This is a genomic window from Brevibacillus sp. AY1 (assembly GCF_029870785.1).
Classification (GTDB): Bacteria; Bacillota; Bacilli; order Brevibacillales; family Brevibacillaceae; genus Brevibacillus; species Brevibacillus invocatus.
In genome coordinates, this window is sequence record NZ_JAFLPN010000001.1 from 57672 (window position 1) to 288357 (window position 230686).

General features: G+C 48.9%; 229 protein-coding genes, 7 tRNA genes, 1 other RNA gene, 3 pseudogenes and 2 other annotated features (2 of these 242 only partly in view). Of the genes and pseudogenes, 180 read left to right on the plus strand and 60 right to left on the minus strand.

Annotated features, from left to right (window positions below):
- Positions 1-76, minus strand: partial view of a TerC family protein gene (locus tag JZI27_RS00305; protein WP_251244168.1) — the 5' end (the start) only. 611 nt of this gene lie to the left of the window's left edge; 76 of the gene's 687 nt are visible here — the first part of the coding sequence; it begins with the start codon at positions 74-76; its stop codon lies beyond the left edge, outside the window.
- 435 nt (positions 77-511) lie between these two features.
- Between JZI27_RS00305 and JZI27_RS00310 the strand changes: the two genes are divergently transcribed.
- The 11 genes from JZI27_RS00310 to JZI27_RS00360 all read left to right on the plus strand — a co-directional run bounded on the left by JZI27_RS00310 (position 512) and on the right by JZI27_RS00360 (position 11651).
- On the plus strand, positions 512-1576 hold the full coding sequence (locus tag JZI27_RS00310; RefSeq protein ID WP_122907293.1) for an AI-2E family transporter: 1065 nt from the start codon (positions 512-514) through the stop codon (positions 1574-1576).
- 316 nt (positions 1577-1892) lie between these two features.
- The gene (alaS, locus tag JZI27_RS00315; RefSeq protein WP_280206171.1) at positions 1893-4541 is read left to right on the plus strand and encodes an alanine--tRNA ligase; all 2649 of its coding nucleotides are present in this window, start codon (positions 1893-1895) and stop codon (positions 4539-4541) included.
- 120 nt (positions 4542-4661) lie between these two features.
- The gene (locus JZI27_RS00320) at positions 4662-4922 is read left to right on the plus strand and encodes an IreB family regulatory phosphoprotein (RefSeq protein ID WP_122907359.1); all 261 of its coding nucleotides are present in this window, start codon (positions 4662-4664) and stop codon (positions 4920-4922) included.
- Positions 4923-4932: 10 nt separating this feature from the next.
- Positions 4933-5349 carry a Holliday junction resolvase RuvX gene (gene ruvX, locus JZI27_RS00325; RefSeq protein ID WP_280206172.1) on the plus strand — a complete coding sequence of 139 codons (417 nt, stop codon included), beginning with the start codon at positions 4933-4935 and terminating at the stop codon, positions 5347-5349.
- 5 nt (positions 5350-5354) lie between these two features.
- Positions 5355-5645: a DUF1292 domain-containing protein gene (locus JZI27_RS00330; RefSeq protein ID WP_280206173.1), complete on the plus strand. Its 291-nt coding sequence runs from the start codon at positions 5355-5357 to the stop codon at positions 5643-5645.
- A gap of 160 nt (positions 5646-5805) precedes the next feature.
- Positions 5806-6414: a class I SAM-dependent methyltransferase gene (locus tag JZI27_RS00335; RefSeq protein ID WP_280206174.1), complete on the plus strand. Its 609-nt coding sequence runs from the start codon at positions 5806-5808 to the stop codon at positions 6412-6414.
- Positions 6415-6484: 70 nt separating this feature from the next.
- Positions 6485-7111 (plus strand): TVP38/TMEM64 family protein, encoded by a 627-nt coding sequence (locus JZI27_RS00340; protein WP_280206175.1) that lies wholly within the window; start codon positions 6485-6487, stop codon positions 7109-7111.
- 138 nt (positions 7112-7249) lie between these two features.
- Complete coding sequence (mltG, locus tag JZI27_RS00345; RefSeq protein ID WP_280206176.1) at positions 7250-8350, plus strand: endolytic transglycosylase MltG; 1101 nt, start codon at positions 7250-7252, stop codon at positions 8348-8350.
- Between the two features lie 10 nt (positions 8351-8360).
- A complete protein-coding gene (locus JZI27_RS00350) occupies positions 8361-8996 on the plus strand; it encodes an O-methyltransferase (protein ID WP_280206177.1) in 636 nt (211 codons plus the stop codon).
- A 67-nt stretch (positions 8997-9063) separates the two neighbouring features.
- Positions 9064-9705, plus strand: a complete 642-nt coding sequence (udk, locus tag JZI27_RS00355) for a uridine kinase (protein WP_122907286.1) — start codon at positions 9064-9066, stop codon at positions 9703-9705.
- 116 nt (positions 9706-9821) lie between these two features.
- A complete protein-coding gene (locus JZI27_RS00360) occupies positions 9822-11651 on the plus strand; it encodes a peptidoglycan D,D-transpeptidase FtsI family protein (protein ID WP_280206178.1) in 1830 nt (609 codons plus the stop codon).
- On the opposite strand, the gene JZI27_RS00365 is transcribed toward JZI27_RS00360, so the two are convergent.
- Positions 11563-12054: a Mov34/MPN/PAD-1 family protein gene (locus tag JZI27_RS00365; RefSeq protein WP_251244164.1), complete on the minus strand. Its 492-nt coding sequence runs from the start codon at positions 12052-12054 to the stop codon at positions 11563-11565. The genes JZI27_RS00360 and JZI27_RS00365 overlap by 89 nt on opposite strands.
- Before the next feature lie 167 nt (positions 12055-12221).
- Between JZI27_RS00365 and JZI27_RS00370 the strand changes: the two genes are divergently transcribed.
- The 3 genes from JZI27_RS00370 (at position 12222) to JZI27_RS00380 (ending at position 15166) form a co-directional block, all read left to right on the plus strand.
- A complete protein-coding gene (locus JZI27_RS00370; RefSeq protein ID WP_122907283.1) occupies positions 12222-13286 on the plus strand; it encodes an HD-GYP domain-containing protein in 1065 nt (354 codons plus the stop codon).
- A gap of 205 nt (positions 13287-13491) precedes the next feature.
- Positions 13492-14061, plus strand: a complete 570-nt coding sequence (locus JZI27_RS00375; RefSeq protein WP_122907282.1) for a GNAT family N-acetyltransferase — start codon at positions 13492-13494, stop codon at positions 14059-14061.
- Between the two features lie 178 nt (positions 14062-14239).
- Positions 14240-15166 carry a DMT family transporter gene (locus JZI27_RS00380; protein ID WP_348521351.1) on the plus strand — a complete coding sequence of 309 codons (927 nt, stop codon included), beginning with the start codon at positions 14240-14242 and terminating at the stop codon, positions 15164-15166.
- A gap of 30 nt (positions 15167-15196) precedes the next feature.
- Here the strand turns inward: JZI27_RS00380 and JZI27_RS00385 are convergent, their stop codons facing one another.
- Positions 15197-16018, minus strand: coding sequence for an MBL fold metallo-hydrolase (locus tag JZI27_RS00385; RefSeq protein WP_122907281.1), 822 nt, complete (start codon positions 16016-16018; stop codon positions 15197-15199).
- 219 nt (positions 16019-16237) lie between these two features.
- Here JZI27_RS00385 and JZI27_RS00390 point away from each other — a divergent pair.
- The 6 genes and pseudogenes from JZI27_RS00390 to JZI27_RS00415 form a co-directional block, all read left to right on the plus strand.
- A pseudogene (locus JZI27_RS00390) lies at positions 16238-16435 on the plus strand (RNA polymerase subunit sigma-70); the annotation flags it as partial.
- 395 nt (positions 16436-16830) lie between these two features.
- Positions 16831-17064 carry a hypothetical protein gene (locus JZI27_RS00395; RefSeq protein ID WP_280206179.1) on the plus strand — a complete coding sequence of 78 codons (234 nt, stop codon included), beginning with the start codon at positions 16831-16833 and terminating at the stop codon, positions 17062-17064.
- The gene (locus JZI27_RS00400; RefSeq protein WP_280206180.1) at positions 17065-17457 is read left to right on the plus strand and encodes a type II toxin-antitoxin system VapC family toxin; all 393 of its coding nucleotides are present in this window, start codon (positions 17065-17067) and stop codon (positions 17455-17457) included.
- A 78-nt stretch (positions 17458-17535) separates the two neighbouring features.
- Positions 17536-18669 (plus strand): DUF6155 family protein, encoded by a 1134-nt coding sequence (locus JZI27_RS00405; RefSeq protein WP_280206181.1) that lies wholly within the window; start codon positions 17536-17538, stop codon positions 18667-18669.
- A 12-nt stretch (positions 18670-18681) separates the two neighbouring features.
- Positions 18682-19320, plus strand: coding sequence for a UPF0158 family protein (locus tag JZI27_RS00410; protein ID WP_280206182.1), 639 nt, complete (start codon positions 18682-18684; stop codon positions 19318-19320).
- Between the two features lie 192 nt (positions 19321-19512).
- Positions 19513-20175, plus strand: a complete 663-nt coding sequence (locus JZI27_RS00415; RefSeq protein WP_280206183.1) for a hypothetical protein — start codon at positions 19513-19515, stop codon at positions 20173-20175.
- 379 nt (positions 20176-20554) lie between these two features.
- Here the strand turns inward: JZI27_RS00415 and JZI27_RS24980 are convergent, their stop codons facing one another.
- The 4 genes from JZI27_RS24980 to JZI27_RS00425 all read right to left on the minus strand — a co-directional run bounded on the left by JZI27_RS24980 (position 20555) and on the right by JZI27_RS00425 (position 23546).
- Positions 20555-20914 (minus strand): tyrosine-type recombinase/integrase, encoded by a 360-nt coding sequence (locus JZI27_RS24980; RefSeq protein WP_481752784.1) that lies wholly within the window; start codon positions 20912-20914, stop codon positions 20555-20557.
- 368 nt (positions 20915-21282) lie between these two features.
- Positions 21283-22326 carry a tyrosine-type recombinase/integrase gene (locus tag JZI27_RS00420; protein ID WP_280206184.1) on the minus strand — a complete coding sequence of 348 codons (1044 nt, stop codon included), beginning with the start codon at positions 22324-22326 and terminating at the stop codon, positions 21283-21285.
- A 27-nt stretch (positions 22327-22353) separates the two neighbouring features.
- On the minus strand, positions 22354-22758 hold the full coding sequence (locus tag JZI27_RS24985) for a tyrosine-type recombinase/integrase (RefSeq protein WP_481752786.1): 405 nt from the start codon (positions 22756-22758) through the stop codon (positions 22354-22356).
- A complete protein-coding gene (locus tag JZI27_RS00425) occupies positions 22758-23546 on the minus strand; it encodes a hypothetical protein (RefSeq protein ID WP_280206185.1) in 789 nt (262 codons plus the stop codon). The genes JZI27_RS24985 and JZI27_RS00425 overlap by 1 nt, the downstream gene beginning before the upstream one ends.
- Before the next feature lie 722 nt (positions 23547-24268).
- On the opposite strand from JZI27_RS00425, the gene JZI27_RS00430 reads away from it, so the two are divergent.
- The 4 genes from JZI27_RS00430 to JZI27_RS00445 all read left to right on the plus strand — a co-directional run bounded on the left by JZI27_RS00430 (position 24269) and on the right by JZI27_RS00445 (position 27553).
- Positions 24269-25909: a recombinase family protein gene (locus tag JZI27_RS00430; protein WP_280206186.1), complete on the plus strand. Its 1641-nt coding sequence runs from the start codon at positions 24269-24271 to the stop codon at positions 25907-25909.
- The gene (gene sigK, locus JZI27_RS00435) at positions 25872-26411 is read left to right on the plus strand and encodes an RNA polymerase sporulation sigma factor SigK (RefSeq protein WP_280206188.1); all 540 of its coding nucleotides are present in this window, start codon (positions 25872-25874) and stop codon (positions 26409-26411) included. Before JZI27_RS00430 ends, sigK begins: the two co-directional genes overlap by 38 nt.
- 215 nt (positions 26412-26626) lie before the next feature.
- On the plus strand, positions 26627-26773 hold the full coding sequence (locus JZI27_RS00440; RefSeq protein WP_280206189.1) for a hypothetical protein: 147 nt from the start codon (positions 26627-26629) through the stop codon (positions 26771-26773).
- A gap of 123 nt (positions 26774-26896) precedes the next feature.
- Positions 26897-27553, plus strand: coding sequence for a Crp/Fnr family transcriptional regulator (locus JZI27_RS00445; protein WP_280206190.1), 657 nt, complete (start codon positions 26897-26899; stop codon positions 27551-27553).
- Between the two features lie 309 nt (positions 27554-27862).
- Here the strand turns inward: JZI27_RS00445 and JZI27_RS00450 are convergent, their stop codons facing one another.
- Positions 27863-28798: a helix-turn-helix transcriptional regulator gene (locus JZI27_RS00450; protein ID WP_251245139.1), complete on the minus strand. Its 936-nt coding sequence runs from the start codon at positions 28796-28798 to the stop codon at positions 27863-27865.
- A gap of 48 nt (positions 28799-28846) precedes the next feature.
- On the opposite strand from JZI27_RS00450, the gene JZI27_RS00455 reads away from it, so the two are divergent.
- The 3 genes from JZI27_RS00455 to JZI27_RS00465 all read left to right on the plus strand — a co-directional run bounded on the left by JZI27_RS00455 (position 28847) and on the right by JZI27_RS00465 (position 30729).
- On the plus strand, positions 28847-29692 hold the full coding sequence (locus tag JZI27_RS00455) for an alpha/beta fold hydrolase (protein WP_280206192.1): 846 nt from the start codon (positions 28847-28849) through the stop codon (positions 29690-29692).
- A gap of 175 nt (positions 29693-29867) precedes the next feature.
- Complete coding sequence (locus JZI27_RS00460; protein ID WP_122907269.1) at positions 29868-30380, plus strand: CarD family transcriptional regulator; 513 nt, start codon at positions 29868-29870, stop codon at positions 30378-30380.
- A gap of 85 nt (positions 30381-30465) precedes the next feature.
- On the plus strand, positions 30466-30729 hold the full coding sequence (locus JZI27_RS00465; RefSeq protein ID WP_245996421.1) for a YoaP domain-containing protein: 264 nt from the start codon (positions 30466-30468) through the stop codon (positions 30727-30729).
- On the opposite strand, the gene JZI27_RS00470 is transcribed toward JZI27_RS00465, so the two are convergent.
- Positions 30698-31756 carry a CapA family protein gene (locus JZI27_RS00470; protein ID WP_122907356.1) on the minus strand — a complete coding sequence of 353 codons (1059 nt, stop codon included), beginning with the start codon at positions 31754-31756 and terminating at the stop codon, positions 30698-30700. The two genes, JZI27_RS00465 and JZI27_RS00470, sit on opposite strands and share 32 nt — an antisense overlap.
- Before the next feature lie 159 nt (positions 31757-31915).
- Here JZI27_RS00470 and JZI27_RS00475 point away from each other — a divergent pair, with 159 nt between their 5' ends.
- Together JZI27_RS00475 and JZI27_RS00480 are read left to right on the plus strand one after the other, a co-directional pair.
- A complete protein-coding gene (locus JZI27_RS00475; protein ID WP_251245136.1) occupies positions 31916-33085 on the plus strand; it encodes a UDP-N-acetylmuramoyl-tripeptide--D-alanyl-D-alanine ligase in 1170 nt (389 codons plus the stop codon).
- A gap of 175 nt (positions 33086-33260) precedes the next feature.
- A complete protein-coding gene (locus JZI27_RS00480) occupies positions 33261-34199 on the plus strand; it encodes a C40 family peptidase (protein ID WP_122907266.1) in 939 nt (312 codons plus the stop codon).
- Between the two features lie 645 nt (positions 34200-34844).
- Here the strand turns inward: JZI27_RS00480 and JZI27_RS00490 are convergent.
- The 6 genes from JZI27_RS00490 to JZI27_RS00515 all read right to left on the minus strand — a co-directional run bounded on the left by JZI27_RS00490 (position 34845) and on the right by JZI27_RS00515 (position 39390).
- Positions 34845-35630, minus strand: a complete 786-nt coding sequence (locus JZI27_RS00490; RefSeq protein WP_280206202.1) for a FixH family protein — start codon at positions 35628-35630, stop codon at positions 34845-34847.
- Positions 35631-35639: 9 nt separating this feature from the next.
- A complete protein-coding gene (locus JZI27_RS00495) occupies positions 35640-36251 on the minus strand; it encodes an SCO family protein (protein ID WP_122907263.1) in 612 nt (203 codons plus the stop codon).
- A 30-nt stretch (positions 36252-36281) separates the two neighbouring features.
- Positions 36282-37151, minus strand: a complete 870-nt coding sequence (gene ctaG / locus JZI27_RS00500; RefSeq protein WP_122907262.1) for a cytochrome c oxidase assembly factor CtaG — start codon at positions 37149-37151, stop codon at positions 36282-36284.
- A gap of 181 nt (positions 37152-37332) precedes the next feature.
- Positions 37333-37806 carry a thioredoxin family protein gene (locus JZI27_RS00505; RefSeq protein ID WP_122907261.1) on the minus strand — a complete coding sequence of 158 codons (474 nt, stop codon included), beginning with the start codon at positions 37804-37806 and terminating at the stop codon, positions 37333-37335.
- Positions 37807-37809: 3 nt separating this feature from the next.
- Positions 37810-38238 carry a disulfide oxidoreductase gene (locus tag JZI27_RS00510; protein ID WP_122907260.1) on the minus strand — a complete coding sequence of 143 codons (429 nt, stop codon included), beginning with the start codon at positions 38236-38238 and terminating at the stop codon, positions 37810-37812.
- A gap of 729 nt (positions 38239-38967) precedes the next feature.
- On the minus strand, positions 38968-39390 hold the full coding sequence (locus JZI27_RS00515) for a hypothetical protein (RefSeq protein WP_251245133.1): 423 nt from the start codon (positions 39388-39390) through the stop codon (positions 38968-38970).
- Positions 39391-40046: 656 nt separating this feature from the next.
- On the opposite strand from JZI27_RS00515, the gene JZI27_RS00520 reads away from it, so the two are divergent.
- Entirely contained in the window at positions 40047-40811 is a 765-nt protein-coding gene (locus JZI27_RS00520; protein WP_280206208.1) for a hypothetical protein, read from the plus strand.
- Positions 40812-41379: 568 nt separating this feature from the next.
- Here JZI27_RS00520 and JZI27_RS00525 read toward each other — a convergent pair.
- Positions 41380-42186 carry a metallophosphoesterase family protein gene (locus JZI27_RS00525; protein WP_251243626.1) on the minus strand — a complete coding sequence of 269 codons (807 nt, stop codon included), beginning with the start codon at positions 42184-42186 and terminating at the stop codon, positions 41380-41382.
- An 84-nt stretch (positions 42187-42270) separates the two neighbouring features.
- Between JZI27_RS00525 and JZI27_RS00530 the strand changes: the two genes are divergently transcribed.
- Positions 42271-42981, plus strand: coding sequence for an NAD-dependent deacylase (locus JZI27_RS00530; RefSeq protein ID WP_280206772.1), 711 nt, complete (start codon positions 42271-42273; stop codon positions 42979-42981).
- A 204-nt stretch (positions 42982-43185) separates the two neighbouring features.
- The gene (locus JZI27_RS00535; RefSeq protein WP_280206214.1) at positions 43186-45108 is read left to right on the plus strand and encodes an ABC-F family ATP-binding cassette domain-containing protein; all 1923 of its coding nucleotides are present in this window, start codon (positions 43186-43188) and stop codon (positions 45106-45108) included.
- A 66-nt stretch (positions 45109-45174) separates the two neighbouring features.
- On the opposite strand, the gene JZI27_RS24990 is transcribed toward JZI27_RS00535, so the two are convergent.
- Both JZI27_RS24990 and JZI27_RS24995 read right to left on the minus strand, forming a co-directional pair.
- Positions 45175-45318: a GNAT family acetyltransferase gene (locus JZI27_RS24990; RefSeq protein WP_481752788.1), complete on the minus strand. Its 144-nt coding sequence runs from the start codon at positions 45316-45318 to the stop codon at positions 45175-45177.
- Positions 45319-45327: 9 nt separating this feature from the next.
- Positions 45328-45372: pseudogene (locus JZI27_RS24995) on the minus strand (hypothetical protein); the annotation flags it as partial.
- A 368-nt stretch (positions 45373-45740) separates the two neighbouring features.
- Here JZI27_RS24995 and JZI27_RS00545 point away from each other — a divergent pair.
- Together JZI27_RS00545 and JZI27_RS00550 are read left to right on the plus strand one after the other, a co-directional pair.
- Positions 45741-46265: a hypothetical protein gene (locus tag JZI27_RS00545; RefSeq protein ID WP_280206216.1), complete on the plus strand. Its 525-nt coding sequence runs from the start codon at positions 45741-45743 to the stop codon at positions 46263-46265.
- 131 nt (positions 46266-46396) lie between these two features.
- Positions 46397-46633, plus strand: a complete 237-nt coding sequence (locus JZI27_RS00550; protein WP_122907254.1) for a hypothetical protein — start codon at positions 46397-46399, stop codon at positions 46631-46633.
- A 28-nt stretch (positions 46634-46661) separates the two neighbouring features.
- Here the strand turns inward: JZI27_RS00550 and JZI27_RS00555 are convergent, their stop codons facing one another.
- The 3 genes from JZI27_RS00555 to JZI27_RS00565 form a co-directional block, all read right to left on the minus strand.
- Positions 46662-47024: a L,D-transpeptidase gene (locus JZI27_RS00555; protein WP_122907253.1), complete on the minus strand. Its 363-nt coding sequence runs from the start codon at positions 47022-47024 to the stop codon at positions 46662-46664.
- A gap of 69 nt (positions 47025-47093) precedes the next feature.
- Entirely contained in the window at positions 47094-47339 is a 246-nt protein-coding gene (locus JZI27_RS00560; protein ID WP_251243623.1) for a hypothetical protein, read from the minus strand.
- Positions 47340-47459: 120 nt separating this feature from the next.
- Entirely contained in the window at positions 47460-48161 is a 702-nt protein-coding gene (locus JZI27_RS00565; RefSeq protein ID WP_280206221.1) for a pirin family protein, read from the minus strand.
- Between the two features lie 156 nt (positions 48162-48317).
- On the opposite strand from JZI27_RS00565, the gene JZI27_RS00570 reads away from it, so the two are divergent.
- The 4 genes from JZI27_RS00570 to JZI27_RS00585 all read left to right on the plus strand — a co-directional run bounded on the left by JZI27_RS00570 (position 48318) and on the right by JZI27_RS00585 (position 52762).
- Positions 48318-49076 carry a DUF4931 domain-containing protein gene (locus JZI27_RS00570; RefSeq protein WP_251243621.1) on the plus strand — a complete coding sequence of 253 codons (759 nt, stop codon included), beginning with the start codon at positions 48318-48320 and terminating at the stop codon, positions 49074-49076.
- A gap of 12 nt (positions 49077-49088) precedes the next feature.
- Positions 49089-49589, plus strand: coding sequence for a GNAT family N-acetyltransferase (locus tag JZI27_RS00575; protein WP_251243620.1), 501 nt, complete (start codon positions 49089-49091; stop codon positions 49587-49589).
- A gap of 226 nt (positions 49590-49815) precedes the next feature.
- The gene (locus tag JZI27_RS00580) at positions 49816-50955 is read left to right on the plus strand and encodes a virulence factor (RefSeq protein WP_122907250.1); all 1140 of its coding nucleotides are present in this window, start codon (positions 49816-49818) and stop codon (positions 50953-50955) included.
- A 511-nt stretch (positions 50956-51466) separates the two neighbouring features.
- On the plus strand, positions 51467-52762 hold the full coding sequence (locus JZI27_RS00585; protein WP_122907249.1) for a phytoene desaturase family protein: 1296 nt from the start codon (positions 51467-51469) through the stop codon (positions 52760-52762).
- Between the two features lie 104 nt (positions 52763-52866).
- Here JZI27_RS00585 and JZI27_RS00590 read toward each other — a convergent pair whose 3' ends face one another.
- Complete coding sequence (locus JZI27_RS00590; RefSeq protein WP_280206225.1) at positions 52867-53673, minus strand: serine hydrolase; 807 nt, start codon at positions 53671-53673, stop codon at positions 52867-52869.
- Positions 53674-53806: 133 nt separating this feature from the next.
- Between JZI27_RS00590 and JZI27_RS00595 the strand changes: the two genes are divergently transcribed.
- The 13 genes from JZI27_RS00595 (at position 53807) to leuS (ending at position 64292) form a co-directional block, all read left to right on the plus strand.
- On the plus strand, positions 53807-54541 hold the full coding sequence (locus tag JZI27_RS00595; protein WP_251243617.1) for a gamma-glutamyl-gamma-aminobutyrate hydrolase family protein: 735 nt from the start codon (positions 53807-53809) through the stop codon (positions 54539-54541).
- Positions 54542-54631: 90 nt separating this feature from the next.
- Positions 54632-55072 carry a peroxiredoxin gene (locus JZI27_RS00600; RefSeq protein ID WP_280206229.1) on the plus strand — a complete coding sequence of 147 codons (441 nt, stop codon included), beginning with the start codon at positions 54632-54634 and terminating at the stop codon, positions 55070-55072.
- A gap of 86 nt (positions 55073-55158) precedes the next feature.
- Positions 55159-56211, plus strand: coding sequence for a DNA polymerase IV (locus JZI27_RS00605; RefSeq protein ID WP_122907246.1), 1053 nt, complete (start codon positions 55159-55161; stop codon positions 56209-56211).
- Between the two features lie 12 nt (positions 56212-56223).
- Positions 56224-56415, plus strand: a complete 192-nt coding sequence (locus JZI27_RS00610) for a hypothetical protein (RefSeq protein ID WP_122907245.1) — start codon at positions 56224-56226, stop codon at positions 56413-56415.
- Positions 56416-56539: 124 nt separating this feature from the next.
- Positions 56540-57064: a YqeG family HAD IIIA-type phosphatase gene (locus tag JZI27_RS00615; protein WP_122907244.1), complete on the plus strand. Its 525-nt coding sequence runs from the start codon at positions 56540-56542 to the stop codon at positions 57062-57064.
- The gene (gene yqeH, locus JZI27_RS00620) at positions 57061-58182 is read left to right on the plus strand and encodes a ribosome biogenesis GTPase YqeH (RefSeq protein WP_122907354.1); all 1122 of its coding nucleotides are present in this window, start codon (positions 57061-57063) and stop codon (positions 58180-58182) included. The genes JZI27_RS00615 and yqeH overlap by 4 nt, the downstream gene beginning before the upstream one ends.
- 78 nt (positions 58183-58260) lie before the next feature.
- Positions 58261-59106, plus strand: a complete 846-nt coding sequence (locus JZI27_RS00625; RefSeq protein ID WP_280206233.1) for a shikimate dehydrogenase — start codon at positions 58261-58263, stop codon at positions 59104-59106.
- A gap of 28 nt (positions 59107-59134) precedes the next feature.
- A complete protein-coding gene (gene yhbY / locus JZI27_RS00630; protein ID WP_280206235.1) occupies positions 59135-59425 on the plus strand; it encodes a ribosome assembly RNA-binding protein YhbY in 291 nt (96 codons plus the stop codon).
- A gap of 10 nt (positions 59426-59435) precedes the next feature.
- Positions 59436-59759, plus strand: a complete 324-nt coding sequence (locus tag JZI27_RS00635) for a nicotinate-nicotinamide nucleotide adenylyltransferase (protein WP_280206237.1) — start codon at positions 59436-59438, stop codon at positions 59757-59759.
- A complete protein-coding gene (gene yqeK, locus JZI27_RS00640; RefSeq protein ID WP_280206239.1) occupies positions 59752-60348 on the plus strand; it encodes a bis(5'-nucleosyl)-tetraphosphatase (symmetrical) YqeK in 597 nt (198 codons plus the stop codon). The genes JZI27_RS00635 and yqeK overlap by 8 nt, the downstream gene beginning before the upstream one ends.
- Positions 60341-60697, plus strand: coding sequence for a ribosome silencing factor (gene rsfS / locus JZI27_RS00645; protein WP_122907239.1), 357 nt, complete (start codon positions 60341-60343; stop codon positions 60695-60697). Before yqeK ends, rsfS begins: the two co-directional genes overlap by 8 nt.
- A gap of 5 nt (positions 60698-60702) precedes the next feature.
- Positions 60703-61446 (plus strand): class I SAM-dependent DNA methyltransferase, encoded by a 744-nt coding sequence (locus JZI27_RS00650; protein ID WP_280206241.1) that lies wholly within the window; start codon positions 60703-60705, stop codon positions 61444-61446.
- A gap of 44 nt (positions 61447-61490) precedes the next feature.
- Positions 61491-61733: a binding site (T-box leader), on the plus strand.
- Between the two features lie 141 nt (positions 61734-61874).
- The gene (gene leuS, locus JZI27_RS00655; protein WP_280206243.1) at positions 61875-64292 is read left to right on the plus strand and encodes a leucine--tRNA ligase; all 2418 of its coding nucleotides are present in this window, start codon (positions 61875-61877) and stop codon (positions 64290-64292) included.
- A 187-nt stretch (positions 64293-64479) separates the two neighbouring features.
- Here leuS and comER read toward each other — a convergent pair whose 3' ends face one another.
- From comER to asnB (JZI27_RS00670), 3 genes are all read right to left on the minus strand, one after another.
- Complete coding sequence (gene comER / locus JZI27_RS00660) at positions 64480-65319, minus strand: late competence protein ComER (RefSeq protein ID WP_280206245.1); 840 nt, start codon at positions 65317-65319, stop codon at positions 64480-64482.
- 74 nt (positions 65320-65393) lie between these two features.
- Positions 65394-66074 (minus strand): helix-hairpin-helix domain-containing protein, encoded by a 681-nt coding sequence (locus JZI27_RS00665; RefSeq protein ID WP_251243611.1) that lies wholly within the window; start codon positions 66072-66074, stop codon positions 65394-65396.
- Between the two features lie 106 nt (positions 66075-66180).
- On the minus strand, positions 66181-68106 hold the full coding sequence (gene asnB / locus JZI27_RS00670; protein WP_122907234.1) for an asparagine synthase (glutamine-hydrolyzing): 1926 nt from the start codon (positions 68104-68106) through the stop codon (positions 66181-66183).
- A gap of 198 nt (positions 68107-68304) precedes the next feature.
- On the opposite strand from asnB (JZI27_RS00670), the gene JZI27_RS00675 reads away from it, so the two are divergent.
- The 4 genes from JZI27_RS00675 (at position 68305) to holA (ending at position 73535) form a co-directional block, all read left to right on the plus strand.
- Complete coding sequence (locus JZI27_RS00675; protein WP_280206248.1) at positions 68305-70683, plus strand: DNA internalization-related competence protein ComEC/Rec2; 2379 nt, start codon at positions 68305-68307, stop codon at positions 70681-70683.
- 53 nt (positions 70684-70736) lie between these two features.
- Positions 70737-71282: an RNA polymerase sigma factor gene (locus tag JZI27_RS00680; RefSeq protein WP_122907232.1), complete on the plus strand. Its 546-nt coding sequence runs from the start codon at positions 70737-70739 to the stop codon at positions 71280-71282.
- The gene (locus JZI27_RS00685) at positions 71282-72247 is read left to right on the plus strand and encodes an anti-sigma factor (RefSeq protein ID WP_280206250.1); all 966 of its coding nucleotides are present in this window, start codon (positions 71282-71284) and stop codon (positions 72245-72247) included. Before JZI27_RS00680 ends, JZI27_RS00685 begins: the two co-directional genes overlap by 1 nt.
- 253 nt (positions 72248-72500) lie before the next feature.
- A complete protein-coding gene (holA, locus tag JZI27_RS00690; protein WP_280206251.1) occupies positions 72501-73535 on the plus strand; it encodes a DNA polymerase III subunit delta in 1035 nt (344 codons plus the stop codon).
- A gap of 60 nt (positions 73536-73595) precedes the next feature.
- Here holA and rpsT read toward each other — a convergent pair whose 3' ends face one another.
- Complete coding sequence (rpsT, locus tag JZI27_RS00695) at positions 73596-73871, minus strand: 30S ribosomal protein S20 (protein ID WP_122907230.1); 276 nt, start codon at positions 73869-73871, stop codon at positions 73596-73598.
- Between the two features lie 236 nt (positions 73872-74107).
- Between rpsT and gpr the strand changes: the two genes are divergently transcribed.
- From gpr to JZI27_RS00750, 11 genes are all read left to right on the plus strand, one after another.
- Entirely contained in the window at positions 74108-75208 is a 1101-nt protein-coding gene (gpr, locus tag JZI27_RS00700; RefSeq protein ID WP_280206254.1) for a GPR endopeptidase, read from the plus strand.
- Positions 75209-75355: 147 nt separating this feature from the next.
- Positions 75356-76549, plus strand: coding sequence for a stage II sporulation protein P (spoIIP, locus tag JZI27_RS00705; RefSeq protein ID WP_280206256.1), 1194 nt, complete (start codon positions 75356-75358; stop codon positions 76547-76549).
- A gap of 6 nt (positions 76550-76555) precedes the next feature.
- Complete coding sequence (locus JZI27_RS00710) at positions 76556-76864, plus strand: DUF3679 domain-containing protein (RefSeq protein WP_122907228.1); 309 nt, start codon at positions 76556-76558, stop codon at positions 76862-76864.
- A gap of 276 nt (positions 76865-77140) precedes the next feature.
- Positions 77141-78109, plus strand: coding sequence for an ABC transporter ATP-binding protein (locus JZI27_RS00715; protein ID WP_280206259.1), 969 nt, complete (start codon positions 77141-77143; stop codon positions 78107-78109).
- A gap of 18 nt (positions 78110-78127) precedes the next feature.
- Positions 78128-79102 (plus strand): ABC transporter ATP-binding protein, encoded by a 975-nt coding sequence (locus tag JZI27_RS00720; RefSeq protein WP_122907226.1) that lies wholly within the window; start codon positions 78128-78130, stop codon positions 79100-79102.
- Between the two features lie 120 nt (positions 79103-79222).
- Complete coding sequence (locus JZI27_RS00725; protein WP_122907225.1) at positions 79223-80890, plus strand: ABC transporter substrate-binding protein; 1668 nt, start codon at positions 79223-79225, stop codon at positions 80888-80890.
- A gap of 171 nt (positions 80891-81061) precedes the next feature.
- Positions 81062-82066 (plus strand): ABC transporter permease, encoded by a 1005-nt coding sequence (locus JZI27_RS00730; protein WP_183184757.1) that lies wholly within the window; start codon positions 81062-81064, stop codon positions 82064-82066.
- A 13-nt stretch (positions 82067-82079) separates the two neighbouring features.
- Positions 82080-82973 (plus strand): ABC transporter permease, encoded by an 894-nt coding sequence (locus JZI27_RS00735; RefSeq protein WP_122907223.1) that lies wholly within the window; start codon positions 82080-82082, stop codon positions 82971-82973.
- Between the two features lie 210 nt (positions 82974-83183).
- The gene (locus JZI27_RS00740; protein ID WP_280206773.1) at positions 83184-84275 is read left to right on the plus strand and encodes a M24 family metallopeptidase; all 1092 of its coding nucleotides are present in this window, start codon (positions 83184-83186) and stop codon (positions 84273-84275) included.
- 229 nt (positions 84276-84504) lie between these two features.
- Positions 84505-85044, plus strand: a complete 540-nt coding sequence (locus JZI27_RS00745) for a sigma-70 family RNA polymerase sigma factor (protein ID WP_280206266.1) — start codon at positions 84505-84507, stop codon at positions 85042-85044.
- Complete coding sequence (locus tag JZI27_RS00750) at positions 85023-86018, plus strand: hypothetical protein (protein ID WP_280206268.1); 996 nt, start codon at positions 85023-85025, stop codon at positions 86016-86018. Before JZI27_RS00745 ends, JZI27_RS00750 begins: the two co-directional genes overlap by 22 nt.
- A 57-nt stretch (positions 86019-86075) precedes the next feature.
- Here the strand turns inward: JZI27_RS00750 and JZI27_RS00755 are convergent, their stop codons facing one another.
- The gene (locus JZI27_RS00755; RefSeq protein WP_251243601.1) at positions 86076-86522 is read right to left on the minus strand and encodes a GNAT family N-acetyltransferase; all 447 of its coding nucleotides are present in this window, start codon (positions 86520-86522) and stop codon (positions 86076-86078) included.
- 269 nt (positions 86523-86791) lie between these two features.
- Between JZI27_RS00755 and lepA the strand changes: the two genes are divergently transcribed.
- The 13 genes from lepA (at position 86792) to JZI27_RS00820 (ending at position 100172) form a co-directional block, all read left to right on the plus strand.
- Positions 86792-88612, plus strand: a complete 1821-nt coding sequence (gene lepA / locus JZI27_RS00760; protein WP_251243600.1) for a translation elongation factor 4 — start codon at positions 86792-86794, stop codon at positions 88610-88612.
- 58 nt (positions 88613-88670) lie between these two features.
- Positions 88671-89810, plus strand: a complete 1140-nt coding sequence (gene hemW, locus JZI27_RS00765; protein WP_122907217.1) for a radical SAM family heme chaperone HemW — start codon at positions 88671-88673, stop codon at positions 89808-89810.
- Positions 89811-89938: 128 nt separating this feature from the next.
- Positions 89939-90967, plus strand: coding sequence for a heat-inducible transcriptional repressor HrcA (gene hrcA, locus JZI27_RS00770; RefSeq protein WP_251243599.1), 1029 nt, complete (start codon positions 89939-89941; stop codon positions 90965-90967).
- A gap of 68 nt (positions 90968-91035) precedes the next feature.
- Positions 91036-91578, plus strand: coding sequence for a nucleotide exchange factor GrpE (grpE, locus tag JZI27_RS00775; RefSeq protein WP_122907215.1), 543 nt, complete (start codon positions 91036-91038; stop codon positions 91576-91578).
- 60 nt (positions 91579-91638) lie between these two features.
- Positions 91639-93474, plus strand: coding sequence for a molecular chaperone DnaK (dnaK, locus tag JZI27_RS00780; protein ID WP_122907214.1), 1836 nt, complete (start codon positions 91639-91641; stop codon positions 93472-93474).
- A 126-nt stretch (positions 93475-93600) separates the two neighbouring features.
- Positions 93601-94734: a molecular chaperone DnaJ gene (gene dnaJ, locus JZI27_RS00785; RefSeq protein ID WP_280206274.1), complete on the plus strand. Its 1134-nt coding sequence runs from the start codon at positions 93601-93603 to the stop codon at positions 94732-94734.
- 65 nt (positions 94735-94799) lie between these two features.
- Positions 94800-95741: a 50S ribosomal protein L11 methyltransferase gene (gene prmA, locus JZI27_RS00790; RefSeq protein WP_122907212.1), complete on the plus strand. Its 942-nt coding sequence runs from the start codon at positions 94800-94802 to the stop codon at positions 95739-95741.
- An 18-nt stretch (positions 95742-95759) separates the two neighbouring features.
- Positions 95760-96527 (plus strand): 16S rRNA (uracil(1498)-N(3))-methyltransferase, encoded by a 768-nt coding sequence (locus JZI27_RS00795; protein ID WP_122907211.1) that lies wholly within the window; start codon positions 95760-95762, stop codon positions 96525-96527.
- Positions 96528-96545: 18 nt separating this feature from the next.
- The gene (gene mtaB / locus JZI27_RS00800; protein WP_280206280.1) at positions 96546-97904 is read left to right on the plus strand and encodes a tRNA (N(6)-L-threonylcarbamoyladenosine(37)-C(2))-methylthiotransferase MtaB; all 1359 of its coding nucleotides are present in this window, start codon (positions 96546-96548) and stop codon (positions 97902-97904) included.
- A complete protein-coding gene (locus JZI27_RS00805; protein ID WP_280206282.1) occupies positions 97901-98329 on the plus strand; it encodes an NUDIX hydrolase in 429 nt (142 codons plus the stop codon). The genes mtaB and JZI27_RS00805 overlap by 4 nt, the downstream gene beginning before the upstream one ends.
- Positions 98330-98332: 3 nt before the next feature.
- Positions 98333-98998, plus strand: coding sequence for a deoxyribose-phosphate aldolase (gene deoC / locus JZI27_RS00810; RefSeq protein ID WP_280206285.1), 666 nt, complete (start codon positions 98333-98335; stop codon positions 98996-98998).
- Between the two features lie 111 nt (positions 98999-99109).
- A complete protein-coding gene (locus JZI27_RS00815; RefSeq protein ID WP_122907207.1) occupies positions 99110-99514 on the plus strand; it encodes a CidA/LrgA family protein in 405 nt (134 codons plus the stop codon).
- A complete protein-coding gene (locus tag JZI27_RS00820; protein WP_122907206.1) occupies positions 99507-100172 on the plus strand; it encodes an LrgB family protein in 666 nt (221 codons plus the stop codon). The genes JZI27_RS00815 and JZI27_RS00820 overlap by 8 nt, the downstream gene beginning before the upstream one ends.
- Before the next feature lie 9 nt (positions 100173-100181).
- On the opposite strand, the gene JZI27_RS00825 is transcribed toward JZI27_RS00820, so the two are convergent.
- Positions 100182-101123, minus strand: coding sequence for a Na/Pi cotransporter family protein (locus JZI27_RS00825; protein WP_122907351.1), 942 nt, complete (start codon positions 101121-101123; stop codon positions 100182-100184).
- A 108-nt stretch (positions 101124-101231) separates the two neighbouring features.
- Here JZI27_RS00825 and JZI27_RS00830 point away from each other — a divergent pair, with 108 nt between their 5' ends.
- Positions 101232-102527: a class I SAM-dependent rRNA methyltransferase gene (locus JZI27_RS00830; protein WP_280206288.1), complete on the plus strand. Its 1296-nt coding sequence runs from the start codon at positions 101232-101234 to the stop codon at positions 102525-102527.
- A gap of 92 nt (positions 102528-102619) precedes the next feature.
- On the opposite strand, the gene JZI27_RS00835 is transcribed toward JZI27_RS00830, so the two are convergent.
- Positions 102620-103120, minus strand: a complete 501-nt coding sequence (locus tag JZI27_RS00835) for a hypothetical protein (protein ID WP_122907204.1) — start codon at positions 103118-103120, stop codon at positions 102620-102622.
- Positions 103121-103336: 216 nt separating this feature from the next.
- On the opposite strand from JZI27_RS00835, the gene JZI27_RS00840 reads away from it, so the two are divergent.
- A complete protein-coding gene (locus JZI27_RS00840; RefSeq protein WP_122907203.1) occupies positions 103337-104455 on the plus strand; it encodes a D-alanine--D-alanine ligase in 1119 nt (372 codons plus the stop codon).
- Between the two features lie 117 nt (positions 104456-104572).
- On the opposite strand, the gene JZI27_RS00845 is transcribed toward JZI27_RS00840, so the two are convergent.
- Positions 104573-105952 carry a UDP-N-acetylmuramoyl-tripeptide--D-alanyl-D-alanine ligase gene (locus JZI27_RS00845; protein ID WP_122907202.1) on the minus strand — a complete coding sequence of 460 codons (1380 nt, stop codon included), beginning with the start codon at positions 105950-105952 and terminating at the stop codon, positions 104573-104575.
- A gap of 231 nt (positions 105953-106183) precedes the next feature.
- Here JZI27_RS00845 and JZI27_RS00850 point away from each other — a divergent pair, with 231 nt between their 5' ends.
- The 30 genes from JZI27_RS00850 to JZI27_RS00995 all read left to right on the plus strand — a co-directional run bounded on the left by JZI27_RS00850 (position 106184) and on the right by JZI27_RS00995 (position 134728).
- Positions 106184-106507, plus strand: a complete 324-nt coding sequence (locus tag JZI27_RS00850; RefSeq protein ID WP_122907201.1) for a histidine triad nucleotide-binding protein — start codon at positions 106184-106186, stop codon at positions 106505-106507.
- 113 nt (positions 106508-106620) lie between these two features.
- Positions 106621-106794 (plus strand): 30S ribosomal protein S21, encoded by a 174-nt coding sequence (gene rpsU, locus JZI27_RS00855; protein WP_007727630.1) that lies wholly within the window; start codon positions 106621-106623, stop codon positions 106792-106794.
- A 17-nt stretch (positions 106795-106811) separates the two neighbouring features.
- Positions 106812-107258: a GatB/YqeY domain-containing protein gene (locus tag JZI27_RS00860; RefSeq protein WP_122907200.1), complete on the plus strand. Its 447-nt coding sequence runs from the start codon at positions 106812-106814 to the stop codon at positions 107256-107258.
- A gap of 184 nt (positions 107259-107442) precedes the next feature.
- The gene (locus JZI27_RS00865) at positions 107443-108786 is read left to right on the plus strand and encodes an NfeD family protein (RefSeq protein ID WP_280206293.1); all 1344 of its coding nucleotides are present in this window, start codon (positions 107443-107445) and stop codon (positions 108784-108786) included.
- Between the two features lie 6 nt (positions 108787-108792).
- Positions 108793-109797 carry a flotillin-like protein FloA gene (gene floA / locus JZI27_RS00870; protein WP_122907198.1) on the plus strand — a complete coding sequence of 335 codons (1005 nt, stop codon included), beginning with the start codon at positions 108793-108795 and terminating at the stop codon, positions 109795-109797.
- An 11-nt stretch (positions 109798-109808) separates the two neighbouring features.
- The gene (locus JZI27_RS00875; protein ID WP_280206296.1) at positions 109809-110300 is read left to right on the plus strand and encodes a hypothetical protein; all 492 of its coding nucleotides are present in this window, start codon (positions 109809-109811) and stop codon (positions 110298-110300) included.
- Positions 110301-110483: 183 nt separating this feature from the next.
- A complete protein-coding gene (locus tag JZI27_RS00880) occupies positions 110484-110690 on the plus strand; it encodes a sigma-70 family RNA polymerase sigma factor (protein WP_122907196.1) in 207 nt (68 codons plus the stop codon).
- Positions 110691-110888: 198 nt separating this feature from the next.
- On the plus strand, positions 110889-111173 hold the full coding sequence (yqfC, locus tag JZI27_RS00885) for a sporulation protein YqfC (protein ID WP_251243589.1): 285 nt from the start codon (positions 110889-110891) through the stop codon (positions 111171-111173).
- Between the two features lie 36 nt (positions 111174-111209).
- Entirely contained in the window at positions 111210-112424 is a 1215-nt protein-coding gene (gene yqfD / locus JZI27_RS00890) for a sporulation protein YqfD (protein WP_280206299.1), read from the plus strand.
- Between the two features lie 39 nt (positions 112425-112463).
- Positions 112464-113438: a PhoH family protein gene (locus JZI27_RS00895; RefSeq protein WP_122907193.1), complete on the plus strand. Its 975-nt coding sequence runs from the start codon at positions 112464-112466 to the stop codon at positions 113436-113438.
- Positions 113439-113442: 4 nt separating this feature from the next.
- Positions 113443-113952 carry an rRNA maturation RNase YbeY gene (ybeY, locus tag JZI27_RS00900; protein WP_183184735.1) on the plus strand — a complete coding sequence of 170 codons (510 nt, stop codon included), beginning with the start codon at positions 113443-113445 and terminating at the stop codon, positions 113950-113952.
- Positions 113953-113960: 8 nt separating this feature from the next.
- Positions 113961-114332 (plus strand): diacylglycerol kinase family protein, encoded by a 372-nt coding sequence (locus tag JZI27_RS00905; protein ID WP_251243585.1) that lies wholly within the window; start codon positions 113961-113963, stop codon positions 114330-114332.
- 108 nt (positions 114333-114440) lie between these two features.
- Positions 114441-114839, plus strand: a complete 399-nt coding sequence (locus tag JZI27_RS00910) for a cytidine deaminase (RefSeq protein ID WP_122907191.1) — start codon at positions 114441-114443, stop codon at positions 114837-114839.
- The gene (gene era, locus JZI27_RS00915) at positions 114832-115749 is read left to right on the plus strand and encodes a GTPase Era (RefSeq protein WP_122907190.1); all 918 of its coding nucleotides are present in this window, start codon (positions 114832-114834) and stop codon (positions 115747-115749) included. The genes JZI27_RS00910 and era overlap by 8 nt, the downstream gene beginning before the upstream one ends.
- 104 nt (positions 115750-115853) lie before the next feature.
- Positions 115854-116009, plus strand: coding sequence for a YqzL family protein (locus tag JZI27_RS00920; RefSeq protein WP_122907189.1), 156 nt, complete (start codon positions 115854-115856; stop codon positions 116007-116009).
- Positions 116000-116764 carry a DNA repair protein RecO gene (recO, locus tag JZI27_RS00925; RefSeq protein ID WP_122907188.1) on the plus strand — a complete coding sequence of 255 codons (765 nt, stop codon included), beginning with the start codon at positions 116000-116002 and terminating at the stop codon, positions 116762-116764. Before JZI27_RS00920 ends, recO begins: the two co-directional genes overlap by 10 nt.
- Positions 116765-117156: 392 nt before the next feature.
- Positions 117157-118062, plus strand: coding sequence for a glycine--tRNA ligase subunit alpha (gene glyQ / locus JZI27_RS00930; RefSeq protein ID WP_122907187.1), 906 nt, complete (start codon positions 117157-117159; stop codon positions 118060-118062).
- Entirely contained in the window at positions 118055-120127 is a 2073-nt protein-coding gene (gene glyS / locus JZI27_RS00935; protein ID WP_280206305.1) for a glycine--tRNA ligase subunit beta, read from the plus strand. Before glyQ ends, glyS begins: the two co-directional genes overlap by 8 nt.
- Positions 120128-120325: 198 nt before the next feature.
- Positions 120326-120964 carry a transcriptional regulator CcpN gene (gene ccpN / locus JZI27_RS00940; RefSeq protein WP_280206774.1) on the plus strand — a complete coding sequence of 213 codons (639 nt, stop codon included), beginning with the start codon at positions 120326-120328 and terminating at the stop codon, positions 120962-120964.
- An 11-nt stretch (positions 120965-120975) separates the two neighbouring features.
- On the plus strand, positions 120976-121812 hold the full coding sequence (locus JZI27_RS00945; RefSeq protein WP_122907184.1) for a pyruvate, water dikinase regulatory protein: 837 nt from the start codon (positions 120976-120978) through the stop codon (positions 121810-121812).
- Between the two features lie 194 nt (positions 121813-122006).
- On the plus strand, positions 122007-123875 hold the full coding sequence (dnaG, locus tag JZI27_RS00950; RefSeq protein WP_251243582.1) for a DNA primase: 1869 nt from the start codon (positions 122007-122009) through the stop codon (positions 123873-123875).
- A gap of 34 nt (positions 123876-123909) precedes the next feature.
- A complete protein-coding gene (gene rpoD / locus JZI27_RS00955; protein ID WP_122907182.1) occupies positions 123910-125034 on the plus strand; it encodes an RNA polymerase sigma factor RpoD in 1125 nt (374 codons plus the stop codon).
- Between the two features lie 108 nt (positions 125035-125142).
- On the plus strand, positions 125143-126069 hold the full coding sequence (locus JZI27_RS00960; RefSeq protein ID WP_122907181.1) for a hypothetical protein: 927 nt from the start codon (positions 125143-125145) through the stop codon (positions 126067-126069).
- 39 nt (positions 126070-126108) lie between these two features.
- Positions 126109-126273 (plus strand): hypothetical protein, encoded by a 165-nt coding sequence (locus JZI27_RS00965; RefSeq protein WP_280206310.1) that lies wholly within the window; start codon positions 126109-126111, stop codon positions 126271-126273.
- 157 nt (positions 126274-126430) lie between these two features.
- Positions 126431-127573 carry an acyl-CoA dehydrogenase gene (locus JZI27_RS00970; RefSeq protein WP_280206312.1) on the plus strand — a complete coding sequence of 381 codons (1143 nt, stop codon included), beginning with the start codon at positions 126431-126433 and terminating at the stop codon, positions 127571-127573.
- Between the two features lie 140 nt (positions 127574-127713).
- A complete protein-coding gene (locus JZI27_RS00975; RefSeq protein ID WP_122907179.1) occupies positions 127714-128460 on the plus strand; it encodes a tRNA (adenine(22)-N(1))-methyltransferase in 747 nt (248 codons plus the stop codon).
- Positions 128424-129539: a Nif3-like dinuclear metal center hexameric protein gene (locus JZI27_RS00980; RefSeq protein ID WP_280206315.1), complete on the plus strand. Its 1116-nt coding sequence runs from the start codon at positions 128424-128426 to the stop codon at positions 129537-129539. The genes JZI27_RS00975 and JZI27_RS00980 overlap by 37 nt, the downstream gene beginning before the upstream one ends.
- Before the next feature lie 38 nt (positions 129540-129577).
- Complete coding sequence (locus JZI27_RS00985) at positions 129578-131584, plus strand: S-layer homology domain-containing protein (protein WP_057133849.1); 2007 nt, start codon at positions 129578-129580, stop codon at positions 131582-131584.
- The gene (locus JZI27_RS00990) at positions 131581-133080 is read left to right on the plus strand and encodes a S41 family peptidase (protein ID WP_280206319.1); all 1500 of its coding nucleotides are present in this window, start codon (positions 131581-131583) and stop codon (positions 133078-133080) included. Before JZI27_RS00985 ends, JZI27_RS00990 begins: the two co-directional genes overlap by 4 nt.
- Before the next feature lie 145 nt (positions 133081-133225).
- Positions 133226-134728 (plus strand): alkaline phosphatase family protein, encoded by a 1503-nt coding sequence (locus tag JZI27_RS00995; RefSeq protein ID WP_251247968.1) that lies wholly within the window; start codon positions 133226-133228, stop codon positions 134726-134728.
- Here JZI27_RS00995 and JZI27_RS01000 read toward each other — a convergent pair.
- Positions 134676-135365, minus strand: coding sequence for an endonuclease/exonuclease/phosphatase family protein (locus JZI27_RS01000; RefSeq protein WP_348521352.1), 690 nt, complete (start codon positions 135363-135365; stop codon positions 134676-134678). The two genes, JZI27_RS00995 and JZI27_RS01000, sit on opposite strands and share 53 nt — an antisense overlap.
- Positions 135366-135527: 162 nt before the next feature.
- Between JZI27_RS01000 and JZI27_RS01005 the strand changes: the two genes are divergently transcribed.
- From JZI27_RS01005 to mnmL, 8 genes are all read left to right on the plus strand, one after another.
- A tRNA-Ser gene (locus tag JZI27_RS01005) sits at positions 135528-135618 on the plus strand.
- 31 nt (positions 135619-135649) lie between these two features.
- A tRNA-Met gene (locus JZI27_RS01010) sits at positions 135650-135726 on the plus strand.
- Positions 135727-135730: 4 nt separating this feature from the next.
- Positions 135731-135804 (plus strand) — tRNA-Trp (locus tag JZI27_RS01015).
- Positions 135805-135841: 37 nt separating this feature from the next.
- Positions 135842-135917 (plus strand) — tRNA-His (locus tag JZI27_RS01020).
- A gap of 6 nt (positions 135918-135923) precedes the next feature.
- Positions 135924-135997, plus strand: a tRNA-Cys gene (locus tag JZI27_RS01025).
- 5 nt (positions 135998-136002) lie between these two features.
- A tRNA-Arg gene (locus tag JZI27_RS01030) sits at positions 136003-136079 on the plus strand.
- A gap of 278 nt (positions 136080-136357) precedes the next feature.
- A complete protein-coding gene (locus JZI27_RS01035) occupies positions 136358-137125 on the plus strand; it encodes a tetratricopeptide repeat protein (RefSeq protein WP_122907175.1) in 768 nt (255 codons plus the stop codon).
- 323 nt (positions 137126-137448) lie between these two features.
- Positions 137449-138420: a tRNA modification radical SAM protein MnmL/YtqA gene (gene mnmL, locus JZI27_RS01040; protein WP_057133843.1), complete on the plus strand. Its 972-nt coding sequence runs from the start codon at positions 137449-137451 to the stop codon at positions 138418-138420.
- 120 nt (positions 138421-138540) lie between these two features.
- Here mnmL and JZI27_RS01045 read toward each other — a convergent pair whose 3' ends face one another.
- Together JZI27_RS01045 and JZI27_RS25000 are read right to left on the minus strand one after the other, a co-directional pair.
- The gene (locus tag JZI27_RS01045; RefSeq protein WP_057133893.1) at positions 138541-139278 is read right to left on the minus strand and encodes a glycerophosphodiester phosphodiesterase; all 738 of its coding nucleotides are present in this window, start codon (positions 139276-139278) and stop codon (positions 138541-138543) included.
- 95 nt (positions 139279-139373) lie between these two features.
- Positions 139374-139457 carry a YjcZ family sporulation protein gene (locus JZI27_RS25000; protein WP_122907174.1) on the minus strand — a complete coding sequence of 28 codons (84 nt, stop codon included), beginning with the start codon at positions 139455-139457 and terminating at the stop codon, positions 139374-139376.
- 164 nt (positions 139458-139621) lie between these two features.
- On the opposite strand from JZI27_RS25000, the gene ablB reads away from it, so the two are divergent.
- Positions 139622-140467, plus strand: coding sequence for a putative beta-lysine N-acetyltransferase (gene ablB / locus JZI27_RS01050; protein ID WP_280206326.1), 846 nt, complete (start codon positions 139622-139624; stop codon positions 140465-140467).
- A gap of 14 nt (positions 140468-140481) precedes the next feature.
- Here the strand turns inward: ablB and JZI27_RS01055 are convergent, their stop codons facing one another.
- Positions 140482-142026 carry a PucR family transcriptional regulator gene (locus JZI27_RS01055; RefSeq protein ID WP_280206327.1) on the minus strand — a complete coding sequence of 515 codons (1545 nt, stop codon included), beginning with the start codon at positions 142024-142026 and terminating at the stop codon, positions 140482-140484.
- A 142-nt stretch (positions 142027-142168) separates the two neighbouring features.
- Here JZI27_RS01055 and JZI27_RS01060 point away from each other — a divergent pair, with 142 nt between their 5' ends.
- From JZI27_RS01060 to JZI27_RS01100, 9 genes are all read left to right on the plus strand, one after another.
- On the plus strand, positions 142169-143521 hold the full coding sequence (locus JZI27_RS01060) for an aspartate aminotransferase family protein (RefSeq protein ID WP_057133891.1): 1353 nt from the start codon (positions 142169-142171) through the stop codon (positions 143519-143521).
- A gap of 14 nt (positions 143522-143535) precedes the next feature.
- Complete coding sequence (locus JZI27_RS01065) at positions 143536-144228, plus strand: 3-oxoacid CoA-transferase subunit A (RefSeq protein WP_057133838.1); 693 nt, start codon at positions 143536-143538, stop codon at positions 144226-144228.
- Positions 144210-144887 (plus strand): 3-oxoacid CoA-transferase subunit B, encoded by a 678-nt coding sequence (locus JZI27_RS01070; protein ID WP_280206331.1) that lies wholly within the window; start codon positions 144210-144212, stop codon positions 144885-144887. Before JZI27_RS01065 ends, JZI27_RS01070 begins: the two co-directional genes overlap by 19 nt.
- Before the next feature lie 67 nt (positions 144888-144954).
- Positions 144955-146226, plus strand: a complete 1272-nt coding sequence (locus tag JZI27_RS01075) for a peptidase (protein ID WP_280206333.1) — start codon at positions 144955-144957, stop codon at positions 146224-146226.
- 53 nt (positions 146227-146279) lie between these two features.
- Positions 146280-147698 carry an aldehyde dehydrogenase family protein gene (locus JZI27_RS01080; RefSeq protein WP_280206335.1) on the plus strand — a complete coding sequence of 473 codons (1419 nt, stop codon included), beginning with the start codon at positions 146280-146282 and terminating at the stop codon, positions 147696-147698.
- A 119-nt stretch (positions 147699-147817) separates the two neighbouring features.
- A tRNA-Ser gene (locus JZI27_RS01085) sits at positions 147818-147906 on the plus strand.
- Between the two features lie 174 nt (positions 147907-148080).
- The gene (locus JZI27_RS01090; RefSeq protein WP_280206338.1) at positions 148081-149262 is read left to right on the plus strand and encodes an aminotransferase-like domain-containing protein; all 1182 of its coding nucleotides are present in this window, start codon (positions 148081-148083) and stop codon (positions 149260-149262) included.
- A 25-nt stretch (positions 149263-149287) separates the two neighbouring features.
- On the plus strand, positions 149288-150235 hold the full coding sequence (locus JZI27_RS01095) for an MBL fold metallo-hydrolase (protein ID WP_280206340.1): 948 nt from the start codon (positions 149288-149290) through the stop codon (positions 150233-150235).
- A gap of 354 nt (positions 150236-150589) precedes the next feature.
- Positions 150590-152158, plus strand: coding sequence for an acyl-CoA synthetase (locus tag JZI27_RS01100; RefSeq protein WP_280206342.1), 1569 nt, complete (start codon positions 150590-150592; stop codon positions 152156-152158).
- Between the two features lie 83 nt (positions 152159-152241).
- On the opposite strand, the gene JZI27_RS01105 is transcribed toward JZI27_RS01100, so the two are convergent.
- Entirely contained in the window at positions 152242-154401 is a 2160-nt protein-coding gene (locus JZI27_RS01105) for an exo-beta-N-acetylmuramidase NamZ domain-containing protein (protein WP_280206343.1), read from the minus strand.
- Positions 154402-154632: 231 nt separating this feature from the next.
- Between JZI27_RS01105 and JZI27_RS01110 the strand changes: the two genes are divergently transcribed.
- From JZI27_RS01110 to JZI27_RS01140, 7 genes are all read left to right on the plus strand, one after another.
- A complete protein-coding gene (locus JZI27_RS01110; protein ID WP_122907163.1) occupies positions 154633-155409 on the plus strand; it encodes a copper amine oxidase N-terminal domain-containing protein in 777 nt (258 codons plus the stop codon).
- A 72-nt stretch (positions 155410-155481) separates the two neighbouring features.
- Positions 155482-156105 carry a YhcN/YlaJ family sporulation lipoprotein gene (locus JZI27_RS01115; protein WP_057133890.1) on the plus strand — a complete coding sequence of 208 codons (624 nt, stop codon included), beginning with the start codon at positions 155482-155484 and terminating at the stop codon, positions 156103-156105.
- Positions 156106-156262: 157 nt separating this feature from the next.
- Positions 156263-159466 carry an AfsR/SARP family transcriptional regulator gene (locus JZI27_RS01120; protein WP_280206347.1) on the plus strand — a complete coding sequence of 1068 codons (3204 nt, stop codon included), beginning with the start codon at positions 156263-156265 and terminating at the stop codon, positions 159464-159466.
- Positions 159467-159627: 161 nt separating this feature from the next.
- Entirely contained in the window at positions 159628-160200 is a 573-nt protein-coding gene (locus JZI27_RS01125; protein WP_057133886.1) for a TetR/AcrR family transcriptional regulator, read from the plus strand.
- Positions 160201-160264: 64 nt separating this feature from the next.
- Entirely contained in the window at positions 160265-161455 is a 1191-nt protein-coding gene (locus JZI27_RS01130) for an HlyD family secretion protein (RefSeq protein ID WP_057133823.1), read from the plus strand.
- Complete coding sequence (locus tag JZI27_RS01135; protein ID WP_057133822.1) at positions 161448-162623, plus strand: ABC transporter permease; 1176 nt, start codon at positions 161448-161450, stop codon at positions 162621-162623. Before JZI27_RS01130 ends, JZI27_RS01135 begins: the two co-directional genes overlap by 8 nt.
- Before the next feature lie 93 nt (positions 162624-162716).
- Positions 162717-163223 (plus strand): DUF3907 family protein, encoded by a 507-nt coding sequence (locus JZI27_RS01140; RefSeq protein WP_057133819.1) that lies wholly within the window; start codon positions 162717-162719, stop codon positions 163221-163223.
- A gap of 44 nt (positions 163224-163267) precedes the next feature.
- Here the strand turns inward: JZI27_RS01140 and JZI27_RS01145 are convergent, their stop codons facing one another.
- The 6 genes from JZI27_RS01145 to JZI27_RS01170 all read right to left on the minus strand — a co-directional run bounded on the left by JZI27_RS01145 (position 163268) and on the right by JZI27_RS01170 (position 169443).
- Positions 163268-163861: an NAD(P)H-dependent oxidoreductase gene (locus JZI27_RS01145; RefSeq protein ID WP_280206352.1), complete on the minus strand. Its 594-nt coding sequence runs from the start codon at positions 163859-163861 to the stop codon at positions 163268-163270.
- A gap of 49 nt (positions 163862-163910) precedes the next feature.
- Positions 163911-165305: a S8 family peptidase gene (locus JZI27_RS01150; protein WP_057133817.1), complete on the minus strand. Its 1395-nt coding sequence runs from the start codon at positions 165303-165305 to the stop codon at positions 163911-163913.
- A 76-nt stretch (positions 165306-165381) separates the two neighbouring features.
- The gene (locus JZI27_RS01155) at positions 165382-166155 is read right to left on the minus strand and encodes a Cof-type HAD-IIB family hydrolase (RefSeq protein ID WP_057133883.1); all 774 of its coding nucleotides are present in this window, start codon (positions 166153-166155) and stop codon (positions 165382-165384) included.
- A gap of 95 nt (positions 166156-166250) precedes the next feature.
- Positions 166251-167366 (minus strand): ABC transporter ATP-binding protein, encoded by a 1116-nt coding sequence (locus JZI27_RS01160; RefSeq protein ID WP_122907154.1) that lies wholly within the window; start codon positions 167364-167366, stop codon positions 166251-166253.
- 109 nt (positions 167367-167475) lie between these two features.
- Positions 167476-168480, minus strand: coding sequence for a PucR family transcriptional regulator (locus JZI27_RS01165; protein WP_122907153.1), 1005 nt, complete (start codon positions 168478-168480; stop codon positions 167476-167478).
- A 57-nt stretch (positions 168481-168537) separates the two neighbouring features.
- Positions 168538-169443 (minus strand): metallophosphoesterase, encoded by a 906-nt coding sequence (locus JZI27_RS01170; RefSeq protein ID WP_280206357.1) that lies wholly within the window; start codon positions 169441-169443, stop codon positions 168538-168540.
- 164 nt (positions 169444-169607) lie between these two features.
- On the opposite strand from JZI27_RS01170, the gene acsA reads away from it, so the two are divergent.
- The 4 genes from acsA to JZI27_RS01190 all read left to right on the plus strand — a co-directional run bounded on the left by acsA (position 169608) and on the right by JZI27_RS01190 (position 175878).
- A complete protein-coding gene (gene acsA, locus JZI27_RS01175; protein ID WP_057133811.1) occupies positions 169608-171323 on the plus strand; it encodes an acetate--CoA ligase in 1716 nt (571 codons plus the stop codon).
- Between the two features lie 154 nt (positions 171324-171477).
- Positions 171478-172881 carry a sigma-54 interaction domain-containing protein gene (locus tag JZI27_RS01180; RefSeq protein ID WP_481752787.1) on the plus strand — a complete coding sequence of 468 codons (1404 nt, stop codon included), beginning with the start codon at positions 171478-171480 and terminating at the stop codon, positions 172879-172881.
- A gap of 199 nt (positions 172882-173080) precedes the next feature.
- The gene (gene gabT, locus JZI27_RS01185) at positions 173081-174430 is read left to right on the plus strand and encodes a 4-aminobutyrate--2-oxoglutarate transaminase (protein WP_057133810.1); all 1350 of its coding nucleotides are present in this window, start codon (positions 173081-173083) and stop codon (positions 174428-174430) included.
- A 23-nt stretch (positions 174431-174453) separates the two neighbouring features.
- Positions 174454-175878 (plus strand): aldehyde dehydrogenase family protein, encoded by a 1425-nt coding sequence (locus JZI27_RS01190; protein ID WP_122907150.1) that lies wholly within the window; start codon positions 174454-174456, stop codon positions 175876-175878.
- A 79-nt stretch (positions 175879-175957) separates the two neighbouring features.
- Here the strand turns inward: JZI27_RS01190 and JZI27_RS01195 are convergent, their stop codons facing one another.
- Entirely contained in the window at positions 175958-177001 is a 1044-nt protein-coding gene (locus JZI27_RS01195; RefSeq protein ID WP_280206360.1) for a flavin-containing monooxygenase, read from the minus strand.
- A 275-nt stretch (positions 177002-177276) separates the two neighbouring features.
- Here JZI27_RS01195 and JZI27_RS01200 point away from each other — a divergent pair, with 275 nt between their 5' ends.
- The 4 genes from JZI27_RS01200 (at position 177277) to JZI27_RS01215 (ending at position 180251) form a co-directional block, all read left to right on the plus strand.
- Positions 177277-178167, plus strand: coding sequence for a permease (locus JZI27_RS01200; RefSeq protein ID WP_280206776.1), 891 nt, complete (start codon positions 177277-177279; stop codon positions 178165-178167).
- Between the two features lie 13 nt (positions 178168-178180).
- Positions 178181-179194: a TIGR03943 family putative permease subunit gene (locus JZI27_RS01205; RefSeq protein WP_057133808.1), complete on the plus strand. Its 1014-nt coding sequence runs from the start codon at positions 178181-178183 to the stop codon at positions 179192-179194.
- 110 nt (positions 179195-179304) lie between these two features.
- A complete protein-coding gene (locus tag JZI27_RS01210) occupies positions 179305-179781 on the plus strand; it encodes a TetR/AcrR family transcriptional regulator (protein ID WP_280206363.1) in 477 nt (158 codons plus the stop codon).
- A gap of 14 nt (positions 179782-179795) precedes the next feature.
- The gene (locus JZI27_RS01215) at positions 179796-180251 is read left to right on the plus strand and encodes a hypothetical protein (RefSeq protein WP_280206365.1); all 456 of its coding nucleotides are present in this window, start codon (positions 179796-179798) and stop codon (positions 180249-180251) included.
- Between the two features lie 19 nt (positions 180252-180270).
- Here JZI27_RS01215 and JZI27_RS01220 read toward each other — a convergent pair whose 3' ends face one another.
- Both JZI27_RS01220 and JZI27_RS01225 read right to left on the minus strand, forming a co-directional pair.
- Positions 180271-180921, minus strand: coding sequence for a response regulator (locus JZI27_RS01220; protein ID WP_057133806.1), 651 nt, complete (start codon positions 180919-180921; stop codon positions 180271-180273).
- Positions 180918-181724, minus strand: coding sequence for a sensor histidine kinase (locus JZI27_RS01225; RefSeq protein ID WP_057133805.1), 807 nt, complete (start codon positions 181722-181724; stop codon positions 180918-180920). The genes JZI27_RS01220 and JZI27_RS01225 overlap by 4 nt, the downstream gene beginning before the upstream one ends.
- Positions 181725-181838: 114 nt before the next feature.
- Between JZI27_RS01225 and thiD the strand changes: the two genes are divergently transcribed.
- A complete protein-coding gene (gene thiD, locus JZI27_RS01230) occupies positions 181839-182633 on the plus strand; it encodes a bifunctional hydroxymethylpyrimidine kinase/phosphomethylpyrimidine kinase (protein ID WP_122911188.1) in 795 nt (264 codons plus the stop codon).
- Positions 182634-182687: 54 nt separating this feature from the next.
- Here thiD and JZI27_RS01235 read toward each other — a convergent pair whose 3' ends face one another.
- Genes JZI27_RS01235 through JZI27_RS01245 form a run of 3 tightly spaced genes read right to left on the minus strand, consistent with a single transcriptional unit; the run spans position 182688 to position 184257 of the window.
- The gene (locus JZI27_RS01235) at positions 182688-183530 is read right to left on the minus strand and encodes a DUF5643 domain-containing protein (RefSeq protein WP_280206370.1); all 843 of its coding nucleotides are present in this window, start codon (positions 183528-183530) and stop codon (positions 182688-182690) included.
- Between the two features lie 56 nt (positions 183531-183586).
- Positions 183587-183790: a DUF4179 domain-containing protein gene (locus JZI27_RS01240; protein WP_280206372.1), complete on the minus strand. Its 204-nt coding sequence runs from the start codon at positions 183788-183790 to the stop codon at positions 183587-183589.
- Entirely contained in the window at positions 183787-184257 is a 471-nt protein-coding gene (locus JZI27_RS01245; protein ID WP_280206374.1) for a sigma factor, read from the minus strand. Before JZI27_RS01245 ends, JZI27_RS01240 begins: the two co-directional genes overlap by 4 nt.
- 109 nt (positions 184258-184366) lie before the next feature.
- Here JZI27_RS01245 and JZI27_RS01250 point away from each other — a divergent pair, with 109 nt between their 5' ends.
- The 10 genes from JZI27_RS01250 (at position 184367) to JZI27_RS01295 (ending at position 191136) form a co-directional block, all read left to right on the plus strand.
- On the plus strand, positions 184367-184576 hold the full coding sequence (locus tag JZI27_RS01250; RefSeq protein WP_122911195.1) for a hypothetical protein: 210 nt from the start codon (positions 184367-184369) through the stop codon (positions 184574-184576).
- Between the two features lie 75 nt (positions 184577-184651).
- Positions 184652-185719 carry a spore photoproduct lyase gene (gene splB / locus JZI27_RS01255; protein WP_280206376.1) on the plus strand — a complete coding sequence of 356 codons (1068 nt, stop codon included), beginning with the start codon at positions 184652-184654 and terminating at the stop codon, positions 185717-185719.
- Positions 185720-185848: 129 nt separating this feature from the next.
- Positions 185849-186484, plus strand: coding sequence for a deoxynucleoside kinase (locus tag JZI27_RS01260; protein ID WP_057133799.1), 636 nt, complete (start codon positions 185849-185851; stop codon positions 186482-186484).
- A gap of 48 nt (positions 186485-186532) precedes the next feature.
- Positions 186533-187219 carry a deoxynucleoside kinase gene (locus tag JZI27_RS01265; protein ID WP_057133798.1) on the plus strand — a complete coding sequence of 229 codons (687 nt, stop codon included), beginning with the start codon at positions 186533-186535 and terminating at the stop codon, positions 187217-187219.
- Between the two features lie 92 nt (positions 187220-187311).
- A complete protein-coding gene (locus JZI27_RS01270; protein ID WP_251244681.1) occupies positions 187312-188049 on the plus strand; it encodes a class I SAM-dependent methyltransferase in 738 nt (245 codons plus the stop codon).
- 89 nt (positions 188050-188138) lie between these two features.
- Entirely contained in the window at positions 188139-188423 is a 285-nt protein-coding gene (locus tag JZI27_RS01275; protein ID WP_280206381.1) for a 4a-hydroxytetrahydrobiopterin dehydratase, read from the plus strand.
- A gap of 121 nt (positions 188424-188544) precedes the next feature.
- Positions 188545-188865, plus strand: a complete 321-nt coding sequence (locus JZI27_RS01280; RefSeq protein WP_280206383.1) for a hypothetical protein — start codon at positions 188545-188547, stop codon at positions 188863-188865.
- 41 nt (positions 188866-188906) lie between these two features.
- The gene (locus JZI27_RS01285) at positions 188907-189632 is read left to right on the plus strand and encodes a DUF3109 family protein (protein WP_245997316.1); all 726 of its coding nucleotides are present in this window, start codon (positions 188907-188909) and stop codon (positions 189630-189632) included.
- Positions 189633-189665: 33 nt separating this feature from the next.
- Complete coding sequence (locus JZI27_RS01290; RefSeq protein WP_057133877.1) at positions 189666-190175, plus strand: acyl-CoA thioesterase; 510 nt, start codon at positions 189666-189668, stop codon at positions 190173-190175.
- A gap of 37 nt (positions 190176-190212) precedes the next feature.
- Positions 190213-191136 (plus strand): aldo/keto reductase, encoded by a 924-nt coding sequence (locus JZI27_RS01295; protein WP_280206387.1) that lies wholly within the window; start codon positions 190213-190215, stop codon positions 191134-191136.
- Here the strand turns inward: JZI27_RS01295 and JZI27_RS01300 are convergent.
- From JZI27_RS01300 to JZI27_RS01315, 4 genes are all read right to left on the minus strand, one after another.
- Positions 191133-191567, minus strand: coding sequence for a thiol-disulfide oxidoreductase DCC family protein (locus JZI27_RS01300; RefSeq protein WP_280206388.1), 435 nt, complete (start codon positions 191565-191567; stop codon positions 191133-191135). The genes JZI27_RS01295 and JZI27_RS01300 overlap by 4 nt on opposite strands.
- A 73-nt stretch (positions 191568-191640) precedes the next feature.
- Positions 191641-193152 carry a histidine ammonia-lyase gene (gene hutH / locus JZI27_RS01305; protein WP_280206389.1) on the minus strand — a complete coding sequence of 504 codons (1512 nt, stop codon included), beginning with the start codon at positions 193150-193152 and terminating at the stop codon, positions 191641-191643.
- Positions 193153-193407: 255 nt separating this feature from the next.
- The gene (locus JZI27_RS01310; RefSeq protein ID WP_122911179.1) at positions 193408-193815 is read right to left on the minus strand and encodes a hypothetical protein; all 408 of its coding nucleotides are present in this window, start codon (positions 193813-193815) and stop codon (positions 193408-193410) included.
- Positions 193816-193845: 30 nt separating this feature from the next.
- Entirely contained in the window at positions 193846-193992 is a 147-nt protein-coding gene (locus JZI27_RS01315) for a hypothetical protein (RefSeq protein ID WP_280206390.1), read from the minus strand.
- Between the two features lie 564 nt (positions 193993-194556).
- On the opposite strand from JZI27_RS01315, the gene JZI27_RS01320 reads away from it, so the two are divergent.
- Together JZI27_RS01320 and JZI27_RS01325 are read left to right on the plus strand one after the other, a co-directional pair.
- Complete coding sequence (locus JZI27_RS01320; protein WP_057133790.1) at positions 194557-195324, plus strand: ABC transporter ATP-binding protein; 768 nt, start codon at positions 194557-194559, stop codon at positions 195322-195324.
- Between the two features lie 12 nt (positions 195325-195336).
- Positions 195337-197217, plus strand: a complete 1881-nt coding sequence (locus tag JZI27_RS01325) for an ABC transporter permease (RefSeq protein ID WP_280206394.1) — start codon at positions 195337-195339, stop codon at positions 197215-197217.
- A 101-nt stretch (positions 197218-197318) separates the two neighbouring features.
- Here JZI27_RS01325 and uvsE read toward each other — a convergent pair whose 3' ends face one another.
- Positions 197319-198248, minus strand: coding sequence for a UV DNA damage repair endonuclease UvsE (uvsE, locus tag JZI27_RS01330; RefSeq protein WP_057133788.1), 930 nt, complete (start codon positions 198246-198248; stop codon positions 197319-197321).
- Positions 198249-198712: 464 nt separating this feature from the next.
- Here uvsE and JZI27_RS01335 point away from each other — a divergent pair, with 464 nt between their 5' ends.
- The gene (locus JZI27_RS01335; RefSeq protein ID WP_280206397.1) at positions 198713-199504 is read left to right on the plus strand and encodes an ABC transporter ATP-binding protein; all 792 of its coding nucleotides are present in this window, start codon (positions 198713-198715) and stop codon (positions 199502-199504) included.
- An 82-nt stretch (positions 199505-199586) separates the two neighbouring features.
- Entirely contained in the window at positions 199587-200279 is a 693-nt protein-coding gene (locus JZI27_RS01340; protein ID WP_057133787.1) for an MBL fold metallo-hydrolase, read from the plus strand.
- 91 nt (positions 200280-200370) lie between these two features.
- Here the strand turns inward: JZI27_RS01340 and JZI27_RS01345 are convergent, their stop codons facing one another.
- Both JZI27_RS01345 and JZI27_RS01350 read right to left on the minus strand, forming a co-directional pair.
- Positions 200371-201057, minus strand: a complete 687-nt coding sequence (locus tag JZI27_RS01345) for a tetratricopeptide repeat protein (protein ID WP_280206399.1) — start codon at positions 201055-201057, stop codon at positions 200371-200373.
- Positions 201058-201136: 79 nt separating this feature from the next.
- Positions 201137-203113 (minus strand): beta-propeller domain-containing protein, encoded by a 1977-nt coding sequence (locus tag JZI27_RS01350; protein ID WP_280206401.1) that lies wholly within the window; start codon positions 203111-203113, stop codon positions 201137-201139.
- Positions 203114-203291: 178 nt separating this feature from the next.
- Between JZI27_RS01350 and JZI27_RS01355 the strand changes: the two genes are divergently transcribed.
- The 4 genes from JZI27_RS01355 to JZI27_RS01370 all read left to right on the plus strand — a co-directional run bounded on the left by JZI27_RS01355 (position 203292) and on the right by JZI27_RS01370 (position 206646).
- Positions 203292-204827, plus strand: a complete 1536-nt coding sequence (locus tag JZI27_RS01355; RefSeq protein WP_122910078.1) for a fumarate hydratase — start codon at positions 203292-203294, stop codon at positions 204825-204827.
- 192 nt (positions 204828-205019) lie between these two features.
- A complete protein-coding gene (locus tag JZI27_RS01360; protein WP_280206406.1) occupies positions 205020-205412 on the plus strand; it encodes a LysM peptidoglycan-binding domain-containing protein in 393 nt (130 codons plus the stop codon).
- Between the two features lie 145 nt (positions 205413-205557).
- Positions 205558-206349, plus strand: coding sequence for a carbon-nitrogen family hydrolase (locus JZI27_RS01365; RefSeq protein ID WP_057133876.1), 792 nt, complete (start codon positions 205558-205560; stop codon positions 206347-206349).
- 108 nt (positions 206350-206457) lie between these two features.
- Positions 206458-206646: a hypothetical protein gene (locus JZI27_RS01370; protein WP_122910080.1), complete on the plus strand. Its 189-nt coding sequence runs from the start codon at positions 206458-206460 to the stop codon at positions 206644-206646.
- Between the two features lie 94 nt (positions 206647-206740).
- On the opposite strand, the pseudogene JZI27_RS01375 reads toward JZI27_RS01370, so the two are convergent.
- Both JZI27_RS01375 and yfkAB read right to left on the minus strand, forming a co-directional pair.
- A pseudogene (locus JZI27_RS01375) lies at positions 206741-206869 on the minus strand (small, acid-soluble spore protein, alpha/beta type); the annotation flags it as partial.
- Between the two features lie 6 nt (positions 206870-206875).
- Entirely contained in the window at positions 206876-207991 is a 1116-nt protein-coding gene (gene yfkAB, locus JZI27_RS01380) for a radical SAM/CxCxxxxC motif protein YfkAB (RefSeq protein ID WP_057133782.1), read from the minus strand.
- Between the two features lie 77 nt (positions 207992-208068).
- Here yfkAB and JZI27_RS01385 point away from each other — a divergent pair, with 77 nt between their 5' ends.
- On the plus strand, positions 208069-208737 hold the full coding sequence (locus JZI27_RS01385) for a DUF1385 domain-containing protein (RefSeq protein ID WP_280206410.1): 669 nt from the start codon (positions 208069-208071) through the stop codon (positions 208735-208737).
- Between the two features lie 82 nt (positions 208738-208819).
- Here JZI27_RS01385 and JZI27_RS01390 read toward each other — a convergent pair whose 3' ends face one another.
- Positions 208820-209353, minus strand: coding sequence for a gamma carbonic anhydrase (locus JZI27_RS01390; RefSeq protein WP_057133780.1), 534 nt, complete (start codon positions 209351-209353; stop codon positions 208820-208822).
- Positions 209354-209368: 15 nt separating this feature from the next.
- Positions 209369-209677: an iron-sulfur cluster biosynthesis family protein gene (locus tag JZI27_RS01395; RefSeq protein WP_122910083.1), complete on the minus strand. Its 309-nt coding sequence runs from the start codon at positions 209675-209677 to the stop codon at positions 209369-209371.
- 137 nt (positions 209678-209814) lie between these two features.
- Here JZI27_RS01395 and rnpB point away from each other — a divergent pair.
- The 3 genes from rnpB (at position 209815) to JZI27_RS01410 (ending at position 214189) form a co-directional block, all read left to right on the plus strand.
- Positions 209815-210202, plus strand: an RNA gene (gene rnpB / locus JZI27_RS01400) — RNase P RNA component class B.
- A 484-nt stretch (positions 210203-210686) separates the two neighbouring features.
- On the plus strand, positions 210687-213032 hold the full coding sequence (locus tag JZI27_RS01405; protein ID WP_280206413.1) for an S-layer homology domain-containing protein: 2346 nt from the start codon (positions 210687-210689) through the stop codon (positions 213030-213032).
- Positions 213033-213649: 617 nt separating this feature from the next.
- Entirely contained in the window at positions 213650-214189 is a 540-nt protein-coding gene (locus JZI27_RS01410; RefSeq protein ID WP_122910086.1) for a hypothetical protein, read from the plus strand.
- 62 nt (positions 214190-214251) lie between these two features.
- Here the strand turns inward: JZI27_RS01410 and asnB (JZI27_RS01415) are convergent, their stop codons facing one another.
- Complete coding sequence (gene asnB, locus JZI27_RS01415; RefSeq protein WP_280206415.1) at positions 214252-216099, minus strand: asparagine synthase (glutamine-hydrolyzing); 1848 nt, start codon at positions 216097-216099, stop codon at positions 214252-214254.
- Between the two features lie 130 nt (positions 216100-216229).
- Between asnB (JZI27_RS01415) and JZI27_RS01420 the strand changes: the two genes are divergently transcribed.
- The 13 genes from JZI27_RS01420 (at position 216230) to JZI27_RS01480 (ending at position 228839) form a co-directional block, all read left to right on the plus strand.
- On the plus strand, positions 216230-217981 hold the full coding sequence (locus tag JZI27_RS01420) for a LytS/YhcK type 5TM receptor domain-containing protein (RefSeq protein WP_057133778.1): 1752 nt from the start codon (positions 216230-216232) through the stop codon (positions 217979-217981).
- Entirely contained in the window at positions 217981-218715 is a 735-nt protein-coding gene (locus tag JZI27_RS01425) for a LytR/AlgR family response regulator transcription factor (protein ID WP_057133777.1), read from the plus strand. Before JZI27_RS01420 ends, JZI27_RS01425 begins: the two co-directional genes overlap by 1 nt.
- Before the next feature lie 164 nt (positions 218716-218879).
- The gene (locus tag JZI27_RS01430) at positions 218880-219230 is read left to right on the plus strand and encodes a DUF485 domain-containing protein (RefSeq protein WP_122910088.1); all 351 of its coding nucleotides are present in this window, start codon (positions 218880-218882) and stop codon (positions 219228-219230) included.
- A gap of 26 nt (positions 219231-219256) precedes the next feature.
- The gene (locus JZI27_RS01435) at positions 219257-221071 is read left to right on the plus strand and encodes a solute symporter family protein (RefSeq protein WP_280206419.1); all 1815 of its coding nucleotides are present in this window, start codon (positions 219257-219259) and stop codon (positions 221069-221071) included.
- A 202-nt stretch (positions 221072-221273) separates the two neighbouring features.
- Positions 221274-221621 (plus strand): antibiotic biosynthesis monooxygenase family protein, encoded by a 348-nt coding sequence (locus JZI27_RS01440; protein ID WP_122910090.1) that lies wholly within the window; start codon positions 221274-221276, stop codon positions 221619-221621.
- Positions 221622-221701: 80 nt separating this feature from the next.
- Positions 221702-222013, plus strand: a complete 312-nt coding sequence (locus tag JZI27_RS01445) for a DUF485 domain-containing protein (protein WP_183185159.1) — start codon at positions 221702-221704, stop codon at positions 222011-222013.
- Between the two features lie 2 nt (positions 222014-222015).
- On the plus strand, positions 222016-223572 hold the full coding sequence (locus JZI27_RS01450; RefSeq protein WP_251244704.1) for a solute symporter family protein: 1557 nt from the start codon (positions 222016-222018) through the stop codon (positions 223570-223572).
- 45 nt (positions 223573-223617) lie between these two features.
- The gene (locus JZI27_RS01455) at positions 223618-223932 is read left to right on the plus strand and encodes a hypothetical protein (RefSeq protein ID WP_057133774.1); all 315 of its coding nucleotides are present in this window, start codon (positions 223618-223620) and stop codon (positions 223930-223932) included.
- 158 nt (positions 223933-224090) lie between these two features.
- Positions 224091-225161, plus strand: a complete 1071-nt coding sequence (locus JZI27_RS01460) for an HD-GYP domain-containing protein (RefSeq protein WP_280206423.1) — start codon at positions 224091-224093, stop codon at positions 225159-225161.
- A 125-nt stretch (positions 225162-225286) separates the two neighbouring features.
- The gene (locus JZI27_RS01465; RefSeq protein WP_280206425.1) at positions 225287-226150 is read left to right on the plus strand and encodes a universal stress protein; all 864 of its coding nucleotides are present in this window, start codon (positions 225287-225289) and stop codon (positions 226148-226150) included.
- Positions 226151-226354: 204 nt separating this feature from the next.
- Positions 226355-227203 carry a hypothetical protein gene (locus tag JZI27_RS01470; protein WP_280206427.1) on the plus strand — a complete coding sequence of 283 codons (849 nt, stop codon included), beginning with the start codon at positions 226355-226357 and terminating at the stop codon, positions 227201-227203.
- Between the two features lie 274 nt (positions 227204-227477).
- Entirely contained in the window at positions 227478-228335 is an 858-nt protein-coding gene (locus JZI27_RS01475; protein WP_057133772.1) for a deoxyribonuclease IV, read from the plus strand.
- Between the two features lie 96 nt (positions 228336-228431).
- The gene (locus tag JZI27_RS01480) at positions 228432-228839 is read left to right on the plus strand and encodes a hypothetical protein (protein WP_251244703.1); all 408 of its coding nucleotides are present in this window, start codon (positions 228432-228434) and stop codon (positions 228837-228839) included.
- Between the two features lie 55 nt (positions 228840-228894).
- On the opposite strand, the gene argS is transcribed toward JZI27_RS01480, so the two are convergent.
- Positions 228895-230610: an arginine--tRNA ligase gene (gene argS / locus JZI27_RS01485; RefSeq protein WP_057133771.1), complete on the minus strand. Its 1716-nt coding sequence runs from the start codon at positions 230608-230610 to the stop codon at positions 228895-228897.
- Positions 230611-230676: 66 nt separating this feature from the next.
- Positions 230677-230686: a binding site (T-box leader), on the minus strand; it runs 243 nt beyond the window's last position.

Sequence of the window (230686 nt, forward strand, 5' to 3'; positions counted from 1 at the left end):
CTCCGGCAAGCACTAGGTCAATAACGATGATAGCTAACAGTGCGGACCAAAACTCAGGTGTTAACAATAGTTCCATTCTCTTTTTCCTCCTCGTCCTTGATTGGTGAAGTATCCGTGGCCGTTTTCTCCGAACTTCCCCTTTAGTTTGTGTAAAGAAGGAAAAAGAAAACGACCTTTCCCTGGATAGGCAAAGGTCGTGTATAAACAGAAAAAGACCTTTACCTAACAGGCAAAGGTCTTGCTTACAACATTACGAAAATGTTGCCAACATAGCCGGGGATTTCTCCCGTAATGACGACTATGCTGCAGAAAAGCTACTCCCCTTTGGAGATATCCTCTTGTAGTTCAAATTTTACTTCGCTATTTGGCAACATGTCAATAGCCATTTTTGCAAGTTGCTATGCGTAAGGTTGAAAATTGTGCAGCTGCCCCTTGTAAGAAATACATGTTTTTCGGGGCATTGAGACACGCTAAGTGAATAGACGTGACAGAAGGGAAGGGGAGTGGCAGCGTGGATGAACTTAGGCGCAGTCGCTGGTTCGCGGCTGCGGTCTGGCTGATCGCTCTATTGATCATTGGGAATTTGCTCTGGCTGCTTCGGCCTGTAGTCTCGCAGATTTTGCAGTTGTTGTCCGAGGTATTTGTGCCTGTATTGGTCGGACTTATCATTGCCTATATTTTGCACCCGATTGTGCAATTGCTTGAGCGCAGGCGGGTACCGCGCCTGATGGCCGTCCTGCTTATCTATGCTTCGTTTATATTGGTTATTACCATCGCTATTATCAATGCCATCCCTGTTTTTACCACACAATGGACCGAGCTGTCGGATGATTTGCCTCGATTAAAAGAGTGGTACACCAAATGGATGAGCGAATGGGAAGCACACAAGTATTTTTTGCCGGAGAGTATATCACATGGAGTAGACCGGGTGATCATTCAGTCGCATGAGCGCATGTCCCACTCGGTCACAGAGATTGTCAATAATGCTCGCAACACACTCGGGAAGCTGCTAGCCTATGCGGTGGTCCCGTTTGTCGCCTTTTATTTGCTCAAGGACATGAAGGAGCTACACCAGGCAGGGATGCTGGTTATTCCTCCGACTTACCGCAAGCAGGTCATGACGGTTCTGAGGGATATCAATGAATCGCTAGGCAACTATATTCACGGACAAATGATGGTGGCGCTCATCGTCGGGATCTGCGCCTATCTCGGTTATTGGCTGATCGGGATGCCGTATCCTTTTGTTCTGGCCGCATTCGTCTGTCTGACCAACGTGATTCCGTACATCGGTCCTTTGATCGGAGCAGCTCCCGCTGTCGTCATTGCCTTGACGATTTCGACGAAGATGCTTCTCTTGGTCGTGGTGATCAACCTGATCATCCAGGTGCTGGAGGGGAATATATTATCGCCCAATATTGTGGGACGTTCTCTGCATTTGCACCCGCTCCTGATCATCATGGCACTATTGGCCGGCGAGGCAATCGGAGGGATCATTGGTCTGATCGTAGCAGTGCCCCTGCTCGCAGTATGCAAGGTCGTCATCAGCCGGATTGCTTTAATGATGCATGAAAGTTGACAGTGATCGCAAAAAAAATTTATAATACGAAAAGCAAACCTTTGAAACGATCAATGAGGGAATGAGTATGTCGCAGACCTTTTACAGAGAGGGCGCTCCACGGTTGAGAGGGCGGCCAGAAGAAGGGCGACGGAAGGCTACTCCCGAGACCGGGAAAAAACCGGCGGCTTGGCACCGTTAGACGCCCAAAAGCGACAGATGAATGGCTTGTGATCCTTGATGCAGCCGTCTGTAAGCAGGGTGGTACCGCGAGAAAAACAGTTCTCGTCCCTGAGGGGATGAGGGCTTTTTTTATTTTTTTAGGAGGAGATTTTGCATGAAGAAATTAACAGGAAATCAGATTCGCAGCATGTTTCTTGATTTTTTTGTGGAAAAGGGACACCGTATTGAGCCGAGCGCTTCACTGGTACCGGTAGACGACCCATCCTTGCTGTGGATCAACAGTGGCGTGGCTACGCTCAAAAAGTACTTTGACGGGCGCATCATCCCTGACAACCCGCGCATTACCAACTCTCAAAAATCCATTCGCACTAACGATATTGAAAACGTCGGGCGTACGGCTCGCCACCATACGTTTTTTGAGATGCTGGGCAACTTCTCGATTGGTGAGTACTTTAAGGAAGAAGCCATTGAATGGGCATGGGAGTTTTTGACCAGCCCGAAATGGATCGGCTTTGATCCGGCCCTGCTGTCCGTGACCATTCATCCTGAAGATGAAGAAGCATTTGAACTGTGGAACAAAAAGATTGGCGTTCCAGAAGAGAGAATCATTCGTCTGGAAGGGAACTTCTGGGATATCGGAGAGGGCCCAAGCGGACCGAACACCGAGATTTTCTACGATCGTGGCGAAAGCTTTGGCAACGATCCGAATGATCCCGAGCTGTATCCGGGCGGTGAGAACGAGCGTTACCTGGAAGTGTGGAACCTGGTGTTCTCCCAGTTCAACCACAATCCTGACGGCACCTACACGCCACTGCCGAAGAAAAACATCGATACCGGGATGGGTCTGGAGCGCATGGCTTCCATCATCCAAGAGGTGGACAACAACTTCGAAACAGACCTGCTCTTTCCGCTGATCGAAAAAACCAGCGAGATTTCTGGTGTAAAGTACAAGACCAGTGCGGAGATGGACGTGGCGCTGAAAGTGATTGCTGACCACGCGCGTACGGTCGTTTTTGCTATTGGCGATGGCGCTCTTCCTTCCAATGAAGGTCGTGGCTACGTCATTCGTCGCTTGCTTCGCCGTGCTGTACGCATGGGCAAAAAGCTGGGTGTGGAGAAGCCGTTCCTGTACACACTGACGGAAACCGTAGGCACCATGATGGGCGAATTCTATCCAGAAGTCGTGGAAAAACGCTCCTTTATTGAGAAAGTCATTCGTGCTGAGGAAGAGCGTTTCCATGAAACCTTGAACGACGGTCTCAACATTCTGTCTGAGATGGTCAAGGCTGCGAAGGCGAATGGCCAGACACAAATCGGCGGTAAAGATGTATTTAAAATGTACGATACGTACGGATTCCCTGTAGATCTCACGGAGGATTTTGCCGAAGAGCAAGGCCTGACGATCGATCGCGACGGCTTCGAGCAGGCGATGGAAGAACAGCGTGAGCGTGCCCGTGCAGCTCGCCAAGATGTGGACAGCATGCAGACTCAGGGTGGTCCACTCTCAGAATTGACGGTTACGAGCCAATTTGTTGGTTATACTGAATTGGTAGCGACAGGAAAAGTAGAAGCGATCATTTTCAACAACCAGCTGGTCGACGAAGCAGAAGAAGGACAGACTGTACAAGTCGTTCTGGATCGCACCCCGTTCTACGCAGAAAGCGGTGGACAGATCAACGACGAAGGACTGTTGATCTCTGATTCAGTAAAAGCGCGTGTGTTGGATGTGCAAAAAGGACCAATGGGTCAAAACGTTCACTCCGTCCTGGTAGAAGCAGGAACACTGCGCAAAGGAGACGAGGTACATGCGGAAGTAAACCGCGATGCACGTCTCGCCATTACCAAAAACCATACAGCTACTCACTTGCTGCACCAGGCATTGAAGGATGTGCTGGGCACGCATGTCAACCAGGCAGGATCTCTGGTAGCACCGGAACGACTTCGCTTTGACTTTACCCATATCAGCTCGATCTCGGCTGAGGAGCTGGAGCGCATCGAAGCGATTGTCAATGAGAAGGTGTGGGAGAATCTTCTCGTCGATATTTCCAACAAGTCGCTGACGGAAGCAAAAGCGATGGGAGCCATGGCTTTGTTTGGCGAAAAGTACGGAGATATCGTCCGCGTCGTCAAGGTAGGAGACTACAGCCTGGAGCTTTGCGGGGGCTGCCATGTAAGCAACACAGCAGAAATCGGATTGTTCAAGATTGTGAGCGAAAGCGGAATTGGTGCGGGAACACGCCGGATCGAAGCAGTGACGGGACGTGGAGCTTATCAGTTCCTGAACCAGCAATTCTCCATCCTGAAAGATGTGGCTCAAGCTTTGAAAGCCCCACTTCTGGCAGAAGCTCCAGCACGGGTAGAAGGACTGCAACAGCAATTGAAAGAAGTACAGCGTGAGAACGAATCTCTGCGTGCGAAGCTCGGCAACATCGAAGCAGCTTCACTGACAGATCAGCTGGTACAAGTGGATAGCATCCAAGTGCTTGCAGCTCGCGTCTCTGCATCAGATATGGACAATCTGCGTGGTATGGTGGACGAGCTGAAAAACAAGCTAGGTTCTGCTGTCATCGTTCTGGGAGCCGTGGATGCGGATAAAGTGAATCTGGTAGCAGGTGTGACCAAGGATCTGATGGATCGTGGCATCCACGCTGGCAAAATCATCAAGGAAGTAGCAACACGCTGCGGTGGAGGCGGTGGTGGACGTCCTGATATGGCTCAAGCTGGTGGGAAGGATCCTGCCAAGCTGCAAGAAGCGTTAGACCTTGTTCAAGAACTCGTAAAAAGTCAAGCAGTGGCGAAATAGCACAGTCTGACCAGAAATTTGCGTTTACGACAAGGAGTAGTGAGTGGGAGAGTCGAATACATTTTGTAGAAAGACTCTCCCTGCAATTAAGAAGTCTCAGAGGAAATCGAGGTGTTGATTGTGAGTTCGTTGGATAATACCATGAAGTTCACGGTGCCAAAGGAAGCGAATGCGGCGGATGTTTCCGAGACGTTGACAGAAGTGTACAAGGCCCTGCAGGAAAAAGGCTACAACCCGATTACTCAGATCGTGGGTTACTTGCTTTCTGGAGATCCTGCGTTTATCCCACGGCACAACAACGCACGCAGCCTGATCGGCAAGCTGGAAAGAGACAAAATCATAGAAGAGTTGGTGACCGTTTACTTGTCAGAGCGCAAGTAAACCTGACGACATGACGCGACTATTGGGATTGGATGTTGGCGACAAGACGATTGGTGTTGCCGTTAGCGATGAACTGGGTTGGACGGCGCAAGGACTGGAAACAATCAAGCGGCAATCAAAGGAAAAGGATCTTGCGCGCTTGAAGGAATGGATTGCCAAGTATCAAATCGGGGCAATCGTGGTCGGTCTTCCGAAAAACATGAATGGAACGATCGGCCCTCGTGCTGAGATGTGCCAATCGTTCGCTCAGTTTTTGCAGGAACGCACCTCTCTTCCTGTCCACATGTGGGATGAACGCTTGACGACAATGGCGGCCGAGCGAATGCTGATCTCTGCGGATGTCAGCCGGCAAAAACGAAAGAATGTAATAGACAAAATGGCGGCCACATTAATCCTGCAAGGATACATGGACGCAAAATCGAGGTGACCACGATGAGTGAAGAAATGACTGAGGAGTTCGAAGTGGGCGATGTGATTGCCCTGACCGAAGAAGGAAAAGAGGAACCACGGGATTTCCGCATCATGTATATTTTTGATATTGAAGATCGCAGCTATCTGGTGCTGGTGCCAGTCGATCAAGAAGAGGATGAGGAGTACGAGGTACACTTCCTGCGCTACGATGGTACGGACATGCTGATCCCGATCGAGGATGATGAAGAGTGGGAGCAAGTAGAGGCAACCTTCGAAACGCTGATTGCCGATTTGGAAAAGGATGGTATTTAATTGCTGGGAAGAGGGCCTTCGGGTCCTCTTTTTTTCACGTATAGGAATTTATCAAATTCATTCAGGAGCGCATGTATAACTTTCCATGAAATCGCGGTCGCACACCCATGAAATAGCCTAGATAGAGGTTTTCTTAAAACTTTTTATAGGAAGTGAAAAGATGAAAAATGAAAAGCTGATTAAAAAGTATGATAAGCACGCAAACATGTACGAAAAAAACCGCAGCAATCCAACACTTTCTAGGTGGAGAAGCCGAATTATAAAAAACGCTAATGGAAGAGTTTTAGAGGTGGGAGTCGGAGTTGGTTCGAATTTTCCCTACTATGATAAGGAAAATGTCCAAGTCACAGGAGTAGATTTTAGTTTAGAGATGATAAAGCGTGCAAAACAGGCTGCATCTGATTTTCACATTTACGCAGAATTTTTACAAGAAGACGTCGACGAATTACGTTTCGAATCAAACTCGTTTGATTGTATCGTCTCCACGCTTTCACTATGTAGCTATCCAGAACCAGTGGTAACCTTGAGTAACTTTAGCAATTGGTGTCGAAAGGATGGTACGATTTTGTTAATGGAGCACGGCTTGAGTTCAAACCCATTGTTGTCATATACCCAAAGAGTAATTGATCCACTATTCCAAAAAATATCCGGATGCCATTGTAATAGAAATATCCTGAAAATCATTGAAGAATCAAAACTTCAGGTTGAGCGTATCGAAAGCTATTGGTCAGATATCATGTACTTGATTTGGGCAAAACCAAGCAAGTAATCGTTCAGGCAATGAACCTGATTCATGTTGGTATGCTAAGATAGCTGTATTACATATTTGGAGCGTAAACATGATTAAAAAGATAGCCTTGGCCGTTTTTTACCTGGGAATTGGTTTGTTGATCTACGTTTACGGAGAAGCAATCCTGAAATGGTTCCAAGAAGCCGACAATATCTCCCTGGTTACTTTCATGGCGACCATCATGGCGTTGTTTCCTGTCATCCCGTATCCGTTGGTTGGGGGAGTCATCGGAGCCGCATATGGTCCTGTATGGGGGGGACTAGTGACTTGGATCGGCTCTACAGCGGCATCGATCCTGATGTTTTTGTTTGTGCGTTACGGGTATCAGGAATGGGGAACTCGTATTTTGATTCGATACGAGCGCATAGGCAAGCTCACGGGTATGTTTGAGCGGAACGCTTTTTTGACAATCGCTTTTGCCCGCTGCATTCCCATCGTCCCGTCGATTGTGGTCAATGTTTACTGCGCATTGAGCAGAGTTTCTTTTCTTACATATGCGATCGCATCCGCACTGGGGAAGATCCCGGCTATGCTGTTGTTCGCGGTGGTCGGGGACAATCTGATGACGGAGCCGCGTAATATATTGCTTACAGTCGGTATCTACAGTGTCTTTCTGGGAACAATGCTGTTCATTCATCGAAAATGGAAGCAAAGAGTGGCGAGAGGGAGAATATAGGCAAATAAGACCCGTAAAACGCTAGAGTGCAGCTCTCGCTTTACGGTTTTTTCGTCAAAATCCTACACGGTGACAGCGCAGGGTGCCTCCTGTATAATAAAAAAGATTGAGACAAGAGACTCTAGGGGGATTCCTACCTTGAAACAATTGTTAGAGAATCGTGATTTCAAGGCCGAAAGCCCGAAGGAACAGCGCCGCAGGAGAGGCGGCAGACTGTTTCGCTGGCTTGTGCTGCTTTTTTTACTTGTAGTGCTTGCTGTAGGTGGAACGGCTTTCTACGTATATCAGCAATTACAGCCAGTAGAAGCACAGCAGATGACGAAGAACGTCATCATTCCATCCGGATCATCCGTGCTGCAAATAGGCCGACTGCTGGAAGAGCAGGGCTTGGTGCGTGACGCTGATCTGTTTTCCTACTACGTGAGATACAAAGGTGTGGCACCCAAGCTCAAGGCGGGAGAATATGAATTCATGCCTGGTCAGACGCATGATCAACTGATTGCAGCGATGGTAGAAGGCAAAACGGTCGTTCGAGCTGAACGTTTTACCATTCCTGAGGGATGGAATGTAGAGCAGATTGCCGAGCATTTGGCAGCAGAGGGGCTCGTAGATAAAGCCAAGTTTCTGGATGTAGTGAACAACGGCAGCTTTCCCGAGTTTCCATTCGTAGGCGAAATTCCGAAGAACGAAGCGCGCAAGCATCGCTTGGAAGGCTATCTGTTTCCAGAGACGTACGAGATCAAGCAAGGCGCTTCTGAACAAGAGATCGTCCAGAAAATGCTGGCCCAATTCCAAAAAGAGTGGAAGCCGGAATGGACGGAAAAGGTAAAGGCAAATAATCTGACGGTTGATCAGGCGATTAACCTGGCTTCTATCGTGGAGCGCGAAGTGACAGTGGACAAAGAGCGTCCTACTGTAGCTGGTGTATACTACAACCGCATGCGCGACAAGTGGCCGCTGCAGGCAGATGCCACCGTTCAATTCATTCTGGGCAAGCAGCGGGACCGATTGACCTTCGAGGACTTGAAAATAGACAACCCGTACAATACGTACACCAATCCTGGTTTGCCACCTGGGCCCATCGCAAGTCCAGGACGAGCTTCGCTTGAAGCTGTCGCCAACCCGGAGAAGCACGACTTTTTCTTCTATGTGACCAAAAAAGACGGCACAGCAGAGCACTACTTTTCCAAAACCTTAAAAGAACATAACGCGAATGACGCGAAAAGTAGGAAAAATTAGGAGTGATACGATGATAACCAATCCGGCTGTTGACGAGTATCTCTCCAGCTTGGTTCCAGAACGATTTCCCTTGCTCCAACGGTTGGAGCGTGAAGCGGAAGCAGAGGGGATTCCTATTGTACAGCTTCCTTCAGCACAGGTGATTCGGATGCTCCTTCAATTGCATCGTCCTGTCTCGATTTTGGAGGTAGGCACTGCGATCGGGTACTCTACTATCTGGCTGGCAGAAGCAGCACCAGAGGCCAGAATCGTCACGATGGACATCGATGAGGAGAGACTGACCAGAGCGCGTGCCAACATCCAGGAAGCGGGCTGCGCTGAACGGGTGGAAATCTTGTCCCGGGATGCGACATTGGGCTTGCCTGAGAACTACCAGTTCGATTGCCTGTTTATCGATGCGGCTAAGGGACAGTACCAGAAGTTTCTGGAGCTGTACCTGCCGATGCTTCGCACAGGAGGCCTTGTTATCAGTGACAACGTCTTGTTCCGCGGACTGGTGGCTTCGCCCGATGAAGCTGGCAAGCGTCAGCGACCATTGGTGGACAAGCTGATCAAATTCAATCATCAGTTGGCGACAAGCCCTGATCTGGAGACGACATTTATACCAGTCGGAGATGGACTCTCCGTAAGTGTAAAAAGGCGCTGATGAACACAACGCAGACGAACAGACAGGCATAAACGCCTTGGATACATGAAGGAAGGGGACATGAGGGATGAAAAACCCCGTGCTTATTGGGGTAGCAGGAGGTAGTGGATCAGGAAAATCCACAGTGGCGGGGGAGTTGTTCCGTCAGTTTCAATATGACAGTGTCGCGATGATCGAGCAGGATTCGTACTATAAAGACCAAAGCCACCTCAGTACCGAGGATCGGGTAAAGACCAATTACGATCATCCTTTGGCATTTGATAATGATTTGCTCATGGTTCACTTGCAGGAGCTGTTGCAAGGAAGAGCAATCAACAAGCCCATTTATGATTTCAAGGTTCATAACCGCAAGACGGAGACCATCAGGGTGGAACCCAAGGATGTCATCATACTGGAAGGTATGCTGATCCTCGAGGATGAGCGCATTCGTGATCTGATGGATATCAAAGTGTTTGTAGATACGGATGCGGATGTGCGGATTGTCCGCCGCATCGTGCGAGACATAGAAGAACGCGGCCGCTCGCTTGATTCTGTAGTGAACCAGTATTTGAGCGTCGTTCGTCCCATGCATCTGCAATTTATCGAGCCGACCAAACGATATGCGGATGTGATCATCCCTGAGGGTGGCTACAATCGTGTAGCGCTTGATCTCTTGTCTACGAAAATCAGCAATATCCTGTTGGACAAGCGCCAGCTCGCCAATTCATAAACGGAAGATCTGCCAAACACGCCACTTATCGGCGTGTTTTTTCACTTGTTCCCCGTTTTCGCTCTGTCTATTCAGGCAATACTTGGAGAAGAGGAGCCAGAGGAGGGGAAACAGGAATGCAGCTTGAGCAACGAATCAAAAGGCGACATTTTCTGGTATTGATCATGATGACCTTCATCTGGATCGGCTTATTGGCACGCTTGTGGTGGATTCAGCTGGGTGCTCCGCATCACTACTCCCGCAGGGGGATTGACCTGGTCAAAGGCGCCGTGAAGCAACGACAGCAAAGCATCGTCCTGCATAGCGGCCGTGGCGATATTCTGGATCGGAATGGATACGCCTTTACAGGTGCTCCGCACCTTGCCCTGATTCTGTTTCCACTTGCCAGGAACAGCTTGACAGGGACAGATGACCTGCAGCAGCTCGCTGATCTGGTAGGCCAGTCAAGCGAGTACCTGGGAGCTACGATGGAAAAGGCAAAGGCTCCTGTTTTGTTGCGTAACCAGCGCGGAAAGCTGATAGTGTTGACGGAAGAGCAGACGGATCAGATCAATAAACTGGCGATACCGGGTGTAGTGGCATTGAAGGTGACAGAGCGCTATCGACAAGAGGAAGTGGCTAAGCACTTGATTGGATACATCCATCAAAACCCGAGCCTGCTTCAGTCGCTTTATGCGGAGGAACTGGCAAGTGGAAAGATGAGCAAGGAAAGCGCAGTCGGTGCGTCGGGTCTGGAGCGAAGCTTTGATCGTTTTTTGCAAGGGGTGGAGCCCTCGGTGCTCTCCTATTATGTAGATGGACAGGGTCGACCTCTTCGGGGGTTGGACATTCGATACACCAAGCATGAAAACGAATATTATCCCTTATCGTTGACGACGACGCTGGACGTAAGTATTCAGCGCAGGATGGAGTCGGTAGCGGACCAGGTAGGGTTGAAGGAAGGCTCCATTGTTGTGTTGGACGCAAAAAGTGGCGATGTCCTCGCGATGGTCAGCCGACCTGCGTATGATCAGACGAAAGTAAACGTACAGTCCAGAGCTTGGCAAAATCGTGCGGTCAAGCAAATTCCACCGGGCTCCGTATTCAAAACCGTTGTTGCAGCTGCTGCTTTGGCTGAAGGTGTAATCCTTCCTACAGATCGCTTTACCTGCACGGGGGATTATGGAAAATATCATTTTTCTTGCTGGAAAAAGGAAGGGCATGGCAGCGTTACTTTGGAAGAGGCGTATGCGCAATCCTGCAATATTGCATTTGCCGAGATCGCCAAGCTGGTAGGCGGAGAAAAAATAGAGGAATATGCCCAGCGTTTGGGCTTGTCTATGCAGGTCGGACACACGACCTCACATCTGTTCAAGCTGGACGGATTTAAACAGATCGATGGTGAAGAGCGGGGAAGTGTATTTGCCAAGGACGTATCCCGCCGTGATGAGGGAGTCTTGATTCAGACAGCCATCGGACAGCGGGATGTTCGCGTCACGCCCTTGCAAGCAGCAAATCTGATGGTGACGATTCTGCGAGGCGGGCAGCCGGGTCAGGTTCGTCTTGTGAGCAAGATCGCTTATCAGAATGGCCAATCCTTTTTTCAGTTTCCACAGCAAGCCATCTCGATGCCAGGCATCGACTATGTGACGGCAAACAAACTGCGTAAAATGATGCGAAAAGTGGTCACAGATGGTACAGGTAAACTGCTGAATGAAGCAAATTGGGAGGTCGCTGGAAAAAGCGGTACGGCCCAGACAGGTGGAGCGGGTTCGTCAGCCAATCACTATTGGTTCGTCGGTTATGCGCCATTCGACGAACCGCTCTATGCGATTTCTGTAGTCGCTGAGAATAAAGCTAGCTGGGGACAAAATCAGGCTATGGAGATGTTTCGCCGTGCTGTCGATGAGCTTGCCGATCATACAGCTCGATCTTCCCGACTTCGCGTAGGGAATTCCCCAGAATAAAGCCTCTGGCCTGCAGCTGCTTTTGTCTGCCCAAACCGACGATGAGCATCAGAGGAGAAGTGGATGTATACTCAGATTGGTTGGCTTTGTACCAGATCGTCCGCTTATCGCCTTTGCTGGGTGACAACCTTCTGATCGTGTGGCTATGCCAGTCACCGATATATTGCCAGCGACGGTTTCGCGACAGCTTGCGCACCAGTTTGCGCAAGTGTTCATCATCAAAAAAGATCGAGGTTGGCCGATGGATGGCCTTTGGTCCGGGGTCGCTTGCATAGGTCACGACCCACTTTTCATCCCCTAAAGCGTATCCCATCATCACCCCTCCGGTTTCCAGCGAGGGGTCTTTGCGTACAGCGGTTTCTATTTGCTTCCATGCTTTCGGGGTAATGTACAGTGTAGTCATTGGAAACTTGGTCCCTCCTAACTCTCGGCAGGATTCGCCATTTATCATATGTCTGGATGGAACAAAAGGTCCCGAATGTGCGAAAAGTTACGAATTGTCGAGAAATGTATTGTAACCACTACCCTTTCTTTCTATAATTTAGTAAAAAGGCCTGAGAGGTTGATCCTATGTCTTTTGCACCTGTTAACAGCTCGTTGGTCGGACGTGTCCTGTCCTCAGACCTACATACCAAGAACGGAATCCTGCTTCTGCCTCAGGAGACGGTCATAACAGCCACACATGTTCAAATATTGCAAAATCAACGGATTTTTGAAGTAGAAGTGATGGATATACTCTCGGAAGGAACAGGAGAACAGATCTCATCCCAGCTTGCAGAATTGGGTTCGGATGCCGATTCCGTAGCCGTGTACGTAAATGCATTGGACAAGACCAGAGAAATGTTTGAACAAATCTCCGATCGCGGGACACCGTGCCTGGATGAGTTTTCTACGATTTTTTGCGATGTCGCTGGACAAGCGATGAAACAAAAGGGACTGTTTCGCTCCCTTTACTTGCTAGAAGGAGCAGATAGCTATACATACCGCCATTCCTTGAACGTTGGCATTCTCTGTTCATTGATCGCCTCCTTGTTGAAGTGGGATCCAGAACGAGTATCCTTCATGGGGACTGCAGGTTTCCTGCATGATTTGGGGAAGATGAAGGTCCCAAAAGAAATTCTCCTGAAGCCCGGCAAGCTAAGTGATGAGGAATTTAAAATCATGCGCATGCACACGGTCTACGGATACGAGATGATCAAACAAATGGAAGGCGGCACAGAGGAACTGGCTCTATGTGCTCTCCTGCACCATGAACGCTTGGATGGCTCGGGTTATCCGGAACAACGAAAAGGGGACGAAATTCCGGTCGAGTGTCAAATTTTGGCCGTCGCAGATATGTTCGACGCGATTTGTTCGGATCGTGTGTACAAAGACAGAACATCTCCATTTGAGGCAGCTCAATTCCTATGGAAAGAAGCCTGTGATGGGTCGCTCAATATTGAGATCGTCGCGCAGTTTGTCCGCTACATTGCTCTACTCTACGTCGGAGCCAAAGCTCGCCTGTGTACAGGCGAAGAAGTGGAAGTCATCCTGATCAATCAGGACGAGCCGATGCGCCCTCTCGTTCGACGTAGTGGTGAATTCCTGGACCTTCGTCATGAAAGAAAGCTGACTATTGAAAAAATGATTGGATAACCAATCGAGGTAGATGGATGAAAATGAACCACTCTTGAAAAAGGGTGGTTTTTTCTATTTTCAGATTATGAGCGATTTTTTGACTGAAGTGAAAAAATGTGACACAATAAGAGCAATGACAAACCTCAAGAGAAGGTACCATAAGGGAAACGTGTTCAAACATAGGGTAGAGGACGCGTGACACCTAGGCAAGGAGGACACCAAGATGATTCGCAAAGCCTTGGCTACCGATGCTGTTGCAGTAGCACCTCTTATATTGGATGCAATCGGTATTGAAATTGCGCATGATCTGACAGGAGCCTCCAATAAGGAAGAGGCCATTCGTCTGATCGGCTATTTTTTTGCTCAGAAAGATAATCGACTCAGCTATGAAAATGCTGTCGTTGCGACAGATCAGAAACACGTAATCGGGATTGCCCTGTTTTATCACGGAAGTCAAACCGAGCGACTTGATCGCCCTTTTATAGAACGCTGGATGGAACGAAAAGGACAAGCTCCCACGATCGTAAAGGAAGCGCAGGACGATGAATTTTACCTCGACTCTGTAGCCGTGCACCCGGATTGTCGCGGCAAGGGAGTAGGGACTACCCTGCTCAAAGCGTTTGAGAAGGAAGCAGAAGCCAGAGGCTATGAACGCATCGCTTTATTGGTCGATGAAGACAATGGAAAAGCAAGGAAGCTATATGAGTCATTCGGATATCGTCCCGATGCTACGAAGCTGGTGTCAGGGCATCTGTATTACCATATGGTAAAGAACGTTCCTGTTCTCGTCTGAACATGAGCAAACTAGAACCAGTCAATTTTGATTTCCTGAAACTTACTGGTTTTCCTTGTTTTATTCAAGTTTTGCATCACAATCTTGTTTTTTCATTCGAAACATTCAAACTTCGATGGTCAAGGAAGAAAAGGACTGTTAGAATACTTGCATGAAAGTGAAAAAAAGGAAGAATAGTTTGAAAACAGAGAAGGAAGGGATTCATGTGTCTCGCTCGCTTTTTTTCGTATTAGCCCTGCTCAGTCTGATCTGGGGCGGGTCGTTCTACTTCGTAAAGATTTTGCTCCATGATTTCGGCCCTTGGACCATCTCTTTCCTTCGTTCAGCATGTGGTTTCCTTACGATTGTGATATTGATGGTCGTCATGAAAAAACCGTTCGGATTCAAGCAGATTGCTTGGATACCTATGGCGACAATGGCATTGGTCAACACAGCCATTCCTTGGGCATTGATTGCGTTTAGTGAAACGAAAGTGACAAGCACGATGGCGTCTGTGCTGAATGCGACCACTCCACTTTGGACCTTGACGATTGGCATTCTCTTTTTTAAAGCTGTTTCAGGGCGTATGCAATGGCTAGGGATGCTCGTTGCATTTTGCGGAATCATCGTTCTGCTGGACGTAAATCCTGAAACATTTGTCTCCGTGGACATCATCGGCTTTTTGTGTATGATTCTGGCAACCTGTTGCTACGCAATCGGTGCACAGCTATCCAAGCGACTGCCTGGTTCCCTATCGTTGTATCAAATCACGTTCGGAACCCTGCTTAGCACCATGATCGGGAGTGGGAGCGTTGCCTTTTCTGTAGAGTCCTTCTCGCTCTCCGCCTTTGCTTCTGGAAGTACGATAGGAGCATTGGTCGGAATAGGAGTATTCGGGTCGGGGTTTGCTTACATTTTATACTATTACCTAGTGAAGAACGGCGGGCCAGAGATCGCTTCGCTTGTGACGTATTTAATCCCGTTGAGCGCTTTTGTATGGGGGTATACCCTGCTAGATGAGGAGATTACTTGGAGCTTGTTTTTTGGAATGATTCTGATCGTCGGAGGCATCTTCCTGACCGGAAAAAAAGACAAAAAGTCCGTCAAACAGACGATGGCTGTATAGCACTTTGCATAGAGAGCGAAACCATGTACATTACACATAACGACCGTAATCTGGAACAGCAATTTGATCAAATTCGTCAACCAACCGCTTTAGTCCAGAAGTGAGCTCTTCGCCGGACATAGGGAAGCCGTGTCCAGTTACCGCTACAGATGGGTGCAAGTCTTTTAGTTTTTTTACGGATTCACGTGCCGCTTCCCAATCTGTTGTGAAGTATCGAGGGGGTCCACTCAGTTCCTGTATTTGTGCAAAAACCTTGAAAAGGGAATCCTGTCTGACTGTAATACATGCATCACCTGCAAGGAGGGTACGATCTTCATCACGAAAAAAGGATACATGTCCTGGAGCATGTCCAGGAGTATGAATCCAGCGCCACCCCGGAATACCTGGAATACTGCCGTCAGATGGCAACATTTTTAAATGCTCTCCAACTCGAATAGGCTCATTGGGGAAAATGGGTGACATTTTGGCTACCAGCCCGCCTTCAACAGTGGGATCGGGTTCGGCATACGGCGTTTGGCCTGTCAGGTAAGGGAACTCCAATTCGTGAGCAAAAACGGAAACATCCCAATGCTTGGCCAGTTCAATGACAGCTCCAACATGATCAAAATGTCCATGAGTAAGAAGAATGGCTGTTGGCCGACTATTTGTACCAAATCGCGCATTTGCTTCCGATAGGATCGTATCTGCAGATTTTGGCATGCCAGTATCTACGAGAAACCATTCCTGCGGCTTTGCAGGATCGCCAACAAAACAGACATTTACTACTTGAATACAGAGGCAGTATATATCTGAAATAATCGTTTGCCCAACTCCACTAGATAATGAAGTGACGGGAATGTATTCATGTTCCATCGGGCTACCTCCAGCCTGGCCAGTATTTAACACTACGACTTAATGTGTACAGAATGAAAGAAAGTATGAAGCAAAAAAGCCCTCAGTAACTGTAATTACAGTTTCCAGTAAGCAACAAATTCCTACTTCATCAAGCGTCTTTTCATATGTACTTGCACAAATAGGCGACCGCCCACATAAGGATAGGAGAAAGCTATTCCAGACGTGGAGGTGGCAGCCATGTCCAGCATTTTAGCAGCACTGTCTCTGGTTTTCAAAGAGCTTTTGATGTTTGTGGCTTATGTCAAGAACAATGCGTTCCCCCAGCCGCTTCCTGACACGGAAGAAGAAAAATACCTCCGCCTCATGGCCAAGGGTGACCCGTACGCTCGAAACAAGCTGATCGAGCATAATTTGCGGCTGGTGGCGCACATCGTGAATACGTTGTGAACACGAACCGACGTCAGGAAGCAGCGCGATTTGTGTGCAGCGGGCGGTTTGTGCGGTGAGGGTGGACGAGCTATATGAAGAGATAAGCCAGCCGGTCCGAGGGGCTGGCTTATCTTCTTCTGGTTTCGGAGCCGTGTATGTTATACTGTTGATAACACGAAATTAAGCGCTCCAGTATGACAGAAGAAAGATTATGACAGGAGTGAAATGATATCGGAAAACAACGATCGATTCAAACTGATGTTGAAGCGAATCCGGAACTGAAATTCATGATTGAACAGAGCAGAATGGAATATAAATCCGGAAAGGCCTTGAGTACATCGGAAATACTGAAATACTGAAATATCTTGCAAATCTTAAATCGGAAGGTTGGTGTTTAAACAATGTCTTTGCCCAAAAAGATGGATCAACAAACGGCTAAGGAACTACGCTCCATACTGCAAAAGATGAATATTACGGACAGCAAAGTAAAAATCAATTTGGATAACGACACGATTGAAGTAGAGGATGACTACTCCATTGATGACATCCTTGAGTCGGCGGGGGTATTAACACCGGAACAAGCAAAGCAGTTGGCTAATGAAGTCAAGAAAATGCGTGAGGAAGAGTGGAACTAAATGGGCGGTTATTTACTCGATACCAATATTGCGATCGCATTGCTGGCTGGGGAGCATGCCGCGTTGGATTTTGTCAGGCAGGCCAGTGACGATCGGATGTCGATTTATTTCTCCGTAATTACGGAGTGCGAAGTGTTCAGCGGGCTGGAATCCGCTTATCGTTTGCAAGGAATCAAGCTGTTTAATTCACGAAGATGTATTGAGGTAAGTTCCAGTGTTGCCCGACTTGCCGGGGACATACGCAGGGAACAAAAGTCGAAAGGACGGAAGCTTAAAACTCCGGACGCAATTATTATTGCAACTTCTATTGAGCACCAGTTTGGTCTTGTATCAAGGGACCACGATATGAGCTTTGTTCGGGAAGCATTCGGTTTGCCGCTATTCACGATTTAGCCAACCCATTGTCATTCCGCCTGGGATACAGTGGGTTTGTTTATATAACCGGAATAACTAAAAGGAGAACAGACGATCATGGTTTATAGATGCAGAATCGAACTGAATGAGATTGCCCCGAAGATTTGGCGGGAGTTTCAATTTCATCCGGACGTGACGTTTCATCAGCTTCACAAAATCATCCAATCGGTCATGGGATGGGAAAATTACCATTTATACGAGTTTCATGTGAAAGAAAAGGTGATCGGTCTGCCCGATCCGACATTCGCAGATATGGAAGACCGAGAGGTATTGAATGCTCGAAGAGAAATCGTTCAGAAGCATGTTCACGAAGAAAACACCGTATTTACATACGTGTATGATTTTGGAGATGATTGGCAGCACACGGTTACGTTGATCAAAATCGACGCATCGACATCCGACCCGGCACCCTTGTGTCTAGATGGTGCCCGCGGCTGTCCGCAGGAAGATGTGGGAGGCGTGTGGGGGCATCAGCATATGCTGGAAGTACTGCTTACTCCCAATCATCCGGAGCGGGATGATTTTATAGGCTGGGTTCGAGAAGGATATGATCCCGAACATTTCTCCTGCGAAGGAGTGAATCAGGAGCTTGAGCGGCAGAAGGACAAGCTGATCCCCGAGTCACTGGTTAAGCGGCCGGTAGGGAAAAAGCCTGTGAAGCTGACGAAGTCTGCTCTGAATAAGCATCTGAAGCAGCTAAATAGCGACCAGCTTATCGATTTGGTGAAGGCTTGTCATGGCGCCAGCAAAGATATGGAGAAGTTTCTTGCTGTAAGAATACTGGGCGATGAAGCAGTAGAGTCTCTCTTTCAAGAGTATTGCAAGAAGGTTGAGAAAGAGTTTTTCCCTGAGCGGGGATTTGGCAAGCTGAGACTCCAGGAAGCGAAACATGCGATCTCGGAATTCGAAAGATTGACTGGAAATGCCAGGTACGCCCTGGAATTGAAGCTGGTCTACGTTGAAAATGGAGTTGATTTCACCCTAAGCTACGGGGATATTGATGAACGCTTCTACTACAGCATGGTCTCCATGTATGCCGATATCATTGATCAAGTAAATAAAGATGAAACAGCCGAGTTGTTCGACGAATTCGAGGAGCGCCTCGAAGCCGTGGTTTCGAAAACAGAAGGGATCGGCTGGGGTTTTCATGACAATTTGGCTAATCTGCACGCTCAAATAAGATGGATTTAGGTGGGGAACTTAATGCGCGGCAGGAAGAAAAATAAGCGGACCGGTAAGAAAGCGGAATTCACGGGGCTGTTGGAGCAAGACGAGAATTTCTATTTTATCGCCGGATATACGGATGGCGGCTTCCCGTATGGAATCACGTGGGAGGAATATGAGGCTGAACAACGCGGCGAGTTGATCAAAGCGACAGTAGCTGAGGGAGAACCTATGAAAGAATTGAAATTGACCAAGCAGCAGTTTCAGGAGATTGTGGATGCATACGACATGTACGTAGAAGGAATAGAGTCCTTCCTGAATATCGAAACTGGCGATGTTGTCACGTTGCGAACGTTTGACCGGGATGAAGAGGACGAAGAATTGAGCGAGATCATTGAGGAAGGGTTTAATGAAATTTATTTTCGAATACCACAACGGGAGTCGGATGAAGGGTACGCGGACATGGTGGATTTTACAGAAACAATTGAAGATAAAAAGTTGCAATCCAATTTGATTCACATATTGAGCGGCGGCAAGAAAATATTCCGAAGATTCAAGGATGCGTTATCTTCCGACAGCGAGCAGTTAGAGCGGTATTACCAGTTTGTTGAAGAGCAGAATCGCAAACGTGTTTCTGATTGGTTCGAATCCATTGAAGTGAAGTTGATTCTCGAGTAATAAAGAAATGTTTGGGCAGGGGATACCGGTGAAACGTTCTTCAAGACAGACGATGATTAAGCTGTATGCTCAAGCGGTCATTTCGGAACTTCAACAATTAATTGGTCGCGGGAGTACACAGACGAGCGGGTAACTGTGTTCCGATATGGTCAAATTTTGGAACGTTCAGGTGAAGAACAGGCGAAAGCTTATTTGTATAAACATCTGCATTTCCCGGAAATTCGGGAGATTGCGATTCGAGCGGCGCTTGAGCAAGGCGATGCCGAGGAAGCGATCCGATTGGCGGAGGACGGGGAAGCCCAAGATCAGGGGCTGCCGGGGCTCGTCTATCGCTGGAAGAAATATCGGTATGAGGCATACCATCGCACAGGACAAGTCGAACAGCAGCGGAAACTCGGGATGGAGCTGAATGTGAACGGAGAGTATGCGTATTATCGCTCTGTGAAGGATACATTTTCCGATGAGGGAGAATGGACTTTGTATTTGCAAGATATGTTAGATCAATTAGAGCAGAGCCCGAGGGGAGAGCATACGTATACCCAAATTCTGGTGGAAGAGGAGATGTACGCACGGCTTTTGGAACATGTCCGCAAGGCACCTTACCGAATTGAATCGTTCTATGAGCAATTGCTTCCGCATTACCCGGAGGAGGTGAAGGCGCTTTTCGTGGCATATATCGAAATCCGGGCGGATCAATCCAGGGACAGGCGAGATTACGCCGATGTTTGCCGGATCATTCGAATGCTTCAACAGGTTGACGGGCGGAAAGAAGTGTTCACCGTCACACAAAAATTGTTAACCAAATTTCCGCGAAGACCGGCTTTCCGGGAGGAGCTGGGGAAGATTCGTTTTTGAACTTTATAATGGGAATAAGAAGTAACGCGGTTTGAGCATAGCTTGATTTTTGTGAGTGGGTGGACAAACTGGTATGCGAGGCCTGTAATTTTGATCTGAAACGAGTATGTTATAATAATGGCAAGATTAAGTCGGGTTGGATAGTGACCTATGATGGACCGTATTCAAGATTTGCAAAAACTGATCAAACTTACGGGCGATCGCGCGAAACTGGATGCAAAAGCGAACGGAACTTATATTGTCTATCAAACGGTATTCAATTCCCTTTATGGTGATTAATGACAACACGGGAGTAGTCTGTCCTTGTGTACTATAATTGTTCAAATAATGAACCCGAATGAAGCATTTTTTCTTTGCATTCTTCGGGTTCTTTTTGTTGTTATTGAAGAAGATCGGAACACGCGTCATTCAGCAGCTTCGCAGCGTCAACTGGAGGAACATATCGCAAAGTTGTTGATAACTGCTTATGGCGTAGTTGACGTTTTATAGCGATAATGTCAATCCCGCTGCTCTGCATCAAGTATGCCGTTGTATGTCGAAAACTATGGGCAGTGACTGTCTTTTGTATACCGGCCTCTAGGCAAAGATTCTTGATGATTCGGTTTAATGCTGCTTTTGTTAGTGGTCGATTGTTTTCAAAGAAAACCTCGGAATGTCCGGAATGTCCGGAATTCCGCCATTCTTCTACAACCGGATGATGCAAATAACGCTCCAACTCAACAACGAGGGAATCGGGCATATAAACGACTTCGGAGGAGGTTTTGTATAATCTATCTGTTCCGAAGAGCGGTCGTTGACATTAGCAATATGAGGATGTAGAACTTCCGGACAATTGGATCGGCTTTAAGCGCTGCTTGAAATAATCGTTGACATTCACCAATGGAGAGGGAACGATCTATTATTCGGCGTTCATAATACGGATTCGGAAAATTCTTCATGGGGTTTTGTTTAATCATCCCAAGACCGTGAAGTAACGTGAAAAAATGTTTCAGGTAAACAATGTTATGGAAGATAGTATTCTTGCTTGCCTGAAACCTCTTCTTGAGAAACTGGATATAACCGTCAATACATTCAGTATCGATCGGGCGATAAGTCTCGGATTCAGTATCATAATAAAAGCAAATACTTCATCGTGCTGTCGATCGACTCGTGACCTAGAAGTTTTGAGAGGGTGTATATATCGATCCCTGCTTCAAGGCCTTGAACGGCAAAAGAATGACGAAAAGAGTGAGGACCTAAACGATCTTTGTCTTCCTCTTTTATCGACCGAGACTCGCGAATAATACGTTTCATAAATTGCTGAATGGCTCTAGATGTGATGGGTTTATCCCCGGCAGTGCTTGAAAAGATATAGAGCCTTTGATAATCGGAATCTGGCATCACCTCGCGAGCGCGACTGTATTTTTTCTCTATAAAATCTGTGAGCATCATTAAGGCGAGCTCGTTGATTTTTCGGACTTTCTTGGTATTCTCAGCCCCTTTGGGTGTTACCTTGATTGTTTGAGTATCAGGTGTGATATCACCGATCCTTAGATGGCACAGCTCGTTTATGCGAATTCCACTCCCAAGGAAAGTCCAGATAATTGCAGTGTAAAGGCTATCGTGGTTACGAGATTGAGCGATCTGCAAGATTTCCGCGATCTGCACTTTAGTAAAGGATTTTGGTGCGTCATCGTTTGACCATCGAACGCGTAGTATAGTCTTCAAGTCCCCGAGATCCTGATGACCAAAGAATATTTTGTATGTGGTCTTTATGAAGGTTCGAAGAAAGGAAGACTTCCTGGCTTTTGTATTAGGATCCTCATTAAGCTTAATATAGTCGGACAAGAATTCGCCGTTTGATACCTTTTCAAACTGCGGATCGTCGCCAAACTTTTCCTTCACATGTTGCTGGAAAAGCTTCATCTCTGACCGATACGTTGTTTGCGTGGTCCGGCTAAGTCCAGAAAACTTGCTGCTTTGATAGAAAGCATCAACGGCTTCGAGAAATGAAACGTTCCGCACTGCCGGGGGCATATTAGGTTTTGTCTGTGTCTGGACAGGCAAGGTTTCCATAACTTGCCGCATTTTCTCTGGACCATAAAGACATAACAGCTGATTCAGTTGTTCTTTAAGTTCGGTATACTTTGTATCGTTGATTACTTTAGGCATGGGAACCTCCTCAGTAATTGATTTTGTTTACAGGCTCCGGTGGACGTATCGTGCAGTGTTTTCTGGCCGATCATGCCTTGCCAAGTACATAAGCAATTGTGACGGGCAATCTGTACGTTCTGACAACCTGCTGATGAAAGTGTGCCTCAGTAAATGGGGCCCCCCTGGATATTTCCATCCCGAGACAAAAGAATAAAGTTTGTACTGTGCCCTTAATTTGCGAATAGTTGATTGGCTGTTGTTTCCAAACAGATGGACATCCTGACTTTTGTTGACAACAAGCTTTTGAAAGTAATTCTGTAGCGGATCAGGTAAGGGTAGAATGGCCGATTTCTCGTTTTTTCCGAAGACAGAGATGGTTCTATTCTCGACATTGATATCCTGATAGCGAATGTTAGCAACTTCATGAATTCGCAAACCAAGACAAAGCATCAACCCAAAGGCTGCCAGTTCCAATGTGGGATGATCAGAATAGAGTTGGATATTATGAAAAAACACTGGAGTTCAGCATCTGTTGGTAACTCGCGATAATAGTATCTCTCGTACGGGATTCCTGTAACATCCATTGTTATGTCTTTAGCAAACCAGCCCAATTTATAGAGGTTAGCCAGAAGGAATCGGATATCGTAAAAACAATTGCTTAATTCGTCGCATGAAGTGCTCTGGAACTGAACGCGTGTTTTATTCAACCAGTTTAAAAATAGGGCGTATCTGATTTTATATTTACCGTTAACGCTTTTTTCCTTGACTCCTGAACGGTGTAAATCTTTAATATGCGCAGTGATAGCGGGATGATTTATATCTTGAGTCCTCTTTTTTGTAGAAATACCGTTTGTTGATTTCTTTAATTCGAACCCATTAGAGATTAATTTTCGAGCTATTGCTAGAATCATGTCACGTTGAACGAAATTGTAGGAAGAATGCTCAATGAAATTAATAAGTGCATCTTTATTTGCCAATTCTTTGTTTTGAATGGATCTAGCATCAAGCCCATAACGGGTTTTAAAAAAATCACGCTCTAGTGCGTATTCCATCAAAGAAAAGTAGCTGGTGGATTTGATCGACTTTTTATTATCAAGGTAATCCAGTAGCACGGGGGCAAAGATTTTGCCTTGAATCTGGGTTGAAAAGATCCATTCATTTAATGCAGGAGAACCACTTTCTGGTGAACATATCTCGACGTCCTCTTCAGGCCAACGAAATGCATACATGGTATTCAAGAACGTTGAGCACCTTCTCCCAACTAAGACTCTTAATATCATGATTGCCAGTTGGGATTCCGTTATTGAGACTGGCTAAGGATCGTAGCAGAGATGTAAATGGATATGTTCTTCAGCCAAATACGGATCAAGAACGTTTTATCCGATTAGAATCACGAGCGGATGTGATCGTCGTAGATCTTTATCATGGTGACTTATTAAGTTTGGATCATCTAATGACTACTCTAAAAACCACTTCCTTCAAATGGTCAGGATCTATTAGTCAATCCGTTGTACCTGGGCACCGGTACTGGACATTCATTGGAGCGGAAAATGTTCAAGTATATCCAAAACGACATGCGATTGTGATAGGACAATCAGCATATGGAATAAGGTGTATTGAGGTGAAAAGTATGGAGCGAATGCCGACAATCAAAATCGTATATGTGCCTCATACTTTATGTAGTGATTCAGTTCAAGTCTCAAACACCTTATCCGCTGCAGAGGCCAAAAACGCCGTTATCGATTACATCCTAAAGCGTTTGATCTTGAAACCGACTGAATAAGCCGGTTTTTTTGTACTATCGGAAAGTTTAAGTGCGCTAAAGCGCTAAAAAGATTAGCGGAAGATAGTATAAGTGCAACTAAGGCTCCGCCAAAAGCTTGGCCGTAGCCAAGTTTTCTAATATCTCTCTTTGATACTGGAAAGTGATAGTGATAAGAAAGGAGAAGAGCGAACCTCCATGTATACGGCCATATATCCAAGGGTTTCTACAGGCATGCAAGCATCAGAGGGCACAAGCCTTGATGCACAATTTGAGATTTGCATGCGGAAAGCGAAAGACTTGGGAATTCCCGAATCCATGATCAAAGTTTATCGCGAAGAAGGATTCACAGGTGAAGATATCGATCGGCCCGCCATGAATGAATTCAGACAAGATGTTGCGCAAGGGCTGGTCCGTCGCTTGATTGTTACCCACCCCGACCGGTTGACCAGGGACTTGACGGATAAATTAATCCTTTGCCGTGAGCTGGAGCGGAGCAATATCGAGCTGGTGTTCGTGGACACGGAATACCGGAATACGCCGGAAGGGCAGCTTTTTTTCAACCTGATGAGTTCCATAGCACAATACGAGTTGTCTTTAATCAAGAAGCGGACGGTACGCGGAAGACTCAAAGCGGTGGAAAAAGATAAGAAGATCATGCCCATGCGTGTGGCTCCCTATGGATATGATCTTCATGAAAATACCTTGATTATCAATGCGCAGGAAGCCGAATTTGTCCAGAAGATATACCACTGGTATGTTCATGAGAACTATACGCTTCGTGAAATCGGGGATCGACTCTATGCGTTGGGGACGGTACCCAAACGAGGGGAAAGCAGGAACTGGAGCGCCAGTTCCATTAGAAGGGTTCTTACTTCTGAGGTGTACATCGGCAAGTTCTATTACAATCGTAGAGAAACCCGGAAGATTCGCGGGGAGAAAACCAAGAACGGCACACCGAAAAAAACATATGCCTTTCGCGAGGAAAAGGACTGGATCGAGGTTACCGTGCCAAGTATCATTGACCCGCAACTGTTTGAATTAGCCCAGGTGCAGAAAGAGAAAAACATGAAACGGTCAGGAAATGTAAAGTATGAGTATTTGTTAAAATCCATGATCCGGTGTGGACATTGCGGCAGAATGTGGCAAGCAACTACTTATACAGGCCGGGTAAATAAAGAAACGGGAGAAAAGATCCGTTACACCTGCTACAGATGTCCAAACCTCTTCCCAAAGAAGTATGGTGAAGGAGTTGAGAAGTGCCCAACTCAAACGTTGCGCGCCGATATGTTGGATCATTACGTCTGGCAGCTCATTTTGGAGACATTGTCTAATCCCGATGATTATATGGAGCGGCTGCAAAGCAAATCGAATGAGATTAACCTGGAACTTCAATCCGCCGCGGACCACATCAAACGTCAGCTGGAGCAGAAGGAGAAGGAAAAGGAAAAAATCAAAATCATGTTCAAGCGGGAGGTCATTGATGAGCAGGAGATGCTTACCGAAATGCAAAAGATTAATGCCGGACTAAAGTCGTTGGAGCAAGAGCTTGCCGGGTACGAAAAGCAGTTGTCAGAACAAGCGGAGAAGGAAATATCGGCCAATCGGATTGCCGAGGTTTCCAAGGCTGTCCGAAACTTTATCGAGAGCGCCGGCGACGAGCTTATCCTTGAGGAGAAGCGACATATTGTAGAGACACTGGTTGATGAAATCATTATCCGTTACGACGGGAATGAAGTGCAGATTACAGCGGTTGGGGCGCTTGACGAGTTAAAGCAGCAGCAGTTTCTTTCGCCTGGGAATGACATCGCTTCGTGTTCACAACCTCAAGAAATTTGAAAACACGGGCGAGGATAGCGAAGACCTGATTTCCATCGGTACGATCGGCCTGATCAAGGCGATCGAGAGCTACCAGGTGGATAAGGGAACCAAGCTGGCGACGTATGCAGCTCGTTGCATTGAGAATGAAATCCTCATGCACCTTCGCAGTCTGAAGAAAACCAAGAAGGACGTTTCCTTGCATGATCCGATCGGCACGGATAAAGAGGGCAATGAAATAACCCTCATAGACGTCCTAGGAACAGAAACAGACGAGGTCGTGGATGCCGTACAGCTCAAGCTGGAGTCCAACAAGATCTACCAGCACATCCACATTCTCGACGAGCGTGAAAAAGAAGTGATTATCGGCAGGTTTGGACTGGATCAGGACAAGGAAAAAACACAAAGAGAAATTGCTCGAGAGCTCGGCATCTCCCGTTCGTATGTTTCACGCATTGAAAAACGCGCATTGATGAAGCTGTTTAATGAGTTTTACCGGACCAAGCAGACACAGAATAGGTAACTTGCATTTTGCATGAAGCCAGAAAGTCAGGGTCTCCCGCAAGAAGGACAGTACTTAACCAATGTCCTTTCTTGCGGGTATTTGTGTTGCATCAGGAAAGACAAGATTTTACATGATTGAGCTTGTGACATCAAATGAATATGGCGTGTTATTATCACGAGCGAATGGGGAAAATAAACAACGTTACTCGTGACTACCTTCAAGGAGGGAACGCTTTGGGGAAGTATCGCTGTTACTACTGGGAACACGCCACTGACAGCGTCCACCAAATTTCGTTTTTCCAAGGCAAACAGGATCGCGACGAATTACTCTGCGATGACTGTTATGCGGATTGGATCGAGTCCTTAAAGAGTGAGCCATAAACAGAGTAACGAACCTTTTGCCCACCCTTAGCAGTAATGCTACAGGTGGGTACTTTTATATCGCTTACCATCAAAACAATCCCCTCCATTTCCTGATGTATTTGATATCGTATTTGAGGACATATGTCCTTCCCCAATTACCAGAATGTATCGTTTAATAATGGAAAATCTACGGGAGGAAGGGAAGAAATTCAAGATCGTCAGCAACTGAATCATTACTTGCAAGCTCATCAGATAGAAATGATCTTTAATGAACAAATATTTCCGCATCTGTCTGTATACCAATTTGAGCAAGGAGAAATCATTTGTTCTCAAGGAGAACCTGCACAGTATTTGTATGTGCTAGTCGAGGGAAAGGTAAAGATTTATACAACCTCGTCTGAAGGTAAAACGCTAATCCTTTCGTTTAAGACACCGCTTGAAGTAATTGGGGATATTGAATACGTACGGAGTATGGACATTCTCAATTATGCCATCACGAAAAAATTCACGATGAAATCGAATTCTTTGAGCTTTAATTTGTTGCATTCGGTAGAAGTGAGATTGGCTAGCTATCTATTGTCTGTTTCCTTTGATGAATCCGAATCTCTGCTACCTGGACAACAAAGCATTGTCAGTCTGAAGGATGCAGCCAACTTGATCGGAACCAGCCATAGGCATCTGAATCGGGTGATTCAACATTTTTGTGCAAAGGGCCTGATCGAGCGTAACAACGGGTTTATCTCTGTAACAAATAGGCAAGGTTTACGTGTGTTAGCCGGTCATATTATCTACGAATAGGAGATTAAGGGTATGATTTTAGGACTTTCATTGGCGCTTGTCGCAGGATCGCTCGTCAGCACTGGGCTGGTTCAGTCTGGATAAAATTCCCTTTACATTCCAGCAGTTGTTCGGAGTGCTGGTCATAGTGTGTGGGATAGTGGTATTTAAATTAGGTGGGGCTCGACAAAAAACGACCGTTTCCCAGTAGACGAACTGGATAATGGTCGCTTTTGCCAGAGACCGATATTATCTACTATTTTGTGTTCAGGTGAAAAAATACTGACATGTTTTGACAGTATTTAATGTTATCCTTATCACAAAACGCCCCTACAGTCGCTTACTCGTATAGCGCTCAGTGAGGTTAGCAAGCTCGCATTGGAGCTTGTCAATGACTTCTGGGGGGTGTTCCACTAGGGCTTCCTGTCCTAGTCCGAGGACAAAGCGCACAATCCAATCGATTTCCGTATACAAAATAGTCGTCTCAAGCAGACCGGAACCGTCTGGAAGAGGGGTAATCAGGTTGCTCAGTTGATGGTGACCATCTGCGAGCTTGCAGCCTTTTTTCGTCAAGCGGATGCGCAACGGAAGAGTATGCAGCTCCTGATTGATTGTTCCTGCATCCTGGCTCTCCGGAATATAGCCTTCAACAGTGGTGAACTGCCTGATTCGATCCACGCGCAAGGATACCTCACTTTGCCGTAAAAAACAATAGCATCTGCAGTACCAATATCCATCGAAAGCGTAGAGATAGTGGGGATGAATGATTCGGGTGCTGATACGCTGTAAGGAATCGTATTCGATTTGAACAGATTGCTCAGCCAATGCTGCATCCAGCAATGGCCGCAAGAAAGGCGTGTCAACAGTCCGCTTGGGGTTGGTCACCCGCACCTTTTTTCGAAGAGCTTCCATTTTTTGCAGGTCTTCTGAGGGCAGGATGGCACACAGTTTCGTCATGACAGACAGAGTTTCGTTTTCAAAAGGCTTGTTCGCATAATCGTAAAACGATTCGTAGGAGATCAGGAGAGCGACTGCCTCTTCACTGGTTAATGGCAGCGAAGTAAGCTGATGAGGTTTGTGCAGTCTGTACCCGCCTCCAGGACCGGGGATGGCGCTCAAGGGCACACCAGATTCACTCAGAACATGCAAATCACGGAGCATGGTTCGTTCCGAGACAGAGAAGGCTATTGCCAATTCCTTGACGGTAAAGCTCTTTTTCGTATTGAGCAAAGAGAGAAGTTCAATCAAGCGACCTGTTCGTTTCAAGGGAATTACCTCATTTCAATAAAAGCGGTAGAAAGGTGGGCAAAATAGATGAAAAGTGTATATGTATGGAATCAAGAATGTAGATTGCAAGTATGGGAGTCAGAAAGAAAGGGACAAACAATTCTTTTTCTGCATCCACAAGGGGGATGCTCCTCCATCTGGAGAGATATGTTACCTCATTTTTCGGAAGATTACCACTTGGTCTGTATGGATTTAAGAGGGCAAGGAGATTCAGACCGCGCAGCCTCCGGATATGATATCGATACACAATGCGCGGATATTTTGGCTGTGCTGGAAGCTTTACATATTGAAAAAGCCCATCTGGTAGGCAATTCACTTGGGGGGGACTTCGCTACTTTCTTTGCCGCCAAACACCCGGAGCGCATGCTTTCACTCATTCATTTGGATTCCGGCATGATTGATTACATTGGAGAAAATGGGGAGCATGACTTAAGTCGAGAGGAAGTCCTGACGAATGCCCGTAATAGAGAGAGGACAGGCTACGACACCAAGGAGCAGTTTGCTTCCCACGCCAAGGAAACCTGGACAAAATGGGACCCTTACTATGAAAAATGGTTTGAACACGTATCGATCTACCCCATGGAGAATGGCCAGATTACTTATCGTATTCCGAATGATATCAATGTACAGATCATGGAGACTGTGTGTGATCTGCATTACGAAGAGGCGTACCAGCAAATCACCTGTCCCGTATTATTCCTGCCCGCGGCCGACGAACCCAAACTGGATGTGAAGCTATCGTTAATCGGCCGCGTACGAGACAATTTCACGTCAAAAGTCGTCATCATTCCACATTCCAAGCACCTGATGCCGATCGATCAGCCTCTTTTGGCAAGTAAAGAAATCCTCACATTCCTCAAAGAAATTTTCTGATAGAGGGGCTGCTACCGCTGGTCAAGACACCAGCGGTTTCTTTGTATGTACAAGGGTCAAAAAGTGGAAAAAGTATATTGACGTAAAATAAATGTGTGTGATAAAATTTAAAATTTAAAATCAAAAATCGAAAAGTGTGTTATAATAATAGGAGTTTGTCTAGGAGGTGGACGTTTTGTTTGAAGTAGGACACAAGATTTTTTACCCGATGCATGGAGCAGGAGTGATTCAATCCCTGGAGGAAAAAGAATTTCTCGGTGAAAAGCATCTCTATTTTGAGTTGAACATGCTGCTAAAGGATTTAGACATTATGGTTCCTGTTGAGAAAATGTCCACTCTGGGCATACGCCATATTGTGGAGCGGGAAATCATGGCGGACGTATTGACACGTATTCTCGATGGAGAGGCAGAGCTGAATCCGAACGCCGGTCAACGCCAGAGAGCGAATATGGAAAAAATGAAAAGCGGAGATATTTATGAAATGAGTGAAGTGATCCGCGATTTATGGATGCTTGGTAAGACAAGAGTGCTGGGAACTTCCGACAAACTCATGCTGGATACGGCCCAGCAAGTTCTCGTGAGTGAGATCGGACTTGTCATGGGAATCGGAGAGGAGCAAGCGTCTGAAGTATTGAAACAAGCATGCAGCAAGCAAGAAGCTGTTAGCGTGCAAGGCAATCATAAGTAAAAAGTTAGGGCTTGTTTATAGTGATTCATCGATAGCTGAGAAAGTCTCTGACGAGGGTCCCTTTGCGGTCGGTATTCTGGAAGACTTGAGAAAAGTAGCTGAGAGTAAAAATGTCCCTTTTCATACTTATCGGATCACAACAAAAGAAGAAGCACAATCCTCACCCATCATCTGGAGTACGTTTGGGTTGCTATATAATGGGAAATTCATTACACATGAAATCTTGAGTGTGAATAAATTTGAAAAATTGCTAGCAAAGCTATTATCAGAACAAAAAGGACTTCACAGCTGTGAAGTCCTTTTGCTTTTTAGATGGATTATAGAAAACGCTTATCCACGATCTGTGTGACCCGCCCCCACATCAACTGCAATTTCTGCCGTAATGCTGGTGTGAGGTGTTGGTCGGGATTGCGCAGGTAGTAGAGCAGCGGAACAACGCGAAACGATTTTCTGCCGTTATGAAGAAAAGGCTGGCAGTACGTAGGAATCATCGAAATTTGGGTGATGCTGGTTTGATTAGCGGTATCCATTTCAACGGTCAGGTAAAGAATGGCACCGCATTGAGTCTGATTGATTTCAAGCATGCGCTCGGATGTGAAGTTGCCAAGAGAATAGGCGACAACGGTTTTCCGAAGGAGGCCATTATTGTCTCGTGCAATCATGGGAGTGGTGACTGGCTGCAAGACGTGGGGATGCGCCCCTAGGATGATATCAGCGCCGCATTCCAGGATGGATTGCACCAATAGTCTTTGCTTGAGCGTCGGCTCAAAACGGAATTCCACCCCGAAGTGCAGGGAGACGATCAGAAGATCCACATGTGGTCGAAGCTTGAGAACCTGATCTTTCATGTTGGCTGCATGGATTCGATTGACCATCCAGCTCACATCAGAAGGAAGTGTTTGTTTATTAGTCCCGTATGTGTATGCGAGCACCCCGATACGAAAACCATTCACTTCCCGGATAAAAGGCTCGATAGACTCCTGCTTGGTCCGATAGGTGCCAGTGTGCCCGAGATTGTAGTGATCCAGCACGTCTAGAGTGCGGCGCAGTCCATTAGGGCCACCATCTAGACAGTGGTTATTGGCGGTTGTCAAAAAGTCAAAGCCCGCTTGCTTCAAATCTGCAGCGAGTTCATCTGGACAGTTGAAACGGGGGTAGCCTGTACGAGCACTGCCAATCTGATAGGGCTGTTTTTTTCCAGAGAACGTAGTCTCCAAATTGCCGATGGTAAAATCAGCCCCCTTTAATAGTGGAAGGACGGGAGAGAATTGCTCGGAGAAGGAAAAACGCTTGGTGCCAGGGACATAGGCGGATGCAACCTGGTTTTTCCACATCAGGAGATCACCGACAGCGGCAATCGTGATCTTTCGTTTCATCGATTTCACCTCTTCCTCCTACTCTATTCACACAGACGTCCATAGGAATGGAACAGAAGTGGAAAGTCTGAATAGATGAAGGTCTATACAGGCTATCATCGACATTCATACAATGTGGAAGCGATTTTGTGATGGAATCAATCAAAGGAGAGGCTGCCTGTGAAAAAGATCGGGAGACAACCGATTATTAAAGTGCCAGAAAAGCCGCTCATCCTGCCAATACCGGTAATTGCAGTGACGGGAAGCGCAGGCAAGACCACGACCAAGGAAATGATTGCGGCTATACTTGCCAGACGCTGGCGCGTGTACAAGTCCATGCTCAACAAAAATTTTTTGGGCAATACGAGGGCGCATGTTCGACGGATCAAGAAATATCATCAGGCAGCAGTCTTGGAATTTGGCATGCTGCGCAGAGGAAACATTCTGAGCCATTGTCAGATCATTCGACCATCGATAGGTGTGATTACCAACATTGGAACGGCGCATATCGGCAACGTCGGCGGACACAAGCAAGGGGTCGCAATGGCAAAATCGGAATTGATACGCCATATGCAGCGGGATGGAAAGGTATTTCTCAATATGGACTGTGGTTATTCCCGAATGCTGCGTGAACAGCCTTTTGCGGGGCGATTTGCCGGTGAATTCATTACCGTCGGAATCGAACAGGAGGCAGACTATCGAGCGACAAATATCCAGCAATCGGAGGAAGGACTGCATTTCAGCTGTTGCCTGCAGGAGACCGAATTGACTTTCTTTATCCCGGTTTTGGGAGAGCACAATATATACAATGCCCTTTTCGCCATCGCAGTCGCCGATTCTCTGGGCATCAATCCAGCTACCATACAGCTGGGTCTGCGCCTGTTTCGACCGCAGAAGCAGCGGCTGACGCATTATCGGACCGCCCGCAATGTCCATATCCTCGACGATACGTACAGCTCTAATCCCAACGCAGCGAAGGCGGCGATTGACGCATTGAGTCAGGTTTCCAAAGGCACGAGCGTCGCGGTGTTGGCCAGCATGCTGGAGATGGGGAAATACGAGATCAGAGGACATGAGGATGTGGGTCGTTACCTGAGGGAGAAGAATATCGACTATCTTTACACCTTGGGAAGAAGTGCCAGACATATCGCGAGGGGAGCCATCCGGGCAGGATTTCCGGCTGAACGAGTCGTTCATTGTACGAGCAAACGTCAGCTTCACCAGCGGCTGATGAGGCGGTTGAAGCCCAATACGTATTTTTTAGTGAAGGGTTCCCGTCGGTTGAAAATGGGTGAAACGGTTCACTTTCTCTATCGGCAGGCAACGAAAAGAATCATAAAAAATAGCTAGCAGAGGGACTACTTCGTCCAGATGTCATGATAGGGAAAGATAGGGCTATAGACACCTGACTATGTAACCATTTCAGCTTTTGGAAAGATTTTCACTCTTATCCGTCTGATGGATTTCCAGTAGACTGGTTGCGTACCCAGTTCATTGGGAAAAACGCAACCAGGAGGAAATCATAATGACTAAACGGGATTGGCTACAAAAATCCACGATCGCCGTCATGCTGAGTACAAGCCTGTTGATGTTCGCTGAAGGTGGACAAGCAGCGACACAAGTGACGAATGTCCAGACAGCTGCAACAGGTACAGAAGCGGCTGCGATTGCGCAAACCCTGGTAGGAAAGGCGTACAAATACGGCGCAAACGGTCCGAGCACTTTTGGATCAGCAGGTTTGGCTACGTACATATACAAGAAATTAGGAATCACCATTGACAATACCATTGCCGAGCTGTACAAGTCGGGGAAAAAGGTATCGACGAAGGATGTGCAGGAAGGCGACCTCTTGTTCTTCTCATCGACAGGGAAGGGATCCCCTAGCTTTATGGGCGTCTATGTGGGCAATGATCAATATATTTATTCTTCTCAAGGCGAGAAAAAAGTTGTCTTGAAAGAACTGAGTGATTATTCGCAAAAGCTTCTGGGCATTCGTCGGATTATTGCGGAAGGTTCCAACGTGGGTATCGGAGACAAGGTGATTGCCGCCGGTAAAAAGTATTTGGGCACCCCTTATCAGTACGGTTCTTCTAGATCCAGCAAATCTTCGATGGACTGCTCCGAATTTACCATGTGGGCCTATCTGGATGGAGCTGGTATCGACATGGGGAAAGGTGGCGCCAAATCTCAAGCCAGCTATGTGAAGAAGAATGGCGAAATGACTACAGACATGAGCCAGCTGAAAAAAGGAGATCTCGTCTTTTTCATGGCGTATAAAGGCTGGAAGGAGTCTGATTACAAAGGGATCAACGTCTCCAAGCAAAATATAACGCACGTCGCGATCTACATGGGGGACAACAAACTACTCCATACATATTCCAAAGAATCGGGAGGCGTGAGAACCACCGATTTTAAAGGAACACATTGGGAGTATCGCTTTATAAGTGGCGGTCGACCGTATTAAAGGGGAGGCATGGGGGAGCTCTAGGGACGAGGGAAGGGCGAGTGTGCATCAGACAGCAGCGGAAAAAATAGGTGTTTGACCGCGGGCAAACGCACATACCAGTTCCGCCTTTGCTGCATCTCTTATAGGGAGAATTGTAGGAGGTGAAACGTCATGTCATACATGTTTCCACCTGGATCCCCCGGTTCGCCCGGATTTCCACCTGGTTCCCCTGGATTTCCGCCTGGATCTCCTGGATTTCCCGGAGGTTTTCCACCTCCACCTGGACCGCCGCCATTTAGAGCGCCTACTTCACCTGGACCTAGGGGGCGTGGTGGCCCGCGTGGAATAGCACCTTGGCACTTTACACCTTGTTTGTTTCGCAATACGTTTATTTGGCTGCATAACGGACGTACGTTTTGGTTCTATCCAGTAAGAATAGGACGTAATAGCGTGATTGGCTTTCGTTGGCGTAACAATCGGTGGATCTTTGACGAGCTTGTTGTAAATCGAGTCGCCTATTTCACTTGTTAGCAATACGTCATCTTTTGAAAGCAACGGACAAAAGCGCTGGCTTCCTTTCTCTTCGAAGGGAGGCCAGCGCCTTTGCTTTTTCTTGATGAATTCGCGGTTGTCTATCCTTGAACTTCCTGCGAAAGAGATTTTTTACTGAACAGAAAGAGTAAAATCTTTGTGGTCGTGTATTTCGCCTTTTTCCACGTGAACCTTCACTGTGTAAGTGCCGGAGGTGGGAAAGGCAATCTTCGCCCCATATTGGCCGGGATGAGATTCAGTAGTGTCGAGAAAAGCGTGCTTCTCATCTGATCCTAGCCAGTATTCCAAACGGACAGTCGCTTTTTCGATGACTTCGTTTTCCTGCATGACATGTACACCCAACCAGGCTACTTCCGCGGCTCGCACCTCTTTTGGAGGCATGAAATGGAGTTCTACCTGTCCTCCTGCAGAAGGATTCGTTCCGTGTTCATGTGGTGTGCCTGCAGTCGTTTCATCCGGAGATGGTGGAGACGTTTCCGGAGTGGTTGTGTTGCCTTCTCCAGTAACGGTAAAGGGAATCTTCTTCATCGTGTGAAAATCACGTGCCGTAACATGATAATAGACGAAGTACGATCCTGGTTCGGTAATGGGCTGCTTGGCAATGTAGAGCCCGTCCTTCTGAAAGGTAGCAGGCAGCATGGCGTGAGGCTCCTGTCCTTCCTTCCACCACTCAAATTTGACTTCGCTGGCATCATCCACTGGCTGGCCTTCTTGCGTCACCGTGACGGCAAAGGTAACGGTATCTCCAGCAGCAGGCTGACTGGGTTCCATAGTGAAGGCTGCATCTACAGGTGTCGATGGAAGTATCGCCGTCTGTTGCTGATCATTGCCACATGCGGTCACTGCAGTGAGCAAGAGCAGACATGGCAGCGTGTATATCAAGCGTCTCAAAATCATTTCCGATCATTACCCTTTCTGTTTCAAGTTCATCAGCTCCTGGTAGATTTGATCCGGATCAAAATCTTCGCCCATGCCGAATTTGCGCAAGACGACATTGTTTTCGTCTACCAGGTAGGTGCTGGTCGTGTGAGAGATGAAGCCGTCTTCCATACGATTGGCAAAGAATCCGAGTGAGCGTGTCACTGTCTCGATGGTAGCTTCATCACCACGAAGAATCTTCCACCCCTGCGGGTCAATTCCCACATTCTTCGCGTAAGTACGAAGCACATCCGGTGTGTCATTGAGCGGATCGATGGTCACCGTCAAAAACTCAACACCGTTTCCCATCAGGTTGGCTTCCATCAGCCGCTTTTGCAGCTGCACCATTTTCACTGTGGTAGTGGGGCATACATCAGGACAGCGCGTATAGATCAGCTCCACCAGTCTTAGGTTTTTGTGTGTATTGGTGAGGGGGAAGGTACCTCCATCGATGTTTTCCAATGTTACATCAGGCAGTGCGGCCTGTACATTTTTGGGTTGTCCCCAGAACCAGGATACCACTAGTACGGCAAAAACGAGAAGCGGCAAGAAGACGAGCAATTTTCGCATTCTTATCGCAGTGGCAGATGCTGCAGACATTCTTGGACTCCTCTCCCTCTCATGTGGGTATTAGTGGGGCAACAGTCCCTCGTCGGGCTGATCCCTTTCTTTCCGGTACCAGGTCGTAAATACATAAGCGAGCACGATGCCATAGTTCAATTCCTGCATCAGCTTCATCAAAATTCCGCCCAATCGTTGATCCTCCAGTGGATCCATTGTAATCGTAAACATAGACTTGTCGATAGGGGCAGAGAAAAATGGTGCGCAAAGCATGGTTGGACCATTCAAGTAGGTGTCGTACATAGGTGCTCCAGCAAACATGATCAGTGCGCACGCTGGAGTAATCAATACGCCATTGGCGAAAATGTAGGCCAGCTTTTGCAGATGAGTTAACCGATGAATTTCGGGAACAGGCGCAATAACGGGCATCCACATGAAGAAAGCGGCGATTAAGAGAATGAGATGAATCAGGTTGTGCATGGCCAGGTTGTTCATGGCCAGATCGAGAATGAAAGGCACATGATAGAACGAAAACAGAGCATTAAACAGGATAACGGCTGGAAGCGGGTGGGTGAAGATTTTCAGGATCATCCGAATCCAACCGTAACTCGCGAGATAACGGAATAAATACTTGGGTGTGCCGGCCAGAATCAGCAGGGGCATGACCAAGTACAAGAGTGACTGCTGCAGCATGTGAGCGCTGAACAAGAAATGACCGCTCACGTTTAATGGACTTCCCAGACTAAAGTAAAAAAGGAGCAGTCCCGCCGAAAACATGATTTTTTGTCGTAATGAAACTGGCTCTGCGTCTGGAAAGGTGTGACGCAAGGGACCGATAAATGAATAATAAGCGACTCCGATCAAAACGGTAAGCACGATCAGCTCAGGGTTCCATGTCCCGCGAAAGCCAAAAGTTTCCGTCAGATAGGTGAGATTCATGGTACTACCTCCGTTTTCCAATGATGTTCCCCATTACCTATTATAGGCATGATTCAGGATAAGCCTAATGACTCGTAAGGGCTATTTTTACACGAGAAAAGCCGAAGTGTTCACACATCTGTCACGCCGCCATCATAAGAGAAGCCCCCCGTTCATCCAAACGGGAGGCCGAAGCGTCTTATTACGAGCCTTGCTGTTGTTCTTCAAACCATTTTTTCCACAGCTCGCCATCTCTTCCGCCTTCCAGACGAGCAACTTCTTTACCGCCCTTGTAGTGGATGAGAGTTGGAGTAGCTGTGATTTGATACGTATCCCAGCTGGAAGTAAATTCAAGCAGGTTGTGCTTCTTCATATCGATGTTCATGTCTTTGGCAATCGGAACCAGGACAGGTGTCGTAGCGATGCAGTGCTCACACGTTGGACTGAAGTAGTAAACGTATAGATCTTCCTGATTCTCCAGGCGTGTTTTTAGATCGTCTGGCAGGATTTGATTGTCGTAAAGAGGATCGTTCAATTGTTCCAGTGTTGCAGGATGCAGCGTAGATTTTCCGTAAGGGTTTCCTGCTGCTATTTCGCGATTGGAGATGTCGGAGTACACGATCGCGCCAATCAGCAAAGCTGCAACAAGAACAGATAGGAAGATAATTTTTTTCAAAGCCTATTTCTCCTTTACATTTTTTAGGACGATGTACTGCATGATTCCGATCAAAATGAAGGCTACAAGTGCCAGAAAAGGAATCGTGATAAAGCCAAACCAGTTGATATAAGCGGTGTTACACGGCACGATACCGCAAGAGTTTCCCATCTCGTGCAGAAAAGGGATTTTCTGAATGGCATAATGGTAGAGCGAGATCAAGCCGCCTATCACGGAAAGAATCAATCCGTACAGGGACATCTTGTAATCCTTTCTGGCAGACGCCACACCTAGCAAGATCACAAGCGGGTACATCAAGATGCGCTGGTACCAGCATAACTCACAGGGTATGTATTTGAGAACCTCGGAAAAAAAGAGACTTCCTGATGTCGCGATCAGAGAGATTCCCCAGGAGAAAAACATGCCTTGCTCTAGGATTTTTTCGCGTTTCATATCAACACCTCGTTTAATATTCTACCATAATTACGAATTGAAAGCGGATTATAAAAAGTAACAATTTGTGAAAGGAATATTAACTTGACTCTTGTAAATTTGCTTTCGTTAAGCCAAGATTTTATGGTTTGATTTTCACGGCGGATGATATGGAAGCTGCGAAAATTACAGGTCCTTTAGCACATAGACGACTTCCTCTTTGATTGCCGGAAATGAGTCGATCATGTCAATCGCAAGCTAGTCTTTACTCATGAACACACGCTGATCCTCGTTACACTAGTTCTCCCGGAAATACGGACAACGGTCTCCAGGTGAACCTGTTGAAGAAGCGTGTGATACAACAAAGAAGTCGATGGTTCCAGGATGCGTTGAGATTCTGGATATGTTCCCTGCCCCTAGCAAAGAATCATACCGTGAACGAAAGTATCTAAATAACGTAACTGGTACCCTCGAACTCCAACTGAAGTCCCGGAATGAGCTAGATTATTGCCAAGTGTAAGGTAACATGGAAGTTGTACATACCCCTTATTGTGGAAATTGGTTTCAATACCGTCAATTTCACTAAAAAAGGGCTGATGTCCCTTTTATATTTGGGAGACTCGACAAAAGTTCCGTTAAAGTGATTCAAGTCAACAAAATTAAGCAAATGATACTTAGTAGAATTTTTTCAAGGGTCAAGTCCCTAATTAATCCACTTTGCTATTATCTGGAATTAGGGCCAAATCTTTGTTATTTTTCGACAATCGAAAGTGGGGCATTTCCATACATATCTACAGTCCAAATATTATTAAACTCCCGCCACTGTTTTAAATCCACTCGATAGACAAAGTTTTCTTTAGTTAAAACTAAAATGTGACGGATATTGTCGATTTCATTTATTGTTTGAAATGACTCAATATCTTGTTTTAATTGGTGAGTAAAAAAATTTAAAAGAACAAGTTTATAATTGCTTCTCTGAGTATGGGTCTGTATCGATTTTAACTCTTCCGTATTGAACTCCTCACCAGAATTAAAGTCATGAATTAAATGAAATTGTTCAACTAACATGTCACGATCGACGATAGAATGAGAACTCATGCTGTCTCTTTCTTCACACCCAATTAATAATAACGTAACTAAAACTAATTCTAAAACAATAGATAATCTACCCATAAAAACCTCCCTCAAAAAAAGTTATTGAAATTTCGTCTCTAGTTGAAATGACTGCATATGCACACCACCCGTATCCAACTAAAAGACATATAGACAGCACACATTTAAGATCCGTCGACGAGTATTTTTGTATTGAGACTAGGGTTTCGTCAACTTGGAGTCAGGGTGATGCATATAAATTTATCCGAGATATACTGTATGAAGAAGGAGGATGGGATCTAATAGGGAATGAGAGAGTATATTTCATGGGGATAGGGATTACTGATAACTGTGAAGATTTATCCTCTTCAGACGAATCTAAAACCACTTTTCGTTATTATATAGAGGATAATACAAATTCGACCGTTAAATGCGATTCCGGGAGTACCGTTTCTAGATACTCATGTGTAAGAAGGTATGGCTTATCAGTTCAACCTGATGGACATGATCATTATGACTACGGCATCGCATTTATACGATCTAGAGACTTAACAAGTGGAGGCTCTCACACGGTAAATCATGAAACTGGACATTTACTTGGTCTAGTAGATCCAGCACAAGGGAATTGCACTAAAAGCATAATGCATAGCAAAGCCTATGGCTGTTCCACCAATTATGCTCAACCAACAGCAAATGATCTAGATTCTGTCGATTCTGAAGTTAGGGGGGATTAAATAATGAAATCGAAAAAATATTACTTTTTTACTATATTCGCTTTAATCACTACTGTACTGATTGGTGGAAGCTATTTTTCGCAAGTTGAAGCGCATTCAAATACATCTAAGGAACACTCTAATAAATTTGAAGAAAACGATTTATTCATCGGTGGGCCATTAGTGACAAAAAATCGCTCAAAAAAAATTATCTGTATTGAAGATGTCTCTACCACTCAAAGTAAAAATGCAAGTTCAGATAAAATTGTAAATAAGGTTGAAGCTCAGATTGAAAAATTAAGCAAGAATAATAAAAGATATAGAGAAGTAAATTATCATTCAGTTGAGGTAGAAGTTATCGAAGGATGTTCATTTACTCCTTTTCTGAATGACCTTAATAATTCACATCCAGTATATGGAGGCGCTTCGGAAGATAGGGTAGTTGATCTACCAAGTGAAGAATCCCTTGGAATATTTATTGTTGATCAGGAGATAATTGACAAGCAATTTAAGAATGCTCCAAATAGATGGTCTCCAGAAGAAATGTTATGTGAGGGACTTGAATGTTTCGAAGTAACAAAAGGTATCTATTTTACATCCGATGAAATCAATGACAGTAAGATGGAACCTATTTTATATCAAGAACTAATTTATGGATTTGGCCTTGAAACGATGATTTCAATTGATGAAGAAAAGCAGAAAAAAGACCGTGAAAGAAAGGAACAAGAGAAAAAAGAATTAAAGAAAAAGAAAGAAAATGAGGAGAATGAAACGAATATATCGGATTAATCCGAAAGTCAACCTATAGAAGGCTTCGTCTCCAAACTTGGTTGTTTTCTTCTCAGCCAACCCCGTCAAGGATGGGACATCTCCCTTATTGTGTAAATTGGCATCAATACCGTCAATTTCACTAAAAAGGGGCTGATGTCCTTTTTATATAGGGAATTCGATAAAAGATCCTATAAAGTGATTCGATTCATCATTTTTTATATTTGTACCCCCTAAAATCTTTGGTTTTTTCTAAAAGACGACTTTTGCAGAAGTCTCCCTTTTGGGCTGGTCTATTAAAAAGAAAAATTGCGATGATGATCACTGACCCTCTCTATACTTTGTTAGTTACAATTAAAAAATGTAGTGTTTGGTAAATAAGAGTATACATAGTTTCGCGTATGCACGACTTGATATGGAGAGGCGGGCATGATAGGCTTACATGCCTGTAGACATGATAATCTGCAGTCTTTTGCCTGGAGTCATGCCCGTGTCGGCTCCATGTCAAGCAGGCTAATAAATGCATGAATAGTCATTGTAATGAATATTGTTAATTGCCATTTGGTACATTTTTCAATTGCCAAAAACACTATACTTTCCATCCTTTTTCATTAGGATTAGCAAACGTAAAAACACTTTGCACATTCTGGACGGGCGTATACCAGTATTCCAGAGTCGGCCATTGCAGCAAAAGGACTCCGCGTTGATAGCCGGCACCGCCATCAATCCCGATGATATTGTTTCGTTTCCAGGGACCTTTCCCGCTATAGTCAGGAAGGCGATCGACAGGCGTATGTCCAAATATGACAGGGAGGCTTCCGTCATAATGCTCGTAAAAAGGCTGGCGTATCCAGAGTAAATCCTCCGGTCTCTGTGCGGATAGTGGGACATGGGGACGGATTCCGGCATGGACGAGCAAGACGGGGGGAGAGTTTGTTCGTGGGTCAGCTGGCAGTTCCATGAACAGCGGAAGCGAAGCAAGTGCTGGAAGCAGCTGCGGGTAGCGGCTCAGGATGACTTGACGGGCTTGATCTTGTTCTTCCGGCGTGGGCATACGGCCGAGAAAAGCTCGTCGCAAAGGGTGGTCATCCAGAAGAGATCGGATAGTCGCATCTCCGCCGTTATAGCGCAGATAGAGTTCAGGGTTACCCTGTCCTTGCAGCCAATCCTGCAGCATCTGCTCATGGTTTCCTTTAATCAAAAATACTTGATCCGGATAAACCTGTCGCATCTCCAGCAAATGGAACAGCACTTCTTTTGATTTTGGGCCCCTGTCCACCATGTCGCCGATAACGTAGAGCGCATCTCCATTTTGCAGGGAAAAAGAAGTGTTTTGAAGAGCTTGCTGAAAGGTCGGGTATTGCCCGTGAATATCTGAGACGAAATAGGTGGTCATTCAACCCCTCCTTCCTATACAGAATGGAATGCCTTCCTTTACAATATGTACAAATAAGGCCGGGGTGAAAGGAAGTGATCCATGATGAACAGACTGGGCGAGATGCTGCGGGAAGCAGCATCAGTGGTTGTGTTCACAGGAGCGGGTATGTCGACAGAGAGCGGTTTGCCGGATTTTCGCTCGCAAAAAGGATTATGGCAAGGAAAAGACCCGATGAGGCTGGCCAGTACCCAGGCCATGCTTCATCACCGGGATGATTTCATTACTTTTTACCGTACACGAGTGGAGGGCTTGCTGGCTTGCAAGCCACATCGCGGACATGAGATCTTGGCAGGTTTAGAGGAGTCAGGCAGGATCTGCGGAATCATTACACAAAATGTAGATGGTTTTCACCAACGGGCAGGCAGCAAAAAAGTAGCTCAGCTCCATGGAACCTTGGAGACTGTGCATTGCAGCACATGTGCAAAGGTATACCCCAGTTCACGGTATCTGGAGCAAGGGGGGACAGCGTGTGCCTGCGGCGGTTTTCTGCGACCTTCTGTTGTTTTGTTCGGAGAATCATTGCCGTATCAGGAAGTGGAACAGGCGCAGCAGTGGACAGATCAGGCAGATTTATTCATTGTTCTAGGCTCTTCCTTAGCGGTTAGTCCGGCCAATTGGTTTCCTCAGCGTGCAAAAGAGGGGGGTGCCAAGCTGGTGATAGTCAATCATGATCCTACACCGCTCGATGATTGGGCGGATTTGTTGATTCATGGGGAACGGATTGGCGAGGTGTTAGCCAGGATACACGAATAGGACGATCATTCATCAAAAAAGAGTGGGAGGATAAGGCTTCTCCCACTCTTGCCGTAAAAGCGCTAGATTTGAAATTTTCCTTCCATTGAAAATCGTACTGTAGCGGACAACCAACTAGAGCTAACAGCCAAAACATGTTACCATTTGTTCATGTGCGCGTGATGTGCAATGGTACTGGTGAATCGAAACGTACAGGAGACGAATATGCAAATACTATCTGTGGAAAACCTCTCCAAAGGCTACGGAGAAAAAGTATTGTTTGATAACATTTCCTTTCATATTTCAGAACAGCAGCGAATTGGTCTGATTGGGGTAAATGGGACTGGAAAATCCTCGCTGCTCAAAATACTTGCTGGCCTGGATACGGCTGACAGCGGCAAGGTTGTACACGCCAATCGCTTCGTCGTCGAATATCTGCCGCAGAACCCAAGCTTTGACGAGAACTCTACTGTACTGGATCAGGTCTTTTATGGAGATTCTCCACTGATTCAGCTCTTGCGTGAGTATGAGCAGGCACTGGCGGACCTGCAAAAAGCACCAGACGATGAGAAAAAGCAGTCCCGCGTATTTTTCTTGCAAAGCAAAATGGATGCTGCAGATGCATGGGAGAGCAACACGACGGCAAAAATGATTCTAACTCAGCTGGGTATCCATGATTTTTCGCAGCGAGTAGGCGAACTGTCCGGGGGGCAGCGCAAGCGAGTGGCAATGGCTCGAGCCCTGATCCAACCTGCAGACTTGCTCATTTTGGACGAACCGACCAACCACATCGACAACGAGACAGTGGAATGGCTGGAGGAGTATCTGACCCGCTATAAAGGAGCCCTGCTGCTCGTCACCCACGATCGCTATTTTCTCGACAGGGTAACCAATCGCACGTTTGAGCTGGATCGCGGTAAGCTGTATAGCTACGAGGGCAATTACGCGACATTCCTGGAGAAAAAAGCGGAGAGAGAAGAAAACGAGGCTGCAGCAGAGAGCAAACGTCAAAATCTGCTTCGCAGGGAACTGGCGTGGCTCAGGCGAGGAGCCAAAGCGCGGACTACCAAGCAAAAAGCTCGCGTTCAACGGGCTGAGGAGCTGCGCGATCGTGTGGTAGAAGGTCCATCGGCGAAAATGGACATGGCGCTTGGAGCCAGTCGTCTGGGAAAAAAAGTAATTGAAATTGAAAAAGTGAGCAAATCCTTCGGGGACCGCAAACTGATTGAAGATTTTAGCTACATCGTCGCTCCGGGTGATCGTATAGGCATCATTGGACCAAATGGAAGCGGGAAATCTACCTTGCTAAACATATTGGCAGGGCGCATAGAGCCGGATTCTGGTCAGGTAGACGTGGGGTTGACGGTCAAAATCGCCTATTACACCCAGCATAATGTGGAAATGGATGAGAAGCTTAGAGCGATCGAGTATGTGAAAGAAGCAGCTGAGGTCATTTCGACAAGTGACGGGCAGACCATTACCGCCTCGCAAATGATGGAACGCTTTTTGTTTTCACCCCATATGCAGTGGACGCCGATTTCCAAGCTCTCTGGTGGAGAAAAGCGCCGTCTCTACCTGCTGCGTACCTTGATGGGCGAGCCGAACGTCTTGTTCCTGGATGAGCCGACGAACGATTTGGATATTCAGACGCTGAGCATTCTGGAGGATTATCTGGAGCAGTTTCCTGGTGCCGTGATTACGGTTTCGCATGATCGCTACTTTCTGGATCGCACCATTGAACACCTCTTCGCTTTTGAAGGACAAGGAAGCATCCGTCACTTCTTCGGGAATTATTCCGAATACCTGGAGATCAGACGGATGGAAAAAAGCGAGGAACCGTCCCCAGAGGTAGCCAAAAATCAGACGGATAATACGGAGAAAAGCAGTGGCAACAGAGGGAATAACCGAACCCGCAAGCTGTCCTACAAGGATCAGAAGGAGTGGGATGGGATCGAAGGGAGAATTGCTGCTCTCGAAGAACGGCTTGTTGTGTTAAAACAGGAAATCGCCGCATCTGGCAGTGACTACGCCAAGGTGGAGAAGCTGTTCGCAGAGGAACAGCAGGTGGCTGCCGACCTGGAAGCAGCCGTCGAACGGTGGGCAGTGCTTTCTTCCTTGGTCGAAGAATTGGAGCAGGGAAAATCATAAGTAATCAGATGAGCATGTAAAGGCAGTGGAGCTTAAGGCGGCCACTGCCTTTCTTGCTTCCATGGGTCATTTCACGGATACGAAGTCATTCACGTTGACTCGCCAAATCATGTGAGGAACGCCTTCACCCCAGTAATCCTGCAACAGATAAGCAGGCTCACCGAATTTATGTTGCCAGATTTTTTGTGCCCGAGTATAGCCGCTATCCAAACAAACTTCTTCTATACCTTTGTTCTTAAAGGTTGCGAACATCTCGATTAACAATTGATTGCCAACCCCTTGCCCTTGATAGGCTGGATGGACGAAGACGGTACCCAGTTCAGGCAGTTCTTTATAGGCATGTTCCGTACAAGAATGGATCAGCTCGCTTGAGGGCCGTATTCGATAGTTCCGATTATTTTATCTCCATCGCAAGCGATGAGAAAGTATCTTTCTTTGCCGTCACTCACAATGTCTTGATTCAGATAAGCTTTTGGCCTCCTGATCACAGCACTCTTCATCTTTTACCCCTTTCCACAACAATATTTCCAATTCTATCACTTTTTTTCGGTATGTTTAAAGGTGGAATCCCCCAACTGAAAAAGCTATCCTTGGATTTTTTCCTGTATAATCATGGAAGGGAGTGTGATTCTATGTTGGCGAAAATGGAACGGGAAAAATTTGATGCCTGGCAGACTGAGCTGCTGGGACGTGCGTGTATCGAGCATGTGCAGCAGCAGGTTCAGGGGAAAAGCCCACAGGTCAAGATGGAAGTGTATAAGGAGTTAACCGCAGGACAGCGGGCGTTGTTCATGTTTCATGTCTTGCATGATCACGCACATCCATCTGTTGCCGAGTTCGTCAGCTGGATCGCCTATACGTTGGACCATTTTTCATACTGGATCGGAATACAGGCAGGCTTGCGCTATTTTGAGCAGGAAGATATCCTCCACCTTTTAGAAGAAATGAAAGTAGTGCTAGAAGAACGGAATCAGCGATTAGGCATTCAGATGTCGCAAATATCTGTTCTGGATCTGGAGGAGGATCCCAGCTTGAAAGAGGAAGCCAGCCGACTCTATCAAAGATATCAAGAGCTAAGTGAAGGTACTTTGCTCAGAATAGGTCGCACGATTCGGTCCAATCCAGGTGAGTTTGTAACCTTGTGCGATGGGGCTTGAAGGAAGATCCTGAGCAACGAAATAATGGACTTGTTGTCAAACTATGCTTATACAGCCAGTTATTGATGCTGTGAACGACAGCTTCCTTCATGTAGACTAATGAGGATTACAGAGTAGAGGAGTCGCTGTCTTTGCCTGCATACAAACTGGACCCAGAGTGGGTAATGTCCTATCTGGCTACTCAAGAAGAAGCACTGGTTACGGATGTGCCGGAACAAAAAGAAGAGATCATGAACAAAATCCGGGAATTGACTTTGTCGATTATGTACAAGCAAGCCAGGCGCTATATTGTTTACCTGGAATCTGACGAAACCAACACAACCAACACAACCGAAAATTTGAGTCATGGCAAAACCCGCCTCTCCTGAAGAGTGCGGGTTTTGGTTTTCCTTGGGCCTATTTCTGGCGAATACGGACGGGAGTCCCGATAGGAACAAGCTTGGCTAGCTCATTCACGTCCTGATTGTACATGCGGATGCATCCGTGAGATACATAATGACCGATAGAGGCTGGGTTATTGGTTCCGTGAATTCCATAATGTGGCTTGCTCAACCCTAGCCAAAAGGTGCCGAACACACTGAGTGGGCCGCCGGGGTAGGAATTCGGATAAGGAACTTTGTTGATTATCGTAAAATCTCCTCGCGGGGTAGAAGTGGCGATCTTTCCTAGAGCAACAGGAAAAGAGCGAACTAGCTTGCTACCATCAAAAAGGTCAAGCCTGAGATCAGTAATCGAAATGCGGATGTTGTAGGACGGCATCTCCTCCACCTCCCGTACTACCACATCCTATGTTCGCCGTCCGCAGATGTACCTCATGACACTGTTCAGTCAGCGGATCCAGATATCTCGAGACATCGGATCGGGGTATCGCAATCCATCCCGGTAAAACAGGGTTCGTACCGATGCATACAGGCGCAGTGGGATGGAAGGAAAGACGATGGCCAGCATGCCCTCTTCCAGCACAGGCAAATCCAATGGGGTCAGGATTTCATAGGGTACGCCTTCCTCATCCAGAAGAAGTTTATACCGGTGAGCTTCACTCCAGCTAACCGGATAGTAAAACGATCTTTCCATGCTCCTCCAACCCCTTTTTGTCATTCACTACTACGATTGTAAACGATGGAATTGAGACAAAAAATAAGCCGCAGCCTAGATGCGTACTTAAGCTGCGGATGTCATGTCGTCTATTCGATGTTAGGGCAAATCGATCAGCATGAAGAAGGCACCGGATGATGTGGCAATCTCAAGGCTGGGCTGCTCCGTGATTCGCGCTGCGTCCCGGCGATGAAGCAGTTCCTCTTGATTAAGCAAAAGCTCCCCTTCCATGACGAACAGGTATATTCGACGTCCGGCGGTTTGCTCGAATTGAAGCGTCTGTCCAGATTCCAGCTTTGACAAATAGAGAGTCATATCCTGATGAATCGAGGCAGTCTCTTCGCCACCCTTGGCGGAAACAACAGGGTGTAGCCGATTCGTCAGTTTGCTAGGGTCATAGGCCTTTTGTTCATAGGATGGGGTCAAGCCGTACTGGGCAGGCTCAAACCAGAGCTGCAGGAATTGTACGTCCTCAGTAGACGAAGGATTCATCTCGGAATGGACAATCCCTGTACCGGCACTCATCCGCTGAACTTCGCCGGGGCGAACGATTTCTTGTCTACCCGTACTGTCTCGATGGCCGAGCGCACCCTTTAACACGATGGAGACGATCTCCATCTCCTTGTGGGGATGAGCGCCAAATCCCATATTCGGCTGAACCGTATCATCATTGAAAACGCGCAGAGGTCCGAAGCTCATGTTCGATGGGTCGTAGTATTCTGCGAATGAAAAGCTGAAGTTGCTCTTTAGCCATCCGTGATCGGCTGTGTAACGGGAGGCAGCTTTGTGTATGGATATCATAGGTAAACCTCCTCAGGGTAGTGGATCTGCTGTAATCGTAAAACACGGATATCCTTTTGTGAAGCGAATAACCTGCAAATCAAGAAAGAGTGGAACGATTTACGCCTACGGAGTTTCCATGTAAAGTAAAAGGAGTGGGAAACAGGAGGGAATGGGATGACACAGACGCATTTGCACTTTGACATACACATTGGCAGAAAAAAGCCCGAAAGTGTCCATAACCGCGAGACAGCATGCCCATTTTGCGATCGAAACAGCTTGACGGATGTGCTGGAAAAACGGGGCACGATGATCTGGCTGAAAAATAAGTATCCCGTGCTGAAGGAAACACATCAAACCGTCCTGGTAGAGTCAGATCAGTGTGAGGGTGACTGGTCTGTTTACTCCAAAGAGCATGTTCGCGCTTTGCTGGCGTTTGGGGTGGAGAAATGGCTCGAAATGGAGCGAAGCGGCGAATATCAGTCCGTTCTATTCTTCAAAAACCACGGCCCGTATTCGGGTGGCAGCATTCGTCATCCCCATATGCAGATTGTGGGCCTGAACCAATACGATTATCTCCAGCAGGTAAAGGATTCCGATTTTACTGGGATAGTGATTGATCGGGATACCGGAGTGGAGCTTACTCTCTCCACCTTGCCTAGAGCCGGTTTTTTTGAGTACAATGTCGTCCTTTCCGATTGGGGTCAGATGGGGAAAATGGCGGATTACTTGCAAATACTGGCTCACTGGATCCTACATCACGTCAATCCGCGTTTTCAAAGCTACAACTTTTTCTTCTATCATTGGGGCCAGAAGCTGGTGGCAAAGGTCGTTCCGCGATTCGTGACCTCTCCGCTTTACGTCGGATACGCGATTCCGCAGGTCGCCAATAATCTGGAGGAGATTGTGCAAGAGTTAAGACGCCATTATTTTTAGAGGGGGAAGAGCATGATCTCACCACTTTTCGTAGCAAAAGCTACATTGGAGGCCGACGAACTGGCTGCCATCCAGAAGCTGGTCCAGCTTTGCAACGAGCATGACGGAATCGATCTGAAAGTGAACCCTGACATGCTGCAGTCGCGTCCCGGGAAGCATACCGAAGATTTTCTTTGCTATCAGGATGAGCTACTGGTCGGATTCCTGGGACTCTACTCCTTTCATGGAGGAGAAGCAGAAGTTAGTGGAATGGTTCATCCTGATTACCGGCGAGCTGGTATTTTCCGTACACTTCAGGAGATGTCGGCTGATGAATGCAAAAAGCGGAGCATACCACATCAGCTGTTTATTGTTCAGCGGGAATCCGCATCAGGCAAGGCGTTTGTAGAAAGCCTGGGTGCCGAATATTCATTTTCCGAATACTGGATGGACCTTCAGCCCAATAAAAGATCAGTCCCCATCTCGGATCTGTCCAATTGCGACTGGCCGAAGAGGAAGATATGGAGACATTGATTTGGCTGAATGTCCACGGTTTTCAGATGGCCTGTGTGAATAGTGGGGCCTTATCGCTATACGAATCGTGCGGATTTTTTGTCAAGTCTGCCAACGACTACTACAAGCTTCCTATCTGAGAAGGGCAAAGTGCAGGTATTGAAGCTGTACATTGGAACTCCCGTTGAATTCCGTGCTACCATGAAGGGGAAGCTGGGAGTAGCGCTGAGAAAAGGAGTGACGAAGCATGAAACTGTTATCCATTGAGCCGACGCCAAGTCCAAATGTGATGAAGCTGAACGTGGACGAGCGTTTGCCAGATGGTGTTCAACGTGTCTATACAAAAGATAAATCGGAGCAGGCTCCTGCGATGATGGGCAAGCTGTTGTCTATCGATGGAGTTGTCTCCATTTTTCATACTGCAGATTTTCTTGCGCTGGAACGCAAGTCGAATGCTGATTGGCAAAAGATCCTGACTCAAGCTCGCGAGATTTTACACGCAGGCACGGATCTGGCAGTTCCTGATTTTGGCGCAGAAGATAGCAGTGCAGCATTTGGTGAAGCGCAGGTGTATATCCAGATGTTCCGCGATGTACCGATGCAAGTAAAGGTGACGATGGGGAACGAGCAGATTCGTGCCGCTCTGCCGGAGAGATTTGGGCAAGCGGCTGTTCGCGCTGGTTCAGCTTCGCCTAATTTGCTGATGGAACGAAAATGGGTGGAGCACGGTGTACGATACGGGGATTTGCGCGAGATTGGAGAAGAAGTGGCTCAGGAAATCGATGCTTCTTACCCAGCTGAGCGGGTAGAGGAACTCGTCGCACGAGCGATGCAGCAAGGGCCGGGAGAAGCTCCGGAGCCGATCCGTCGTGAGAAGAAGGTTGTCACTCTCGATATGCTTGACGATCCGGACTGGCAAAAACGATATGCAGCTCTTGATCGGATGGAGCCGACAGTGGATGATCTGCCTGTTTTAGAAAAAGCTTTGCAGGATACCAAATCCTCAATCCGCAGACAAGCCGTAGTCTATCTAGGGATGGTTGAGACAGAGGCGGTATATCCGCTCTTGTATCAGGCACTTCAGGATGATTCCGTCTCTGTACGGCGCACGGCAGGCGATACCTTGTCTGATTTGGGAGATCCCCGAGCAATCCCGGCAATGTGCAAGGCGCTCAAGGATCGGAACAAGCTGGTGCGCTGGCGTGCGGCCCGCTTTCTCTTTGAGGTTGGGGACGAATCGGCACTAGAAGCCTTGCAGGAGGCGCAGAACGATCCGGAATTTGAAGTGAGCCTGCAGGTGAAAATGGCTCTGGAGCGGATTGAGAGCGGAGAAGCTGCCAGCGGTACAGTTTGGCAGCAGATGACGCGACGAAATGAACAGAACTAAAGAAGTCAACAATCACTGACCTCATGCCGCTGACCGGCCATCGCAGCAACTGCTCGATCTCAGCATCGGGCAAATCCTCTGCGATACGGGCAGCGGCTACTTGTCGTACAGCTTGCTTACATGATATGCCTGATCAAGTCCTTTTTTTGCGGGTTCATGTGCAAAGATGCGGGTAGAACCGTTCGACGAAGGGATGTTTATTTTTTTCCAAGTTCCATGTACGATCGTATCCTGTCAATCAAGTTGATGCTGGATATCCGTTGGTTGGAAGGGAATACTAGTTCAGATCTCCGACAAGGGGAGAGCAGACACATCTTTACCCACCTGATTTGGAAAAGGAATCCACTTCGTATGACAACACTGTCAGGTAAAAAATGGTATATACCAGTATAAAAATAGACAGAGTTCAATAATGATTGACTTCTGCTTCGTATATCCAGTATTCTAATGATTGGGTTTGACGTAAATCATATAGTAGATCAACATCGCTAGCGCGTAGGGGAGATTGTGTATGACAACCAATCACTATGACGTTGTTGTCGTAGGCGGAGGACTTGCGGGTCTTTCTACAGCCGCCTATCTATCGTCGAAAGGCAAAAAAGTAGCTGTATTGGAGCGCGGACAATTGGGTGGCCGTGCCGTAACTTTGAAAATCAAAGGCTTCAACTTTAACTTCGGGGCACATGCGATTTACGCACGTGACAGTTCTGTTCTGAGAACGTTTGAAAAAGAACTGGATTTGAAGATTGATTGGCAAGACTTCAATCCAACCAAGGCAAAGTACGATATCGGAAGCGACTTGACAGCGGTTCCGGCGAATGTGCAGGGCCTTTTCCAAACCAGGCTGTTGAAAGGCTTGGACAAAGTATTGTTTACGTTTGAAATTTTAAAAACGATGCTGAAAATGGAGCAGGGACACCCCCATCTCTCGATTCAAAAGTGGATGGAGAAAAAGCACATCAACGAGGAAGTCAAGGAAATGATGCTGACGCTGGCATCCTCCAACTTCTTCACCCGTGAACCTGAAAAGATTCCATCGGATGTATTCTTCAATTATTACAGCCGCTTGTTTATGACGAACAAACCGGTTGCATACATCGGTGGAGGCTGGCAAGCGCTGATTTCGGAGTTTGTACGTGTCATCGAGGCGAACAATGGTACGATTTTGACCAAAACCAAGGTCGAGTCCATTCACGTAGAAGACGAACGGGTTGTAGGAGTCGTGACACCGGATGGTGAGATTACAGGAGATGAATTCGTCAGCTGTATCCCACCAAAGGAAATGGTGAAGGTCTTCAGCGAAACTCGTCTGGAGCATGCCATTGCCCAATATGCCGAGTACGAACCGACAGTCGTTGTCGTGTATGACGTAGGCTTGAAGGAACGCATTGACGTGCCTTATTCCTATATTTACGACAAGCAAAACAACATTTTTATTACCGATATCTCGTACTACGACCACAGCTGTGTGCCAGAAGGCGGTCAATTGCTTCAGGCCACTGCCTACCTGCGCCAATCCGAGGTTGGTAACAAAGAGATCGTGGAACAGCGCAAGCAGGAAATCGAAAATCTGTACGACAAGCACTTCCCTGGCTGGAGAGATCAACTGGTGGTGCCACGTGTTTCCACGCGTGCGATTGTCCAGGAGATCAAATGGACGATGACACAAAAACCGATGCCGACCTCTCTCCCGGATTACCGGAACCTCTTCTTTGCTGGAGACTGGTGCGAAGGACAAGGACAGCTGTCTGAGCTCTCGTTCTCCAGTGCCATGGAAGTAAGCAAGCTGATCCTGGAAAAAGAATAATCGATGTAACAAGCGTGTACGTTCCCACAAATATGGCGTACACGCTTTTTTTACGTCATAAAAATCAAAGACCCACCTGCTGAGGGTGGGCGTGGTTTGGTCGATTACTTGCTGTACAGGTCGAATACCAGTTTCCCGATGCTGGCGATGGTCTGCACAGCGGCTTTTTGAGGCAATCCCTTGTTCAGTACACAGATCGTGACAGCGCTCGAACCGACGTAGAGAATGCCTATATCATGTGTAATATTGGTAACAGAACCCGTCTTGTTCGCGAGCTCCCAGCTGGGCAGAGAGCCAATCATATCGCCGCTGGGATAAGGAAAGTGGAGCGGGATCCGGTCGCGATGCTGCTGCTGTTTCAAAATGGCCATCATTCTTGCGCAGCTGTCGTAGGAGATCACCTTGCCTTTTGCCAGATAACGCAAGTGATTGCCCAGATCGGCAGCTGTCACTTCGTTGTATCCCTCTACTTGTGCAGGTACAATCATCAGCTTGTTGTAAAAGTGGCTGTTGGTCATCTCGGTCGCCTGCATGATACTGCGAATCGACTCTATTCCGACGAGATCGATCAGCATGTTGGTCGCTGTATTATCGCTTTGAATAATCATCAGCGTGACCAGATCTTGTACCGTCCACTCAGAACCAGGCGTCATATGCTGCAAAATGCCTGCCCCTCCGACCTGATCCTCCTGGCGCAGCCTGATTTTCGTTTCCAAAGCAAATTTGCCTGCATACACCTCAGCAAAGACTGCTGCCATGATCGGAACCTTGATCACACTTGCTGCATAGAAACGTTCATTTTGATTAAAAGAAAGTTGTTCACCGGTATGCAAATCTTCGAGATAAACCCCCCATTCACCACCTGATTCTTCCAGTAATGGCGCGATAGAGGGGGAGAGGCTGGATAGCATAGAAAACAACTCCTTTTAATATAGACAAAATTTTCTTACTATAATAGTATGTAGTCAAGCTCTGAACAGCAAGAAGTTTTTCAGGAATCATGTTAAAAAAGCTACCCACTTTGAAGACAAGGAAGTGACCTGAGTGCGTCCGGTAATTGGTGTCGTATGTTCAAAAATGTATTTGCCCAACAACAATCTCGACCAGTATTTTTATGTGGGTTCCGGCTATGTGGACGGGATTGCCCGTGTTGGAGGAATTCCTCTGATCATGCCGTTGTTAGGTATACAGGAGCCGCCGTTCCAAGCCATGATGGAAGCTGTGGATGGAATCATTCTGACCGGAGGCGAAGACCCTGCTCCGCACCTGTACGGTGAGGAACCGTTGCAGCGTCTGGGAGAAGTGGAGTACGAGCGGGATTTGACAGAGCTTGCCATTATCAAGCTTGCTTTGGAGCAGAAAAAACCGATGCTGGGGATCTGCAGAGGGATGCAGATCATGAACGTAGCTTGCGGTGGTACGTTGATTCAGGATATCCCAAGTCAAGTGCCAGGTGCCTTCCAGCACGCCCAGAAAGGCTCTCGTCAATACGGGGCGCACAAGGTACAGCTTCAGCCGGGCATGGTGGCAGATGCACTGGGTACCACGGAGATTCTGGTGAACACCTCTCACCACCAATCTGTCAAGGATGTCGCGCCAAGCTTCAAGATCACTGGTGTGGCAGCAGATGGCGTAGTCGAGGCGATCGAGAGCCTGGACGGTTTGCATATCGGATTGCAGTGGCACCCTGAGCGCATGTGGGGCCATGATTCCACGATGCTGAAAATTGCCGAAGCGTTTGTCGCGAAGGTCATACAAACCAAAGAACAAGCCAACTGAGCAAGCTTGCAGCAAGAAACTGTCCACATGTTAAATGGGGCAGTTTTTTCTTTTTTCAACGGCATGTATACTACGAGAGAGGTGATTGTGATGCTAAAGCCAGGAACGTCTGCTCCCGCCTTTACTGCGGAAAGCACAGCAGGAACCATTCGTCTGCAAGATTATTTGGGTCAAAAAAACATCGTGCTGATCTTTTATCCAGGTGACGATACACCCGTCTGCACCAAGCAGCTTTGCGGAATCCAGGATCGATACAGCGAACTGGAAAAGCTGGATACGATTGTACTGGGGATCAACCCAGCTGATTTGAATAAGCACCAGGCTTTTTCGGACAAATTCAGCTACTCCTTTCCGCTGATTGTCGATGAGCAGGAGAAGATTCGCGAGTCGTATGATGTAGGCAAGATTTTGGGCCTTTTCTTCCAGCAGCGAATCGTTTACATCATCGGAAAAGATCAAAAAATACGATACGCCAAAAAAGGAAATCCCCCTGTGTCGGAGCTGATGCAGGTCTTATCTGCCCAATCTTAGTGGGAAAGGCTGCCGCTACTTGCGCAGGAAGCACAGATCGGAGATAATAGTTGAAATGAGAATGTACGTTTGGTGGTATCTCCGTTATGAAAAAAATCCTGCACATGGATGTGGACGCTTTTTTCGCCAGCGTGGAACAGCTCGACCAACCGCATCTGCGGGGCAAGCCGGTCATTGTGGGTGGTACGGGAAATCGTGGCGTGGTCTCCACATGCAGCTATGAGGCGCGTAAGTTCGGTGTGCGCTCGGCGATGCCCGTAGCTCTGGCACGCAAGAAATGTCCGCAAGGCATTTTTCTGCCAGTCCGTTATTCCCGCTATGTGGAGAAGTCTGCCGAGATCAGAGAGATCCTGGCCCAATATACGGATCGTTACCAGACAGTCGGGCTGGACGAGGCGTATCTGGATGTCAGCAGCTACGAGGACGCTGTTCCAATCGGACGTGAAATCAAGCGGCGTATTCACAAGGAAACGGGATTGACCTGCAGTATCGGCCTTTCCTACAATATGTCGCTGGCCAAAATCGCGAGTGATTTGAAAAAACCGGACGCCTTTGTGATTATCCGACCGGAGCAGGCTTTAGAGGTCCTGCGCCCATTGCCGATCGGTACCTTGCATGGGGTAGGGAAGAAATCCCAAGAGGTGCTCGCAAAAAAAGGAATTGAAACCGTAGAAGACTTCTGGAAGCTGTCGCTGGAAGAAGTAGTCCAGCTGTTTGGCAAGTGGGGACGCGCGTTGTATGACCGCTCCAGAGGAGAAGACCAGCGGGATATTGAGATGGAACGAGCACCGAAATCGATCAGTCGGGAAACTACACTTCCCTTTGATTTGTATGACCGGGATGCTGTTGCACAGATTGCTTATTCAATCTTGCAGGAAGTGCAGGAAGATATCCGGCAGGAGAATGTCCATCCTCAAACCATTATCCTGAAAATCAAATACGCCGATTTTACCCAACGCACGCGTCAGTGCAAAGCGACGACAGATGCCAATTGGCAAGAGCTGCTGGACGATTTGCTTGACGTGTTTTCATACAGTGCAGGCGTGCGCTTGGTAGGCGTCGGTTTCAGCAATTTTGCCGAGCCCGAGCAAGTGCGCTACGAGCAGCTGTCGATGTTCACTTGGAATTCGCTAAAGTAAGAGGGGAGAACCGTGGATCAGACCAATCCATTTCACTGTTGTGCGACCTGCATCCATTTTCGCGTAGAAAAGGAGCGGGACAAAGTGGGGTATCGCTGTTCCCGTCTCACCTATGAGACACGCCCCGACTATCGTTTCCAGTGCTGGACGCCAAAGGAGGGTGTCCTACGGCTGATGGAGAAAAGAGAGAAAAAGGATCATTGAGGTCAAAACGCCCATGCCATTGGTACGGGCGTTATCCGTTTTCTTTTGCAACAGTACGGCTGAATATGGTATAGTAGGTGCCGAAATCACGGTTATTTTGCTTCATGCCGTTTGGAGGTGCCACGTGCTTTTACAGAAGCTGATGCCGAGCCAGTTCGTGGATTCGATCCACCACATTGATATAGAACAGTTGAAACAGCGTAACATACGAGCGGTGATTACCGACCTTGACAATACATTGGTTGAATGGGACAGGCCGCTGGCTACACCGGAGGTAGAACGCTGGCTTGCGCGTATGCGTGATGCCGGTATCCAGGTCACAGTCGTATCCAACAACAATCAGGAACGTGTACAACGCTTTTGCCAGCCTCTTCAGATCGCTTTTATTTGTGCGGCACGCAAACCGACTAACAAAGCCTTTTTGCAGGCTGTTCGCCAGATGGGTGTGACGGTCGAGGAAACAGTGGTCGTAGGCGATCAATTGTTTACAGATGTACTGGGCGGCAATCGACTTGGGTTTCATACGATTTTGGTCGTGCCCGTTGCTCAGACAGACGGATTTTGGACGCGCTTTAATCGCAGGATGGAGCGAGTAGCCCTATATTGGATGGAGCGGAAAGGAATGGTTTCGTGGAAGAGCAAAGCATAAATGAACAGGCGGTTGGCTCCTGTGCTGGCTGTGGAATCGCGATACAGACGGAGGATATCAAAAAGCCCGGTTATGCACCGGCATCGGCACTTGACCGAAAAGTAGTCATCTGCCAGCGCTGCTATCGCATCAAGCATTACAATGAAGTGGCGCCAGTCAGTATGGGTGACGACGACTTCCTGCGTATTCTGGACGGAATCGGCTCTACACAAGCCCTCGTCGTCATGGTCGTGGATATCTTTGATTTCCAAGGCTCCTGGCTGAAGGGATTGCCGCGCTTTGTCGGAAAGAATCCGATCCTGCTCGTTGGCAACAAGGTAGATCTGCTGCCGCGCAATATCAACCTCAACCGCGTGCGCAACTGGATGCAGCACGAGGCCAAGGAGCGTGGCCTGCGTCCGGAGGATGTGGTGCTGATCAGCGCCCAGAAAGGACTGCACATCGACGAGCTGCTCGCTCGTATAGGAGAGCTGCGCAAGGGAAGAGACGTGTACATTGTCGGTGTAACCAACGTTGGAAAATCAACGATGATCAACCGCATCTTGCATGACTACGGTGCGGCAGAGCTGGAGATTACCACTTCGCCGTTTCCAGGAACGACGCTGGACAAGATCGAGATTCCTTTGGAGGACGGTCGCTCGATCTACGATACGCCGGGCATCATCAACCGCGAGCAGATTGGCCATATGATTTCACCTGCTGATTTGCGTAAAATTACGCCTACGAGCCGGATCAATTCCAAGGTGTATCAGCTTGATCCTGAACAAACATTATTCCTGGGTGGGCTGGCCCGCGTTGATTTTGTTCGTGGCCCTAGACAGCCTTTGGTTGTGTATGTGGATAACGATCTGTACATTCACCGAACGAAGCTGGAAAAAGCAGAAGAAGTGATGCAGAAGCACCACGGCACGCTGCTCAATCCGCCTACAGGTGAGGAAGCGGTAAAGGCTCTCCCGCCTTTCGCGAAGCATTCGTTTAAAATCAAACCGACAGGCATGACGACCGATATCGTCATCTCCGGGTTGGGTTGGGTCAGCCTGCAAGGCAAACACGAGGCGAATGTCGTTGTGCATGCCCCAAAAGGGGTCAGTGTGGGAATGCGCAAAGGATTGATCTAAACCCGCAAAAAGAAGGGTTGGTTAGCCCGTAGTCCTTGCCATATGATAGAGAGAGAAGCTGGGGGGTAGGAGAGTATCATGATGACAAGCAAAACGCAACTGGTAGGTTTGTTCGGTCATCCCGTTTCCCATTCACAATCGCCGCTGATGCACAACGCGGCGTTTGCGGAAACGGGCTTGGCTTTTGCATATGCAGCATTTGATGTTTCTCCGGAAGCGCTCGAGGATGCTGTGGAAGGCATTCGAGCACTTGGAATCAAAGGGGTGAATGTGACGATCCCGCACAAGGTCGCCATCATGCCCATGCTCGACGAGATAGATCCATTAGCCAAAAAAATTGGCGCCGTCAATACGGTTGTAAACGAAGACGGCCGCTTGATCGGCTACAATACCGATGGACTGGGCTATGTTCGTTCGCTTGTAGAAGAGACCGGCATTTCCTTGGAGCAGCAAGTGGTGACACTGCTCGGAGCGGGTGGTGCTGCAAGAGCTGTAGCATTTACTCTTGCCGAACAAGGTGTAAAAGAGATTCGCATCATCAACCGTTCACGGGAGAAAGCAGCTTTCCTGGCTGAGCATGTCGGAACGATCGTTCCCACACAAGTGATGGAGCAGGAAAGTGGCGAGTCAGCGATCGCAGACTCGACGCTTTTGATTAATACGACATCAATTGGCATGTTCCCACATGTACAGGATATGCCAGTACCATCGGCGTGGCTGCACAGCGGTTTGGTCGTGAGTGATCTCATCTACAATCCCTTGGAGACGCGTTTGCTGCGAGAGGCTCGTGAGCTCGGAGCCCGCGTGCACTCCGGTGTTGGCATGTTTGTCAATCAGGGAGCCCTTGCCTTTGAACTGTGGACAGGTCAGGCAGCTCCGAGTGAAACCATGCGTGCCGTTGTACTGGAACAACTGAAAAAATAAGATTTGATTGAATAGAGGAGGCATGCCGATGTTAACCGGCAAGCAAAAGCGCTTTTTGCGCGCAGAAGCCCATCATCTTAGCCCAATTTTCCAAGTAGGAAAAGGCGGAGTGAATGAAAATATGATTACCCAGATCAAAGAAGCGCTGGAAGTGCGTGAACTGATCAAAGTATCGATCCTGCAGAACAATACGGATGACAAACGCGAAGTTGCAGAAGATTTGGCCGCGGGTGCTGGTGCGGAGCTGGTACAGCTGATTGGTCACACTGTCGTCTTGTACAAAGAATCGCGCGAGCACAAAACGATCAAGCTGCCTTAGGCGAACCGTTATGAAAGGTGATACGATGGTCCGACTGGTGAAAAAGCATCGGGACTATCGCTTCTCATTTATCATTGGTGGAGACATGGTAAAGACGTTGTCTACCTGGTATCGCTACGAGGAACTGGTGGGCTTGACTGATTTTATCGGCTTGGCTCGTCCTGGCTTTGAACTCGACCTGTCCGATGCGGAACATGTGAAACTCGTGAACATGCCGGTATGGGATATTTCTTCCACCCTGATCCGCCAGAAAGTAGCAGAGGGCAAAAGCCTGCGTTATTTAGTACCGGACGCAGTGGAACGTTATATAAAGGAGAACCGATTGTATGAATGAGCGAATGGACCGCGAGACACTGCTTGCCCGCGTGCGAGCGCAAATGCACGACAAGCGGTACCAGCATACACTCGGCGTAGCGGAAACCGCACGTCAGTTGGCAATAAGATTCGGAGCAGATCCAGAAAAGGCCGAATTGGCCGGATTTCTTCATGATTACTGCAAATGCTGGTCGATCGATAAAATGCACGACATTCTCGTTCGCCATGACCTGCCGCAGGAGCTTCTCCAAGGTGAAAAAGAGCTGTGGCATGCTTTTGCTGGTGCAATTGTCATTCAAACAGTGATCGGCGTGACGGATCCTGAGATTTTGCAGGCGGTACGCTACCATACGACGGGCAGAGTTGGAATGACGCTGTTAGAAAAAGTAGTTTGTGTGGCAGACTATATAGAACCAAACCGACAGTATCCAGGCGTGGAGCAAATTCGCGATCTGGCTCAAAAGGATTTGGATACAGCCCTTTCCGTGGCATTGGGGGGGACGATCCAGTTCTTGATAGAAAAGCAGAAAACGGTCTTCCCGTTGACACTGATGGCATACAACGACTTGATTTCCCGCAGAGGGAGAGAAGGAGGGTTTAATGGTTAGAACAGTTGATGATTTGGCTCGCCTGGTTATTAAAGCAGCAGAGGAAAAAAAGGCAGAGAATATTACGGTGCTCGATATCAAGAACCTGACCGTGATCGCAGATTACTTCATGATCTGCCACGGAAACAACGAGCGTCAGGTACAGGCCATTGTCCGTGAAATCCGCGACCAGGCACATAAAAATGGCTACAACGTGCGTGGTATCGAGGGCGAGGAGGAAGGTCGCTGGGCACTCGTAGACCTCGAGGATGTGATCATTCACGTTTTCCATCGGGAAGAGCGCGAGTTTTACAATCTTGAGCGTCTGTGGAAGGATGCCGAAGTGGTTACCTTCTCATCGCAGGAGTAATCGACATGGCGTATTCGCACATGGCCGCGATATACGACAAATTAATGGCGGACACACCTTACGATCAATGGCTGGAATGGGTGGATCGCACGTGGAGCAAGGGAGAAAAACCGCTCCATGTGATTGATCTGGGCTGCGGTACAGGCTCCGTTGCCATTCCGTTAGCCAAGCGAGGATATCGGGTGACTGGCGTTGATTTGTCGGCAGAGATGCTCGCTATCGCGTATGACAAAATGAGGCAGGAGCAAGTGTATATCTCCTGGGTTGAGCAGGACATGCGTGAGCTTGAGATGACACCCGCTGATGCGGTCATTTCCTTGTGCGACTCCTTGAGCTATCTGACACAAGAGGAAGACGTACAGGAGACATTCCGCCGCGTATTTGCTCATTTGACCCCGGGTGGCTCGTTTTTATTTGATGTTCACAGTCCTTATAAGATGCTGCAGGTCTTTGGAGATGAGACGTTTACCCTGGTAGAAGAAGATGTCTCGTATATTTGGAATGCGTTCTGCGATCCGCTTCGCTTGGAGGTGGAGCATCAGCTCACCTTCTTCATCCGTCAGCCCTCGGGCTTGTACGAGCGGGTAGAAGAGGAGCATTGGCAGCGTGCGTATCAGCCCATGCAGATCTTTCGCTGGCTGCAGGATGCAGGATTTACGGATGTTGTGCTGACAGCAGACTTTACCGATCTTCCGCCGCAAGCAGACAGTGAACGGCACTTTTTTGTGGCTCGTCGGCCGAAAGATTGACACGACTGGTTAGGATTGACTATAATCGTGTTATAACTGCAAAAATCGACGCGTTAAAAGAGGAATAGTAGGAATCGTTCTGTGACCAAAAGAGAGTTGACGGTGGGTGCAAGTCAACCCAGACCACTCCGAACTCGCCTCCGAGCACTCCCCCTGAAGGCCTGATGGATTGGCTGTGTAAGGGAGGGCGTTTCATCCACGATACGGATATGAACAAGCGGGTGAAACAGTTCTCTTCACCAAACTGGGTGGTACCGCGGGAGTCTACACAACCTCTCGTCCCTTTTCGTAAGCGATAGGGGCGCGGGGTTTTTTATTTTACTATCAATTTGTAGTACCATACAAAGCTTGAAAAGGCGGAGTAGCCATGCTACTTCTCGTCAAAGCTGTGTAATCTATTTCGTTATTTCAGATGGGAGTGCTTTACCATGGTTTTCAGTCATCGCAATGTCGAAAAGAAATGGCAACAATACTGGGAGCAAAACAAAACCTTCAAGACTTCAGAGGATGAGGGCAAGAAAAAGTTCTATGCGCTTGATATGTTCCCGTATCCATCGGGTGCAGGACTGCACGTTGGACATCCAGAGGGCTATACGGCTACAGATATTTTGTCCCGCATGAAACGCATGCAAGGCTATAATGTACTTCATCCAATGGGATGGGATGCATTTGGTCTGCCGGCTGAGCAATACGCTCTCGATACAGGAAATGACCCTGCTGAATTTACCGAGCACAACATCAACAATTTCCGCCGTCAGATCAAGTCGCTGGGCTTCTCCTACGACTGGGACCGGGAAATCAATACAACAGATCCAAACTACTACAAATGGACACAGTGGATTTTCACCAAGCTATATGAACACGGTCTGGCCTACATCGATGAAGTGGCTGTAAACTGGTGCCCGGCACTTGGTACCGTACTGGCCAACGAAGAGGTCATCGAAGGCAAGAGTGAACGCGGAGGCCATCCGGTCGAACGCCGCCCAATGAAGCAATGGGTATTGAAAATTACAGCTTACGCAGAGCGATTGCTCGCTGACCTCGAAGAGCTGGATTGGCCAGAGAGCATCAAGGAAATGCAACGCAACTGGATCGGCCGTTCGGAAGGGGCAGAAGTGACCTTTGGAATTGAAGGCCACGAAGAGACGTTCACGGTATTCACCACTCGCCCTGATACCTTGTTCGGTGCAACCTATGCGGTGCTGGCTCCTGAGCATAAGCTGGTCGAGCAAATTACGGTACCTGGACAAAAGGCAGCAGTTGAAGCGTATTTGGATCAGGCAAAACACAAAAGCGATCTGGAGCGTACGGACCTGGCGAAAGAAAAAACAGGCGTATTCACAGGCGCCTATGCGATCAATCCGGTAAATGGCGAACGTCTGCCTATCTGGATTGCCGACTACGTATTGATCAGCTATGGTACTGGATCGATCATGGCCGTTCCAGCACACGATGAGCGAGACTATGAATTCGCAAAAACCTTTGATTTGCCAATCAAAGCTGTTATTGCAGGTGGAGACATTACGAAGGAAGCGTACGCTGGTGACGGCGAACACATCAATTCTGGCTTCCTCGATGGTTTGAACAAGGAACAAGCGATCAGCAAAATGATCGAATGGCTCGAGGAGAACGGTAAAGGAAACCGCAAAGTCACCTATCGTCTGCGCGACTGGCTGTTCAGTCGTCAACGCTACTGGGGCGAGCCGATTCCAATCATCCATTTGGAAGATGGCACGATGAAAGTGGTTCCAGCTGATGAATTGCCGATAATCCTTCCGAAGACGAAAGAAATCAAACCGTCTGGTACAGGTGAGTCGCCACTTGCCAACATCACCGACTGGATCAATATCGTAGACAAAGAGACTGGCATGAAAGCTCGCCGTGAAACGAATACCATGCCTCAATGGGCTGGTAGCTGCTGGTACTTCCTGCGCTTTATCGATCCGCACAATGATCAGGCGATGGCAGATCCGGATAAACTGAAAGAGTGGCTGCCGATTGATATCTATATCGGAGGGGCGGAACACGCTGTTCTTCACTTGCTCTACTCTCGTTTCTGGCACAAATTCCTCTACGATATCGGTGTCGTACCGACGAAAGAGCCATTCCAGAAGCTCTTTAACCAAGGAATGATCCTGGGTGAGAACAACGAGAAGATGAGTAAGTCCAAAGGAAACGTCGTGAATCCGGACGACATCGTGCAAAGCCACGGTGCAGACACCCTGCGTATGTATGAAATGTTCATGGGGCCATTGGATGCATCCATCGCGTGGTCTACAAAAGGCCTCGATGGTGCCCGCCGCTTTCTGGACCGCGTCTACCGCTTGTATGTGAATGACAATGGTGAGCTGAATCCGAAGATCGTGGATACAGACAAACCGAATTCGATGGAGCGCGTCTACCATCAGACGGTCAAAAAAGTAACCGAGGATTACGAGGGACTGCGCTTCAATACAGGGATCTCCCAGCTGATGGTGTTCATCAACGAAGCTTACAAGGCGGACGTTTTGCCGAAGAAATACATGGAAGACTTTGTGAAAATGCTCTCTCCGATTGCACCGCATATTGGGGAAGAGCTGTGGGAAAAGCTTGGACATGCCAATACGATTGCGTACGAGGCATGGCCAACCTACGACGAAGCGAAGCTGGTTGAAGACGAGGTTGAAATCGTCCTGCAGGTCAATGGGAAAAACAAAGAAAAGCTGCTGATTGCATCTGACGCAACCAAAGAGCAGATGGAAGCTCTGGCGATGAGCAATGAGACCATCAAGGAGCTCATCGAAGGCAAAACAATCGTGAAGGTAATCGCTGTTCCTGGTAAATTGGTAAATATCGTCATTCGCTAAGGCGAGAATGGACGGACGGAAGTAACATAGGAAGAGGAGTGGAACCTGTTAAATGGGCCCACTCCTTTTTATTTTACTATCGGAAAGTTTAAGTGCGCTAAAGCGCTAAAAAGATTAGCGGAAGATAGTATAAGTGCAACTAAGGCTCCGCCAAAAGCTTGGCCGTAGCCAAGTTTTCTAATATCCATCAAAGCTGTTTCACATGATTCTTCCACTGTTGTTGAACCAGCTCCTGATCCTCCGCAAATTTGGCGTGTGTACGATGAAACACCTCTGCGAACAATCCGGGCACACCTTTTTGCAAAGCTACCAATCCTTCACCGGTAATTCCGCCGGGTACACAGACGCGCTGCTGCAGGGTTGGAAGAGTAAATAGTTCCTGTTTAAGCAGCTCGCCCATCCCGATCAGCATATGTGTTACCAGGTAGGTAGCCGCTTCGTGGGATAATCCGGTTTCCTTTTCAGCATCTTCAATCATCTGCTGCAGGATATAGCTCAAAAAAGCTGGACCGCAGCTAGTTATGTCAGAGCTTACCCGCAAATAGGTTTCGGATACTTCAATGGGCTGACTGATCGTAGAAAACAGGGAGAAGATGTTTTGTCGATGCTGCTGGGTGATCCGCGAGCCGAACTCGCACAGACTGACGCCGCTTTTGGCCGCATTGGTAATGCTTGGGACGACTCTCGCTACGGGGCAGGGAACTTGGGCCTCCAGTTGTTTTAGCTTAATCGGGCTGGTGATCGTAATCATTAAATGGTTCGTCGTTAAGGCAGGGGCCAGTTGTTCTAGCAAGACGTTATATTCAGAGGGCTTGACGCACAAAAGCAGGATGCTGGATGTTTGCGCCACTTCTGTATTGCTTTGTGCGACGCTCAAACCTGGGTATTTTTCCGCTAGACGAACAGCTTTAGCAGGGGTTCGGTTGTGTACGATGAGCTGCGTGGGCGATAAGGCTTTGGCTGTTAACCAGGCCTCCAGCAAAATACTGCCCATACTGCCCGTACCAATGACTCCAATCCTGTTCAAGTCCATACCTCCTTCCTCTGATTCTTTCCCCATCATATGAGGAAAAGAAGGCGATCATGACCCTCGCGCATCATCTAACGAATACGAATACGATCCTTCAGCCGCTCGTACATTTTGTCCCCGATACCTGAAATGAGCTTGATATCCTCCGGTGAACGGAAACCTTGCTTTTCTGTTCGGTATTGGAGGATGGCTTGCGCTTTTGCTTCGCCAATGCCTGGCAGGGACATCAACTCGGCTGCTGTTGCGGTGTTTATATTGATCGTCCCACCCGAGCCTTGACCGGCAGGATCAGAAGAGGAGGGGATGAGCTGTCCGGGCACAGCCTGATTGAGCGTCTGAGGCTCCGTGTCAGATTTGGATGGAATCACAACGGCTGCTCCATCCAGCAGTGGCTGGGCGAGGTTGATCTGTTCAAGATCGGCATCTGGCAACGTTCCGCCTGCTTGACGAATCGCATCAGCTACGCGCATGCCAGCCTGAAAGGAGTACAAGCCCGGTTTTTTTACCTTGCCCTTGACGTCTACCAGGATTGGAGGAGGAGGCTCAGCTTCAAGTGTTTCTTGCTTAGGCTCCTCAGCACGTATCGCTGTGTCTAATGCTTCCTTTTCGATCCCGGAGATAGGCGTTAACGGCCATTCCTCCTGCGCTGATCCTTGGCTGGAGTGGTACAGCCAGACGCTGCTCCCAAGAAAGAAGAGAGCACCAATCCCGACGAGCAGACGGCGATACCGCTCCCACCATTCCCAAAGCATAAAAAAACCCCTCCTCATTCTTTGCGTGCATCTAAAGAGATCAACTTGTCTCTTACGAGGATGCTACGAAAAGAAAGAGAGGGGGTGCAACTTTATTTGCTATGGCTTAACCAATATGCTGGAAAGCGTTTTTCTTGCGACGAATTTCTACATTGGGACTTACATAAGGGCCAAAGGTGTGCTTTTGCTCGATGAAAATCTGATGCCAAAGCATAAAGACGAGAATCGTCCAGATTTTCCGGCTGTAGTCGGCATTGCCCTCGCGATGCTCATCCAGCATGTATAACACATAGGCCTTGTTGATGAGGTCGTCCACCTTCGATTCGAAGATGATTTCCTTCGCCCATTGGTAAAATTCGTTTTTCAACCAGGTGCGTGTCGGAACCGGGAAGCCCAGTTTCTTTTTCGACTTGATTTCAGCTGGCAAGAAGTCTTTCATCGCTTCACGCAGGACGTGCTTGGTTGTACCGTTCGCAATTTTGTACTTGGTCGGAATGGTGGAGGCGAATTCGAACACCTTGGTGTCAATGAACGGAACACGTAGCTCCAGAGAATTGGCCATAGTCATCTTGTCAGCCTTCATCAGGATGTTGCCGCGCAGCCAAGTGTGAATGTCCAGGTACTGCATCTTGGTCACATCATCGTATTGGGCAGCGCGCTTATAGATGTCCGAGGTGACTGTAAAAGGCGATACGTAGAAGCTGGAGTTGGCGATATCATCCATGACGACACGTCTCTTCATCTCTTCGCTGAAAATCAAAGCGTTGCCGAAGAAGCGCTCCTCCACTTTTTTCGATCCGCGAATCAAAAAGTTTTTCCCTTTTACCTGGTCAGGCAGATGTTCCGCCATATAGCCGATGGAATGACGCATCCAGCCAGGCATGCCAGAGAACATTTTGAGCGAATGCGGCTCGCGGTAAATGTTGTAGCCTCCGAAAAATTCATCGGCCCCTTCTCCGGACAAGACGACGGTTACATGTTCACTTGCCATTTTTGCGACGAAGTAGAGCAGAATGGCGGATGGGTCGGCCACCGGTTCATCCTGATGCCAGATCAGGCGCGGCAATTCATCCATATACTGCTGGGCGTTGACGACCAACTCATGATGTTCGGTACCCAGGAAGGCTGCGGTGCGTTTTGCGAAGTCCAGCTCGCTGTAGCCGGGGATGTCGGAGCCGACCGAGAAGGTCTTCACCGGTTCAAAGGTACGCATCATCGCTACAATGCTGCTGGAATCGACACCGCTGGAAAGAAAGGCTCCGCGTGGCACTTCACTGATCCGGTGCTTGTCGATGGATTCGAGCAAGACACTGCGAGTGCCTTCCACGAAGTAGGAAAAAGGCTTGCTCTCGTCCGGTTGAAAATGGACATCCCAATAACGCTCTAGTGTGATCTTGTCATTTTCCACCACGAAGGAGTGAGCAGGTGGAATGCGGTAAATTCCCTCATACATGGTTTCGGGATCGGGTACGTATTGAAAGGTAAGGTAGTGATAAAAGGCCTTTTTGTTCACTTCGCGACGTAGTCCGGGAAGCTCCAGCAAGCTTTTGATCTCACTTGCAATCCCGATTGAATCAGCGGTTTCTACATAGTAAAGGGGCTTGATTCCGAAGTGATCGCGTGCACCAAACAGTCGTTTTTTACGGCCGTCCCAGATGGTAAAGCCAAACATGCCGCGCAAGTGCTTCGGTGCGTCAGTTCCCACTTCTTCATACAGGTGCAGGATGGTTTCAATATCAGAATCGGTCTGGAAGATGTGTCCGGAATCCTTCAACCATTGTTGCAGTTCTTTGTAGTTGTACACTTCTCCATTGCCTACGATCCACATGTCTCGTGATTCATTGAACAGCGGCTGATGTCCGCCTTCCACGTCAATGATACTTAAACGACGAAAGCCCAGGGCGATGTTTTCTTCGAGATGGAAGCCATCATCGTCTGGACCCCGGTGCAAGATGACTCCAGTCATCGCGCTGATCGTTTCTTGTTGAACAGGCGCTTGACGTTTGTTGTAAAGCGATACGATTCCACACATTGACTTGACTCTTCCTCTCACTGATTGCTCTTGCTAACTCTATCACGGATCGACAGTCAGCGCAATCTCTCCAAATGACCAGGAAATGGCCGTAAAACCTTGTAATAAAGCGTCGATACTCCTATTTTTGTCCCGGGAACCATGGATATAATCAGGGCGGGAAAATAAGCTTTCGACACGGGATGGAGGGGATCCGCGATGGTTCTTCGGGCAAGTATTTCGCTTGTCACGGGTTATCTGCTTTCCGCTTATGTACATCCTGCTTGGATGCTGGCTGTTGCTGGCATCTGGCTCGTCATTTGCCTTTGGCTTCATCCATCGAAGCGTCCGGGAAAGACCCCACTCATTCTATTATCTATTCTATCAGGTCTCTATTTTACAGGGTATGAGTATTTGCAGCGTACGGAACTGGTACCTCTTGCTGTACAGGAAGCGACGATCCTGACAAGAGGCTCTATCGAAACTCCTCTGGTGCGTGATGGTGATGTTGCGCGACTGTTCTACTCTGTGAAAGGGATAAAAAAGAGCGATGGCAGCTGGGAGAGCCTATCAGCAAATGAGAGAGTCGCACTTCGGGTAAAGCTGGACACAGAAGAGGAGGCTGCTCGGGTAGAGAAGTGGAGGCATGGGAGTGAGATTATTGCTCCAGTGAAGTTCTACAATCCTCCTACGGCACGCAATCCACATGCTTTTGACTATGCACGATACTTGGAATTGCAGGGTGTTTTTGTGATGGCAGAAACATCCTTTTCTGATGTGCAAATTTTTCGTGAGGACCATTCCGTATGGGGGCAATTTCAGCAGTGGCAGACAGACGCCGCTGCTAGAATTGAGTCCCTGTTTGCTGATGAACAAACGGCAGGTTACATGAAGTCTCTATTGCTCGGTGTGAGGGATGATGTTTCTCCTGAATGGGGGGACATGTATGCGGAGCTGGGCTTGAGCCATGTGTTGGCGATTTCAGGACTTCATGTCACACTGGTGAGCAGCATGTTTATGTGGTTACTGGAAAAGGCAGGCGTGAAGCGGAATCTGGCGTTGATGGCCACGATCATATTTTTAGTCGGATACGTACTTCTGGTCGGTGCGAGTGCATCTGCAGTGCGTTCCGGGATGATGGGGGGCGTTGGACTGGCTTGTCAGGTGTGGAACAGGCGTTTGGACGGACGAGAGGTGTGGGCTGGCGCATTGATCATCATGCTGCTGTTTGATCCGCATCAGCTATGGAATGTCGGTTTTCAGCTCTCGTTTGCTGTGACTTTGGGGTTAATCATCTTCGTCCCTTACAGTTTATATGTTTGTACAAGGCTGCCGAGCTGGCTTCGGGTCCTGCTTGCTGTCACGACGACTGCACAGATTGTCTCCTTTCCCTTTCTTGTCTATCATTTCCATCAGTTCTCTCTCTTGTCTTGGGGAGTGAATCTGATCGTGACACCCGTCCTGTCCTCGATCGTACTGCCGCTGGGCTACATGGCCCTGCTGTTCAGTCTGCTACACCCGGCTTTGTCCAGTTTGCCTGTGTGGATATCTACCAAGCTGCTGGAATGGGTCCACACTCCTTTATTTGCGCTGCAAGATTGGAAGATTCCGTTTACGCACTGGCCGCATCCAGCATGGTGGTGGCTGGTTTTATACACCATTTTTTTGATTTCATTGCCCATTTTGTGGAATCGTGGCTACCATCGCAAACGCGACCTGACGCTTGCCCTGATCCTGTTTGTGGCTCTTCTGGTATTCGCCAGGCAGCCTTTTTCAGGTGGAGAAGAAGTGAGAATTACCTTCCTTGATGTCGGGCAAGGGGATTCAATCATTGTCGAAGTTGGTCAACAGAAGGTATACTTAATGGATGCAGGTGGAAATCCTGCTTGGACCATTCGTGAACCGTGGAGAGAAAAAAGGGATCCGTTTGAGGTGGGAAAGGATGTCGTACTCCCATTTTTGCGGGCAAGAGGCATCGCTCATATCGACCGAGTGGTACTCACTCATGGCGATGCCGATCATATTGGAGGAATGACTGCACTACTGCAGCGAATCTCATTTGGTGGCGTTTTGGTGAACCCAACAAAACCAGAAGGGAAGGAACAGGAGCTTCTCCAGCGATTTGAGGCAAAGGGCGTCCCCATTTGGACAGGGAAACCTGGGCAGAGCTGGACAGACATGCCCGGCGTGGAGTGGAAGTGGCTGCATCCGGGACAATCAACAGACTTTTTAGGCAACGATGCATCTGTCGTCCTGCAGCTTACGGCATTCGGAAGGACAGTCTTGTTTACTGGCGATATCGAGACGGATGGAGAAAAACATCTGCTGGCTCATGGCCTGCCTGTGATCGATGTATTGAAAGTAGCGCATCATGGGAGCAAAACGTCCAGCACTATGGATTTTCTGGCAGTGACACAACCGAAGTATGCCGTCATTTCAGCAGGACAGCACAACAGATATGGACACCCGGCACCGGAAGTCCTGGGGAGATTGGGAAAATCAGTAGAGGCTCTCTATCGTACCGATCATCACGGAGCAGTGACACTCGTGATTTCATCTCAGGGTTTATCATGGAAAACAGCAATATCCGATACATAAATAGGTTGCAACCTTTTCTAGCAGCGACCCGTCTGTAGGGGGGAGAAGAAGATATGCAGGAAGCAGAGCTGATCAGGAAAGCGCAGTCCGGGGATCATGAGGCGCTTGTTCAACTGCTTCGATCTATTGAGAACTCCGTTTACCGCAGCGCTTATTATATTTTAGGGAATGAACAAGATGCATTGGATGCCTCCCAGGAAGTATTGATTCGTATTTATCGCAAATTAGATACGTATCAAGAAAAGGCGAAGTTCACGACCTGGGTTCAGCGCATCGTGAGCAATGTGTGTATGGATAAGTTCCGCACCAAGAAGGAGACGGTCTCAATAGACGAGCACGAACTCATTATTCCTGATCGAAACAACGTAGAAGATGAGATCCTTCTCACTGGATTGTCAAATGACATCCAGGAAGCCATCGGGAGGCTGCCCAAGCAGTACCGATTGGTCGTAGTACTCCGTTATCTGGAGGACTTCTCCTACCAGGAAATTGCGGAGACGCTTGATCTGCCGTTAAATACGGTAAAGTCCTATTTGTTTCGGGCTAGACAACAGTTGCAGGAACTGTTGTACGACTATCAGAAAGGGGGGATCGGTTGATGACCAACGTAGAGATTTGGGAATGGATGCAGCGTGATTTGGACGGGGATTTGGCGCCTGAAGAACAGGCAGCCTTGCTTGCGCTCCTCGAGAAGGATTCCGACTTGCAGCTGAAGTACAACCGTTTGAAAAGTGTGTCTCTACAATTAGAACAACTGCCCCCAGTCGTCCCCTCGTACAGTATCGTGGATTCGATCCTGCCGAAGCTGGAATCAGCAGCCGCCACACCTGCTGCCAAGGCTGATCTGAATGAGGTAGTCCTGCCAACTCTAGAAGTGAAACGAACGTCGTCTCAGCCTTCTGAATCGAAAAAGTGGAAAAACAAGACAGTTTGGTTTGCTCGCATCGGTAGTACAGCTGTAGCAGCATGTTTGTTGATTGGCGTTCTGCTCGTTGGCAACGAAGCGAGGAAACAAGAGGATGATCCTGCCACTCATGGGTCAACGATTACTCCAACGGCTGTGGAGCCTCCGGCTTTTATCGGACCGCCTGCCCCTCAACCAAGCACTAATCCTACGCCCATTACTGAGGTTGGGGAGGAGAAGCCAGCAACTGAAAAAACACAACCGCCTAAGCAACAAAAGGTCGAGACACCTTCCAAGACGGTGAACAAAACACCGGTGACACCTCCAAGGCAAGTCCAAAATCCACCGGCACAATCGGTACCTGTTGTTCTTCCAATGAAGCCAGTGCCAAGAGAGCCCAAGCCGCCGGCATTTCCGTTCGGATTGGAAGAAAAATCGGACGATGACAACAACAGCAAGAGTGAAAAAGACAAAGACAAAGAGATGCGCAAAGAGAGTAAGGTAGAGGACAAGGAAAGCAAGAAGGAAGACAAAGGAAAATCCGAAAAAAATAAAGATAAAGATGACGAAGATGATGACGAAGATGATGACGACCATGATGACGACGATGACGAGAAAAAGGAATCGAAGCGTCAGTATGGTCGTACGATCGCAGTCTGATTAACACTTGGTGAAAATGTGGCTTTCACTTCAGTGGACCGGCACCAGCAAGGGGTTTCTTACGTATAGTAAAGTATCAAGCACCCCCTGCTTACCGTTTGGGGAGGATGAATCCCGGGGCTCTTCCCCCAACGTTTACATAGAGGTGCCAAAGGATGAAAAACCGCTGCCGATAGGGGCGGTTTTTTCTTTTTCCCGAAACATCGTGTGTTATAATTACGCTGGAAAGAAGGATGAGGGGAGAAGGAGTTTCATGCCGTTACTATCGGCCATAAGGGAAATCAGACAAAAACAGTTTGCGCCAATCTACGTCCTCTATGGACCAGAGTCCTTTCTTGCAGAAGAATTCATGGCACTGGCCAGACGAGAGATGGTTGACCCCGCGTTCAACGATTTAAACATAAGTATATACGATTGTTCGGAGACGCCACTCCAAGAGATTCTGCAGGATGCCGAGACCCTGCCTTTTATAGGAGAGCATCGGCTTGTTATTGCCAGACAAGCTTACTTTCTGACCGGGAGCAAGCCACCAGCAAAAGTGGAAAGTAATCCGGACAGTCTGCTCACATACATGCAAAATCCACCTGCATACTCCAGCTTGATCCTGCATACGGATTCGGAAAAGCTGGACGAACGCAAGAAGCTGGTCAAGAGCTTGCAGCAAAAAGCTAAGATGATTCCTTTTCCGCTAATGAAGGACGTGGATCTCTACAGCTGGGTAGAGCGCAGGGCTGAGAAGTACCAGGCGAGGATTCAGCGCGAGCAGGCGATCAAGCTGGTGGCGAGAGTCGGTGGCGAATTGCGTCTGCTGGATAAGGAGCTGGAAAAGCTGGCACTCTATGTCGGAGCCGGAGGGTCCATTACTGATCAGAGTATTGAGCTGCTGTCTTCACGAACGCTGGAGCAGGATGTGTTTGCTCTTATTGAACAAGTCGCGATCGGGAGACTGGACAAAGCCATGCGCATGATGTACGACCTGATGAAAACAGGAGAAGAACCAATCAAGCTGCTCTCTTTGTTTGCTCGTCAATTCCGCTTGCTTCTGCACGTCAGGCAATGGTCACCGCGTGGCTATTCACAGCAGCAGCTAGCGGGGATGCTGAAAATTCATCCTTATGCGGTAAAAAAAGCGATGGAACAGGCACGACATTTTTCCGAGGATTCGTTAAAGAAACTGCTGGGGATTTTAGCCGAAGAGGATTATCGCATCAAGTCTGGTCAAGTAGACAAGCTGCTGGCCTTGGAGCTGTTTATAGCACGCGCTCACGAAGAACGTCAAAGGGCGTAGATGCAGGCAAAGAAAAAAACCCGTGAACGAGTTCGCGGGTTTTTGCTGTTCGTCGGTCTCTTACGCTACAGGAGCGTTCAGAACGTTAAGCTTTTTCATCAAACGGGATTTTTGACGGTTTGCTGCGTTTTTATGAATGAGACCTTTCGAAGCGGCCTTGTCCAGCTTTTTCACAGCCACCAGAAGAGTCGATTTAGCCAATGCTACATCGGAAGCAGCCACGGCTTTCTCAAAGTTCTTCAGGGAAGTGCGCAGATCAGACTTTTGAGAAGCACGGTGTGCGCGGCGCTTTTCAATTGTTTTGGTGCGCTTGATCGCGGATTTAATGTTTGGCATGTGTGTCACCTCCTTAGACGACCATAGACATACAGTCATACAACAAAGTAATTCTAGCATGCACAGTACCCATTTGCAAGAAGAGGATTTGGAATAAAATTGTGGGATTCAAGCACCCTAGTAGCAGGAACAAAATGGTCACAACCGTTTTGCTTGACCGCAAGCGGTCGCATCAAAATTTTATGAAAAACGTCGAGACGTTTTTCTCAGAGACGAAAGAAGGAGGCCAAGGAGAAATGGAACACAACATTGATCTGTCAGGCTATTCAATACGAACCGATCTTGCAGTGGAAGCACATGAGCTGGCGCAGCAGCAAAATGAAAGCAGCATTTCAGGTGTTTGGCTGCAAGCAGACGACAGTGAGCCTGGCATTCAAGTCACCCGCCTGCACGTGCAGACTGAGGAGGCTGGAAAGCAGTTGGGAAAGCTGCCTGGCCATTATCTGACGATTGAGGTCCCCAAGCTGCGCGATAATGATACCTCGATTGAAGAGCAGGTGACAAAACGCTTTGCAGTGGAGTTTGCCGACTTTCTGCAAAAGCTGGGCATTACGGAAGACAAAAAGGCACTGGTCGTCGGACTTGGAAACTGGAATGTCACACCGGATGCTCTAGGCCCGCTCGTTGTAGAAAATCTGCTGGTGACGCGGCATCTGTATCAAATTGCCCCAGAAACCGTGGGTGACGGATATCGGGAGGTTAGCGCACTCTCGCCGGGCGTGTTAGGGATTACCGGGATCGAGACGAGTGAGATCGTCTTTGGCGTCGTTGAAAAAAGCAAACCGGATTTTGTGATTTGTGTAGATGCGCTTGCCTCCCGTGCTTTGCACCGGGTTAATACCACCATTCAAATTTCGGATACAGGCATTCATCCGGGGTCTGGGGTAGGCAACAAGCGCAAAGCACTCGACAAGGAATCTCTAGGTGTTCCGGTTATTGCCATCGGGGTGCCGACAGTCGTGTTTGCTTCTACCATTGTCAATGATGCGATTACGTACCTGCTCGGCCATTTTGGTCAATCCATGCAAGAGAGCAAGCGGGCATTCAACAAGCTTGCCATGAGTACACTGCCGGAACGAAAGGAACCGTATACAGAAGAAGACCTTCCTGATATGGAATCGCGGAAGACCTTCATGGGTCTGGTAGGTTCGCTGCCGGAAGAAGAAAAGCGTCAACTGATTCACGAAGTGCTGCGTCCGCTCGGACAGGACCTGGTCGTCACGCCCAAGGAAGTGGACGAATTTATCGAAGGCGTAGCAAATGTGATTGCGACGGGACTGAACCGTTCCCTGCACAGAGCTGTGGACGAAGAAAACAGCGCTTCTTACACTCACTAGCGTTTTGAAAAAGCGGAGTAAGATTTTGAGAGAAAAGCTAGAAAAGAGGGTTCTATCGTCTCTATGACCTTCATAGGCTAAAGCATAGACAAGCGGAAGAGCAATGAGCGATCCGCTGTCAATGATACAGCCAGAGGAGTGAGACAGATGGCTGCCCTCATACAGCGCCAATTTGTGGTCCTTTCCTTCATTACCGCATTTTTGTTCTTGCTTACGGGTGTTTTTGCCCTGAGCAACAACCGAATCAATATCGCCTCAACCACGATTCAGCAGGCTGCCTCGCAGATTTCCAGCCTCGCGTTTTTGACGTGGATGGGTCAGGAGATTCCCAGATTGAATGAGACGGTACAGGGAGATCGACCTCCCGACAGTGTAACAGGTTTCTTGTTTGAACTGGCGACCAGTATCCACCCGGGGGATTTGCGCAGCTTGCTGGGAAGAGAACTCCCGGGAATGGTAACAATGGACGATGCGCGCTTTATCGTCGAAGGGAAAGGTGCGCGATTATCGGATTTATACGTGGAGTATCCGCCTCATCCGAAACAGGTGATTGATGCTTCGCAAGCCGAGCCGCTTCCATCCCCAACAGATGAGAAGGCACCGGAAGCTGCGCAACCGGAAATCAAGCCAGACGATGAGAAAAATCCACCGAAGGCAACACCTGCTCCTTCCGGTAAAAAAGTGGTGTATGTCTATACCTCTCACAACAGGGAGTCGTGGACTAGCGAGACCAAGTACGTCGGAAGTTCACTGGATCATCCGACACGCAACATTTCTATGATAAGCAAGCGACTCTCCGAAGCGCTGAATGAAAGAGGAGTCGGCTCGGATGTGAGCGACCATGACATCTACCAGGATCTTTTGAACAAGAAAATGGATTACGCGCTTTCTTACGCTCAGTCTCTGCAAGTCATAAAAACGGCCGCACAGGAAAATCGCGATCTGCATTACTTCTTCGATTTACACCGGGATACTGCACCTCGTGATCAAACAACCGCAACGATCAAAGGAAAAACCTACGCACGCGTCATGTTCGTCATCGGGAAGCGCAACAAGAACCATCAGAAGAACGAAGCATTCGCCACGGAGCTGCACAAGCTGATGGAAGAAATGTATCCGGAGCTTTCAAGAGGCGTGATGGAAAAAGGCGCAAAAACAGATCATGGCGAGTATAACCAGTCCATATCTCCGGGAAGCCTGTTAATGGAAATAGGTGGTACAGACAACACCTTGGAGGAAAGCTTGAATACTGCCGAAGCTTTGGCTGATGTATTCGCAGCGTATTACCTCAAAGCAGAAAAAGTGGCGAATCCGGTTGCTGAAGAACCGGAGAAGAGGTGAGCGGGTATGAATGTGACGGTGAAACTGACGGGTTTGTTGATGATCTTGCTGGTCGGGGTCGTGATTGGATTGCAGACGGCAGAGAGAGGGATATCCAAGGTGAGCGGGTTGCCAGAACAACAGCCGCAAACGTTCTATATCAAAAAGGTCGAGGAAGGCCAGATGGAAATCGCAGTGATGGGCAAGCAGGTGCAAACGGCTAACCCCGACCAGATCGTTAATTACATGAGCAGTATGGGAACGAATCTGGGAAGTACGATCAAAAGCGGTGCAAAGGTATTTGTGGAGTGGGTGGGGGCCTTCTTTGAACCATGAAATGGTTTGCCATTAAATGGATACTAGGAAGAAAGGTATAGCGACGAAAGACCTGTTTCGACAGGTCTTTTTTTCGTTGCTTGGTACGAGAAAGTCATGTAATTCAACGAAAATCAGCAAATTTATGAAAGGGAAAATTAATAATTATGACTAGTTAAAAAATTTATAAAAAAATAATTATTGAGAAATTTAATTATTGCCAAAATATAGAACAAATGGCATAATGTCAGTAATATTGTAAAAGGTATGAATATAACGATAAGAGAGGTGCGCCGTGTGTCTCATCCAGTCCTTCATATTGAAAACCTGCAAACGCACTTCTTCACAGACCGAGGTCAGATTCCAGCGGTAGATGGCGTTTCGATCAAGGTACATAAAGGTGAAGTGGTGGGCATCGTAGGGGAATCCGGTTGCGGAAAAAGTGTGACCTCCCTGTCTATCATGAAGCTCGTCCCCAATCCTCCCGGCAAAATCGTAGGAGGAACGATTCGTTTTAAAGGGGAAGATCTGGTTACTGCGAGTGAAAAAAGAATGCGAGAGATTCGCGGTAATGAAATCGCGATGATCTTCCAAGAGCCGATGACCTCGCTGAATCCCGTGTTTACGATTGGCGATCAGATCGGCGAAGCTGTCCGAATACATACGAAAGCTAGTAAAAAAGAGTCGAGGCAACGAGCGATAGAGATGTTGAAAAAGGTAGGAATCCCGCGCGCAGAAGCGATAGTAGATGAGTACCCCCACCAGTTGTCAGGTGGCATGCGCCAGCGCGTCATGATTGCGATGGCAATGGCTTGCAACCCTGAGCTGTTGATTGCAGACGAGCCTACTACCGCACTGGATGTGACGATCCAGGCGCAAATCCTGGATCTGATGAGACAGTTGAATCGGGATGCAGACACTGCTGTTTTGCTGATCACGCATGACCTGGGTGTCGTCGCGCAGATGTGCCATCGCGTCGTGGTTATGTACGCTGGCAAAGTGATCGAGGAAGGCGATGTTCGAACGATTCTAAAGGAGCCCAAGCACCCCTATACGATTGGCTTGTTAAACTCCCTGCCCAAGCTGGAAGAATCCCAAGAGAGACTTTACTCCATTCCGGGAAATGTACCAATTCCAGGTTCCCTTACAACCGGATGCCGGTTTGCCCCTCGCTGCGAGCAGGCGGTTGACCGTTGCCGACAAGAGATGCCAGAGCTGGTAGCTGTGGGCGAAAATCATCGCTCACGTTGTTGGCTGAGTGTTTAACCCGAAAGGAGCATGCAGGTGGCTGAAGAACTTCTCGTAGTTTCCAATTTGAAAAAATACTATCCAATCACAGGCGGCGTCCTTGGGGGAGAGGTAGGCGTTGTCAAAGCGGTGGACGATATCTCTTTCTCTGTCAAAAAAGGAGAGACGCTAGGGCTGGTAGGAGAGAGCGGCTGCGGAAAGTCGACGACAGGTCGGGCTTTGCTGCGGTTGATAGAGCCTACGGCAGGCGAGATCCGCTTCGATGGCGTCGATGTGATGAATCTGAAGCCGGATGATATGCGCAAAATGAGACGGGATATGCAGATCGTCTTTCAAGATCCGTTTGCTTCCCTGAATCCTCGTCACAATGTTGAGAGGATTCTGGAAGAACCTTTGATCGTACACGGAATCGGCACGTCGGCCGAACGGAAAAAGAAAGTTGCCGAAATGCTGGAGGTCGTGGGCTTGAACAGCTATCACGCGAGGAGATATCCCCATCAATTCAGTGGGGGGCAGCGCCAAAGGATTGGCATTGCCAGAGCACTGATGCTCAAGCCCAAGCTGATCGTAGCAGATGAGCCTGTCTCTGCGTTGGATGTTTCGATTCAGTCACAGGTGCTGAATCTGATGCAGGACTTGCAAAAGGATATGGGCCTTACTTATCTTTTCATTGCTCATGATCTCAGTGTGGTTCGCCACATCAGTAATCGGGTCGGTGTGATGTACTTAGGCAGAATCGTCGAGCTGACCACAAGCAGTCAGCTCTATAGCAATCCGCTCCATCCCTACACACAGGCATTGATGTCCGCTGTGCCGACGCCAGATCCTGATGTTGTCAGGGAACGAGTCATTCTGGAAGGCGATGTGCCAAGCCCAGCCAATCCTCCTGGCGGTTGTACCTTCCATACGCGTTGTCCGCGCGTGAAGGATAAGTGCAGAACGGTGCGACCTGAGTTCCAGGAAATCGAGAAGAATCACTTTGTGGCTTGTCATTTATACAACCAGGCTTAAACGTCGACGAAACAGATTCTATGATCCCGCAACCTTTTAAAGGGGGGATGCGAAGCAGGTCGATATGATGCGTACACGTATGAATCTTGATTTAACACGTAGAAGAGGGGGATTAAAGTCATGAAGAAAAGAATTCTTTCGGCAACCATGACCAGCCTACTGGCGATTGCCATGCTGCTCGCAGGTTGCTCTCAAACGACTCAAGCTCCACCGACAGAGCCAGCCAAGACCGAACAGCCCGCGCAAACGCCAGCACCTGCACCAGAGCCTGCCAAGGAAGGTCCCAAGCAGCTGATCGTTGGACGCGGTGGCGACTCCGTAGGACTAGACCCGATCAGAGAGACAGATGGTGAATCGTTCAAGGTAACCGAAAATATTTATGACACATTGGTAGGCTACGAAGAGGAAAGTACAAAAGTAGTTCCTTCACTGGCTGAAAAATGGGAGGTTTCTCCAGACGGCCTGACGTATACGTTCACGCTTCGCAAAGGAGTCAAGTTCCATGATGGCACTGACTTTAATGCGGAAGCAGTCAAATGGAACTTTGAGCGCTGGATGGACAAGAGCAATCCTTTCCACAATCAGGACGGTTACTACTATTACAATGACATGTTCGGCGGCTACAAGGGAGATGCCAACCACGTCATCAAGTCTGTCGAAGCTGTAGACCCTGGTACAGTTAAATTTACGTTGAACTATCCGCTGGCGCCATTTATTCAGAATCTGGGAATGTCTCCTTTTGCTATCGCATCACCAACAGCTGTACAAGCGGCTGGAGCTGACGGTTTTACAGAGAAGCCAGTAGGTACAGGTCCATTCAAATTTAAAGAGTGGAAACGCAACGACACCATCACACTGGAAAAGAATCCTGACTACTGGAATGCGGGCTATCCGAAAGTGGATACGCTTGTATTCAAGGCCATTCCAGAAAATACGGCACGGCTGACTGCACTGATCAACGGAGAGATCGACCTGATGGATGGTCTGAATCCGGATGATGCGGAAGATGTAAAAGCGAACAGCGAATTGCAGCTAATTCTTCGTCCATCCATGAACATTGGCTATATCGGCTTCAACGTGGAAAAAGAACCATTTAATAATCAAAAAGTGCGCGAAGCCATCTCTCACGCGATCAACAAACCAGAAATTATTGAAGCGTTCTTTGCGGGATTGGGCCAACCAGCCGTCAACCCTATGCCACCAACACTTTGGGGACACAACGACAGCATCAAGGATCGTGAATTCAATCTGGATAAAGCGAAACAACTTTTGGCTGAAGCCGGTTTCCCGAATGGCTTTAAAACTCAATTCTGGGCGATGCCAGTACCGCGCCCTTACATGCCAGATGGTGTGAAAATCGCGGAAGCTATCCAACAAGACCTCAAAAAAATCGGTGTTGAAACAGAAATTGTGACAATGGAATGGGCGACTTATCTGGAAAAAACGAGAATTGGCGAGCAAACCATGTTCATGCTGGGTTGGACAGGGGACAACGGAGACCCTGACAACTTCCTCGCTACACTCTTGGATAAGAACAATATTGATGGAAACAACAACACTCGCTGGGCTAACGAAGAGGCTTCCCAGCTGATGATGAAAGCCAAGCAGGCAAGCACGCAGTCAGAGCGTGAGCAGCTGTACAAGCAAGTGCAAGAAATTATCTTCAAGGATGTACCGATGGTTCCTTTGGCTCACTCTACACCTGCTCTGGCTGCAAGAGCCAATGTCGTCGACTACAAACCACATCCAAAAGGCTCTGAAAGCTTAGAGAAAGTAGATATTAAATAAACCTCTCCATCACGTTCAGACGATCTTGAAGGGTAAGAGGAGAGATCCTTCTTCTTACCCTTTTCTTTCGTTTTTGAAGCTTGAATCCTTAATCAGCGACTATTCAACTACTGCCCCGTCCATCGTTTTGACGGAGCCAAGTTTTCAAATAAGGAAAGCGAGGAGATGGCATTGCTATCGTACAGCATCCGAAGAATTCTTATGCTCATCCCCGTTCTACTGGGCATGTCAATCGTCGTATTTTCCATCATACGTGCCATCCCAGGTGATCCGGCCCTCACGATTTTGGGGGAGAAAGCAAGTGCCCAGGCACTTGCAGATTTACGAGAAGCTCTCGGTCTGAACCATCCTTGGTACATACAGTATTTTGATTATTTGAAGCAAATCATTACGGGTGATCTTGGCGTATCGCTTCACTCGGGTGCTAGTATCGCGAAAGAAATAGGTCCGTATTTAGCGGCTACTGCAGAGCTGACCATTTTCAGTATGTGTTTTGCTATCATCATCGGCGTCAACGCCGGAATCATCTCTGCGTGGAAGCAAAATTCCTGGTTTGATTACATCGCCATGCTGATTGCGCTGATTGGCGTTTCCATGCCGATTTTTTGGCTGGGTCTGATGGAGCAATGGTTATTCGCTCAAGAGCTGAAGTGGCTGCCATCAGTTGGTCGTGACAATTCGCGTGATCCTATCCAGGCGATTACGCACTTCTATATAGTAGATGCCATGCTCGCAGGACGGTGGGACCAGTTCCGTGAAGTGGTTGAGCACTTGATTCTACCGGGGATCGCACTCGGGACCATTCCGATGGCTATCATTGCACGCATTACCCGCTCCAGCATGCTGGAAGTCATGCGTGCAGATTATGTCCGCACGGCCAGAGCAAAAGGGATGGCCCAATTCGGTGTGGTGTACAAGCATGCGTTGAAAAATGCCTTGATTCCCGTATTGACGGTTATTGGCTTGCAGACGGGTCTTTTGCTCGGCGGTGCGGTACTGACGGAGACGATCTTCGGATGGCCGGGTGTAGGAAGGTATATTTTCACGGCGATCGGGAATCGGGATTATCCGGTCATTCAATCCGGTATCCTGGTCATTGCCACGATCTTTGTCTTGATCAACTTACTGGTAGACCTGCTGTACGCCTACATCGATCCGAGGATCAAATACCGCTAAGGAGGTTGGAGATATGGCAGAAGTAAATGTGCAGAGCGTTCCGTTGAAACAGACGGACGAACAGATAATCTCTCCTTGGCGGGAAGCATGGAGAACGTTGCGGAAAAACAAATTGGCTTTGGTAGGGATGGGCATTATTGTGTTCTTTGTACTCGTGGCGATTTTGGCTCCACTACTGGCGCCATATCCCTACGATGTCGGAGACCTGAAAATGAAGAACCAGCCGCCATCCGAAGAACATTGGTTCGGAACAGACTACAATGGGCGGGATGTACTCAGCCGCGTGATTTACGGTGCGCGCATTTCCTTGTGGGTCGGGACGTTCGCAGTGATCGGTTCCGTCGTGGTCGGAACCATTCTGGGCTTGTTGTCTGGCTACTATGGCCGCTGGGTGGATACTCTGATATCGCGCATTTTTGATATCATGCTCGCCTTTCCCAGCATTCTTCTGGCTATTGCGATCGTGGCGATTCTCGGGCCTTCCTTGCAAAACGCCTTGCTGGCTATTGCGGTCATCAACATCCCGACATTTGGGCGACTCGTTCGTTCGCGTGTACTCAGTTTGAAGGAAGAAGAATTTGTCATGGCGGCTCGTGCGATTGGAATGAAGGACAGCCGTATCCTCTTGCAGCATATCCTGCCAAACAGCATGGCTCCGATCATCGTGACAGGGACACTGGGCATTGCTACTGCGATCATTGAAGCCGCAGCATTGGGATTCCTTGGTTTAGGAGCTCAGGCACCTGAACCGGAATGGGGAAAAATGCTGTCTGATTCCCGCCAATACATTCAGAAAGCCCCGTGGACCGTGATCTTCCCGGGATTGTCGATCATGCTGACGGTGCTTGGATTCAACCTGATCGGGGATGGATTGCGTGATGCGCTTGACCCCAGAATGAAGAATTAATCGAATCGCAGGAAGCCGATCTGGCTTCCCTTTTTTCCTTCTCTATCTGAATGTTTACGTGTTGAAGGCTAAAAAATAGGGAAGATCGCCAGAGTGCCAATAAGACACCGACATGAAGCTGGCAGTAGCCACGTCTTCAAAAATGCTTCTTTTTTCATGAGCGGAGTGGTATTCTCGCTATAGAATACTGGTGAAAGCAAGGTGAAGAAATTGTTTACAGCACGCATACAGAAATTACATACCTTTTTGCTAGAGCAAGAGCTGGACGCAGTATTGATTACATCGCCCAAACACGTCTACTACCTGACAGGCTTTTTTACAGACCCGCATGAACGTTTTCTGGGGCTGGTAATTCCTGCACAGGGGGAGCCATCATTGATCGTTCCAGCATTGGACCGTGAAGCTGCGGTAGCGGCATCCATCGTGCAGAGCATTTACACGCATACCGATATTCAAAACCCATATGAGGTCCTCAAACAAACTCTTCCGGCTGATACAAAAGCGTTGGGTCTGGAAAAAAGCCACATGACTCTGGAGCGGTTTGAGGCGATGAGTGAAGTCGTTGCGGCTTCACGCTTCGTAGACGTCGAGCAGCCGCTGCGAGAAATGCGTCTGATCAAGTCGGAGGATGAGATTGCCCGTATGAAGCACGCGATCCAGCTCGTAGAGGATGCATTGCGTGAGGGTTTGAAAAAAGTGAAGCCAGGCGTGACGGAGATGGAAATCCTGGCCGAGCTGGAATTTCAGATGAAGCGGCTGGGGGCGGAAGGTCCATCGTTTAGCACGATGGTGCTGGCTGGAGAAAAATCTGCACTTCCGCACGGCAAGCCGGGTAATCGCGCCGTACAGGAAGGCGAGCTGCTGCTGTTTGATTTGGGTGTCGAAGCGAATGGCTATGTTTCAGATATTACTCGTACATTTGCGGTGGGTGAAATCAACGACCAGCTGCGCGAGATTTACGAAACTGTATGGGCAGCCAATGAAGCGGCGATTGCAGAAATCCGTCCGGGCGTTACCTTTGCCCATCTGGACAAAACAGCTCGTGGCGTGATTGAGGCCAAGGGATATGGGGAGTACTTCATGCATCGTCTCGGACATGGATTAGGTATGGATGTGCATGAATATCCATCTGTTCATAGCGAGAACCACGAAGTGCTGCGTGCTGGTATGGTCTTCACCATCGAGCCTGGCATCTATGTGCCTGGTGTAGGTGGCGTAAGGATCGAAGACAACGTGCTGGTTACCGAGACTGGTGTAGAAGTGCTGACGCAATTCCCGAAACAGCTCACAGTGATTGGCTGAAGTGATAATCAGACATACATGTGGTGGAAAACGATGAACCCGTTAAAAAATGGGCGGAGATAGATTCTCGTTTTTAATCCACATTAGAAAGGCATCTCCCCTATGTCAATGGGAGATGCTTTTTAGTTGCGCTATACCGTGATAGCAAAAAAATAGGTGTGATTCTTGTAACAAGATGCGCTGATCTGCATCAAACCAGTAGAGTAACCAAGGGAAGGAGGACGCGTCCGTGGAAAAATTGCAGCCTACGCACGAAGCTCTTTTTGAGCAAATCATGCGGGAATATGGGACGCGTGTGCTTCGACTCGTCACATTTCTGGTCAAGGATCGCAGTCTGGCTGAAGATCTTACGCAAGATGTCTTCGTCAAGGTGTACCGAAATCTGCCCCGTTTTCGTCATGAGAGCAGTATCCATACCTGGTTGTATCGGATCGCTGTCAACGAGTGCAAGGGTTATTTGCGCTCGTGGTCATTCCGGCATATCCTCCCACGCTCCTGGATAAAAAGTGACGCAGATGTCTCGACCGAACATCTGGTTCTGGAGCAGGCTGAGCGGGATCAGTTGATACAGGCGGTCCTTAGGCTATCTCCATTCTATCGTCAGGCTATTGTGCTTCATTATTATGCGGATTTGTCTATTTCTGAGATGGCAGTGGTTCTAGGGGTATCAGAAGGTACCGTGCGTACCCGTTTGCACCGTGCTAGACAGCAGTTGAAGCAACGGATGGGAGAAGAGGAGGGATGGGAATGGACGAGGACAAATGGCTAAAACAGTTGAAGGATCGAGCAGACCAGGGCGTATTACGCGATATTTCGTTCACTCCTGAGCTGGAGCAGAAGGTGCGAAACAGGCTGCGCAAGCGATCCCGGCCAGTATGGGTTCGTGTCGGTTCGGCTGGAGTTGCTGCCTGTTTGATGGTCTTTGCCATGTGGCAGGTGTGGCCACAATCCGAAGACCAAGTACCAAGCGAGTCCATCATATCTCAGCCTCCCCCTTCTCTATTGCCTGGTGGAGCTTTGGAGACACCTGTGCTTTGGAAGCCATCTCCTGTGGTGAAAAGCACATATGACAACAAACCGTTTGCTTATATGGGTGAAAAGCCTGTTCGCTTGATAACAGATGAAACCAGCATATACGAAGGGCAGCAACAAAAATTCTTCTGGCTGCTGGATGGTGATGTTGCTTCAAAGGTCGAAATTGTCGCTCACAGCAGAGATGGACAGCAGGTCGAGTTGGGTACCTATGAGGTCATGGGGAGCCAGTATGACGCCAAAGCCCATTTTCCCTCGGGACTGGTTATACCGGATCCGGGAATATGGAAGCTGCAGATCCTATCGGAAGGGAAACACTTCGGACAAGTTTTTGTGGAGGTAAAGGCAGGGATTTCACCAAGCAATCGCAGCTTGGTTGAACCACTCATTCGTCAGTGGCTGGAGGCTGAAGGGAAAAAGCTGAACTGGCTTGGGGCAGACCGCGAGATTTCGATTGATCTACTCCATGTGGAGGCACCAAACGCAGAGCAGCGCAGGGTATATGCATGGATTAGAATCTTGAGTAAAAACAAGGAGCTTTCCTCCGGAATCAGTGCGCCGATGGCATTCGATATTCAGTATGATGGGAATAGCTATCGGGTAAAAGGCTTTGAAATGCCGGAGGATGGGAATCGTTATCAAAGCAGCTTGGAGAAAATCTTTCCGGCAAAAGTGCTGGAGAAGCTGAAGCAAAGGGATAACAAGGATTAAAGATAGAGAAGCAGGAAGAGAAACGGACTCTTAGGACAAGAGTCCGTTTTTTCTAGCCTAAAAACTGCGAGCAATCCCGTAATATGTGCCATTTCGCTGTGGCATGCGGCTGGCTCGCGCGATCATTCGCGCTCGTACAAAATCTGCTCGGCAGCTGCCTGTCGCCTGTGCATCCAGGTGGATGACTGCTTCCTCGTCCGCGGGGCTCATAGGGACGTCCGCAGGAACCTCTTCCATGCACCGGATCATCAGAGCGTGTCCCAGACCCATCCCCTGACAGGAAGGATGGACAATCACCAAGCCTATTACGGCATGTCCGTCATATTGGATCACGCCAGCACATGAGAGCAGCTGATTTTTCTCATTTCGATGTCCGTAGATTTTGCCAAGAGAGTACAAGGTATGGAGCTCCGGTGCATGGTAGTCCCACTCGACTGCTTTTGTCAATGCTAGAAGATCTGGAATATCTGCTTCGGAAAGGTGTTGTAATGGTAGTGCTTGCAAACATACATTCCCCCTTTTGATGATCCATACTTTACCATAAATTGTGGAAGGTGACGAGTCCCGTAGTGGCAAACACCCATTTCTCTTTTGTTGCTACTATATCCAGCGTTTGTTATAATTACCGTTAGCGTATTTTTCGTGAAAAACGTTTCGATGTTTTTCATACATGTGGATGTGACCGCTTGCGGTCAGCAAAATGGCAATGACCATTTTGCAAGACGCAATCTGGAACGATGGAATGGATTCGCGTGGGAGGGAACAAACAGTCAATGGATCGTCGTGAAAGACAAAAAAGGATACGAAATTTCTCCATCATCGCCCACATTGACCACGGCAAGTCGACACTTGCTGACCGGATTTTAGAGCTTACCGGAGCGTTGTCATCACGTGAGATGGAAGCACAGTTTCTGGATTCGATGGATCTGGAAAGAGAGCGCGGCATTACGATCAAACTGAATGCTGTGCGTTTGAACTATAAAGCTGATGATGGCGAAGAGTACATTCTCCATCTCATCGACACCCCTGGACACGTGGACTTTACGTACGAAGTATCCCGCAGTCTCGCAGCCTGTGAAGGAGCGATTCTGGTCGTGGATGCTGCCCAAGGGATTGAAGCACAGACGTTGGCAAACGTCTACCTGGCGTTGGACAACAATCTGGAAATCCTTCCTGTGGTGAATAAAATCGACCTGCCAAGTGCTGAGCCTGAGCGTGTGAAGCAAGAGGTAGAAGACGTAATCGGGCTGGATGCCAGTGAAGCCGTTCTGACTTCCGCCAAAGCGGGTATCGGGATCAAGGAAGTACTGGAAGCGGTTGTGAAAAAAGTACCTGCTCCAGAGGGAGATCCAGATGCACCGCTGCAAGCACTGATCTTCGACTCCTACTTCGATGCCTATCGCGGTGTCATTGCTTCGATTCGGGTCATCAACGGTACCTTGCGCAAAGGTATGAAGATCAAGATGATGGCGACAGGCAAGTCCTTTGAAGTTACGGAAATCGGTACCACGACACCGCGCCAGACGCAGGTAGAAGAACTGACCGTTGGGGATGTTGGCTATGTCGCCGCTTCCATCAAGACAGTCGGTGACACCCGTGTGGGGGATACCATCACGGATGCAGCAAGACCAGCTTCAGACCCGTTGCCGGGCTACCGCAAGATCAATCCGATGGTATTCTGCGGTCTGTATCCAATCGAGACCAGCGAGTACAACGACCTGCGAGAAGCGTTGGAAAAACTGCAGCTCAATGATGCTTCGTTGCAATTTGAGCCAGAAACATCTCAAGCATTGGGCTTTGGCTTCCGATGCGGATTCCTTGGCTTGCTGCACATGGAAATCATCCAGGAGCGGATTGAGCGGGAATTTAACATCAATCTGATCACGACAGCACCGAGCGTTATTTACCGCATCACCAGAACCAACGGCGAGGTTTTCGAAATCGACAACCCTTCGAAAATGCCTGATGCTCAAAAGATCGAAATGATCGAGGAGCCGTATGTCACCTCTACCGTCATGGTGCCAAAAGAATACGTCGGAGATGTCATGCAGCTTTGCCAAGGCAAGCGCGGAGAATTCCTCGACATGCAATACATGGGCGAGAACCGCGTACAGTTGAAATACGACATGCCTTTGTCCGAGATCGTGTACGATTTCTTTGACCTCTTGAAATCAGGAACGAGAGGATATGCCTCCTTTGACTACGAGCTGGGTGGCTACAAGGCGTCCAAGCTGGTGAAAATGGACATTCTCCTCAACAGCGAGATGGTCGATGCACTCTCCTTTATCGTGCATAAGGATACCGCATATGCCCGCGGGAAAGTCATCTGCGAAAAGCTGAAGGAATTGATTCCTCGCCAGCAATTTGAAGTGCCGATCCAAGCGACCATCGGGCAAAAAGTCGTTGCTCGTGAAACGATCAGTGCTTTGCGTAAAAACGTGCTCGCCAAGTGTTACGGTGGGGACATCTCGCGTAAACGCAAGCTCTTGGAGAAGCAAAAAGAAGGGAAGAAGCGCATGAAATCTGTCGGTTCCGTCGAGGTTCCACAAGAGGCTTTCATGGCCGTATTGCGCATGGATGATAATAAGAAGTAGGCCTGACCTTGTGTCAGGTCTTTTCCATTCTACTATCGTGAAAGGAGGGAAGCGGGTCATGCCTCACTCGGTTTATATCCACATTCCCTTTTGTACGAATAAATGCTACTACTGTGACTTCAACTCGTTTGTGACCAACAACCCGCAATTGGTGTGGGATTACCTCGAAGCGTTAAAGCGGGAGATGGAGCTCACCTTTGCCAATCGGCAGTTGGAGCCTGTGAAAACGATTTTTGTAGGCGGAGGGACGCCGACCTTTCTCGATCAGGAACAAATGCGGATGTTTCTGGAAACCGTTCAGCACTATTTGGGACGTCATCTGACTCCCGATGTGGAATTTACAATGGAGGCCAACCCGGGAACAACCGATGTAAACAAGCTGCGGTTGATGCGAGAGCTGGGTGTCAATCGTCTCAGCTTTGGCGTTCAATCCTTCGACAATGCTTTGCTGAAGCGATTGGGCCGCATCCACAACACGGATGATGTGTACCGCAGTGTGGACAACGCCCGTTCCGTTGGCTTCGAGAATTTGACGATCGACTTGATGTTCGGTTTGCCAGACCAAACGCTGCCGATTTTTCGCGAGACACTGGACAAGGCATTTGCCCTGGGGACGACTCATTTTTCCGCATACAGCCTAAAGGTCGAGGAAAATACCTTGTTCCACACGCTCTACCAGAAGGATCAGCTGCCCTTGCCTTCAGAAGAAACCGAGCTTGAGATGTACCTCATCTTGATCGAGGAGATGGAGAAACAGGGCTACGCACAATATGAGATTAGCAATTTCGCCAAGCCGGGCTTTGAAAGCCAACATAACAAAACCTATTGGCTCAATAACGAATACTATGGTTTGGGTGCAGGAGCACACGGCTATGTAAATGGAGAAAGACATGTCAACGCCGGACCGCTGGCTGTCTACTTGCAGATGAGCAAGGAAGGTCTGCCGCGAGTGGAGCAGTTTGTCGTCCCAGTGGAAGATGCGATGGAAGAGCAAATGATATTGGGCTTGCGTTTGAGAGAAGGGGTCGATTTGCCTCGGTTTGCCAACCGATTTGGCGTGGCAGCCCAAGATGTTTTCGGAACAATCATGAAGGAAGAAAGAGAGAAAGGCATGCTGGAAGAAAAAGGTGGTTATTTGCGGCTGACCGAAAAAGGCTTGCCTCTTGGCAATGAGGTGTTCGCACGCTTTTTACGGTAAATCCTGTCGAAAATCGCGTAATAACTCGCCAAAGTCCGTTGACAAATCCTTCTACTATTGATAATTTAGTAAGTAGATTTAGCACTCGCTGGATAGGAGTGCTAACAACAGGGAGGCGAAGTGAGCTTATGTTATCAGACCGTCAACAACTGATTTTGAATGCGATTGTCGATAATTACATTCATTCTGCCGAACCTGTTGGCTCCCGCACGATTTCCAAACGGGAAGACATCGGCTTTTCATCGGCTACGATTCGCAACGAAATGTCAGACCTGGAAGAGCTGGGGTATCTGGAGCAGCCGCATACTTCGGCAGGCCGCGTTCCTTCTACGAAAGGATACCGGTTTTACGTTGACAACCTGATCCAGCCTCATCTTTTAAATGAGGAAGATCTGGTTAAACTAAAACAGTTGTTTGCCGAACAAATTTTCCACGCCGAACAAGTGGTGGAGTACACAGCCCAGATTTTAACACAGCTAACCAACTACACGGCGATTGTGCTCGGTCCTGAAATTTTTGAGCATAAGCTGAGAAATGTGCAGATTGTTCCATTGAACGAGGCGCAGGCAGTAGCGATTGTTGTCACGCATACGGGGCGCGTGGAAAACAAACTCATTGATCTTCCTGAGGGTATCGGTGCCAGTGAGATTGAACAACTGGTTAACCTCCTCAACCACCGTTTAGCCGACGTGCCGCTCTGGCAGCTGCGGCAACGCCTGTATCAGGAGATATCTGGTGAAATGAAGCGACATACCGAGCAGTACGAGGAAATGCTTCAAATCCTTGATCAGTCACTCATACAGGAAGAAACAGAACGTGTCTGTCTGCGAGGGGCGACAAAGATTTTGAATCAGCCGGAATTTCGGGACGTTGACAAGGTAAAAGACATCCTGGAGCTGTTGGAACAAAACGATCAGCTGCTTCATCTGCTCGGAGGCCAGGCAAATGGCCTGACGGTGCGCATCGGTCAAGAAAATCAGCTAGACGCGATTAAGCAATGCAGTATTATCACCACTTCCTATTCTCTTGGCGGAAAGCCGGTGGGAATGGTGGGGATTCTAGGTCCGACTAGGATGGAATACGGAAGAGTCATCACCGTGCTCAATCATCTGACTGAAGGGCTGTCGCGCATGCTGACTTCGCAGTTTGAGAAATAAATGAAGGTAACGATTGAAAGGGCTGCCGATCCTTTAGATCGGTGCAGAGCCGCAGGAGGTATTACGAGTTGAGTGATGAAAAGTGGACGAAAGAAATGACAGCCGAAGAGGAGCAAAACACGGAGACGGCAGAGCAGACTGAAGCGACTGACGTAAACTGGGAGCAAGAAGCAGCTCAGTGGAAGGCGCAAGCAGAAGAAAACCAGAGTAAAATGCTTCGTGCCATGGCCGACATGGATAACCTGAGAAGACGTGTTCGCAAGGAGCAGGAAGACCTGGCGAAATACGCTTCGCAAAAGATTGTGGAAGAGCTTTTGCCTGTACTGGATAACTTCGAGCGGGCAATGGCAGCGGACAAGGAATCCATGACGGTAGAGTCCCTGTTGACAGGCGTGGACATGGTTTACCGCCAGATGGTTCAAGTCTTTGAAAAAGAAGGACTGCAAGCCATCCAGGCGGCTGGTCAGCCGTTTGATCCACACATCCATCAGGCTGTCATGCAAACCCAGGAGCCAGATGTAGATTCCGGCATTGTCGTCGAAGAGCTGCAAAAAGGCTACATGTTCAAGGATCGTGTAGTTCGCCCATCGATGGTCAAGGTAAACGCTTAAGACAGTCGTAACCATATTTATTAACATATCTCGATGCAAAGTGTTAGGAGGAAATTTTGTATGAGTCGCGTAATCGGTATTGACTTGGGAACCACAAACTCTTGTGTTGCTGTAATGGAAGGCGGCGAGCCCGTTGTAATCGCCAATGCGGAAGGAAATCGCACCACGCCATCGGTGGTCGCATATAAAAACGGCGAGCGCATCGTCGGGGAAGCTGCGAAGCGCCAAGCGATCACAAACCCGGACAACACCGTAATGTCCGTCAAGCGTCATATGGGTACCAATCACAAGGTGACCATCGAGGGAACGCAGTACACTCCTGAGCAAATCTCCGCGATGATCCTGCAAAAGCTGAAATCGGATGCCGAAGCTTATCTGGGTGAAACCGTAACACAGGCAGTTATCACCGTACCAGCGTACTTCAATGACAGCCAGCGTCAAGCGACCAAGGATGCAGGTAAAATCGCAGGTTTGGAAGTTCTGCGTATCGTGAACGAGCCGACTGCTGCTGCTCTGGCATACGGAATGGAAAAATCGGAAGACCAGACCGTGCTGGTATTCGACCTGGGTGGCGGTACATTCGACGTATCCATCCTGGAACTGTCTGAGGGCTTTTTTGAAGTGAAAGCGACCTCCGGTGACAACAAACTCGGTGGAGACGATTTTGACCAGGTGATCATGGATTACCTCGTGAGCGAGTTCAAGAAAGAACACGGAATCGATCTTTCCAAAGACCGCATGGCGCAACAACGTTTGAAAGACGCTGCTGAAAAAGCGAAGAAAGACCTCTCTGGTGTATTGACCACGACCATCTCGCTGCCGTTCATCACAGCAGATGCGACAGGTCCAAAACACTTGGAGCTGAATCTGACTCGTGCAAAATTCGAAGAGCTGTCAGCAAATCTCGTGGAACGCACCATGGGTCCTACTCGTCAAGCGCTGCAAGACGCTGGACTGACTCCGAACGAAATTGATCGCGTTGTCCTCGTCGGCGGTTCCACACGGATTCCAGCTGTACAGGAAGCGATCAAGAAATTTACCGGCAAAGAGCCGCACAAAGGCGTGAACCCAGACGAAGTGGTTGCGTTGGGAGCAGCTGTTCAAGCTGGTGTACTTACTGGTGATGTGAAAGACGTCGTTCTCTTGGACGTAACTCCACTTTCGCTGGGGATCGAAACCCTGGGTGGTGTATTCACCAAGCTGATTGACCGCAACACCACGATTCCTACAAGCAAGTCTCAAGTCTTCTCCACAGCGGCTGACAACCAGACTTCTGTAGAAATTCACGTATTGCAAGGCGAACGCCAAATGGCAGCCGACAACAAAACACTGGGACGCTTCAACCTGTCGGACATTCCGCCAGCACCACGCGGTATCCCGCAAATTGAAGTTTCCTTCGATATCGATGCGAACGGGATTGTGAACGTACGCGCGAAAGACTTGGGTACTGGCAAGGAGCAACGCATCACGATCACTTCCAATACAGGACTGTCCGATGAAGATATCGAGCGCATGGTAAAAGAAGCGGAACTGAACGCTGAAGCCGACAAAAAGCGCAAGGAAGAAGTAGAAGTGCGCAATGAAGCAGACCAGCTCGTGTTCACGACGGAGAAAACGTTGAAAGACGTAGAGGGCAAGGTAGATCAGGCTGAGATCGATTCCGCAAACCAAGCCAAGGATAAAGTGAAAAAGGCTCTGGAAGGCGGCAACATCGAAGAAATCAAGACTGCCAAGGACGAACTCTCTGCGATTGTTCAGCAAATTTCCATGAAGCTGTATGAGCAGGCTGCGCAAGCCGCTCAGGCACAAGGTGGAGCAGGAGCAGGAGCGGAAGGGGAAGCGAAGAAAGACAACGTGGTAGATGCCGACTATGAAGTGGTAGACGACAAAAAGTAATCACGTTGGCCTTTTCTTCACAATGTGACCCACTGAAAGTCAAAGTCACGAGCTGTGACTTTGACTTTTTTTCAAGTCTGTCACATGCTATGATAACAGTTGACTGTCATGGGAGTGATCTAGGAGATGAAACGCGATTTCTACGAGGTGCTGGGCGTAGCCAAGGATGCGAGCGCGGATGATATCAAAAAAGCGTATCGCAAGCTTGCGCGTCAGTATCACCCGGATGTGAATAAAGAGGCAGATGCCGAGGAAAAGTTCAAGGAAGTAAAGGAAGCCTACGACGTCCTGTCGGAACCGCAAAAACGGGCGCAATACGACCGCTTTGGACATCAGGACCCCAATCAGGGCTTTGGCGGTGGCGGTTTTGACGGATCGGGCATGGGTGGCTTTGGCGATATTTTTGATATGTTTTTCGGCGGCGGTGCGAGAAGAGCGAATCCAAACGCGCCACGTAAAGGCGCCGATTTACAATTTGGCTTGAGCATTGAGTTTCTCGATGCCGTGTTTGGCAAGGAGACAGACGTAGAGATCCCGAAAGAAGCGGAGTGCGATACCTGTCACGGTTCTGGAGCAAAGCCAGGGACCGGCGTGGAAACGTGCAAGACGTGCAGTGGAACGGGACAGCAGGAAGTGGCAGCGAACACGCCATTTGGCCGCATTGTAAATCGACGTGTTTGTACGACTTGTGAAGGAAAAGGGAAAGTATTCAAAGAGCAGTGCTCTTCCTGCCGTGGAAGCGGGCGGGTCAAGGTACGCCGCAAGATCCACCTCAACATTCCGGCCGGTGTGGACGATGGCGCACAACTTCGCGTTTCTGGCGAAGGAGAACCAGGTGCCAACGGAGGACCTCCAGGAGACTTGTACGTGGTATTGCGCGTCAAGCAGCATGAGTTCTTTGAGCGTGAAGGAAACGATATCTATTGCGAAGTTCCGCTTACGTATACACAGGCAGCACTTGGCGACGAGATCGAGGTCCCGACGGTGGATGGCCGTGTCAAGCTAAAAATTCCAGCTGGTACCCAGACCGAAACGTTCTTTCGTCTGCGTGGCAAGGGAGTTCCTCATTTGCGCGGGAACGGCAGAGGAGATCAACATGTCAAGGTACGTGTGATTACACCTACCAAGCTCAGTGACAAGCAAAAAGAGCTTTTGCGTGAACTGGCCGACTTGTCAGGGGAGAAACCGGGGCAACACGGCGGTGGCGTAGAAGACGAGAGCTTTTTTGAAAAAATGAAACGGGCGTTCCGCGTCGAATAATGCCGCGGCAGCGTCTAGGATCACAACAGGCTGTGTAATAGGATCATGTGGGGAGTGGTAGGTTCATGAATTGGTCAGAAATCAGTATCCATACAACTGCGGAAGCTACAGAGGCGGTGTCCAGCCTTTTGTATGAATTGGGTGCCAACGGCGTCGTCATTGAGGATCCGGAGGTTCTCTATCGCGATTGGGATACGCCATTTGGTGAAATCTACCAGCTTTCCCCGGATGATTTTCCAGCCGAGGGCGTATTCGTCAAGGCATATTTGCCAGCTGACAGTCGTGAATTGATCGATGTAGTGGAAGAATTGAAGGAACAGTTGGCCGAATTGACAGGATACGGACTGGATATTGGCAAAGCAACGATTGCTGTCAATGATGTTCACGAAGACGAGTGGGCCCACGCCTGGAAAAAGTACTACAAGCCGATACACGTCACGGATCGTTTGACGATCAAGCCGGTGTGGGAAGAGTACGAGCTGAGATCACCAGAAGAGTTGATCATTGAGATGGACCCCGGCATGGCTTTCGGTACAGGCACACATCCGACCACGATCCTTTGCCTGCGGGCGATCGAAAAGTACATGGCGCCTGGCGATCGTGTATACGACGTAGGGACTGGAACAGCCATTCTCAGTATTGCTGCGGTCAAGCTGGGTGCTGAACACGTCCTGGCAATGGATTTGGACGAAGTTGCAGTGCGTTCTGCACAAGCCAACACCGAGCTGAATGGCGTCCATGAAAAGATTACAGTGAAACAGAATAATTTGCTGGATGGAATCGAAGAGCAGGTGGAAATCGTGATCGCCAATATCCTGGCAGAAGTGATTGTCCGTTTTACAGATGATGTATCCCGGGTGTTGAAGCCAGGCGGAACCTTCATTGCTTCGGGCATTATCGAAGCGCGAGAGGCAGACGTAAAACGAGCTTTGGCAGAGTCAGGACTTGAGATCGTGGAAACCATTTGCATCGATGATTGGGTGGCAATTGTGTCAAAAAAACGATAGAATAGTGAGGTTGGCGAGATGCAACGATATTTTGTCGAGCCAGATCTCTTTTCTGAAGACGAGATTTCGATAGTAGGCGACGATGTACACCATATCGTAAATGTCATGCGTGCGAAAGAAGGCGAGGAAATCCTTGTCTCGAATGGCGCCGGACGAACAGCTTTGGCCAAGCTAGTCATGCTGTCCTCCAAGGAAGTAAAGGCACAGGTGCTGGAGCTTTTGGATGAACAATGTGAGCTGCCAATCCGGATTACGATTGGACAAGGGTTGCCAAAGGGCGAGAAGATGGAGTGGATCTTGCAAAAGGGGACGGAACTTGGGGCGTACTCCTTTTTTCCGTTTTCATCTGAACGCACTATCGTCAAGCTGGACGCTAAAAAAGAAGCAAAAAAATTAGAACGCTGGCGCAAGATCGTAAAAGAAGCAGCCGAACAGTCCCATCGGGCTGTATTGCCTGAAATTCTTCCACCTGTCTCGTTTCGCGAGGCTTTGAAAGCATCCAATGCGTATACTCGCTGTGCGATTGCCTATGAAAAAGAAGGCGGCACTACGCTGCATCAGGTGCTGGATGAATTGCAGGGAGACGATACACTGCTCGTACTGATTGGACCAGAAGGTGGCTTTTCTCCAGAGGAAGTAGGAATTGCGGAGTCGAACGGGTTCTTGCCGATCTCACTCGGACCGCGCATCCTGCGTACAGAAACAGCGAGTCAGTATGTGCTGGCTTGCGCTTCCTACCAGTTCGAACGAAAACATGCAGCTGCTGGCACTGGTGGAGAAGCGTAGAAGAAAGGAGGAATAGCAATGTCTACCGTTGCTTTTCATACATTGGGTTGTAAAGTGAACAGCTATGAAACAGAAGCAATTTGGCAGCTGTTCAAGGCAGACGGCTATGAGCGTGTTGACTTTGAACAGGATGAAGCCGATGTTTACGTCATCAATACATGTACCGTAACCAATACAGGGGATAAAAAAAGCCGCCAAGTGATTCGCCGTGCGATTCGCCGTAATCCAGATGCAATCGTAGCCGTGACAGGGTGCTATGCGCAGACCTCTCCGAGTGAGATCGCTCAAATTCCAGGCGTGGACATCATTGTCGGTACACAAGGGCGAGAAAAACTGATTGAATACGTGGATCAAATTCGCCTCGAGCGTACACCGATCAATGCGGTCGGAAACATCATGAAAGCGCGTGATTTCGAGGAGCTGGATGTACCTAATTTTACAGATCGTACGCGCGCTTCTCTCAAAATTCAAGAGGGCTGCAACAACTTCTGCACCTTCTGCATCATTCCCTGGGCGCGCGGCCTGATGCGCTCCCGCCAACCGGAGAGTGTGGTAGAGCAAGCCAAAAAGCTGGTAGAAGCCGGCTATCTGGAAATCGTTCTGACCGGAATCCATACAGGCGGCTACGGGGAAGACCTGGAGGATTACAATCTTGCCAAGCTGCTGCTGGACTTGCATCAGGTAGAAGGATTGAAACGAATCCGGATCAGCTCGATCGAAGCCAGCCAAATCACGGATGAAGTGATTCAGGTAATCAATGATTCCGACCGTGTTGTGCGACATCTGCATGTGCCGCTGCAAGCCGGACATGATGAAGTCCTGAAACGGATGCGCCGCAAGTACACGACGGCTGAATTCTATGAAAAAATGGTCAAGGTCCGCGAAGCGCTTCCGGGTGTGGCATTGACGACCGATGTAATCGTAGGCTTCCCGGGAGAGACTGAAGAGCAGTTTGAAGAGGGCTACGCCTTCATGCAGAAGATCGGTTTTGCCGAGATGCACGTATTCCCTTATTCGATGCGCACGGGTACTCCGGCAGCTCGGATGACGGATCAAGTTCCAGAGGAAATCAAACACGAGCGCGTGGCGAAACTGCTGGAACTGAACAAAGAGCTGCAAATGGCCTACTCCCAACAATTTGTCGGCGATGTACTGGAAGTGATCCCTGAGCGCCCATTCAAGGATGCACCGGACAGCGGGCTCTTGATGGGGTATTCGGATAACTATCTGAATGTCGTGTTTGCAGGAGACGAAAGTATGATCGGGAAAATCTGCAAAGTACGCCTGGATGGGCCTGGAACCGAATATTGCCAGGGAACATTCGTCCGTGTTTTGGAGCAGGAGCAGTTACCCCTTTTAAAGGAGCGAGCCATATGACGGAGATTTCGGCAGGAGGCGTCGTTTACCGCCAACAAGACGGAGAATACATGCTTCTCTTGATCGAAGACCGATATGGCAAGGTAACGTTGGCAAAAGGCAAGCAGGAATTGGGCGAGACCATCCAGGAAACGGCATTGCGCGAAGTGCTGGAAGAGACCGGAGTGGCCGGACGCCTGGGAGAAAAGCTCGATACGATCTACTACGAATATACCCAAGCAGCGACAGGAGAGGTCGTGAACAAAGAAGTTCACTACTATCTGGTCGAAGCGTACAACACAGAGATCACCGTACAGCTGGAAGAGATCAACGATGTTCATTGGCATTCAGCCAGTGAAGCGTGGACCCTGCAGCAGGAACGCGGATACCGGAACAACGACAGCATCTTACGTCTGGCGTTTGAACATTTAGGGATTGAGGTGTAAATCATGAAGTTGAATGCCTATATTGACCATACCCTTCTGAAGCCAGAAGCGACTGAAACGATGATCGACAAGCTGTGTGAAGAAGCCAAAGCGCACGATTTTGCCTCTGTATGCGTGAACCCGTACTGGGTGGCACGTTCTGCGAAGCTTTTGAGTGGAACCAATGTGAAAGTATGTACCGTGATCGGTTTTCCTCTTGGAGCCAATACTTCTGCTGTAAAGGCAGCTGAAACTCGTGACGCGATTGCCAATGGTGCTACAGAAGTGGACATGGTTCTCAACGTGGGCGCACTCAAATCCGGAGATCTGGATCTGGTGCGTTCCGACGTGGCTGCTGTCAAACAGGCAGCTGGCGATGTTCTGCTCAAAGTGATTCTGGAGACAGGACTTTTGACAGACGAGGAAAAAGAGATTGCCTGCAAATTGTGCGTGGAAGCAGGTGCGGATTACGTCAAAACCTCTACCGGCTTTGGGCCAGGTGGAGCTACTGTAGCGGATATTGCTTTGATGCGAAAAGCGGTAGGAGAAGGCCTCGGAGTCAAAGCTTCCGGTGGCGTCCGTGACCGTGAAACAGCATTGGCGATGATTGAAGCAGGCGCTACACGTATCGGTACCAGCTCGGGGATTTCCATTGTGTCTGGTCATGCACCTACAGGCAGCGGATATTAGCAAGAAAGAGAGGAAGCCTGACCCAGTAGTTGGTCGGGCTTCTTCCGTTTCCTTTATGGACAAATAGAGACAGACCTATTCAAAACCGTAATGAGGAGAGAGGGAATAGAGATGAAAATCGTCAATGGCATACTGATCCTGCTCGTTTTTTACGGAGCAGGAACGTTGGCGAACAAATGGCTCCACATTCCATTGCCAGGAAATCTGTTGGGCATGCTGCTGCTCACACTTGCCCTATGCAAGGGTTGGATTCGAATGGATTGGGTGGAGAAAGCGAGCGGCTTTTTGATCCGGCATATGATGCTGTTTTTTGTCCCGATCATTGCAGGTGTCGCTTCCTATATGGGTCTGATTTCGCAGGATCCGTGGCCGATCCTGGTCTCGCTTGTCGTAGGCCCGTTTTTGGTGATGATCGTGTCGGGACGAGTCGTCCAGTGGTATGTAAACAGACAGCAGGATCAGCGGGATCAAGCAAAACCAAATTTGCCACAGGAGGGGAGATCATTCGATGCTTAACGAACTTTTCGCCATCCTGGTAATTGTGGTAGGCTATGTGGTGGCAACCTTGATTGCGGCGCGTTACCCTCGTTTTCAGCCGTTAATCGTAGCTGTAGTGCTCGTCTGGTTTGCATGGTGGCTGCTGAGCAACGACTGGGAGGTCTTTTCGGCGGGAGGATCTTGGATTTCATTCTGGCTAGGTCCTGCAACCGTTGCGTTGGCAGTACCGTTGGCGAAACAGATAAAAGAGTTCGCTCACATCTGGCGTGGTGTCTTGTTGGGTGTAGCAGCAGGCTGTGCAGTATCCATCCTTTCTGTACTCATCATTCATGCCAGCTTCGGATATGACAAGACGATGGTCCATAGCATGCTAAGCAAATCCGTCACCACACCAATCGCGTTGGAGCTGGCTCACTCCATTGGCGGAATTCCAGCATTGGCAGCTTTGTTTACAGCGTTGACAGGCTTTATCGGAACCATTTTTGCCCGTCCTGTGCTAGCCTGGGCGAAAATAACAGACGACAGGGCGATCGGCATCGCAGTAGGGACGAGCGCTCATGCCATCGGTACGGCCAGTCTGAACCGGATTTCCCAGATGCAGACAGCGGCCTCTACCGTAGCCATGATCGTTGCTGGTGTCGTGACGTCCCTATTTCTCATTCCGTTTTCCTTTTGATCAAACCCATTAGCCTCGCACCTTTTTATCCGGAATCAGCCATTGAATGAATCGGGCAATCTGATCCGTAAAAGGCAGGGCGACAAGGGAGCAGATGAGATTGAAGATCGTCTGGGAATGGGCGATCTGCATCGATACGTTATCTGTTAGGAAGGCGCTGACGAGGGCAAGCTGGGAAAGAAAAGGCAAAAAGACAAGCGCTCCCGCAACATTGAACAAGGTATGGCACCAGGCGACCTGCTTGGAAGCGGTATTTGTACCGATGCTGGCAATAACGGCAGTGAAGCAGGTTCCAATATTGGCTCCAAGCACGATAGCCAAGGCCGTTTCCATCGACATCATCTGATGGCTCATCAACCCCATCGTGATGACAGTCGTCGCTGAGCCGCTGTGAATCAAGGCGGTGAAGACCATGCCGGTAATCAGGCCGATCCAGATGGAATGGCGGCTTTCAGAAAAGAGAGAGCGGAACGTCTCAGATTGTTCCAAAGGCGCTGCCATCACTTTTAATGTGTCGATACCTAGAAAAATCAACCCGAATCCGGCGACAACCAATCCAAGACATCGTGGTGTTCGTCGTGGCATCAGCCAGAGAGCGACACCGATGAGCAGCATGGGCACTGCGAAGGATTCGAGCTTGAGGGCAATCAGCTCAGTGGTTACCGTAGTGCCCAGATTGGTTCCGAGAATGATTCCTACCGTTTGGGAAAAAGGAATCATTCCAGCATTCGTCAAGCCAATCGTCAGCACGGTTACGGCGCTGGAGCTCTGCAGGATAAAGGTCGTGATCAAGCCCATCCAGAAGCTGTGTACAGGGGTGCGAGTGACCCGGTACATCCATTGCTCCATTTTTTTACCCGCCAGGTTTTGAAAGCCTGAACGCATCGCAAACATGCCGAACAGAAAAAAACTGAGCCCGATCGTAAACGGGGCGAGGATGGAAAACAACAGGATTCCTCCTTCCAGCGAGAGGTGCACGAAGCTGGGGGATGGGGATAAAGCAAACTATTATACGCTATGCTTGTACGAAGACAGGCATGACTAGGAGGACTCAATATAGTGACACGAGTACAATTACATAAGCATCGGAAGAAGAGGCTGGAGGCAGGCCACCCATGGATTTATCAGTCAGAAGTCGCCCAGGTTGAAGGGGATGCAGTACCTGGAGAGATTGTCGAGGTCGTCAATCATCAGGGGCATTTTCTTGCACAAGGCTACATCAACCCGGCCTCACAAATGATCGTACGCATCATGAGCTACGATCCCAAGGAAAAAATAGATTATGACTTTTTCCTGCGTAAAATCCGCGAGGCAGCAGCGTTTAGAACCCGTTTTGTCGATAACCCGAAAGCGTGCCGGGTGCTTTACGGAGAAGCGGATTTTCTGCCTGGTTTGATCGTGGATCGCTACAACGACATCTTGGTTACTCAAGTGCTTTCACTTGGTATGGAACAGCGTCTGGACTGGATTCGTGATGCGCTGGTCGAGGTGTTTTCCCCACAGGGCATTTATTTGCGCAATGATGTGCCTGTACGCCAACTGGAAGGGCTTGAGCAAGGCAAGGGAGTACTTTACGGAGAATGTCCGCGAGAAGTGACGATTGAGGAAAACGGATTGAAGTACATCGTGGACATCATCGAAGGACAAAAAACAGGCTTTTTCTACGATCAGCGGGAAAATCGCGCTTCGATCCAGCCGTTGATGAAGGGCTGGGGGGAAAAGCACGGGATTACCCTGCAAACAGTGGAGGTCGAGAATGAAAATAAACTCGTGCCTGTAGACAAACGAGGAAAAGTAATCAAAAATCCATTTTGGGACGGTGCCGAAGTGCTGGAGTGCTTTACGCATACGGGCTCGTTTACTTTAAACGCCTGCAAGCACGGAGCCAAAAAGGTCACAGCATTGGATATATCTGAACATGCGATTGAAACCGCCAAGCGCAACATTACCTTGAACGGTTTTTTGCATCGCGTCGATTTTGTGGTAGCCAACGCTTTCGATTATTTGCGTGAACAGGTGGAGGCTGAACGATCCTGGGATGTCGTCATTCTGGATCCTCCGGCATTTGCCAAATCTCGCGGCGCAGTCAAAGGGGCATGCAGAGGCTACAAGGATATTAATCTGAACGGCATGAAGCTTGTCCGGTCAGGAGGCTATTTAGTTACAGCATCCTGCTCGTACCACATGTCGCCTGATCTGTTCCTGGAGACGATCCAGGAGGCGGCGGTAGATGCGAAAAAGATCCTCCGCCTGATCGAATGGCGCGGCGCTGGCAAAGATCATCCGCAAATCAGTGGGGCTGATGAAGGACACTACTTGAAGTTCGCTATTTTTGAAGTGAGAAACCGGCGCTAGTCTTTCAGTGGACAAGCGCTCCATACATGAAGAAGGGGCAATCCTGCAGGCTGCGTACACAGCGGGATCGTCCCTCTCTTGCTTTCGTACAATTAGCTACCTGCACTGAACTGCTTGTCACTCATGACGCGACGAACGAGTTCCAGTGCCTTTTTGAATCCCAACTCCTGACCGAGAAAAACCTGGCTCTCTGCCGGCGTGGAGGCATGCATCTGAGACAAGGTATACAGCTCGTGGGAGAGTAGATGCTCGATCAAGTACACCTGTATTTGGCCAATCTCTCTTTCACTTTTTCGGTCGCGTTCCTGATACTTTTGTCTGGCTTTGCTCTCTTCCACGTACTTGTCGATGTCGTCTTCCAGAAAGTGTTCCGCGGTACAAATGATCTCCCTGTACTCATCGGTCTGGGAGGGGATGGAGCGGATGCTGTGACCGAGGTGAGATAACAAAAATTTGTTGAGGACGATGCTGTTTCCCGTATAATGGTTATGCAGCAAGGAATACTCACCCTGAAATTCTCCGCTTTCCTTATCAAAGCCATGCAGGAGAGTATAGGTAGAGCAATACGTACAAAACAGCAGATAGTCTCTCATGGAATTCCCTCCATGAAGGAAAGATTTAATGGCAGGATATGCCAAGGTCAGCGAAGTCGTGATTCTTGTGTACCTTGTATTTACAGAATGGTTTGTGTATGCTGAAATGTGGATTCAACCAGGCATAGAGCCAGTTGCTGGGTTATTGCATAGAATGATAAAGAACGATACGGGTTAGGCTCTCTGACAGCACAGAGAGGAAAGGGGCAAAACAAAATGGGTAGAGAGAAAATTCGTCTCGGTATTATCTACGGAGGAAAATCCTCGGAACACGAGGTTTCACTGCGCACAGCCTTGTCCATCATGAAAGCGGTGGACATGGATAAATACGACATTACACCAATCTATGTATCGTTGGATGGTGCCTGGATCAAGGGAGATGCCATGAGTGGCTTGCTGCCTGAATCCATTGCTTCCCTGCGGTTGACGAACGGGGAGAACGATGCTGAACAGATGAGCACAGGACTTGTCCGTTCGTCGCGGGCAGCCTCTCCTTTCTCGATTGGACAGCAAGTGGATGTATTCTTTCCGGTCGTCCACGGTCCAAATGGTGAAGACGGAACCATTCAGGGATTGCTGGAGCTGTCCAATCTCCCCTATGTAGGGACAGGCGTAATGGCATCTGCTGTCGGGATGGATAAATGGATGATGAAGACGGTCTTTGCCCAAGCGGGATTGCCTCAGGTCCGCTATGTGGGGCTGCTGCGCTCACAGTGGGAAAAGAACCGCGATGCAACGATGGACCGAATCGAGCAGGAGCTAGGATACCCCTGCTTCGTCAAGCCCGTAAATATGGGTTCTAGCGTCGGGATCAGCAAGGCAAAAAATCGATCCGAGCTTGAAGAGGCGCTGAATATTGCAGCCAAATTTGACCGGAGAATGATTGTTGAGCAATTTGTCAAAGCAAGGGAACTGGAAATTGGTGTGTTGGGCAATGAAGAGACCATCACATCGGTAGTCGGTGAGATTGTGGCAGCCAAGGAATTCTACGACTACGAAGCCAAGTACAAAGGTGCGGGGACAGAGTTGTCGATTCCGGCGAAGGTGCCACAGCATGTGTCAGAGCAAATCGCCGAAATTGCCAAAAAAGCGTTTCAGGCTTTGGACGGTTCCGGGTTGTCGCGGGTTGACTTCTTCTGGGATGAAGAACACGATAAGCTGTACATTAATGAAGTGAACACAATGCCAGGATTTACACCATACAGCATGTATCCGATGTTGTTCCAGGCTGCCGGCATCAGCTACAGCGAGTTGATTGACCGACTGGTTCAGCTTGCCCTTGAGCGCCACGCTGACAAGCAGCGCAACGTGGTCGATGCTGAGTCACTGGATTAACGTTCCTATGTATAATAGAAAAAGCCGCTTCTCCGATCATGGGAAGCGGCTTTTTTCTGTGAAAAACAGTTCGATATCTTTACATGAAATGAAAGTGGGTCTGACCGCTTTGTATGCTTATGCGTGTTCCAGATCTGGTAGGATCGTCCACAGCTCCATACCGCGAGAGGCCTTGAGCAGAAAAGCGTGCTTTGCATCACGCAGGGGAAGCAATGCCTGTGTGGCTTCCGCTTTGGTCGCAAAATGAAGCTTTTCCCCGTCGTACGTTTCTGAAATAAATCGGGAGTGATCGCCGATCGTCACGAGCAGCTCGAAATGCTCGCGCAGCTGATTCGCATACGCTCCTACCTGTCTGTGCAAATCGTCGCTCTCCAGTCCCAACTCGAACATGTCTCCTAAGACCAGCACTTTTTTGCGTTCGGGAAAGAGTTCAGCAAACGTACCGATCGCCGCCTCCATCGATGTCGGACTGGCGTTGTACGCATCGCTCACATAGAGCGCACCGTGGGCAGACTGTATTTTTTCAAAGCGCATGGCTGACAGCTTTACAGAAGCAAGGGCCTCAACGATCTGGTCATTCGTCATTCCGAGTCTTTTGGCAATCGCAACCGCAGGCAAGGCGTTCAGGACACTGTGCTTGCCAAAGAGCGGCAGAAAAGCAGGAAAATGCTCGCCAGACGCAAAGCATACCTCAAAACGCATCCCGTCTTCGAATGGTTCTATCTGGTCAGCCCAAATATCTGCTTCCTGAGTGACGGAGTAGTACAGAATCTCGCCTGCATACAAGTGGGAAACCTTGTGCAAATACTCCGAGTCGCCGTTCAATAGCACCAGGCCATCTGAAGCCGTATGGGGAAGAAGCTCGGCTTTAGCTAGGGCAATCTTCTCTTTCGTGCCAAAAAACTCGATGTGCGATTCGCCTATGTACGTAATGACGCTGATTTCCGGCTTTACTAGTGAAGCGAGCAGGTCAATTTCTCCAGCATGGTTCATCCCCAGCTCCAGCACGACTGCTTGATGCTCGGGTTCGACCTGCAGCAAAGAATAAGGAACGCCAATGTGGTTGTTATGATTTTTGTACGTTTTATAGATGGAATATTGACTCTCCAGGATGTGCGCCACGATGTCTTTGGTCGTGGTTTTGCCGATGCTTCCCGTGATGGCGATGTGCGTGGCGGAGAAATCTTTTCGATAGGCAGCAGCCAACTTCTGAAATGCCCGCAAGGTGTCGTTGACGAGAATAAGCGCAAAATCCTCTGGTAGTTGCGACGGTATTTTATCTTGATCAGAGATCAACGCTGCCGCTGCTCCTTTTTCCACTGCCTGCAAGAGAAAATCGTGCCCGTCTCTGGCGCCGCTCTGGATCGCAACAAACAAAGCGCCGGGTGCCAGCTGGCGGGTATCAAAATGTACGGAGGTGATCGCCGACTCCGGATTTCCCTTGAGCAGCAGTCCTTCCGCATGAATGGCGGCTTGTTGCAGTGCGATTGGTTTCATGTCCACAAACTCCTTTATCGTGATATCCGTTGGTCTTTTACGGGAATTGGGGATGATGTTCGGTCCAAACCTCGAGGTCATGCTATCACGCACTACTCGATGTCGCAAGGAAAAAATGCCGGACGCGGGGATTGATTCGCTATGCTTGGTTCGCTATCATGGTACTATTATCAATTTATACATACGAGCAGATCGCATAGCGGATGAATGTTCGAAAGGAGTTTTTCAGTCATGGAAAAAAGTATTTTTACCCGGATCATGGAAAAAGAAATTCCGGCACGTGTAGAGTATGAGGACGATCAGGTTATCGTCATTCACGATATTTCGCCAAAGGCTCCCGTCCATCTGTTGATCATTCCGCGCAAACCGATTCCTACTCTGATGGACGTGACAGATGAGGATCTGCCGTTGATCGGCCATATCCATCAGGTTGCCCAAAAGCTGGCACAAAAACTGGAATTGAAGGGATTCCGCCTCGTGAACAATTGCGGAAAAGAAGGCGGTCAGGAAGTGTTCCATATTCACTATCATTTTTTGGCGGGATTTCAAGAATAAAATGAACTAAAGGTTGACCTTCTTTGGTCAGATATCCTATAATGAAGTGTGACAGTCTGTTCGTTCGATTCGATTCAGGCGTCCCACGGTTTTAGCGGAGGGAGGGAAGACAAATGGCAGAAATTCGAGTCAAGAAAAACGAGTCTTTGGATAGCGCACTTCGCCGCTTTAAGCGTGAAAGCGCAAAATCTGGGGTGATGGCAGAACTGCGTAAACGTCGTCACTTTGAGAAGCCTAGCATTAAACGCAAGAAAAAATCCGAAGCTGCTCGCAAGCGCAAGTTTTAATTGACGGAGGGCCCATCATGAGTGTAATGGAGCGACTCGATCAAGATATGAAGCAAGCAATGAAAGACAGAGCTGCTCTAAAACTCTCTGTTATTCGCATGGTGAAAGCCGCGTTAAAGAACGAAGAGATAAACAAAGGCAGAACTTTGTCTGACGATGAAGTGCTGACCATCTTGACTCGTGAGTTAAAACAACGCCGTGAATCCCTCCACGAATTTGAGAAGGCAGCCCGTGAGGAACTTGCCTCGAAAGCGCGCGAAGAGATCGATGTGCTCTCCGCTTACTTACCCGTTCAGCTTAGCGAAGATGAGATTCGTGAAATCGTTCGTGAAGCGATTGCCTCTACCCATGCCAGCTCTAAGAAAGAGATGGGCAAAGTGATGGGTGCAATCATGCCCAAAGTAAAAGGCAGAGCAGACGGGAACCTCGTGCAGAAGATTGTATCTGAGGAATTACCTAATTAAATGAGTAACACCCTCATATAGATACGCAGAAAAACTCAGCCGGATATCGGTTGAGTTTTTCTTTGTATTCTACGATTCCATTTTTCCTGGTACTTCCGGCAAAAAAATGAAACGAATGTCGAACTTCTCCGTATACCATAGTAACCATTCGTGGGAAGCTGATAGTGGAAAGGAGGTTTATGGGATGAGTGCAACCCGCTCAGCGATGAGTCGCGTGCGCTTGCTAGTGTCGCTTCTTTGTCTGCTTGCATCGATGATACTTCTGCTATTTTCCCCGGTAACGACGGCTCAGACCTACCAAAAAGCGGTCTGGATCCCTGTCGAGAAGGAAATCGAACAGGGTCTTGAGAGCTTTTTACGCAGAGCATTCACAGAGGCAGAAGCACAGCAAGCTGATCTGATTATTCTGGATATCAATACACCGGGCGGGAAGATTGATGCTGCTGGAGCCATTGGTGAGCTCATTCGCCAATCGCCGATACACGTAGTTGCTTATATTGACAATCAGGCGTTTTCAGCAGGTACTTATATCGCATTGAATGCGAATGAGATCGTGATGACTCCTGGTAGCAGCATGGGAGCAGCTACTCCTATCGACATGGCAGGAAATGCTGCAGAAATCAAATTGATCTCAGGGTGGTCAAACCAGATGAAGGCGGCTGCGAAGCTGAATGATCGAAACCCTGATGTCGCTCGTGCAATGGTGGAAATAGACACGGAGTTTCCTGGTTTGAAGCCAAAGGGAACAGTCCTGTCTCTCGATGCAGAGCGAGCGAAGGAGGTTGGGTATGCCGACCGCTTGGTGAGCGGTAAAGATGAGCTGCTCAAACAATATGGCATCTTTGCAGACACGATGCAGACGATTGAACCGACGATCGGAGAAAATATCGCTCGTTGGGTAACCAGTCCGGTTGTGATGAGCATGCTTTTGATCATCGGGTTGGGGGGAATCGTAGTCGAACTGTTTGCACCAGGCTTTGGTGTAGCAGGGACGATTTCGATCTTTGCTTTCAGTCTTTATTTCTTCGGACATTACGTGGCAGGCTTTGCCAACTGGCTGCACATCGGATTGTTTCTTTTCGGTATTTTGCTCATGATCCTCGAAATTTTCCTTCCCGGAGGAATCGTTGGCGCGATAGGCTTTATCAGTATAGTAAGTGGTCTCGTCATGGCCGCCTACGATACAGAGCAAGGACTGGCCTCCTTGGGAATTGCCGTACTGATTACGGCGGTCATTACCTTTATCCTGATCAAGAAATACGGGTTTAAAGGCCTGATAAACCGTTTTATCCTGAGTGATGAACAGCGCAACGAACAAGGATACGTAGCTCCCAAAGACCAACGTAATCTTGTAGGTAAAAAAGGAATTGCGCTTACACCGTTCCGCCCGGCGGGTGTTGCCAAGATCGAGGGAATGCGAGTCGATGCTGTTTCCGCAGGAGGATTTATTCAGGCCGGTGTACAAATAGTGGTAGTACAGGTAGAAGGCACTCGCGTTGTAGTGCAGGAAGAAGAACAGAAGGAGTAGATGCTCATGTTAGACGGCGGATTGATTCCCCTCATATTTATGGTCGCGGTAGCGATCGTCGTACTTTCCATATTTTTTTCGTTTGTTCCAGTCATGCTCTGGATTTCGGCACTCGCTTCGGGTGTGCGGATCGGGATCATTACCCTCGTGGCGATGCGCCTGCGTCGTGTTGTACCGTCCCGGATCGTGAATCCGTTGATCAAAGCGCGTAAAGCGGGCTTGGAGCTCGATACGAACCAACTGGAAAGCCATTATCTAGCAGGCGGTAACGTAGACCGAGTCGTCGACGCGCTGGTTGCGGCACAGCGTGCAGATATTCCATTGGGCTTTGAACGTGCAGCAGCGATCGACCTGGCTGGACGTGACGTGCTGGAAGCAGTACAGATGAGCGTTAACCCGAAAGTGATTGAAACCCCAATCGTCGCAGCCATGGCGAAAGACGGTATCGAATTGCGCACAAGAGCGAAAGTGACCGTGCGTGCCAATATTGACCGTCTGGTCGGGGGTGCTGGTGAAGAAACCATCATTGCTCGTGTAGGTGAGGGAATCGTCTCGACGATCGGTTCTTCGGATAGTCACAAAGCGGTTTTGGAAAATCCCGATATGATTTCTAAAACAGTATTGAACAAAGGTCTTGATGCTGGTACTGCCTTCGAAATTCTCTCGATTGATATTGCGGACGTAGATGTAGGCAAAAACATCGGTGCTGAGCTTCAGACCGACCAAGCCGAAGCAGACAAACAGATTGCCCAGGCAAAAGCAGAAGAGCGTCGTGCAATGGCGGTAGCGACAGAGCAAGAGATGATTGCTCGCGTACAAGAGATGAAAGCGAAGGTTGTGGAAGCAGAAGCGCAGGTTCCACTTGCACTCGCAGAAGCACTGAAATCTGGCAAACTGGGCGTTATGGATTACTACAATATGCAAAACATAGCAGCTGATACACAAATGCGTCAATCGTTTGGATTGCCGGGCGAAAAGCAAAAAACTGAGTCCACAGACGGCCAGGATTAAGGTAACCTGACATGGATGACCTCATTTTTCTGCTCCTCGACCTGGTTGGCGATGTCTTAAGTTGGCTATGGCCGCTGATCGGCAAGTTCTGGTTCCTTATCGTGGGGTACATCGGATACAAGATTTTCGGTCAGGCTGCGAAAAAGGCAGGACAGGAGCAGAAGAGAAGAACGCTTACTCCTGTGGAGAGCGGAGGTTTCCCCACTCCTCAAAAGACCAAGGAGAGAAAAGCGGTTCGTGCTTCTTCCAAGTACGAACCCGTGCAGGCTGATTCACGGGAACAAGTCGGAATGGAATACGAAAGGCTTGACCGACCTTCCGAAGTGGTGCAGCGAATGACTTCAGAGCGAGAAGAGAGTGGACGATCAATGGAGGAGGCTCCAAATTCCAAGTCTGCGATCCAGCTGGACCCTCGTGAAGGGATGAAGTGGGCATTGATCTTTGGGGAACCCCGCTCGAAAGCTCCATATGCTTCTCCAAATACCCGGCGGAGAAGCGAGTAATTCATCGATTACACAACGAAGTGAATGTCCCGTTGAGTCGAAAAACGACTGGATGGGGCATTTTCTTTTATTGAAAATGTCGAATTATAGCGAAAATATAAACTTGTCTATCTTTAGTAGGTTTACTATTCTACTCTTAGGATTGAAATTTTTTCCAACATCGCAGAGGAGGATGGTTAAGCGGTGGATACGAAAAGTGTGGATCAAATGGGACGTTTTCGCAAAAAGGTGATTCAGCTTGCCATTGTTGAAAAAAAGTCGATCTACGAGACAGCCATAGCGTGTGGCTGCACGGCAGAGAAAGTGAAACGCGTCATCAAAAAATGGAAGACGCTTTCTCGGTATGAAGAATCTGCTGCTCCCGCACATTTGAATGACAAACACACATAGCTTGCCGCTTCCTCAAAAGGAGCTGCAAGTTTTTTTTTATTCCGTTCAAGAAAGAATGGTTAAGGGCAATGAGTCAAGGAAGGGCAGAGCAGACTTAATTCTTATGAATCACTTGCTGATTGGGCGCATAAAAATGGTTAAGAACGGTTGTGAATGGCTATTCGGCGTCATTGCGCCAGTACGAGAGGGGGCTTTTCCATGAGGCGTTGGAGCCGCCGTCTGCGCCATCTGGCCGGAGGGGTATTGGACCTGCCACAAGATGTAGTTCTGGAAGTCCCGCGGATCACGATGATCGGGCATCTTCAAATGTACATAGAAAATCATCGCGGAGTTCTGCACTTTAGTGAAAAAGAGCTCCGTTTGTTGTTGACCAATGGACAGCTGATCGTATCGGGGGAACAGCTTGTCATTCGGGCGATTCTGCCAGAAGAGGTCTTGCTGGAAGGCCGGATTGGAAGCGTGAAATTTTTGGAAAAGCCATGATTGGGATCAAACACATGAAAAAGGTGGGACTCATGTATGCGTTATGGACTGAAGGAGTGGACAGAGGGATACGTCACGATCACGGTGAGGGGAAAGCGTTTTGAACGCTTCCTCAACATGGCAGTACGTGAAGGTCTGCGCATCTGGAATATTCGTCGAGTAGGTACGGAAGCGTGCCGTTGTGATATTTTGATCAAGGATTATTTTCGGCTGCGTCCTTTGATGAGAGAGACAGGCTGTCGCAGTCACGTCGAGCAGCGGGAAGGCTTTCCATTTTGGTTGGCCAGGCTTCGTCGAAGATCTGGCTTGGCGATTGGAGCATTTCTTTTTCTTGTCGGATTGTACATGCTCTCATCCTTCATATGGACCGTTGAAGTTCAAGGCACCAAGCAATTGAGTCCTGAAAGAGTCATGCAGGTAGCTGAACAAATAGGGATTAAAGAAGGGGCTTGGAAGGTCAAACTAAAAGAACCACTGCATTTGCAAAGAGAGCTGACAAGCCTTCTGCCGGAAGTGACTTGGGTGGGGGTGAAGATCCAAGGAACCAAGGTGACACTGCAGGTAGTGGAAAAAGACGAGCCTGCCAAACCGATTGTGACCGGACCGCGTCATTTAGTTGCAAAAAAACGTGCGGTGATCCAAACAATTTTGCCTGAAGCCGGCCGCAGTCAGGTGACGGTAAACCAATTTGTTGAAAAAGGACAAGTGCTCATCTCCGGTATTATTGGGAACGACGAGCGCCAAAAGGCCGTTTCTGCAAAAGGGACAATCCGAGGTGAAGTCTGGTATATCAGCAATGCTTCGGTACCTCTCAAACAGAGCCACACGCGTTTGACCGGAGAAAAACAGGATCAGCAATATCTGGTGATTGGTCCGTACGCGGTGCAGGTATGGCCGTTCGAGAAGCTGCCATTTAGCCAATATGAAAGCAAGGAAAAGCGATTCATGCCTGGCTATGCAGGGTATACATCGCCGGTTGGCTGGAAAAGGGTGACGCACGAAGAGATTGTACAGACCCAAAAAGAGTTGAAAGTCGAGGAAGCAAAAGCGTTGGCTATTCGATTTGCTCGTGAGGATATCCTGCGTAAGGCAGGCAAGGATGCTTCCATTCAACAGGAAAAAGTTTTGCACGCTACATCAGAGAATGGTAAAGTTTACGTAAGCATTCATTTTTCAGTCATCGAAGACATCGGTGTTGAACAACCGATCGTGGGCGTTCCCCAGACACCGGAAGTAAACAGCAATTCGTGAGGTAATAATGATAACCGTTCCGAGGAGATGGAAGCTAAGTTGCACGTACAAGATGAGGTAAAAATCCCGTTTTCAGACGCATCTGAAGCCTTGCTGTTGTTTGGACCGCACGACGCGTATCTAAAGCTGATCGAGGAGAAAAGCTCCGCCAAGGTCATGACCAGAGAAGGAGAGCTGGTGATTACCGGTGATAAGGCGGAAGTGGATAAGCTGACAGAGTTGTTTGGTATCCTCCTGCAGTTGATTCGCCGGGGTATCGCCCTGTCCGAGAGAGACATTTCCTATGCGATGATGCTGATCGAGCGTGGTGAGGGAGCGCAACTGCTCGATGTGTATGACGAAGAAGTAGCCCGTACCCAACGCGGCAAGCTGATTCGGGCAAAGACACTGGGACAGCGGCATTATCTGTCTGCGATCAAGCGACATGATATTGCATTTGGAATTGGTCCTGCTGGTACGGGAAAAACATACCTGGCTGTCGTCATGGCAGTCAACGCCTTGAAAAGTGGACGAGTCAAGCGGATTGTCTTGACCAGGCCGGCCGTAGAAGCTGGTGAGAGCCTGGGATTCTTGCCCGGAGATTTGCAGGAGAAAGTAGATCCGTATCTGCGCCCGCTCTATGATGCCCTGTACGATATGCTCGGCACCGAACAAGTCGCCAAAATGATGGAGAGAGGCTTGATTGAGGTAGCTCCACTCGCTTACATGCGCGGCCGTACGCTGGAAGATTCCTTTGTCATTTTGGACGAGGCTCAAAATACTACGCCTGAACAAATGAAGATGTTTCTGACCCGCCTTGGATTTGGTTCCAAAATGGTGGTGACAGGGGACGTGACCCAGATTGACCTTCCAAAAGGAAAAAAATCGGGTCTTCGGGAAGCTGAACGTATATTGAATCCAATTCGTGACGTCGCTTTTATCCGATTCCAGGAGGGAGACGTTGTCCGTCACAGCCTGGTACAGAAGATCATTGAAGCTTATGCCAAGGAAGAAGCGGATCAGAATAACCGATAAATGAATGGTGGAAGAAAAAGGAGATTTTACTACTGTGCTATCTGTAGAAATTTTGCACGAAGAGATCGAACCCATTGAAGAGCGTTTGCAGGAATTGATTATTCAATGCTTGCAGGCAGCCGCTAAACGTGAAGAAGTAACCGGCGAGGTTGTCGTTACCCTGGTGAATAACGAGCGGATTCACGAGCTGAATCGTGATTATCGCGGTGTCGATCGCCCCACAGATGTCTTGTCCTTTGCCATGAATGAAGAAGGTGAAGGGGAGATGGAGATCTTCATCGACGAAGATGAGATCGACGACTATCCGAATATGCTTGGCGATATCATCATTTCCTTGCCCAAAACCAAGGAACAGGCTGAGGACTACGGACATTCCTTTGAACGCGAATTAGGCTTTCTCGCCGTTCATGGATTCTTGCACCTGTTGGGCTACGATCATGGCACTGAGGCAGAGGAAAAGGAAATGTTTTCTCGTCAAGAAGAGGTCTTGCAGGAAATTGGCTTGACGAGGTAGGGATTGCTGTGAAGGAATGGCATCGCTTTGTGCGCAGTTTTTCCTGCGCGATAGAGGGAATAGCCTATACGGTAAAGACTCAGCGAAACATGCAGATCCACCTAGTCGCAGCCGTTCTTGCTCTAGTCGCATCCTGGTGGCTGGATATTTCTCGCAACGATACTTTGCTAGTCTTTTTTGCGATAGCACTTGTGTTTGCGCTGGAGATAGTCAATACGGCGATCGAAGCTGCTGTGGACATCGCCTCCCCAGATTGGCATGCCAAAGCGAAAATTGCCAAGGATGCAGCCGCTGGCGCCGTTTTGGTGGCTGCCTGTTTGGCCGTCCTGATTGGAATCGCTGTCTTTGGCCCTCCTTTGTTCCACAAGATTTGGGGTTAGAAACACTCAAGAGTACCGGACGAACTGCACCTTCAGGCAGATGTCTGGTTTCTTGGTGTCTTTTGAAAGACTTGTTCATATATACTCTATCGATGAGGAATGATGAGAATGGATAAACAAGCTTTGATGGCAAAAGCGCTGGAAGCTAGAGGATTGGCGTATGTTCCTTACTCCCAGTTTCCTGTTGGTGCAGCCTTGCTGACAGGAGAGGGGAAGGTCTATCTGGGGGGCAATATCGAAAACGCTGCATACTCTCTGTGCAATTGTGCAGAGCGAACAGCACTTTTCAAAGCGTATTCAGAAGGAGAGCGTGACTTTACTGCATTGGCTGTAGCAGCCGATACGCCGGGACCGGTCTCTCCCTGCGGAGCGTGCCGCCAGGTGATGGCAGAGCTTTGTCCGCCGCAAATGCCAGTATTTTTAACGAATTTGAACGGAGAAGTCACGGAAACGACTGTATCTGCCCTGCTGCCAGGGGCTTTCACCAAGGAGGATTTACGTGGATAACCGCAAGACAAAACAATCATTTAAATCTGGCTTCGTCACTATTGTGGGAAGGCCGAATGTAGGCAAGTCAACCTTGATCAATCACATGGTCGGTCAAAAAATTGCGATCATGTCCAACAAGCCGCAAACCACTCGCAACAAAATTACGGCTGTCCATACCACCGAAAAGGGCCAAGTGGTCTTTATCGATACCCCAGGTATCCACAAGCCGAAATCCAAGCTCGGGGACTACATGGTCTCTGTAGCGGAGAACACCTTGAACGAAGTAGATCTGGTCTTGTTTGTTGTGGACGCTACAGAAAAACGGGGAGCAGGCGATGAATACATCATCGAGCGTCTCAAGCAAGTGAAGACGCCTGTATTCTTGATCATCAATAAAATTGACAAGGTGCATCCGGAAGCTTTGCTCCCGATCATCGACGACTATCGCCAGTTGCATGATTTCAAACAGATCATCCCGATTTCCGCCCTGGAAGGGAACAACACCAGCTCCCTGTCTGAAGCGATCTTTGATGAGATGCAGGAAGGTCCGATGTACTACCCTGCCGATCAGGTCACAGACCACCCAGAGCGCTTCGTCGTGGCCGAGCTCATCCGGGAGAAGGTTCTTCATCTGACGAGAGAAGAGGTCCCTCACTCGATTGCGGTCGTCGTAGAAGAGATGAAGCGTGGAGAAAATGGCAAGACTCTGTATATCTACGCCGCCATCTATGTAGAGCGGGATTCGCAAAAAGGAATTCTGATCGGAGAGAAGGGCCAGATGCTCAAGGAGATCGGTCGCCGTGCTCGCCATGACATTGAGCGATTGATGGGCGACAAGGTCTTCTTGGAAGTGTGGATCAAGGTGAAGAAAGACTGGCGCAATCAAGAGCGGATGCTGCGCAACTTTGGTTTTTACAACGAAGAATAAAAGACCTTGCTAAAGGTGAAATTTTTCCAACGGATAGAATAACGGGCATAGGTGATTCTAAGAAGGAAGTGGATCTTAGCCGAAACGGGAAAGGATGATGCTCCATGCTTCGTGACTTTTCTTGGAGAGTTTTCGCTTCAACCGGTGATATCCAGGCTTACCTTCTGTACCGTGATCACCATCAAACAGCTAGTCCAGATGAGGAGGACGCGTTTGATTTCGCCCAGAACGAATTGGGTGAGTCGCAGGCATGCTTGTAAAGTGGGAAGGCATTGTGATCCGCAGTGTAGACTACGGAGAGTCTAGCAAGGTTGTAACATTGTTTACCCGGGAGCACGGCAAACTGGCCATCATGGTGCGCGGAGCCAAAAAGGCGAAGAGCCGCCTGGCCGCCGTCTCCCAGCTATTTACTCACGGCTATTACTTGTGCAAGGCTGGACCAGGTGCAGGAATGCCTGATCTCTCACAAGGAGATATCGTGGACTCGTTTCGTGACCTTCGGCAGAGCCTGAATGAGACGGCGTATGCCGCATACATAGCGGAACTGTTGGACCGGTTGACACACGAACGTGAAGCAAATCCCTTTTTATTTCAATTGTTGCTTCATACCTTTCGTTATCTCGACGAAGGGCGGGATGCGGAGATTCTCTGTCGCATTTTTGAAACAAAAATGCTTCAGGTGGCAGGGATATCTCCGCAGCTTTCCTATTGCACGAATTGCGGTGAACAAAGGGAACCGTATACGATCAGCATTACCCAAGGCGGCTTGTTGTGTCCGGTGTGCTCGCCATCTGATCCGTATGCGCGAGCGGTTACTCCTTCTACCTGGAAGCTATTGCGGCTGTTCCAGGTCTTTGATTTGGAGCGACTGGGAGAAATCGAGGTAAAGCCCGCGACACGCAGCCAGATGAAGCATATTTTGCGCAGCTTTATGGACGAACATCTCGATCTCCGCCTGAAAAGTCGCTCGTTTCTGGAACAGCTGGAACGCATGCAGATGCCTAATAGCGATTAATTGACAGATGGAATTCTTTCCGTTATGATAAGTACCAAATTGGATCATCGATATTGCCATGAAGGAAAAGAGTAGTCGGCCACTGGTTGTGAAAAGCGAATCGGGAAGAGTGAGAGCCCGGTCACCATGCAGATGAAGGGCGTTCCGGAGCAATTTTTAGGAAAGTGGGCGAGGCTAGAAGCTTCGTCAAGTAGGGTGGAACCGCGAGAATCCTCTCGTCCCTACACGGTCTTGTACAGACGGTGTAGGCGGCGAGAGGTTTTATTTTACTATCGGAAAGTTTAAGTGCGCTAAAGCGCTAAAAAGATTAGCGGAAGATAGTATAAGTGCAACTAAGGCTCCGCCAAAAGCTTGGCCGTAGCCAAGTTTTCTAATATTGAGGAGGAAAGAGCATGAAAATGACGTTTCAAGACATCATTTTGACCCTGCAAAACTTTTGGGCCAAGCAAAATTGCCTGATCGTGCAGCCGTATGACGTAGAAAAAGGTGCGGGTACACTGAACCCGATGACATTCCTTCGTTCGATCGGGCCTGAGCCTTGGAATGTGGCGTATGTGGAGCCTTCCCGTCGACCTGCGGATGGTCGCTACGGAGAAAACCCGAACCGTCTTTACCAGCATCACCAGTTTCAGGTCATCATGAAGCCGTCACCGGACAACATCCAGGAGCTCTATCTGGAGAGCTTGCGTGAGCTCGGCATTGATCCGCTTGAGCATGACATTCGATTTGTGGAAGACAACTGGGAGCATCCTGGTCTTGGTGCTTGGGGACTCGGCTGGGAGGTATGGCTCGATGGGATGGAGATTACCCAATTTACGTACTTCCAGCAGGTAGGGGGTCTGGAGTGCAAGCCCGTAGCAGTCGAACTGACGTACGGACTGGAGCGTCTCGCTTCCTACATTCAGGAGAAGGAAAATGTGTTTGAACTGGAATGGGTGAACGGCTATACCTATGGTGACGTCTTCCTGCAGCCGGAGTACGAGCACTCCAAATACACGTTCGAGCTCTCGGATGTGGACATGCTGTTCCAGCTTTACAATACGTATGAGGCCGAAGCGAAGCGCCTGATGAAAGAGCGTCTTGTATACCCGGCTTATGATTATGTGCTGAAATGCTCCCATACCTTTAATCTGCTGGATGCCCGCGGTGCGATCAGTGTAACTGAGCGTACAGGATATATTGCCCGCGTCCGCAACCTGTCCCGCGAAGTCGCTCAGACCTATTACGCAGAGCGTGAGCGACTTGGCTTCCCACTGCTGGAAAAAGGAAAGGCGAAAGGAGAGGGTTCGCATGAGTAAGCGCGATTTGCTGTTGGAGATTGGTTTGGAAGAAATGCCGGCTCGCTTTGTTGCTCAGGCGGCAGCTCAGTTTAAAGAAAAAGTGGAAAAATGGCTAGCTCAGGAGCGTTTGCCATTTGACCAGATCACGTCTTATGAAACACCTCGCCGATTCGCTGTACTGGTCAGCGGACTTGCTGAAAAACAGCCGGATCGCAATGATGAAGCAAAAGGGCCTGCTCGCAAAATTGCTCAGGATGAAGCTGGCAACTGGTCCAAGGCAGCTCAAGGCTTCGCTCGCAGCAACGCAGTAGAGGTCGACCAGCTGTATTTTAAAGAAGTGAACGGTGTGGAGTACATCCATGCGCGTAAGTCTGAAGCAGGAAAAGAAACCAAGGACCTTTTGCCACAGCTGAGCGATGTAATCGCGGGCATGAGCTTCCCGAAAAATATGCGCTGGGGTGCCAATGAACTGAAATACCTGCGCCCGATCCGCTGGATGGTCGCGTTGTTCGGAGAAGAGCTGATTGATCTGGAAATCGCGGGTGTACATGCTGGACGCATCACGCGCGGACATCGTTTTCTGGGGAAAGAAGTGGAGCTGGGCTCGCCTGACGAGTACGTAAGCAAGCTGGCGGAACAGTATGTTGTCGTCAATCCGGAGGAGCGCCGCGCTACCATCGTCGAGCAGATTCGCCGCATGGAGCAGGAGCAGGGCTGGAAAATTCCGATGGACGAAGGACTTCTGGACGAGGTGGTGCATCTCGTAGAATACCCGACAGCCTTGTTCGGTACCTTTGAGGAAGAATTCCTGTCTATCCCGCGTGAGGTGCTCGTTACCTCGATGCGTGAGCACCAGCGCTACTTCCCGGTGGAAAACGCCGAGGGGCAGTTGCTCAATCATTTTGTGACTGTGCGCAACGGAGACAGCCGTGCACTGGAAAACGTAGCGAAAGGGAATGAGAAGGTGCTTCGTGCACGCCTCTCCGATGCCCGCTTCTTCTATGAAGAAGACCAGAAGCTGTCGATTGAGAGCTGCACCAAGCGACTGGAATCCATCGTGTTCCATGAAGAGCTGGGCACGATCGGAGACAAAGTGCGCCGTGTCCGCAAGACAGCCGCTCAAATCGCCGACAAGCTTGCCATCAGCCAGGCGGAAGCCCAACAGGTCGATCGCATCGCCGAAATCGCCAAGTTTGACCTGGTGACGAATATGGTGGGCGAATTCCCTGAACTGCAAGGCATCATGGGTGAGGATTACGCGCGCAAGGCAAAAGAAAGCGATGTAGTGGCACGCGGTGTGTTTGAACACTATCTGCCTCGCTTTGCCGGTGACCAGATGCCAGGTTCCACCCAAGGTGCTATCGTCAGCATGGCAGATAAACTGGATACGATTGTGGGTTGCTTTGCGATTGGCATTGTCCCAACAGGCTCCCAGGACCCTTACGGACTCCGTCGCATGGCCGCAGGTATCGTCTCGATTCTGATCGAACGCAACTGGACACTATCCCTTGAACAGCTCTGGGACGCTGCTCTTTCCGCTTATGCTGAACAAGGTGTCAACAAGCGCACGGCAGACGAGGTAAAGAAAGATCTGATCGACTTCTTTGCACTGCGCCTGAAAAATGTCCTGCAGGAGAACGGCATTCGCTATGACGTTATAGATGCGGTCCTCTCTGCTAATGTCTCTTTGGTACCAGCTGTTTTGGCCAAAGCGAAAGCGCTCATGGCTGCTGTTGCTTCTGATGAGGAGTACAAACTCATCGTCGAACAGTTTAACCGCGTCAACAACCTCGCGCAAAAAGCGACAGCTGACGATGTGAACGAGTCATTGTTCGCAGAACAGGTCGAGCGCGATCTGTATACCGCCTACCAATCCGTTAGTAAAGAAATAGAAAGCTTGGATGATCAGGAGAAGGTGCTTGCATCGCTGGCAACGCTCAAAGAACCGATCAAATCCTTCTTCGACCAAGTCATGGTCATGGCTGAGGACCCGGCTGTACGTGCCAACAGACTCGGCTTGCTGCTGAGACTGTCCCGCCTGATTTTCGGTTACGCGGATTTCGCCAAACTCGTTTTTGCCTAATTGAACAGACCTGCCTCCGCCAAATTTCGAGCGGGGGCAGCTTTTTGTGAAAAACGTCTCGACGTTTTTCATTAAATATAGACATCGCTTGCGATCAGCCAAAATGGTCTTGACCGTTTTTGCTGTGAAAGAAGGAAAATCTGCACGAATAGAGTAATACTAGGAGAAGGTAACAGGATAGAACCGGGGTGATTAACCATCGAGCTTACCAAGCGACAAGAGCAGATCTTACAAATAGTGAAGGATGATGGACCGATTACGGGAGAGCAGATTGCAGATCGGCTCCACCTGACTCGTGCAACCTTGCGTCCCGATCTCTCCATCCTTACCATGTCAGGGTATTTAGAAGCCAGACCAAGGGTCGGGTATTTTTATGCCGGACGACCCGCAAGCTCGGTTATTAGTGAACGTCTTCACAAGCTTCGCGTCAACGAATATAAAGCGATGCCGATTGTTGTTTCCGAATCAGCCTCCGCTTACGATGCGATCGTGACCTTGTTCCTGGAGGATGTGGGCACGCTGTTCGTCGTCAACCAAAAGGGGTATTTGGCAGGGGTGATCTCACGCAAGGATTTGCTGCGAGCTTCACTCGGGAACAAGACGCTGGAGGATGTACCCGTCAGCATCATCATGTCGAGAATGCCCAACATCATTACCTGTGGGCCAGATGAGACCCTCTTTTCAGCTGCCAAGAAGTTGATCGATTTCCAGATTGACTCCTTGCCAGTCGTACACCCAAGTGCAGAGGATCCGAGGAATATGGAGCTGACCGGACGTGTCACCAAAACGACGATTGCCAAAGCTTTTGTGGAGTTGGGTAGCGAACCGAAAGTGTAGGAGGAGAAGCGATGCTAGGAAACCAACAAGGACAACTCATCTACGTGGTCTCAGACTCCATCGGTGAGACAGCCGAGCTTGTTGTTCGCGCAGGAGCCAGTCAGTTTGACCGATTTAGTATTGATGTGCAGAAGTATCCCTACATTGAAGATAAAGAATCGATTGACGAAATCATTGCATCGGCCAGAGAATCCAAAGCGATGATCGTCTTCACCCTCGTCATCCCGGAATTGAATGCCTACATCATCGAGCAGGCTGCAAAATACGGAATTCCGGCGATCGATGTCATGGGGCCAGTCATGCATACGCTTCAAAACATGCTGCAGGAGCCGCCGACTGGCAAGCCTGGGCTTGTTCGCAGACTGGACGAAGAGTATTTCCGCAAAGTCGACGCCATCGAATTCGCTGTCAAATACGATGACGGTCGCGACCCGCGTGGACTTTTGCGAGCAGACGTGGTGCTGATCGGAGTATCGCGCACTTCCAAAACGCCTTTATCCATGTACCTGGCAAACAAAAGACTGAAGGTAGCAAACGTGCCGCTGGTTCCAGAAGTAGACCCGCCACAGGAGCTGTTCGAGTTGCCTCCTGAGCGCTGTATCGGGCTGACCATCAATCCGGAGCAGTTGAACGGCATTCGTACAGAGAGGTTAAAAGCACTAGGACTAACTGCTCAGGCGAATTACGCGAATTTGGATCGAATTGCCGAGGAGCTTGCGTATTCCAAGCGAATTATCGAACGTCTTGGTTGTCCTGTCATTGATGTGTCCAACAAGGCGGTAGAGGAAACAGCCAACATCATTTTGGAGATCATTCGCAAAAATAACATGCGAAGAGACAAGAAATAGGTCGAAGGAAGGATTTTGGCGTTTTTTGTAGAAATGATGATGGAGTAAGACTCCCAAGGCTGATGGGAATGCGTTTACCGCTTGCTGAAATGTGGCAAAGTAGAAATGTAGAAAAGAAGTGTGAACCAAAGAAGGAAATTGACGAATTTTGACGAATAACTTATTCTGCGATTCTCCTTAAAAGGTGGATAGAGATGGCTGGTCACACTTCCGATGAGTTTGTCAATCAAGTGCGTTCCGCTGTCGACATCATTGATGTTGTAGGAGAGTACGTGCAACTGAAAAAAAGCGGTCGTGCCTATCTGGGGTTATGCCCGTTTCACTCAGAAAAGAGTCCTTCCTTCAACGTGAATGCAGAGCGACAGTTTTATCATTGCTTTGGTTGTGGAGCAGGTGGGGATGTCTTTTCCTTTTTAATGAACCTGGAGCAGCTGACGTTTCCGGAAGCCCTGCACAAGCTGGCAGATCGTGCCGGAATACCGATGCCCGAGCTCCAGTCGAAGCATGAAGAGGACTCGCCTGAAAAACGTTTGAAGCATCTGATGCAGGAAGCGCATCAGCTCGCGTCCAAGCTGTACCAATACGTGCTGACAGAGACGCCGTATGGGGTGGATGCGATGAAGTACCTCACCCAGCGCGGGATGTCCATGAAAACCGTGTCCGAATATCAGATTGGCTTTGCCCCGGATTCCTGGGATTTCCTCACACAGTTTTTGAAGAAAAGAAATTTTTCTCTCGATGTGATGGTGGAAGCAGGGCTGTTAGCCAAGAGTGATGGAGGCAAGATTTTTGACCGTTTTCGGGGCCGCGTGATGTTTCCAATCCATGATTCACAGGGCAACGTCATTGGATTTGGCGGAAGAATGCTCGACACTTCGCAAGCCAAATCACAGCCGAAGTATCTGAACAGCCCGGAAAGCGTACTGTTTAACAAAAGCGCTACCCTGTTCAATTTGCACCGTGCCCGCCCATACATAAGAAAGAAGAAGCAGGCATTGTTGTTTGAAGGGTATGTTGACGTCGTGTCAGCATGGCAGGCCGGGTTTACAACAGGTGTTGCCACATTGGGGACGGCTTTGACCGAACAACAAGCCCGTATCATTCGACGCAATGTGGATTCCGTTGTACTGTGCTACGACGGTGATGCCGCTGGTCAGGAAGCAACCAGCAAAGCGATTCACATCTTGCAGCAAGCTGGATTGACCGTACGTGTGGCGCCATTGCCACAGGGCACAGACCCGGATGATTACATTCGTCAGCATGGAGCGGATGCCTTTTCGCAGCAGGTTTTGCTGCAAGCCATGCCAGTAACTGCTTTTCGATTGAAACATTTACGGGGACAAATCGTAATAAACGATGAGACAGACAAAGCCCGCTTTATTGCGAAGGCACTAGAAATCATTAATGATCTGGACAGCCCAATCGAAAGGGATCTGTACCAGCGCCAATTGGCGGAAGAGCATTCACTCTCCCTCAATGATTTAAAATGGGAGTCCAAACGTGTTTTTAGGCAACAAAAAAGTGATCGGCAAAGGGATAAAGTAGAGCCAGCATGGAATAATAGTATAAATAATGGCAAAGTTACGCTCGCGAAATCATTGCCACCCGCTTACTTTACGGCAGAGCGAATGCTACTTTACTACATGATGCGCAACGAAGACATTGCTACTCGCGTCCAACAAGAGTGTAACGCCCATTTTCAGGTGGACGAACACGATGCATTGGCCGCGTACTTGTACGCCTATTACGCAGAGGGAAACCCTGAGGACCCTGGAAGGTTTATACATTATGTGCAGGACGATTCATTAAAGCAATTAGCCTCGGGATTGGCCATGATGGAGTGCAAGGAAGACGTATCTGATTTAGAGATAGGCGACTACATCAAACAAGTGAATAACTACCCGAAGCGTGCCGAGTTGGAACGATTGCGCGAAGAGCAGCGGAGCTTACACCTCCAAGCGACCGCAGCGGACAGCGAGGATGCGCGCAAACAACTGGAAATTCAAGCAGCCGTTACAGGGATGAAGATTCTTGAATTGGAAAATGCTTTAAAAGAAGGGTAGCTTCCGATCATTCCCGGGGAAGGAGGGATAGTAGATGAACAAACAAAACATCACTTCTGACATGGAAGCAATGTCCATCGAACAAGTGAAGGAACAATTAGTCGAATTAGGTAAGAAAAGAGGCGCGTTGTCGTTCAAGGAAATTACGAATCGCCTTGCTGGTTTTGAACAAGATTCGGATCAGATGGATGAGTTTTTTGAATATCTGGGCGATCAGGGAATCGAGATAAACAACGAGAGCGAAGACGATGATGAACCCCATGAGATGCAGTTGAAAGACGAAGACAACGATGAATTCGACTTCGATGATCTCTCCGTTCCACCTGGAATCAAGATCAATGACCCTGTACGTATGTATCTGAAGGAAATTGGTCGTGTTCCTCTGCTTTCCGCTGAAGAGGAGATTAAACTGGCTCTGCGTATTGAGCAAGGTGACGAAGAAGCAAAGCGTCGCCTGGCTGAGGCCAACCTGCGTTTGGTTGTCTCGATCGCGAAGCGTTACGTAGGACGCGGTATGCTTTTCCTTGATTTGATTCAAGAAGGAAATATGGGTCTGATCAAGGCGGTAGAGAAGTTTGATTATCGCAAGGGCTTCAAGTTCAGTACGTATGCCACTTGGTGGATTCGCCAAGCCATTACGCGTGCGATTGCCGACCAGGCACGTACGATTCGGATTCCGGTGCACATGGTGGAAACGATCAACAAGCTCATACGTGTTTCCAGACAGCTGCTGCAGGAATTGGGCAGGGAACCCATGCCCGAAGAAATTGCTGAAAAAATGGATCTGACGCCAGAGAAAGTTCGCGAAATTATGAAGATCGCACAGGAGCCTGTGTCGTTGGAAACACCAATTGGGGAAGAAGACGATTCACACCTGGGAGATTTTATCGAAGATCAGGATGCGCTCGAGCCTTCCGATGCTGCGGCTTATGAGTTGTTGAAAGAGCAGCTGGAAGACGTGCTGGATACGCTGACAGATCGCGAAGAAAACGTACTTCGCTTGCGGTTTGGATTGGATGACGGTCGTACCCGTACATTAGAAGAAGTGGGGAAAGTGTTTGGCGTTACGCGTGAGCGCATTCGTCAAATCGAGGCAAAGGCCTTGAGAAAACTTCGCCATCCGAGTAGAAGCAAACGCTTAAAAGATTTCCTCGAATAACCGATATAAGGTATGTGGCCTACGTACAGCCGACGTAGGCTTTTATTTTTCTATCGGAATGTTTACATATGTAATGACGACAGTTCCGTCAATAAAGGAGGGGCCGCGTTGGAAGACCAGCGCAAACGAACCATCATAGCGGAAATTGAGAATTGGCGGCGCAATCATCTGCTGCCTGAACATTACTGCATTTTCCTTTTAAACCTGTATACAGAAGGGGATCGACCAGCTACTCCGGTCACCACGGGTAAGCAAGGAAAAAGCGGGACTGATTCGTCAGTTGCTCGACCAGGAAAAACCACCGGTACAGGGAGTGCGACGGATGTAGCCTATGCGTATGCGAGACGGGAGGTTTCTCCAGTTACCGGAAAAATGATCCTGGCTTGGCTAGTCGGCGCCTTTATTATCGCTGGTTTGATCTTACTTGCTTTTCATTTTAACCGTTTTCAAACCCCAATGCAAATTACCATCTTTGCTTGTTTTGCACTCGTTTTCTATATACTGGCATTTGTTTTTCGCCGTTCGCAGGTGCCTTTGACCCATCTTTTTCTCGGATTATGCTTCCTGATTTTAATTTGGGGAGGCATCTACAGCATCCTCCAGTTGAATGGCTCCCTTGCCTTTATCCTGATCTATCTCGGCATCCTCTGCGTCTTTTTATGCGCGAACGCTTTTGTCTTCGGCTTTACCTATTTGCTTTATTGCGGTATGCTCGGTTTGGCTTTGCTTTATGGGATCGCAACGAAGGACCGGGTAGGGGAGGAATATACCTGGTGGCTGGCTGAGCTGTATTGGGTACCTCTGGCCGCTATCCTGACAGGACTTGGATTCATGATGCATCAAGCGAATCCGAAATGGGCTGGCGTATTTTCCATATGCGGACTGCTCTGCTTCTTTGGTGCGGAAATTCAGTCCTTGTACATCCCCGATGCCTTGCGGGACTTGATTCAGCTGTTGCTGTTTATCAAAGTGTTTTTGGCTTCTGCCTTCTTTTTCTTCACAAGAGGGTACTGGTATGCTTGGCTGAGACTGTAGCGCCTGAGCATGACATCATGCAAGACAGAGGTGACGCAAGTGGATAACAAGTGGATGGTATTGATTGGTGTCCTGTTGGCTGGCTTTTTCCTTGGGGCCGAAACAGTAGGATTCATGATTGGATTTCGTACTTACAATGTAGGTTACATATTGGCAGCAATCTCTTTTTTGGGAGCCATGATCTTGGGAACACGCCGCAATTAGGCGTGTTTTTTCGTTTGTCCTAAAATGGATGAAGGAAAAAACAACACATCTGGGAAACAATGGTGTATAATAGGGATACAATTCTGAACAAACGCTCAGTCGAAATCTTGAAATCCTTGTCCAACCTATGCTAAAGCGTTTACATGGAGGGGTATGAATGAACTGCGATTTGACTTCTGAACAAAAAATGCTAAAAAAAGTCATGAAGGAATTTGCGGATGAGGTAGTGGCTCCTGGTGCAGATGAACGTGATCAAACCAAGCAATTTCCTGTTCATATTTTTCGGCAGCTTGCTGATCTGAACATGATGGGGCTACCTTTTCCAGAAAAATACGGCGGGGCTGGTGCAGATGCCATCAGTTTCGCGATTGTGGTGGAGGAATTGAGCCGTGCTTGCGGTTCGACGGGAATCACCTATTCTGCGCATATATCCTTGGGTGGAGCCCCGTTGCATTTGTTCGGCACGGAGGAGCAAAAAGAGAAATACTTGAGCAAAATATGCAGTGGTGAGAGCATGGGTGCTTTTGGGCTGACAGAGCCGAATGCGGGCTCCGATGCAGGCGGAACCAAGACGACAGCGGAGCTTCAGGGAGACGAGTGGGTGATCAATGGCTCCAAATGCTTCATTACCAACGCTTCTTATGCGTCTTTCCTCGCATTGACGGCTGTTACGGAAAAAGAGAAGGGCTCTCGTGGGATTACAGCGTTTATCGTGCCGACGGATGCACCAGGCTTTTCAGTGCTGGCTAATTATGACAAGCTTGGCTTGCATAGCTCCAACACCACAGAGCTGGTATTGGAGAATATACGGATTCCAGAAGAGAATATCCTGGGCAAGCAAGGTGAGGGCTTCAAACAGTTCTTGATTACCTTGGATGGCGGTCGGATCGGTATTGGAGCGATGGCCGTCGGAATCGCTCAGGCAGCGTACGAAAAGGCACTGCAATACGCCAAACAGCGAACCGCTTTTGGAAATACGCTAAGCCATTTTCAGGCAATTCAGCACAAGCTGTCGGATATGGCGATGCAGATTGAATTGGCGCGCAATATGGTGTACAAAGCAGCATGGTTGAAAGAAAACGGCAGGCGCTTTACCAAAGAAGCGGCGATGGCAAAGCTGTACGCTTCTGAGGTGGCGATGTCGATCACGCATCAGGCGATCCAGATACACGGTGGTTACGGCTATATGCGTGAATATCAAGTGGAGCGCTTTTTCCGCGATGCAAGACTTTTGGAAATAGGAGAAGGCACTTCTGAAATTCTGCGCAATGTCATTGCTCGAGAAATCGGCTGTTCGTAAATATTCGAAGCTAAGCGTCCCTGCCATGTATGAAATGGCAGGGATTTTGTCGTTATATGGCTATGAAAAGGGGGGAATTATGATTGGGCAATGACGAGCAAATAGGGTAAAATATAGGATATGGAAGGTGGAAATTGACGATGACATTTGTAACAATTTCAAAGCGGCTAGAGACGATTGCCCGCTATTGTCCTAAAGGAGCCCGCGTCGCCGACATCGGATCGGATCATGCGTTGTTGGCTTCTTATTTACTTGTAGAGGATATTGCCAGCTTCGTGATTGCCGGTGAATTGAACGAAGGACCTTATCAGGCAGCCTTGAAGCAAATACATACCTTGCAGATACGAGACCGTGCTTCTGTGCGAAAAGGAGATGGCTTGGCGGTTATCAACCCTGGGGAAGTAGAGGTAGTCTGCATCGCCGGGATGGGTGGACAGCTGATTGCCTCCATATTAGAAAATGGAAAAGAAAAATTGACAGGTGTAAAAAGGTTGATTTTGCAGCCAAATGTAGGGGAAGAGCTGGTGAGACACTGGTTTTTGGAAAACGAATGGCAACTCGTAAGCGAAACCATATTGGAGGAAGACGGTATTCTTTATGAGATCCTGGTAGCAGAGCGTGGAGATGCCAATGCGCCTTATGCACAAACGGATCGGACTCTGGAAGAGCTGGTTCGCATCGGCCCATTTCTCTGGCAGGAGAAGCCGCCTCAGCTGCATACCAAATGGCAGCATGAAAGAGAGAAGTGGACCAAAGTACGGACTCAGCTTGAGCGTTCAGATAAACCAGAAGCCAAAGAGCGCTTAAAGCAAATCGAGAGCGAAATTGAATGGATAGATGGGGTGTTAGCATGTTTGCACATGGACAAACAGTCATTCAAGAAGTAGAGCGTCTGGCTCCCAAAGCCTTGGCGATGGAAGGCGATAAAATCGGGTTGCACGTAGGTACTTTGCAAAAAAAGGTAAAAAAGGTCATGATCGCGCTGGACGTACTCGAATCCGTCGTGGATGAGGCGATTGCCGAAGGTGTGGATCTGATCGTGGCGCACCACGCTGTGATTTACCGTCCATTGAAAAATATCCGTACCGATCTTGCAGCGGGACGTGTTTTCGAAAAGCTGATCAAGCATGATATCGCCGTATATACAGCGCATACCAATCTGGATGTGGCAGTAGGGGGCATGAACGACTGGCTGGCTGAAGCGATCGGTTTGGCTGATGTCGAGGTGCTGGATGTTCTTCATCGCGATGCGTGGAAAAAGCTGGTTGTTTACGTTCCAAAGAGCCACCGAGATGCCGTCTTCCAAGCCGTCTGCGGCGCTGGGGCGGGGAAGGTCGGTAATTACGATCACTGCTCTTTCCAGGTGGAGGGAGTGGGTACCTTCTTGCCCTCTGAAGGAACACAGCCTTTCATCGGAACGCAAGGAAAGCTGGAAAAGGTGGAAGAGGTGCGAATGGAGCTAATTATGCCTGCATCTCGTCAATCGGCCGTCATCAAGGCGATGCTTTCTGCTCACCCGTATGAGGAAGTCGCGTACGATATCATTCCGCTGGATATGCCAGGTACAGGCTATGGAATCGGAAGAATCGGCAACCTTCCACAGCCGATGAGCCTTAGAGAGCTGGCCGAGCTGGTCAAGCAGCGTTTTTCTTTGATGGGCGTGCGTGTTGTCGGAGATCTGGATGGTACGATTAAAAAGGTTGCTGTCGTCGGTGGCGATGGAAGCTCATTTGCGTCCAAAGCGATTTTCCGCGGAGCGGATGCTTACCTGACCGGGGATATCGGCTATCATACGGCACATGATGCCCAGGCAGATGGTCTGTCCATCATCGATGCGGGGCATAACATTGAGAAGATCATGAAGGATAAACTATCCGCCTACTTGCAGGAACGTCTGAAGGAGCATGGATACGAGACGGAGGTCATCGCCTCTCGTACACATACCGATCCATTCCAATTTATTTAACAGAACGGCCTACCAACCGAATAGTAGGAGGATTTCATGTGCGAAAACGAATACTGACGTTTGCGTGTGGGGTACTTGTCACAAGTATGCTCACAATCACCCCTGGCGTGGCTTCTGCTGCTGGGGGCTTTCTTCCCTACGACGATATCAGCAAGCATTGGGCACGCTCATCCATCATTCGAGGTGTTGAGGCTGGCTTGTTTGCTGCAGGTAGCAAGGTTCCTCACTTCTACCCCAATCGGGAAATGACCCGTGCGGAATTTGTGGCAATGCTGGACCGCGTATACCAGGGCGGCCAATATCAGCTATACCCGCTGACATTCCTGTCCGAACATGCGGAATTGTCGAAAGGGGAAGGCTTTGCCGAACCTTATCTGCCTTATAAAGACGTGGATCGCCTTACGTGGATGTACGGCCCGACTCTGCGCGTTTCCTTTTTGCTGGATCGGCTTTACGGTCCAGGCTCGATCCAGACGGTCTTTCCTGGCGAAAATATGAGTCCAAATCAAGCCATCTCTCAGGACGAGGCAGCCAAGTTGCTGCTGATGTTCACGATGGGAGAGGACAGCTCGCTTGCATTGGAGGAAGTAAAAAGCTGGGGATGGCTGGAAGGAGAAAAGAACGACAAGCTGAAACGAGGGGAAGCAGCAGCTGCCGCAGACCGTTTGATTCAGTATCTGATGCAGGACCCGATTCTTCCTTTGCTTGACTACGACGGTCAAAAGTTTCCGATGGTTCCAGAGATTCAGGATGTATTTCCGCTATTTGCAACCTACACCGCTCAGAAATCGGTGGAAGAACAAAAGTATGTGGACGCTGTTGATGCGATTATCAATCAAATGGATTCCGAGCAGACGTACAGCGATTTGCGCAAATTGGAGACAAGATCCTTTCCGAACCAGATTGGCGCTCACTACTATCTGAGCTGGGACCCGAACATTACGCTCGAAGACAATCTGAATGAAGCCTTTCTGGCAATCGACGCGTATTTCGAGGATAAAATCATCCTGCCGGAAACGCTGCAATTGCTTAGCGCAAACGTCTATGATCTTGCGCTGCAGATGGGTTCTTCAGATTCCAAAATATATGGCAAGGTATTGGAACGGCTCTCTACCTACGAGTCAAAAGTAAAGGAAGACACGGATGAATGGGAATCGCTTGTGATCTATCTTGCTGCTTTGGAAATAAAGGCGGGGAAGATCGACGATGCATTGACCAGATATCGTTCATTCGCTGCTGAAAACCATGAGGCGCTGACCAATGTGACGTACTATTTGATCGCACAGGACCGCATGGCTGAAGCGGAAGAGCTGGTCACATCTCTGTCGCCTTACAAAAATGATACGCGGATGGTGCAGCTGGTGAAGCTGCTGAAGCAAGATATTTCTTCGTTAAAGGAGCAGTCCGCTATTGCTCTGGATCTCGCCTACAGCCTGCGCAAAATGGACAGAGCGTCCACCATGCAGGTCAAGGGAGAGTCTGTACTCAGCGGCTACCTGTTCAAGTACACGCAAGATATCGATCGGGAAAAGAAAGCTAGTCGGACCACCGGATACTTCCAATCTCCTTATAAACGAATTTTGGACCCCATGGACTCTTACACCGATACGAAGGAAAGAATCCATTACACCTATGATTCTGAAAGTGAGCAATGGGTAAAAAACCGGATAAACAAACTCGACTTTTTGCATGAATGGGTGGGTGCCAAAAACATCAACGAGCGGATTCGCGATCTGAATGCCCGCTATTACAAGCAGTCCTATGGACGCTACGACGTCATCACGGAATGGATACCACGGCCGTTTTTGGAAGAAAAGGGACGTCAGGTAGTGTTGGGAAAAGGCAAAATCTTGAGCGCACCATTGTACATGAACAAGTACTATATCGACCGTGAAAGTGATCAATTGATTCAACATTTCTGGCGGTACGAAGAAATTTACGAAAGCCAGGAATACGTAGCCTACTCTGGTACGGACATCTACGAGTACAATGCCAACGTAAAAGTCACGATTCCTGAGCAGGTAAAAAATGAGGTGAGTCGATGAAGAGAATCTCGCACATTCTCCTGGCAGCGGTCATGTTCTTGAGCCTCGCACTGTCCGTGTCCGCCGAACAGCCGTCCTTTACGGAGACAGAAGAGGTATTCTGGAATATCATGGAAAGTCATCTCAGCAGACCGGATGAAAAGCAATTGATACAGGGGGCTTTGCAGCTAGCGAGCAAAATGGCAGAAGAGGAAAAACAGATGAAACTGCTGTATTCTTCCGAAGATGATACGCTCCATGAACTGGAGCGGCGATTGGCGGAATGGCAACGAAAGGGAGGGCTTGACGCCACGACGCTCAACTACTGGGCGATCAATGGGATGCTGGAGAGCCTGGACGATCCTCATAGCGTATTTTTTACCTATGATGAGCTTCGATACTTTCAATCCAGTGTGGAAAATGAATTTGTCGGATTTGGCTTTCGTCTGAGATTGCAGGATGGCGCTTTTATCATTCGTGAAATCGTAGCGGATTCACCAGCAGCAGCGTCTGAGCTTCAGCGAGGCGATCGAATCATCAAGGTAGATGATATTACACTTGAGGACAAGAGCTTTGAGGAAGCATACGCGTATCTCAAAGGTGCTGAGGGTAGCGAGGCGTTGTTGACGGTGTACCGTGCGTCCGAGAGCCGGGAATTGCAGGTGCGTCTGAAACGAGCCATGCTGACATTGCCTGAAGCAGAAGGACAGCTGTTTGCCAATGAACCGGTTGGCTATATTCGCTTGGAAACCTTTGGATCGGACGGGGCTTACCAGGTTCGTGATTACTTGACTGCATTTGCGCGAACAGGCAAGCCGCTCAAAGGGCTGATTCTTGATCTCAGGGATAACGGCGGTGGCTATCTGTCCTCGGCAAGAGATATTGCAAGCCTGTTTATGGAAGAGGGCCTGCTGATGTATACCACAAACCGCAATGGTGTGGAAGTGGAAACCTGGGTACGCAATGGAAGAGATATTGGCATGCCAGTTCGAATTCTGGTAAACGGCGGCTCCGCATCTGCGTCAGAACTTTTGGCTGGGGCATTGCGGGATCATGAGGTAGCTAAACTCGTCGGAACCAAAACGTATGGAAAAGGCAGTGCGCAGCAAGTCATGCTGCTCTCTGAAGGAGATGCACTCAAGCTGACGTTGAATGAGTACTTCACGCCGAAGCACACAGTCGTCAATCATGTGGGTCTGGAACCAGACATTGTCGTGGAGGATGATGCAGCGCAGGTGGTGGAAGCCCTGCAATCACTGGGAGTCAAATCGTTGCAGTTAAGCGACCAGGATGGGGATACCGTGATCAACGGCATTTTCTTCCCGACCGTACACCCTTTGTTCAAGCGAGAAAATGATGGCCTGAACATTCGTGCTGCCGTTCTTGCCCATCTGATTGATGAAGAAATAACCAGTGAAGAAGAATATATCCCGCTGGCGCCGTACCTGGAAGCAAACCCGTCGCTGAAGCTTGAACAATCAGGCAATAATCTGACCCTTTTCTATACAATGAAATAGGGAAATTCGCCCCTTTTGCCTCTTCGGTAAAGGGGGTTGCTTTTGTTTTGCGGGAATTGCATGGATTGAGGTTTTCACAATCAGGCGTATAGCATCCTTTCAACAATCAAACCCTAACAGTTGCGGCAAGAAAAAAGGACGAGGGGTGGCAGAGTTGAAAAAGGTTATTCTCTTCCTGATAGACTCTATGATGCCGGAAGTGCTCGAGCAATGCATCGCTGCCAAACAGGCGCCAGGATTACAGTTTCTGATGGAACGGGGACAGTATATTTCGGATTGTGTCACGGTTTTTCCGACCATGACAGCGTCGATTGACTGCTCGTTGATCACGGGAGTCTATCCGGACCGTCACAAGGTACCTGGCTTGGTCTGGTACGACCCCGAACAAAAGAAGATGGTGAACTATATTAACGGTTCTCTGCCGGTACAAAGGATCGGGCTTTCACATTGTGCTGGCAACGTCCTCTTTGATTTGAATGAACGGCATCTCAGCCGTGACGTGAAAACGATCCATGAGATCCTCGAGGAAAACAAGCTGGTGTCCGGATCCATCAACGTCATTGCACACCGCGGTCATAAACAGCACAAGGTACATATGCCACCAGTACTGGATGCTGCGACAGGCTTCAAGCTCAATGAAAAGGTGAGCGGGCCTACGATCATGAGCCTCGGTACACTGGTTCGGCCAGAGCTTTTTCGACCGATTACCTGGAATTTTGCCCAGTCTATGATGGAGAGCTACGGGATTAACGATACATATGCAATCGATGTCCTGATCGAAGTCCTCAAAAGCGGTAAGCAGCCCCACTTTACCTTGGTCTATCTGCCGGATAACGACCACAAGCTACATAAGTCACCGCATGAGGCTGTTTCCCATCTGGCGAAAGTAGATCAAGAATTGGCGCGGTTTCTCGACAGCTTTGAGACTTGGGAGCAAGCGTTGGAGAGGAACGTCATCCTTTTGATTAGTGATCATGGTCAAACGGTGATCGGGCAAAGCAAGGATCACAACATTTCACTGGATACCCTTCTAAACCATTTTTCCATTCATCGTTTGGGGGCGGAGCTGACAGATGATGTAGATGTCATCATTTGCAATAATGAGCGAATGACCTATTTGTACCCGGTTGGGAAGCATACCATTGAAACCGAGGTAGTGGAAGCTGTTACCCAGGACCCGCGCATCGATTTGATCGCCTGGAGAGAAGGGGAGCAGGTAGTCGTCAGGCGAGGTGGAGGTGATAAGACGCTTCGGTTTTGGAAAAATGGAAGCTGTACCGACATCTATGGGGTAGCATGGGGGATGGAAGGGGACATGAGTGTACTGGAACTGCAAGAAGATGGAGGGAAAATCCTGTTCAGCAGCTACCCGGATGCCTTTTCCCGTTTGTATGGCTCCTTATTTTCCCAATCATGTCCGGTCGTCGTCCTGACAGCTGCACCGGGGTATCAATTCCTATCGGAGCTATCCCCAACGCATCTGGGGGGCGGAAGTCACGGTTCGTTGCATAAACAGGATTCGCTCATCCCGCTGCTCATTGCAGGCGCGTCCAACCGCTTCGATGTACCTGCGCGACTAATCGATGTGCTATCCTTCATTTTACAGGAACTGGGTGTGGCCGTACCCGCCAGTCAAGCTCCGCGATGACCGGTACATGATCGGACCAAGCGATGTTTGAGAGTGTAAAATCATGTACCTGCCAATGTGGAGAGGCGAAGATGTAATCAAGCCGTCGGCGAAAAGCAGGCAAGGTAGGCAAGCTCTCCTTGCCTAGTTCCCATGCACAGTCACGCAGCAATGGAGCAAAGGTGATGTTTGGAGCATTAAAGTCGCCAAATAATAGCAGGGGAGTCTCCTGCTCTTGCCGGGCTAATGTCCTCAGCAGCTGGAGTTGAGAAGAGCGGCTTGTTGCCTGAAGACTACAGTGGGTATTCCAAACCAGGAATTCTCTTCCTTGCCAGACGAGTGATGCTTGAAGCAAGGTGCGTTTTTCTTTCTTTGCTGGCAAAAAGACTGTCTGGAAACGCGTGCAGGCAAGGCGAGTAAGAATGGCATTTCCATAAAAGCCATCCGCGATCTGGATTGACGGCGCAAACAGGAACTGATAGCGCAGCTGATCCGCAAGAAAGCGAGCTTGGTACCCGTATTTGCTGTTTTGGTGAACCTCCTGCAGGCAGATCACATCAGCGTTCCATTCTTGAAAACTTGCTGCCATTTGGTCCAGTCGCTTTCTCCAGAATAGATCACGACCACTGTGAATATTGTAACTAACAGCACGTATCATAAGGTTTCCTTTCAGTGGGAATGGGGGTGTGGGTTGGAAAGAACAGCTAATTATTTAGCATTTCCTGTTGCAATTCGTTTTAGCCTGTGCTATATTAAATTTCGTCGCCTCTAAAAGAAATGGAGCGGCAGTAGCGTACCTGATAAACGGTACATATCATATGGAGAGTTACCCAAGAGGCCGAAGGGGACGGTTTGCTAAACCGTTAGTATGCGCAAGCGTAGCGAGGGTTCGAATCCCTCACTCTCCGCCATATGTTTTCATACAATGGTTCCACGTTTTGCGGCGGCGTAGCTCAGCTGGCTAGAGCGTTCGGTTCATACCCGAAAGGTCGGGGGTTCGAGCCCCTCCACCGCTACCATTAGAGGGGCATAGTTTAAAGGTAGAACGAAGGTCTCCAAAACCTTTGGTGTGGGTTCGATTCCTACTGCCCCTGCCAATAAAAGGTTTGCAACCAATCATCAACATCGAACATGGCGGTCGTGGCGAAGGGGTTAACGCACCGGATTGTGGCTCCGGCACTCGTGGGTTCAAGTCCCATCGATCGCCCCATCTTACGGGAGTATAGCCAAGTGGTAAGGCACGGGTCTGCAAAACCTTCACCCCCGGTTCAAATCCGGGTACTCCCTCCAAAACTGTCCCAGTAGCTCAGCTGGATAGAGCATACGCCTTCTAAGCGTACGGTCGGGAGTTCGAATCTCTCCTGGGACGCCATCCTTAAGTCGGGATTGACAACTGTATAAACACAATAACGGGACTTCCTGCGTACTCAACTAATCAACTGAGTGCAAAGGATGTTATTTTTTTTCAATGTGTAGGAATGTTTAAATACGTCAATCAATACTTCGGTAAAACATGCTTCTAAAAGATGGTTAATCAGCCTGAATAAGCATCGATAGAGAATTTCTCAAGGAAGATCTGTTTCTTGTAGACGAGCTACCAGCTGAGAGCATTTGGTATCATCAAATACCTACAAAACGAAGGGGTGCGCTATGAGACGAATCACGTTATCCATGATCTTACTCGCATTGGTTATCACGATTGTTGGCTGTTCTCCGAAGGGCGATCCGAAAGAGACCTTGGAAGCATACTACGCAAATATCATAAACGAGGACTACAAAGCTGCTTACGCTATGCTTTTAGAGTCGGACAAGCAAGCCACGACGAGAGATGAGTTCGTTCAGTTTATGGAACTCAATGAGCAGTTAACAAAACTAAAAAAAGTTGAGGTCAAACAAGCTGAAAAGAACGGCGATACCGTCGTGTTTGATGTTATCGAGAATGGTCATGACGCTATCGAGAACAAGGATAAAGCTGCCACGGTCAAACGCTCGGTAACAGTGGAAAATGGCGAGTGGAAGGTAGCGGCAGAGGGACCGTACAAAAACATGATTGCGGACCGTATGGCCTGGATCGGAAATATGTATTTAAACGGGACCGGCGGCAAGACACTTAATCTGAACACTGCCGTCACTTGGTTCGAAGATGCGCTCGAGCAGGATCCTTCGTATTATCGCGCAAATTATGGACTAGCTGCAGCTTTAACGAAATTGCAGCTGTACGAAGAGGCTATAACTTATGCTCAAAAATACGTGGACGCTTCAAAGGACAATAAAGAGAAGTCAAGCGGTTTGAATATTTTAGGTATCTGCTACGATGTTACCGGGGAGCGCGAGAAAGCGAAAGAGGCATTTCAAAAAGCCGTCGAGCTGAATCCGGAAAACAAATCTGCGCAAAACAACCTGAATCAGTTCAAATAACTAGTTACTTAAAATCCATTTGAACAGCATTGCGGATCGCATGAAATAAAACAAGTCCTTCATCCCCCTGGGTATGCCAGACAAACATTTGGGCATTCAGGGGGATTTTCGTTTGGAGTTGACTGCCAACCCTTGCCCAGCTTTCCTCGGATTTTTACTGGAACCAAGGAACACAGGTTTGGTATAATGACTTGATGGTCGAACATAACATGATTCATTATCGGGAGCCAGGGAGATTCAATAAGCCTTGGTAGGCCCGCAGCGGCAGCTAGCAGAACAGTGGCTATGCGGACACAACAGCTGCGCGAGGAGGGAGCAATACGATGAGTACGACAAGCAAAGAAACGAACAACGATACTCCACTCTTGTGGGGAGACAAACGTTATCATACATGGAACTACCATTTGCGAGGCACCTTTCAGGAGAAAATCTTCAAGGTGCCTCTTGATGGAGGCTTTAGCTGCCCCAATCGGGATGGCAAGGTCGCTACAGGAGGATGTACCTTCTGCAGTGCCCGAGGTTCAGGGGACTTCGCCGGAGACCGACGCATGGATTTGGAGCGCCAGTTTCATGATGTGAAAAACAGGATGCATGAAAAATGGCCACAAGCCAAATATCTTGGATTTTTCCAGGCCTACACCAATACGTATGCACCTGTAGAAGAACTGCGTGAAATGTATGAGGTCATCCTGAAGCAAGAAGGTGTAGTCGGCCTATCGATCGCTACGCGACCCGATTGCCTGCCTGACGAGGTCGTAGAGTACCTGGCGGAGCTGAACGAGCGCACCTATTTGTGGGTGGAGCTGGGACTGCAGACGATCCATGAGCACACAGCGCAATTGATTAACCGGGCACATGATTATCAATGCTACCTGGATGCTGTGGAGAAGCTGCGTAAGCACAACATTCGCATCTGCTCGCACATCATTTACGGCCTTCCTGGGGAAACACACGAAGAAATGATGCAGACCGCCAATGCAGTCGCTCATCTCGACGTGCAGGGGATTAAGATTCACTTGCTTCATCTGTTGCGCAAAACGCCGATGGTGAAACAATATGAAGCTGGTTTGCTCGATTTCCTGTCTCAGGAGGAGTATACGAATCTGGTTGCAGACACGTTGGAGATTCTGCCGCCTGAAATGATTGTGCATCGCGTGACTGGCGACGGACCGCCGGATTTGTTGATCGGACCGATGTGGAGCCGCAAGAAGTGGGAAGTGCTGAACGGTATCGATGCAGAATTGAAGCGCCGTAATAGCTGGCAAGGGAAGTTTTATGTCCCTGATGCCAATTAAACGGAGCAAAAAGAAATAGCTTTCCTGTTTGCCTGCTTGCTGGGCAATGAGGAGAGCTATTTTTCTTATGGAGCGCCATAAACATGGTGGCCGAAAGCATCCCGGCAGCGGAATTCGATGTTACTGCACGCGCAGACTTCTAGCTACCTTCCGTGCTCGCCCCGGGTAGTTGGTGATGATCCCGTCTACTCCCATTCGGAAGGACTCTTTCATCTCACGTTCGTTGTTAACAGTCCAGGCGATGACGGGAAATCCGTGCTCGTGTGCTTGTTTGACCAGATCAGGACTCAGCTGGTCCAGGGGTACATGAAGCTCATCCGTCTGGTAACGCGTGGCGATGTCCCAAGGTGCTGGAAGTGATCCGACATAGAGCAGAGCAGTAGCCTGGAAGGGGTCCAGTTCCTTGATTCGGGCCAGGCTGTCAAAATTGAAGGATGAGATCACGGTCCTTTCAGAAAGTTGATAGCGTCGAATGAGTTCAATGAGTTTTTCTTCCAGCTGAGGCTGTGGATAGAGCAAATTTTTCATTTCAATGCTAAAGCAGAGGGAAGAATCTGAAAACTGTTGAAAAACCTCACGCAAGGTTGGGATGCGTGCTTTCGGCAAATGCTGGGGGGAGTCCTTATCCGCTCGAAATTGGCGCAGCTCACTCAGGGTGTGGTGGCTGACAAGTCCGGAGCCGTTGGTGGTTCGGTCAAGGCGATGGTCGTGGATGACGACAACCTTGCCATCTTTCGTCAATTGCACATCACATTCAATTCCATCTGCTCGTTTTTTTACAGCAGCCTGGAAGGATTCCATGGTATTTTCCGGATATTGACCGGAGGCGCCACGATGGGCATAAATGATGGGGGACATCTGAGGCTTCCTCCTTTCAAGTGCGTATGCCTCTCTACATGCATATGTAAAAAGCCCCTCAATACCACAAATGGAGAGGGGCCTTGCCAAAAGTATTAGTTGATCGCACATAAGACGATCACCAGAAGGACGAATAAAACTAAGACTAGCGCGAAATCGTTGCTGCTATTGAAACTCATCTCAACCCCCCTCCTCCCAACCAGACAGTTGATTCATACTATGTTGAAAGCGTGAATATGGCCCTCAACGATTACCTAGAACGGTTTTGTACAGAGTGGCGGATGACGTCACACACAGATCCGCTACAATGAGAAGTAGAAGTACCGGAAGGGGGAGGCTTGGGATGTTGGAAATGACGGAAATGATCAAAACAGGAGATTTGGTACTGGATCGCCAAAACAAGCGTGTTAAACTCCATGTGTACGATCGTCAGCACATTAGTGAATTAGATCAAATGCTTCGTCAACAGGCTGTAGAAACGGATGCTTCCAAGGTGATCGTATACGCGAAAAAAGAGGACGTAGAAGCGTGGCAAGCGCTTGGCTACCGACACGAAGGCACCATCGAGGGTTTTTTTCATGGAGAGAATGCGCACATGCTCTCTTTCTATATGACGGAGGAGCGGGCAACCTCGGTTGCACCACAGCTGGCAGAGGAGTTCCTGGCACTCAGCTTGTCCAAGGCGGGAAGTAGTATCACAAAGGAGCTGCCTCCCGGTTACAGCATGCGTGAAGCAACTGAAGCAGATGCGGACGAGCTGGCACGTCTATATGCGCTTGTATTTGCGACCTATCCGACACCGATGGATGATCCAGCATATATTCGCGAAACGATGAAGGAAGGGACCCGTTATTTTGTCGTAGAAGAGCAAGGGAAAATTGCTTGCGCGGCATCTGCTGAAGTGTCCACTCGCTTTGGCTCGGCTGAAATGACAGACTGTGCGACTCACCCAGATCATGCTGGAAAGGGCTTGCTCCAGCCCCTTTTTCTAGAGCTGGAGCAAAGGATGGAAGACCAAGGGATCTATTATTTGTATACGCTGACACGGGCGCAATCGGCCGGCATGAATGTGACGGCAGCCAAGATGGGCTATCAATACCGGGGCAGACTCATCAACAATTGCACCATTTTTTCCGGTTTTGAGGACATGAATATTTGGGTCAAGCCACTGCGTCCTACCAAGAACTGATTAGCGGGGGCGGGCTACGACTGAGGGGGGTATAAATGCTGTTGGAGACGTCGAGCCATCAAGGCCAGATGAAGCTGCCAGCGCTGATGGGCATCCTCCAGGCGGCAGCCCGTTTTATCTTCTATCTGGGTGATTCGGTATTTGAGCGTATGTCGATGAATAAATAGTGCCTGGGAGGTTTGCAAGCCGTTTCCGTTATGCTGCAAATAGACGTCCAGAGTCTCCAGCAGCTGCTGATTGTGCTTGGTGTCGTAGCGGATCAGAGGATCCAGCAATGGCTTCCACAAACCCATCAGGCTTTCTTGACTGCGATGATACGGGAAGAGAAATTGATAGCCCTGCATCTCGCTGTATCGCAATAACGACGGAGATACGGCGAGAAATGGGTAAGCTTGCAAGGCAAACAAGGCTTGTTCAGCCGCGCGATTGACATCGGTCAGCTGTTCGCAGGGATTGCTGACACCTACATGGACAGGCTGTTCAGGATGGAGCTGTGCCCAGCGTGAAGCAAACTGCTCCAGAAGCAGGAGGCTCGTCCGATCATCCGGAAAGACGAAATACAAGCTGTGAGGTCGCTCACGGAGCAGGTAGGAGCGCTGCTGACGGTCACACAGACGTCGCATCAACGTGATCGCGTTCTGATGAAGCTCGCTTGCTGCAAAGGCATCTGTGACATCGACCCTGACCGCTGCAACCAGATGCCTGCCATGCAGTGGATATCCAAGCATGCGGCAGCGGCTCTCCAGCTCTGATTCGTTCATTTCTTTGCCGTTGAGCAGCTCTTCAACAAAATCACCTTTCAGTCTCCACTCCGTAGCAGATACGGCCCGTTCCTTTACATATTCCAGCGCACACAACGTGGCTGCGTGCTGCAGGGCCACGTCATCGAGCTCTTTCCATAATTGCTTTGGCTTGGAAAGTGTCAGGCTGCCGAAGTGCTCCCGGCTGGCACGTATCGCTACTGCATGTGCACTTTCCTTTTCTTCTTCTGCTTGATCGAGTGGGCGATTGCCGTGTTGCACCACTTCAAACCCCAGTGCATCCACGAGTTTCACCGCACCACCCGTCAGCTTGGCCAGCTCCTTGACGATGGCCGCCAATCCACCTTTGGACAGAGCAGCTTCGATCATTTGATTATGAATGGCTTGAGAATAGGCCAATGTCTCGAACTGGCGATTCATGATCGGCTGCAGAATGGCTTTGGTAATGGTAGAGAAATTGATCTCTACAGGTATTTCGATGAGTGGCAGTCGATAATAGTCCGCCTGCCTGACGAATTCTTCCGGAATCTCGCGCAAGTAAAAACCTGTATGGATAGCAACGCCGCTCAGATTTTGCTTCGCCAGAGAAGGAATGAAGGAGGCTAAACGTTTTTCGTCGCCATCCAGGCCAAATCCCGTCGTGATCAGGAATTCTCCTTCCTGCAGGCGGCTGGGGTCTTCAAGCACCTCTACGATCGTCACCCAGCGTATCGGATTACCCAGTCCGCCTGCCCCGGCGATCAGTCTCGTCTGCACCATATCAGGCAGTTGCAAAGCCTCGCGAATGGTAATTGACATACGTAACCTTCCTCCTCTCGAAAGCTCATTATACAAAATGTACAAAAGATTTCGCCACTTGACCATGTTTTTTTGCCAGCCAGTCGGATGGCTATCTTGCCACTCTCAGATAGGATGGAAGGAGAAGGAGAGGTGGCTAGTCATGACAAGAAGCTATGTAATCAAGCCTGAATTGGGTAAGACATATCCGTTTATCTCTCGTGGGAAAGGAATTTATTTGTTCGATCAGGAGGGAAAACGCTACATCGATGGTTGTGGAGGAGCAGTGACAGCTAGTATCGGTCACGCAGTCGATGAAGTGGCTGAGGCCATGTACGCGCAAGCCAAAGAAGTATCGTTTGCTTACCGTTCTCATTTTAGCAGTGACGCTGTAGAGGAATTGGGAGCGAAGCTGGCTGAATGGGCACCTGGGTCCCTCAATTGGAGCTTTTTTGTCAGCAGCGGTTCGGAAGCGACAGAGACCGCACAAAAAATCGCGATTCAATACTGGCAGGAAAAAGGGAGACCAACAAAAAATCGGATCATCTCCCGCTGGATGAGCTACCACGGTATCACAATGGGAGCACTCTCCATGTCTGGGCATGTGCTTCGCCGCAAACGCTTTGTGCCGCTGCTGGAGGATTATCCAGCGATTACTGGACCGTATCCTTACCGTCGCCCGGAAGGCATGAGTATGGAGGATTATGCACTTCAGTGTGCGAATGAGTTGGAGACGGCGATAAAACGTGTCGGGTCCGAACAGGTTGCTGCGTTTATCGCTGAACCGATTATTGGAGCTTCCGGTGGGGCAGTAGTGCCGCCGGATGGTTATTTTCAGAGAATTCGAGAAATATGTGATCAGTACGAGGTGCTGTTTATCGCTGATGAAGTAATGACAGGAGTAGGCCGTACCGGTAAAGCATTTGGGATCGACCACTGGGGCGTAGTGCCAGACCTGATGACCCTAGGAAAAGGGATGAGCGCCGGCTATACGCCAATGGCGGCGACCATCGTATCAGACGAGATCATCGAGACAATTAGCAAGGGCAGCGGTCTGATCATGGCTGGACACACATACAGCGCCAATCCGCAGTCTGCGGCAGTCTCCCTCGCTGTGTTGAAATACGTCGAGAAGCATCAGCTGATTGAAAAATCCGCCCAGCAGGGAGCTTATCTGCTTTCACGCATGGAGCAGCTGGCAGAGGAAATTCCGCTGATCGGGGATACACGCGGTCTTGGATTGCTCTGTGGGATGGAATTCGTAAAAAACAAGGATACCAAAGAGCCGTTCCCGCTTTCGGCAGGTGTCGCATCACAAGTGATCGCAAAGGCATTTGAAAAAGGGTTGCTCGTCTACCCAGCCATAGGGGGTTTGGATGGGGTTGCAGGCGATTCTATCATCCTTTCGCCACCGTTGACGATCACGACTGAGGAGATCGATGAGCTGATCCATATTTTGCGTGACGCCATCCTCGCCGTGCAGCAGGAGCTACAAGAGAAAGCCTTGATCGGATAGAAGGAGGAGTCATCATGACCACCCGATTTGAGAAAGTCATATCCTTAGAAGAAGCTACAGCCTATTTTCACGACGGAATGACCCTGCTCGCAGGTGGTTTTGGCGGGGTAGGAAATCCTCCTACCCTTGTCCAAGCCATACTGGACAAAGGCGTTCGCGATATCACCCTGATCAGCAACGATACAGCTTTTCCCTGGATCGGGATCGGGAAGCTGGTGACGGAGAAACGAGTCAAAAAGGTCATTGCTTCCCACATCGGTTCCAATCCCAACGCGGGTGCTCAAATGACTGCCGGTGAGCTGGAGGTAGAATTTTGCCCGCAAGGAATTCTGGCCGAGCGTGTGCGAGCTGGTGGAGTCGGGCTTGGAGGTATTTTGTCCGATGTCGGGATAGGGACGATTGCCGAAAAGGGCAAGCAGAAGATCAGCCTGAACGGGAAGGAGTATTTGCTGGAAACGCCAATTACGGCGGAAGTAGCGATTGTTCATGCCAAAAAAGCTGATCGCTTTGGAAATCTCGTCTTTGATACAAGTGCTCGTAACTTTAATCCGCTGGTGGCAATGGCGGGCGATATCACCATTGTGGAAGCGGACGAAATCGTGGAGATTGGCGAGCTTTCACCGGAAGAGATCGTAACACCAGGCGTATTCGTGAACTATATCGTGCAAAGCAAAGGGGTGAATTGGCAATGGGCGTGGGAGAAGTAAAAGAAACGGAAGGATATCGCGAGCGGATTGCTCGTCGTGCAGCCCAGGAGATCGAAGACGGGATGATTATCAATCTCGGCATCGGAATCCCGACGCTGGTTGCTGATTTTATTCCAACGGAGAAACGCGTGATGTTCCATGCGGAGAACGGCATTCTTGGTACAGGGCCAAGTCCGGCAAAAGGAGAAGAAAACGCGATGCTGTGCAATGCTGGTGGTTTTCCCGTCACGCTGGCGCAAGGTGCCTCCTTCTTTGACAGTGCCACTGCATTTGCCATCATTCGCAGAGGTCTGTTGGACATGACGATTCTCGGTGTGCTCGAAGTCAGTCAAAACGGTGATATCGCCAACTGGATCGTTCCTGGAAAGCGTGTACCGGGCATGGGCGGAGCCATGGAGCTTGCGCAAAAGGCGAAGAAGGTGCTGGTCGTAACGACGCATCTGGACAAGAACGGCAGATCCAAAATCGTCCGCGATTGTTCTCTGCCGCTGACAGCTCAGCATGCCGCAGACCTGATTATAACCGATATGGCAGTGATGGAGGTCTTGCCAGACGGTCTTTATTTGCGTGAGGTAATGTACCCGTACTGTGTAGCTGATGTGATCGGAGCTACAGAGGCAGAGTTGAAAATCGAGGGAGATGTTGCGGTCTTCCGCTAGGCATGTCCAGCATAGGATGAATACAAAAGGACAAGTCCGAATAATCCATAGGCAGGAGGATGAATCAATGACCAAATGGCAATCGCTCATCCATGAGCAGATACGCAAAGAGCGGGACGAGGCTACTACGCTGCTGCAGGAATGGGTGCGCCACGCAAGCGTGTCCGGCGCGGAGAAATCCATCCAGGAGTCTATTGCGAGCAGACTGGCGAGAATGGGACTGGATGTCGATCTGTGGGTGATGGGTGGCGATGAACTCGTACGGCATCCCTATTTTGTCTCGCCTCGTCTAACATTCGAGGAAAGTCCTAATGTGGTTGGTGTCTGGAAGGGTACAGGGGGTGGACGCTCGATTATTTTGAATGGACATGTCGATGTCGTCCCCGAGGGTGACGAAGCACAGTGGACACATCCTCCATTCAGCGGGGAAGTCGTGGATGGCAAGCTGTATGGACGTGGCGCAACAGATATGAAGGGTGGAAACTTGTCATCCCTGTTGGCTATCCAGGTTTTGCAGGCGCTTGGCGTCAAGCTGAAGGGAGATGTCATCTTCCAGAGCGTGGTCGAAGAAGAGAGCGGTGGGGCAGGCACACTGGCAACTATCCTGCGCGGCTACAAGGCAGATGCTGCTTTGATCCCTGAGCCGACCAATATGAAAATTTTCCCGAAACAACAAGGGTCCATGTGGTTCAGGCTGTTGGTGAAGGGACGCTCTGCCCATGGCGGAACCCGCTATGAAGGGGTAAGTGCCATTGAGAAAAGCCTGCTGGTCGTACAGGCAGTCGGACAGCTGGAAAAAGAGCGTAACGACCGGATGACTGACCCCTTGTATGCCAAGCTGCCGATTCCGATTCCGATCAACATCGGGGTGATCGAAGGGGGCAAGTGGCCGTCTTCCGTAGCTGATTTGGTCAAGCTGGAAGGGCGTATGGGCGTGGCGCCGGGTGAGCAGATGGACGATGCCAAGGCGGAAATGGAAGCAGCATTGAGAGGTCTTGCCGAGATCGATCCGTGGTTTGCTGAAAATCCTGTGGAGCTGGAATGGTACGGGGCACGTTGGGTACCAGGCTCCGTGGAGGAGGATCACCCCTTGATGGAAATCCTGCATAAGCAATTTGTGGCAACGACTGGTCAGCGAGCCGTAGTGGAAGCCTCTCCTTGGGGAACGGATGGTGGACTCCTGACAGCATTGGCCGATACGCCATCCATTGTGGTAGGTCCTGGTGTCACACAGGTTGCACACTACCCCAACGAATATATTGTGCTGGATGACATTTTCCATTGTGCGGAGATTTTTGCCTTGACCTTGATCGAGTGGTGCGAAGTTTCAGAATTGTAGGCAAACTGGATACGTTTGGACCCGATAGCCCAATCAGCTAGGAGGATTCGCTTGTGAAAAAAGCATGTTATATCGGCGGGCAGTGGATGTACGCCACTGAGTATGCCCCTCTTTACGCACCTTACAGTGGCAACGAGATTGCCCAAATATCCTTGGCGGATGAAAGGCTCGTAGAACAGGCGATAACAGCAGCACAAAAAGCAACTCCCCTGATGCGCAGGATGCCCGCCTATCAGCGAGCCTCCCTATTGGAAAGAATCTCGATCCTGATGGGTGAGAGAATGGAAGAAGCGGCGAGGATGATCGCCCTGGAAGCAGGAAAACCCATCAAGACAGCGAGAGGAGAGGTCATTCGTACCATACAAACCTACAAATTCGCAGCCGAGGAAGCGAAGCGCCTGCACGGTGAGACAATCCCTATGGATGCTGCTGTAGGGGGAGAGGGGCGTGTGGCGTATACGGTTCGAGAGCCCTTGGGCGTCATCGGAGCCATCACGCCCTTCAACTTTCCCATGAATCTCGTCGCCCACAAGGTAGGACCTGCCTTAGCTGCAGGAAACACGGTAGTTCTGAAGCCCGCCTCGCAGACACCACTGTCTGCCTTATTTTTGGCCGAGATAGCCGAGCAAGCAGGGGTGCCAGCAGGTGCGCTGAATATCGTGACAGGCAGTGGAAGCAGCGTGGGTGATCTGCTTGTCAAGGACCCGCGAATAAAAGCTATTACCTTTACAGGAAGCCCTTCAGTCGGTATGGATATACGGAATCGTGCTGGCTTGAAAAGGGTGACGTTGGAGCTAGGTTCTAATTCTGCTGTCATTGTAGATCGCGATGTCCATTTAGAAGAGGTCATTCCCCGTTGTATTTTTGGTGCCTTTGCCTATTCTGGACAGGTGTGCATATCTGTACAGAAAATTTATGTGGTCAAAGAGCTGTACGAGCCGTTTGTCAGCCGTTTTGTCACAGAAACTCGAAGGCTTCGGGGAGGAGATTCTCTGTCCGAGGATGCGGACTATTCAGCGATGATCCATCCCAATGAGACTCAGCGAGTGCTCTCCTGGGTCGAGAAAGCCGCCTTGCAGGGTGCCAGAATAGAATGCGGAGGAACATGTGAAGGGCGCATGCTGCAGCCGACGGTCATGACTGGCGTTCCTGAAGATGCGAAAATATCTTGTCAGGAAGTGTTCGGTCCAGTCGTCCTGATCAATCCGGTTGATTCTGTTCAGCATGCCATCGAGTTGGTCAACGATTCGCGCTATGGGTTGCAGGCTGGTGTCTACACGAACCATCTTGGTACGGCCATGCTGGCTGCTGATGAGCTTCATGTAGGTGGCGTCATGATTAACGACATTCCTACATTCCGAGTAGACCATATGCCGTATGGCGGGGTCAAAGAGAGTGGCATGGGGCGTGAAGGTGTCAAATACGCGATGGAAGAGCTGACAGAATGTAAGCTTGTTGTGATGAAGAAATAGCGAATCAGGTTTCCGTTTTCCTGGCGTTGTGCCAGCTTCAGACAACGCCAGAAAAATGTAGAAAAATAGTTGCATGGAATCTAGCGGGTGTGCTATAGTAAATCTTGTCTTGAAAACGTGGAGGGATACCGAAGTGGTCATAACGGGGCGGTCTTGAAAACCGTTAGGCGGCAACGTCACGGGGGTTCGAATCCCTCTCCCTCCGCCATAAAGAATATTACGAACAGCGAGTAGGCCTGATCTACTCGCTTTTTTACGTCTTTTTCGACGTCCTGGTCAGGTTCACAAGTAGATAATTGACATTGCGTCATATTTATTCTACAGTTAAACCATGCCTATGTCAGACAATTACAAATAAAATGAACAAAAGGGGAGTTCTAGCATGGACTATCGCTTTGCAGATCGCGTTAAAATGTTCAAATCATCCGCAATCCGCGAGATATCTGAAATTATCGCAAAGGGTAATGACGTGATTTCTTTCGCAGGTGGCTTCCCTTACGAGCCTTACTTTCCTCAAGCTGAACTGGAACAGGCTTTTGATAAGGTTTTTGCATCCGGCAAGTCTTCCTTGCAGTATGGAATGACTTCAGGCTTTATGCCATTACGTGAAAAAATCAGCGAGCGAGTGAAAGCCAAGGGCATCCAAGCAGCACCAGTAGAAGTGCTTTTGACAACGGGTTCTCAGCAATCGATCGATCTTTTCAGCAGAATCATGCTCTCCCCTGGGGATGTCGTGCTGACTGAAAACCCAACCTTCCTGGCAGCTGTTCAGGCATTCGAATCCTATGAAGCCAAGGTTATCGGCGTGCAAAGCGACAAAGATGGAATGGATCCTGAGGACCTCGCCAAAAAGCTGAAAGAATACAAGCCGAAGTTTATTTATGTCGTACCAACCTTCTCGAATCCTGAAGGAAAAGTGTGGAGCAATGAACGTCGTGTGGCCTTGCTGAAGCTGGCAGAAGAGCACAATACCTTGATTTTGGAAGATGATCCGTACGGTGAGCTGCAGTTCAATGCCGAAGAGACCTACACACCCATCGCTGCGATGGATACGGAAAAGAAATATGTGATTTATACCAGCTCCTTTTCCAAAACGGTGGTGCCTTCCTTACGTGTAGGATGGGTGACAGGACCCCAGCCAATCATGAAGGTGCTGGCTCAAATCAAAGAGGCTGCAGATCTCATGTCCAGCCCGTTAAATCAACAAGCGCTGTATCATCTACTCAATGATTTTGATCTGGATGGGCACATCCGCATGCTTTGCCAGCAGTACCACCAGCACATGCTGGTCATGCAGGATTATCTGAAAAAGCTGGATTCGTGCAAATGGGTTGAACCCAAAGGTGGCATGTTCATCTGGTTAGAGGTTGACGAGAATATTCATGCCACGGAATTATTGACGAAGGTCGTTCCTCACGGGGTTGCCTTTATTCCGGGAGCGCCGTTCTATGTAGATTCCCCTCGTCAAAATACGATGCGGTTGAATTTCACCAACTCCAATCCAGAGAGAATTAAATTGGGGATGGAACGGTTGACCGAAGCATTCCAACAAGCGATGAAATAAACGAGCAGATGGGAAGGTAGAAGAGATGGAACAATTTGGCATTTATCAGGTATCGATCCCCCTCCCGATTTGGAACGACAGCGTACATTGCTATCTTGCCCGAACAGAAGGGAAATGGGTGGTTGTCGACACTGGAATTAATGGACATGTCACTCAAGAGACGTGGGAAGCGGCTTTTACGAAGCATGGCATCTCGCCTGGCCATGATATCTCCCGCATCTATCTCACGCATCACCACGCCGATCATTTCGGATTTGCAGGGGTCATGCAGGAATGGACGAATGCCCCCTTGTATCTCAGTGATCGGGAGGAGCAATTGTCCCGCTTTACCTGGAGCAAGGAAGGATTTTCCACCTTTTATCGAAGCTGTGGTCTGCCAGAAGCCATGGTCAGCGAGCTGGTAGGCAACCCTACAGCCTCTGTAAAGCCGATCACTCCGTACCCTCGGATGCTTGAACGGATTGAGGCCGGAGATCAATTCCAGATCGGTGAGCTGAATTTCGAAGCGATGCTCATGCCGGGACATACGCCGGGACACATCTGCTATTACAATGCCGACGAAAAAATTCTGATTTCAGGCGATCATTTTACCAAAGAGACGATCCCGTATATATCCTATCACGGGTACGGAGATGAAAATCCGCTGGCAACGTTTCTGACTACATTGCGGAAGATGCAGGAAATGGAGATTTCGCAAGTATGGCCAGGGCATGGCCCCGTTTTTCATGACGCACAGGAACGCATCGAGGAATTGGTCCAGCATTACCAAGCTCGGATGGCTATTGTGATGGACCACGCAAAAGGGGAAAAGACTGCTTACCAATTAGCGGAGAGCTTGTTCCAGAAAGAGCTACCCACTTTTAATCAGTGGATTATCTTGGGAGAAACAAATGCCTACTTGCGCTATCTGGTAGGGCAAGGGGAGTTAGAAGGATTCGAATCAAATGGCATTTTATACTATAAGAAGAAATGATAAAGGAATAGCCATACTTTACATATAGACCAAAATCTTCGCTTGGTGCTATTGCAACAAATGGGGATCCTTTGACGACAACGCTCTGCGGTGTCGTCATTTTATTAATCAGACTGCTTTACGCGCTCATTCGAGAGTAAATCCCTGATCTTCCCTCTATAACCAGCAGATTCAATGTCGATGGTAGAGGGCAAATGAGATATCCTGTACCTAAGGACTTGATTCTTGGGGCCTGCGGCAGCTTCAAACCTAGCAGAGGAGGTTGCCGCTTTTTTTGCTTATTATTGTCAGAATATACACATAAAACCGAACAATCGATTATAATAGAATCAATACAAGTAAGGAGGCATGTAGATGACCGAAATCCAGCGGGCAAGGCGAAATACGTTAGGGGACATTCTTCGCAGAAGTCGTGGGCGCTACCCAGACAAGACAGCGCTGCAATTTGAAGAAGAAGTGCTTACATACCGTGAATTGGATCAATTGGTCAATCAGACTGCGCATGCTGTAATCAGCAGAGGGTTGAAAAAAGGAGACCGCGCTGCAGTGATTTCTCGCAATTCTATGGATTTTGCCATCCTCAACTTTGCCCTTGCGAAAGCAGGAGTCATCATGGTGCCGATCAACTACATGCTGAATGCGGATGATGTCGCATTTATCTTGGGGCATTCCGAGGCAAACGCGTGCTTCGTCGCTCCAGAATTTCTGTCCGTAGCCCAAGAAGCGCTTCGACAAACAGGGATTACTCCGGGGCTGCTCTCTCTGATCTCTAATCCTGCGCTTCAGCAGGGAGAGTGGATTCCCTTCCGCGAGATGATTAGCAACGAAGCGAGCGAGGAGCCAGAAGTAGAACTGGAGGATGACGATATCGCGCAGATATTGTACACCAGTGGTACGGAATCCAAGCCAAAAGGCGTGATGCTGACACATAAAAGCATCATTACCGAGTATGTCAGCACCATTATCGATGGCGGAATGACAGAAGAGGATGTAGCAATTCATGCTCTGCCTCTTTTTCATAGTGCGCAGCTTCATTGCTTTCTTGGACCGTATATCTATTTGGGGGGAAGCGGAATCATTCTGGAGCAGGCAACACCTGGACTGATGCTGGCAACCGTAGAAAAGCATCAGGCAACACAATTGTTTTGCCCTCCGACGGTCTGGATTGCCTTGCTTCGTTCGCCTGATTTTGCCACGCGTGATGTAAGCTCTTTGAAAAAATGCTATTATGGGGCAGCTATCATGCCGGTAGAGATTCTCAAAGAGCTCGGGGAACGACTCCCTGGAGCGCAGTTCTACAACTTCTACGGACAGACGGAGGTAGCGCCGCTGGCTACCGTGCTGAAGCCTGGGGAGCAGATTCGAAAGGCAGGCTCTGCTGGGAAGCCAGCGCTTAATGTAGAGACGAAAATCATGGATGATGACGGAAACGAAGTCGCGCGAGGAGAAATCGGAGAAATCGTTCATCGTACAAGTCACGCCATGCTTGGCTATTACCGCGACCCCGAAAAGACGCAAGCGGCTTTCGAAGGCGGGTGGTTTCATAGCGGTGATTTGGGAATCATGGATGAGGAAGGCTTTATTACCGTCGTCGATCGGAAGAAGGACATGATCAAGTCCGGCGGGGAGAACATCGCCAGCAGGGAAATCGAAGAAATGATCTATCAGCATCCCAAGGTCTCCGAGGTAGCTGTCATCGGGGTGCCGCATCCGTACTGGATCGAGGCTGTCACGGCTGTTGTAGTTCCAAAGGCTGGCGAGGTCGTAACCTCCGAGGAACTGCTGGATTTCTGCAAAGAGAGGCTCTCCTCGTTCAAAACACCAAAATATGTCGTGATTGCCGAGAACCTGCCTCGCAATCCGAGTGGAAAGATCCTGAAGCGGGAGCTGCGTTTACGCTACGAAGTCCTCGCCTCACAATAATCGTAACTCCATCATTAAAAAGAGAACCCGCTTCGGTCAACTGTGCCGAAAGCGGGTTCTCCAATTTCGATCGTGGTGCGCCCTTACTTGACTGTCGAGATCGTTTGGCGATCAGGGGAGATGGCTTCAAAATGATACCCTTTCTCCTTTAAGAACTGCATAACTTGCGGCAAGGATTGAGAGGTAGCGGATTTGGTAGCCGTGTCGTGCATCAGGACCACGATTTCTTTCTGGTTTTTGACCTGTTGCTTGATCTGCGCCAGCGCTTCCGTAGCCGTATAGCGATTGCTCCGAGCATCCCCATTGGTGACATTCCAGTCGATAAAGGTAAGACCGCGTTTGTTGGACTCTTCCTTGATGGCTGCCATGACGGTATGGTTATTGTTGTAATGCTTGGGATCCTGATATTTGAGACTGATCGTGTTGGTGCTGCCGCCAGGATAACGGAACAGTGCAGGCTTTACGCCTGTGGCGTCTTCGATAAGTTTGTTGCCCTTTTCCATATCTGCAAAAAATGCGTCTACACTCTCATACAGATATCGGTAATCATGCGAATAAGAGTGGCCGCCCAGGCTATGGCCTTCTGCGACAATTTGCTTCAGAATCTCCTCGTTGCCAGGGATGCTTCGACCTACTACGAAAAAGGTAGCTTTCGCATCAAAGGATTTCAACGTCTCCAGGATGTGTAAGGTGACAGGTGAAGGACCATCATCAAACGTCAGATAGGCGACTTTTTCTGCAACAGGTGGAGCCGGATTCTGGTTCGGGGCAGGTGCAGCAGCCTTCGCAGGTGGTGACTCTGGCGTTGGCGTTCCTGGTACAGGTGTTGATGCAGCAGGCTGCTGTACTTGTGGCTGGGACGGTTTTGAACCATTCGTCTGATCAGGTTGCACGCTGCCTTCGCTTCCCGGCTTGGCAGGATTAGGTACCGCTGGCATCGCGTCGGGCTTTGGAGCCGTTTCTGTCATATTCCCATCTGCTTCCGGTGTCTGAATAGGCGTAGGAGCAGGAGAAACATGCTGTTTCAAGGAAATCGGCATAGTTGGGTAATAAGGCTCTTCATTGTAGATCAGATAGGGCACACGCAGCGATAAGAATTGTGCAAGTTGCGGTACGTAGATTGCCTCTATTTCCTTCGGACTGGCTTCTTGTTTGAGCATTTCTCCGACCTTGCTCGTTCCCATTCTGAGGTCAAAGAGAGTGTGTTCAGAACTGCCGGTTTGGATCACAACATCACTGAGCTTTTCCGCATGAGCAAGTGCGTAGATTCCCGTCTTTGCTGGATTAAACAGTCTTGGATCGATGATCTGGATGCGCACCCCACCGGCTGATTCTCGTTCTTCTGGAAAGAAAACTACTCCCGGCAGCAGGCTGGCATTCATCAGATCGGCAAATTGATAGGCGTCAATTCCTTCAGCCCCCATCCAATTGTAGCTGTCATCGTGCTGCAGATTGGTTCCTTCTCCGATCCCTGTGGCCAGATAGCCCAAGACGGCATTCAGATCCGGTAGCTGTGGAGATGGTGGGAACCAGACGAGTCCGGTCTCCTGATACGTCATGCTGCGTTTGTAGCCAGCCATCGGGATGACGGTCACATCCGCACCAATAGTTCGGTTGAAGAAAAGGGCCAGTTCGCCGATTGTCATGCCGTGCGTCAATGGCAATGTGTCCACCCCGACTTCTGAAAGGAAGGCAGGATCTAAGACCGGGCCATCGACGATCATTCCACCAAGCGGGTTTGGACGATCCAGGATGATAATGGGCTTATCGTGTTCTTTTGCGGCCGTGATGCAAGAATGAATGAGAGATAAATAGGAATCATGGCGGGTTCCGATATTTTGCAGGTCCACTAGCAAGATATCCATCGATTGAAGCATCTCTTTTGTCAGCTGAGGCTCTGGACCTGTCAGACTATGTACTGGAACTCCATACACAGGATGCAGATAGGTTGTGTTCGGGTCGTCTGGTGGTGTTTTTCCGTTCAGCCCGTATTCAGGTGTAAATAGTGCCGTCAAGGTGACGGAGTAATCCCGTCGGATCATGTCGATCGTGCTGACACCACTACCGTTTATACCGGTTTGATTGGTGAGGAGTCCCACTTTTTTGTCTTCAATAACCTGGTGAAATTGAGTAAAAAGTACGTCGCTTCCCAATTGAATGACAGAAGTATTGGCGGAACTTCCACCCGGGGGGATGATCGTTAATAACAGGGCCAGGATGAGGAAAGGAAGTATTTTTTTCATAAGTCTCCGCCTCTTTCGGGGTGAAAATGTCGTCGTTGTATGTCTATTGTAACGGTTTTTTGTAGCAAGATGGTTTCATTTTTGTAACAATTTGAAAATAGTTCGAACGAACGAGGTATTAAGGATCAAGGGATTGAAAAGGTAGAGGGAATATCAGGAATTGCTTGAAACGAAGAACGGCGTATAGTAGATTAAAAAACGAGCCATTTTATTGGAACGGAGTGAGAATAGATGAAAAAATTAACGGCGTTTTTGCTTGCAGTGGCGTTGGTGCCCATGGCTGCATTTTCTCCCGCTGCTTCGGCTGCAACTGCGATTAAAGTCGAATACAACCAGAAATCAATCGTTTTCCCGGATCAAAAGCCAATCTTGCAGAATAATCGCACGCTGGTGCCGATTCGCCCGATCGCTGAGAGCCTTGGCTTTGATGTCGATTGGAATGAGGAAACACGTACGGTCTTGATCAAAAAAGGGGACGATCAGGTCAGACTCGTCGTATCCCAGAAAATAGCCCGTAAAAATGGCGAAACGGTTAAACTGGATGTTCCTGCCCAGATCGTGAATCAACGCACGATGGTTCCCGTCCGTTTTATCGCGGAAGCACTCGAGTATGAGGTCAATTGGGATCAGCAGGCACAAGCCGTCTTGATCGCAGACCAGGCGACTGACGCAAAAGTGGATGATCCGAAAGAACAGCCACAGGAACAAAAGCCTGAAGCGCCTAAAGCACCAATAGAGACAGACGAGGTAATCGTCGATTCTGAATCCATCACTGCGAAGAGTGCGAATCTGATGGGACTTGGTGTTTACTCCATAACTGGAAAGACAGACCCAGATTCCGAGCTGACCGTTACATTGGATGATAAGGATTTCGATGTGAAAGTGGAGTCCGATGGCAGCTTCAAATTTGAACTGATGGACAAAATCATTGTTGATTATTACAAAATGACAGCCACGAAAGACGGCGAAGAACAAATTGTTGAAGGCGTATTTACGAAACGAAACTAACCATCAAAAGGAAACAGAACGCTGAGTAAGAACACCTCCTGCACACCAAACTATGGGCAGGAGGTGTTTTGGGTGAAACAAGTTGTAAAGGGTACATGTGTATGTCTCCTCGTAGCCGGGCTACTATCTGGCTGTTCACCGAATAAACAGATGGGAACGGAAGACCGAAATGGAAATCAGGCAAAGTATGATGCATTTGGTATCAATCTGAGCAACGACAACACCGGAACGGATAAAGGGCCTGCAGGCATGATCGGGCAAAAAATCGTACACAATCGTGAGCCGCAACTGGTGGCTAGGCTGGAAAAATTTGCTGAAGATCTGCCTGGAGTAGTGGATATCAAGGTACTGGCTTACAAAGATACGCTCCTGGTAGGTGTTCTGCCGATCGATACGCCAAAGCCTGACGAAGTAAACCCCCATCCCACTATTCCTCATCGACCAGGATCCATTGTTCGCATCGATAATGGTCATACAGATTCCCTGCAAAAGAAAGTAGTGGATCGGATGCGCGTACGACTGGCGACTCAATCGCGGTTCAATATCTTATATGTAAGTACGAATCCGGCAATCTATGATAGGATTTCGAATTTGCACAGTCAGATTGAACAAGGCGGTGAGGTCAGTGACGAGGCCTTCCAAGTCTTGATCAACGATATCGGCTACACGGTAAAAGGGTATAATCTCGTTGATTAACAGGCCACCTGTTGACTGGGTGGCTTTTTTTCAGTGGCAAAGCCAGGATCAGGACCAAAATGCGAAGAGGTTCTATCTTGTCCAAGGCAGGATTATGAAGGCAGATGGGGAATACATTTTTTAAAAGGAACAGGAGAATCGGTGAGGAGTGCAGCAGATGGATATGACACAAGTTTCTCTAATGAAAATTACCCCTCCTATGCAAAAGACATATGTGCTGCGTCGACCCGCTTTGGCAAAAAAACTGCGGTTGATTTCGCATGCCTCCGTATGTCTGATCCATGCCGAGATCGGTTACGGAAAAACGACCGCTCTATCCACTTATCTAACTGATGCCCGGATTAGCGCCAGCTGGTATTTCCTGGGTGAAGAAGATGCGGATTTTAATTGCTTTTTGTTCGGGTTATTGCATAGCATACGTCGGAATCAGCCTGAGTTTGGTCACATCCTCCTGGAAAAGCTGACGTTCTCTAGGAGTCAAGTCGAACCGATCAGCTGGCAAGAGATGGCGGAGCTGTTTTTGCAGGAGTGTATTTCGCGTCCACTGTTACCCACTATTGTACTGGATCACTATCAACAGGTGCAGATGGGAAGCGATGTCGATCGCTTTGTGCAGCAAGTGGCCATGCAGCTTCCCCCTCAGGGCAAGCTGGTGATTCTATCAAGGATCAGACCAGCCTGGCCTCAGCTCGATTTGATGGCTGTCCGCGGGGAGTGTCTGGAGCTGACGACAGCCGATCTGGCTTTTTCACGTGAGGAGAGCGAAACCTTTTATCTGGATGAATACGATTTGAGTTTGAACAGAGAAGAATGGGATCGTGTCGAGCAGGTCGCTCGAGGGTGGATAATGGCCCTGCGTTCGTTCGGGGAGAGGGTAGCGAGGGGAACCTCCGTATCGGAAAGTCTGCGTGAACTGTCCCGGTTGATGTATCTGCTTGAAGCAGAGGTATGGGTGAAGCTCGATGAGGATATGCAGGGGTTCTTGATTCAGTCTGCTGTATTCGAAGATTTTAACGAAGAGGATTGCCGACAGGTGCTTGGTGATGCCAGTATTGCTCTTCTTCACGAAGCGTTGCGGTGCCATCTCTTTCTCTCAGAGGACGTAGACGGGAAGCATCATTTTCATCCGTTGTTTCGCAGGCTGTTGGCGAGCAAGCTGGCTTCAGATACCTCTACTTTTTTGCAGGTGAATCATGCAGCGGCCCGCTGGTATCAGCAAAAAGGGGAGACCAGCAAGGCGTTCGAATGTTTACGATTGGCAGAGGATTGGGAGCTGTTGGGCGAATGGCTGGCTCAGACGGCCGAAAATTTGCTCATCAATGGTAAGCTCGATATCTTGTATCATTGGACGAATACGCTTCCTGGCACCATCAAGGATCAGGAGCATTGGTTATGGTTTTATCAGGCTGAAGTAGAGCGCTATCGCTGCATTTACCGGCAAGCGTTTGATTCGTACCAGCTGTTTATTGATCGATGTGAGCAAAAAAACGACCGTCTGGGTCTGTGCCGTGGATTGGAAGGATTGGCTCGCGTCCATCTGGACAGTGTTCAAAGCGTGAGAGCAGAGGAGCTGCTGAAGCGGGCAATCCAGCTTTTGCCGGCAGATATTCCGGAGAAGGACGATGTGGCACCACGACTATACCGGCTTCTTGCGGAGATTTACACCAATCGTGGAGATGCCAAGCAAGCGAGCTATTGGTATCAACGAAGTCAGGAGCTGGAGCAGCAGACCGAGGTGGAGCTGGAATCGCGCCTGCTTTTCCGAACGGGTCGACTTCAATCCGCCATTACTCTGCTGGAGAATAAATGGACACTGGAGCAGACGAAGCACCCAGCTTTGACACGCTCCTATCGAGAAACTTCCTTGCTCCTATCGTTCGTCTTTGCCTTGAACGGGGAATGGGAGAGAGGATGGGCGACGGCTGAGACCGCGATTGAGCTGGGAAGAGCTGCTCATTCTCCTTTTGTCGAGGCGAATGGTTATGTGAGAAAAGCACATGCTGCCCTGATCAGCCACGAATTGCCTTTTGATGAGATTCGCGAGCTCTATGAGAAAGGCTTGCGAATGATGGAGGAGCTGAATTCCACCCGTGGAAAATCAGAAACTCTGCTCGGCTTGACCATGCTCTACGGTAAGGAAAAGGCTTTGGAACAAGCTCTGGAGTATGGCAGAAGAGGGATGCAGGAGACAGAAGCGATGCGTGACGACTGGCTGAACAGCCTGGTTCGGCTAGCTGTAGGGATTGCCTATGCAACCAGCGGCAAGGAAGACGAGGCGAGGGAAGTGATACGGGATTGCGCGGATCGCCTTAGTCATTGCGGCGACAGCTTCGGGGTCGTCATCTGCCAGCTTTGGCTCAGTTACTTGGCTTATCAAAGCAAGCAGTGGGAGTTGTTCATCCCTGCGGTGACGCATGCTATGTCCTTGATGCAGTCTGGTGAATACGATTTTCTTCTGCAACGGCCTACGATGTTCACGCCGCGTGATGTGCAAAAGCTCATGCCGATTCTGATCGAAGCCAAGCGCAGGCAGGTTTCTCCGGATTATGTCTCGCAGCTCCTGAGTGACTTAGGTCTGCAAAACGTCAGCTTTCATCCTGGCTACACACTGCGTATCCAAACGTTAGGCCAGTTTCGCGTCTGGCTGGGCGAGCAGGAGCTGTCAGACAAGGCATGGCAGCGAGGCAAGGCCAAGCTTTTATTCCAGCTCTTGATTACGAAGCGGCATCATTTGCTTGCACGTGAAGAGATTATTGCACAGTTGTGGGACAGTCTAGATGACGAGTCCGCCCTGCGTGACTTCAAGGTAGCGCTGAATGCTGTCCATAAAGCATTGGAACCGAATCGAGCAGCTCGCACAGATGCCTTTTTCATTCAACGTCATGGTGGATCGTATGGCTTTAATCTGGCATCAGGCTACCATATCGATGTAGAGGAGTTTGATCGTTTGGTTACGATGGGGCTGGAAGAGCGAGACAGGCACCAGGCGGCCATCCTGCTGGAGAAAGGGTTGGGGTATTATCAAGGTGTGTACCTGCCAGAGTGTCGATATGAGGAATGGTGTCAGACCGAACGTGACCGGTTGCAGGTTTTGTTTTTACGAGGCGCGGAAAGGTTGGCTCGTATTGGCCTGGAACGTCAGGAGTGGGAAAGAACCATACGCTGGTGCGAGGCGATTCTGCTTGTGGATGATTGCTGGGAAGAGGCTTATCGCCTGCTGATGAGTGCTTATTTTCTGCAGAACAACCGAACTCAGGCCATTCGTTGGTATGAAAAATGTGTAAACAAGCTCAAGGAACATCTCGGTGTTGAACCGATGCCTGCTACCGAAGCAACGTATCGGCAAATCATCGACGAATGAAAGGGGATTGTCCCAAGTGTCAGAAGCTGACCGTGGGATGATCTCCTTTTTTCGTGCGGAATGATTACTTGCTTCTTGACGAATCTTGGAAGAACGTCTAAACTAATTTTTGTACTGACCAGTCAGTTCAATTCGAAAACAAACGTAGGAGTGTGGGAGTGATGTCCTCAAAAAAAGATCTTATTGCGCAGGGTGCGCTAAAAGCCTTTTCTCAGTACGGGTATAGTGAAACGACGATGGATAGCATCGCCGAGATGGCCCAGGTGGCAAAAGGAACCCTGTATTATCATTTCGCTACGAAAGAGGAGCTATTCTGGTACGTAGTCGAAAGAGGCGTGAAGATGCTGATCTATTCTGTGGACAGCGTGATACAAAATGATGCTCTATCCCTTGAGGATCGCATGATGAGTATATTGGATGGTCATCTTCACTTCTTTTCCGAGAATCGGGAGCTTTGCTTTCTTTTGTTGAGTATTTTCACCACGGATGAACAACGAAATCAGTTTGCCGGCAAGCTCCTGACCAACTATTTCTCGACGATGGAAATGTACATGAAGGACTTGAAACAGCAAGGGTACATCAAGCAGGATGCTGATATTCAGACACTGGCGTCCGCCATTTTCGGAATGGTAGGATTCACAGCCTTGCGCAAACAATTTCGGAATGAACCGGTCGATATTGAGGCTAGCAGACGAACACTTCTCTTGATGCTTGATGGTGCACTGCAAGCGTAGAAGTGTCGATAAAATTCGAGAGTTCAATGTGATGAATATGTACGAGTGAGGGGAAACAAGAGAGATGAAGAACAAACGAGCTTGGATAGGGGTAACAGGATTTGTAGCTTGTATAGCAGTACTGGGTACGCTTTTGATGGGACCTGGTGTAGGCAATGTCGCGGGGCATTCCCAAACGATGACAGGTGTAGTAGAGGGGACAGAAGTGGATCTTTCCTTTAAAATGGGAGGTTCGATCGAACAGCTCAGCGTGGCAGAAGGCGATGAGGTCAAGGCTGGACAATTGGTTGCGACCTTGAGCAGCGACGAGCTTCTCGCCAAGAAAGAACAGGCGCAAGCGGCCTATCAATTGGCACAGGTCAAGCTGGAACAAGCCAAAAAGGGCGTTGCTTTGACGGACAGCTCCAGCAGTGCGCAGGTCGACCAGGCGCAAGCGGTAGTAGCATCGGCCAAAGCCCAACTGGACGCCAACAAAAATGGAGCGCGTCAGGAAGAGATCTCCCAGCTGAAAGCTAAGCTGCAGGCGGCTCAAACCTCCAACGAAATCGCTGCAGCCAATTTGGATCGGATGCAGAAGCTGCTGGTCGAAGGGGCTGTTCCGCAGGTAAAAGTGGAAGAAGCGCAGATGCAGTACGAGAAAGCACAGGCTGAGCTGAAGGCAGCGGATGAACAGCTGAAAATGGCCCAATCCGGAGCGCGACGCGAACAGGTAGACGCCTCACAGGCTCAGCTGGATCAGGCAAAAGCGGCTTATGATCAGGCTGTAGCCAGTCGTGGACAGGTAGGCTTGAAGCAGCTGGATGTCAAATCTGCTGAAGCAGGCGTCCAACAGGCGAAAGGTGCCCTGGATGAGATCGAAGCCTATTTGAACAACACGAAGCTCACTGCCCCGGTCGATGGAATCGTCAAATCCATCGCTGTGCAAAAAGGCGAGCTGGTTGCGCAAGGCTTCACGGTGGCCACCATTCAGGTCAAAGCGGATAATTACGTCAAATTTTATGTGAATGAATACGCCTTGGCGAATTTGAAAACAGGAGATTCGGTCAAGCTGTCGGTACCTGCCTTGAAGCAGGAAGTAGAAGGAAAAGTGGTCACGATTGCTCCAGCGGCAGATTTCGCAGTGAAAAAGGCGACACAAGAACTCGGTGATCGCGATATTCGGGCTTTTGCGGTCAAAATGATCGTTTCGGATGCGAACATACGCCCAGGCTTGACTGTGGAGTGGGGGATCGAAGGAGCTGGTCTCGGTGAGTAACTTCTCCCACCTGTTCTGGATGGAATGGAAAAAATTATTTACCAATAAAACAATTCGACTCGTTGTATTCATCGTGCCGATCATGTATCTGACCTTGTTTGGCTTCCTTTACAGTGAGAAAAAAGTCATGTCGATTCCAACTGTTTTCGTGGATTCCGATCATACAGAGCTCAGTCGAGAATTGTATCGTGGATTTGTCGCTGATGACACATTCGGCATGATCGGGAGGGTGGATACCGAAGAGGAAGCGATGTCGCTGGTAGACAAAGGCGAAGCTCAGATCGCTTTGATCGTCCCGCCAGACCTGGAAAAGAACGTCAAGGCAGGCAGGGCAGCGGAAGTATTGACGGTCATTGACGGCAGCAATATCATGATCTCCAACACGGCGGTGCGAGCAGCCAACAGCGTGATCAAAACCGTCTCGGCTGGGGCTACTCTGAAAAAGCTGGAGGCAAGCGGAAGCTGGGGGGAAGAGGGGAAAGCCCTCTATACGGGCATCGATTTTCGTTACCGTGTTTTGTACAATCCTACTTTCAGCTACCTGTCCTTCATGGTTTTCGGCTTAGCTGGCACGGTTCTGCAGCAGGTGCTCTTTTTAGGCATCGCGCTTTCCGTCACACAACAAAAAGAAGACGGCACCTGGCGAGAGACACTAGCCAAATACTGCTTTTGGGAAATTACGGCAAGTAAACTGCTGCCATACTTCCTGGCTGGAACCTTGAATATGTTCCTTGGTTTCACCTTACTACTGAAGGGCTTTGGCATCCCGTATTACGGCAGTACAGTTGACCTGATGATCATTGCTTCATTCTTCAACCTGGCTGTACTGGCGATCGGTTACATGATCTCGTTTATGTTCAAGGATCAGCTGCAGTCTACACAGATTGCGATGCTGATTGCCGTACCTTCCTTCATGCTGTCCGGTTACACCTGGCCCTTTATTTCGATGCCGGGATACATCGCAGCTATTGGTAAATCCTTGCCATTGACCTATTTCTTGGATGGTACGAGAGAAATCTTGTCCAAAGGTCACGGGATATCCTCATTGTCTCAGGACTTGATCATCCTCGCGATTATGACAATGGTTAGCTTGTTTGTTTCATACCTGATCTATCTGTACCAAAACAGGAAAACAAGCCATCCTACTAGCGAATCAGTGGTGGGATAGACAATATTTTCTGAAAAGAAATCCTTGTGTTACAAAGAAACTATCCTTATACTTACTTAAAAAAGGCAGATTCTTCAACGCAAGGGGGACATTATGTCAGCAGCTCATCTGAAACAATTGTGCGAAGAGACGTATACGAAGTTGAAAAAGGTCAGCATGGAATTGGAACGCTATTTGAACCAAGTAACCTTAAACAGCCTCGTGGCTCAGTCAGGTGACCCAGAGGAATATGAATCCTACTATCGCAATTACCTTTCTGACCTGCGGCACTTGCTGGTATACTGTGAAAATGCGTACGAAAGGCTCGGGGTTTCCTTGCGCCGAGCACGATTTAACGAGGAGTTTGCAGAAGAGGTCTTGTATCAGGTGTACCATAGCTGTATTAACAATTTCTACTATCCGAAGGGCGAAGTATACGACGAAGATGGTAGATATGCTTATACAAATCAAGATTCCATTATTTTTCGTAAAAAAGTAACACCTGAACTTGAACAGCTGACCCTATCCCTGTCCAAGGTGTTCGAACAAATGCGTGACGAGCTCCAATATTACGAAACCGACTATATCACCAAAAAACGGATGCAAAAAGCACAGGCGTAACAGCCTGTGCTTCTTTATTTGTTCCGCTGATTCTTAAATAAGGACTAGACACCGACTGGCTGACGTAATGCAGCGATTTTTTCACCGATCGAGTCAAGCATGCCCTTGCGAGTGGCATCATCGACGTACGGAACAGCAGCGAAATTCTGGTAGGCTACCTCATAGCCGATCATCTGGAGAGTGCCCTCCACGATTTGTTTGCTGATTACAGTGTCCATTCCCTGGGCTGCCATTTCTTCAGCAGACTCTCGGGTAGTGGTAAAGACGAGAGCCTTCTTATTCTTTAAAAGGCCTACGGGTCCATTGGCTTCATAGTGAAATGCGAAGCCGTCTGTAAAAACTCGATCCACATACCCTTTCATGATGGCGGGGGCGGACCACCACCAGACAGGATAGATCATGACGAGCAGATCCGAATCCGTGATGAGGGATTGCTCTTCCTCAATATCACTACTTACATTTCCCTTTTCTACGCGTTTCATGTCCAACTGGTTGAAGACTGGCTGGAAGTTCATCTCGTACAAGTCGCGCACCGTGTAATCGATTTGATGCTTCTCGAATTCATCCGTTACGCGTTTGAGAATCTCATGGTTAAAGCTGGTGTTGCCATCATGCGCGAATACAATGCAAGCCTTCATGGGTAATTCCTCCTCGTTAATGGCCACAGATGCAGCAACTAGATAGGGGTTAAAATCCATTGCGAAGCCGCAGCAGGAATTTGTTGAGCAGGCCTCCGACAGATTTCGGTTTCGATTCTTGCTTGGGTTCTACAGCTTTCAGCTTGCGAATGGTTTGTGCACTGTCAATCATTCCGTATCCGTATAGCTGGTCGTGTCCAGGAGGGCCTAAATCTACAGCCGAATTTCGGATGTGCTCCATGATTTCACTGTTTTTCATGCGCGGATTGACGGAGCGCACCAACGATGCCAGTGCGGCAACATGCGGGCAGGCCATAGAGGTGCCGGACAAGGACGCGTAATCACTGTAGATATAGGTGCTCGGAATGTCTACACCGGGTGCAGCGACATCGATGTAGTCCCCAAAATTGGAGAAATCGGCGCGCTCCTTGAGATGATCGACAGCAGCGACGGAGAGTACTTCCTCGTAGGCTGCAGGATAGCTTGGCTGATCCGTTGCATCGTTGCCAGATGCAGCCACCAGGATGACATTTCGATCATAAGCATAGCGACAGGCATCTTTCAGAGCGGCAGAGGAGGTATAATTCCCGACACTCAGATTGATCACATCGGCTCCGTTATCCGTAGCCCAATAAATGCCCTGAGCGATATCGACTGCAGAACCAGAGCCGTCCGCACCAATGGCTTTGATCGGCATCAGCTTGCTGTTCCAGGACATTCCGGCAATGCCATCCTCGTTGTTTGTTTTGGCTGCGATGACGCCCGAAACGTGGGTTCCGTGACCATTGTCGTCCTGAGGAGTATGGTTGTCTTCCAGGACGTTGTAGCCCTCGACGAGCTTGCCGGCAAACTCGGGATGGTCCATGTCTATACCGGTATCCACAACAGCCACGATCACATCATTTCTTCCCTTGCTCACATCCCACGTCTGTTCCATCCCGATCAAGGAAAGGTTCCATTGATACTCCGTATAGTACGTATCGTTGGGTTTGCGGTTTGGCAAAAGGAGGTAGTTGGGTTCGGCGTAGACAGAATCCGGGTGCTCCGCCAATTTTTTCATCAGTTCCTTGGTTGAGAGGCTTTTCGATTTTAGGATGAGAAATTTGCCAAAATCACGCTTTATCTTTGCATCCAGTGAGGCGGCCATTTGTTCAATCTTGGCTTGATCCGGTCGGGGATGAAATCTCACTACGATCTCATGCTCCACGTAATGACTCCGGTCCCGCGAATTGTGGTGCAGGGTTTGAATATGTGCTTTCTTCTCCAGATTGCGGCGAATGTCTTTGACTTGCTCAATGTAGTTGATACGCGGAATGGACGCTTCACGGGAAGTGACTCGGGGATGAGGTTCGCGCATCTCCTGTTGGGCGTTCTGGCTGCGCATGGGAACCACGACCAATCCGATCAAGGCAAGGGCAACGACAAGCGGGGGCAAGATGCGCAAAAAAAATCACTCCCTCTATGCTATCTGCTTATAGCGTGTGCATGGAGAGAGTGTTTATGAAGGAAAAAGTTACATTTTAGATCAAACCAAGCTGTTTTAAACCGTGATGAATACCATCTTCATTGACGTGCTGCGTGACCATGTCGGCAAGTGGCTTCAATTCCTCGTGCGCATTCCCCATCGCGACTCCCATGCCTACAAAGGAAAGCATTTCCTTGTCGTTCAGGCCGTCGCCAAAAGCGACTGCATCAGATGCGGTCATGCCGAGATGCCGGAGCATGGCTTCGATTCCGCGGGCCTTGGAGCCTTGAGGCGGCAGGATGTCCAGCACCTGCGGATGCCAGCGTACATAGGAAACCTCCCGATAATTTTCCAGGTAGGGACGTTCCTCTGTTTCGTTGCAATATAGAAAGGCTTGGTAAATCGGCTTTTCCTGCCAATATTTCTGGCGGTAATCAGGGCTGGGCAATTTGAGAAAGTCGAAGGACTCCAGCACATACGGATGGTTTTCTGTATTGGCATAGCACGAATCCGCGCTAAGGAAGACCATAGGGTGATTGTTTTGACCGGCATACATCTCCAAGCGGTCCAAGGTTTGCGAGGCAAGTGGAGTGTGATGAACCAGTCTGCCTTGGTGAACCGTATAGGAGCCATTGAAGCTGACGAATGAATCGATTTCCAGCTGCTGCGCGACCGCTTGCAAATGGTAGGGAGATCGTCCAGTGGCAATGGCGACGTGAACACCGTTCTTTTTCAATTGCTGTACAGCGTGAACCGTGCTAGATGGAATGATATGCTCTGTATTTAACAATGTTCCGTCGATGTCAAAAAAGACGATTTGATAAGACATGATGTTCTCTCTCCACTCCTTTTTACACTCTTCTTTCATGCCGAAAAAAGAGGAAAAGGAATGCCGGGAAAAGACATTCCTTCTCAGTTTGACTATTAGAATACAGCTACTTGCGTCTCACTGTCAAATACATGGCACTTGGACAAATCCAGTCCCAGCCGAATGCTCATCCGGGGCTTTAACCCTTCGCGGGCATCCACGCGGGCGACCATCTGTGTACGCCCAATGTTATTGAAGTAAATATACAGCTCGGAGCCCATGTTTTCGACCACATCGATATGCGCATCAAGCGAGCTTTCGAACGGATTGGCTTCCAGAAATTGATGATCGCTGTACATATCCTCTGGGCGAATCCCGAAAATAATAGACTTGTTTACGTAACCCCGATCGCGGAGAACTTTTGCCTTGTCGTCCGGTAAGCGTAAATGTATGTGCTCGCCTTCAAAGTGCAGCTGGCCATCCTTTTCTACCAGCCTTCCGTTCAAAAAGTTCATCGAGGGTGAGCCGATAAAGCTGGCCACAAACTGATTGACCGGGTGGTTGTAGATTTCGTGAGGAGTGGCGACCTGCTGAATCAGGCCATCTTTCATCACGACGATGCGATCTCCCATCGTCATCGCTTCTGTCTGGTCATGGGTAACGTAAATGACAGTTGTATTCAATCGTTGGTGGAGCTTGAGGATCTCCGTGCGCATTTGCACACGAAGCTTGGCGTCCAGATTGGAAAGCGGCTCATCCATGAGAAATACCTGCGGTTCTCTGACTATCGCCCTGCCAAGCGCGACACGCTGTCTTTGACCCCCGGATAAGGCCTTGGGCTTGCGGTCCAAGAGATGTGAAATATCCAGGATTCTTGCGGCTTCCTCGATCCGCTGATTGATTTCGGCTTTGGAGAATTTGCGCAGCTTGAGACCGAAAGCCATGTTTTCATAGACATTCATATGGGGGTAAAGCGCATAGCTTTGAAACACCATCGCAATATCGCGATCCTTGGGCGCTACATCATTGACAAGCCGATCACCTATGTACAGATCCCCTTCAGAAATTTCCTCCAAACCGGCAATCATCCGCAGAGTCGTCGATTTGCCACATCCAGAGGGACCGACCAGAACCAAAAACTCCTGATCATGGATGTCCAAATGAAAATCATCGACTGCGACCACGTTGTTGGCAAAGCGTTTATATACGTGATTCAAGGTTACTTTGGCCAAGAAAAGGCACCTCCTCCATCAAATAAGGCAGGCAGATTCGTTGGTGTCTATCTGTATCGTACTGTTTAGAGGTTCGGAGTACTACGGGTATAATGCACAAAATATTTAGTCAATTCCGACGAAAGAGGAGGTGGAGCTGAAGCAGGACGGCGTCTGGAAAATGGCGCGGATCAAGTCCTGTGGCCTCGGTGATCTTGTCCAATCGATATAAAAGCGTATTTCGGTGCAAGAATAGCTGACGAGCTGCTTCGCTTACATTTAATTGGCGAGCGAATAGGGTTTCAAGGGTTTCTCTTTGTTCATGGGTTAACGGAGAAAAAGGAAGTACAGCAGACAAGCCATCCACTACCTGAGAAAACGTCTCTGGTGAAAGAGTGGATGCCCAGCGCTCCAACGGGTATTGCCAGCTCGCTGCAACCATGATCTTAGGACAAAATCGTTGCAGGGCAAGAGAAAGGGTATGTAATTGGAGAAACGATACTCCAACAGAAGCAGGCTGCTCGATTGGCAGGCTGACAAGCACCCTGAATTTTTCCATCCATTCGCAAGAGAGCATTTCATGTAAACCGAATGCTAATTCCAGAGCAATCTCACGTTCTAGTTTGTTGTCCGTATCCAAATACGAGAGAGGGACGAGCAACAAGCAAAGCTCCGGTTGAAGTGGGACGAGCTGGAGTGAAGCGTCGGCACCGGGAAAAAAATCCTTCAACAGTGGTTGTAGGGCTGACCATTCCATGTCCATGCGGCTCTCCGTCTGGCATCTCTGCAGGAAAAAGCATAGCCGCCGATCACGCCATGCCTGCTCGCGAACGTAGCGAGGGGGCGGAGTAGTAGGGACCTCCAGAAGTTGTACCAACCATCCTGTGAAAGGGTCCACGTTGGATATGGGTGTAAAAAGAAGCTCCAATAAAGAACGGGCAGAAGGATGCCAGTGCTCGGGCTGAATCATGACCCCTATAGTGCGGTCATCCATTCGTGTGACATTGCAGATTTCCCAACCGTCTTTCTCCTGTTCCATATGCAATTGATCGACTTCATGGTTTGAACATTCCAAATAACGTATCGGCAGGTTCGTAGATTGTGCAATTTTTTCGACCTTATTTCGCCAGTCCATGACTGCCCTCCATGCTTTTTTGTGTCGATATAAAAAATCGAGTAAGGCTATTATACCTTACTCGATGGCGAGTGTGGGCGCAGTTTCTTTCGATGTGGCTGCAACAACGGGTCGGAACTCCTCGGCTACAGAAGGACTGCTCGTCAACGTGTGCAGCGTAATCTCAGGGCGGGAACGAAGGCGCACATTCAAGCCGGTTTGACCCAATCCTTCGCTGATATAAAACGGACGTCCATCCACACGATGCAAGCCCTTGACCATGTTTAACTTGGGCAGTTTGCCCATCTTCGCGAGATGATACGGCTTGGGCCAATGGATCTGTCCGCCGTGAAAGTGTCCAGAAAGCAAGTAGTCGTAAGGATAATCCTTCATATGAAGCACAATATTCGGGTCATGGGTGAGGACCAATCTCGCACCCTTGTCAGGCACCTGCTGGAACGAACGCGCGAGTCTGCTGCGGCGCGTCGCAAAATCATCGACACCGATGATGTGAAAGGGCTGACCGTGATGATTCAGGGTTACATGCTCGTTGATCAATACATGGCAGCCTAGTCTTTCCAGCTCTGTTTTCAGCTGCGCTAGCTTGGGCGGAGACAGAACGTAGTCGTGGTTGCCAAATACGACGAAGGTTCCGTATTTTGGAGCTAATTGCATAACGGTTTCTACATACGCGACAGCCTTGGGAATATTTTTATGGCGATCCAGCAAATCGCCTGTAATGGCAATCAAGTCCGGATCGTGATCTGAAAAATCAGCAACGATCCGTTTAGCATCGATCGATAGGTTTTCCATATGCAAGTCAGACAAATGCAAAACCGACATCGGTTCATAATCGTCTGGTTTCGGAACGTGTGCAGAAGATTGAAGCGAGACGGAAATATGCTTGGTTTGGAGATCGTGCGTATTTCGGTTTGCGCGCAAATAAAGAAGGGCGACAGCAGCAATAAGGAACATCCAGGTCATTTGTCTGTCACCTCCAGGTTTATTGTCAGCAAGGCTCATTATACTAGATTTTATTCTTGTTTGAAGAAGGTGGATTATGGAAGCAGGAATTTTGACAAAAAGAAAGAAATATTATGAAAGTTGAGTAAAAAAGATTCCATGAGGAGTATAAGGAGAGTGGGCTCATGAAAGTAGAAAAAATCCCAGTAGCACCAGGGAACTTTAACCTGAAAAACTACGACGAAGCATACGCCAACTTCGATTGGGCAGATGTAGAAAAAGAATTTACTTGGTATGAAACAGGTAAATTGAACATGGCCTATGAAGCCATTGATCGTCATCTTTTGACAGAACGCAAAGATAAGACAGCCTTGCTATATAGTGATGCAGTCCGAGAAGAAAGCTACTCCTTTGCCCAGTTGAGTGAATTATCGAACAAGTTTGGTAACGTCCTTCGCAACTTGGGTATTGCCAAGGGAGATCGCGTTTTTGTCTTTATGCCTCGTACGCCGGAGCTTTATGTAAGCGTTTTAGGAACCTTGAAAGTCGGCGCGATTGTCGGACCGTTATTCGAAGCTTTCATGGAAGCTGCTGTGCGCGATCGCTTGGAAAACAGTGAAGCAGTGGCGATCGTCACGACACCAGCTCTCTTGTCTCGCGTGCCTGTAAAAGACCTGCCTGCGCTCAAGCACGTGATTCTGGTCGGAGCAAAGGGAGAATTGGAGGAAGGGCAAGTCAGCTTTGAGGCAGCGATGGCGGACGCTACATCTGATTTTGAGATTGAGTGGGTCGACCGCGAAGATGGCATGATCCTTCACTATACGTCTGGATCGACAGGCAAGCCAAAAGGCGTACTCCATGTTCATAATGCCATGATCCAGCACCTGCAGACAGGTAAATGGATTGTGGATCTGCAAGAGAACGACGTATACTGGTGCACGGCAGACCCGGGCTGGGTGACTGGCACTTCCTACGGGATCTTTTCACCTTGGTTAAACGGTGCTACGATGGTTGTACGGGGTGGAAGATTTACGCCGGAGGACTGGTACAAAACGATTGAAAAGTACAAGGTAACGGTGTGGTACAGTGCCCCGACAGCATTCCGAATGCTGATGGGAGCTGGCGACGAAGTGATCAAGCAATTTGACCTCTCCAGCCTGCGCCACGTCCTGAGTGTCGGCGAACCCCTCAATCCAGAAGTCGTATACTGGGGACTTCGGGCCTTTAACCACCGGATTCATGACAACTGGTGGATGACCGAGACGGGTGGTCAACTGATCTCCAACTTCCGCTGCATGGAAATCAAACCTGGCTCTATGGGCAAACCATTCCCAGGTATTTACGCCGCGATCATCGACGATCAGGGCAATGAATTGCCGCCAAACCGGATGGGGAATCTTGCCATTCGCACAGGCTGGCCAGCGATGATGAGACAGATTTGGAGCAATCCAGCGAAATACCAGGAGTATTTCAATATTCCAGGATGGTATGTTTCGGGCGATTCTGCTTACAAGGACGAAGAAGGCTACTTCTGGTTCCAGGGAAGAATCGATGATGTCATCAACACTTCCGGCGAACGCGTAGGACCATTTGAGGTAGAAAGCAAGCTGGTTGAGCATCCGGCAGTAGCGGAAGCAGGTGTCATCGGCAAGCCTGACCCGGTACGCGGGGAAATTATCAAAGCGTTCATATCTCTGCGCACAGGATATGAACCAAGTGAAGAACTGATGGACGACATCCGTAAGTTTGTGAAGGAAGGACTTGCTGCCCATGCAGCACCGCGTGAAATCGAGTTCCGTGACAAGCTTCCGAAGACTCGTTCTGGAAAAATCATGCGCCGTGTTCTGAAGGCGTGGGAATTGGGTCTTCCGACTGGCGATCTCTCCACGATGGAAGACTAGACGATCAACCGTACAAAGCCATCTCTCATTTCCGGGAGATGGCTTTTCCGTAAAGGCTGCAATCAGGCTATCGATACCTTTCAGACAAGGGATTGACGACCGTACGCAGAAGGTGATGCTGTTCAACAACATGAGGAAACGGTGGTGTGATTTCATGCACGTCTACCAGCAAATCGAGCGAGATGAATCTTGGCTCAAGCAGGTACTGGAGGGGATTGTCGAGACCTCTCGCGATCATCTGATCATCACGGATGGCGAAGGGTTCATCCGACTGATTGGGGATTCCTGTGAAGAGATGTACGGCAGAAGCAAGGAAGAGCTTTTGGGGCGTAATGTGATCGAATTGGAGGAAGAAAAGATTTTCTACCCTTCTGTCACCCACATGGTTATGCAAAAGCGAATCCCGCAAACGATCCTGCAGGAAACCAGAAAAGGCCAGCAATTGATGGTCTCTGCCTATCCCATATACTCTTCAGAAGGAAAATTAATCGCGGTCGTCAATTATTCACACGATCTGACTGAGATTCTGGAATTAAAGCAGCGCTACGAGAGTATGAATCAACAGCTGAAACAGTTCGAGAGCGAGATAGTAGAGCTGCGCGAAAAGAGTCAGGATGGTGTCGTCGCCGTAAGTGAAGCCATGCTTGCGATCAATCGATTGATCAAAAAAGTGTCTGTCGTCGATTCGAATGTCCTCATTCTCGGCGAATCTGGCGTAGGGAAAAATGTGATCGCCAAGGATATTCACCGCAATAGTCGCCGCTCAGGTGGACAATTTGTCGAGATCAACTGTGGCTCCATTCCAGAGGGACTTCTCGAATCTGAGCTTTTTGGGTATGAAGCTGGATCTTTTACCGGTGCAGGCAAGACCGGAAAGCAGGGTATTATCGAGATGGCAAATGAGGGAACCCTTTTTCTGGACGAATTGGGGGAGCTGCCGCTCACCTTGCAGGCCAAGCTGCTGAAGGTGATTCAGGAAAAACGGCTGCAGCGAATCGGCAGTACGACTTATCGCGAAGTGGATTTTCGCTTAATCGCAGCGACGAACCGCAATCTGGAAGCGATGGTGAAGGAAGGGAAGTTCCGACAGGATCTCTATTTCCGGCTGAACGTCGTGCCGATACAAGTGCCGCCTCTTCGGGAGCGTCCTGAGGATATTGCAGCGCTAATCAGGGTCGTGCTGCGCAACCTGAACGAGCGTTACGGACTGGATAAGCGATTGGATGGAGCTACGACGGCTGCATTGCTGCAGTATGACTGGCCGGGGAATGTTCGAGAGCTGGAAAACGTACTGGAGCGCATGGTGGTCACAACCGACGAGGATAACATCACGATTGCTCATTTGCCGCCAGAGGTTCGGACAGGATACTCGGAACAGACGGAAATCGACCCGATGATGACCAGCTTTTCGCTGAAGGAAGCGCTGGAGCAGGTGGAAGAAAAGTGGATGAGGTATGCCGAAGAGCGATGCAGGACTACGGCAGAGATGGCCCAAATGCTGGGAATCAGCCAGCCTTCTGTCGTTCGCAAGCTGCAAAAATACCAAATTCGCCATTGATTCATAAATGAATTCATTAATTCAATATTGAATCGAGATATTCGGCGATTTTAATTCAAATTTGGATAACGGGGTGGAAAGGATGCCAAGACAAAGAGCTTTTATCGGGTTTTAGTGCTTGGCATGCTTTTTGCATTAATAAAAAGCTGAAGGTATTCATCAATCTTAATTCATTTCCTATCTAAAGGAGTTGGATCGAATGTCCAAACAGCGTAAATTCGTCAATGTATCTGCAGGTGTGCCAGGTCCTAAGGGCGCGTCTATTATTGCCAGAAGAGAAAAAGCAGTACCAAGTGGAGTCGGAAACAACACACCAGTAGTCGTTGAGACGGCATCTGGAGCTTTACTTCATGACGTAGATGGCAATACGTACTTGGATTTTGCTGGTGCGATCGGCACTATTAATGCGGGGCACTGTGCTCCCGAGGTCGTAAATGTGCTGAAGGAACAGCTGGACAAATACATCCATACCTGCTTCCACGTAGCCATGTATGAGCCATACGTGCAGTTGGCTGAAAAGCTGGCTGAAATCACGCCGGGCAGCTTTGAAAAGAAAACGATGTTTGCCAACAGTGGAGCGGAAGCGGTAGAAAACGCGGTAAAAATCGCACGCAAATACACAGGTCGCCAAGGAATCGTTTCCTTTACTCGCGGTTTCCATGGTCGCACCCTTTTGGGAATGTCCCTGACGAGCAAGGTGAAGCCTTACAAATACAAAATGGGTCCATTCGCACCAGCAACCTACAAAGCCCAGTTCCCTTACATGGCAAACAAACCAGTGGGGATGACGGAAGAAGAATACGCTCAATACTGCGTCAATCAATTTGAAGACTTCCTTCTGACAGAAGTGTCCCCTGAGGAATTGGCTGCGGTGATCATGGAGCCGGTACAAGGAGAAGGTGGCTTCGTGATTCCTCCAGTCTCTTTTGTCCAAGGCATCTACAACATTTGTAAAAAACATAACATTCTCTTTATCTCTGATGAAATTCAAACAGGCTTCTGCCGTACTGGTTCGATGTTTGCGTCCACGCACTTCGGGATCGAGCCTGACATCATCACCATGTCCAAATCCATCGCAGCAGGTGTGCCAATCAGTGCGGTTACAGGGCGTGCGGAGATCATGGACGCACCGACGGCAGGAGAAATCGGTGGCACGTACGGCGGCAGCCCACTCGGTTGCGTAGCGGCTCTGGCTGTCATTGAAAAAATGGAGCGTGAAAACCTGGCAGAGCGCGCACAAATCATTGGTGATACGATCCAAAAGCATTTCCGTGACCTGCAAAAAGAACTCCCTGTAATCGCAGACGTACGTGGTCTCGGAGCGATGTGCGCAGTAGAGTTCGTAGATCCGCAAACCGGTGCTCCGGCGAAGGAATTGGTAGGCAAGCTGACAAAAGGCTGCTATGAAAATGGTGTCGTTGTCCTGTCTGCTGGTGTGCACAGCAACATTTTGCGCTTCCTGACACCTCTGGTCATCACAGATGAGCAACTGCAGGAAGGCTTGGACATCATGACCGATGTTCTGAAAGGCATATACGTAACCAACTAATCTCTCGCATGGGGTGAAGCAGGATGAAAAAACATTTGTTCATCAATGGAGAATGGAAAGAAGCAAAGGAGTACCAACCCCTGTATTCTCCTTTCTCTGGCGAACTCATCGCAGAGATTGGGCAGGCGGATGCAGCGGATGTAGATGAAGCGATCGAAGCTGCGGGTAAAGCAAGCAAGGATATGGCGAAAATGCCTGCGAGCAAACGGGCTGCGATTCTGGAGAAAGCAGTCGCCATTATGGAGGCGCGTCAGGAGGAACTGGCGCAAATCCTTGCAACAGAAGCAGCCAAACCGATTCGCACAGGTAGAACGGAAATCGCGCGGACGATTCAGACCTACAAATTCGCTGCTGAGGAAGCAAAGCGGATACATGGCGAGACGATTCCGCTGGATGCAGCACCTGGCGGAGAGGGGAGACTTGCGTTTACGGTCCGCAAGCCTATCGGTGTAGTAGGGGCAATCACGCCGTTTAACTTCCCGTTCAATCTGGTAGCCCACAAGCTGGGACCTGCATTTGCAGCAGGGAATACGGTCGTGCTGAAGCCAGCAAGCCAAACACCGCTTAGCTCCCTCGTGTTGGCGGAAATTTTTACAGAGGCAGGCTTGCCAAAAGGAGCCTTGAACATTTTACCTGGAAAAGGCGCTATCGTTGGTGAGAAGCTCGTCCAGGATAACCGCATCGCGGCCATCACCTTTACAGGTAGCCCGGAAGTAGGCATCGCGATGAAAAACAAGGCTGGATTGAAGCGGGTAACACTGGAGCTTGGCTCTAATTCAGCCCTGATTATCGATGAAACGGCAGAGATCAACCAAGCTCTGATCGATCGCTGCGTCATAGGCGGCTTCTCTTTCAGTGGGCAGGTTTGCATTTCCTTGCAGCGCGTTTATGTGCATGAGAGCAAATACGAGGAATTCCTCGGCGCGTTTAAGGCAGCAGCTGAAAAGCTCGTGCTCGGAGATCCACTGGAAGAAGCGACTGATATGTCCTCGCTTATTTCTCCCAAAGACCATCAGCGTATGACGGACTGGGTGGAAGAAGCGATCTCCAGAGGAGCAAATGTGGTGACAGGTGGCAAGCCGGTTTCTGACCGTTTGTTTGCTCCAACGATCTTGACGAACGTAGCGCGTGACATGAAGTGCTCGTGCCAGGAAGTTTTTGGCCCTATCGTGGTAGTGACACCTTTCCAAAGCTTCGATGAGGCGATTGAGAGTGTGAATGACTCTCGATACGGTCTGCAAGCCGGTATTTACACCAAAGACATCCACAAGGCGATGAAAGCAGCGGACGAGATGGAAGTTGGCGGCGTGATGATCAACGACGTTCCGACCTTCCGCGTAGACCACATGCCGTATGGCGGTGTCAAAGAGAGCGGCTTTGGACGTGAAGGCATCAAGTATGCGGTTGAAGAAATGACCGAATTGAAGCTGATCACGATCAAGCTGTAAATCTTCGGATGTTCAATTTAAGAAAGCGAGCCTGAAATGGGCTCGCTTTCTTTGTGTTACTCGATCAGGATTGTTCTCGCTAATCCATATGTTGAATCAGATAGCCTGCATCAGCACCAACACCTCCCAGCAGGGCAGAGGAACGATTATGCTGCCAAGGCTGACCGATATAAAAGAGGCCTTTAATCGGGGAAATCCCTCTTTCGTGAAGAGGGCGTCCTGCATCGTTCAAGGCGCCAGGTACGTGCAGCCACTCATAGCTGGGACGAAATCCGGTTGCCCAAATGACGTTGGAGAAGCTGGCTTGTTCCCCATCAGAAAACGTAGCGAGGTCACCTTGTATGGAGAGTGTACGCTCGGCAATCCGCAGCTTTCCAGACCGTTCCAGCTCTCGCATCTGTTTTTCATAGCCAAAGATCGGATCAGGTCGCTGCTTCCATCGCTTTCCGATCCAGCTGGTACCTGGGAGCGTCAAAAGACCCGCTGCTTTCAGCAACCAGAAGATCGACACCCCCATGATCGTGATGGGAAGGAAGGATCGTGACTGTCCCATCGACAGGATAACCGGACGAGAAGCAGCCAGTTCTACCGCAATTTGCGCCCCGGAGTTTCCACCGCCCACGACTAAGACGGGACCCGGCTGCAGCTGCAGCTCATTTCGGTAATCAGCTGTATGCAGAGAAACGATGTCTTGGGCAAGCTCCATATGTTTGTCCGGAATGTACGGGGTATGAAAGGGGCCAGTGGCAATGACGACAGAGGGAGCGCTCAGCACTTCATCCGTCGTGAATACTTGGAAGCCTGACTCCGTTTTCTCTACACGTACCACGGTTTTTCCCGGCATGATCGGCAATTGGAAGTGGTGGGCATAAGCTTCCAAATAATCAGCCGTTTCATCTTTCGTAGGTAATTGATTCCGATCTCCAGAAAAAGGGAAGCCGGGAAGGTCATTGAAACGACGAGGAGTAAACAAGACCAGCGTGTCGTATCGTTTGCGCCAGCTATCGCCGACACGTGCTTGTTGATCTATCATGACAAACCGTTTATTCATCCGTTGCAAATAATAGCCCATCGCAAGTCCTGCCTGACCGCCACCAATCACGATCGCATCGTAATCGAACATGTGATATCCCTTCTTTTCTTCAACTGTTTAGGAATATCATACCAGATATATTCAAACGTTCAAGTGTGTATTTGAATGAAAGGTGAAAAATGACATGATTACATAGATTCGCATATAATAGAAAAATAGGAAAAGATAATCATAGAAATGGAGGGAGGAAATTGCCGGTTAAATTCCGTAGCCTGCTCTTTGATTGTATCGGGGCAGTCATACTGGGGCTAGCTGTCGTTTGGCTCACGACAGGGGGAACGAGTCAGTCCGTTTTTACGAGTTGGATAGAGTGGTCACCGCGATGGCTCGATGTGAAAACCTTTTTCCTGAGTATCATCCTGGAAGCCATCCCATTCGTTCTGCTAGGTGTCTTTTTTTCTGCGTTTATCCAAACGTTTGTGACAGAGGAACAGGTGCGTCGATGGACGCCTAAAAATACGTTGGTGGCACTGCCTTTTGCTGGTCTGCTAGGTTTTATTTTTCCCGTATGCGAGTGCGCCATTATCCCTGTTGTTCGTCGTCTGATTCAGAAAGGGATGCCCTTGCATGTAGGGGTTGTGTTTTTGCTTGCTGGACCGATAGTAAATCCGGTCGTGCTATCCTCCACCTACACGGCTTTCACCAGACAACCGGATATGGCTATGTATCGTGGCTTGTCCGCCCTGGTTGTCGCCTTTATCGTAGGCCTGCTGGTGTTATTCTTTGTGAAGAAAAATCCGCTGCGACTGGGCATGGACGCTCAGATCAAGCATGAAGCCTCACATACCGAAGCTTCCCGTGGCAAGCTTTCCGCTACATTTTCCCACGCGGTGGATGAATTCTTTGATATGGGCAAATTTTTGTTGTTCGGAGCTCTCATCAGTGCCTTGCTTCAAGTATTCGTCAGTAGGGAGACTTTGCTTGGAATCGGACAAACCCCGTTTACCTCTCATCTGGTCATGATGGGGATGGCGTACATACTTTCCTTGTGTTCAGAAGCAGATGCGTTTATTGCCGCTTCGTTCTCCAATACGTTTCAAAGCAGCTCGCTATTGGCATTTCTCGTCTTTGGACCCATGATGGACTTGAAGACGACTCTGCTGTTGTTTAGCTCGTTCCGCTTTGGGTTTGTAATCAAGCTGATCCTTGCCGTCACTATTACGGTATTCGTGGTCACTATACTCATGCCAGTGTGAAAGGGGATGTGAAATGGATCAGAAGAAGTGGAAGCGTCATTATTTGCTGCGTAGTTTGATTCTCTCGGGTTTTGCGATATGGATTGCTGAAATGATCATCACGGAGAGACTGAGCCACTATCTGGCCCCGAGACTGCACATGTTGATCTACGTGACCCTGGTTGTGTTGATCATTCTGACCGTGACAAGCATTCGTCAGATTTTTGTGGGTAAGAATGAGGATGATTGTGATTGCGATGCCCACAAAATGCCGCAGACAAAATGGGGAACGCTCCTCGTATACGGGCTGTTTGCTCTACCGTTGGCCATGGGATTTGTCATGCCGGACAAAATTTTGGGAAGTGCAATGGCAGAAAATTTGGGCGTTACCTTGCTAAGCAATGATGTCCGCAAATTGGCAGAGGTAAATGCAACCGCGAATTCAGCTCCCCATGTACCAGCAGCATCAGAACAAGTTCAGGATGACGAGGCGCCATCTGCTGAGCAAGCCAGTGGTCAAGATAAGCCGCAAATCGAGCAGGAGAAACAGGAGTCTGTTTTGCCGGACTCCGGAGGCAAACCGGATGATGCCCAGCTCCAAGAGCTCTTTGGGGATAGCAGCTTTGGCGATTTTTACAGAGACATCGCGATCTATTTGTACAAACAGCCTATCATTAAGCTGGACGACAAGGTGTTCCTGGATGGCTTGACCGCGATGGAGCTGTACGCCAAGCCATTTTCGGGTAAAGAGGTTGAGACGATGGGCTTTGTCTACCATCAATCTGATTTTTCCGAGCAGCAGTTCGTTGTAGCACGTTTTTCCGTATCCTGCTGCACAGCTGATGCCAATGTTTTCGGCATTCTGGTGGAAGACAGCGAGGCCAAGAAATATGAGATCGACAGCTGGGTAAAGGTGAGAGGAAAGCTGGAATTGCGAAGCGCCAATGGCTATGACATGCTCGTTTTGCGGGCAAGTCAGGTTGAAAAGGTGGATGCACCTAAGGACCCGTACGTGTATTACAGCTTTGATACACCCATTGAAAATTGAAATGGAATAGTCCGTAAGTAAAGGCGTGGCGAAAGTAGCAAAACTACTGACGTACACGCCTCTTTTTTGTCATTTCTTTACTTGTACGTCACAATGAATGGAGATGGAATATGCCGCCAAAAAAGAAGTTTACCAAGGACCAAATTGTGGATGCAGCCTTTGAAATTGCCAAACAGGAGGGGATTGACAGCATCACGATACGAAAGGTCGCGACCAAGCTGGGGAGCTCAATCGCACCGATCTATGTGAATTTCAATGATGCGGATGAGCTTGTTCGGGAAGTCATCCACAAAACGGTAGAGCTGAGCAACCACATACTGCAAGAAAATCATACAGGCAACCCCTTTCATGATATGGGGGTAGCGAGTCTGCGATTTGCCAGAGATTACAGCGTTCTTTTTCGGGATCTGGTTTGGAATCCAAATAAGTACGTCCATGAGTATGAGCAGGAAATGAACCCTGTATTGCTCGATCAAATGAAAGAGGACGCAGATCTTCAAGGCTTCTCTGACGATGAATTACGGTTGATTTTATTAAAAATGAGAGCTTGTACACTGGGCTTGTCGATCATGGGAACGTCATGCTGATTTCGGATGGCCCCATGACCTACTCGAAAGCACCGTGGTATGCCTCAAGCGCCTTTACCTTTACAGCTTTGGGTCTCGTGCTGTGTCTGATCTTTGGTTCGCTTTTGTTCTGGGGTCTTCATGCAGGGATTCGTTTTATCAGAAATAAAAAAACAGCACAACCGAAAGCAGCTATTGCTGCGAAATGGACTGCAATAGCTTTTGGAGTGTTGACACTCGGCATTGTGCTGGATGTTGTGATTACAGGCGAATTCGATCCGGTGTACGGCGTACCTAAAGCTTATTACGGAGAACAATCTTCCTGGACGGGATGGGTGGAGCAGATTCCATTCGTACAAAACGTATTGGGTGCAGCTCTCTTGATCTTCTTGGTCTATATTTGGAGAAAAGGCTGCTGGAGAATACGAGGGCGTATCCATTACAGCCTTTTTACCCTGTCAGCTACAGGACTGCTGCTCTTCTTTCACTAATGGAACATGGTGTAGACGGTTATTTTTTTATCAATAAATGATGCCGGACAGCGTAAGCAGCGAGCTGAACCCGATTGGCAAGCTGGAGCTTTTCCAGAATGTTCTTGATGTGGTTTTTCACTGTGTTTTCCGAGATGACCAGTGCATCACTGATCTCCCGGTTGGTATTGCCTGCGCCCACGTACATGACGATTTCCCGTTCGCGAGGGGTGAGGACCTCAGGCATCAGCTCATCTACCTGCTCGTCCTGGCGAAAATGATGAAGCAGACGCGTCGCCATTTCGCGGGAAGGGATACTGTCCTCTCCTAACAAGGCATGCAGATAGTTGATCCAGTCATCTGGTTCGAGGTTTTTTAGCAAGTAGCCCTGGGCACCAAACTGAATCGCGGTGATGAGGTCCCCAACGTCATCGGAGACGCTGAGAATGACGACTTTGATATGGGGGTAAGCTTTCTTTACTTCGCGTGTCGCCTCCAAGCCATTCCATTTCGGCATGTTGATATCCATCAGGACGAGGTCGGGCTGGAGCTGGCCGCATAGATGAAAGGCCTCTTCACCATTGGCTGCTTCTCCTATCACTTCAAAGGAAGGATCAGGGTCTAGCAGGCTGCGAATCGCCAGGCGAGCCATCGGGTGATCATCAGCAATTATGACGCGATAGGGATTCATCGGGCTTCCCCTCCTTTTTGGGACGTAAGTGTGATCATGGTTCCGCCTGCCTTCCTTTGTTTGATCTCAAGGCTGGCTTGCAATTGTTTGGCTCGGTCACGCATCATGGCCAGTCCGTATTTTTTGGCTTCTACAGAGTCGTCTGAGATCCCGACCCCATCGTCCTCGATCGAGAGCGTCCATTGCTTCGGTTCCTGAGTGGTCAGCTGAATCCAGGCGTGACGTGCTTGGGCATGCTTGCGAATATTGGCAAAGGCCTCCTGGATGATACCGAATAGCTGAACCTCTTGAGCAGGAGTAAAAAACGTATCTTTTACGTTAAATTCGGTTGAGACATCGATCCCAGATAGGGCACTCCACTGGGCGAGCCATTTTTCCAGACGCTGCTCTAGACTTCCTTCTTCCGGCAAGGAGCGCAAATTGAATATCGCTTGGCGAACATGATTATCGATTGCTGATACGGCGACACGAGCATCATCGAGATGTCCTTGCTTCAGCTTCACATTGAGAAAAAACAAGGATTGGGCAATCCCGTCGTGCAGCTCGCGGGCGAGTCGTTCCCGTTCTTCATACACCGCGCGCCGGGCTTGCTCTTCCACAAGCTTTGCATTCATTTTTTCAATGGTGCGAAACATCCAGTTCGCAAACAAAAAGGACAGGATCAGTGTCAGGATCGTAATGTATACATTCCCGCTCTCCATGGAGAGATACGGTAATAAAAAGTCGTGACGAATGAACTCGAAGCCCCCGATGATGATTGCGGGAAGCAGTGCGGTAAGCCAATAAAAAGTGCGGTACGTCATCGAATCTTCCCTTTCGTGTACAGTGGCAATCAATCCTAGTATACCGAACCAATCCATCCGATGATATACTCAGTATCAGATCATAGAAAAGATGGACAGGCGGTGGAGGACGATATGAGTAATAGAGCGAAAGCATTGACCATAGCAGGCTCGGATAGCGGCGGCGGCGCTGGTATTCAGGCTGATCTTAAAACCTTTCATCAATTCGGCGTTTATGGGATGAGTGCCATTACAGCTATCACGGCACAAAATACCTTGGGCGTTTCTGGTGTATATCCGTTGCCGACTGAAGCGGTAGCGCATCAGATTCGCGAGGTACTGCTCGATCTCGGTGCCGATGCAGCAAAGACGGGAATGCTTTTTGATGCAGCTATCATTCGGGCTGTAGCGGCAGAGCTTGACCCGTACCGAAATATTAAACTCGTTGTGGATCCTGTGATGATCGCAAAAGGAGGAGCAAAATTGCTTCGCGATGATGCGATAGAGGCTCTCAAAAAAGATTTGCTTCCATTGGCAGAGGTTGTGACTCCAAACCTGCCTGAGGCGGAAGTTCTGACGGGCATGCTGATTCGAACACCTGAGCATATGCGCGAAGGGGCAAAGGTGATCCATGCTTTAGGCGCACGTTACGTGATGATGAAAGGGGGTCATCTCGAAGGGGACGAAGTGCTGGACATCCTCTACGATGGACAGGCCTTTTATGAAATCGCACACGAACGGATTCAGACACGCCATACGCATGGCACAGGCTGTACCTTCTCGGCAGCTTTAACGGCAGAGCTGGCAAAAGGAAGGCCGTTGGTTCAGGCAGTTGAAACAGCGAACCGTTTTATCTTTGAAGCCATCAGAACAGCACCCGAGCTGGGAGGCGGACATGGTCCGACGAACCATTGGGCGGCCATCGAATAAGTGCAGGAAAGCCCGGAAAGTTTGATCCGGGCTTTTTGTATGTCCATTTACAAGTCATTTAACTGGCACGCGGAAGCCATCTGAAAGTCGGGTAGGGTAGCTGTCTAACGTAAATCGGTATTCAGTAGGTGCGCCCTTCGAGGTAAGCCGTTTAAATAATTTCCCGTACACCTGCACGAGTTCATTTTCATGATCGGAAGAAGACGTGCTTTGGAGCAGTTCGTATTCGTTTCCTCGATCATCGGTCAGATCACTCACGAAGGAAACATAGCGATTGACATCCTGAACGTCCACTTGCAAAGAAAAATCCATTCCGACGATGTCATCGTTTTGACGCAATGCATCCAGATGAACGCGATCATCCGGTTTTTTCAGCAAGGTGCCTGAATGTGCATCGATTGTCACGTGACGCTTTTCTTTATCCAAGGCCCTGATTTGCTTGGCTTGCAGAAAAAGCTGTTCTGGCTGTGTAAAATAGATGCTTTCCAGATTGTAAATCACCACATTTTCTCCATCCCGGGTGTAGGGAACGCCATTGCCCCAGAAGGAATACGTATGGCCGTGTTCATCTGCGAGCGCCAATTGATCAAAGTCAAAGATGTGCTTGGTGTTGGCAGGATCAAAATGTATGCTCACTTCCGTCTGAGTAGGGTAGGCAGTGATCTTGCCTATCGTAAATCGCTGACCGTCGACTGCCACTTCCTGATTGACCTCATAGACGATCTCCTTATGAGCGGCGTATTTCGCCTTATCAATGGGGAAAGACACCTTTATGGGGACGTCGAGAGCGGTTTGATCTACAGCGACGGTCACCTGAAGCTGAAGTTGATCCGGTACCACGTCCTTTTCCGTAAGATTTACATCGACGCGATTTTTGGTCTTGCTGCCTTTATTCATCGAGCTTCCCCAGGATATGCCAGAACCCCATGGCTGTCCTGATGCATCCATCAGCTCTATTTTGTCCAGCGACAGAACATGGTCCGGCTGTTCGTGTTCAATGGTGTAGAAAATGACTCGGTTGCCCGCTGCAAGCCCTTGTCATCCCTGATGAGATCGACGAGCTTTTCCATACCGGGGATATGGCTGACATAGGCAGCGACGACGGGAGAAAGCCGAATGGAAAAAAAGAATCCGACGAGGAGAGCAGATGCCGTCAAAGTAGCTCCATAGCGCCAAAAGCGTTTTCGTCTCTGTTGAATTTGCTGTGCTTTTTGTACCCCCGAGAAGATAGCACGATCGATTTCAGCAGGAATTGTGGTTTCCTGCAATCTCTGCTTTTCATCTCGCAATGCTTGTTCCAGCTGTTGGTGCGATCCACCCGGTTGTCGGCCAGGTCATGATCCTTGTCCTCCATGACCCAACGTTTTTGTCGTTTTTGTTCATGTATGCAGCAATGAATCAGGATGCGGGTCAGCCACGTGGAAAAAAATGCAGGCTGCCTGAGCTGTGACATTTTGAGATAAGCCCGGCAGGTCGTCTCCTGGATGGCCTCCAAGGCGTCTTGTTCATTTCGCAAAAAGGCATAAGCGACGCGATAAAGCCTTTCCTTGTGCATCTGCATCAGTTGATAAAAAGCATGATTGTCCCCTTTTTGAGCTTCAAGGACAAGTTGTTCCAGATTCACGTCCACCCCTCCTACACTCATTAGACTCACGAAACGGATAAACGGTTTTGGTGAACCTGATCAAACATGACTGCTTACACTAGGAGAGGACGAAAAAAGGGTGGGGCAGATGTGGATCAAATGGGTCACAATTCATGAATCCTACGGCCTGCCGAGGGTTGCTCAGGAATGCCGGCAATATTTGGAGCTGCAAGGAATTCAGGTCAGGCTGGTCGGAATGCGAACCAGACGAAAAGGTCATGTATACAAGCTGCAGGTGCCAGTCGAGCAAGAAGAACAGGCGAGGGAAAGGCTTCATACGTTCAAGAGCATGCTGTAGGAAATCTCTTTCAGCCATGCAACCCCATGAGGTGTCCGTTGGGAAAAGGGTGATACTAGAACCAGGGGGTGTAGCATGGCTAAGACCATATTGGAAGCACCGAAGCAACAAACCGGGGCCAAGTTGTTTGTTCCCGACTATGTATTTGTCGAACCGAACGCCCTCCAGCATCCGTTGGGCAAAGAGCTGGTGGAACGATATCAGCAACAAGGAATTCCGATCCAGATGACGACCAGCCACAATCAGGTGCGCGGCATTCCTGGAGAAACAGATGTGGAGAAATTCCGAAACGCCAAACGGACACTGGTCATCGGGGTACGCAAGACCTTGAAATTCGAGCCTTCCAAGCCCTCTGCAGAATACGCACTACCACTCGCGACTGGCTGTGTGGGGCATTGCCATTATTGCTATCTCAATACCAATGTCGGATCTAGGCCGTACATTCGCATTTACGTAAACACAGACGAGATTTTTGCCCAGGCGGAAAAGTACATCCGGGAAAGACCGGGTGAGATCACTCGTTTTGAAGCGGCATGTACCTCTGATCCCGTCAGTATCGAACATATTACGGGAAATCTCAAGCGAGCCATCGAATTTATGGGACAACAAGAGTGGGGGCGTCTGCGGTTTGTCACGAAATTTCATCACGTCGACTCGCTGCTGGATGCCAAGCATAACAAGCATACGCGCTTTCGCTTCAGCATGAATGCCGATTATGTGATCAAAAATTTTGAGCCTGGAACGTCCAGCTTTAGCCAAAGGCTGGAGGCAGCGGGGAAAGTGGCCAAGGCAGGGTATCCGCTCGGTTTTATTCTTGCTCCATTGTACTGGTTCGATGGCTGGGAAAAGGGATATACGGAGCTATTGGAAAAACTTCGCCAAGAGTTGGTTCCCGAAGCGATGGAGGACTTGACGTTTGAGCTGATCCAGCATCGATTCACGAAGATCGCCAAAAGCTTGATCTTGCAACGATACCCCAAGACCAAGCTGGAAATGAATGAAGTAGAGCGCAAATACAAATGGGGCAAATACGGCAAAGGAAAATATGTGTACCCTGATGTAAAAGCAAAAGCTTTGCAAGCCTATCTGGAAAAAGTAATTGCCAGATTGTTTCCTCAGGCACGCGTCGAATACTTTACGTAATCGGTAAAAACTGCTCCGATGCTGCGAGCAGTTTTTACCGTTCTACAGGAACCGAATCGTTTCGACAAATGTGCGTTGGACATGCTACAATATGATTTGCTCTCATATTCGTGAAAGGAAGCAATCCTAATGAAGTCCATTTTGATTACCGTAGAGGGGCCGATCGGCATTGGCAAAACCTCTCTGGCACGGGAACTGAGCCGGGCGTTCGAGTTGCAGCTTCTGGAAGAGATTGTGTATGAAAATCCGTTTTTAGGAAAATTTTACGAGAATATTGCCGAATGGAGCTTCCAGCTGGAAATGTTTTTCTTGTGCAATCGATATAAGCAACTGCAAGACATTCATTCCAAGTATCTGCAACAAAATCAGTCGGTTGTGTCTGACTACAACATTTTTAAAAATACCATTTTTTCCAAACGCACACTGTCGGATGACAATCTGAACAAGTATTTGAAAATCTACGATATTCTGACGGAAAACCTCCCGCAAGCTCATCTGGTGATTTATTTAACCGCTTCCATCGACACGGTCATGAAGCGAATAGCCATGCGAGACCGCGATGTGGAGAGAAGCATGGATGTCGCCTATATGGAACATCTCATTGCTGATTACGAGGAATTTATGGATGCTTTCGAAAAACAACATCCTGACATCCCGGTGATCAAGTTTGATTGCGATCATTTGGATTTTGTACATAAGCCGGAAGATTTGCGTTACGTCCTGGAACGCATTGAACCAAAAGTCAAGGAACTGATGGCAGAATAATCCGAGCTGCGAGTTGAAGGGCAAGAATGTAAATAAGGAGTTGCGTACATGGCAAGGTTTCATAGCAGTCCTCTGCGAGAAAAATACGGAATACCCAGTAATGCCGTGATCACGATCGGCGGTACGGTCGGAGTCGGGAAGTCGACGTTTACCCATGCTTTGGCTGATCAATTGGGTTTTCGGGTTTCTGTAGAAAAAGTGGACAACAACCCGTATTTGGGGCGTTATTACGACGATTTGTCCCGGTGGGGCTTTCATTTGCAAATCTTCTTTTTGGCTGAGCGCTTCAAGGAACAAAAACGGATGTTTGAGTACGGCGGCGGCTTTGTCCAGGATCGCTCGATTTATGAAGATACCGGAATTTTTGCGCGCATGCTGTATGAGCAGGGGAATATGACGGAGGAGGACTATCGCACCTATACCGAGTTGTTTGAAGCGATGGTCATGACACCTTACTTTCCGCATCCTGATATTTTGATTTATCTCGAAGGCAGTTTCGAAGATATCATCGGTCGGGTAAAGGAACGCGGACGCCCGATGGAGCAGCAAACACCGATCGATTACTGGCAGGACCTGTACGGACGCTACGAGGAGTGGATTGCGTCATTCTCGGCCTGCCCGATTTTGCGCATCAATATCAACGAATACGATGTGGTCCATGAGCCTACCTCAATGGAAAGTATCATCGCACGCGTGGCTGAGAAAATCAAAATCGGGAGAGCCACTCGCCTTTAACGCATCGACACTTTGCGTAAAGGAATCGGCTAACGAACAAACCCCTCTATGGTATAATAGGAGCATTCTGGAAAGATAAAAGGAGCTCAGACATGGCAGAAGAATGGTTTGAACGCAGCTTTCGCGAAGATTATGTGCTGGTTTACCGGCACCGTGATGATTCAGCAGCGAATGAAGAAATTGGCAATTTGCTGGCACGGCTGCCGATCAAGCAGCAGGGGAAGGTACTCGATCTTTGCTGTGGAAGCGGGCGTCATTCACGTGCACTGGCTAGCCGGGGCTATGAAGTCGTTGGAGTCGATTTATCGCCTGTCCTTTTGCAGTTGGCGGAAGAGCAGAATCACTTTTCCAATCTCCGTTTTGTCCGCTGCGACATGCGCGATATTCCGTTTCAAAACGAATTTGATATTGTCGTAAATTTATTCACCAGCTTTGGCTACTTCTCGTCAGACGAAGAAAATGCAAAAGTCATCCGCAATATGGCTAAGGCCCTGAAGTCGGAGGGCGAGTTGATCATCGATTATCTCAATCCGTCTTACGTCAAAGACCATCTGGTGCCTCGTTCAACGAAAGAGGTCAAAGATATGAGGATTGATGAAGAGCGCTGGATTCAGGACGGTTTCGTGAAAAAGCGGATCATGATTCGTGATGAATCATCAAGAGAGCCTCGTGAGTACATGGAGCAGGTTCGATTGTTTACGGTGGAGCAAATGATGAGCATGCTGGAAGAGGCTGGTTTTGGACAGATTCAGGTATTCGGCAATTACGAGTTTCAACCCTATGTGGCAACCGATTCTCCCCGCATGATCTTCTATGCTAACAAGCAATAAAGGGAGTGCGGATAAGCGTGACTAAGCGCATCATTCCCTGAATAAGATGGTGTTACATACCATCATCGGACTATAAGGGGGAGCTTATCATGAGTAAGCTGTCGGTTGAGCAAGTGAAGCTGTATTTAAGCAAGGTTCCTGGCTGGAAGCTGGTGGAGGAGCGGATGGCGCTGTCTCGCACCTATCACTGTGCGGATTTTGCTGAGGCAATCCGACTGGTCAATCGAGTGGCCGAATGCTTGGAGCACGATAGTCAGCATGTTGAGATTCATTTGAGTGTAGGTACAGTCACTTTTACTTTGACGACACGTGAAGCGAGAGGCTTGACAGGCAAGGACTTTGCTTTGGCACAGACGATCAGCAAGGTGAGCTAAATCCGATTCAAACGGTAGAAAGCCGCTTCTCTTCACGAGGCGGTTTTTCACGTTTCAGCCGTAGCATCTGGATTGGCCTTCTGCTATGATGGGCTGTAAGTAGATATCGGAGGGATCATGAATGGAAATTCAGCGGCACGAGCGTTTGCTTGAGGTTTTGAAAGAACAATTTGCACAGCAGGAAGCGGCATTTTCCTTTACCCAGTGGGATACCGAGAATGAGGATGAGGAAGTCTCACAGTTTCGGGGCACACTGACAGAGCTTAAGCTCACGGATAATGAGTTTGACGAAAAGGATTTACTCTTGATTCTCACCGCAGAAGATGGGGAGATCGTGGAAATCCTAATGGAAATACCAAGTGAGGAAGTGGATCTGGCTGTTTGGGAAGAAGGTCGGTTGTCCATCTTTGGTACGGAAGCAGAGCTCGTTCTGGAAAAATGAGAAGCGAGCGCAATTATTCTTTTATAGGGACAACAGATCCGATGACAAGCAGTGAAGTTTATCACTGTGAAAAGTACCTGAAGCGGAACAAGAGGGAGTTGGTTCAGGCAGGGAAATACTTAATCGACACAGCAGCGCTGCTCTCCCTGTTTCATTTGGATTGCTGGAACTGCCGTCGCGTTCATCGGGAAACATGCTGCGAAGGCGGACAACCCTACGCGGTGGAATCCCGACAAGTTTTTATTCTGGAGCGAGAATTTCCGGCGATTTCTGCACATTTGACGGACAGGCAAAAAACAAAAAAGTGGCTGGATCAAGGTGTCTGGGACAAGACGCCTGGAACCATTCGGATGGAGCATGGCAACTGTATGTTTTATCAGGAGCGGGATGGTCGCTACGGTTGTGCGATTCACGCTTACGCCGAGCAGATGGAGCAAGACGTGCTGCCGTTAAAGCCCTTTAGCTGCCAGCTCTATCCTTTGGACCTCATACAGACGGATCTTGGTATCCTTCTGACCGCTGTAACCAATGAGACATCTTCTTTTTCCAGGTGGGGCACCGATTATTTGGAGCAATTTTATTGCGCTAGTCTCGATCGACGAAAAGTAGCTACACATCTTGATGCCCATCTTTTTGCAGTGGATGGATATCGGCCAGCCTACGAGTGGAATCTTCCCTTGTTTCGTTATTTGCTAGGCGATGAGGCGAAACGTATCGAGAGCATACTGCAAGAGAAGATTGAACAAAGTGCTACAACCATAGGATAGGATGAAAGCTTTATGAGAAAAGGAGCAACAGTGATGATAGGTAAAACAACTCAAGAATCGCGTACGATCCAGGCTTCTCTGGTCCAGCCTTCGGATACCAACTACCACGGAACGATTTTTGGTGGAACCATGATGGCTTATGTTGACGAAGTAGCGGCTATTGCAGCCATGCGCCATTCACGTCGTCCTGTTGTGACGGCATCCATCGATTCCATCGACTTTCTCGCACCGGTCAAAATGGGGCAATCCATTTGTCTGGAGGCCTATGTGTCTTCGACTGGAAGAACCTCAATGGAGATTTTCGTGAAGGTGGTCGCTGAGAATTTGCGGACTGGTGAGCGTGTATTGACAGCTACATCCTTCCTCACGTTCGTTGCTTTGGATGAAGAAGGCAATCCGACAGAAGTACCGCCTGTTATTCCAGAAACCGAAGCGGAAAAATACCTCTTGGATACCGCTGATGACCGTAAAAAAATGCGGAAAGAGCGCAAACAAAATACACAGGCGTTTATCGATCATCTGACGATCAAGAAAAACATTTGATTGTCCAAAAAAAGCGTGAGTGAGGGAGGAAGAAACGATGAAATACCGCAGACTGGGGAAAACGGATTTGACTGTTTCCGTCGTAGGCGTGGGAACGTGGCAGTTTGGTGGAGAGTGGGGAATGGACTTCACGCAAGGCGAGGTCGATCAGATCTTGCACACAGCCAAGGAGCTGGGCATTAATTTGATCGATACCGCGGAATGTTACGGTGACCATCTTTCAGAACGTCTGATCGGAGACTATCTGAAGCGTGACCGTCGTGAGGACTGGATTGTCGCCACCAAGTTTGGTCATCATTTTCACGATCGCTTTACTCGAACCAATCACTATGGTGCAGCAGAGGTTCTGGACCAACTCGACAAGTCCCTTCAAGCCCTGCAGACGGATTACATCGATCTGTACCAGTTTCATTCAGGCCCAGATGAAGCCTTTGACAATGACGACCTCTGGACCATGCTGGATAAACAGGTGAGTGCAGGAAAGATTCGTCATCTAGGTCTTTCCATCGCGAAAAACGACAATCTGCACCAAACCGCATCCTCGACTAAAATAAATGCCCAAACGATACAGGTCGTTTACAACCGCCTGGATCGCAAACCGGAAGAGGCTGTGTTTGCATCCTGCCAGGAGCAGGATTTGGGGGTGCTGGCACGTGTACCGTTGGCGAGTGGATATTTAAGCGGAAAGTACAAGCCGGGTACTGTGTTTGCTGGCAATGACGTGCGCCACAGACATGACCCTGAGCATGTCAAACAGCTGCTTTCACAGGTGGAGGAGATCAAGCGCAACGAAGTGCCAGAGGGGATTGATATGGCACAATGGGCGCTGGCCTGGTGCCTCAACCATCCTGCTGTGACAACGGTTATTCCAGGGAGTAAAAGCCCGGCACAGGTCGAAGCGAATGCAAAAGCGGCCGAGCTCGCGAGTGATCAACATCCGCAGGCACGACCGCAACTTTAATCGAGAAAACGAGCACGGACTTCCGGTGTAGGCAGTAAACACTGCTCGCTTTTACCAAACCACCGGTAGCGGTTGCGAGCAATCCATGTATAGATCGGATCCCGTATGAAGCGGGGGACGGCAAGCCCAATGAGACTGAGGGTGCGCCATCCCCCGTTTAGTTTTTTTCCAACCCGTAATGCCGCATCAGATTTCGTATACAGCCGATCGTCTTCGATAAAAACCACAGATTGCAGTTCAACTGTAGAATAACCATGTGTCGCTAGCAGCTTTTGCGCCATTTCCGATTGCAGGGAAGCAAAGTAAACGTCTTCATTATCATTGTGGCGAAGAACGAATTGGACCGAAGAGTGGCACATGTGGCATACCCCGTCATAGAGCAGAATCGCTTCTGGCGGATGAGTCATGGGGATAGGGGACTTCTCTGTCATACAGCAGACCTCCATTGGACCAGGAAATGAAAGGGATCCATACTTCTATTCTAACAAATCGGAACACTTTTTCCTATGGCCCATTCCCGCGCAGGGCTCCTTGGCGAATCAAATCTTCTGCTTTGGCCAAATCAAGGTACATTTCTCTGTCTTCACGCAATCGTGGAATGACCTGCCGGATGAGTTCATAGGCGCGTTTTGTACCTGAACCAAGCTCACCAGTCCCAAACTCAATGGCCTGCGCTGCTGCTACATACTCGATGGCGAGTACCTTTGCGGTGTTGGCCACGACCGTTCTCAGTTTGCGGGCCGCAGTCGTGCCCATGCTGACATGATCCTCCTGATTTGCCGATGAGGGGATGGAATCGACAGAGGCAGGGTGACAGAGCACTTTGTTCTCGGAAACGATGGAAGCGGCTACGTACTGTGTGATCATGAAGCCGGAATGAAGTCCGCCGTTTTCCGTTAAAAATCCGGGTAGTCCGCTGAGCTGTGGATTGACCAGACGCTCAGTCCGCCGTTCGGAGATGTTGCCGAGCTCTGCGATTGCAATCGCTAGGAAATCCGCAGCAAAAGCCATCGGCTGTCCGTGGAAATTCCCTCCGGATATCACATCTCCCGTTTCCGTAAACAGCACCGGATTGTCGGTTACACTGTTGCATTCACGGGACACGGTGGTCCAGACGTATTCGAGTGTATCGCGTGTTGCACCGTGAACCTGTGGAAGGCAGCGAAGACTATAGGCATCCTGCACGCGAATTTCTCCCTGGATTGTGGTACGTTCACTGCCCTGCAGGTGTTGCAGGAGTCGACGGGCAGACTCCTGCTGGCCAGGATGAGGTCGAACCAGATGAAGCTGTGGGTCAAATGCTTTGGGAATGCCACGCAGAGCTTCTACGGTCATCGCAGCGACCACCTCTGCGGTTTCCATGACAGTTCTGGCTTCGTCCAGCGCGAGGCAGAGGAGGGCAGTCATGGCCTGTGTACCGTTGATGAGAGCAAGCCCCTCCTTCGCCTGAAGTCGGATCGGATTTAACCCGACTAAGGCCAATGCCTCTGCGCCGGACATTCGCTTTCCATTCACCTCAGCCTCGCCTTTTCCGAGCATGACCAGAACCATATGAGCCAGTGGAGCAAGATCACCACTTGCCCCGAGCGAGCCTTGCTGCGGGATGATCGGGTGAACGCCTCGATTGACCAGCTCAACCAGATGAAGCAAGGTCTCTTCCCGGATTCCCGAATAGCCCTTTACCAGCGCGTTGATCCGCAATGTCATCATTGCACGAACGACTTCTACAGGGTACGGTTCTCCCATACCGCAAGCGTGACTCATGATCAGGTTTTCTTGAAGCTGGGTGACATCCTCACCTGTGATCATGACATCCGAGAATTTGCCGAAGCCTGTGGTTATCCCGTACACGACTTGCTGTCCACTGACCATCTGTTCCACCATCGTTCGAGAGTGACGCACCTTTTCGCGAGCGGCTTCAGGGATGGATATCAGAGATTGTGATTTTGCGATGCAAATGACCTGCTCGATATGCAGCGTATTTCCGTCCAATTCAACGACTGGCAGTGAAGACATGGTATATTTTCCTCCTTTAGCAGAGCAGAGAACGAAAAAGGAAGAGGGGTAGGATCTATGATCCTAACCCCTCTTCCTGGGTTTGTATATGCAAATGGCAAAACGTGAATAGCCTGTCGCCCGGCATACGTTTTCCTCACTTTCGCTCTCTGTGCGTGTTTGGATAATTCTGTTATTGATACCATTTTACCTGATACATTCGCGCAGTCAATAGGAGGATGGCACGGCTTCTGCACCTGTTCGGAAAAAACGGGCTTAGTCCTTTTTTCCAATATGGGCAAGTGTCGTTTCTTGATCGTGATAAACGTCATACCATGTACTGTGTGATTTTACCCGAAAGGACGTGTGAGAGTCTTTGGAAAAACGTCGAAAAGTGCCACCAACGCCGCCAAGGCGGCCTAAAGAAATGCCAAAACCACCTTCTTCGAGCATGCCGCTACCATCGCCTTCCCGCCCATCTCCATCGATGCCATCACCGAACATGCCTTCCCCAAATCTGTCACCAAACCTACCTTCACCAAACCTACCGTCACCCAATATGCCAATGCCGAAGAAGGAACATCGCCCTGCTAGACCCATGCCGCAAAGGCCCATTATTCCAGCACCTAACCAATCGATCCCGAAACCAGCCAATCCGATGCCGCCGAAGCGTGTTCCAATCAAACCCATGCCTCCAAACCGTATGCCATCCAATCAAAGTCCGGTGAATCCGATGCCTCCAAACCGTATGCCGATGAATCCGATGCCACCCAATCGCATGCCAGCGAATCCGATGCCGCCTAATCGCATGCCAGCGAATCCGATGCCGCCAAACATGTCACCAAACATGTCTCCAAACATGCGACCTCCTCGTTCCCGCTCCAAGCATGAAGCAGAAATCGAACTGTATCTGTTCAAGCTTCATTTTCACCGGGATCGGATGCACTTTTTCGAGCACAAGTGCCACGAGCATCGAGAGCACAGACGAAAATACAGCGAATACAGAAAGCATTACAAGCATCATAAGCAAAGAATGAAACACTACCATGATCGCTGCCGGATGTACGACGGAGGAAGCAGCTCCTCTGGGCACAGAAGATCCTCGTCTTCTTGCTCTTCATCCTCATCCTCTTCAGGACATCGCTGCGACTGTGGCTGTTCCTATTAAGAGAAGCTTACAGGTGAAAGCCCCTAAAAGCAGTCAATCTTCCCGGGAAGAACGGCTGCTTTTTTGCTGGATATCTGTCCGTATAGAGCCGTCAGGATGTTGCCTGGCGGTTTTTCTATGTTCTCTTTCCTTACAAAACCGAAAGCAAACTGTAAGGTAGATCAATAGCTAACCTCAATGGAATTTCGTTACAGTAATAGCGAGCCTTTACGAAAGTACGCCAGCTAGATGATAGGAAATGAAATGGAGGAACGACAATGAGTGCGTCCGTACTAGATGTGAAAAACGTTCAGAAAATATACGGGAAAAAAGGGGAAAGCCAGTCACATGCTTTAAAAGGAGTATCGCTCACGATTGAAAAAGGAGAATTCGTCGGAATCATGGGGCCATCCGGTTCAGGAAAAACGACGCTCCTCAACGTCATTTCCACGTTGGATCGGCCAACGGAAGGCTTGATCGAAATTGCAGGAACAAATATTACACAGATGAAACAAAACCAGCTGGCGGATTTTCGCTCACAAAAACTGGGTTTTATTTTTCAGGATTTCAACCTCTTGGAGAATCTGACCGTCTACGAGAACATAGCGCTGCCGCTCTCCCTTCAGGGTGTATCGTCGAAAGAAATTGTCACCAAGGTAAATAGGGTGGCGCAAACACTCGGAATCGAAGAGATTTTGCAAAAATATCCCGTGCAAATATCCGGAGGACAAAAGCAACGGGCCGCAGCAGCACGTGCGCTCGTTCATGATCCAGCCATTTTACTGGCGGATGAGCCGACGGGTGCACTGGATTCCAAGAATGCCAAAAGCTTGCTCGAAACGATGACAGACCTGAACGAAAATCACCAAGTATCCATCATGATGGTCACTCATGACGCATTTTCCGCAAGCTATTGCAAGCGAATCCTGTTCATTCAGGACGGCAAGCTCTATACCGAGATTCACCGGACTGGGGATCGACAACCCTTTTTCAAACAAATTCTGGATGTACTGGCCGAGCTGGGTGCATCACATGATGTGCACTAGGAGGTACGATTGATGCTATTCAAGCTATCTTTGTCCAGTATGCGAAAGATGATGAAGGATTACCTAGTTCTACTGGTGGGCCTGGTCATCTCCATCTCGATTTTCTACATGTTTCAGACGCTTGCCCTCAATTCGGACTTCACCAAAGGCAATTCGGTGATCTCATCCATCCAGATCGTGTTCAACGTAGGGGCATTCCTGTTGGCGTTCATCACCGTGTTCTATATTTTCTACGCTAACTCCTTCCTGCTCTCACTGCGACGCAAAGAGCTGGGCATGTACATGGTGCTAGGAGCGAAAAAAGGGAAGATTAGCCAGATTCTATTCTGGGAAACGTTGATGATGGGGATAGCTTCTTTATGTATTGGAAGTATTGTCGGCATCATCTTGTCCAGCGGGATCGGCAAACTGTTGATGAATCTGTTGGAGATTTCGCCAGAGGGATACTATCCTTTTTACGTGCCGGCGCTTTGGATGACGTGGGGATTTTTCCTGGTGTTGTTTCTGATTACCTCGACCATCAACGCCATCCGTTTGGCGAGGGCGACCGAACTGGATCTGATCCGGGCCGAGCAGCAAAACGACACCATGAAACGCAGGGGAATAGGCACGATAGTGGTTGCTTTGATCGGGGTGCTGCTGGTAGCAGTAGGCTATTACGCGCTGATTGAGATTATGGTCCTGCAGGTGCTTGGTCTGATCATTGGGGCTGGTGCCACCACGATTGGGACGTACCTGATTTTTATCTCGCTGCTGCCTGTTTTTGTACAGGCATTGAAGAAAAATCAGCAGCTTAATGATCGTCAATTAAATGCATTTACATTTGCCCAGCTTCGATTTCGGGTGAACAATCTGACCAAAGTTCTCGGTACGGTAGCGATGCTGATCGCACTTGGCGTCGGGGCGATGGCTGGGGGATTGGCTTTCCAGCAGAACGTAGATCTGATTTCCAGTGCGCAGCACGTCTATGACATCACTTTGCATGATCCGGCCGAAGAAGATATTCAAGCCCTGAAGAATATGAACGTAATCGAGCAGAATACGTACCGCTACAAGATGGATGACAAGGGGTACTACTATGTAAAGGATGATCTGCTTGCCCATCCGCCATTGATTTCGACGAACAGCATCGAGAACTATTCATCCGAGAACAAACCCAAACGGGTGGCAGAGGATCTTCCTCATGATGGGTATATCATGTACGCCAGTCAGGATGACCGTACGAATCTGGAGGAAGTTCCAGCTGAGTGGGATCAGGTCATTTCCACAGAATTCATGATTAGCTATGAAATGCTGAAGGGCAGAACGGTTCAGATCGTGGATCGGGCAACCTATGAGGGAATCACAGGCAGTGAGCATCAGGTGTTGATTGCTCAAGTAGATGATTATTTGAACTACAAACCAGCATTAAAAGCCATGGATCAGCGGCAAAAACAGTGGATCCAATCGTCCCTTGAAAATGAAGAGCGGGAAGTGTATTTGTCCACCAAATACAGTACTTACGAAGCGGTGTATGCATTTACGAGCGGCACCATGTTCATGGGCTTCTTTTTGGGGATTGCCTTTTTGGCGATGATGGCCAGCTGTTTGATGTTTAAAATATTGTCCGGTGCTACTCGCGACAAGGACCGCTACATGATGCTGCGAAAAATCGGCGTGCGCCAGTCGTTATTGATCGGTTCCATTTACAAGGAGCTTTTCCTGGTGTTCGTATTCCCGGCATTGGTAGGTCTCGTTCATGTCCTGGTGGGTATGCAAATGTTTTCGTTTATTCTCCTGGACCCGTATGTGAACATCTGGGTACCAACCGTGATTTTCCTGGCGATCTATGCAATTTACTACTACATTACTGTACGACTTTACCAAGGGATCGTTTTGCCAAAAGAAGCGTGAATGAAATGCACTATTCACTTTGGAGAAGAGGGCAGGCTATGATGAACATGACCGTCAGGGTTATTTGCCCTGACGTTTTTTCTATTTATGCTTGTATCTTGTCAAGTATAAGCAACGGTTTCTCCCGCATAGCCAGCCTTGACGAGATGACGGCGCAGTGTTAACAAGGCGTCGTCCTTATTTTTGCACTCCAGAATAATATCGACGTTGTAATCAGCGAGTGACTGGACGAAATTCAGGAATTGCTCCGGATCGATGTTGTCTGCATGGGCACGATAATCTTGCTCTGACTTTGGGGAGGATATATGCATTTTGGGGGTTCTGTCCTTCCAAGTGTCGATGATGCGTGGCAAATACTCCACCCAATTTTCGCCGTCGGACAGGCAAGCGTGATGGTGAATGTCCAATACCATTGGTACGCCAATCCGTTCGCACAGCTCCAGCACGTCGCGCATCGAAAACGAAACATCATCGTTTTCGACCACCAGTCTCTTTTTCACCTGCTCGGGAAGGTTCTCGAAATGAGTGGCGAATCGATCAAGCGAGGCAGCTTTATCCTCATAAACACCGCCAACATGCGTGACCAGTACAGAATTGTTGTCGAGATCTAAGAGATCAAATACTCGAGCGTGGTAGGAAAAATCCTGAATGGTCGACTCCAGAACAGAGGGCTTGTCAGTATTGAGAATGCTGTAATGTCCAGGGTGTGCAGTGACGCGTATTCCGTGCTTGCGAATGTACTCGCCTGCTTTTTTAAAGTCCCATGCAAATTCCTTGGCCCAGTCCCATTCTGCTGCCACCGGATGGGTAGCGAGTGGAACAAATTCAGAAGGCAGCCGGTATACAAAAATTTCATGCTCTACATTGTAAGCCAGCAGATCCATCAAATTGAAAAAGTTGGTCTGCATGACTTGCCTTAGTTTTTTCAACTGGGCAGGTGGATCTAGCTTGTTTAATTGCGCTACAGTGGTTTTTTTGTTTGGATTGTTTTTGGTGTTTACGCTGATGCAGGCATAGCCTAGGCGAATCATGGTGTTCCCTCCTTTACGCAGCATCGTCGTGGTTCTAGTGTTCCCCAATCTTGAGTCTGGTCGAGTATGAAAACTTCCCAGTGAAGAAAAACTAGCATGAATGATTCTAGCGGAGGAACTACCCTTTCACATGGGGTGATACTGATCAAGGAAGTCATGGAACAGAAACGGAATCAAATTCAGTAAAAAGTGGAGCAGAAGGTAGGGGGCGACTCCTGCCCGACTGTTCTTTTCTTCTGTTTTGACATTGACGACAAACTATTCTAAAATATAGATTAAATTGTAAATTAATGCCATATTCTTACTCCCTGTTTCGCGCTTCTTTCCAACCTTCATGGGCTTCCTTTCGCACATGGAGGTTTTTTCACCAAAGATAAAAGAATTGATTGCCACCAAAATGACAGGTATACTCGTAATTATCAGATAGTATCGAGCGAATCGAACGGAACGGGAGTGGGGCTACGATGGTCATTGATGTGAAAAATGTCGAATGGCAGCGCGACGATACAACGATCCTGCGAAATATCAACTGGCAGGTAAAGGATTCGGAGCACTGGTGTATAGTCGGATTGAACGGATCAGGAAAGACGAGCTTACTGCAGATTCTCTGCGGGTATACATGGCCTACCAGCGGAGAGGTCCATGTTTTGGGACATCGTTATGGTGAGGTCGACGTACGTGAAGTGCGCAAGTCCATTGGCTGGGTAAGTACGGCTTTGATCGCACAGATGCACGACCATGAGACGGCTTATCGATTAGTGCTGAGCGGAAGAGAAGCGACGATTGGGCTGTATACGACGCCAAGCCAAGAGGATCTCGACAGAGCGTCCGAATTGCTGGAGACGTTTGGTTGCGATCATTTGCGAAATCGTCCATTTCGCGCCCTATCCCAGGGAGAACGGCAAAAAGTACTGATCGCTCGTGCATTAATGGCTTCACCTCGGTTGCTCATTCTGGACGAGCCATGTACAGGTCTGGACCTCCTTACTCGAGAGCAGCTTCTCGCAATGATCGAACAAATTGCCGAACAGCCAAACGGACCGACCCTTCTCTACGTGACGCATCACATCGAAGAAATTCTTCCATGCTTCAGCCATACGCTTCTCTTGAAGGAGGGAGCGGTGGATGTGGCAGATGAAACGTCAAAGGTCTTGACTGCCCCTGAATTAACTCGTTTTTTCGGAGTACCAGTAGACGTCCGACAATCGCAAGGACGCTCCTGGATCAGTATTGGTGAGGAAGCAATCATTCGGTAAGCAATCGCAACATCACGAAAAAGGATGTTTGTGTATACTAATAGTAAGGAACTTTATCTGGGAGGAGAGGAGAGATGGAGGCATGACGAATGTGACTGCACCAATTGCTGACTCCACCTGGGCGATTTTTACCTATGAAGAAGCTTGGAAAAGTTACGTCAACAGTTATGTAATCAAACACGGTGATTCATACATTTTGATTGATTCCCATCTTCGCAAGCATCGTGCTTATTTTCAACAGGCATTGGCGGAGATCGGGGTTACAACTGGACAAATCGAGTACGTCTATTTTACCCATCGAAATGCGGATCGTATCGGAAACGCTGATCTATTTCCTTCTCGTAATAACTGGATTCATCTTGATGATTATTACGAGCTGGATGATTTTTCGCAAACGTTTTTCGGACACACATTTACGGGTAATGGAGGAGAGCTTGCTTCGTTAAAGTTTCGGCAGCTCGCTTTTCATACGGAAGGCTCAGTGGCGTTTTTTGATCCTAAAACCAAGGTTTGCTTTGTAGGCGATCACCTCCGCTTTTTGGGGGCGCCGTTGGGACAAATCGTGGGAAAAGAACCGGAACTCCGTACATCCTATTTAAAACAGATCGAAGAGTGGGGGAAAAAAGAGCCTGAGCGTGCGCAGGTATACGTTGAGGGCTTGGAAATTCTGTTGAACTGGCCGATTGAATATTTGGCTACGGGACACGGCCCGATCTTGCAAGGAGAGATCGCTCCCTTCCTTCAAGAGCTGATTAAGGTGATTCATAAGCCATAATACAAGCAAAGGAGCTAAGGTACAGCTCCTTTTTTCACATGAAAAAACACTACACGGGAAAATGTGTAGTGTTTTTGTTGTTTCTGTAAGATTACCCGGCTTGGGTTGAAGCCTTTTGCCATTCTTCCAGACGCTTTTCGAGCTCTGCCCGGTTCAGGTGTTGAAAATGAGTGGAATTGCCCATCAATTGGCGCAAATGAGCAAGAGCATGCTCGTAATTTCCTTTTGCAGCTTCGATCTCTGCTAGACATAACAGCTTCCAGTCGCGGGCAGAACGTTTTTTGGCGATCAACTTGTATGCTTCCTGTGCACTTTCTACTTCTCCCAATCTGGCATGTGCGCAGGCAATGACGGCTAGTGAATCCGTCATACCCTGATCGCGCTGATAGACGCGGAAAGCGACTTCCAAGGCTTCATTGTAGCGACCAGATGAGTAGTATACGATTGCCAGGTTGTAGAACAAATAGTGGATCATCGCTTGATTAAACAGGGAAGGTCGTTCCTTGCATACATTCAAGCCTTGAACAATATATTTTTCAGCCAGTTCGTAATTGCCGATGAGTATTTCATGCGTTGATTTATCCAGCATGGCTACAGAGCGAGAGCGGTTTTTTCGATAGGAAGCATCCAGCCACCGTAAACGGGATTCAGGTCGGCGCTTGAACAGATAGGCGATGTATTGAAAGCGGAAGGGCCAATGAAGTCGTAAAAACATGACCAGTAAAACGGCTGCCAATCCCGCAATTGTTGAGGTCAAATTCAAGTTCAAATATTCCACGTGGGATGACACCCTTTCTTCCTGATTCGTTACCTGTTCATCTTAGCACAGAACCTGTCGGCTTGACAGAGAATTACCTCTACTTTGTCAGAGCAAGTGTTCCGAGTGGGTGGTTGGATGAGAGCTTCTGCGCTTGGACGATGCTGTCTGAAACGGTGTATAGTGTATCCCCAATCGTGAGAATGCGTCGAATATTTTTATCGCTGCCATACCAATAATCCCCAGACTTGCGGAGATCTTCTTCGTTCAGATGGGAAATGGTATCTTTCAAAACGAATCCCTTCTGCAGGTTGAGCTGATAGAGGTACGCCCCTTGGAAGGTAAAGTGTCCGTATTCCCGGATGTCGTTCTGCGCTTTTTGCTGTTTCGTCAACTCATGGACAGTCACAGGGAAGGCGAGAAGCTCTTTCTCCTTGGAGAACAACAAAGCTTTGTGATCATGCAAAAGCTCAGAGTCTGTCCCGCGATCGCCAATCACGGTTTTAAACTTTTCGATCGGTTTCGTCACATCCGTCACATCGAAGAGCGCAATTTTCATTCCTTGATAGTAGGCCATGTCTTTCATGGCTTCTGCTTCCTTGCCGAAGCCGATCAGGTGATTTTCGTCATATGGATGCAGATAATCACTGTATCCCGGGATTTTCAGCGCTCCCAAAATGGCAGGGGCGTTTGGCTTCTTCAGATCAATGACAAACAGCGGATCTACTGTTTTGAAGGTCACCATGTATGCGCGATCTCCGATAAAGCGTGCGGAGTAGATGCGTTCGCCAGGAGCGATGCCCTCCAGCTTTCCGTGTATGTTCAATTCATCATCCAGCACGTACAAATTGTTTTTGGAAGTGCCCTCATCTGTGCGCCAAATATTCCCGCTGGTTGTGGCGATTCGCAGGTATCCACCGTGTTCATCCATGGAGAACTGGTTTAGGATGGTTCCAGGCACGCTTCCCTTTGCCGAGAAGGAGAGAGTCCCATTTTTCAGGGCAAAGCGATAAAGGGTGGTGTTGATCTTCTCCTCAAGAGGAGCAGGAGCGAATGAACTGCTTTGGAAAATCTTCACGGGGGCGTCTGCTTTATGCTCTGAAACAGCTACGTAAAGATTTTCAGCAGATGCATACATATTTTCACCCCCGCCCAAATACGAATGCACCGACATTTTTTGCATGGCGTCGTCCAGGTTTATGCCGGCGACCATGAGATAATTGGGGGCTAGATTTTCCGGGAAGTAACGGATCTCGCTAAAGGGCATCCGCTGATACTCTTCTCCCTGAGCTCGGTCGCGATAGATGGGAGCTGGCTCTGCTTGGTCCTCCATGACTCCGTACGTATCGATATAATGATTTGCAACTAAATACAGGCTAGAGCCGATTTTACGAGAAGACAAGTAATGCCCCTCGACATCCAGCTCCCGAGTCAAACGAGGCTGCTGTTTATTTGTGATGTCGTATACTTTTGCTTTAACCATTTGTTGATCGTATGTTCGACGGGCGATTTTTTTCGCGGATGGTGCGGCTGAAGCTTTGGTTGCCAAGGTTTCATAGGACTGTCCGATCACTACGAGTCGATAATCATCTACGTAAAGCTCCAGAGGCTGAAATTTTCCCCCTGCATAGTCGATTCGACTCGCGACCTTGATCTCATTTGCCGGGACGGCTTGCACAATTCGAATTTGCTCTGAGGTAGCCTGATACAAATAAGTTCCGTCTGTCTTGACCAAATCCGCTTCATCTACGCCTTGCACCTGCGTGTTCGTCGTGGAGTAATCGGCACTCTTTGCAGAAGTCGTGTCTTGAGCAGGTGCTGGTGCGCCAGCCGCCGGAGCAGCTACAACCGCCGTTTCCGCCTCTGCTCTGACCATACCGTACAAGTGACGCTGCTGCATCTCTTTGGCCAACAATTTTTTCAGGTTTTCATAGGAGCCGACCACAGGTAGTTCATCTTCTTCAACATCGGCTGCTTCGACTACTTCTGGTTCGACACTCCACGTACTCGCCATGACGGTGAATGCGGTAGTCAATGCCAGAGCAGAAGAGACGATCCAGAGAAATCTCTTTTTCATCTTGTTCCCCCTTTTGTTTTTTGCGATCTCTTCATCAGGTTTCTTATTTGACGCCAGCCTCTAGCAAATGTTTCACACTTGGGTTTTCCTTTATCTACGGACATGGGGGAGTACGTATGCTATAATAGTGGCGGTTTATGATACCAATCACACCACTTCGTCAAAAGGGGCGTCATAGATGGAAAACTTGAAACAAAGCATCCTGGAGCTGATCACAGATACCTCCACCAACCTGCCGCCTGACGTGCGCCGTGCCGTCAACGCAGCTAAATTGAATGAAGATTTGGGCACACGTGCTGCTCTTTCTTTGTCTACCATTGCACAAAACGTTGTAATGGCGGAAGAGAATGTATCTCCGATTTGCCAAGATACGGGTATGCCTACGTTTGAAGTGAAAACTCCGATCGGGGTTAACCAACTGATCATCAAAAAAGCGATTAAAGAAGCGATCGCTGAAGCAACAAAAACAGGAAAGCTGCGCTCCAACTCCGTAGATTCCCTGACAGGGGCAAATACGGGAGATAACCTTGGACCTGGAACGCCTGTTATCCACTTTGAACAGTGGGAAGAAGACGAGATCGAGATCAAGCTGATCCTCAAAGGTGGCGGCTGTGAAAACAAAAATATTCAATACTCGCTGCCCTGTGAGCTGGAAGGCCTGGGTAAAGTAGGCCGCAATCTGGATGGTATCCGCAAATGCATCCTGCATGCTGTCTACCAAGCGCAAGGACAAGGCTGCAGTGCCGGCTTTATCGGTGTAGGCATTGGTGGCGACCGTACATCCGGTTATTCATTGGCCAAACATCAGCTGTTCCGCCGTGTAGACGACGTCAACCCAATCGAAGATCTGGCTAAACTGGAAGACTATATCATGGAGACGGCGAACCAATTGGGCATTGGAACCATGGGCTTTGGTGGAAACGCGACTTTGCTCGGCTGCAAAATTGGCGTGGAAAACCGTCTGCCTGCCAGCTTTTTCGTGTCGGTAGCGTACAACTGCTGGGCTTTCCGTCGTCAAGGTGTGCGCCTCAACGCGGAAACTGGCGAAATTCTTCGCTACCTTTACAAGGATGAAGAAGTGGCGATGGATCTGACTCCAGTAGCAGCGACTGATGATGCTGGTGAAAAACGTCGCGAGGTTGTCCTGCAAGCTCCGATAACAGAAGAGCAAATCCGTAGCCTGAAAGTCGGCGACGTGGTAATCATTAACGGTGAGATGCATACGGGACGCGACGCTCTGCACAGCTACCTGATGGAGAATGATTGCCCTGTTGATCTGAACGGCGGCATCATCTACCACTGCGGTCCGGTCATGCTGAAGGACGAAGCAGGAGAGTGGCATGTAAAAGCGGCTGGACCAACCACTTCGATTCGCGAGGAGCCTTACCAAGGTGAAATCATCAAGAAATTTGGTATCCGCGCCGTAATCGGTAAAGGTGGTATGGGAGCCAAAACACTGAAAGCTTTGGGAGAGCATGGCGCTGTATACCTCAATGCAATCGGTGGAGCTGCTCAGTACTATGCAGAATGCTTGGAAAAAGTAGAAGGTGTAGATTTCTTGGAATTCGGTGTTCCAGAAGCAATGTGGCATCTGCGCGTCAAAGGCTTCGCTGCGATTGTTACCATGGATTCGCATGGAAACAGCCTGCATGCAGATGTAGAGAAATCTTCCCTGGAAAAATTGGCGCAATTCGCTGAACCGGTATTTAAATAAGAATGGACGAAAGCCTCTGGCATGAAAGGTATGTCGGAGGCTTTTTGCTTGCGCCTTTATGAGGGTAAGCCTGCAACGGCATCTGTACTGGGTAATCGTCCATTTACGGAAAATTGGGTATTGGTTTATTTCCGACTCAGGCGGGCGGGCATAGGTTATTAACGAAACATATCCGTGTGGGAGGGGTTATTCGTGAACTATGTCGTTCGCTCTGGAGATACGTTAAACAGCATTGCGCAACGGTTTGGAGTACCTGTGCAGGAATTGATTCGCGTCAACAACATCGCGTACCCGTACTATATTTATGTCGGTCAAAAACTGTTCATCCCGGTTACACCGACTGAATCACCTACAAGCGATATTGATCGTCGTCTGAGACGTGTGGAAAATCGAGTAGATGCGCTTCGATCGGATTTCACCAAGGTTGATGATCGCGTTGATGAATTGGAGAAGCACGTCAATCGGTTGGAGACACGTGTCACTCGACTGGAGCGTCCAGCCCCTACGCCGACTGCACCTCCTCGTCCGCGTCCAACTGCTACACCTCGTCCGACTGGAACTCCGCGTCCAACGCAACGTCCGTAATTGAAATAAAGCGGCAATAGGAATGCCTGAAGACGTTCGTTTTTGGGCCTTTCTATTTTTTCATAAAATTCTATCGTATTTTCACTTGATCTCAATTCGTGGTGAGGCTACGATGAAGGAAAGAGGGGATCAGGAGGGGAGACCTATGAAGTGGAAGGTCGCGATGCTCCAAATGGACATCGCTTTTGGTCAGCCAGACAAAAACGCGGAGACGATAAAACGCCTAGTCAATCAATTGTCACTGGGAGAGCCAGTCGATGTCATCGTCCTGCCTGAGCTATGGGACACAGGCTATGATTTGACTCGTTTGGAGGAAATCGCAGATCCGGGTGGAGAGCGAGCAAAAACATTGCTCCGCGAAGTGGCACTCAAGCTGAAATGCCATGTCATAGGAGGCTCAGTAGCTGAAAAGAGAGAGGGCAAGGTGTACAACACTACATATACCTATGATCGTGATGGTCAACTGGCTGGCTCTTACTCGAAGGTACACCTGTTCCGACTGATGAATGAAGATAAATATTTGACAGCAGGGGAAAATCCAGGCTTATACATATTGGAAGAACAGACTGTTGCATCGGTTATTTGCTATGATATACGCTTTCCTGAATGGTTGCGCGTGCATGCTCTGCAAGGAGCCAAAGTGGTCTTCGTCACCGCACAATGGCCGCATCCAAGACTGGATCATTGGCGGCAGCTGTTGATCGCACGGGCAATCGAGAACCAGGTGTACGTCGTCGCCTGCAATCGTGTGGGAGAAGGTGGAGGCAATATGTTTTGCGGTCATTCGCTGGTGGTCAATCCATGGGGAGAAGTCATCGCTGAGGGCATGCAGCAGGAGGAAATCGTCAGGGCAGAATTGGATATGGCATTGGTAACTGAAGCGCGGAACCGCATCCCTGTCTTTGAAGACCGCCGATCCTCTTTATACGAGCTATAAACGCAATCGTTTGTTCCCAAAAATGGGCGCATAGCTGAGTGGTTCTTCATCGCCTCTACGACCTTTAGTGCATAGGGTATAAGTAAAGGTTGAAGAGGAGGTGCGGGCTTGTTCGGGCTGAATGGGAAAATAGTACGGCATCATTTTACAGGTGTTTATGGAAAGGTGGTGCAAATTCGCGAGCTGGTGGAGGTGCTTGATCAGGTTTTTGATTCCTTCCATAAGGTAAATACGATCAGTCGCACGATGCTTGGTCCGCGAAAATCAAGTGCCAAAAAATTGGATCGACTTAAGTAAAGGAAACCACCTATTCGCTGGATCTGTATAGAAACACCCCGCCGTTTTGTAACCAAAAACAGCGGGGTGTTTTGCATTTCCAGACGAATCATATTTAGCTGCGACCTTTTGGACGATTTGCTTCGAGTGCCATTCGAACCATTTCCTTCACCATCTGCCCTCCGAGTCGGCCACCGATCCTTCCCGCATCATGGGATGTCAATTGGCCATTGTAGCCTGGTTTGCCCGATTACAGAATCGCCTTGCGCTCTCTAAAATCAATTTCCGGGTAGTAGGTATTGGCAACGAGCAGATTCGGACCTGCGCAGCCGACAGATGGACAGTAGCAACTGATTTTTTGATTGAGGGCGTGCTTTTGCCAGCGCTCGAACATGGTTTGCAAACGATCTGTTGCGATATTGCCAAGCGGCTCGACATCACCAAAATCCGTCACGATGACATCGCCGGTAAAGATGTTCAGATTCAGACGATTGCGACCATCGGGATCATTGCGAACTGTGACCGTTTTGCTGCGATGGAGACGCTGGATCAATTCACGATCAGCTTCCAGAGTACTGCACGCGAAAAAGGGAAGCGTTCCGAAAAGCATCCACAGCTCTTCGTTGCGAATATCCAGCATGTGATGGATAGCCTGACGTAGCTCGTCGAGTGTAAGAACCTCGAGATCGCGAGCAAAATCACTTGCGTACATCGGGTGGATTTCGTGGCGCTCGCTGCCCATTTCCAGGACTTGTGCGTGCAGGGTTTCGAGCTTGGGCCACGTCCGGTGATTCAGCATGGTTTCAGCTGAGACAAATACACCGGCGTCCGCCAGCTTGCGCGCATTTTCCATGATTCCATAGAACAGATTCTCTGCCTGTTTTGTTGAAACCGTTTGGCGTCCTTTTGCGTAAACAATATCATGGAATTCCTCGGGAGTCGCCCAGTTCCATGAAATATGCATGACATCTATGTAGGGTAGGATCAGCTCATAGCGGGAAAAAGGCATCGTCATGTTGGAATTGATCTGGGTGCGCAGTCCTCGCTCCGTAGCGTATTTGAGAATAGGGAGGATGACTTCTTTGACAGTTCGCTCACTGTACATAGGCTCCCCGCCTGTTATACTGAGAGTACGCAGATCTGAAGCCTCATCTAGCCGTTTTAGTATCAAGTCAATCGGCAAGGCAGGGTCATCTTTGTATCGTAGTGTATCCCCGACTGCACAATGCTCACAGCGCAAATTGCACAGATTGGTCACGGTAAATTCGACACTGGTTAGCTGATAGGCTGGCGGCGTTACACCATACAACGGCTCCCACGGATCTTGCCCGGGTCTCAGGGGTGTGGTTGGAACCATGCGGATCAATGGATTGGACCTCCTTCATTTCGGTGAACATACCAACTTATTATAACGACATTGGGACGGAAGGAGAATAGCACAACATGATTATGGGAATATCTTTTGGTCGTGGTGTCTTGTTTCACGATCGTCACGTGCTTGCTTGCGCTGAAGTGAAAGATGGCGTGATACACCTGTGGGCAGAAAAAATGACGATACGCACGATTGCAAAGCTATGGTACCGCATATTTTTCTCCTTTCCCTGGTATTATCAGCTCTTTCATCTGTTGCTCGTCTGTTATGCTGTGGCCGCCTGGCTCCAGCCTGAGTGGGCGATGATTAACCCGGCGTGGATTGGGATTTACCTCGCTGGCTTTCACTTCGTATTTCCGCGAAAACTGAAAAAATTTCATGGGGCCGAACATAAGGTATTTAGCTATCAAGGGAAAAAATCACTGGAAGCGATGGGGGAAATCGCCCGAGCAAATATTGTAAACGACGGCTGCTCAACCAATCTGGTGATCTGGTTCTTCACCGGATTTTTACTCACAATCACTTTTTTGCCGCTGGAATGGAGCCTGATCGGCGGCGCATTGACCATGCTGGCAGGGATGTTCGGCGATCGTACCTTGCGTAAAAGCTTTCGTTTCGTCTATCAGATATCCGCTTTTTCCCAAAAGCATTTTACTACCAAAGAACCAGATCGTATGCACTTGGAAACGGCGATCCGTTCCTACCTTCTGTTTGAGCATATTCGGGACACGACGCCTTGAGAAGCAGCTTGATCATGACCAAACGGAATACAGCCAAAAGCCGCTCTGCTATGTATAAGCAGAACGGCTTTTTCAATCTTGTCTATTCACGGACGAGTGGGTTTTCTTCCAGCTTGCGATAGATTTTTCCCTTGTCTACGTACGACTGGCGGATGCGTCGCAATTCCTTGAAATCCTCTTCGGTGAGCTCGCGCTTTACCTTCGCTGGAGACCCGACGACGAGTGTGCGCGGCGGAACCTTCATCCCTGGAGGGACAAGCGCTCCTGCGGCAACCATGGCATCCTCGCCGATTTCGGCTTTATCGAGTATGATGGCGCCCATTCCGATCAATGCCCCGCGCCGCACAATGCAGCTGTGCAGAACTGCGTTGTGTCCTACTGTCACCTCGTCCTCCAGAATAAGAGGGTTGTTTGGGCTTTGGTGCAGGGTGCTGTTATCCTGAACACTGACCCGGCGTCCGATGACGGTAGGAGCAATGTCTCCACGTATTACGCAATTGTACCATATCGAGGAATCCTCCCCGATCTCTACGTCTCCAGAAACGAGGACACCTTTGGCCAGAAACACAGATGAGTGGATACGCGGTACCGAATTTTCAAAGGGCAGTAGTAACATGGGATGGCCTCCTGATTAATTGATGTGCGGACATTCGTTTTGAAGCGGCCTGCTATGGATAATCGAAAAGCGGTTGGTTGCTGCATCGCAATCAATGACGATTCCCGTCAGCTGCTCTTCTTCCGTTTGCTTGTAAAACAGGCGAATCCCGCTTATATCCTGCTCCAGATCGCTGCGCTCCTTCTCTGTTATCGCGATGCTGTACGTATAGCTTCCGCATCCCGTTGTGGTTGGAACCAACCTGATCCCCAGCTCGTCTGCATCTGGTTCTTCAGCGATCATGAAAGAAAGGCGTGCAGCAGCATATGGTGTTATGATGATCATAATCCACCCTCCTTGTAGCACCTTCCATTGTACTACAGGAAGTATGGGGGAACAATTTGGCAGAGCAGCCAATGGAGTTTTATTGACCATCGAACAGGTGTGTGGTAGAGTAATTGTACTGATTCATGATTGGCAGGAAATGCGGGTAGTCGCTGCCGCGGTCGGATTTCCGGTTGGCGGTAGAGGAAAGTCCAGGCTCGCCCAGGCTGAGATGCTTGGAGTGTTCGTACCTGGTGCAAACCAGGGCAGTGAGGCTCGCGCTTCGCTGACGGCGTGGAAAGGGCTCTCTCTGAGGCCCGAGTACGCTGAAAGTGCCACAGAAACGTAGCTTTCCTGGCGACAGGAAAGATGGAACGCGGTAAACCCTGCGAGCGAGAAACCCAAATTTGGTAGGGGAACCGTCCCAAAGGAATTGAACGGAGGGACGGATGGTATCTGAAGATGCCATAGATAGATGGCTACCGCTCTTGGTGCGAGGGATTTTCCCGCATGTAGCACGGGAGATACAGAACCTGGCTTACAGCATTTCCTGCTGGGAACGAAATGAAGAACCGTCTGATTCTTTCAGGCGGTTTTTTTGCATTTCATTTGTTGGAAGTTAGCAAATGGTTCGCCTAAAATTTAGAATTTATTCAGAATCGGATGATAGGATAGTATTGGAAATTTTTGAAAATCATTTGAAGGTTGCAGTAAAGTTTCGTGATGATTCTCGACTTTGATTCTGGCTCATTTAGGGGGAATGAAACATCTTGATCTGTTGAATGGATGCGGCTTCGAATGCATATGAGTTGTACATAAGTCTCGACTGTTTGTTCACAGGATCCTGGGGGATAAATGACAGGCTGAATTTCTAAGAATATTTTTCCACTCCTTAGATTTGAAACTTTTTTGAAAAAGATCACGTCAAATAGATCGCTTCACCAATTTTGTGGTTCTAATACATTGGACTCGCGAATCGATTCAAAATGAGTTCATGTCAGTCAACCACCCATTAACCGGAGGGATTATCTTGCAAAACTTCAAAAAGCGTTCTGCACAAGCCTGCAAAACAGGGTTGGTCGGGGCCGTCCTGGTAGGTATGTTGGGGCTTCCCAATCTGGGGTTTGCCGCCACTGCACTGCCTTTATCCGATATAGCCCAAAATCCGAATAAAGATTCGATTCTGAAACTGAATTATGCTGGGGTGCTCAAAGGGTACACAGACGGTACCTTCAGACCGCAGAACGAAGTAACCCGTGCGGAATTTGCCAAAGTAGCCGTGCTCGCTATGGGGTACACAGAAGAGCAAGCAAAATTGCTGCAAGGAACAACCGTCTTCAAGGACCTTCCTGCAAATCACTGGGCTACCGGGTACATCAACCTGGCCGTTTCCCAAGGGATCATCAAAGGATATCCGGATGGAACCTTTAAACCCAATAACAACGTAAAGATTGCTGAAGCCTTGACCGTCTATGTCCAAGGACTGAAAATCAATGTAAACGCCTCTGCCGTAGGGGAATGGTACTATCCTTACCTGCTGGAAGCAAACAAAGCAGGCCTTTACGACTCGGCTGAAACACCAACTGTAGGAGCCAAGCGTGACATCGTATCGAAATACACAAGCCGGTTCATGGAAACGCCAGTCTATGCCAACGGAGCGTACTACGACCGCAACGGCAACGCAGATGGCACGAACCAAAAACTGCCTGTAGTCAAAGGCGTAGTATCCTCCTACAACAAGACTACAAAGAAATTGAAAATAACAGGTCAAAACTCGGAAATCACCGTGTCTGACAAAGCTCAGGTGTACGGTAATATCGTCGTTGGAGCACAAGTACAATACATCGTAAACAAAGGCAATATCGATTTCCTGATCGTGTCCACCGCTGAATCACAAATTGTCGAAGGCGTGGTCAAAACCGGCCTGAATTTCAGCTCGGCGATTGGGGATGAAAAGCAGTTCAAAGCGATCGTCAAAGGGAAAGAGATCGTGCTTGAGGTTGTGAATGGGGTCAATGTCTCCCGAACCAATATCGGACAAAAATTCGTTGCGGTCCTGGGCGATGATGGACGAGTTGAGTCCATTACCTTCTCCAAGAATACGACAACCGGCCTGATCGAGAAAATTTCTGCTGTCAGCGGAACCAATGCGAAAAAAGAGCTGAAGGTTGGCTCTGAGACATACGTACTCACCAACAGCGCGACTATTAAAGGAAAAGCGCATCCGCAAGCAAAAGAAGCGACTGCTTCCTTTGCCGACATGGGAAAAGGCGATCAGGTTGAGCTGACCATGGATGAAGACGGAAAAGTAACAGCTGTCGTCTACACCAAGCTAACCGCTACGGAAACGATCAAAGTCGATACGGATGACAACCTGATCATCATCGGCAGTGTAAAATACGAGGTATTCAAAGATACTGAACTGATTGTGGACGAAGAGGAAGTAGATGAGCTCGACGAATTGCAGGATGGCAAGCTCGCCGTTCTGACATTTGACGAAGATGGTCTCCTGAAGAAAGTAGAGCAAGGTACCAAAGTGGCGAGCAACAAGGTTGTGGCAGATACAACGGCCTATCAGGCTGGACCTCCTGTGAATCTGGCAACCATCAAGGTCGACAAGAAAACGTACGATATTCTGGCTACAGCCAAGCTGACGATCGATGGTAAAAAGGTGTCTGCTACTACGATCAAGGAAAACCAGCTCAACGATTACCGGATCATTTCCTGGAAATACAACCTGGGCACCAACGATATCGTGGAGCTTGAGGTAGAGAGCCAAACAGTCAAAGGGTATGTAACGAAAAAAACGGGCGACAAAATCACTGTGAATGGCAAAGTGTACGAATTGGCATCTGGTGTTACGATTGACAATAATGCTGCAACCAATGACAAAGAGTATACACTGACACTCGACAGCGAAGGCAAGGTAAAAGCAGTTTCTGGAGCCTTGAAAACAGTGAGCGGTATCGTGGAGGAAGTTGAAATTCGCGAGGACAATGGTGAAATCACTTCCGCGAAAATCACGGTGGACGGTGAGAAGTATACCGTTGATAACGAGGATGCCGTAGAAGATCTGGAGCAATTTGAGTATGTGACCTTGACGCTGAATAGGGATCAAGAGGTTACAGCCGCTTCTGCTCAAGGTAAGAAGGAAGAATCCAAAGTTTCCTTTATCGGTATTGAATCGCGTGTAAATGGCGATAAATACGTGTACTTCGATGATGTATCGACCAGTCTGAAAATGGCTGAGAATGCAAAAGTGAAGTATTATGATGGTTCAGATATGAAAGAATCTGATGTGAAGAAAACGGATAAAGTCGATCTGTGGACCAAAGCAGATGGTCAAGTGTACGTGATCGTGGTATTGAAACGATAAATTAAGAGACGACCGCTTCCTGTATCAAATGGAAGTGGTCGTTTTTTCATCTTTCACTAGGCAAAATGATTTTCTTGAAGTACGGTGTAAGGAGCGAAGGAGGGTATTAGCTATGCTTGTCAAATTCATCAGTGCTCTGATTTCCTCATTGCTGTGCTGTGCAATTTTGGCGATGATGCAATATACACCAGTCTCGGAGCGCCAATCAGACACTTATTATTTTTCGTTTTCCTCGTTGTTGTTCATTTATCTCATATACGCCACACCTGTCTATGTCCTTGGAGGGATACCCTTTTCGATCCTCATTGAACGAATCACCGGGAAACTACTCCATTATTCTCGGATCCTTCATTTCTTGATAAACCTTATTTTGTATGCGAGCTCGGGCATGTTTTTGATGTGGCTGATGTTTCAAGAGCAGAAAAGTTTGTTTTTATTCGGAGCAGGAGCTGCATCAGCACTGCTATATTACTTTGTGCTCCTTCTTTTTCGTTATCTGTTACGCAGCTGGAGTTCGCCATAAGTTCTGATGACCGAAACCTACCAAAAAACGGGTAGCAAAAGGGCGTACTAGCATAAGCCTTTCTCCATAGGGTTTAAGGAGGAGGTGAAATGTATTGGATCAGCTGCGGCAATTCAGGCATTTTATTGAACAAGCTGAACAAGTATGGACCCAGATCGCTTCTTCCCCCAGAGGGAAGCCTGTGTATACCGTAAATGGCGTCGATTATACGCCATTGCCCGAACGATACAATAGCAAGCGCAAAATATCGCGAATTTTTCGCCGGTATTGGGGGATCAAACTTACAGACAGAATGATCCGCAATCTCCACCTCCGGCTGATTAAAGGGAAGCTTTGTGTACCCTATCGCGCGTATCCTCCTCTGCCCATGAAAGTGCAATCCCTGCATTGGAAAGCAAATCGACCCAATCAGAAGGTAGTCACCGCGATATTGAGTGGCGGAAGCAAAAACATGCGGATCGAATACCGTTTGATTCGTTCTAATCCAACAGTCGCATTCACGATTATGAAGCGCACTGGATGTGACTATGATCTGCGCTATCGTCCGCAAGCACAAACTACAGCTCGCCAGCCATCCAAACGAAAGTCAAAGCCCTTTCAAAATGGCAGAAACAAACTCCTCAAACCCCCATAAATACGGGGGGAGAGGAGCAAAAAGCTCCTCTGGACCCTTCCAGGACATCGAGGAGCTTTTTTTTAATGTTGGATGGCTACGTGGTACTCTCTCAGCCAGAAATCCAATTGCCCAAGGTAGGCGAACAGCTGAGGCGTGCTCATCAATTGTCCGAAGAATGGAATTCCGGATGCTTCCGCGTCCAGATTGGCGATACGGCGAATGGTGGGTACGTCTATGAGTGGTAGCAAAGGCGAGGACGAATCATTCAATATCTCCAAAAGCCAGGAACGGACGGCTTCCGTGTAAGCGGGGTTATGGGTTTTCGGGTAGGGGCTTTTTTTCCGGTACAAGACCTCATCGGGCAAATAGCCTTCCATCGCTTTGCGCAATATCCCTTTTTCTCGATTTCCGTGCATTTTCAGCTGCCAAGGAATGTTCCACACGTACTCCACAATGCGGTGGTCACAAAATGGAACGCGCGCCTCCAGACTGGCTGCCATGCTCATCCGATCTTTGCGGTCCAGCAGGGTGTTCATGAACCAGCTGAGATTTAGGTAAAACATCTCCCGACGGCGTGCTTCCAACGGGTCTTCACCAGGCAGCTGTGGCACTTCATCCAAAGTTTCTTCATACCGCTGGGCGACGTACGCTTCAGGCTTAACCCAGTCCTGCAGCTCTGGGGAGAGCCAGGAAGCACGTTCCCTGGTGGCTTTTGCCCAAGGAAAAGTACCTGCGTGGAGCAATTCATCCCGATGAAACCAGGGGTAGCCGCCAAACACCTCGTCCGCACATTCTCCAGATAGGACAACCGTCGTCTCTTTTTTTATTTCCCGACAGAAGAGATAAAGAGAGGCGTCGATATCTGCCATGCCTGGCAAATCACGCGCCAGTGTTGCGGTGCGGAGGGCATCGATCAGTTCAGCCGTGTCAAAGGTAATCGTGCGATGCTCCGTTCCCAGGTAATCGGACACGATCTTGACGTATGGCGCGTCTTCATCCGGCTGGAACGAACTGGACTGAAAGTGACGGGCATTATCCACATAATCGATGGAATAGGTATGATGGATTCCACGCTGCTGTTCTTTGAAGGAAGAAGCGGCTACAGCTGTGATAACGCTGGAATCGAGTCCCCCTGACAAGAGCGTGGATACGGGCACATCTGCTACGAGCTGACGGTGAATGGAGTCTGTTACCAGCTCTCTTACTCGCTCTGTGGTCGTACGCAGATCATCAGAGTGAGGCTGACTCACCAGCTTCCAGTAACGATGCTTGCGAATGCCGTTCGGGGTAACAATCAAGGAGTAACCTGGGCGTACCTCGTGTACGTTTTGAAAAACACCGTGTCCGGGGGTCCGTGCCGGACTTAGAGCAAAAACTTCAGCCAAGCCTTCACGAGAAAGGACTGGCTTGATTTCAGGATGGGCCAAAAGAGACTTCAACTCAGAGGCGAAAAGAAAGGAGCTCCCGCGCTGTGCATAAAATAGAGGCTTAACCCCCATGCGATCACGTGCCAAAAACAAATGGTGCGCTCTTTCATCCCAGATGGCAAAGGCAAAAATACCGTTCAATCGTTCTACACAATCTGGTCCCCATTCCAGATAAGCATGCAATAGCACTTCTGTATCCGAATGAGAGAGAAACGTGTGACCAGCAGCGAGCAATTCCTGTCTCAAATCTTCCGTATTGTACAGCTCTCCGTTGTAAACCATCGTACACGCATGCTTGCGATGGATAGCTGACATCGGCTGCTTTCCACCTGTCGGATCCACGACTACCAGGCGGCGATGGCCAAAAGCTACACGAGGATGAAGCCAAAAGCCCTCAGCATCCGGCCCCCTGTTGTTCAAGCATGCTGTCATTGCCTGTAATACTGGTCGCTCCTGGGAAAGGTCCTTTTCCCAATCCAACCACCCTGTAATCCCACACATCTGTATCATCCCTTCCCTGAAGCGTTGCACATTTAACGTATGCAAAAAACCTAGGCGAATTGTCTGTCCAGCAGGGAATCGTTTGAAAATGGGGAAATAATAGAAAGTTGTTTGTAAATAGGAGGAACAGGTGGACAACTTAACCATCATGCTCATAGAACGTATGGGAATCCTGCTGACGTTTGCTTTTATCATCACGCGAATTCCCTTGTTTCGTCAGGTTCTGGACAGAGAAATTCATGTGGGAACCTCGATTGTGTACTCCGTCATGTTTGGGTTGTTTGGGATAGCGGGTACCTACGCAGGTATTGTGGTCAACGAACAGTCGTACATGCCCGCATTCTGGATCTTTTCACTGGATGAAGAAGAGATGATCGCGAATTCGACGCTCGTAGGGGTCGTCATCGGAGGGTTGCTGGGAGGTCCATTGGTGGGCTTGGGAGCGGGGGTGATTGCAGGTGTTCATGTGTATGGGATGGGCGGATTTGCAGCTGTTCCTGTGGGGCTCTCTATCCCCATAACGGGACTGCTCGCTGGATATGTCGCGCGATTTTTCTCGCAGGAACGGGTTATCTCCCCTTCAAAAGCTTTGTTTATCGGCATGTTTGCGCCTGTGATTCAGATGTCGTTTATCCTCATTTTTTCAGGACCGCCCGAGCTGGTACGTACAGTAGTCAATGTCGTCGGAATTCCGATGGTGCTGACGAACAGCATATCCATTGCCATTTTTACCACGATGATTCAAATTGCCTTGAAAGAAGAAGAACGAACGGCTGCTCTGGAGGCGGAACGGGCTTTTACGATTGCGGAACGTATTTTGCCTCATTTGAAAATGGGTCTGACACCACAAACGGCACAAGCTGCCGCATTGCTGCTCCAGCATGAGGTCAATGCGGCAGCCGTAGCCGTGACGAATCGTGAGCAAATCCTCGCTCATGTGGGTGCAGGAGGCGACCACCACCTGCCAGGTGACGCCATTCATGGAGAGCTGAATATGCGAGTGCTCTATAGTGGCGCAATCGAGAAGGGATTAAATCGCGAAGTCTTGTCTTGCACAAAGAAAAACTGTCCCTTGCAGGCAGCGATTCTCGTTCCGATTCGTGAAGGCGGCAGTGTCGTGGGGCTGATCAAGCTGTATTTTCGCAGACCGCAGCAGATAGGCAAGGTGCAGGAAGCCTTGGCCAAAGGTTTGAGCAATCTGTTATCCAACCAGCTTACCCTGGCGCTGACGGAAAAGATGAAAAGTCTGATGAAGGATGCAGAGCTGCGGATGCTGCAGGCGCAAATTCACCCACACTTTCTCTTCAACACCTTGAATTCTATCGTGACCTTGACGCGCATCGATCCTCAGCTAGCCCGCCACATGACGATCCAGCTGGGCACATTCATGCGGCTCAATTTAAAGCTGACATCCAGTCAGCTCGTCACGGTGGGACAAGAGCTGGATCATCTCAACGCCTATCTGGAAATCATCAAAATTCGCTTCTCCGAGCAGTTCGCTGTTCACTGTCACGTGGACGAAGGGGTAGAGGAGGCACTTATTCCGCCAGGCACTATTCAGCCATTGATCGAGAACAGCATTCATCACGGCCTACGCGACATGCCTACGGGTGGAGAAATCACCCTGCGAGTAACAAAAGAGTCGGGTCTGGTGAAGTTCACTATCGAAGACAATGGAGCAGGAATACCACAAGCCAAGCTGGCCAGGCTGGGAAAGGTGCCAACAGAAAGCAAAGACGGCAATGGCATTGGCGTCCACAATGTCAATCAACGACTTGTCAGCCTGCGAGGACCGGACGCCGAATTGATCTATTTCAACAGACCTGAAGGGGGATGTGTAGTCACATTTTGCATACCATTGCAGAAGGAGGAAAGTGCTTGATGCCAATACGCGTCATGATTGCAGAAGACGAAAGACTTGCCCGAGAAGAGCTTCATTATTTGCTGCAACAGGAAAACGATGTGGAGCTGCTGCCATTTGCAACGAATGGACGAGAACTGCTGGAAATGGTAGAGGAATACAATCCTGATGTCGTCTTTATGGACATCAAGATGCCAGAGCTAGAAGGGGCGCAGGCCGCACGCATGCTGGCTTCACGCAAGCAGCAGCCACTTATCGTCTTTTCCACAGCCTACGAGGAATACGCGGTCGACGCGTTCAAGCTAAACGCTGTCGACTACCTATTAAAGCCTACGGAGCCAAAACGCCTGGGAGAGACTATGCAACGCATTCGCGAGCGCATGGAAATAAACAGGGCAGAGCAGGCTGTCTCACCTCTCAAGCGAGCCAAATTGCTGGTCGAAGAGAATAACCGACTTGTGGTCATTGATCCGTCCACGATCGTCTATGCCGTACGCGATGAACGAAATGTCCGGATCAATACCCAGAAGCAGGTTTACTCGACGCGCATGACCTTGGCGCAGCTGGAAGAAAAGCTGTCTATGTATGACTTTTACCGAACGCATAAGAGCTATCTGGTTAATCTCCACTATGTGTCTGAACTGGAGCCGTGGTTTAACGGGGCGTACAATCTGATGCTGAAGAGCGACGATCAGATACGCATTCCGGTATCCCGCACAGTTGTGAAAGATTTGCTCAAAAAGCTGGAAGGATAACGCACAGGTCCCATCTATTGAGATGGGATTTTTTGCATGTCGCGCAGGTAAAACGACATTTTACGCAGAAAATCATCCGAATTTTTAGAAATCTTCTATAATGGCGTAAGCGCTTTCATCATCCTTTGACACCCCTTCATATCCCAATTCAAGGAGGTCTGAGTATGTCTCAAATGGAAATCGCCACCCAGAAATCACAGAAGCATCGAGGAACCCAGGAAGATGCATCACTGACAACACAGTTTGTCACGGATGCAGAATTGGAAAAGGTGAACGCCTCTTTTTCTGCTCAAAGAAGACTCAGCTTTTCATTCGGTATTTATTTTTTCCTGATTACGTTGATCATTCCTTTTCTTAGCGGAACATCGGAATGGTGGTATGGAACACCCTTGATTTTTGGTTTGACTTTAAACTTCTGGACTACATTATTGCTCTTCCACGTGCTTTACTGGCTGCTTGCCTTTGTTTTTGTAAAAAGAGCGAATCGACTGGAAGATGAGCTGAGCGATCTGTAAAGAAACGTTTAAATGGAGGAATGTGTATGCTCAATATATGGGCGATCATGATGGTGATTTTGCTGGTCGTCGTGACGATTGGCATTTCCTTGTATGCTAGAAGCTTTAACTCGAATACGGCTAACTTCTATTTGGCGGGTCGTAAAATCGGCTTCATGACAAACTCAACTGCCATTTGTGGTGACTATTTTTCGGCAGCTTCCTTTCTTGGGGTGGCTGGTGCCGTATACGCATCCGGCGTAGATGGAATGTGGTACGCGATTGGATTTGGAGCAGCATTCGTACCGGTTGTGCTTTTCCTGGCCAGCCCGCTGCGCAAATTCGGTGAGTATACGATACCAGATTTCCTGTTTGCTCGTTTTGGCAAAAGTCATAAAGCCCGTGTCATTGGGGTTATCATGGTGCAACTGATCTGTATTTTCTATCTGGCTCCACAGATGGTAGGGGCAGGTAGCACATGGGATGTACTGGTTGGGGTCGGCTTCCTGGGCATGACGCCTTATGAGACTGGGGTTGTCGCTACTGTTGTCGTCATGATGTTTTACGTGGCATTAGGAGGAATGAAGGGCACGACGCTCAATCAGATGATTCAGTTCTGGGTGTTGTTTACCGCCATGTTTCTTGTCTTTGCTCTCGTGCTGTTCAATGGAGTGGGCAACTACGCTTCCCAAAACCAGCCGTTGACGAACGCATCAACGGTGACAGTAGGCAAGCTGATGGAGGGTGAAGAAGGCAAGCGCGTCTACGACAAGGCGAAAGCGACGATGTCTCCAGAAGCTTTTGCTGCTGTAGATGCTGCTGTGCAGAAGGGTGACCCTAATGCTTCCGTGAATGTTGTGCTGCCACAGGCAAACAAATTGCATGCGGATCGCACCATGGTGATGCAGGAGCCTGGACATCGCTATGACTGGCTCAATCAGTTCTCGATGGTTCTAGCGCTTGTACTGGGTACAATGGGATTGCCGCATATTATGAACCGTTACTATACCAATCCATCAGGAAAAGTAGCGCGACTGACGACCCTGTGGGTACTTGCTTTCGTCGCTTTCTTCTACATCATGAGTTCTGTTGTTGGCTTGGGAGGAAGAAGGTTTATACCGGAATTGGCAGGAATGGACCCGACAACTGCTGCTCTCACGGTAGACGGACTATTGCTAAAATCTGACCAGATTCTTCCAGTGATGGGGAAATTGCTGTTTGGTGAGTTTGGCTTGGGATATGTCGCTGCAGGTGCTTTTGCAGCGATGTTCTCGACAGTCGGTGGTCTCTTGATCGCATCAGCTGCATCTTGGGGACATGACATTTATGAAAACTACGTGAACCCTAATGCTCCTGAATGGAAAAAGGTTCTTGTTGGTAAAGTTGCGGTTATCGCCATGTCGCTCTTCTCTCTCTTGGTAGGTTTAGGTATACCAGCGATTGGTCTCGACAAAGCCTATCCTTCACTGATTGCTATGATGGTAACCTGGGCATTCGCTGTATCAGGGGGAGCTTTCGTTCCAATGCTGCTTAGCTCCATTTGGTGGAAAAAAACGACCAGGAATGGAGCGATTGCGGGTATGATCGTCGGTGGAGGAGGCTCGATTTTCTTCATCATGATGAACATCCTGAAGGAAACAGGAGTGTTTGCTGCCGGAAGCTTCGGTGCAACACTTGGTTCTTTGACCTTCCCGTCCATTTTTATCGTCCCACTTAGCTTCCTGACAATCTACGTGGTGAGCATTACCGATAAAAATAAAATGCCTGTCTATGTCAATAATATCTGGGCGCGCATTCACGGTTCGGATAAACTGTCAGAACGGATCCGCATGCAAATGAAAGAAGCGGACCAACGCGGGTAAGAGCTATAAGATGAAGGGGGCATCCCGATGAAAGTAGGACTACTACTTGAGGGATACCCCTTCTTTGTTTGTGATTGTGAAGGACACCTGTCTATTGACAGCAAGGAATACGAGAAAATACGTCGAAATAAAAAAATGAGCTGCTCGCCTGTAATAGACAGGTAAAGCATGTTATTGGCAAATGCTAAATGGGGGGATGGATATGAGCGGTATTGCTCAAACGCCACAGCCACCGTACTATGCGGTTATCTTCACTTCTGAGCGAACAGAAGGGGATCGTGGCTATGCGGAAATGGCAGACGAAATGGTAAGACTAGCATCCATCCAGCCTGGATTCCTGGGAGTGGAAAGCGCACGAGAAGGTCTGGGCATCACGGTGTCATATTGGGAGTCTCTGGAAGCGATACAAAAATGGAAACAAAATGAAAGGCATCTCATCGCACAAAAAAAAGGGAAGTCGGAGTGGTATCTCACGTATAAAACGAGAATTTGCAAGGTCGAACGAGATTACGAATTTGATTCCGCCAGTACAAGGAACGAAGGCCGATAGTCAGAACAGCCGCCCTCTTTTCATTGGGCGGTTTTATTTCCCCTATGGTCATGACTAAAAGCGGGAAAGGTGGTGTACCAATGAAGCCGGACAATTCGCGACAAGTAGCGTATTCACCATTTTTTGGTCTGCTGCTTCAAAAGAAAAAGCATTTTCTTGTTCCGATGTGTCTGATTTTTCTCATTTTTTATTTCTCTTTGCCAGTGTTGATTACCCTGAAGCCTGATTGGATGAACCGACCGGTAGTAGGAAGCATTTCGATCGCATGGATTTTTGCGACGGCTCAATGTGTAATGACGCTGCTTCTGTCTTCCATCTACATGTGGAGGGCGCGTGAGTTCGATCGGCTGGTCCAAGAGTTAAGGAATGAAGAAAGCGAGGAAGAAAAGTGAATTTGCCCTCTGTCATTTTCTTTCTTGCCGTCATCATAGGCACCTTGGCAATCACCTATTCGGCGGCTAAACGAACCGGCAACACGAGTGAGTTCTATGCAGCGGGCAATCGCTTGACGGGCCTGCAGAACGGGATTGCGATCGCCGGGGATTACATGAGTGCAGCATCCTTTCTGGGGATTGCGGGTACCATTGCGTTCTTCGGATTTGACGGCTTTATTTATGCGATCGGCTTTCTAGTATCCTACCTGATCATGCTGCTTCTCATTGCGGAGCCTCTGCACAATTTAGGTCGCTATACGCTGGCTGATGCGATAGCGGTTCGGTTTGAAAGCCGATTATTAAGGGGAATGATCGCTTGCAGCACCTTATTGATCTGCATTTTGTACATGCTGGCGCAGCTCGTCGGAGCAGGAGCTTTGATTCATCACCTGCTCCACGTAGATTACAAATTGGCGGTCATGTCCGTAGGCTTGTTGATGACGGTTTACGTCGTGTTCGGCGGTATGGTCGCTACCTCCTGGGTGCAGATTATCAAAGCGATCATGCTGTTGACGGGGACTTTTCTACTCAGTCTGATCGTACTTTCCCGTTTTGGCTGGAGCCTGACATCGATGTTTGACTACGTAAAAACGGTGACGCCTTTTCAGGAAAGGTTTTTACAGCCGGGGAATCAGCTGAATGATCCGCTGGAAGCCATTTCCCTCCATTTGGCGCTGATCCTCGGTACTTCCTGTCTGCCTCACATCGTGTCTCGACTTTTTACGGTCAAGGATGCGATCTCGACAAGACGCTCGATCTATACGGCGACATGGATTATTGGCGCTTTTTATTTGATGACGATATTTTTGGGATTCGGGGCCAGCGCTTTTGTCGGCTACGTGGCACTCAAAGAGGTTGGATTTGGCGGGAATCTGACGGTGACGTTGCTGGCAGATGTGTTGGGAGGAGAATTTTTGACTGCCTATATTTCTGCGGTCGCTTTTGCTACGATTTTGGCTGTCGTGACCGGGCTGGTTCTGTCCGCTTCTTCCGCTTTTGCCCATGATGTATACAGCCACTTGATACGCAAAGGATTGGCTTCCGAGAAAGAGCAGGTTTGGGTAGCCAAATGCTCTTCTGTAGTAGTGGGACTCGTCTCAACCTGGCTCGCCATCGGAGCAGAAAAAATGAATGTTGCGATTCTGGTCGGATTGACGTTTGCGGTAGCAGCGTCAGCGAATTTGCCGATGATCTTGTCAACCTTGTACTGGCGTCGTTTTACCGTTCAGGGAGCGATCACGGGAATGGTAAGCGGCCTTCTTGCTTCAATCCTGATGGTTGTTATGGGTCCGATGGTGATGAATCCCGAGGATGGCTTGATCCTGCGCGAGCCTATTTCCGCATTGACCAATCCTGGATTAGTGTCCATCCCGTTCGGTTTCCTGGGGGCAATTGTTGGTACGTTGTGCAGTCGTCCGGCTGAGGGTGCGGACGCGCGATTTCATCAAGTTCTGTATCAGGCGCATACCGGGAAACGAATGACGAAACACAGAGAGCTGGAAAGAAAGGGTGCATAAGGAGGAGAGATTGTTCCCACTCTAACGAGAGAAGGAGGGGGAAAGATGGATTCCAAAAAAGCACTGGACGGCGTCGCTGCGCAGCCTATGGACGTATATGAGCAGACCCGAATGGCCCTTCACGATTTGGTTGCCGAATTGTGTGAGGCGATGGATGAGGATACAACGGACGTGTATAAACGCAAAGGCTATGAAATGATCGGCACTTATTATCGTGAACCTGTCAATACCGGAGAATTGATGCTGACCTTGAGCAGTGTGCTGGAAGATATCTTGTACAAGCTTGAGCTCACCCAGGAAAGCGAGCAGGTCACGATGGTGCGGGATGAATACAGTATGATGAAAAAAGACGAGGAGTAAGCGAAAGACCCTGCGAGTAGGGTCTTTTTTTAGTATGGATGATCCTAAGGATTTGGTTGGATTTGGGAAGAGGACAAAAGAACTAACCAAAAGAAGTTTGGCAAATGGTAAGATGGGGAAAGAGCAACAGGGGAGGATGGAATCAGGAGGAAGACCCCATGAAATATATCAGTGTCGAACAGGTAGAACCGGGCGATATTCTTGCCCGCAGTATTTATACGAGTGAAGGCTTGACTTTACTGCATGCAGGTGTGCAGCTAACGGTAGGAATGATCAATAAGCTTCGACGTTTTGGCGTCACCATGTTGAGCATTAAGGACCCCCTGTTAGATGATGTCAATATGGAAGAAGTCGTTACGGAAACGACTCGAAAAGATGCTATCCGCAACTTGTCAGCGGCGATTCAATGCGTTCAATCAGGTAAAAATATGGACGTGCGCGGGGTTCAAAAGTCAGTCAGCAACATCGTCGAGGAAGTGTTGAAAAACCGACGTGTCCTGTTGAATCTCGGAGAAATCCGGACTACTGACAACGCTCTCTACATCCACTCTCTAAACGTATGCATGATGGCAACTGTGATGGGAGTCGCACTTGGTTACAACAATACTCAGCTGAAGGAGCTTTCGATCGGGGCTCTGCTGCACGATATCGGCAAGCTAAGCGGGATGTCGAAAGAGGATTCAAAGGATTCCGACGAAGAGGAAAATCTTGAGAACCACTTTACGTGGACGGGCTTCAACGTCCTGCGAAAAAAACATGAGATGAGCATTGTATCTGCCCATGTGCCTCTTCAGCATCAGGAGTGGGTGGATGGCAGCGGAGTGCCGCGTGGACTGGCAGGTGAGGATATCCACGAGTTCGCGAAAATCGTAGCGATTTGCAATTACTATGATGATCTCATTTCTCCGTTTTCCGAGGAAGAGGCGACACTGCCGCCTTATGAAGCTTGCGAACGTATCATGGGCTTGGCGGAAAAGCGCTTTGACCTGCAGATGGTCATTCTCTTTTTGCGATCTATTGCCCTCTATCCGACTGGTAGCTCGCTGAAATTGAGTACAGGGGAAATCGGTGTAGTGATTGATCAGAATCGCGGTTTGCCGTCCCGCCCTGTCGTCCGAGTGATCCGTCGGGAACAAAATGCAAGTGAATTAATGTCAGAGCAGCACGACATCCGGGATATTGATTTGAGCGAGAAGCCGACGATCTTTATCACAGGTATTATGGACTAAGGGTTTTTCCCAATAAAGATCAGGGTAGTTCCCTATAGTGGAAAATTTTTCTCTCAGCTACAATAGAGACGTAAAAAGAAAAGTGACTATCTCATACGTTCATGAGGTGAGAGGGAGTGTTTTGAATGTCCTGCATTTTGGTACCTGTTGATCATACGGAACAATCACTGCAAGCACTGCGTTTTGCTCTGTCTTATGCCAAAGATAAGCATGAGCTGACTCTGCTCCATGTTATACCATTCTTTCCTTCTAAAAATGTCATCAACCGAATTGGACAAAAGCAGCTCCAGGATTTTCAACTGGAGGACGCACACGAAGAATTGAAAGAAATCAAAGAATTGGTAGAACAGTCGGGCGTGCCATATACGCTTGAAATCAAGTTTGGTGATGTGCAGCAGGTGATAAATGAGTTCGCCAAATCTGGATTTGAAGCGATCATTATGGGTACACATGGATACGGGCGATTTACCGGATTCCTGATGCAAAGTGTTAGCTATCCGACAGTGCATGATGTGAACATTCCGGTATTTTTGATTTCTGAGGATACCAAACAGGAGCGGTTCCCTTGGAGTAAAGTGCTGATTGCTGTAGATGGTTCCGACCAAGCAAAAGAAGCCATCGAAAAAGCGGTCGCGCTGAGCCAGAATATGGAAGTTACATACTCTTTGGTTACCGTGGTACCTCCGCCAGTCACGTATGCAGGGGCTTACGGACCTGGTTGGCAGGATGTCAATACGCTGGAGGAGTGGGGCAAAGCAACCTTGCTGCCCTATGAAGAATTGCTGCAAGAAAAAGGGATCAAGTTTGAAAGCAAGCTGCTGATCGGCGATCCGGCAACCTCAATCCGTCAAGCCGCCAAGGAACAGGGATGCGACCTGATTGTTTTGGGGCACCACGGAATGGGGGGCGTAGCTGGGACCATGATGGGAAGCGTAACGTTCAAGATGATCCATCGCACAGAAACTCCACTACTGATCGTAAAGAAATAGAATTTCCTAAGCTGTCCGTTATTGATACGGGCAGTTTTTTTTTTGCACGTATGTACGAAGAAAAATCCATAAAATATAGGGTACTAGGGTATTGTAAAAATAGGATTGACTAATATACCACATGGGGGTATATTGTAAAGGTGATCATTTGGAAAAAAATCAAAAGCTTACCTGCGTCCAATACAGAATGGAGAGATTGACAATATGAAGAAAAGCTTCTTACCCGCAGTAGTTTTGTCTTTGACTATCTTGGCAGGTTGCGGAAATACCGACAATTCGGCACACCAAACGAATAACGAGCATGGGGAAAGCCATGCGGGGCATAGTGCAGGGACGGAACAGCATTCCTCTGATCAGGGGTATCTAAACGCAGCTTTTACTTTCCCTGCCGGATCTGCAACAGCAAATAATGAGACAGAGCTGAGTGTGCAAATCACCGACCAGAAAGGGGTACCAGTCAACGATTTCGAGGTTAATCATGAAAAGCTGCTGCACTTGATCATCGTCAACCATGATCTGTCATATTTTTCCCACATTCATCCTGATTTCAAGGGGGAGGGCAGATTCAGTATAAACACCCAATTTCCCGCGGGTGGAGATTACAAGCTTTTTGCAGATTTCAAACCCGCTGGAGGCTCGAGTACGACTTTAAGCGAATGGGTGAAAATAGAAGGAGAACCAGCAGCACATACAGATCTGAAAGCAGATACGAAGCTGGTAAAAGAAGTAGGGGACAAAGAGGTTGAACTGGCTGTGAGCAATACCTTTGCGAAGGAAGAAACGATCCTGACCTTTCACCTGCGCGACGCCAGGACAAAGGCAGGCATCGACAACCTAGAGCCTTATCTTGGATCTGTTGGCCATGTGGTAATCCTGTCCCAGGATGCCAGTCAATATCTGCATGTGCACCCACTCGATGAAAAGGCGACGGGGCCTGAAGCGCAATTCGCAACCACGTTTCCTCAAGCTGGTATCTATAAAATCTGGGGACAATTTCAGCACCGGGGAGAGGTCATCACCGTTCCGTACGTCGTCGAAGTGAAAGAAAGATAGACGGGAGAGGAGAACCGCTATGGGAGAGAAAATGAAAATCACAGTGAATCCTGCGGTTCAAGTAGGGGGAAGCAAGGGAAAGAGAAATTCAGTAGATTCGTAGAACGCGTATCTGTGGATACACTGAAAATGATTTAGCCTGTAGGATCGAGAGGGTGCAGCCGGGTTCGCTGCATCCTTTTACGTTTTATCCGATCTAGCGCATACTTGAAGTGAGATGCTCCCAAACTAAGCAGAATGATTTGCGGACGTATTAAAGGGGAGGGGGCAAGGAATGCAAATTGGTTGTCATGTAAGCATCCGTGACGGTTATTTGAGCGCGGCTAAAAACGCTTATCAACAGGGCGCTTCCGCCTATCAATACTTTCCGAAAAATCCACGAAGCTTATCTGTAAAAGCGTTCGACGAGCGAGATGCACAAGAATGCAAGCGTTATTGTCAGCAGCATGCGCTACAGTCGGTTGCCCACACCCCGTATCCTACCAACCTCTCCGCTGATGACCAGGCATTGTATCAGCTGACCGTCGAATCTTTGCGCAATGATTTGGAGATCGCAGAGGCGTGCGGTTCCATAGGAGTTGTTGTGCATTTCGGACAGTTCAAAGGAAAGCATCAGGATCCTCTCTACGGCTATCTCCGCATGATTGAGATGCTCAATGAAGTATTGGCAAAATGGGACGGAGATGCCTTGCTCCTGATTGAGAACAATGCGGGACAGGGTAGCAGGATGGGAACGACGCTGGAGGAATTGACGCAGGTCAGGAGCCTGATCCATGCACCACATAAAATTGGCTTTTGTCTGGACACCTGTCATGCTTTTGCCAGCGCCCTCTGGCAGGGAGAGAATTGGGAGGAGGTTGCAGAGCAGGCTCGCAAACTGGACTATCTGTCACATGTGAAAGCCATTCATCTCAACGATTCGATGTACCCACACCAGTCCTTTCGCGACCGCCATGCCAATCTGGGCCAAGGGTATATTCCGGAAGTGGGACTCAGAGCATTGTTCGCTACACCTGAGTTTCAGGAACTGCCATTCATTCTGGAGACCCCGCATCCCGCAGGAAAATCTCATCGGGAAGAGATCGCTTATGTAAAGGAGCGATTCGTTCCAACTACGGCAAGGAACAGGTGATGGACAGTCGCCGTGCGGAAGTGCGGGCCATTGGCAGGGGTGTCCACTCTGTGTTACAGTGTGAGTTGGGTGTTGAATCAGGGAGGTTGCAAGCAGATGAAAAAGCGAATCAAAGTGACGATTGCGGATTTTACGGTACTAAAGGAGAACCTGAACGATCTACAGGAGCTAGAGCTTTACGAAAAAGCCAATGGACATACATACGATGCGGAAATCGAACATGATGGGTATGCGATTGTGGACGTGTCCGAAGACGATTACATTGAGCTGGCTCCAGGCGAGTACCAGCTGATGATCGAGGAATGGACGCATGCAGGTAACATCGGGGAGTGGATGGTGCAGACCAAATCAGATCCCCAGGACGATACAGCTCTTTTATACCGGAAAGTGGACGCAAACGGCAACGAGCTGGAAGCGCCCGTATCCTTGCCCAAGCAAGTCGTTGAGCTGGTAGCCAAAACTTGGTTTGGCAAAAAAAATAAAACGCAATCAGACGAAGCATAAATGGAAAGCCGCTGCTCCCGAACGGGGACAGCGGCTTTCGTTTTCAATAGCAACCTTACATTTCTTCCGGAGCTGCCAGTCCCAGGAGGCGCAGACCTTCCTTGAGAACGGTTGTGACGGCGGCAACCAGCTGGAGACGAGAAGCTTTGATTTCTTCTTCTTCCGCGAGAATACGGATGTTGGCATAAAATTTGTTGAAGACCTGTGCCAGATCAATCACGTATTTGCCGATCAGAGACGGGTCAAAGTTGTCTCCTGCACGCTCGACGATGTCTGGGAATGCATTCAGCAGTGTGACGACTGCCCAGGCTTCCTTGCTGTCCAATGCCCCTGGAGCGAGGGAGGTCTGCGACTCAGGCTGGTAGTTGCCCTTGCGCAGCAGCGAGCAGGCACGAGCGTGCGTATATTGAACGTACGGCCCGGTCTCTCCTTCAAAGGTAAGCATCTCTTCCCAGGAGAAGTTGATGTCGTTGAGACGATAGTTTTTCAAATCGTGGAAGATCACGGCACCTACGCCCACCTGACGAGATACTTCTTCCTTGTTGGCTAGCGATGGATTTTTTTCTTCAATCACTTTCTGCACATCAGCAATCGCCTGAGCCAATACCTCTTCCAGCAAGACGACTTTCCCTTTACGGGTGGACATTTTCTTTCCATCCTTGAGCATCATCCCGAATGGAATGTGGTACATGTTTGCTGCCCACGGATAGCCCATTTTTTCCAGCACCTTGTACAGCTGCTGGAAGTGGAGGCGTTGTTCATTTCCGACCACGTAAACTGCTTTGGCAAAATCGTAGGTTTCATGGCGGTACAAGGCAGCAGCTAGGTCACGGGTCGCGTAAAGGGTCGCCCCATCTGATTTTTTGATCAGAGAAGGTGGCATGTCGTACTCATCCAGTGTAACGACCTGTGCGCCATCGGACTCGGTCAGCAGTCCTTTTTCCTCCAATAGCTGAACGACCCGGTCCATCTTGTCGTTGTAGAAGGCTTCGCCATTGGTGGAGTCGAAGGATACGTTCATCAAGTCGTAGATCTTCATGAATTCCTTCAGGGACTCGTCACGGAACCAGGTCCACAGATGCTTTGCTTCTGTGTCACCGTCTTCCAGCTTTTTGAACCATTCACGGCCTTGATCTTCCAGGGATGGATCGTTTTCTGCTTCTTCATGGAAACGGATATAGAGACTGAGCAGTTCTTTGATTGGCTCTGCTTTTACCTTTTCTTCGTCTCCCCATAGCTTGTAAGCTACGATCAATTTTCCGAACTGGGTGCCCCAGTCACCCAAGTGATTAATGCGCACCGGTTTGTAGCCTTGCTTTTCCATGATGTTGGCGATGGCGTTACCAATTACGGTTGAACGCAGATGTCCCATCGAGAACGGTTTTGCGATGTTGGGGGAGGAGAGATCAATGGGGACATTGCGTCCCTGTCCCAGATCGCTGTCTCCATAAGCTTTTCCTTGAGAAAGAACAGTGCTGATCACTTGCTGGGCAACCATTTCCTGATCCAAAAAGAGGTTGACGTATGGGCCGACAGCCTTTACTTCCTTCAATGGTGCGCCACTGATTTGTTCAGTCAGCTCTGCAGCGATCATGGGAGGTGCTTTGCGCAGTGCTTTCGCTAATTGAAAGCAAGGGAAGGCGATATCGCCCATCGCCGGATTTGGTGGGGTTTCCAGCATGTTATAAACGTTTTCTTTGGTCAGCGAGTCCACGCCGAGGTGAACCAGGGCGGAAGCAATTTTCTCCGCCACTTGATGCTTGTAGCTCATTTTTTGATACTCCTTTCACTTGTGAAGGTGTGATCCGCAAATAAAAAAACCCCTGCGTCTCCTGAAAAAAGAGACG

Excerpts from the sequence above, each read along its gene's own strand:
- JZI27_RS00795 (WP_122907211.1), top strand. The coding sequence starts at position 95,760 with ATGCAACGATATTTTGTCGAGCCAGATCTCTTTTCTGAAGACGAGATT.
- JZI27_RS01170 (WP_280206357.1), bottom strand. The coding sequence starts at position 169,443 with ATGACCTGGATGTTCCTTATTGCTGCTGTCGCCCTTCTTTATTTGCGC.
- JZI27_RS01455 (WP_057133774.1), top strand. The coding sequence starts at position 223,618 with ATGGATTCCAAAAAAGCACTGGACGGCGTCGCTGCGCAGCCTATGGAC.
- JZI27_RS00340 (WP_280206175.1), top strand. The coding sequence starts at position 6,485 with ATGATTAAAAAGATAGCCTTGGCCGTTTTTTACCTGGGAATTGGTTTG.
- JZI27_RS00370 (WP_122907283.1), top strand. The coding sequence starts at position 12,222 with ATGTCTTTTGCACCTGTTAACAGCTCGTTGGTCGGACGTGTCCTGTCC.
- JZI27_RS00365 (WP_251244164.1), bottom strand. The coding sequence starts at position 12,054 with ATGACTACACTGTACATTACCCCGAAAGCATGGAAGCAAATAGAAACC.
- yhbY (WP_280206235.1), top strand. The coding sequence starts at position 59,135 with ATGTTAACCGGCAAGCAAAAGCGCTTTTTGCGCGCAGAAGCCCATCAT.
- JZI27_RS01315 (WP_280206390.1), bottom strand. The coding sequence starts at position 193,992 with ATGTTTGGAGACATGTTTGGTGACATGTTTGGCGGCATCGGATTCGCT.
- JZI27_RS00580 (WP_122907250.1), top strand. The coding sequence starts at position 49,816 with ATGAAACTGTTATCCATTGAGCCGACGCCAAGTCCAAATGTGATGAAG.
- JZI27_RS01265 (WP_057133798.1), top strand. The coding sequence starts at position 186,533 with ATGGCAAGGTTTCATAGCAGTCCTCTGCGAGAAAAATACGGAATACCC.
- JZI27_RS00555 (WP_122907253.1), bottom strand. The coding sequence starts at position 47,024 with ATGCCGTCCTACAACATCCGCATTTCGATTACTGATCTCAGGCTTGAC.
- JZI27_RS00845 (WP_122907202.1), bottom strand. The coding sequence starts at position 105,952 with ATGAAACCAATCGCACTGCAACAAGCCGCCATTCATGCGGAAGGACTG.
- JZI27_RS00520 (WP_280206208.1), top strand. The coding sequence starts at position 40,047 with ATGAAATCGAAAAAATATTACTTTTTTACTATATTCGCTTTAATCACT.
- JZI27_RS01290 (WP_057133877.1), top strand. The coding sequence starts at position 189,666 with ATGATAGGTAAAACAACTCAAGAATCGCGTACGATCCAGGCTTCTCTG.
- glyS (WP_280206305.1), top strand. The coding sequence starts at position 118,055 with ATGAGTAAGCGCGATTTGCTGTTGGAGATTGGTTTGGAAGAAATGCCG.
- JZI27_RS01425 (WP_057133777.1), top strand. The coding sequence starts at position 217,981 with ATGCCAATACGCGTCATGATTGCAGAAGACGAAAGACTTGCCCGAGAA.
- yqfC (WP_251243589.1), top strand. The coding sequence starts at position 110,889 with ATGAGGCGTTGGAGCCGCCGTCTGCGCCATCTGGCCGGAGGGGTATTG.
- JZI27_RS00495 (WP_122907263.1), bottom strand. The coding sequence starts at position 36,251 with ATGTCTGCAGCATCTGCCACTGCGATAAGAATGCGAAAATTGCTCGTC.
- JZI27_RS01395 (WP_122910083.1), bottom strand. The coding sequence starts at position 209,677 with ATGATCATCATAACACCATATGCTGCTGCACGCCTTTCTTTCATGATC.
- JZI27_RS01470 (WP_280206427.1), top strand. The coding sequence starts at position 226,355 with ATGAAGAAAAGCTTCTTACCCGCAGTAGTTTTGTCTTTGACTATCTTG.
- JZI27_RS00535 (WP_280206214.1), top strand. The coding sequence starts at position 43,186 with ATGCAAATACTATCTGTGGAAAACCTCTCCAAAGGCTACGGAGAAAAA.
- JZI27_RS00675 (WP_280206248.1), top strand. The coding sequence starts at position 68,305 with ATGGTTCTTCGGGCAAGTATTTCGCTTGTCACGGGTTATCTGCTTTCC.
- JZI27_RS01325 (WP_280206394.1), top strand. The coding sequence starts at position 195,337 with ATGCTATTCAAGCTATCTTTGTCCAGTATGCGAAAGATGATGAAGGAT.
- JZI27_RS00865 (WP_280206293.1), top strand. The coding sequence starts at position 107,443 with ATGAGTGCAACCCGCTCAGCGATGAGTCGCGTGCGCTTGCTAGTGTCG.
- yqfD (WP_280206299.1), top strand. The coding sequence starts at position 111,210 with ATGCGTTATGGACTGAAGGAGTGGACAGAGGGATACGTCACGATCACG.
- JZI27_RS01475 (WP_057133772.1), top strand. The coding sequence starts at position 227,478 with ATGCAAATTGGTTGTCATGTAAGCATCCGTGACGGTTATTTGAGCGCG.
- rpsU (WP_007727630.1), top strand. The coding sequence starts at position 106,621 with ATGGCAGAAATTCGAGTCAAGAAAAACGAGTCTTTGGATAGCGCACTT.
- JZI27_RS00710 (WP_122907228.1), top strand. The coding sequence starts at position 76,556 with ATGAATGTGACGGTGAAACTGACGGGTTTGTTGATGATCTTGCTGGTC.
- JZI27_RS00525 (WP_251243626.1), bottom strand. The coding sequence starts at position 42,186 with ATGACCACCTATTTCGTCTCAGATATTCACGGGCAATACCCGACCTTT.
- JZI27_RS01280 (WP_280206383.1), top strand. The coding sequence starts at position 188,545 with ATGGAAATTCAGCGGCACGAGCGTTTGCTTGAGGTTTTGAAAGAACAA.
- JZI27_RS01210 (WP_280206363.1), top strand. The coding sequence starts at position 179,305 with ATGCCGCCAAAAAAGAAGTTTACCAAGGACCAAATTGTGGATGCAGCC.
- JZI27_RS01095 (WP_280206340.1), top strand. The coding sequence starts at position 149,288 with ATGGAACAATTTGGCATTTATCAGGTATCGATCCCCCTCCCGATTTGG.
- ablB (WP_280206326.1), top strand. The coding sequence starts at position 139,622 with ATGTTGGAAATGACGGAAATGATCAAAACAGGAGATTTGGTACTGGAT.
- JZI27_RS00530 (WP_280206772.1), top strand. The coding sequence starts at position 42,271 with ATGAACAGACTGGGCGAGATGCTGCGGGAAGCAGCATCAGTGGTTGTG.
- JZI27_RS01465 (WP_280206425.1), top strand. The coding sequence starts at position 225,287 with ATGTCCTGCATTTTGGTACCTGTTGATCATACGGAACAATCACTGCAA.
- yqeK (WP_280206239.1), top strand. The coding sequence starts at position 59,752 with ATGAATGAGCGAATGGACCGCGAGACACTGCTTGCCCGCGTGCGAGCG.
- JZI27_RS00665 (WP_251243611.1), bottom strand. The coding sequence starts at position 66,074 with ATGCTTTGGGAATGGTGGGAGCGGTATCGCCGTCTGCTCGTCGGGATT.
- JZI27_RS00445 (WP_280206190.1), top strand. The coding sequence starts at position 26,897 with ATGTCCTTCCCCAATTACCAGAATGTATCGTTTAATAATGGAAAATCT.
- JZI27_RS00680 (WP_122907232.1), top strand. The coding sequence starts at position 70,737 with ATGCAGGAAGCAGAGCTGATCAGGAAAGCGCAGTCCGGGGATCATGAG.
- JZI27_RS00395 (WP_280206179.1), top strand. The coding sequence starts at position 16,831 with ATGTCTTTGCCCAAAAAGATGGATCAACAAACGGCTAAGGAACTACGC.
- JZI27_RS01480 (WP_251244703.1), top strand. The coding sequence starts at position 228,432 with ATGAAAAAGCGAATCAAAGTGACGATTGCGGATTTTACGGTACTAAAG.
- JZI27_RS00400 (WP_280206180.1), top strand. The coding sequence starts at position 17,065 with ATGGGCGGTTATTTACTCGATACCAATATTGCGATCGCATTGCTGGCT.
- JZI27_RS01165 (WP_122907153.1), bottom strand. The coding sequence starts at position 168,480 with ATGGACTGGCGAAATAAGGTCGAAAAAATTGCACAATCTACGAACCTG.
- holA (WP_280206251.1), top strand. The coding sequence starts at position 72,501 with ATGCCGTTACTATCGGCCATAAGGGAAATCAGACAAAAACAGTTTGCG.
- deoC (WP_280206285.1), top strand. The coding sequence starts at position 98,333 with ATGAAGTTGAATGCCTATATTGACCATACCCTTCTGAAGCCAGAAGCG.
- thiD (WP_122911188.1), top strand. The coding sequence starts at position 181,839 with ATGAGTAATAGAGCGAAAGCATTGACCATAGCAGGCTCGGATAGCGGC.
- JZI27_RS01390 (WP_057133780.1), bottom strand. The coding sequence starts at position 209,353 with ATGTTACTACTGCCCTTTGAAAATTCGGTACCGCGTATCCACTCATCT.
- spoIIP (WP_280206256.1), top strand. The coding sequence starts at position 75,356 with ATGGCTGCCCTCATACAGCGCCAATTTGTGGTCCTTTCCTTCATTACC.
- dnaK (WP_122907214.1), top strand. The coding sequence starts at position 91,639 with ATGAGTCGCGTAATCGGTATTGACTTGGGAACCACAAACTCTTGTGTT.
- JZI27_RS01285 (WP_245997316.1), top strand. The coding sequence starts at position 188,907 with ATGACAAGCAGTGAAGTTTATCACTGTGAAAAGTACCTGAAGCGGAAC.
- gabT (WP_057133810.1), top strand. The coding sequence starts at position 173,081 with ATGTCCAAACAGCGTAAATTCGTCAATGTATCTGCAGGTGTGCCAGGT.
- uvsE (WP_057133788.1), bottom strand. The coding sequence starts at position 198,248 with ATGATTCGCCTAGGCTATGCCTGCATCAGCGTAAACACCAAAAACAAT.
- JZI27_RS01190 (WP_122907150.1), top strand. The coding sequence starts at position 174,454 with ATGAAAAAACATTTGTTCATCAATGGAGAATGGAAAGAAGCAAAGGAG.
- JZI27_RS01300 (WP_280206388.1), bottom strand. The coding sequence starts at position 191,567 with ATGACAGAGAAGTCCCCTATCCCCATGACTCATCCGCCAGAAGCGATT.
- mnmL (WP_057133843.1), top strand. The coding sequence starts at position 137,449 with ATGAGTACGACAAGCAAAGAAACGAACAACGATACTCCACTCTTGTGG.
- JZI27_RS00605 (WP_122907246.1), top strand. The coding sequence starts at position 55,159 with ATGAAAAAAATCCTGCACATGGATGTGGACGCTTTTTTCGCCAGCGTG.
- floA (WP_122907198.1), top strand. The coding sequence starts at position 108,793 with ATGTTAGACGGCGGATTGATTCCCCTCATATTTATGGTCGCGGTAGCG.
- JZI27_RS24985 (WP_481752786.1), bottom strand. The coding sequence starts at position 22,758 with ATGCTTTGTCTTGGTTTGCGAATTCATGAAGTTGCTAACATTCGCTAT.
- JZI27_RS00945 (WP_122907184.1), top strand. The coding sequence starts at position 120,976 with ATGCTAGGAAACCAACAAGGACAACTCATCTACGTGGTCTCAGACTCC.
- glyQ (WP_122907187.1), top strand. The coding sequence starts at position 117,157 with ATGAAAATGACGTTTCAAGACATCATTTTGACCCTGCAAAACTTTTGG.
- JZI27_RS00910 (WP_122907191.1), top strand. The coding sequence starts at position 114,441 with ATGGATAAACAAGCTTTGATGGCAAAAGCGCTGGAAGCTAGAGGATTG.
- JZI27_RS00480 (WP_122907266.1), top strand. The coding sequence starts at position 33,261 with ATGACTAAACGGGATTGGCTACAAAAATCCACGATCGCCGTCATGCTG.
- JZI27_RS00980 (WP_280206315.1), top strand. The coding sequence starts at position 128,424 with ATGTTTGCACATGGACAAACAGTCATTCAAGAAGTAGAGCGTCTGGCT.
- JZI27_RS00565 (WP_280206221.1), bottom strand. The coding sequence starts at position 48,161 with ATGATATCCATACACAAAGCTGCCTCCCGTTACACAGCCGATCACGGA.
- JZI27_RS00860 (WP_122907200.1), top strand. The coding sequence starts at position 106,812 with ATGAGTGTAATGGAGCGACTCGATCAAGATATGAAGCAAGCAATGAAA.
- mtaB (WP_280206280.1), top strand. The coding sequence starts at position 96,546 with ATGTCTACCGTTGCTTTTCATACATTGGGTTGTAAAGTGAACAGCTAT.
- JZI27_RS01045 (WP_057133893.1), bottom strand. The coding sequence starts at position 139,278 with ATGTCCCCCATCATTTATGCCCATCGTGGCGCCTCCGGTCAATATCCG.
- ctaG (WP_122907262.1), bottom strand. The coding sequence starts at position 37,151 with ATGAATCTCACCTATCTGACGGAAACTTTTGGCTTTCGCGGGACATGG.
- JZI27_RS00570 (WP_251243621.1), top strand. The coding sequence starts at position 48,318 with ATGACACAGACGCATTTGCACTTTGACATACACATTGGCAGAAAAAAG.
- lepA (WP_251243600.1), top strand. The coding sequence starts at position 86,792 with ATGGATCGTCGTGAAAGACAAAAAAGGATACGAAATTTCTCCATCATC.
- JZI27_RS01250 (WP_122911195.1), top strand. The coding sequence starts at position 184,367 with ATGTGGATCAAATGGGTCACAATTCATGAATCCTACGGCCTGCCGAGG.
- JZI27_RS01140 (WP_057133819.1), top strand. The coding sequence starts at position 162,717 with ATGTCAGCAGCTCATCTGAAACAATTGTGCGAAGAGACGTATACGAAG.
- udk (WP_122907286.1), top strand. The coding sequence starts at position 9,064 with ATGAAAAACCCCGTGCTTATTGGGGTAGCAGGAGGTAGTGGATCAGGA.
- hemW (WP_122907217.1), top strand. The coding sequence starts at position 88,671 with ATGCCTCACTCGGTTTATATCCACATTCCCTTTTGTACGAATAAATGC.
- asnB (WP_280206415.1), bottom strand. The coding sequence starts at position 216,099 with ATGTGTGGGATTACAGGGTGGTTGGATTGGGAAAAGGACCTTTCCCAG.
- JZI27_RS01365 (WP_057133876.1), top strand. The coding sequence starts at position 205,558 with ATGAAGTGGAAGGTCGCGATGCTCCAAATGGACATCGCTTTTGGTCAG.
- JZI27_RS01070 (WP_280206331.1), top strand. The coding sequence starts at position 144,210 with ATGGGCGTGGGAGAAGTAAAAGAAACGGAAGGATATCGCGAGCGGATT.
- JZI27_RS00560 (WP_251243623.1), bottom strand. The coding sequence starts at position 47,339 with ATGGAAAGATCGTTTTACTATCCGGTTAGCTGGAGTGAAGCTCACCGG.
- alaS (WP_280206171.1), top strand. The coding sequence starts at position 1,893 with ATGAAGAAATTAACAGGAAATCAGATTCGCAGCATGTTTCTTGATTTT.
- rpsT (WP_122907230.1), bottom strand. The coding sequence starts at position 73,871 with ATGCCAAACATTAAATCCGCGATCAAGCGCACCAAAACAATTGAAAAG.
- JZI27_RS00375 (WP_122907282.1), top strand. The coding sequence starts at position 13,492 with ATGATTCGCAAAGCCTTGGCTACCGATGCTGTTGCAGTAGCACCTCTT.
- JZI27_RS00470 (WP_122907356.1), bottom strand. The coding sequence starts at position 31,756 with ATGAAACGAAAGATCACGATTGCCGCTGTCGGTGATCTCCTGATGTGG.
- JZI27_RS01260 (WP_057133799.1), top strand. The coding sequence starts at position 185,849 with ATGAAGTCCATTTTGATTACCGTAGAGGGGCCGATCGGCATTGGCAAA.
- leuS (WP_280206243.1), top strand. The coding sequence starts at position 61,875 with ATGGTTTTCAGTCATCGCAATGTCGAAAAGAAATGGCAACAATACTGG.
- JZI27_RS00725 (WP_122907225.1), top strand. The coding sequence starts at position 79,223 with ATGAAGAAAAGAATTCTTTCGGCAACCATGACCAGCCTACTGGCGATT.
- JZI27_RS00335 (WP_280206174.1), top strand. The coding sequence starts at position 5,806 with ATGAAAAATGAAAAGCTGATTAAAAAGTATGATAAGCACGCAAACATG.
- JZI27_RS01035 (WP_122907175.1), top strand. The coding sequence starts at position 136,358 with ATGAGACGAATCACGTTATCCATGATCTTACTCGCATTGGTTATCACG.
- JZI27_RS00575 (WP_251243620.1), top strand. The coding sequence starts at position 49,089 with ATGATCTCACCACTTTTCGTAGCAAAAGCTACATTGGAGGCCGACGAA.
- JZI27_RS01270 (WP_251244681.1), top strand. The coding sequence starts at position 187,312 with ATGGCAGAAGAATGGTTTGAACGCAGCTTTCGCGAAGATTATGTGCTG.
- JZI27_RS01195 (WP_280206360.1), bottom strand. The coding sequence starts at position 177,001 with ATGTTCGATTACGATGCGATCGTGATTGGTGGCGGTCAGGCAGGACTT.
- JZI27_RS01435 (WP_280206419.1), top strand. The coding sequence starts at position 219,257 with ATGCTCAATATATGGGCGATCATGATGGTGATTTTGCTGGTCGTCGTG.
- JZI27_RS00360 (WP_280206178.1), top strand. The coding sequence starts at position 9,822 with ATGCAGCTTGAGCAACGAATCAAAAGGCGACATTTTCTGGTATTGATC.
- JZI27_RS01000 (WP_348521352.1), bottom strand. The coding sequence starts at position 135,365 with ATGATACGTGCTGTTAGTTACAATATTCACAGTGGTCGTGATCTATTC.
- JZI27_RS00600 (WP_280206229.1), top strand. The coding sequence starts at position 54,632 with ATGCTAAAGCCAGGAACGTCTGCTCCCGCCTTTACTGCGGAAAGCACA.
- JZI27_RS01075 (WP_280206333.1), top strand. The coding sequence starts at position 144,955 with ATGACCAAATGGCAATCGCTCATCCATGAGCAGATACGCAAAGAGCGG.
- JZI27_RS01220 (WP_057133806.1), bottom strand. The coding sequence starts at position 180,921 with ATGAATCCCTATCGCGTCATAATTGCTGATGATCACCCGATGGCTCGC.
- JZI27_RS01275 (WP_280206381.1), top strand. The coding sequence starts at position 188,139 with ATGAGTAAGCTGTCGGTTGAGCAAGTGAAGCTGTATTTAAGCAAGGTT.
- JZI27_RS00545 (WP_280206216.1), top strand. The coding sequence starts at position 45,741 with ATGTTGGCGAAAATGGAACGGGAAAAATTTGATGCCTGGCAGACTGAG.
- JZI27_RS01320 (WP_057133790.1), top strand. The coding sequence starts at position 194,557 with ATGAGTGCGTCCGTACTAGATGTGAAAAACGTTCAGAAAATATACGGG.
- JZI27_RS01295 (WP_280206387.1), top strand. The coding sequence starts at position 190,213 with ATGAAATACCGCAGACTGGGGAAAACGGATTTGACTGTTTCCGTCGTA.
- JZI27_RS00990 (WP_280206319.1), top strand. The coding sequence starts at position 131,581 with ATGAAGAGAATCTCGCACATTCTCCTGGCAGCGGTCATGTTCTTGAGC.
- JZI27_RS01100 (WP_280206342.1), top strand. The coding sequence starts at position 150,590 with ATGACCGAAATCCAGCGGGCAAGGCGAAATACGTTAGGGGACATTCTT.
- JZI27_RS00330 (WP_280206173.1), top strand. The coding sequence starts at position 5,355 with ATGAGTGAAGAAATGACTGAGGAGTTCGAAGTGGGCGATGTGATTGCC.
- hrcA (WP_251243599.1), top strand. The coding sequence starts at position 89,939 with ATGTTATCAGACCGTCAACAACTGATTTTGAATGCGATTGTCGATAAT.
- JZI27_RS01110 (WP_122907163.1), top strand. The coding sequence starts at position 154,633 with ATGAAAAAATTAACGGCGTTTTTGCTTGCAGTGGCGTTGGTGCCCATG.
- JZI27_RS24980 (WP_481752784.1), bottom strand. The coding sequence starts at position 20,914 with ATGCCCGATTCCCTCGTTGTTGAGTTGGAGCGTTATTTGCATCATCCG.
- hutH (WP_280206389.1), bottom strand. The coding sequence starts at position 193,152 with ATGTCTTCACTGCCAGTCGTTGAATTGGACGGAAATACGCTGCATATC.
- JZI27_RS01145 (WP_280206352.1), bottom strand. The coding sequence starts at position 163,861 with ATGAAGGCTTGCATTGTATTCGCGCATGATGGCAACACCAGCTTTAAC.
- JZI27_RS00585 (WP_122907249.1), top strand. The coding sequence starts at position 51,467 with ATGACAACCAATCACTATGACGTTGTTGTCGTAGGCGGAGGACTTGCG.
- JZI27_RS00650 (WP_280206241.1), top strand. The coding sequence starts at position 60,703 with ATGGCGTATTCGCACATGGCCGCGATATACGACAAATTAATGGCGGAC.
- JZI27_RS01445 (WP_183185159.1), top strand. The coding sequence starts at position 221,702 with ATGAAGCCGGACAATTCGCGACAAGTAGCGTATTCACCATTTTTTGGT.
- JZI27_RS00820 (WP_122907206.1), top strand. The coding sequence starts at position 99,507 with ATGCTTAACGAACTTTTCGCCATCCTGGTAATTGTGGTAGGCTATGTG.
- JZI27_RS00920 (WP_122907189.1), top strand. The coding sequence starts at position 115,854 with ATGCTTCGTGACTTTTCTTGGAGAGTTTTCGCTTCAACCGGTGATATC.
- JZI27_RS01205 (WP_057133808.1), top strand. The coding sequence starts at position 178,181 with ATGGATCAGAAGAAGTGGAAGCGTCATTATTTGCTGCGTAGTTTGATT.
- asnB (WP_122907234.1), bottom strand. The coding sequence starts at position 68,106 with ATGTGTGGAATCGTATCGCTTTACAACAAACGTCAAGCGCCTGTTCAA.
- JZI27_RS00405 (WP_280206181.1), top strand. The coding sequence starts at position 17,536 with ATGGTTTATAGATGCAGAATCGAACTGAATGAGATTGCCCCGAAGATT.
- JZI27_RS01350 (WP_280206401.1), bottom strand. The coding sequence starts at position 203,113 with ATGAAAAAGAGATTTCTCTGGATCGTCTCTTCTGCTCTGGCATTGACT.
- JZI27_RS01155 (WP_057133883.1), bottom strand. The coding sequence starts at position 166,155 with ATGTCTTATCAAATCGTCTTTTTTGACATCGACGGAACATTGTTAAAT.
- ruvX (WP_280206172.1), top strand. The coding sequence starts at position 4,933 with ATGACGCGACTATTGGGATTGGATGTTGGCGACAAGACGATTGGTGTT.
- JZI27_RS01225 (WP_057133805.1), bottom strand. The coding sequence starts at position 181,724 with ATGACGTACCGCACTTTTTATTGGCTTACCGCACTGCTTCCCGCAATC.
- JZI27_RS01430 (WP_122910088.1), top strand. The coding sequence starts at position 218,880 with ATGTCTCAAATGGAAATCGCCACCCAGAAATCACAGAAGCATCGAGGA.
- JZI27_RS00635 (WP_280206237.1), top strand. The coding sequence starts at position 59,436 with ATGAAAGGTGATACGATGGTCCGACTGGTGAAAAAGCATCGGGACTAT.
- JZI27_RS00875 (WP_280206296.1), top strand. The coding sequence starts at position 109,809 with ATGGATGACCTCATTTTTCTGCTCCTCGACCTGGTTGGCGATGTCTTA.
- gpr (WP_280206254.1), top strand. The coding sequence starts at position 74,108 with ATGGAACACAACATTGATCTGTCAGGCTATTCAATACGAACCGATCTT.
- JZI27_RS01335 (WP_280206397.1), top strand. The coding sequence starts at position 198,713 with ATGGTCATTGATGTGAAAAATGTCGAATGGCAGCGCGACGATACAACG.
- JZI27_RS01215 (WP_280206365.1), top strand. The coding sequence starts at position 179,796 with ATGACCTACTCGAAAGCACCGTGGTATGCCTCAAGCGCCTTTACCTTT.
- JZI27_RS00410 (WP_280206182.1), top strand. The coding sequence starts at position 18,682 with ATGCGCGGCAGGAAGAAAAATAAGCGGACCGGTAAGAAAGCGGAATTC.
- JZI27_RS00850 (WP_122907201.1), top strand. The coding sequence starts at position 106,184 with ATGGAAAAAAGTATTTTTACCCGGATCATGGAAAAAGAAATTCCGGCA.
- rsfS (WP_122907239.1), top strand. The coding sequence starts at position 60,341 with ATGGTTAGAACAGTTGATGATTTGGCTCGCCTGGTTATTAAAGCAGCA.
- JZI27_RS00385 (WP_122907281.1), bottom strand. The coding sequence starts at position 16,018 with ATGGAACATGAATACATTCCCGTCACTTCATTATCTAGTGGAGTTGGG.
- JZI27_RS01180 (WP_481752787.1), top strand. The coding sequence starts at position 171,478 with ATGCACGTCTACCAGCAAATCGAGCGAGATGAATCTTGGCTCAAGCAG.
- JZI27_RS01120 (WP_280206347.1), top strand. The coding sequence starts at position 156,263 with ATGGATATGACACAAGTTTCTCTAATGAAAATTACCCCTCCTATGCAA.
- JZI27_RS00350 (WP_280206177.1), top strand. The coding sequence starts at position 8,361 with ATGATAACCAATCCGGCTGTTGACGAGTATCTCTCCAGCTTGGTTCCA.
- JZI27_RS01105 (WP_280206343.1), bottom strand. The coding sequence starts at position 154,401 with ATGAAAAAAATACTTCCTTTCCTCATCCTGGCCCTGTTATTAACGATC.
- JZI27_RS00840 (WP_122907203.1), top strand. The coding sequence starts at position 103,337 with ATGGGTAGAGAGAAAATTCGTCTCGGTATTATCTACGGAGGAAAATCC.
- JZI27_RS01440 (WP_122910090.1), top strand. The coding sequence starts at position 221,274 with ATGAGCGGTATTGCTCAAACGCCACAGCCACCGTACTATGCGGTTATC.
- JZI27_RS01355 (WP_122910078.1), top strand. The coding sequence starts at position 203,292 with ATGGAAAACTTGAAACAAAGCATCCTGGAGCTGATCACAGATACCTCC.
- acsA (WP_057133811.1), top strand. The coding sequence starts at position 169,608 with ATGAAAGTAGAAAAAATCCCAGTAGCACCAGGGAACTTTAACCTGAAA.
- JZI27_RS00685 (WP_280206250.1), top strand. The coding sequence starts at position 71,282 with ATGACCAACGTAGAGATTTGGGAATGGATGCAGCGTGATTTGGACGGG.
- JZI27_RS00420 (WP_280206184.1), bottom strand. The coding sequence starts at position 22,326 with ATGCCTAAAGTAATCAACGATACAAAGTATACCGAACTTAAAGAACAA.
- JZI27_RS01055 (WP_280206327.1), bottom strand. The coding sequence starts at position 142,026 with ATGTCAATTACCATTCGCGAGGCTTTGCAACTGCCTGATATGGTGCAG.
- JZI27_RS01340 (WP_057133787.1), top strand. The coding sequence starts at position 199,587 with ATGACGAATGTGACTGCACCAATTGCTGACTCCACCTGGGCGATTTTT.
- dnaG (WP_251243582.1), top strand. The coding sequence starts at position 122,007 with ATGGCTGGTCACACTTCCGATGAGTTTGTCAATCAAGTGCGTTCCGCT.
- JZI27_RS01060 (WP_057133891.1), top strand. The coding sequence starts at position 142,169 with ATGACAAGAAGCTATGTAATCAAGCCTGAATTGGGTAAGACATATCCG.
- recO (WP_122907188.1), top strand. The coding sequence starts at position 116,000 with ATGCTTGTAAAGTGGGAAGGCATTGTGATCCGCAGTGTAGACTACGGA.
- JZI27_RS01125 (WP_057133886.1), top strand. The coding sequence starts at position 159,628 with ATGTCCTCAAAAAAAGATCTTATTGCGCAGGGTGCGCTAAAAGCCTTT.
- JZI27_RS00815 (WP_122907207.1), top strand. The coding sequence starts at position 99,110 with ATGAAAATCGTCAATGGCATACTGATCCTGCTCGTTTTTTACGGAGCA.
- JZI27_RS00590 (WP_280206225.1), bottom strand. The coding sequence starts at position 53,673 with ATGCTATCCAGCCTCTCCCCCTCTATCGCGCCATTACTGGAAGAATCA.
- JZI27_RS00510 (WP_122907260.1), bottom strand. The coding sequence starts at position 38,238 with ATGAAACGCGAAAAAATCCTAGAGCAAGGCATGTTTTTCTCCTGGGGA.
- rpoD (WP_122907182.1), top strand. The coding sequence starts at position 123,910 with ATGAACAAACAAAACATCACTTCTGACATGGAAGCAATGTCCATCGAA.
- splB (WP_280206376.1), top strand. The coding sequence starts at position 184,652 with ATGGCTAAGACCATATTGGAAGCACCGAAGCAACAAACCGGGGCCAAG.
- JZI27_RS00515 (WP_251245133.1), bottom strand. The coding sequence starts at position 39,390 with ATGGGTAGATTATCTATTGTTTTAGAATTAGTTTTAGTTACGTTATTA.
- JZI27_RS00455 (WP_280206192.1), top strand. The coding sequence starts at position 28,847 with ATGAAAAGTGTATATGTATGGAATCAAGAATGTAGATTGCAAGTATGG.
- JZI27_RS01065 (WP_057133838.1), top strand. The coding sequence starts at position 143,536 with ATGACCACCCGATTTGAGAAAGTCATATCCTTAGAAGAAGCTACAGCC.
- JZI27_RS00430 (WP_280206186.1), top strand. The coding sequence starts at position 24,269 with ATGTATACGGCCATATATCCAAGGGTTTCTACAGGCATGCAAGCATCA.
- prmA (WP_122907212.1), top strand. The coding sequence starts at position 94,800 with ATGAATTGGTCAGAAATCAGTATCCATACAACTGCGGAAGCTACAGAG.
- JZI27_RS01235 (WP_280206370.1), bottom strand. The coding sequence starts at position 183,530 with ATGAATAAAGGCAGCAAGACCAAAAATCGCGTCGATGTAAATCTTACG.
- sigK (WP_280206188.1), top strand. The coding sequence starts at position 25,872 with ATGACATCGCTTCGTGTTCACAACCTCAAGAAATTTGAAAACACGGGC.
- JZI27_RS01385 (WP_280206410.1), top strand. The coding sequence starts at position 208,069 with ATGATTATGGGAATATCTTTTGGTCGTGGTGTCTTGTTTCACGATCGT.
- JZI27_RS00975 (WP_122907179.1), top strand. The coding sequence starts at position 127,714 with ATGACATTTGTAACAATTTCAAAGCGGCTAGAGACGATTGCCCGCTAT.
- argS (WP_057133771.1), bottom strand. The coding sequence starts at position 230,610 with ATGAGCTACAAGCATCAAGTGGCGGAGAAAATTGCTTCCGCCCTGGTT.
- JZI27_RS00735 (WP_122907223.1), top strand. The coding sequence starts at position 82,080 with ATGGCAGAAGTAAATGTGCAGAGCGTTCCGTTGAAACAGACGGACGAA.
- dnaJ (WP_280206274.1), top strand. The coding sequence starts at position 93,601 with ATGAAACGCGATTTCTACGAGGTGCTGGGCGTAGCCAAGGATGCGAGC.
- JZI27_RS00625 (WP_280206233.1), top strand. The coding sequence starts at position 58,261 with ATGATGACAAGCAAAACGCAACTGGTAGGTTTGTTCGGTCATCCCGTT.
- JZI27_RS01090 (WP_280206338.1), top strand. The coding sequence starts at position 148,081 with ATGGACTATCGCTTTGCAGATCGCGTTAAAATGTTCAAATCATCCGCA.
- JZI27_RS00970 (WP_280206312.1), top strand. The coding sequence starts at position 126,431 with ATGAACTGCGATTTGACTTCTGAACAAAAAATGCTAAAAAAAGTCATG.
- JZI27_RS00805 (WP_280206282.1), top strand. The coding sequence starts at position 97,901 with ATGACGGAGATTTCGGCAGGAGGCGTCGTTTACCGCCAACAAGACGGA.
- JZI27_RS00490 (WP_280206202.1), bottom strand. The coding sequence starts at position 35,630 with ATGATTTTGAGACGCTTGATATACACGCTGCCATGTCTGCTCTTGCTC.
- JZI27_RS01130 (WP_057133823.1), top strand. The coding sequence starts at position 160,265 with ATGAAGAACAAACGAGCTTGGATAGGGGTAACAGGATTTGTAGCTTGT.
- ybeY (WP_183184735.1), top strand. The coding sequence starts at position 113,443 with ATGGTGGAAGAAAAAGGAGATTTTACTACTGTGCTATCTGTAGAAATT.
- JZI27_RS00750 (WP_280206268.1), top strand. The coding sequence starts at position 85,023 with ATGGACGAGGACAAATGGCTAAAACAGTTGAAGGATCGAGCAGACCAG.
- JZI27_RS25000 (WP_122907174.1), bottom strand. The coding sequence starts at position 139,457 with ATGAGTTTCAATAGCAGCAACGATTTCGCGCTAGTCTTAGTTTTATTC.
- JZI27_RS00835 (WP_122907204.1), bottom strand. The coding sequence starts at position 103,120 with ATGAGAGACTATCTGCTGTTTTGTACGTATTGCTCTACCTATACTCTC.
- JZI27_RS01460 (WP_280206423.1), top strand. The coding sequence starts at position 224,091 with ATGAAATATATCAGTGTCGAACAGGTAGAACCGGGCGATATTCTTGCC.